Here is a 224569-nt window from a genome sequence, read left to right on the forward strand (position 1 = left end):
CGCTGGGCGGCCTCGGAGACGGAGCGCACCCGTGCCAGTTCGCGTTCGTGCCGCTCGCGCAGCACCCGCAGGGCGACGATCAGCACCGAGACGATCAGCTGTGCGCTCAGCTGGGTCTCGATGTTGGCGCTGGTCAGGCCCTCCCGGACGGCGCCGATGACGGTGAGCGCGGCGAGGGCGAGCAGGGCGACCCCGGCGGTGGCCCGGGGTCCGGCGAAGGAGGCGGTGAGGGCGGGGGCGACGATCAGCAGCGGGCCGAGGTGGATCGCCGGCGGGGAGAGCACGTCGACGACGGTGATCAGGACGATCAGTGCGAGCGGCAGCGCCGTCATCACGCGGGGGTCGGGCCGCCGGGGGCGGGGGCGGGGGCGGGCGCGCGGACGCGGCTCATAGGGGCGCTGCCGGAGGGGCACCTCTCCTCTGTACACCGTAAGGGCGGTGGGGCGCACCCCGAGCGGTCCGGACGGCCCGGAGTCGGAGCCCGGAGACGGGAGCCGGGGCCCGGAGCTGGGGCCGGAGGTGGGGGCCGGAGCCGGGAGCTGGGCCCGGAGCTGGGGCCCGGAGCTTGAGGTCAGCCTTCCTCGCCGTAGCGGGCGAGGTACGCGGCGAAGCGGGCGACGTCCTCGTCGGACCAGTCGGTGAAGCGGGTGGTGAAGGCCAGCCGGCGCTGCTCGTTGGCGTCCCGCAGCAGGGTGAGCCCGGCCTCGGTGGCGCGCAGGATCTGGCCGCGCTGGTCGTCCGGGTCGGCCTCGCGGCGCAGCAGGCCGAGCCGCTCCAGGGCGGTGACCTGGCGGCTGACGGTCGACTTGTCGAGCATGAAGTGCGCGGCCACGTCGGCGGCCCGGCAGCCGCCGCGCTCGGTGATCAGGTCGAGGATGCTGTAGGTGACCAGGGAGAGGTCGGGGTGCAGCTGGGAGGCCTTGTGCCGGGCACGGCGGGCGAAGGCGGTCAGCTCGCGCTGGATCGTGTCGATGGACGACTGGCGGCCGGGCACGGCGGTCCTACCTCCTTGAGACTTGCTGCGGGGAAATTTGTTGCACTATACAACGGATTAGCCCGGAGTAGTGCGCGGCTCCGTCGCCGGCCCGTCGGCCGAGGTGCTCGCCGTCCGTTCCCGTTCGGCCTGCCAGGCGCGGGCCGCCGCGATCCGGCGGGTCGCACTCGGATGAGTGGCGAACAGTAGCTCAAGCACCCGCGGCGGGTCGACATCCGAGACGTTCACCACGGCCAGTCTGCGCTGCATCGCCGTGAACTGCTCGACGTCCCCGGTCAGTTCGAGCGCGTGCCGGTCCGCCCTCGCCTCGATCCGGCGGCTCACCGCGCACTGCACCGGGCCCGACAGGGCGCCGATCAGCGCCGCGAGCGCGGCCAGCAGCGGCAGTGCCCGGGGATCGGCCGCGTCGTCCGCCCCGGCGGCCGACAGCAGCGGGTGCCAGTCAGCCAGCAGGCCCAGCACCACGACCGCCACGGCGGCGCCAACCGCCCCGAGTGCCGTGCCGACCGGCACGTCCCGGTGCTTGACGTGCCCCAGCTCGTGCGCCACCACCAGCTCCACCTCGCGCGGCTCGGCCGCCGACAGCAGCGTGTCGTACGCGACGATCCGGCGGGTCGCGCCCAGCCCGGAGACGTACGCGTTCAGCGCCGTGGTCCGCCGGGAGGCGTCCGCCACCAGGACGTCGCGGACCCGGACGCCGTCCCGCTCGGCCAGCGCCAGCAGGGCCGTGCGCAGCTCGCCCGCGGGCATCGGCGAGAAGCGGTTGAACACCGGCTCGATCAGCAGCGGGTGGAGGAAGGACAGGGCGACCGTCAGCAGCGCCGCCGCGCCAGCCGCCGGGAACCACCAGTGCCGCGGCGACCAGGCGGTGAACGCGAATAGGCCGAGCACCAGCGGGAGGACGAGCAGCAGGGTCAGCGCGAGCGACCGTACGGCGTCCATCGCCCAGCCGGCCCAGCCCTGGGTCACCAGCCCGTACCGGGCCCGGACGGCGCGCACCCCGGCACCGAAGGGCAGCTGCAACGCCTGGCCCAGCAGCACCAGGGCCGAGCCGCCGGCCAGCACCTCGGCCGTCCGGGAGCCGCCGAACCAGCGGCGGGTCGCCGTCACCAGCGCGGCGCCGGCCGGGGTGAGACCGAGCACCAGGGTCAGGGCGAGGCCCGCCAGTCGGCCGCCGAGCGCCCACGGCAGCTGGGCGCGGCGCAGCGCGCGGCCGCGGGCGCGCTCGGCGGGGGTGAAGTCGGGGTTGGGGGCGGCGTCGGGGACGGCGTCAGGGTCGGGGACGGCGTCAGGGTCGGGGACGGGCGTGTTCATCGGCGGGTGGGCTCCGGCGAGGGGAGAAGGGCGAGGGGCGAGTGGGCGTCGCGGTTCAGCATCTCCTACCGCGCACGGCCTGCGCGCACTCCTCGCGTTCACTCCTCGCGCTCGATCCTGCTGCTCACTCCTCCGCCGGGTCGGTGGCGCTGTGGACGCCGGCGCGCAGCATTTGGTGGCCGAGGTCGACCAGGGCGCGGCCGACCGCGAAGTCATCGCCGACCGCCGGGGTCGGGGTGTCGCGGGGGTTGCGGCGGGCCAGCGCGTCGCTGTGCAGGACGGTGCCGTCGGCGTCCAGTACGGCGTGCACCCGGGTGGTGTCCCGGTCCTCGACCAGGTGCAGGCTGAGCTGCCAGTCCTTGGTGCGGACGGCCTGCGGAGCCTGCTCTCCGGTCCCGGCCGCGGTCGCGGTCGTGGTCGACGGGACCGGAGGGGCGGAGGCCGTGCCGTCGGACCGGACGATCACCACCGGGCAGACCCCGTGCACCGCGCAGCGGGTGGACACCGAGCCGAGCAGCGTCCGGGCGAAGGTGCCTCGGCCTCGACTGCCCAGCACCAGCAGGTCCGCGCCCTCGGCCGCCTCCAGCAGCACCTCGGCGGCATGCCCGAGCACCAGGCTCTCCCGGATCTCCACCGGGCGCTCCGGCCCGATGACCTCGTTGACCTCGGCGGTCAGCGTGCGCTGGGCGGCCTGCTCGAAGCCCTCGTCCACCATCGGCGCGAACCAGCCGTACAGCGAGGGGTACTCCCAGGCGGCCACCGCGTGCACGGTGGCCCCGGTGAGGACCGCCTGGCCGACCGCCCAGCGCAGTGCCGCCTTCGACGGCGCCGATCCGTCGATCCCGACCACGATCCGGCGCTCCAGGCCGGGGGCGGGTTGGTTGCTGGCCATCACGTGCCTCCTCCGGCGCCCAGGCGTGACCGCGCAGCCTGCCGCCTCCCCTCCACGCTGCGCGCCGCCCGGCCGGGGCGCCAGGGACACGGTGGCCGGGTGGGGGCGGGGGATTGGGACGGGCGGGCCCGGTGGCACCTGTCGACGGAGCGGCGGCTGCTGCGGCTGTGGAACTGCGCTGTGCGCTGTGGAAGGACCCATGTGCCCTTTTGTGTCCGGAATGTTGCGGGTGCGGGCTCAAGTGGTGGCGATTCGGTGGCGTAGGCTGACCGCTCTTGCATCGACCTCCGGGGGGAACCACTCATGCGCCGTGCCGCGGCCGCCGTCGCCGTGTTCGTCGGGCTGACCGCCGTCGCCGCCTGCGGGCCGGACGACCCGGCGCCCGCCCCGGCGAAGACCGCCCCGCCCGCCGCGGCACCCGCCTCCGCCGCCGCACCCTCCGGCACCGCCGCCCCGGCCCCCACCAAGGGCGGCGCGCCCCGCCCGGACGGCACCATCACCGTCGCCTTCGCCGGGGACGTCCACTTCGAGGGCCGCACCCAGCCCCGGCTGTCCGTCCAGCCGCCCGAGACGGCGCTCGGACCGATCTCCCGCACCCTCGCCGACGCCGACCTGTCCGTGCTCAACCTGGAGACCGCGATCACCGGGCGCGGCGCGCCGGAACCGAAGACGTACACCTTCCGCACCACGCCCAACGCGCTGTCCGTCCTCAAGGACTCCGGCGTCGACGTCGTCTCGATGGCCAACAACCACGCCGTCGACTTCGGCGCCGACGGCCTCGCCGACACCCTGGCTGCCAAGGACTCCTCGCCCATCCCGGTGCTCGGCGTCGGGCACAACGCCAAGGAGGCGTACGCCCCGTACGTGACGACCGTGCGCGGGGTGAAGGTCGCGGTGGTCGCCGCCAGCCAGGTCGAGGACATCACCAACCAGAAGTGGCGGGCCGGCGCCAACAAGCCCGGCATCGCCTCGGCGCTGGACGTCCCCGCGCTGGTCTCGGCGGTGCAGGCGGCCAAGCAGCAGGCCCCGGTGGTGCTCGTCTACCTGCACTGGGGCGAGGAGGGCAAGGCCTGCCCGACCGGTGCGCAGACCACCATCGCCAAGAAGCTCGCCGCCGTCGGCGCCTCCGCGGTGGTCGGCACCCACGCCCACACCATGGTCGGCTCGGGCATGCTCGGCAACACCTACGTGGGGTACGGCTTCGGCAACTTCCTCTGGTACGGCACCTCCAACTACGCCTTCTCCAACGAGACCGGCGTCACCACCCTCACCCTCTCCGCCGACGGCAAGGTCACCGGCGAGGCCTTCGCCCCGGCCACCATCGACGACAAGGGCATCCCCCAGCCGGTCACCGGCGCCGCCGCCGAGGCCGCCCTCAAGCGCCGCGACGGCCTGCGCGGCTGCGCCGGTCTCACCCCGCCCCCGGCGGCACACTGAGGTCGCCCCTACGATCAACGGATGAGCGGACACGAGGAACTGACCACCCGTCGACTCTCCCTGCGCCGCCCGACCCAGGGTGACATCGACGCCATCCTCGCCATCCACCGGGACCCGGCCGCCTGCCGCCACAATCCCTCGGACGCCCTCACCACGAGGGCCGAGGCCGAGGAACGGTACGGCCACTGGGATGCTCTGTGGCAGGCCCGCGGCTTCGGCTACTGGACGGTCCGTTCGCTCGGCGCCCCGCCCGTGCTGGGTTTCTGCGGCGTCAAGCCGATGGAGCTGGCCGGGCGACCGGTCCTCAACCTCTTCTACCGTTTCGCCCCCGCCGCCTGGGGCCGGGGCTTCGCCGGCGAGGCCGCCACCGCCGTCGTCTCCTGGTCCGCCGCGCACGTCCCCGAGTTGCCGCTGATCGCCCGCATCCGCCCTGACAACCTGCCGTCCCAGCGCGTCGCCCTGCGGGCCGGCCTGCACCGGGCCGAGCACCTGGACGGGCCGGGGTGCGACGGCTTCGACTGGATCTACATCTCGGAGGGCCGCGCGAGCTTGACGGCATAAGCCCCGCCAGGCGGACCTGAGGGAGGACCCGAGGCCGCCCGTCCCCGACCCCACCCCCTACCGGCTCGCGCTCTGTCTCACGGGCGCGCTGTCGCCCGTTGGCGCCCTCCTCGCCCCGCGCCTGCCGGCCCGCCCCGCCATGGACTGAGGCTCACCCCGTCCGGCCGGGCGCCACCACCGCCCGGCCGGACCACCACACCGACCCGAACAGCATCCCGCCGGGCGTGATCCCGGCCACCAGCGCGACCACGGCCGCCGAGGCCCCGGCGAACGCCAGCACCAGCCCGAGCAGTCCGCAGGCCGCTATCCCCGCCCCGAGCACGTGCAGCGAAGGCCGCCGCCAGGCGACCGCGATCCCGAAGAAGTGCACGCCGACCACCAAGGCGATCCATCCCACCGTCGCCTCCGGGGTGTGCAGCACCTTGTTGATCACCGCCAACCCGGCGACCATCGCCACCACCTCGGCCACCACCACCAGCCAGTACCGCCCCCCGAAGCTCACACCCCTGGGCTCACCCCCGGACTCGGCCATCTGCGGACGGCGCCGCCCGAGCAGCACCAGCCCGAGGAACGCCGCCACCCCGACCACCCGCAGCGGGACGGCCACCCCCGCCGGCAGCGCGCCCGCGTTGGCCTCGATGAAGACGAGCCCGAAGCCCGAGCCGATGAGTCGGCCAAGTTGATCTCTGTTCATGTCGGCCAGCATCCCAGGCGAATGCGCATTCGGGCGGCGGGGTGGCCTCCTCGTCTCCCGCTACTGTCGTGCGGCGGCAGAAGCACTGGAGGAGATCGCATGGACCCCGAGCGCTACCGGCTTCTCCAGGAGGCCCGGCGCGTCCTCCCGGACGGCTTCAAGGTCGAGCTCTCCGGCGACCTCATCGTGGCGCAGGCGACGCCCTCGCCGATCCACCAGTTGAGCCTTTCGATCGTGCAGCGTCAGTTTGATCTTCATTGCCCGTCCGGCTATTTCACGAGCGGGAACAGCGACCTTTCCTCGCCCGCGGTCGGTGCTGTTCGAAACCTCGATCTCACCTACCTGCCCGAGGATGTGATCGACCTGGCGGGCCACAACATTCCCGCCGAGCTCGCACTGATTGCCGTTGAGGTCGTGTCGCCGTCCAACCCCGACAACGATTGGACGGGAAAGGTCCGCGACTACCCTCGCATGGGCTTCCCGCTCTACCTGATCATCGACCCACGGCAGAAGACGGTCACCCTGTTCTCAGAGCCGAACCGCGACCGCTACCACACCCGGACCGAGCGGGAGTTCGGCGAGACGATCCACATCCCCGAGCCGTTCGGCTTCGACCTGGACCTGTCGCGCCTCGTCCCCTATCGCGATTGACCGCGCCGCAGCCGGGTCGTCTGCGCGAAGGCGATGAAGTCGGCCCAGGCGGCGGGGGTGAAGGTGAGATCGGGACCCGTCTTGTCCTTGGAGTCGCGGACGTGGACGGCGGCTGGAGTGAGGGCGATCTCGACGCACGCGCCGCCTTCGGTGCCGCTGTGGCTGGACTTGAACCAGGTCAGTCCGCTGCTCATAGGTCCTCCGCCAGCTTTCCGATGAACTCCGCCGAGGCCTCGGGATTGAGGGCCCGCTGGAGGATCATCGCATGGCGTTGGCTCAGGAGACCGACCTTTCCCGGGTCCGAGTGGAGCAGACCCATGGCCTGTCCTTCCTCGTATGCGAGTCGCTGATGCTCCTCGCAGTCGAGCAGGATGAATGGGCCGTTCAGTCCCGTGTGTGCGCCCGAGCCAGGTACGACCTGGATGACGATGTGGCGTGCTGAGCCGATAGTCAGGAGGTGAAGCAGCTGGCATCTGTAGTCGTCCTCCGAAGCGAGCGGGTTTCGTAGTGCCGCTTCGCCGATGAGGAAGTTGAAGGACTTGGTCTGTGTCTTCAACACTTCCTGACGTTCGAGACGTGCTGTGACGCGTTCCTCGATGGTCTCGTCATCGAGAGGAGGCCAGTTCGCACTGAGTAGCGTTCTCACCGTTTTTTCGGTCTGGAGAAGCCCCGGAATGAGCAAGGTCTCGTACCAGTGGATGACCACGGCCTCGGCCTCGTAGTGCATGTAATCCTCGGCGAAGTGGGGGTATTTCTCCGGCTTCAGGAACTGCGCCCCCGCCACCAGGATCCCCTTCGCGCCGCACATCTCGTCCGCCACCTGCAACAGGTGCAACGACGGCTTACGCCGCCCCGCCTCCATCGACCTCAGGCTCTCGTAGCTGTACCCGGCCTCTGCCGCCAGGTCCTCGCGGCTGACTCCGGCGCGAGCGCGCCAGAGCTTGATCTGGTCGCCGCAGTACTGCCACGACATCGGTGGAGGCGTGGCGGACGAGGACGTGTTCATCGCTGACCCCCCGAGGTCATCTGGTGCGGGTTCCCGACGTTAGGCGCCCGGCGGCTCGAGGGTGTGCGAATCGGCTGAAACCGTCCATGTGGGTGACCGTCGGCTCGGCGGGCGGAGGGCCCCAGCAGGTGGGCCAGTCCGTCGGCCAGGCCGCCGCGCCAACAGGCGTAGTCGTGGCCGCCGTTGAACTCGCGGTACTCGACGTCGTACCCCCGCCCGTTGAGGCTGCCGGAGGTCCAGACGTACAGCGATCCCGCCGAGTTGAGCGAGCGCCGGGCGAGCGCGAACTGGATGACGGCCGAGGCCAGCGCCGACATCGCGAGCCCGACCACCAAAACTGGGCCGATTCCAGCCTGATCGCTCACTCGTTCGAGTGGTTTCAATTCCCCTGCCCACCGCGAGCCTCCCCCCCGCCCGCCGCGTTGTCAGTACCCCTCGCTACGTTCCTCGCATCGCTGGTCAGCAGGGCGATCAGAACGTCGTTCCCGGTGGGAGGAGTACGGCCGTGGCATGGGTGGAGACGGACGCGGGAGGGTACCGCGTCGCGCTCGACGAGGAGGGCAGGGTGGTGTGCCGCAACGCTGCGGGGCGCGCGCTCAAGTCCCTGCCGTCGAAGCTCGGTGACGACCCGGTGGTCACCCAGCTCAAGCAGCTCTCCGAGTGGCTCGCCGCGCACGAGCGGCGCTGCCAGGAGGACGTCGAGCGGTGGATGGTGCGCTCGCTGCCGGTGCCCGCCGCCGTGCTCGCCGCCGTCTGGCCGGACGAGGCCTGGCAGGCCGTCCTGCGGGACGTCGTGGTCACCGGCCCGGACGGCGCCGTCGCCGGCTTCCTGCGCGACGCGGACGCCGAGCGCGGCCTCGGCCTGGTCGACCTCGACGGCGACACCGTCCGCCTCACCGACGGCGAGGTCCTGATACCCCACCCGGTGCTGCTGCCGGACCTCGACGACCTGCGCGAGTTCGCCGTCGAACTCGGCGTCTCCCAGCGCGTCCAGCAGCTCTACCGTGAGGTCTGGCACCGGCCCGAGGAGCCGTCGGCCGGCACCGAGGTCACCACCTACGCCGGCGGCCGCTACCGCGAACTGCGCGAGCTGGTCGGGCGCTGCACCCGGCTCGGCTGCCGGGTCCGCGGCGGCTCCGCGGTCCAGCCGATCAGCGAGGGCGGCCGCACCGTCGAGGCCCGGGTGTGGGTCGGCGACTACTACGAGTACGACGCCTGTGAGACGGGCGCGCTCAGCTGGGCCGGCCCCGACGGCCGCGCCCTGCCGCTCGCCGAGGTCGGACCGGTCGCCTGGTCCGAGGGCATGAGGATGGCCGCCGCCCTGTACGCGGGCCGCACGATCGAAGGGGAGGAAGCCGCATGACCACCACCGTCCCGAACCAGGGCGCCGCGACGCCCGAGGCGCTGCTCGATGCCGGCGCCGTCCTCCCGCCCGGCACGCTGCCCGGCGCCGGCCGCCCCGACAGCGCCGCCGACGTGCTGACCGCCCGCGGCTACGCCCACCCCGCCCTGGACGGCCGCCGGATCGTCCGGCTGGTCCCCGGTGCGCTCGGCCAAGCGGAGGACCTCGCCCTGGAGTTCCTCGGCCTCACCCCCGAGGGCGAGCCCGCCGAGGTCGGCCAGGTCCGCCAGGAGGCGCTGGGCTTCCCGGCCTGGGCGCTGGTCCACGACCCCGCCAACGGGCACCACGCGCTCGCCCTGGTCAAGGACCTGGAGCGGCTGGCCCGCCAGGCCCGGTCCAAGCCCGGCGCCGCCAAGGACGGTTTCGACGCGCTCGCCACCCGGCTCGGCCGCGCCGTGCCGCACTTCCTGCCGACCTTCTGCGAGGAGGTCGGCCGGATCTTCCTCGCCCACGACAACCGGACGTACGCCGCCGCCTGGTTCGGCAAGGCCCGCGAAGCCGAGCGCACCCACAACCTGGCGGTGGACGAGGAGCGGCTGCGCGCCGTCTTCCTGGAGTTCGCCCTGGCCGGCGCGCTCACCGTCAAGTCCCTGCGTCAGTACGTCAAGGAGCTCGCCCAGCGGCTCGACCCGCTGACCGCCTGGCAGCGCTTCCGCCAGCTGTGCACCGAGCGCTCCGCGGCCGGCATGGCCCCCTACGCCGGGGTCGCCGAGGACGCCCGCGCGCTGATCCGGGCCGCCGGGCTGGACCGCGGCGAGCACGAACGGGCACTGCTCGCCGAGCTGTTGGACTCCCCGGCGGTCAACCGGGCGCCCGCGGCGTTCTGGAAGTCCTGGCGCGGCGCGCTGGTCGACCTGGGCAAGAACGACGCCGCGGTCCGCGCCCGCCTGCTGGAGCTGCTGCCCGACCCGGCCGCCTCCGGCACCGACTCCGCCCCGCACGACACCGCCTGGCTGACCGTCCTCGCCGAGACCGGCGCGGAGGAACTGCTCACCGGCGCCCGCGCCGAGGGCGCCGAGCCCGCCGCCGCGTGGCTCCAGCGCTGGTGCCACCACCTCGGCCGCGGCTGGCGCAGCCGCCCCAGCTGCCCGGCCACCCTCGCCCTGGCCGGGCGGATGGTCGAGCGGCTGCGCACCGACGCCGCCCCGGTCGACCTGTTCACCGGCATCCGCGTCAGCCACACCCGACTCGACCTGCTGAACCTGCTGCTGGCCGCGGGCGTCCCGGTCGCCGACCCGCCGGCCGGCCTGGGCTTCGACCTGCGCGAGTGGGTCGGCCAGAGCAGCCAGGACGCCGCCGCCCTCGCGGCCGTCGCCGCCGACCAGCGCTTCCGGCCGCTGCTGCGCCGCTCCGCCCCGGCCGCCTGGGAGGCGGCCGTCAAGCACCGGGCGGCCGTCCTGCCGCTGCTGAACGAGCTGTTCACGGAATGGGCCGAGGAGCGCGCCGACGAACTCGCAGCCGTCCGCGGCCTGGCCGGCGCCGACGGCCTGGTCCGTTCGCTGACCCAGTTCCGCACCGCCATCCGCACGGTCGCCCCGGCCGCCGCCGAGAGGATCGCCGCGCTCGACGTCACCGGGCTGCTCACCCGCGCCCTCGGCGCCGGCATCCTGGACGAACTCGGCTGGCCCGCCCTGGAGGAGGCGCTCGGCCGGCTCGCCGACCCGCCCGCCCCCGACGCCCTCCCGGACACCGCCCCCGGCCACCGCAACCGGGGCCTGAACGACCTGATCGTCGAGGACGCCTGGCCGTACCTGATCCTCGCCCGCCGCGACCAGGCCCTCGTGGTCGGCCCGGACGGCATCCTGCTGGAGCACACCCTGCGGGTGCCCCCGCTGCCGGGCGTCCGCAACCGGCCCCGACTGCGGTTCGTCGACGGCGAACTCCTCGTCGTCTGGTCCGAGGGCAGCGAGCAGAAGGCCTACTGGTCCGGCCGGCCGGACCAGACCTTCGAGCTGACCGGCCGCACCATCGCCGGCTACTACTACGGCGAACGCCACCCGGAGGACGCCTCCCTCCCGCTGCCCGGCGGCGGCCGGACCACCGGCGCCCGCCCGCTGCACCCCGGCGACACCCGGCTGCCCGAGGCGCACCCCGTCCTCGGCGACGGCACCGGCCACTGGACACTGCGCCCCGCCCCGGACGGCACTCCCGTCCTGCGCGAACTCGACCCGGCCACCGGCGCCCTCGGCCGCACCGCCGAGCCGCCCGTGATCGCCGCCACCGCCGAGGCCGGCCGGCTCGTCCTCGGCAGCACCCGCCTGCTGCCGCTGCAGCCCGGCCTGGAGGGCACCCCGCTCGGCACCGACGGCACCGTGCTCGGCAGCTGGGTCCGCCAAGACCCCGGACGCGCCGTCACCACCTTCACCGCCGACGGACAGCGCATCGTCCTGCCGCTGAACTCCGGCAACGACACCCACATCCTCCCGGTCGGCCGGCTCGCCCTGCCCGGCGCCCAGGGCCCGGTGGTCAGCCGCACCGGCGAGTTCCTCGACCTCGGCCTGCCCGACCTCGCCGACCGTTCGGACCGCACCACCGAGCTGCGCTCCTGCCGGGCGGGCGAGCTCGCCGCCGCCGGTACGGCGCTCGTCCCGCCGTACGACCACTGGCACGCCCTGCGGCCCCGCGACGAGGCCGGCTCCCGGGTGCTGCGCGCCCTGACCACCGACCAGGCCGCCCGACTGATCGACCTCGCCTGGCCCGTCGACACCGAACCCGTCCCGGAGGACGAACAGCGCTGGCTGACCGTCCAGGGCGTCCGTCGTCCGATCGCCCAGCACGGCGAGGCCCGCAACAGCCTGCCGGTCGAGGCGGTCGGCGCCGCGCTGCCCGGGATCACCCACCCGCTGCTGCTGGCCGGCGTCGCCGGGCTCGCCCGCGCCGCCGCCGACCTGCTCGACCGGACGGCCCGGTTCCTGCCGCAGCCCGACGCCGAACGGCCCACCAAGGCCGAGGCCGTCGAGTACCGGCCCGAGCACGGCCACGACCACGAACTGCGTGACGCCGTCGGCGCCGTCCTGCCCGGAATCGGCGGCTTCGGCAGCGGCTGGGGCAGCTCCGACCGCTGCTGGACGCTCAACAACCTGCGCGCGGTCAGCGCCGTCCTCGCCGATCCGCCCGCCGTGAGCGGCGAAGGCTGGAGCACCCCGGCGACCGTCACCGTGCAGGGCGGCGACGCCAACCACGGCTGGCTGCACCTGCTCGGCCGACTGGACGTCCTGGCCCACGCCGTCGCCGCGCCGCTCACCGAACCGGCCCACCGCTCCTCCTTGGTGCTGCTGCTCGGTGAGCTCACCAAGGGCCCGCTCGCCGACCGCGGCGCCACCCTGCGCGAGATCGTCCTCGCCGAACCGGCCGACAGCACCAAGAGCAGCCGCCCGGCCACCCACCGCCAGGGCGAGGTGCTGCGCCGCGGCGACCGCACCGTGGTCATCCTCGGCTACCGCCACCAGTACACCGACGGCACGGTGCACTGGCTCGCCGTCGACCATGACCCGAGCGGTGAGTTCGGCCCCGTCGCCCACTTCACCACCGTCGAGGAGCGCGGCACCGAGGAGCGGGTCAGCGCCGCCTGGATCGCCAAGTTCTGGCGGGTCGCCGCCCTGCGCCGGGCCGTCCCCTGGGACCAGGCCCGGGCCGCCGCCTTCGCCGAACTCACCGGCATCGGCACCGCCCGGGCCACCCTGCTGCTAAGCCCGCCGCCCGGCCTCCTGCAGTGGGGCAACGCCCAGGTGCCCGCCGAGTACGGCCTCAAGCCCGCCGAGGTCAAGGCCGCCCAGCACTGGCTGCGCGGACACGACCACGCCGGCATCGCCGCCGTCTGGGCCGCCCTACTGCCCACCGACGACCCGAAGCGGCTGTGGACCGAGGGCCCCGACCTCGCCGCCGGAGCCGAGACCTGGATCCGCCGCTTCGGACGGCTCGTCACCCTCCCCGAGGAGGCACAGGCCGGCGTCCAGGGCGTGCCCATCACCACCATCGAGGCGGTGCTCAACCCCGGCCACACCCCCTGGCTGACCGGCACCACCACCTTCCGGCTCACCGACGACGGGCACGGCACCCCCCGACTGGCGCCCGAGGACAAGTCCGCCGTCCCCGGCTCCGGCGCGCTGGGCACCACCATCCGCGCCCTGCGCTGGCTCGCCTACCACCTGCCCGCCGACAGCCCGCTGCGACCGCTGATGCCCCGGGCCGCCACCGCGCTGCGCAACCGGCTGGCCGATCCGGAGCTGCTGCTCGACCTCGACCTCATCCGGACCGCCAAGGGCGCCTCGCTGGCCGCCGTGCTGCGCCCCCACTTCGGCCTGCCCGCCGAGGGCGGCGCCGACCCGGACGGCCTGGTCCGCTGCGGCCCGGCGCTCGTCCTCACCCCGTACCACGCCGAGTTCGAGCGGGTCTGGCTGCGCCCGGCCGCCCTCACCGGCCCGGACGACCCCCTGCTCGAACTGCTCGACGGGCTCTCCGGCAGCTACTGGTTCGGCACCGAGCGGACCGCGATCCAGTCCGTCCTGCGCGGCGAACCGGAGCGCCTGGCCGCCTCCGCCGCCGCCGCGACGGCCACCGGCGACGGCCCCGCCTGGCTGCAGAACCCGCAGCTGTCCGCCCCCGAGCTGGTCGCCGAAGTGGCCCGCACCCACGGCCTCGGCGAGGACGCGGCCGCGCTCCACCTCCAACTGCTCGCCCTGCCCGACCCGACCGACCGCAACACCGCCCGCTGGACGGGCTGGAAGCCCGCCAGGCTCAAGCGCGCCCGCGCCGAACTCGCCGCCGCCGGCCTGGTGCTGGAGGCCAAGCGGGCCCGGGCCGGCCGCAGCCTCTTCCTGCCCGGCGGCTGGCAGGAGGCCAAGTCGCCCGCCCTGCCGGTGGAGACCTGGAAGGCCGCCCTGTACGAACTGCCCACCCACCAGCCGGTGCTGCCGCACCTGCCCGTCCCCGAGCTGTTCGCCATCGCGTGGCAGCGCACCGTCGACGGCGACGCCCCCGGCTACGAAGAACTCCAGACCGGCAAGCGTAGGAAGGCCCGACGATGACCGCCACCGAGACCACCGTGACCGCCGAGACCACCGCCAACACCGCCGAGACCACCGTGACCGCCGACAACACCGCGACCACCGCCACCACCGCGACCGCGGAACGGCAGATCGTCCCGCCCGAGGAGAAGCACGCCGCCGAACTGGAGTTCCTGGCCGCCCACGACAGCGGCCCGCGCCCGCCCGGCTGGCGTCTCACCCCGCGCGCCGTCGTCACCTTCGTCATGGGCAGCGGCGGCGAGAAGCTCAAGGCCGGGCGCCGCAGCCTGGTGATCGAGCCCAAGTTCGTCGGCGAGCGCGCCCTGGTCGAACGCTGCGTCGTCACCCTCGCCGGGGAGCGCGGCCTGCTGCTCGTCGGCGAGCCCGGCACCGCCAAGTCGATGCTCTCCGAACTGCTCGCCGCCGCCGTCTGCGGCACCAGCGCGCTCACCGTCCAGGGCACCGCCGGCACCACCGAGGACCAGCTCAAGTACGGCTGGAACTACGCCCTGCTGCTCGCCAAGGGCCCCAGCCGCGAAGCCCTCGTCCCCTCCCCGGTGCTCACCGCGATGACCACCGGGGCCGTCGCCCGGGTCGAGGAGGTGACCCGCTGCCTGCCCGAGGTGCAGGACGCCCTGGTCTCCCTCCTCTCCGAACGGCGCATCGCCGTCCCCGAGTTGGCCGGCACCCCGGACGGGCAGCTGCACGCCGCAGCCGGCTTCACCCTGATCGCCACCGCCAACCTGCGGGACAAGGGCGTCAGCGAGATGTCCGCCGCCCTCAAGCGGCGGTTCAACTTCGAGACGGTCGGCCCGATCGGCAGCCTCGCCGCCGAGGTCGAACTGGTCCGCCGCCAGTCCACCACCGCCGTCGCCCGGGCCGGCGCCGGCTACGCCGTCGACGACGCCGTCCTGGAGGCCCTGGTCACCGCCTTCCGTGACCTGCGCACCGGCCGCTCCATCGAGGGCTGGGAGGTCGAGCGCCCCTCCACCGTGATGAGCACCGCCGAAGCCGTCTCCGTCGCCACCGCGCTCGGCGTCACCGCCGCCTACCTGCCCGACGGCGGCGACCTCCTCGGCCGCCTCCCCGGCCAACTCCTCGGCGTCGTCCGCAAGGACGACCCGGCGGACGCGGCCCGGCTGCTCGGCTACTGGGACGGCCCGGTCCGCCGCCGTGCCGAACAGGGCGCTGCCACCTGGCGCACCCTGTGGGACCTCCGCTCGGCACTGGAGGCCTGACGATGACGAGCAGCGCGGTGAAGCCCACCCCGGACGGCCCCCTCGGGGCCGGCGGACACCCCGCCACCGACCTCGACGTCCGCGCCGCGACCGACCGGCTGGCCGGCTCCGGCACCGACCGTCCCGGGCCCTACCTGATCGGCGTGCGCCACCACGCGCCGTCCCTCAGCGCGGTCCTCCCCGCGCTGCTCGACGCCGCCCGTCCCGAGGCGGTCCTGGTCGAACTGCCCGCCGAGTTCCAGCCCTGGCTGGACCGGCTCGCCGACGAGGCCACCGAGGCCCCGGTCGCCCTCGCCGCCGCCCCGGCCGTGGCGGACGACTCCGGCCGCCTCGCCTTCTACCCGTTCGCCGACTTCTCCCCGGAACTCGTCGCCCTGCGCTGGGCCCGGCGCAACGGCGTCGAGGCCATCGCCTGCGACCTCCCGCTCGCCCACCGCACCGCCCCCGACGGCACCCGTGACCGCCGCCCGGCGGAGGGCCCGGCGGCCCCCGGGGTGGCGGACGCACTGCGCCACCGCCTCACCGGCCGCGACTCCGACGAGGACCTGTGGGACCGCCTGGTCGAGACCGCCGCCCCCGGCTCCACCCCGGACGCCGTCCGGCGCGCCGCCCTGCTGGTCGGCTGGGCCCTGCGCCACGACGCCGAGACCGGCCCCGGCGTCGACCCGTACGACCTGCGCCGCGAGGCCTGGATGCGCGCCCGCATCCGGGCCGCCTCGGCCGACGGGCGCCGGATCGCCGTGGTCGTCGGCTCCTTCCACGCCCCCGCCCTGCTGGACGGGCCCGGCGCTCCCGAGGAACCGCCCGGCTCGGACGACCCCGGGCACGTGCTCTCGCTGATTCCGTACACCTACCCGCTGCTCGACGCCCGCTCCGGCTACCCGGCGGGCATCCGCGACCCGGAGTGGCAGCACACCGTCCTCGACGCCGGCGGCGACCCGGAGCGCCTCACCGAGGCGCTCACCGCCACCGCCGTCCGGATCTGCGCCGCCCTGCGCGCCCAGGACCACCCCTCAGGCCCGGCCGACGCCCGCGAGATCGTCCGCCTCGCCGGCGACCTCGCCCGGCTGCGCGGCCACGCCGCCCCCGGCCGCGGCGAACTCGTCGAAGCCGTCCAGACCGTCCTCGCCCAGGGCGAACCCCTCGGCCGCGGCCGGGCCGTCGCCCGCGCCCTCGAACAGGTCCTGGTCGGCACCCGCACCGGGCGCCCCACCCCCGCCGCCCCGCGCAGCGGACTCGCCCCCGCCGTCGAAACCCTCCTCGCCGAGCTCGGCCTCCCCGACCCCACCGACCCGGGCCCGCGCGAACTGCGCCTCGACCCGCTGCGCAGCCCCCTCGACCGCCGCCGCGAGGTCCTCCTCCACCGCCTCACCGCCTGCGGCGTCCCCTACGCCGAGCCCGTCCCCACCACCGGCGCGGGCGGCACCGAAACCCTCGGCACCCGCTGGCGCCTGCACTGGACCCCCACCGTCGCCGCCCTGCTCACCGTCGCCGGCACCCGCGGCGTCACCCCCGCCCAAGCCGCCGAGGGCACCCTCCGCACCCGCCTCAGCGCCGACCCCACCCCCCGCGAGATCATCGACGGCCTCACCGCCGCCGCCTCCTGCGCCCTCCCCGCCCTCACCGCCACCCGCCTCACCCAACTCACCGCCACCCTCCCCACCGCCGCCACCCTCCCCGACCTCCTCGGCGCCCTCACCCTCCTGGACCGCCTCACCGCCGGCCACTTCCCCGGCCTCGCCCCCCACGCCCCCACACTCACCGGGGCAGTGGTTCCGGTTGGTCCGGGCGGTGCTCGAACACCCGTTTCCGGCAAAGTCGTTGAAGATTCCGCCGCGATCCTCGGCCCCGCCACCGCCGGGTCGTCTCACCCCCTCGCCCCCCTCCACGCTGCCGCAGAACTGCTGACCACCGCTGCCGTGCGGCAGGTGGAGGGGCTGGGCGGGTCGGATGATCCGGCGGATGCGCGGGCGTTGGTGGAGTTGGCACGGCGGGCGGATCGGCTGGGTGGGGTGCGGCTGGGGTACGTGTTGGGCGAACTCGCGGAGCGGGGGAGCCCGTTGGTGCGGGGTGCGGCCGGGGCGGTGCGGGTGCTGCTCGGGCAGGAGCCGGCCGGGGTGTTCGGCGGCCGGGCCGCGTCCTGGGTGGACGGGGCGACCGACGTACGGGCGCGGCAGACGGTCGGGCGGGCGCTGGTCGGGTTGTTGACCGCGGCCGAAGGCCTTTTCGACAGCGCGCCCGAGGCGCTCGAACCCGTGCTGGAGCGGGTGACGTCACTGTCGGACACCGCCTTCCTGGACCGGTTGCCCGCGCTGCGCGGCGGTTTCGACACGCTGAGCCCGGCCGCCCGTGACCGGCTGCTGGCCCTGGTCGAGGAGCGTCTCGGCACCCGCCTGGCTGCCCTGCCCGAGGCGGCCGACCCCGCCGTGGTGGCGAGCTGGGTCCGCGCGGACCTGGTCGCGCGCGCGGCTCTCGCCCGTCGGGGGCTGGCGCCGCAGGCACCCCCGGACCCGGCCCCCGGCCCTGCCCCGCAACCAGCACCCGCACCAGCGGCACCCGCACCCGCCGTCCAGCCCCACGGCACCGGCCCGTACACCCTCGCCCCCGCCGAGCGGTGGCGACTGCTGCTGGGCCGCCCCGGCACCGGCGGCCTGTCCGGCCGGAGCGCCCGACTCGCCACCGCTCTCGACGAGTTGTACGGCAGCGGGCGCGGTGAGGGCTCCGGCCCGGGCCTGGGCGACAGGGGCGGTCGCGAGGCGCCCTTCCCCGGGGTGCGCGAGTGGGCCGAGGAACTGGAGGCGCTGTTCGGCCCGGGCGTGCGGGAGGAGGTGCTGGAGGCCGCCGTCGCCCATGGCCGGACGGACGTCCTGGAGGCGATCGACCCGTCCGCCGTCCGCCCGTCCGTCGACCTGTTGCGGACGGTGCTGGACCACGCGGGCGGCCTGCCCGAGGCCCGGGTGGCGCGGCTGTGCCCGCTGGTGCGGCGGCTGGTGGAGGAGCTGAGCCGTGAGCTGGCGACCAGGCTGCGCCCGGCCCTGACCGGGATCAGTGTGCCGCGCCCGTCCTGGCGGCCGGGCGGCGGGCTGGACCTCCACCGGACCATCCGGGCCAACCTCGCCACCGCCCGCCCCGCGCCGGACGGCGCCGGCACCCTGATCGTGCCCGAGCGTCCGGTGTTCCGGACCAGGGCGCGGCAGGCCAATGACTGGCGGCTGATCCTGGCGGTGGACGTGTCGGGGTCGATGGAGGCCTCCACGGTCTGGGCGGCGCTCACCGCCTCGATCCTGGCCGGGGTGCCCTCACTGAGCACCCACTTCGTCGCCTTCTCCACCGAGGTCCTCGACCTGACGGAGCGGGTGGCGGATCCGCTGAGCCTGCTGCTGGAGGTGCGGGTCGGTGGTGGCACCAGCATCGCGACCGGGCTGCGCTACGCGCGCGAGCTGGTGACGGTGCCGTCGAGGACGCTGATCGCGGTGGTCAGCGACTTCGAGGAGGGCGGCCCGGTCAATGGGCTGCTCGCCCAGACCCGGGCGCTGGTGGACTCCGGCGTGCACCTGCTCGGCTGCGCGGCACTGGACGACACCGGGACGGCCCGGTACTCGAAGGCGGTCGCGGGACAGCTGGTCGCGGCCGGTATGCCCGTGGCGGCACTGAGCCCGCTGGAACTGGCCCGCTGGGTGGGGGAGAAGGTGCGATGAACGCGACGACGCAGGAGAACGGCTGGCCGGGCGTCCGGCCCGAGGTGGTCGCGGAGGTGGTGTCCGGGCTGAGTGCCCGGCTGCAGAAGCGGCTGGACGGCGCGGCGGCGAAGCTGGCGCAGCGGCCGTCGAGCCGGGAGGGCGACGAGTGGCGGGTGCAGGTGGACGAGGAGGCCCTGCTCGTCCTGCACGCCCCGGGCGGGGTGATCGCCGACCCGGCCGACGTCCGGTGCGGCTGCCTGCTGGCCCCGGCCTGTGCCCACCGTGCCGCCGCCGTCACCCTCTGCCCGCTGGTCGAGGAAACCGATACCGTCCTCTGCCCGCTGGCCGAGGAAGCCGATGCCGTAGCCGAATCCCCGGATGTCTCAGAAGCCGAGGCGCCCGGAACACCGGCGGCACCCGCAGCCGTGCCCCTGCCCGAACCCGCCGCCCTCACTCCGCCCGAACTCGCCGCCGCCCGGCACCTCCACCAGGCCGCCTGCGCCCTGCTGGCTGCCGGGGTGGGCGGAGCGGGCGCGGTCACCCAGGCCGAGCTGCTGCGCGCCGCCCACCGGGCGCGCGTGGCGGGGCTGTACTGTCCGGCCGCGGCGGCGGTCGCGGTCGTGACCAGAGTGCGCGCGGCGCGTTCCGGCGCGCCCGACCACCGGCTGGCGGACCTGGTGGCGGGCCTGCGCGAGCTGCTCGGCCTCACCGTGGCCCTGACCGCCGCGGCTGGCGCCCCCGACCCCGTCCCGCTCTCCGCGCTGCGCGGCACCGCCCGCCAGGTCTACGCGGAGGAGGGCGGCCTGCGGCTGTACGGGCTGTTCGCCGAGCCGGTGCTGACCGCGACCCACGCTGGCGCGGTCAGCTGGGCGGTGGACGCCGGCGGTCGGCTCAGCACGGTCGCCGAGGTGACCCCGCACGGTGATGCCGCAACCGCCGCCCCGTCGGCCGTCGGGGCGGGCAACCGCACGGTCAGGCTGGGTGATGCCGCGCTCAGCCACCGCGAGTTCAGCCGCGCCGGGCTGGCCGTCCAGGGCGCGACGAGGTCCGCCACCGGACGGCTGGGCGCCGGGGCCTCCGTCCGGGCGGTCCGCGCGTCCGGGGCGGACTGGACGGCGGAGCCGGTGGCTCGGCTCTGGTCCGAGCCGCCCGCCGCGCAGGTGGAGCGGGTCCTCACGGCGCAGGAGCTGCCGTACGAGAGCCGCCCGGCCGGGAGCGACCTGCTGTTCCTGGACGTCACCGTGCTGGGCGCCGCCCCGACCGGCCCCGGCGGGGCGCCCCAGCTGCTCGCGCGCGCCACCGGGAGCGGCCTGGTGATCGCGCTGCGCCCGGGGCACGAGCACCCCGACCTGGCCTTCCGGGCCAACCTCGCCCTGCTCGCCACCGCCCCCGGCCTGCGGCTCCGGCTGATCGGCCGATTGGAGCGGGCCGACCGCCCGGAGCTGCGCCTGCTCGCGATCGGCACACCCCCGGATGACCCCGACCAGCCCACGCCCGGCCAGCCCGCGCCCGTGCGCCTCGCCCTCGCCGCCGACTGGGCGGGCCGGGCCAACCTCGGCCTGGAGCGCCTCCAGACCGCCGACCTCCAGGTCGATCACCCTGCCCGGGTCGATCACCCTGCCCAGGTCGATGACCCGGCAGGGCGCGCGGCGCAGCCCCCCACCGCACCCCCGGCCGGCCCGCCGGTGCACGTGCTCGGCCGCCGGGTGGAGCAGACGGTGACCACCGGCCGGTCGGCCCTCGCCCCGAGCGCGGCCACGGCGGCGGCCGACCGGAGCCTGCTGCGCGCCGCCGGGCTGGCCACTGCCGCCCAGCTCCTGGACGGTCTGCGGGCGGCCGCGGCGAACCAGCGGCGGGACGTGTTCGGCAGGGTCGTCCCGGATGACCACGACGCCTTCGCCACGGCCTGGCTGGCCGCCGCCGACTACACCGAGGCGCTGGCCGCCGCACTCTGCTCCGCTGCCTGGGGAGCCGGCGGAATCGCTACCGAGGAAACCGCTACCGACGAAAGAGCCACCGAGGGGGCCGGGCAGACAGCGCGGATATAAGCCGAAGTATTTGCAGAGACCGATAATCGGCGCCAACTGGCATACTTGTGGGGGAGGAGACAGCACAGGGCACACAGAGCAACGCGAAGGGAAGGCGAGCCATGTCCATCCGCGACGACGCGGCCGAGATCCGGGCCAGTGGCTGGCGGACGCTCGCCGCACTGCACGGGCTGATCGACGCCGCGCTGGAGAAGGCGCTCCAGGCGGAGCACAAGCTCTCGGTGGTCGAGTACACGGTGCTGGAGGCACTCTCCCGGCAGGACGGCTGGCACATGCGGATGCAGCAGCTGGCCCGCGCGGCGGCGCTGAGCAGCAGTGCGACCACCCGGCTGGTCAGCCGCCTGGAGGACCGCGGCCTGCTGGGCCGCTACCTCTGCGCGGACGACCGGCGCGGTATCTACACCGAGCTGACGCCGGAGGGCCGCGCCCTGCTGGAGGCCGCCCGACCGGTGCACGACGCCACCCTGGAGACGACGCTGACGCAGGCCGCCGAACTCCCGGAGCTGGCCCCGCTGGTGGACGCGCTCGCCGAACTCACCCCCGCGAAGGCGTAGCCCCGGCACTGGATCACCGTCGCCGGACCACCCGGCACCGGATCACCGACGCCGGGAGGCGGCCCTCACCGCCGCCCGGCGGCCAGTGCGTCCCGGTGCACCCGGTCGAGCAGGGCGAGCAGCAGTTCCTTGCTGGACGCCCGCTCCCGGACGTCGCACAGCACCACCGGCACCTCCGGCCCGAGGTCGAGGGCGCGGCGGACGTCCTCCGGGGCGGCCTCGCGCCGGCCGTGGAAGCAGTTGACCCCGATGGCGAACGGGATGCCGCGCTGCTCGAAGAAGTCCACGGCGGCGAAGCTGGATTCGAGCCGCCGGGTGTCCGCGAGGACGATCGCGCCGAGGGCGCCGAGGGCGAGGTCGTCCCACATGAACCAGAACCGGAACTGCCCGGGCGTGCCGAAGAGGTAGAGCACCAGGTCCTCGCGGACGGTGATCCGGCCGAAGTCCATCGCCACCGTGGTGGTGGACTTGTCCTGGACGCCTTCGAGGCTGTCGACCCCGATGCTGGCGCGCGTCATCCGCTCCTCGGTCTGCAGCGGTTCGATCTCGCTGACCGAGCCGACCATGGTGGTCTTCCCGACGCCGAAGCCGCCGGCGACGAGGATCTTGACCGCGCCCGGCACCAGGCTCTGGGTCGTCAATTCGGGTCTCCTGGAAGGGAACTGGGAGTATTCGAGGAGGGGAGGGGGCGGTGGGTCCGGGCCGACCGTCAGAGCCGGCGGACGCCCTCGATCACGGCCTGGATCAGCGAGATGTCCGGCGCCTCGGCGAGCTGGACCGGGGCCCGGGTGAGGATCAGCCGGGCCTCCGCCAGATCGTCCAGCAGCACCTTGACCACGCTCACCGGCAGGTCCATGGTGGCCGCGATCTCGGCGACGGCCAGCGGGCGTTCGCGGCACATGTCGAGGATCGCGGCCGGTTCGGGGGTTAACCGGCTGGTGTCGGTGCGCGGGTCGGCGGTGACCACCAGGGTGATCAGTGCGAAGCCGTCACGGACCGGGCCGGTGCGCCCGTTGGTGATCGCGTAGGGACGGACCAGGTGGCCGGCGTCCTTGTCGTAGAACCAGCCCTCGTCGGCGTTGGCGGTGGTCACGCACCGCCACCCACGCCGACCTGGCCCGCGTCGCTGCGCGGCGCCGCGGTGAGGTACTGGCCGACCTGCTTGACCAGCATGTTGATCTCGTAGGCCATCAGCCCGGCGTCCACCTGCTCGCTGGTGAGCACGGCGAGCCGGGCGCCCTGTCCGGCGGTGGTGACGAACAGGAACAGCTGGTCCATCTCGACGACGGTCTGCCGGACCCGCCCGCCGTTGAAGCGGTGCCCGGCGCCGCGGGCCAGGCTCTGCAGGCCGGAGGCCACGGCGGACAGGTGCTCGGCGTCGGCCCGGTCGAGGCCCTGGGACATGCCGACCAGCAGGCCGTCCTCGGAGAGGACGATGGCGTGGCGGGTCTCGGGTACCCGCGCCACCAGCTGGTCCAGCAGCCAGTTGAGGTCGCGCTGGGTGTCGGTGTGCTGCGTCATCACTGCTGTTCCTTGGCTTCCTGAACGGCGGAGGCTTCCGCGGCTTCCTCGGGGGCGGTAGCTGCGGCCGGGTTGGGGGCAATGGCGGGCGCGTCCGGTTCGGAACCGGCCGCGCGGGCGCTCCGGGTGCCGCGCTGGATGGCGGCCATGGTGGCGCGGGACCGCGTCGGCGAGGGCTCGTCGACCTCGCCGAACCGTGGACCGGTCGGGGCGGCGTGGGCCCCGTACGGCGCCGAGGCGGCGGACGGCGACGGCGGTGCGGCCGACGGCGGGATCAGGCGGCCGGGCGCGTTGGCCTCGCGGAGCTGCTCGGCGAGGCTGGCGTTGCGGACCCGCTGCGGCAGGACCCGCGGGGTGCGCAGTTCGCCGTCCGGGCCGTGCTCCACGTGGTCCTCCTCCGGGCGTTCGTGGGTGGGCGTCGACCGGTCGGCGGGAACCCCGTCGAACCCGGCCGCCGAGTCCGCGAGCGGGCCCGTCACGCCGTCCTCGGCGCCGACCTCACCGGCGGGCCCCGGCACGAGCCCCGGTACGAGTCCCGGCGCGAGCCCCGCGACGAGTTCCGTCGACGGATCGGTCGGCAGGTCGTACGGACGCGGCAGCGCGGGCCGGGGGACCACCACGGCACCGGGCAGTCCGGGGATCTCGGCGCCGACCGGCAGTCCGGCGTCGGGGGCGGCCCCGCCGACCTCACCGTCCTGCCGCCCGAGCAGCTCACCGATGATCACCGCGCCGTCCTCCTCAGGGGAGGCGACGGAACCCGAGACGGCGGAACCCGAGACGGCGGAACCGGCCCCCCCGGCGTCGCCAGCGGTGGCCGCATCAGCGGCGGTCGGAGCCGCCGGCCCGGCCGCTCCACCGCCGAGCAGTCCGCCGAGCACTCCCGCCAGCGCGCCCGACAGCTCCTCGTCGACCTCGCCGAAGTCGCCGTCCGACGGCCGCGGTTCGGGCACCGGCGTCCGGGTGACCCGCGCGCCGGACGGCAGCCCGGGCACCGCGGCCGGCTGCTCGGCCTGCTCCAGCAGCACCGAGGGCACCAGCACCACGGCCCGGGTGCCGCCGTACGGCGAGGGCCGCAGGGTGACCTGGATGTCGTGCCGGGCGGCCAGCCGCGCGACCACGAACAGGCCGAGCCGCAGATCGTCGCCGAGCGCGGAGACGTCCAGCTCGGGCGGGTTGGCCAGGTACTCGTTGAGCCGCTCGTACTCCTCCTCGGTCATGCCGAGGCCGCGGTCCTCCACCTCGACGGCCAGGCCCTTGGGGACCTCCTGTGCGGAGACCTGCACCTGGGTGTACGGCGGGGAGAAGGTGGTGCCGTTCTCGATCAGCTCGGCGACCAGGTGGATCACGTCGGCGACGGCCTGCCCGCTGAGCGAGGCGCGCGGCACGCCCTGGACGACGACCCGGGCGTAGTTCTCGGTCTCGGAGACGGCGCTGCGCAGGACGTTGACCATGGGCACGGCGTTGCGCCAGCGCCGGGCGGGCAGTGCGCCGCCGAGGATGACCAGGTTCTCGGCGTTGCGCCGCATCCGAGTGGCGAGGTGGTCGACCGCGAACAGTTCGCGCAGCAGCTCGGGTTCCTCGTGCTCGCGCTCCAGCGCGTCGAGCATGCTGATCTGCCGGTGGATCAGGATCTGGGTGCGGCGGGCGATGTTGAGGAAGACCTTCTTCGTCCCCTCGCGGCCCTGGGCCTGGTGGACGATGGCGGCGACGGCGGCCTGTCGGACGGCGGCCAGGCCGTCGGAGGTCTGCTGGACCTCGTCGCCGACCCGCCGGGAGGGCGTCCAGGTGGGCGGGGTGGGCACTGGTTCCCCGGCGCGCAGCCGCCCGACGACCTCGGGGATCTCCTGCTGGGCGAGGGCGAGGGTGTCGGTGCGCAGTCCGGCCAGCCGGGAGGACAGGGCCCGGGCGGCCCGGATGCCCCGGATCAGGCTGAACAGCAGCACCACGGCGACGACGGCGGTGCCGGCCACCAGCGCGGTGCGGTTCCCGCCGTCGCGCAGCAGGTAGGCGGCGTAGCCCCAGGCGGCGGCCAGGCCCAGGCTGGGGACCAGCACGAGGGCGAGCAGCGAGCTGCGGAGGGAGCCGGACCGGCCGGCGCGGTGGCCCGTGCGGGGGGCCGATATGCCTGGCATCTGATTCCTTGTTGCAGGGCCGAGTTGCAGGCCGGGTCTCGGGTCCGAACGGCGGATCGGCCCGAGCGGCCCGGACCGGGCTTCAGGGCGCCGAGGCCGGGGTCGCCGGACGGAGTGACGCGGTGTCACCGCCCGGACGGGTTGCAGTACGGCCGCCGACGGCAGGAAACCTATCAGTCCCAGGTGGCCTCATAGCAACATCAACTGACGATATGTGAACGGCTGATGGCAGTACCGACCAGTTCCGATCGGAGTGTTCGCCGACGGAACGCCGCAGCTCAGTGCGGCCGTCATGAAGCGGAAACGGCTCCCCGGGAGGCCGGATGGGCCTCCCCGGGAACCGTCAGGAACAGGTCAAACCGTTCGCCATGCCGAAGGTTTGCCACCGATCCGGGCGCGGTTCCTCCGGCGGATCAGCTCGCCGCGGAGAACGGCACCACCCGGCCGAACTGCTCGTACCGCCCGTCCACGGCAGAGCCCACGGAGCCCACGGAGCCCACAAAGCCCGCAGGGGCCACAGAGGCCGCGGACGCCGCGGAGGCCTCGGACTCCAGCTCGTTGAGCTCGGTCCACGCCCAGCTCGTCAGCTCGGACAGCTCGGCCGACCACTGCTTGCCGTACGTGCCCGCCGCCACCTGTCCGAGCCGCAGCTTCTGCACGTCCGAGGTGCCGGCCGGGGCGTAGATGTGGGTGGCGTCCCGCAGGTAGCGGATGATGTTGTGCTCCTCCTGGGTGCCCCGCGCGGCGAAGATCTCCATCGCCTGGCGCGCCGAGTCCATCGCGTACTCGGTGTTGATGAGCTTGGCGTTCATCAGCTCGGCGTCGCACGCCTGGCCGTGGTCGAGCAGGTGCGAGGCGTGGTAGGCGGCCAACTTGGCCGTCATCAGCCGGGACTGCATCTCGCCGAGCTTCAGCGCGATGCTGTTCAGCTGGCCGATCGGCTTGCCGTAGAGCACCCGCTCCTCGGCGTAGCGCACGGTGTCCTCGACCACTGCGACGTGGATGCCGAGCGCGACGGCGCCGAGGTTGAGCCGGCCGTACAGGGTGGAGGAGGAGTACGCGACGTCGAGGCCCTGGCCCTCCTCGGCGAGCCGGTTGCCGACCGGGATCCGGCAGTCCTCGAAGACGAGCTCGCCGAAGCTGAAGCCGTGGAGGCCGCCCTGGGTGCCGATCGCGCCGGCGCGGAAGCCGGGCCGGTCGCTCTCGACCAGGAAGGCGGACAGGCCCTTGCTGCCCTTGTCGGTGCGGAAGACCACCCCGTGGACATCGCCGATGTGCGAGTTGCCGACGAACACCTTGCGGCCGTTGAGCACGTACTCGTCGCCCTCGCGGCGGGCGGTGCCGGCCATGCCGAGCACATGGCCGCCGGACTCCGGCTCGGTGACCGCGATCGTCGGCAGGGACTCGCCGGACGCGAACTTCGGCAGCCACGCGCGCCTTTGGGCGTCCGAGCCGAAGTGGATGACCTTGGCGACGCCGAGCTGCGAGGCCTGCGCCATCGCGCCCATCGCGCCGCTGACCCTCGCCAGCTCCTCCACGATGACGGTCTTGGCGAGGTGACCCAGGCCCAGGCCGCCGAATTCGCGCGGGATCGTGACGCCGATCCAGCCGCGGCGGGCGATCTCCCGCGAGAGCTCGAACTCGATCTCCCGGTCGGCCTCCATTCTGGCCACCTGAGGACGTACCTCCTTCTCCGCGAACTCACGGACCTCCGCCCGGAGGCTCTCGTGTCGCTCGTCGGTGAAGTAGTCCATCGCCATGCTTGGTCCTCTCGTTCCGGTGGGTGTCGTGCCTCCGTTCACGCCGTAGATGCCGCTCCGGCCGCTCCCCCTGCGAGATGAGGGTGGGGGTGTGGAGGTGTGGCGGTGCCGATCGCGTCGAAGCCATCGGTGCATGCGGACCTTGGACCAGATTTCCCATGGGGCGGGAAACTACCGTCCGTGTCTTCGGCAGGGCTCATTGTCATATGTGCACATGGGCTCCACACATAGTTGATCTTGGAATGGCGGGATTCGACTCGTCTCGCCACCGGTGGGTTTTACCGCCCCATCGGGTGGGGATTGACCTTGCCCCGCTCCGGCGGCCCGCCGCGGGGTCGCTCACATGCTGCTTTGACTGTTCATCAGCAACGGTGGCGATCGGTCCCGGTAGCACCGCGGCGCCCGGATGTCTGATTACATGTGCGCCATGACTGATGTGATGAGCACTCAAGGCCAGTTCCCGGGTGCTGCCGGGGAGTCCGAGCGGACCCGCAGGTTGCGCAGCCTGGGTCTCAACGAACCCTCCGCGGACGAGGCCTTCGACCGCTTCGCCCACCTGGCAGCCAGCATCACCCGCGCTCCCATCGCGATGGTCAACTTCATCAACGACGAGCGCCAGATGTTCCGGGGGCTCTACATTCCGCCAAACTCCTCCGACGTCGCGGCCGAAGAAGGCGCTTCCTGGGCGGATCGGGGCATCGCCTTCGACCTTCCCACCCGGCAGATGCCGATGAGCCACGGCTTCTGCCCGCACGTGGTCGCCCAGCGCTCGCCCCTCGCGCTGGACGACATCCTCGCCTACCCCCGGTTCGCCGGGAACCCCGTCGTGGACGAACTGGGCGTCCGGGCCTACCTCGGAGCCCCGCTCGTCGACGACACCAACACCGTCATCGGCACCGTCTGCGTCCTCGACCGGGAACCCCGGCAGTGGGGGCGCGAGCGTCTGCGCGACATCCAGCACCTCGCCGAGGCGCTGCTCTCCGAGATCCGGCTGCGCGACAACCTGCTCGCCCAGCAGCAGGAGATGTTCGCGGCCTTCGACGGCTCCCCGTTCCCCATCATGCTGACCGACGGCCCCGGCCAGGAGATCCGCTACGCCAACGCCCAGCACGCCGACACCTTCGGCGCCCCGGTGGCGTACGGATCGATCGGCACGGCCTACCCGCAGCTCGGCGCGGCCGGCCTCCAGCAGGCCGTCTCGGAGGCGTACCACACCGGTCGCGCCACGGTCCTCAACGACGTCCGGGTCCAGTCCGGCCGTCCCGAGGCGCAGCGCATCCAGCAGATCTTCAGCTTCACCTGCACCCCGCTGCGGGTGGCGCGCACCGGCCAGGTCAACGGCGTCCTCACCGTCGGCATGGACGTCACCGCCCAGTCCCGCACCGAGGAGGAACTCGGCACGCTGGCCGCGCTGCTGGTCGACCGGCTCCAGCAGAACGGCGCCGCCACCACGACCGGCCGGCCGGGCATCGCCGGCGGGTCCGGACTCGTCCTGCCGAGCTGAGCGGCCGACCGTCGCCCGTGCGCGGCAGCGCGGCCCGCGGCCGCCCTCCGCACCATCCGTACCGTCCACCACCGTGGCGGGGCGCCTCTCACCCCCGAGGAGAGGCTCCCCGCCACGCTGCCGTTCGGGGCCTGCGGCCCACGGCAGTTCACCCGCCGCCGCAGCCACTGTCGTGCCCGCCGCCGCAGCCACAGTCGCACCCGCCGCCCCGGGCCGAGCGGGTGAACCGTCCGCCGCCGCTGCCCCGGCCGGGGCCCGGCGGGGGCCGCCGATGGTAGGCATGGGCCGCATGGACTGGATGGACTGGTTCGCCGCCCCCGACTACTGGCTGAGCCGGCTGCTCGTCCAGCGCCTGCTCGCCGGCCTCTATCTGATCGGATTCATCGCCGCCGCCGCGCAGTTCCGCGCCCTCATCGGCGCCGACGGCATGCTGCCGGTGCCCCGCTTCACCGCCCGGGTCCCCTTCCGCCAGGCGCCCGGGATCTTCCACCTCCACTACAGCGACCGCTTCTTCGCCGCCGTCGCCTGGAGCGGCGCCGCGCTGTCCGCCGCCGTCGCGGCCGGGCTCGGCGACGCCGTCCCGCTCTGGGCCTCGATCCTGCTCTGGGCGGCGCTCTGGCTCCTCTACCTCTCCATCGTCAACGTCGGGCAGACCTGGTACTCCTTCGGCTGGGAGTCGCTGCTGCTCGAAGCGGGCTCCCTGGCCGTCTTCCTGGGCAACGCCGACACCGCGCCGCCCACCCCCGTGCTCTGGCTGATGCGCTGGCTGGTCTTCCGGGTCGAGTTCGGCGCCGGACTGATCAAACTGCGCGGCGACAGCTGCTGGCGCGACCTGACCTGCCTGCGGTACCACCACGAGACCCAGCCCATGCCCGGACCGCTCAGCTGGTTCTTCCACCACCTGCCCGACCCGCTGCACCGGGTCGAGGTGGCGGCCAACCACCTCGTCCAACTCGTCGTCCCGATCGGCCTGCTGCTCCCGCAGCCGGTCGCGAGCTACGCGGCCTGCGCCGTGGTCGCCACCCAGCTGTGGCTGATCGCCTCCGGCAACTTCGCCTGGCTCAACTGGCTGACCGTCGTCCTCGCCCTCGCCGCCGTCGAACCGGCCCGCCTCGGACTGCCCGGCCACGCCCACGACTTCCCCGGCGCCCCCGTCTGGTACCAGGCGCTGGTGACCGCCGTGACCGCGGCCGTCCTGGTGCTCAGCTACTGGCCGGTGCGGAACATGCTCTCGCGGGGCCAGGTGATGAACCGCTCCTTCAACCGGCTGCACCTCGTCAACACCTACGGCGCCTTCGGCAGCGTCAACCGCCTCCGTCAGGAGGTCGTGGTCGAGGGCACCGACGAGGCCGTCCTCACCCCGCACACCGTCTGGCACGAATACGGCTTCAAGGGCAAACCCGGCGACGTGCGCCGCCTCCCGCGCCAGTACGCCCCCTACCACCTGCGGCTGGACTGGCTGATGTGGTTCGCCGGCATCTCCCCGGCCTACGCCCGCCCCTGGTTCCTGCCCTTCGTCGCCCGCCTGCTGACCGGCGACCGGGCGACCCTGCGGCTGCTGCGCCACAACCCCTTCCCCGACGCCCCACCGACCCACGTCCGGGCGACCCTCTATCTCTACCGGTTCACCGGATGGCGCGAACTACGGGAAACCGGCGCGTGGTGGCACCGCACCGCGCTCCACGAGTACCTCGCGCCGGTCGACCTGCCCACCCTCGGCCGGGCCGGATTCCGTCCGCCGCTCGGCCGCCGGGCCCGCGGCGTCCGCGACGTCCCGCTGGACCGGCTGCGGCGCCCGCGCCCGCCCCGGGCGGAGCCCCCCGGCCGCCGCTCCGGTGACCGGCACGGCGAGCAGCCCGGCGAGCAGCCCGGCGACCAGTCCGATCGTCCGTCCGGTCACCCGTACGGACCGAGGCCGGACCACCCGGGCGGACCTCCCGAGTAGCGGCCAGGCGGGCGGTATGGCACACGACACCGGCCCGTCCGGCGGTGGGTGCGTGCAAGGCTCGAACGGGCACCCGTATTCTGGGCCTCCACAACCGGCAGCCCGACCGCGCGCCCCCGTGCCCCGCCCCTGGGGCACCCCGCGCAACCGGTCCGCCGTCCCCTCGCCGCCAGCCCCGCCGTCGTCGCCCAGAACCGGACCTCACATGACAGTGCTTCACTCGCGCAACGCCGACGCAGCCGACCCGGCGGACGTCGCCGACGCCGCAGACGTCAAGGACTTCCAGGACGCCGCCGCGGAGCCCGACCTCCGCGAAGACCTCGGCCGCTACGCCGAACTTGGGGCCTTCACGCTCAGCGCCGACACCCACGCCTGGTACGCGGCCGTCGACACCGTCGCCACCCCCGAGGACGCCCGCGCCGCCTCCACAGCCCTCGCCGAACTGCGCGGCCGCGACCTCCAGCAGACCTGGGAAGCCGTCATCGCCCTGGCCGCCGAGGCCAAGCTGGACGAACCCGACACCGTCGCCAAGGCAGCGCTGCTGGTCGAGCTGCTCCAGCGCGTGCACCGCACCTCCGCCATCCTCAGCACCGCCGCGTACGACGCCGACCTCGTCGCCCTCGCCGCCGCCACCGCGGACAGCACCTGGCGCCGCGAGAACGGCGTCAAGCTCTCCTGGCTGCGCGGCCGCTCGCTGCGCAAGCAGGCCACCGCCCTCGCCCACGACCGCAAGGTCCGCCGCGAGGACCTGCACGAGGCGCTCACCTCCGCCGAGATCGAGCGCCGCGCCTGGGCCGCCCTCGCCCCCGCGGGCACCCTCCCGAGCGTGCCCGCCGACGGCGCCCTCGTCGAGCGCACCGTCCAGGCCTTCGAGCCGATCAACACCGGCCTGCGCGACCTCGCCCGCCTGCTGCCCGACCACGACCTGGACGGGCTCGCCTTCGCGGAACTGACCGACCTGGTCGAGCGGCTCGCCGCCGACGAGGGCACCCTCTACCGCCTCCCCACCATCCGCGGCCTGCGCGCCACCCTTGAGGAAGCCGGCCTCGCCGAGCTGCTCGCCGAACTCACCGCCGCCAAGGCCGACCGCCGCGCCGCCGAGGCCGCGTACGCGGCGCGCCAGGCGCTGGCTGGCGGGCAGCGGGACGGGCTGGCGGAGCCGGTCGTCGAGGACGCCGAGGCCGAGGTTGACGCCGAGTCCCCGGTGGCCGAGACGGCCGATGCCGAGGCGTCCGACGCCGAGCTGACCGACTCCGAGGCCGAGGCCGCCGCGCGTCAGGCGCTGGCGGGCGGGCAGCGGGACGGACTGGCGGAGGAGGCGCCGGTTTCGGTGACGGCTCCGGCCGAGGAGGTCGCTGAGGCCGAGGTCGAGGCTGAGGTCGAGGTCGAGGTCGACGTCGTTGAGGCGGCGTCGGGCTCGGACATCGACGCTGTTGAGGTCGAGTCGGTTGCGGTGGACGAGGTGACGGAGGACGCCCCGGCTGCCGTGGTGTCCCTCCCGGCGCCCTCCCCGGCCGCCGACGACCTGGTGGCCGCCGCGACCGCCGCGCTGGCCGAGGCCGCAGCCGCGGACGAGGCGGTGGAGGAGCCTGCCGACGAGGCCGAGCCTGTCACTGAGGTCGAGGCCGTGGTCGAGGTCGCGGTCGAGGTCGAGCCGGAGGCCATCGAGGTCGAGGCCACTGAGGAGGCCCCTGCCGCTGAGCTGGTGGAGCCGGTGACCGGGGCGGAGGCCGTCGAGGAGGCTCCGGCCGTGGCGGTCGAGGAGTCCGAGGCCGTCGTCGAGGAGCCCGTCGCCGAGGAGCCCGCCGTCGAGGTCGCGGAGCCGGCCGAGGCAGTGACTGCGGAGGCTGAGGCCGACGTTGAGGTCGAGGAGCCCATCGCAGAGGCCGAGGCCACTGTGGAGGCGCCCGCCGTCGAGGCCGAGGAGCCCGCCACGGAGCCCGAGGCCATCGAGGAGACGCCAGCCGTCGAGGCCGAGGAGCCCGCCGCAGAGCCCGAGGTCGTCGCCGAGGCTCCTGTCGCCGAGGCCCCTGCCGCCGAGTCGGAGCCCGAGCCCGTCGTCGAGGCCCCCGTCGCCGAGGCCCCCGCCGGCCGTCCCGCGAAGCCGGACTTCACCCCCGGCCGCCCCGTGACCGCCTACTCCGCCGACGAACTGCTCGCCGTCGTCCGCTGGATCGACGCCGACGGCACCGGGCGGAGCGACGAGGAGCTGCTCCGCGCGGCCATGAAGGAGCTGGGCTTCGCCCGTCTCGGCCCGCGGATCAAGGAGGCGCTGGGCGCCGCCATCGCCGCCGCGCGCGGCTGACGCCCGGCCGACAGCCGTACGCCACAGCGCCCGGGACGCACTCGCGTCCCGGGCGCTGTGCCATGCGGCCGTAGTGGCTGCGACGAGGGAGAGGTCAGCCCGCCTTGTTCCACGGCTGGCTGGCCATCAGCGCCTTCACGTTGGAGACGTACTTCGGGTTGGGGATGTCCAGGCTGCCGACGATCTCGCCCGTGGTCGGGTCGGTGACGGTGTTGTAGTGCACGTTGCCGGCGCCCGCGTTGTACGCCGATATGACCAGGTCGAGCAGCGGCGTCTTGCCGGTGGCCGGGTCGGGGGAGAGGTCGTACTTGCCGCCGAAGGAGGAGTCGCCGTAGTAGGCGACCAGCCAGTCGAGCAGCTGGGTGCCGAGCTGGACGTTCCCGTTGAGCGTCTTGGGGTCGGAGCTGGTGCCGTACTTGCCGTTCATCCAGCTGACGGTGTTCTGCATGACCTGCATGGTGCCGATGCCGCCGTCGCAGGCGAGGATGCCGGACTGCCAGCCGCTCTCCTGCCAGGCGATCGCCTTGACCAGGTTGACCGGCAGCGGCGGGAGCTTGTCGGTGCCGCCCGAGCTGAGGGTGAGCACCCGGGACTGGCCGGCGGCCGCCGTGAGGGCCGCGCCGACGGTCGCCTTGGGCTCGTCGGGCTGGGGCTTGCTGGGCTGGCAGCCGCTCTGCAGCGGGGGCACGTGCGGGACGGGCGGTGCGGGCGGCGGCGGGAGGGCGACGGCGCCGGGCTTGGCGGTGGGGACAGGCGCGGGGATGGCGGGCTTCTCGACCGGCGGCTGGGTGGCGGGTGCGCCGGCCGCGTTGCCGCCGCCGCTCTTGGCGTTGCCGCTCTGGGCGCTGGGCGTGGCCTTCGCCGACTTGCTCGGCCCGGCGCTCGGGCTGTGCGAGGCGCTGGCGGAGGCCGAGTCGGTGGGCGCCGGGGTGGCGCTCGCGGACGGGCTGGCCCCGGCCGTCTCGCTGGGCGTGGCCCCGGCAGCCGTGAGCGTGGTGCTCGATGCCGCGTTCGGGTGCTTGTCGGCGCTCTCGGTGCCGCAGCCCGCCAGGACGGCGGTCGAGACGGCGACGGCGGAGACCAGTACGGTCGTTCGCCGGGCGGTGCTCAACTTCATCGGTGGTCCCCCCACTTGTCCCCGGTGATCCCGTGATCCCGGCGAGTGGCGGTCATCCTACGATGTGCTCTCCCCGCCCTGTACGAATGGGTGGTCGATCGCTCGCCGGAGGACGGTCGGGGCGGCGACCAGGGAGGGGCCGTACCAGGTCAGGTGCCGTCCGCTGACCAGCGCGACCGGGATGCCGGGGAACGCCTCGGGGCCGTCCTCGGCGGTGAACCGGTACGGCTCGTCCGGCAGCACCACCAACTCCGGTCGACTCGCCAGCAGTTCGGGCAGCGGTACGGCCGGGTAGCGCTCGCGGTGCCCGGCATGGACGAGCCGCAGGCCGAGGCGGTGCAGCAGGTCCCCGGCGAAGGTGTCGCGGCCGAGCACCATCCAGGGGCGGCGCCAGATCGGCACGATCGCCCGCGGGCCGTCCGCCTCCGGCCGTACGTCCCCCGGGGCCGCAGTCGGCCGTACGCCCCTCGGGGCCGTCGCCGGCTGTACGTCGCGCCAGGCCGCCTCCGCCTGGTCCAGCCAGGCCGGGCGCGGCAGTCGGCAGGCGACGGTGAGCAGCCGGTCCAGGGAGCGGAAGGCGTCGTCCAGGGTGCGGATGTCGGTGACCCAGACCGGCACCCCGGCGGCCCGCAGCGCGTCCAGGTCGGGGCGCCGGTTCTCCTCGCCGTTGGCGATCACCAGGTCCGGGGCGAGCGCGAGGACGCCCGGCAGGTCCGGGTTCTTGGTGCCGCCGAGCCGGGCCACGGCCAGGTCGGCGGGGTGGCTGCACCAGTTGGTGGCGCCGACCAGCAGGCCGGGTGCGGTGGCGGCGACGGCCTCGGTCAGTGAGGGCACCAGCGAGACCACCCGGCGCGGCGGGTACGGGCCGAGCGGTACCGGCAGGCCCAGGTCGTCGCGCGGGTCGGTGGGGTCGGCCATCCGGCCACCCTATGTGCGCTCCGCCGCACGGGCGGTCGGGACGGACCGGAAATCGCCGGCCGATCCCCGGGAACCCGGCGCGGGCCCGGCCCGACTACCTGGTCCGGGTCCGCAGCGCGGGCCCCCAACACGATCACCGACCAGGAGAGTTCTGATGCGCCCTCGCGTCGTCTGCGGCATCGCGGCCGCCGTCGCCCTGTTCGCCACGGCCTGCGGAAGCGGCGGCGGGGGCAGCGCCTCCGTCACCGCCCAGGCCAGCCCGGCCGGGGGCTACCCCGTCACGGTCGCCGACTGCGCGGGCAAGGACACGACCGTGGCCAAGGCCCCGACCAGGATCGTCACCAGCAACGCGGCGAGTCTGGAGATGCTGCTCCAACTCGGCGCGGGCGACCGGGTGATCGGCACCGGCTTCCCGCCCGGCAAGGGCACCCTGCCGCCGGCGCTGGCCGAGCAGGGCGCCAAGGTGCCGGTGCTCGGCGACAAGGCCATTTCCAAGGAGAAGCTGCTCGGCTCAGGCGCCGACCTCTACGTCGACACCTTCGGTGCGATGCCGATGATGGGCGGCGCCGCCGGGCCCAGCGAGGCGGAGTTCGCGGCGGCCGGCATCCAGCACGTCTACCTCCTCTCCACCGCCTGCGCCGGCACCCCGAAGGCCGCCAAGGCGCCGCGCACCGACCTCGCCGGGATCGAGGACGACATCCGCCGCCTCGGCGCCGTCACCGGCACCGCCGCCCGCGCCGAGGAACTCGTCACCGGGATGGAGAAGCGGATCGGCGAGGTCCGCACCGCGCTCACCGGCGTCCCGGAAGACAAGCGGCCGAGCTACTTCGTCTTCGACTTCGACGCCGGGACCAAGCAGCCGGTCGCGGTCTGCGGTCGGCAGGTGGCCAACGCCGTCATCACCCAGGCCGGGGCCCGCAACGTGTTCGCCGACTGCGACGCCGACTTCAAGCCCGGCTCCTGGGAGGACGTCGTGGCCAAGAACCCGGACTGGATCCAGCTGGCCGTGCGCAACCGGGGCAGCGAGGAGGCCACCCGCAAGGCCTACGACGACGCCGAGGCCTTCCTGCGGAGCTTCCCGGCGACCCAGGGCCTGAAGGCGGTCCAGGAGGGGCACTTCGTGCGGCTCGGCTCCGAGGTGACCACCATCGCGGGGGTGCGCAACGCCGACGCCGTGCGGCAGATCGCCGCCACCGTCCACCCCGACCTCGTCAAGAACGGACAGTAGACCGTGACTTCGGCCCTCCGTGCCGAGGCCGCCCCGGACGACCCAGGAGCGCGGGATGACCGAGATGCCCGAGATGCCCGGGGCGCCCGCCGCCCGGCCCGCACCCTGCGGGCCGGGCCGCTGGCCGCCGTGCTCGCCGTCGCCCTGCTGCTCGCGCTGACCGCCGCCGTCTCGCTCGGCTCGGTGGACCTCCCGCCCGGAGAGGTCTGGTCGGTGGTCGCCCACCACCTCACCGGCCGCGCACCCGAAACCGGCACCCGCGACCTGATCGTCTGGCAACTGCGCGTCCCGCGCGCACTGTTGGCGGCCGTGGTGGGCGCCGGACTCGGCCTGGTCGGCACCACCGTCCAGGCCCTGGTCCGCAACCCGCTCGCCGACCCGTACCTGCTGGGCATCTCCTCCGGCGCCTCCCTCGGGGCGGTCGCCACCATCGTCCTCGGCACCGCCTCCGGACTCGAACTCTCCTTCGGCAGTGCGCTCGGCCTCACCATCTCCCTGGCGGCCTTCGCGGGCGCGCTCGCCGCGTTCTCCCTGGTCTGGCTGATGGCCCGGCGCGGCGGCGGATTCTCGCCGCTGCGCCTGGTGCTGGCCGGCATCGGCATCGCCCAGTTCCTCGGCGGCATCACCAGCTACCTCGTCCTGCAGACCAGCGACGACCAGCAGACCCGGGGCGTGCTGTTCTGGCTGATGGGCAGCCTCGGCGGCGCCGTCTGGGCCCAACTCGCGGTGCCCGCCGTCGCGGTGGCTCTCGGACTGGCCCTGCTCCAGGCCCGCGCCCGCGGGCTCAACGCGATGCTGATGGGCGACGAGACGGCCGCCGGGCTCGGCGTGGACGGCACCCGGCTGCGCCGCGAGGTCTTCGTCGTCACCAGCGTGCTCACCGGGGTGCTGGTCGCCGTCTCCGGGGCGATCGGCTTCGTCGGGCTGATGGTGCCGCACGTCTGCCGGCTGCTGGTCGGCGGCGACCACCGGCGGCTGCTGCCGCTGTCCGCCCTCACCGGGGCGGTGCTCCTGGTCGTGGTCGACACCGTGGCCCGCACCGCCCTGGACGGCCAGGAACTGCCGATCGGTGTGGTCACCGCCGTACTCGGCGCCCCCACCCTGCTCTACCTGCTGGACCGACGACTGGAGCGCAGTTGAGGATCGCCGTCGAGGACCTGAGCGTCGCCCTGGCCGGGCGGACGGTGGTGGCCGGGGTCCACCTGGTCGCCGAGGAGGGGGAGATCGCCGGGCTGGTCGGGCCCAACGGCAGCGGCAAGTCCAGCCTGCTGCGCACCGTCTACCGGCACCTGCGGCCGAGCGCCGGGCGGGTGCTGTTGGCCGGACGGGACCTGGCGGCGCTGCGGCCCGCGCAGTCCGCCCGGCACATCGGCGCGCTGCCCCAGGAGCGGGGCGGGGACTTCGAGTTGAGCGTGCGCGAGGTCGTGGCGATGGGCCGCACCCCGTACAAGCGGGCCTTCGCGGCCGACGACCCCGAGGACCACCGGATCACCGCCGAGGCGCTGGTCCGGGTCGGCATGGCCGACGCCGCCGACCGCCGGTTCGCCCAACTGTCCGGCGGCGAACGGCAACGGGTGCTGCTCGCCCGGGCGCTCGCCCAGCAGCCGGACGTCCTGGTGCTGGACGAACCGACCAACCACCTGGACGTCCGGCATCAGGTCGAACTCCTCGCCCTGCTGCGGGAACAGCGCCGCACCACGCTGGTCGCGCTTCACGACCTCAACGCCGCGGCCTCGGTCTGCGACCGGCTGCACGTGCTGCACCGCGGTGCCCTGGTGGCCTCCGGGACGCCGCGCGAGGTGCTGACCGCCGAGCTGCTGGCCGAGGTCTTCGGGGTCCGGGCCGCGGTGGTCGAACACCCGCTCACCGGCGACCCGTTGATCGCCTTCGACCACCGCTCCCCGGCGGGCGCCCCCGGGCTGCTCCGGCAGTAGTGCTTCGTGAGGTCGGGGCAGCCCGGCCTCAGCGGCTCTCGTAGTGGCTCGGCCGGCCGCCCCGCTCCACCAGCCGGCCGAGCCGTGCGGCCTCCTCGTTGCGGAGCAACTCCCAGCTGCCGTCCGCCCGGTGGAGCACCGCCGAGTGCCAGGGCGTCATCCAGGCGTCGGCCGCCGCGAGCAGTCGGATGCCGAACTTCGGTGCGCCGGCCGGCTGCGGGTGGATGGACAGCCGCACCGACCGAGGGTGCTGCTCGGCGATCAACTCGCCCCAGGCCCGGCTGCGTTGGATCACCCCGTAGGCGCGGCGGCGGCACTCCCGCTGCAGGGCGGACCTGGTGCCGGGGAAGCCCGTGGTGTCCTCGGTGAGGAAGCGGGTGATGCCGCGGTAGAGCCGCAGGGTCTCCTGCTCGGTCAGCACCTGCTCGCGCAGCTCCTCGACGCTCGGCGCGTACCGCTCGTGCACCCGGGCGCGCTTGTCGTCGTACGGCAGGTCGCCGAGCACCGCCCGCAGGTCGAAGGCCGCGAGGTGGCGCAGGCCCTCGCGGTCGATCATCGCGGTCAACTCGTCCGAGTAGTCGTCGATGTGGTCGTCGGGGACGTCGATCAGGTCGCCGAAGATGTGGCCGTCCGAGCAGATCAGGATCCGTGCGCCGGGCGGGTGGATCCGGCCTATCCGGGCGCAGAGCTCGTCGAGGAAGGTCAGGGACAGCCGCTCGCCCTCGTCGGGCAGGTGGCCGAGCACCTTCGCCGGGTTCGGCGACTTGCACGGGAAGCCCGGCAGGGTGAAGACGATCGGCTCACCGGCGTCGATGAAGTCCGCCAACTGCGCCAGCTGGAACGGGAAGTGCTCGGGCCGGGCGTCGAACTCCGGGTCAGCGGCGCGGCGGTGCGGGAGCAGCATCCCGAGGATGCGGGCGGCGAGCCGCTCGGTCGACCGCTGCTCGGGGGTGCTGGTGATGCTGGTGACGAAGGGGTTGACGGGGGTGACAGGAGCGATGGGGGCGGTGCCGACGGGCGGCATGATGGATCTCCTCCACGGATGGACGGGCGTACGGGCGTACGGGCTTCGGGCGGGCAGAGCCGTGGCCGAGCCGTGGCTGCCCGGCTGGCTTGGTGGGCGCGGGGCGGGTACGGTCCGGCGCCGGTGCTCAGTCGCGCCGGTCGTAGGCGACCGGTAGCCGGTTGACGCCCCGGGCCAGGACTGCGGGGATCCAGGCGAGTTCGTCCAGGCCGTCCCCGGGCGCGGCGGCCGGGCGCAGCCCGGGCAGCCGGGTGAGCAGGGTGGCGACGGCGATCTGGAGTTCGGCCCGGGCCAGGGCGGCGCCCGGGCAGTAGTGGATGCCGTGGCCGAAGGCGAGGTGGGCGTTGGGCGTGCGGTCGAGGTCGAGGCGGTCGGCCTCGGGGAACTGCTCGTCGTCGCGGTTGGCGGCGCAGAGCGAGACGATCACCGAGTCGCCGGCCGGGACGGCGGTGCCGAACAGGTCGCTGTCCTCGGCGAAGAAGCGCCAGGTGGTGAGCTCGAACGCGGCGTCGTGGCGCAGCAGTTCCTCCACCGCCCGGGCCAGGCGGCCGGGTTCGTCGAGGCCCGCGCGCAGCTCGGCGAGCTGTTCGGGGTGGCGCAGCAGTGCGATCAGCATGGTGGTGATCTGGTTGGTGACCGGTTCCTGCCCGGCGACCAGCAGCTGGAACACGATCGAGTCGAGCTCCTCGCGGCTCAACTCGCCCGCGTCGTGGGCGGCGACGAGCCGGCCGAGCAGGTCCTCGTGCTCGTCCCAGCCGGGGGCGCGGTGGTCGGCGCGCTTGCGGGCGACCACCTCGGAGATGTACGTCTGCAGGCCGCGCAGCCGCGCCTCGTACGCCGGACGGCCCGGGTCCTGGGGCCCGACCGGCTGGACCACCTTGCCCCAGTCGCGGTCGAAGCGGACGGCCAACTCGGCGGGCAGGCCGATGACTTCGGCCAGCACCCGGAAGGGGTAGTGGGCCGCGAAGCCCGCCACCAGATCGGCGCCGCCGGCCGTGGGCAGCTCGTCCACCAGGGCGTCGGCGAGTTCCTGCAGCCGCGGGCGCAGCGACTCCACCCGGCGCGGCGCGAAGGCGTCCAGCACCAGGCGGCGCATCGCGGTGTGCTTGGGCGGGTCCTGGTGCAGCAGGTGGACCTGGAGCTGGGAGTGCTGTGGCTCCGGCATGATCGAGGCCAGCCGGCGCCAGTTGTCGTTGCCCAGGGCGTGGTTCTTGCCGAGCCGGGGGTCGTTGAGGGTCGCGTGGGCGGCCTGGTAGCCGGTGACCAGCCAGGCGTGGATGCCGCTCGGGAACTCCACCCGGTGCACCGGCCCGGCCTCGCGCATCCGGCGGTAGAGGGGGTACGGGTCGGTCTTGTAGTCCGGGCCGTACAGCGGGACGGGGCTGGGCAGCCGGTTGTGGCCGTACGGGCAGCGCGGGGCTTCGGTCCCGGTAGCGGTAGCGGTAGCGGTCGCGGTCGCGGCGTCGGCTGGGGGCGGGGTGCGGACGGTGTCGGTCATGGGTGTGCTTCCTCCGGAAGGGTGGGGCGGCGGTGTTCTGGGCGGGTGTCAGGCCTGCGGGCGGCGGTACCGGGCGAGCAGCACCACGGCGGTGGCCGCGACCAGGGCGGCCAGGGCGACGCCCGCGTGCGTCCTGCTGCCGGGCCGGTCGCCGGCCAGGGCGGCGGCGGTGGCCAAGGCCGGGCCGAGGGCGAAGCCCAGGCTGCGGGAGAGCTGGACGGCGGAGCCGGCGGTGGCGATTTTCCCGGGCGGGGAGGCGGTCATCACCAGCGCCTGGGTGGGGCCGCCGTTGAGGCCCATCCCGGCACCGGCCAGGGCGAGCCGCGCGGCGATGTCGAGGGTGGACCAGCCGGAGTCCACCGGGACGAGCAGCGCCAGGCCGCAGGTGGTGACGACGGCGCCGCTGAGCGCGGTCGGCCGGGCGCCCCAGCGGTCGGCCAGCCGGCCGCCGATCCGTCCAGCCAGCACCATGCCGAGCGGGAAGGCCAGCATGGTCAGCGCGGTGGCGGTGGCGCTCTCGCCGTGCGGGCCGCGCAGGTACTGGACGAGCAGGTACTGGCAGGCCGCGAAGCCGGCGGCGAGCGCGAGCACCGAGGCGTTCACCCCGGTGGTCCCGGCGGCCCGCAGCACCTCGGCGACCGGCCGACCGCCCGGGCGGCGCAGCCACAGCAGCACCAGCGGCGCGGCGGGCAGTGCGAGCAGCAGCCACTGCGGGGCCTTCGGCGCCAGGGTGAGCCCGAGCAGGACGGCGGCCACCGCCCCACCGATCAGGGCGGCGTCGCCGAGCGAACCCCGGTCGGGCAGGCGCAGCCCGCCGCGTCGCGGGGCGTTCCGGCGCACGATCAGGACGGCGGCCAGGCAGACCGGCAGCTTGACCAGGAAGATCGCCCGCCAGCCGAGGTGGTCCAGCAGCAGGCCGCCGACCACCGGGCCGGTGACGGCGCCGAGCGGTCCCAGGGTCGCGGGCACGCTCATCGCCCGGCCGCGCAGCTCCGGCCGGACGGAGGTCGCGGCCAGCACCGGCATCAGGACGAACAGCACGGCCCCGAAGGCGCCTTGGAGCAGACGTGCCGTGATCAGCCAACTCGCCCACGGGGCAAGGGCGGCCAGCACGCTGCACGTCGCGAAGCAGCTGACCGCGAGCAGCAGCGCGGACCGGGCGCCGACCTGGTCCAGCCATCGCCCCGCGGGCAACAGCAGGGCCACCAGGGGGAGTTGGTAACCGAGGACGGCCCACTGGGCGACCCCGGCGGAGACGTGCAGGCCGGAGGATATGTCGGTGAGCGCCAGGTTGACCACGTTCATGTCGAGCATCGCGACGAACGAGAGCAGCCCGGCGGCCACGACCAGGCTCCACCGGTCCTCCGGCTCTGACTGATGGTGCGCCAGGTCGCTGGTCGGTGTGGGGTTCTGTGCTCGCATGAAGGTCCTCCGTTCCCCCGTCGCCGTACCGGGCGCCGCCTCGGCGGCGGCGTCCGGTACAGCAGTCGGGGGCGCGGGGGCTCTGGTTCCGAACACTTGGCGGAATTTTCCCGGGCGAACAGCTTTCAGCGAACGGATGACGGATAACAGATTTCGAAATCTGTTATCCGTTCGCTGTCATCTGTCATCTGTCATCTGTCGTCCGGTGGCCGTCCGCTGTCGGGCAACTCGGCCGGCCCGCCGCTCAGCAGGCGGCCGCGAGCTCCCCGGCCTCGGCCGCCCGCAGTCGCGCTATCAACTCCTCGCGCGCCCGGGCGACCCGGGAGCGCACGGTGCCGACCGGGCACCCGGCGACCTCGGCCGCCTCGGCGTAGGTCAGCCCTACCACCTGGGTCAGCACGAAGGCCTCCCGCCGCTGCGCGGGCACCCGTTCGAGCAGGTCGCCGAGGGCGATCCCGTCCTCGAACCCGGCCGCCGGGGTGCCGCCCTGCCGTTCCGCCGCCTCCTGCCAGTCCGGTAGCGCCGCGCAGCGCGGCCGGGCGGCGGCCATCCGGTAGCGGTCGATCACCGTGCGCCGGGCGATCGACAGCAGCCAGGTGCGGGCCGAGGAGCGCCCGGCGAAGGCGGGGAGGCCGCGCAGTGCCCGCAGGAAGGTTTCCTGGGCGAGGTCGTCGGCGGACTGGACGTCGGTCAGATGGGCGACGAAGCGCCAGACGTCCCGCTGGGTGGCCCGGACGAAGGCCTCGACGTCGGCGGCCTGGCCCGAGCGGGCGGTCAGCGCGAGCGCGGTGAGCTGGTCGTCATCCACGGCGGCCTCCGACCTTGCCGGTCCCCGCCCGAGAGCCGTGCGGGACGATGGTCGTATGAGATGTGCGCAGTTCCGTACCGCTCTGTCCGCCCGGCTCGACGGCGAACCGAGCGGTCTGTCCGGCGCCCGGCTGGACGGGCATCTGGCGCGCTGCACCGGCTGTCGGGACTGGCTGGAACGGGCCGAGCGACTGCGTGACCAGGTGTCGGCGGCCGCTGCCGACGGGCCGTCGGAGGCGTGGGCGGCCTGGCTGCCGGCCCGGCTGGGTGTGGACGCTCCGGTCGGTCAGGCGCCGGAGGGGCCGCAGGCCGCGGAGCGGTAGGACGGTGGCGCCGGTGCGAACCGGTGCGCCGTCGAAGTGAGGCATGGGAAGGTCCCGAGGGGAAGGCTGGGAGCGGCGCCGCGCACAGCGGCACCGCAGGCGTCCGTGGGCCGGCCACGTGGCACACCGCACCTCCCGCAGGGGACGTCGGCGGACGCGGACGCGGGCCCGAGCCCTGACAGCACGGCGGCGCGAGGCGCGACGGCACTGGACGTGACGGCGCAGGGCGCGGCGGCGCGGCAGGGCGACCTGCCCGACGCGAAGGTCCCGGAAGCGGCCGGAGTCCGGCCGGAGGGGGGAGCGCGGCGGGCGCGTCAGCAGGCGAGCGCGAACGCCGGCGGCCCTCGCCGCACGACGGCATGCGTGAGCAGCACCGACCGGGGCAGCCGGGCCGGCCGGTCGGCGGGCCGGGGCGCGGCGGGCGGGCGGTACCCGAGGGGGCGTGCGAACAGCGTCAGCAGCGGGAGCAGCAGCGCCCCCGCGACCATCGCCCCGAGCGCGGTGAGCAGCTCGAAGACCCGGACCAGCGCGGCGTCACCGCGCCAGAGCAGCAGCGCACAGGCGAGCGCCGCCAGGACGTGGGCGAGGGCCATCCCCGTCGACATGCCGTGGGACATCCCGCCGGACATCCCGCCGGACATCTGACCGGACATCTGACCGGACATTGCGGCGGACATCTGGTGCGGCATCCCCGAGGGCATGCCCGACGTCCCCGGCATCCCCGAGGACATGCCCGACATCCCGGTCATCCCCGGCATGCCCGTAGCCCCCGGCAGGCCCATGTCCAGGGCCGCCCCGTCGAGCGACCCCGCCGCCCCGTGGTGCATCCCCGCCATCGGCCGCAGGCTGCCGGTGGCCGGCGGGACGTCCGGGTCGATGCCCGCCATCCGTGCCAGCTCGACGGGCGAGAGCCCGCCGCCGGCCCGGTCCGGGTTGCAGAGCAGCAGGGCGGCCCAGTCCGTGGTGGCGAGCCGGCCGAGACCGGCGCCCCCGCGGCCGACCGTCCCGGCCTGTTGGAACAGCAGGTGCAGCGCGCTCTGGGCCGCGACCATCCAAAGGCTGATCACACCGATTCCGCGCTGCTTCCCGGCCAGCAGCCAGGTCAGCCCGAGGACTGCTCCGAACGCGCCGAGCAGCACCGGTGGCGAGACCCCGGCCCCGGCCATGGTGACGTGCGCCGTGGAGGCCATCGCCACGCACAGCGCGGCGAAGACCGCGGCGCGCAGCAGGCGGATCCGGTCGGTCATCACGATGGCACTCATCGTCGCACCCGCCGCGCCCCGGCCGTACCGCACCCTCGGGTCATGGCCGGTTCCGGTCCGTGAGACCATGCCCGGCCCGTCGGGTCGACTGATCAACCGCTTTTAGCACCGCTTCACCCGATCGTCGAACCGACTTGACACGCGCACCTGATGCTTACTACATGTGCACACTCCGGCACGGAACGTATGTGCCGGAACGAAGCCATCGGAAGCAGGAGGCGCGGCCATGGACACTCCGACGGAGGTCCCCACCCCGGCGGCGGGCACGCCGGATCTCGCCGACCCCCGCTTCTGGCGGCTACCCGCCCCCGCCCGCGCTGCGGCCTTCGCCGAGCTGCGCCGCCGCCCCGCCCCGGTCTACTTCGGCGACCGCGCCACCGGCCGCGGCTTCCACGCCCTGGTCCGGCACGCCGACGTGGTCGAGGCCAGCCGGACCCCCGTCGTCTTCCGCTCCGGCCCCGGCGTGACCACCCCGGAACCGGCCCGCTGGGTCCGGCTGCTGTTCGGCGACTCGATGGTCAACCTCGACGACCCCCGGCACGCCCAGCTGCGCAGGATCGTCTCCCGGGCCTTCACCCCGCGCCTGCTCGGCCGGGTCGAGGAGGACGTCCGCCGGATCTCCGTTGCCGTGGTGGACGAGGTCGAACGCGGCCGGCCCGAGGACTTCGTCGGCCCGGTCGCCGCCGAGCTCCCGTTCCGGGTGATCTGCTCCATGATGGGCATCCCGGAGGAGCCCCGCCGCACCATCCTCGACCTGGTCAACCGCGCCTCCGAGGGCACCGGCGTGGCCCGGACGCGGCGCAGCCGGCTGCGGATTCCCGGGCGCGGGCTGGCGGCGCTCGCCCGGATGCAGGGCATCGTCGCCGCGATCGGCCGCGAGCGCCGACGCCGGCCCGCCGAGGACCTGATCTCCGCGCTGGTCACCGCCGACGTGGACGGACGCCGACTCACCGGCCGCGAGCTGGGCGCCTTCTTCAGCCTGCTGCTGGTCGCCGGGGTCGAGACCACCCGCAACGCGCTCGCCCACGGTCTCCACCTGCTGACCGTCCACCCCGAGCAGCGCGCGCTGCTGCTCGCCGATCTGGACGGACGGCTCGACGGGGCGGTGGACGAGATCGTCCGCCACGCCACCCCGATCGTCCAGTTCCGCCGGACCGTCGCCGTCGACCACGAACTCGGCGGCCCGGGAGGTCCGCTGCTGCGGGCGGGGGAGAAGGTCGCGCTGTACTACGGCTCGGCGAACCGGGACGAGACGGTCTTCCCCGACCCCGACGCCTTCGACATCACCCGCACCCCCAACCGCCACCTCGGCTACGGCGGCGGCGGACCGCACTACTGCCTCGGCGTGCACCTGGCCCGGCAGGAGATGACGGCACTGTTCCGCGAACTGTTCACCCGGCTGCCCGAGGCGCGGTCGGTCGGCGAGCCGGTGCTCGTCCCGTCCAGCTTCGACCACCGGGTCCGCTCGCTGCGTTTCACCTTCTGAGCCCCGCCTGAGCCCCCGCTCGCTGCGCCTTCTGAGCCCCGGCTGAGCCCTGCCCGGGCCGCCCAGCCTCGGGGGCGATCCGTCAGGCGAGCTCCCAGGCCGCGTGGTCGTGCGCGAAGAGCACTCGGCGCGGCGCGTGTTCCGCGACCCGGTCCAGCCAGGCCCGGTACCCGGGCAGCGGCGTGGCCACCCCCTCGCGCGCGGCCTGCCGGGCCAGCACCGCCTGCCCGTACTCGGTGGCGAAGTCGTACGCCTGCCCGGCCAGCAGCACCGTGCAGTCGCCCAGCCGCTCGACCAGCAGGGACTGGTGGCCGTCGGTGTGCCCGGGCGTGGGCAGCACCCGGACGCCGGGCCAGATCTCGGTCTCGCCGTCGAGCTCGCGGTGGACGGCGCCGGGGAAGTCGACCAGCGCGTCGATGGTGTAGTCGCCGCGCCGGGCGGCGGCCAGCTCGCGCGACTGGACGAGGACCGGCGTTCCGGCGAACAGCGGATTGCCGCCGCAGTGGTCGAAGTGCAGGTGGCAGTTGACCACCAGGTCGATGTCCGAGAGCGAGACGCCGGCCGCGGCGAGCGCCTCCGGCAGCGGGCGGCGGACCGGGCGGTAGTGCGCCTCGGTCTCCGGCGAGCCCGCGCCGATCCCGGTGTCGAACAGCAGCAGCCCCTGCGGGCTGCGGACGAGGTACGCGAGCACCGGCTCCACCCGCGGCTCGGCGCCGCCCACCTCGGAGGCCGGCCGGACGATGTATCCCAGGTCGAGACGGCGGATCGAGTGCATGCGTCCCCCTTGTCACTCAGCCCCCGTGCGTCGGCCGAGGCGGCCGCTGTTCCGCACCCTACCCGTCGGTCGGAAAGCCCCGGTGGGCGTCCGGCTGATTCCTCGTCAGACCGTCTCCGACCTGCGGAAATCCCGGCCGACCGGGGAGCTTCGCAGGTGGTCGGCCGGTGCCGGAGCGCTGCCGATGCGCGGGCGGTGCGCGGGAGCCGCTCGGGCGGTGGCGTGCGTCACGGCGAGCGGATCGGATGCGGAGCACAATGCCCGGCATGACCGATCGTCCGACACCGCCCGAGATTGAGCCCGAGGCCGCGCCTGCGCCCGAGTCGATGCCCGAGTCGATGCCCGAGTCGATGCCCGAGTCGACGCCCGGGCCCACGTCCGAGTCGACGCCCAGGCCCACGTCCGAGCCCGCCGACCGTCCCACCGCCGACGTCTGGGCCGCCCTCGGCGGACCGGCCGAGCTGCTGGACCGGGTGAGCTTCCACGGCCCGCAGGGCGGCCTGCCCTCCGGCCTGCCGGTACGACGGCTGGCGCGGGCCACCGTGGCCGCCTGCTCGCTGGCCGCCGCCGAACTCGCCGCGCACCGCAGCGGCGGGCCGGTGCCCGCCGTCAGGGTGGACGAGGGGGCGGTCGCCACCTCCTTCCTCAGCGAGCGGCACCTGGAGATCGAGGGCCGCAAGCCCGTCGGCTTCGCCCCGCTCTCCGGCTTCTGGCGCACCGCCGACGGTTGGATCCGCACCCACGCCAACTACCCGCACCACCGTGATCGGTTGCTCGCCGTCCTCGGCCTCGCCCCCGACGCCGGGCCCGAGCAGCTCGCCGAGGCGCTCGGCAAGCTGCCGGCCGAGCAGGTCCAGGAGCGCGCGTACGAGGCGGGGGCGCTCGCCGTGGCGGTCGCGCCGGTGAGCAAGGCCGTGCACCCCCTGGTGGAGTGCCGGGAAGTCGGCACCGCGCCCGTCCGTCCGCTCCCCGCGGCCCCGTTGGGCCGGCCCGCCGCCGGGATCCGGGTCCTCGACCTCAGCCGGGTGATCTCCGGACCGGTCGCCACCCGCACCCTCGCCCTGCTCGGCGCCGACGTGCTGCGGATCGACTCGCCCCGGCTGCCCGAGGCCGAGGACGCCCACACCGACACCGGCTTCGGCAAGCGCTCCACCCGCCTGGACCTCGCCGACCCGGCCGACCGGGCCACCTTCGAGGGCCTGCTCGACACCGCCGACGTGGTCGTCACCGCCTACCGGCCCGGTTCGCTCGACGCCCACGGCCTGGCCCCCGAGGCACTGTTCGCCCGCCGCCCCGAACTGATCCTGGCCCAGGTCTGCGCCTGGGGCTGGACCGGACGGTGGGCCGGCCGCCGCGGCTTCGACAGTTTGGTCCAGGCCGGCGTCGGTATCGCCGCCCACGAGGCGTCCCCCGACGGCCGGCCCGGTGCGATGCCCGCCCAGGCCCTCGACCACGGCACCGGCTACCTCCTCGCCGCCGCCGTCCTGCGCGCCCTCACCGAGCAGCGCACTCACCGCCCCGGCGGCCGCCACCTGCGCTTCTCCTTCGCCGGCACGGCCTCCTGGCTGCTGCACGGCATCCCTCCCGAGCCGACGGACGCGCCGCGCCCGGACACCGAGCCGTACGACGCGGCGCGCTGGCTCACCGAGACCGACTCGGAGTACGGGCGGCTGCGGTACGCCGTGCCGCCGATCGGCTACGACGGTGCGCCCGCCGACTGGGCGCGCCCACCCGGGCGTTGGGGGACGGACGCGCCGGTCTGGCTCTGAGCGACGAGGGGTATGGCGGTCGGTGTCAGTGAGGTCTGGCAACATCCTGCGTATGACCGCCGCACACGCCACCGACTACACCTGGTTCGAACAGCGCTACTCCGTCCTGGGCGAGGCCTACTGCCTCACCCAGGTCCAGGGGATCGGCGCCGACGAACTGCTGCGCCGCTTCGACGCCCTGACCGGCCGGGAGGTGACCGGGCTGGACGCGGTGATCGCGGCGTGGGAGACCTTCGACGACGGGGAGGACGAGGAGGCCGAGGCGCTGTTCGACCTGGACGAGGACCGGCTGCTCGTCGCCGTCACCGAGCTCGACGGCTGGGCCCTCGCGGTCGAGCCGTACGGCTACCTCGGCAGCCTGCACGACGTCATACCCCGGCTCGCCGACGGCACCCGGCTGGTCTCGCACTTCCGGAACGCCAACGCGGTGGACCACTTCAACTGGTGGGAGCACGGCTCCTGCCGACTGCAGTTCGAGCCGCTCTTCGCCGACCAGCGGCACGGCTCGGACGCCGAGGCCCCCGGCATCGTCGAACTGCTGACGGCCTGCGGCTTCCCGCTGGACGGCGAGCGCTACGCGCTGCACACCGAGGCGGCGTTCGCGCTCGCCGAGCGGCTGACCGACGTCCGCTTGGGGCCGGAACGGCTGGAGGCCGCCACCTTCCGGCTCGGCTACGCGCCCCGGCCGTAGCAGGGGGCGAGGGCGTGAGCGGTGGCGGCCTCCGCGGCGGTGGCGGCCGGTCAGACCCCGGACGGGATCCGCTTGGCCCGGCCGCGCACCTGGATGGCGGTCGCGATCTCGACCACGCCGAGGATCACCAGCCAGCACCCGGCCAGCACGGTCAGCGCGGTGATCGAGCCGACCGGCCAGACCATCAGCAGCACACCGGCCAGGGTGTTGGCCACGCCCGCGAAGGCCTGCCAGCCGCGGGCGGGCATCAGCGGGTCGGAGATCGCGGCGGCGAGCTGGGTGATGCCGCGGAACAGCCAGCCGATCCCGATCCAGAGGGCGAGCAGCAGCAGCGACTGCACCGCGCTGCGGAAGCAGAGCAGCCCGAGCAGCACGCTGATCGCGCCGCTGATGAAGGCCAGCACCCGCAGCGCGGTGGTGGCGTGGGTGCCGAACGCGGCGACCAGCTGCACGATGCCGATGACCAGCAGGTAGAGGCCGAACAGCACGCCCACCACCAGCAGTGTTTCGCGCGGCCACACGAAGACGACGATCCCGAGGGCGAGCGAGGCCACACCGGCGGCCAGCAGGATCTGCCAGGCGGCCTTGGCGAGCAGGCCGAGCGGGCCCTGGACCGGGGTTCCTTCGGGGGTGATGATCGGAGGGGCCACGGCGGCGTACTCCTCGGGGTCGGGGGCAGAGAACGAACCCCAGCCTCTTCGCGCCATCGTCGGACCGCACGGTGGGTACGTCCGTTCGAGTCATCCCGGCTGCCGGAAGGACATCCTCCGGCCATCTGTCGTCGATATCATCTGTCGGTATGACTTCTGAAGGGTGGGGGACCCCTCCGGTCGAGCCGATCAGCCAGCACTACATCGTCTGCGGGGGCAACGCACTGGCCCACCGGCTGGTCCTGGAACTCGTCGAGCACTACGAAGTCCCGGTCGTCGTCCTGGTCGCCGACCGCACCCGCGACCACGCGCCGCAGATCGAGCAGATCGCGGGCGTCGCGGCCGTGGTCGAGTATCCGAACCTCACCGAGGAGGCGCTGCGGGCGGTGTCCATCGACACCGCCCGCGGCCTCGCCCTGGTCGAGGGCAGCGACCAGGACAACATCCACGCCGCGCTCAGCGCCCAGGGCCACAACCCGAACATCCGGATCGTGTTCCGGATGTTCAACCAACGCCTCGGCGAGAACATCGAACGGCTGCTCAGGAACGGGGCCGCGCTCTCCGGCTCCGCCACCGCCGCCCCGGCCTTCGCCGCCGCCGCGCTCGGCCGGCCCAACTCGGTCGAGATCGACGGCCGCTACCTGCACATCGCGTTCGACGACGCCATCACCCCGGACCGGATCTGCGTGGTCGCCGACCACATCGACCGGCAGGATCTCAGCAAGATCCGCCTACTGCCGGAACAGGAGGGCGACTCGGCCCAGTTCGTCCGGCTCGCGCGCGAGTTCGGCGACGAGGGACCGGTCCGGCCGGGCGCGGTGCGCCGCGAACCGGCGCCGGCGCCGGAGCCCGGGCTCGGACCCGGGCTCGAAACCGGGCTTGAGCCCGAGCCGGAGCCGGAGAAGCCGCCGGGCGGGATCGCCGCGCTGCAGGCGTTGCGGATGGAGCCCCGGGAACCGATCAACTGGGTACGGCGGCTGCGCTGGCGGGTGCTCGACACCATGCGCTTCCTCACCAGCGCCCGGCTGCGGGTGGTGCTGCTCATCGCGCTCGCCGCGGTGCTGATGGCCTTCGCCGTGCTCTGGTACCTCAACCGGGACTTCGGCTGGACCGTCTACATCTCACTGCTCGACCTGGCCGGCGCGGCCCAGCCCGATCAGCAGGCCGACATCGCCGCCGGGACCGGGACGGGCGGGATCTGGCAGCGGGTCGCCCAGGTGGTGATCACCATCTGCGGGATCACCTTCGCGCCGGTCGCCACCGCCATCGCGGTCGAGGTGCTAGGCTCCGGGCGCCGCGGGCTGCCCCGCAACCCGAGCGCGGGCACCCGGGACCACGTGATCGTGGTCGGGCTCGGCAACGCCGGCACCCGGGTCGCCACCCAGCTGCACGAGATGGGGGTGCCGGTGGTCTGCGTGGAGCGCGACCCGCAGGCCCGCGGCATCGCCGCCGTCCGGGCGCTCGGCATCCCGGTCGTGCTGGGCGACGGGCCGTTCGAGGAACAGCTGCGCCGGGCCCGGCTGAAGCACAGCCGGGCGGTGATCGCGCTCAGTGGGGACGACGCCACCAACCTGGAGGCGGCGCTGGAGGCGCGCCACGGCAATCCCGACGTCCGGGTGGTGGTCCGGCTGTTCGACGACGACTTCGCCGGCCACTTCTACAGGACGCTGGACAACGCGGCCTCCCGCTCGGTCTCCTACCTGGCCGCGCCCGCCTTCGCCGCCGCCCTGATGGGCAGCGAGGTGCGCGGGACGCTCTCGGTGTTCCGGCACGTGCTGCTGATCGCCGAGCTGACGGTGGAGGACGGCAGCGGACTGATCGGCCTGAACCGGCACGACCTGGAGGACCCGGGCGGCGTCCGGGTGATCGCCGCCCGCTTCGCCCGCAGCAACCAGCTGCACTGGGGCTTCGCGGACCGCACCCGGCGACTGGCCCCGGGCGACCGGATCGTGGTCGCCGCCACCCGCAGCGGGCTGGCGCGGCTGAACACGGTGCTGGTGGACGAGGGCTGACGGGGGGCGGGGAACAGCCGACGAGTAACAGCTCACAGCTGACAGATAACGGATGACAGCTGACAGATTTCATCATCTGAAATCCGTCAGCTGTCATCCGTCGTCGGTTCGCGCCAGCCGCCAGCCGCCAGCCGCCAGCCGCCAGTCGCCAGCCGCCAGTTCCAGGCCACCCGACCCCAGCCGTCCGCCGTCAGCGGTTCTCGAACTTCGGCGCCCGTTTCTCGGCGAAGGCCGACATGCCCTCCTTCTGGTCCGCCGTGGCGAACACCGAGTGGAACAGCCGGCGCTCGAAGCGGACGCCCTCGGCCAGCGTGGTCTCGAAGGAGCGGTTGACGCTCTCCTTGAGCATGATCGCCGCCGGGGTGGACATCGCGGCGACGGTCTCGGCGGTGGCCAGCGCCTCGGCCAGCAGCTGGTCGGCCGGGACGATCCGGGCGACCAGGCCGGCCCGCTCGGCCTCCTCGGCGCCCATCATCCGGCCGGTCAGGCACAGGTCCATCGCCTTCGCCTTGCCGATCGCGCGGGTCAGCCGCTGCGAGCCGCCGATGCCCGGGAGCACACCGAGCTTGATCTCCGGCTGCCCGAACTTCGCGGTGTCCGCGGCCAGCAGGATGTCGCACATCATCGCCAGCTCGCAGCCGCCGCCGAGCGCGAACCCGGCGACCGCCGCGATGACCGGCTTGCGCAGCGCGCCGAAGCGGTCCCACGGGCCCAGCCAGTCGTCCAGGTAGACGTCCGGGAACCGGTTGCCCTGCATCTCCTTGATGTCGGCGCCGGCCGCGAAGGCCTTCTCCGAACCGGTGACCACCAGACACCCGATCTCCGGGTCCCGGTCGAAGGCGGTGGCGGCCGCCACGACCTCGTTCATCAGCTGGGTGTTCAGCGCATTGAGCGCCTTGGGCCGGTTGAGCGTGATCAGCCCGACCCGGCCCTTGCGCTCGACCAGGATCGTCTCGTAGGTCTCGGTCTCGGTCATCGCCGTTACTTCCAATCCGCTGCTCGGCCATTCCACTGCTCGGCGCCGTGCGGGCGCGCCCTGACCACCCAACGATCTACGACGCGCCCCGCCTCGCGCCAGTCTTGGTATGCGAGACGCCGGTCACCAGCCGGCTGCCGGCCGGTCGCCGGAGCAGCGGAGAGGTCAGAACCGGATGCCGTGGCGCTCCGCCGCCAGCCGTACGGTCTCGGCCTTGACCTCGCCCCGGCGGGCCAGGGCGGCCAGCGCGGCGACCGTCACCGACTCGGCGTCCACGCCGAAGTGCCGCCGGGTCGCCGCCCGGCTGTCCGAGAGACCGAAGCCGTCGGTGCCCAGGGAAGTCCAGTCCTGCTCCACCCAGGGCCGGATCTGGTCCGGCACCGCGCGCATCCAGTCGCTGACCGCCAGCACCGGCCCGGGCGCCCCGGCCAGCGCCCGGGTCACGTACGGGGCCCGGGCCGCCGCGCCCGTACCGGCCGCCGCCTGGGCCAGGTTGGCGGCGTCGCAGCCCAGCGCCTCCCGGCGCAGCTCCGTCCAGGACGGCGCCGACCAGACGTCGGCCGCCACGCCCCACTCCTCGCCGAGCAGCCGCTGCGCGGCCAGCGCCCAGTGCACGGCGGTGCCGGAGGCGAGCAGTTGGATCCGCGGCGCGTCGGCGGCCAGGCCGGCGGTGTCCGCCTCGCGGTAGCGGTAGAGGCCGCGCAGGATGCCGTCCACGACGTCCTTCCCGGCCGGCAGGCCACCGCGCAGCGCGGGCTGCGGCAGCGGCTCGTTGTAGACGGTCAGGTAGTAGAACACGTCCTCGCCGTGCGGGTGTTGTTCGCTGCTGCCGTACATCCGGCGCAGTCCCTCGCGGACGATCACGGCGACCTCGTAGCCGAAGGCCGGGTCGTAGGAGAGCGCTGCCGGGTTGGTCGAGGCGATCAACTGCGAGTGACCGTCGGCGTGTTGCAGGCCTTCACCGGTCATGGTGGTGCGCCCGGCGGTGGCGCCGATCAGGAAGCCACGGCCCAACTGGTCGGCCAGCGCCCACATCTGGTCGGCGGTGCGCTGCCAGCCGAACATCGAGTAGAAGATGCAGAACGGGATGACCGGCTCGCCGTGGGTCGCGTAGGCGTTGGCGGCGGCGGTCAGCGAGGCCATCGAACCGGCCTCGGTGATGCCCTCGTTGAGGATCTGGCCGCTCACCGACTCCTTGTAGTGGAGGAGTTGGTCGCGGTCGACCGGGTCGTAGGTCTGCCCGAGCGGGGAGTAGATCCCGGCGCTCGGGAAGAGCGACTCCATGCCGAAGGTGCGCGCCTCGTCCGGGACGATCGGCACCCAGCGGTGGCCGGTGGTCCTGTCCCGGATCAGGTCCCTGACCAGCCGGACGAAGGCCATTGTGGTGGCGATCTCCTGGGTGCCGGAGCCCTTGAACAGCGTCTCGAAGGGCTTGGCGGGCAGTTCGGGCAGCGGGGTGAAGCGCACCCGGCGGGCCGGGGCCGGACCGCCCAGCGCGGCCCGGCGCTCGCGCAGGTAGCGGACCTCCGGCGAGTCCGGGCCCGGGTGCGCGTACGGGACCAGCTCCGCGTCCAGGGCGCGGTCGGGGATGGGGAGTTCGAGCAGGTCGCGCATCGCGCGGAACTCCGCTCCGGACAGCTTCTTCATCTGGTGGTTGGCGTTGCGGGCCTCGAAACCGGGGCCGAGCGTCCAGCCCTTGACGGTCTGCACCAGCACCACCGTGGGTGCGCTCCGGTGCTCCAGGGCGGCCCGGTACGCGGCGTACACCTTGCGCGGCTCGTGGCCACCCCGGGAGGTCGCGACGATCTCCGACAGGCGCCGCTCGTCCACCGACTCGGCGAGCGTGCGCAGTTCGGGGTCGGTGTGGAACAGGTGCGCGCGGATGTAGCCGGCGTCGGAGGCGGCGTAGGTCTGGAACTGTCCATCCGGCACCTCGCCCAGCCGGCGCACCAGGGCGCCGGTGGTGTCGCGGGCCAGCAGCTCGTCCCAGGCCTCGCCCCACAGCGACTTGACGACGTTCCAGCCGGCCGCGCGGAACCGGTGCTCCAGCTCCTGCACGATCTTGCCGTTGCCGCGTACCGGGCCGTCCAGGCGCTGCAGGTTGCAGTTGACCACGAAGGTGAGCTGCAGAGCACTATTCCGAGATACAAAATAGTGTTTCTCTTCATGGAACTAATCTGGACGGTAAGGAGGGGTGAGGTGGTGAGTCAACGCCTACTGGCGGGTAATTTGAGCGATGATCGATCAGTTCTATGCGAACTGATATGGCGACGGGTGTGACCACGGACCGGGGGCGCCGCCGCTCAGCCGGAGCGGTCTGCGTATTCCAGGACGTGCTCCGCCAACAGCCGCCCGACCTGCGGGTCCTGCCGCCGGAAGGCCTCGATCAGCGGCAGGTGGTCGGCGGCGTTCTCGTGCAGCTCAGGGCGTATGCGGTGCAGCGACAGCACCGTCCACACCTCGGCGCCCAGCCCCTCCCAGGACCGCAGCAGCGTCCCGTTGCCGGAGGCGGCGACGATCTCGCGGTGGAACGCCACCCCGTGCCGGGCCTGCCCGAGGGTGTCACCGGCCGCGGCCGCCGCGGCCATCAACTCGACGTGGCGCTCCAGCGCACCGGTGTCCCCGGCCAGCCGGACCACCGCCGCCTCGGCGGCCAGTTGCTCGAGCGCCGCCCGCACCTGGTAGAGCTCACGCAGCTCCGCCGGGCCGATCTCGCGCACCCGGACGCCCCGGTTGGGCTCGGCGTCGAGCAGCCCGAGGGTCTGCAGCGAGCGCAGCGCCTCGCGCACCGGCGCCTGGCTGACGTTCAACTCGGCCGCAAGGCGCCGCTCGACGATCCGGTCGCCGGGCTGCCAGCGGCTGCCGAGCAGGCCCTCCAGCAGCAGCCCGCGCACCTGTTCGCCGAGCGGGACCCGGGACAGCGGGTCGCCGTCCCCGCCCTGCGCTGGGGACGACATCGGTGGAGGTGTCGGCGCCGGGTGGGTCATGGCGTGCTCCAGGCTTTCCGGGAAGGGGGCGGCGGGATCGGCCCAGGCCAGGTCAGGCCAGGCCCAGTTCGTCGCCCTCGCGCGGGGCGAGGAAGCGCGCGACGTCGGCCTCCGTCACCTCCGCCAGCGTACGCGGCGACCACTGCGGGTTTCGGTCCTTGTCGATCACCTGGGCGCGGATGCCCTCGACCAGGTCGTGGCCGTCCAGCGCGGCGCAGGAGATCCGGTACTCCTGGTCGAGCACGGCCTCCAGCGAGGTCAGCGTACGGGCCCGGCGAAGCGCGGCCAGGGTGACCTTGACGGCGGTGGGGGAGTTCCCGAGCACCAGCTCGGCGGACTCCTTCGCCTCCGGCACACCGGAGTTGAGCAGTCGCTCGACGATCTCCTCGACGGTGTCGGCCGCGTAGCAGGCGTCGATCCACTCGCGCTGTCCGGCGAGTTCGGCGGGCGGCGCGGGCTCGGCGTGGGCGGCGACGGTCGCGGCCGGATCGGCGCTGCGGGCGAGGGCGTCGAGCAGTTCGGGGACGCGCGCGGACGGGACGAAGTGGTCCGCGAAGCCGCACAGCAGGGTGTCGCCGGGGCCCATCGAGGCGGAGGTGAGGCCGAGGTGGGTGCCCAACTCGCCGGGGGAACGGGCGAGCAGGAGGCTGCCGCCGACGTCCGGGACGAGGCCGATCCGGGTCTCGGGCATCGCGATCGTGGAGCGCTCGGTGACGATCCGCACCGCGCTGTGGGCGGACAGGCCGATGCCGCCGCCCATGGTGATGCCGTCCATCAGCGCGACGAAGGGCTTCGGGTAGCGGGCGATCAGGGCGTTCAGCCGGTACTCGTCGCGGAAGAAGGCGCGGGTGCCGGCCCCGCCGGCCTTGACCTCGTCGTGAATGGCACGAAGGTCCGCGCCCGCGCAGAGGCCGCGCTCGCCGGCGCCGGTCAGGACGACGGCGCGCACCCGGTCGTCGGCGATCCATCCGTCCAGCGTCGCGCGGATGGTGGTGATCATGCCGTGGGTGAGCGAGTTGAGCGCCCGCGGGCGGTTCAGCACGATCCGTCCGAGACCGCCGTCGCCGTCCAGGACCGCTTGGACCTCCGTCGCCTCTGCGCTCATCGGAACCGCTCCCGTCCCCTCGGTGATCTCGCCTTTCGCTGTCCACCGTACCGGGGCGGGTGGGTGGTTGTGATCACGAGGCCGGTGTGATCGGGGTCCCGTGATCGGGGTCCCGTGTTCCGGTTGCCGTTATCGCGGTCCTGCGGTCGGGCGGCGTACTCGGGTGGCACGGTTGTCACGTCCAGGCGCGCAGGGCGAGTTCGGCGATGCGGGCCAGGTCCTCGGCGGTGGCGCCATCGCGGGCCTGCTGGGACATGCCCTGGATGACCGTGGCGAGGTACCCGGCCAGCGCCTCCGGGTCGGCCCCGGGCGGCAGTTCGCCCTCCTGCTGGGCGGTGCGCAGCCGGTCCGCGAAGACCTGCCGGTTCCGATTGCGCAGCTCGCGCAGCTGGGCCTGGACCCCGGCGTCCTGCGGGGTGACGTTGGTGGCGGCGGTGATCACCAGGCAGCCGGCCGGGTGGGACGGGTCCGGGTAGATGGCGGCGGCCTCGCGCAGGATCCGGGCGAAGGCCGCGCGGGCACCGGCCTCCTCGGCCAGGGCGACACCGACGAAGGCGCCGACGGGGGAGTGCCCGTAGTGGCTGACCACCTCCTCGAAGAGCGTGCGCTTGTCGCCGAACGCGGCGTAGAGGCTGCCGGGGCGGATGCCCATGGCGGCGGTGAGGTCGGTGACGGAGGTGGCCTCGTAGCCGCGCTCCCAGAACAGTCGGGTCGCCGCCGCCAAGGCCTCGTCCCGGTCGAAGGCCGGCGGGCGCCCGCGCCTGGGGCGGGGCGTGGGGCCGGCGGTCTTGCTCTCGGGTGTCGCCGCGTCGGTCATGGGGTGGATTTTAGAGCAGTCACTCAAGAAGTGTGTGCTACGTTCTTTCTTGATCGATCGCTCAACAATTGTCGAGCTGGCACTCGACGCAACAGGAGGGGGCTCAGTCATGGGCGCGTACGGGCTTCGGGGCAAGGTGGCGCTGGTCACCGGCGGCAGCAGGGGCATCGGCCGGGCGATCGCCCGCCGGCTCGGGCGGGAGGGTGCCACCGTCGCGGTCGGCTACGCCCGGGACGAGGCGGCGGCGCGGGAGGTGGTCGAGGGGATCCGGGCCGACGGTGGGCGGGCCTTCGCGCTGCGCGCCGAGCTCGGACGGCACGGCGACGCGGCCGCGCTGTGGGCGGCCTTCGACGCGGAGGTCGGGGCGCACGCGAGCGGCGGCGGGGTTGACATCATCGTGAACAACGCCGGGATCGGCCGCAGTTCGGACCTCGCGGCGCTGACCGAGGCGGACTTCGACGAGGTGTTCGCGGTGAACGTCCGGGCGCCGTTCTTCGTCGTGCAGCACGGGCTGGAGCGGCTGCGGGACGGCGGGCGGATCATCAACATCTCCAGCGGGGCCGCTCGGCTCGCGATGCCGGAGATCATCGCCTACGGCGCCACCAAGGGCGCGCTGGACACCTTCACGCTCAACCTCGCGAAGCAGCTCGGCCCGCGTGGGATCACGGCCAACTCGGTCGCGCCCGGCGTGGTGGACACCGACGTCAACGCGGGCTGGCTGCGCGGCAACCCGGAGGCGGAGGCGTACGCGGCCTCGATCGCCGCGCTCGGCCGGGTCGGGCAGCCGGAGGACATCGCGGACATCGTCGCGTTCCTCGCCTCGGACGACGCGCGCTGGGTCACCGGGCGGGTCATCGATGCCACGGGCGGCGCGGGGCTGTAGGCGGGCGGCGGAAAAACAGATGACAGCTGACGGATTTCAGATGATGAAATCTGTCAGCTGTCATCTGTCAGTTGTTGTCCGTCGGTTGTCGCTTGTCCTCCGTCAGCCCCGCACCCGCCCCGCGACCTCGCCGAACCCGACCACCACGCCGTCCGGCCCCGGGGCCGTCGCCGTGATGACGACCTCGTCGCCGTCCTCCAGGAAGGTCCGGGTCGTCCCGTCCGGCAGCTTGAGCGGCTCCTCGCCGTTCCAGGTGAGCTCGATCAGCGCGCCGCGGGTGTCCGGCTCCGGCCCGCTGACCGTGCCCGAGGCGAACAGGTCACCCGTGCGCAGCGAGGCGCCGTTGACCGTCATGTGGGTCAGCTGCTGCTGCGCCGTCCAGTACATGCCGGCGAACGGCGGGCGCGAGACGAGGTGGCCGTTCAGCCGGACCTCCATCGCCAGGTCCAGGCCCCACGGCTCGCCGCCGCGGTCGTCCAGGTACGCCAGCGGCTCGACGTCGCGCTCCGGCGGGGTGACCCGGGCGTGCTGCAGGGCGTCCAGCGGCACGATCCACGGCGAGATCGAGGTCGCGAAGGACTTGCCGAGGAAGGGCCCGAGCGGCACGTACTCCCAGGCCTGGATGTCGCGCGCCGACCAGTCGTTGAGCAGGCAGACGCCGAACACGTGCTCGCGGAAGTCGTCCAGCACGACCGGCCGGCCCAGCTCGGACGGCGTGCCGACGACGAAGCCGACCTCGGCCTCGATGTCCAGCCGACGCGAGGGCCCGAAGCTCGGCGCGGCGTCGGCGGGCGCCTTGCGCTGCCCGTGCGGACGTACCACCGGGGTGCCGGACACCACCACCGTGCCCGCCCGACCGTGGTAACCGATCGGCAGGTGCTTCCAGTTGGGGGTGAGCGGATCCGAACCCGGGCGGAAGATCCGGCCCAGGTTGGTGGCGTGGTGCTCGGAGGCGTAGAAGTCGACGTAGTCCGCGACCTCGAACGGCAGGTGCAGCTCGACCTCGCCCGCTGGCAGCAGGGCCGGCGACAGCGCCTCGCGGAAGGACTCGTCCGTCAGCCAGGTGGTGAGGTCGGCCCGGACCTGGGTCCAGACCGAACGCCCCGCCGCCATCAGCGGGTTGAGCGAGTCCGCGTCCAGCAGCACCGACGGCGCGCCGGCCGCGCGGGCGGCCGCCCCGGCGTCCAGTACGAAGTCCCCGACGCGCACACCGATCCGGCGCTGCCCGGGCCGGTCGGCCGCGGTGAAGACACCGTAGGGCAGGTTGTGCACGCCGAACGGCGAGTCCTGGGCGCTGGTGAGCCAGCTGCGGGGGGTGCTCAACGGTCCTCCTGGACAAGTGGACTGGGCGACAGCAGGCCGAGCGCGGCCAGGTCGTCCAGGGGTTCGGCGATGCTGCAGGTGCCGAACGCGGTGAACGAGTTGCGGATCACCGTAACCTGGTGCCCGCTCAGAGCGCGGACGGCCTTGGCCAGCACCTCGCCGTCGCGCTCGGCCAGCACCTCGGCGGCCGCGGCGCGGTCCGTCTCCTGCGCGGCCAGCAGCACGTTGAGGAAGCCGTGGTGCTCGAAGCCGGTCTCCGGATCGGTGTGCCGGACGGCGTTGTGCAGCCCGGCCGTGCACTTGTACGGCAGGCCGCGGCGGGCGCAGCCGGTGAGGAAGGCGGCCAGTTCGTCCTCGCCCGGGAACGCCTCCGCGACGACCCCGCCGGTGCGGAACTTCGCCCGGTAGGCGCTGTCGACCAGGACGTCCAGCGTTTCGTCCAGCCCGTCCCCGCGCAGGAGTTCGCGCGGAAGTTCGACGGCGGCGGGCACGTCCGGGGACAGCAGCCGGTCCAGCTCGGCGACCGCCTCGGCGGCGTCCCGGGTGGCCAGTTCGACCCCGGCGAGCTCGAAGGGCGCGGCGGCGGCGAGCGCCGGGGCGAGCTCGGCGCTGCCCCCCGGCAGCACGAGCCCGACCCTGAGCGGCCCGGTGCCCTCCACCGCCGCGGCCAGTTCGCCCAACCGGCCCGCCCCGCACAGGAACGGGCCGACCGCGTCGGCGTACCAGGCCGTGCGGTGGGCGCGGTGCGCGGGCACCGCCTCGACGACCGGCAGGTTCCCAGGCGGGAACACCGCCGCGTCGTCGAAGAGTCCGAGGAACAGCTCCGGGATGGCGAAGGGGCCCGATGAGGGGAACACGGGGGTACCGGAGCTCATCGCCCGGGCCCCCGACCCGCCCACGTCCAGGCGTAGTTGGAGTCCTCGGTGGCCCGTCCGCCCTCGCCGAGCTCCAGCGGGCGGAAGGTGTCCACCATGACCGCCAACTCGTCGAAGAAGTCCACGCCGATGCTGCGCTCGTATGCGCCCGGCTGCGGCCCGTGGGTGTGCCCGCCCGGGTGCAGCGAGATCGAGCCCTGACCGATGCCCGAGCCCTTGCGGGCCGCGTAGTCGCCGCCGCAGTAGAACATGACCTCGTCGCTGTCCACGTTGGCGTGGTAGTACGGCACCGGGATCGACAGCGGGTGGTAATCCACCTTGCGGGGAACGAAGTTGCAGATCACGAAGCCGTTGCCCTCGAACACCTGGTGGGCCGGCGGCGGCTGGTGGATCCGGCCGGTGATCGGCTCGAAGTCCCGGATGTTGAAGGCGTACGGGTACAGGCAGCCGTCCCAGCCGACCACGTCGAAGGGGTGGTGCGGCACGGTGTAGCGGGTGCCCGAAACCCCGTTCGGGCCACGGTGCTTGACCAGCACGTCGACGTCCCCGGGGGTGTCGACCACGAGCGGCCCGACCGGCCCGCGGAAGTCCCGCTCGCAGTACGGCGCGTGCTCCAGCAGCTGCCCGTACTTGGACAGGTAGCGCTTGACCGGGGTGATGTGGCTGTTCGCCTCGATGCAGTAGGCGCGCAGCGGCTCGTCCCCGGACGGCACCCAGCGGTGGGTGGTGGCGCGCGGGATGATCACGTAGTCGCCCTGGCTGACCTCGATCGAGCCGAAGACCGTCTCGACCGTGCCCGAGCCCGACTCCACGTACACGCACTCGTCGCCGAGCCCGTTGCGGTACAGCTCACTCGGGGCCCCGGCGGCGACGTACGAGATCCGCACGTCGCCGTTGCCGAGGACCAGACGGCGGCTGCCCACGACGTCCGCGGACTTCCACTCCTGGTCCGCGAACAGCTCGTGCAGCTTGAGGTGGCGGGGGAGCAGGGGATGGTTGGGCACCGTGGACTGGTCGGGCAGCTCCCAGGGCGCCGCGTTGACCACCGCCGAGGGGATGCCCCGGTGGTAGAGCAGCGACGAGTCGGAGGAGAACCCCTCCTCGCCCATCAACTCCTCGTAGTACAGCCCGCCTTCGGGTGTGCGGTGCTGGGTGTGACGCTTGGGCGGGATGTTGCCCAGCTGCCGGTAGTACGCCATCTCCGTGCTCCTCCTCGACCGTCCGTGAGCCGACCGTCCGTGAGCCGACCGTCCGTGAGCCGACCGTCCCTGAGTCGACCGTCCGTGAGTCGACCGTCCGTCAGGGTGTCCCGACGCTACAGGTTGCCGCGACGGTCCTGCTCGCGCTCGATGGACTCGAACAGCGCCTTGAAGTTGCCCTTGCCGAAGCCCAGCGAGCCGTGCCGCTCGATGAACTCGTAGAAGACGGTCGGGCGGTCGCCGATCGGCTTGGTGAAGATCTGCAGCAGGTAGCCGTCCTCGTCGCGGTCGACCAGGATGCCGCGCTTCTTCAGCTCCTCGATCGGCACCCGCACCTTGCCGATGCGCTCGCGCAGCTCCGGGTCGTCGTAGTAGGCGTCCGGGGTGTTGAGGAACTCCACGCCGCGGGAGCGCAGCACGTCCACGGTGGTGAGGATGTCGTTGGTGGCGAGCGCCATGTGCTGGCAGCCGGGGCCGGCGTAGAACTCCAGGTACTCGTCGATCTGGGACTTCTTCTTGGCGATGGCCGGCTCGTTGAGCGGGAACTTCACCCGGTGGTTGCCGCTGGCGACGACCTTGGACATCAGGGCGGAGTACTCGGTGGCGATGTCGTCGCCGACGAACTCGGCCATGTTCACGAAGCCCATGACCCGGTTGTAGAACTGGACCCACTCGTCCATCCGGCCCAGCTCGACGTTGCCCACGGCGTGGTCCAGGGCCTGGAACAGGCGCTTGGGGGAGCCCTCCGGGTGGGTGACGGTGCTCTTGGCGACGACGTAGCCCGGCAGGTACGGGCCGTTGTAGCGGGAGCGGTCGATCAGGGTGTGGCGGGTCTCGCCGTAGGTGGCGATGGCCGCGCGGCGAACGGTGCCGTTCTCGTCCGTGACGTCGTTCGGCTCCTCGAGGACGGTGGCGCCGCTGGCGCGGGCGTGCTCGATGCACTTGTCGACGTCCGGGACCTCCAGGGCGAGGTCGACCACGCCGTCGCCGTGGCGGCGGTGGTGGTCCAGCAGCGCGCTGTCCGGCTGGACGCCGCCCTTGATCACGAAGCGGCAGGAGCCGGAGCGCAGCACGTAAGCCTTGCGGTCGCGGCGGCCGGTCTCCGGGCCGGAGTAGGCGACCAGCTCCATGCCGAACACGACCTGGTAGAACTGGGCCGTCTGGGTGGCGTTGCCGACGACGAACACGACCGCGTCCTGCGCGGTGACCGGGAACGGGTCGGAGGCCTGGTCGTGCTCGACGAGGCCGACGAGGCGGCGCAGCTGGTCGGCGTCGAGACCGGCCTCGCGCTCCTCGGGGGTCAGCTCAAGGGCGTGGGACTGCGTGGTCATCGCTCGTTCCTCCACTCAGGGCCTCGGCGTTGAGGCTTCCGGGGGTTTCCGGGGGCTTTGGGGCTTCCGGTCGGATCGCGTGGATCGCTGCCGCACGGCGAACTGGTGGGCGGTGCGGTTGCGCAGAGCTTGCTCCTGTCGTGAGGGTTGGGCAACAGGTCGATTTTTCACTGCTCAATGTGTACAAGCTGATCAGGAATTCCCGGCCCCGGCTGCACAATATGTGCTGCCTCCGGGCGCTGCTCGCGCGAGATCTGCGCAACCGGCGACTACCGGCCCTCGGCACCCGGGCCGTCGGCGGTCGGCAGGTGGCGCAGGAACCAGTCCCCGGCCAGCTCAGCGGCCTGGTCGAGGGTGCCCGGCTCCTCGAACAGGTGGCTCGCGTGCGGCACCACCGCCAGCTCGCTCACGCCCCGCAGCCGGGCCCTCGCCTCCCGGTTGAGGCCGAGCACGGTGGTGTCCAGGGCACCGACCACGAGCAGCGTCGGCGCGTCCACCCGGCCCAGGACGTCTGCCCCGGCGAGGTCCGGGCGCCCGCCCCGGGAGACCACGGCGCGCACCGCCGGGCCCAGCTCGGCGGCGGTGTACAGCGCGGCGGCCGCGCCGGTGCTGGCGCCGAACAGGCCGAGCGGCAGGCCGCGAGCACCGTCGGTGCGCTCCAGCTCCCGTGCGACGGCGGTCAGCCGGGAGCCGAGCAGGCCGACGTCGAACACCTTGCGCCGGTCCGGCTCCTCGGCCTCGGTGAGCAGGTCGAACAGCAGGGTGCCCAGCCCGGCCCGGTTCAGGTACCGGGCGACGTGCCGGTTGCGCGGGCTGTGCCGGCCACTGCCGCTGCCGTGGGCGAACACCACGATCCCGCGCGCCTCGGCCGGCACGGTCAGCCGGCCCGCCAGGCGGACCCCGGCGACGGACAGCAGCAGCTCGCGGTCGACGCCGTCCGGCTCCTCGGGCCGTCCGCCCTCGCCCCGGGCCTCGGCCAGCAGCCGCAGCACCTCCTCGTCGTCGGTCTGCGAGAAGTCGGCGTAGAACTCGCCGATCGCGAAGAACGGGGACGGCGTGTCGACGCAGACCAGCTCGTCGGCGACCTCGGAGAGCCGGTCCGTCCAGTCCCGGGGCGCCACCGGGACGGCGAGCACCACCCGGCCCGCGCCGCGTGCCCGGACGATCCGGCAGGCCGCCCTGGCGGTGGAGCCGGTGGCGATGCCGTCGTCCACCACGACCACCGTGCGCCCGCGCAGGTCGGCGGCCGGACGGTCGCCCCGGTAGCGGCGGGCCCGGCGCGCCAGCTCGGTGCGCTCGCGTCGCTCCACCTGCGCCAGCTGCTCGTCGCCGACCCCGGCGAGCCGCAGGACCTGCTCGTTCAGCACCCGTACGCCGTCCTCGCCGATCGCCCCCATGGCCAGCTCGGGCTGGTACGGCACTCCGAGCTTGCGGATCACGCAGATGTCCAGCGGTGCGCCGAGCGCCGTCGCCACCTCGGCGGCCACCGGCACCCCGCCGCGGGGCAGGGCGACCACCACGGTGTCGGGGCCGGCGAGGTGGGCGAGGCGGGCGGCCAGCCGGTGGCCCGCATCGGTGCGGTCGGTGAAGTGGGTTCCGGTGACGTGCATGACACGGCCTCCGAGTTCCACCGTACGCCGGTCGTGGCGGGTCGGTGCCGGGCGGGCGGCGCGCTGTTCGGCCGGGCGGATCACCGCCCTGCTGGCTGGGGCGAAAATGCGCGAGGCGGGGCAGCTCTTCCCCGACCTCACCGCCCGCGAGGCCGAGGTGCTGGACCTGGTCGCGCGCGGCTACGACAACCGGCGGATCGCCCGGGAGCTGGTGGTCGCGGAGAAGACCGTCCGCAACCACGTCACCCACATCTTCGAGAAGCTGCACGTGGCGACCCGTGCCGAGGCGGTCGCCCGGGCCCGCGACATGGGCCTCGGCGAGGGCTGACCCGCCCCGGGCAACCGCGGGATGTGGTCCGGGGGTGCCGGTCCGCCGACCGGCACCCCCGGGGTCTTGCCGGCCCTCTCGGGCCTACGGCTGCATCTCGTACGAGCCCGAGAGCGCCTCGACCCGGGCCCACACCTTCGCGGCGCGCTCGGCGTCCGTCACCGGGCGGCGCACGTTCGCCAGCGCCCAGGCGGCCTGCTCCTCGGTGGCGGAGGCCTTGCCGTGCAGCTCGGTCGCGTGCGCGGAGAAGTCGCGGACCAGCGCGTCGAAGATCTGGTCCAGGACGTCCGCGTCGAGGCCGGTCAGCTCGGCCTGCTCCAGCACCAGCTGGCCGTAGACGATCAGCGCGAACAGCTGGCCGATCTCCAGCAGGAAGTCCAGGTCCGCCTGCTGCTCCTTGCTCGGCGCGTGCTTGAGCAGCAACTCGCAGAAGCCGTCGGCCTGTTCGCGGAAGCGGGCGACGTTCGCCAGCTGCGCGTGCCGGTCGTAGGCGGCGCGCCAGTCGTGGAAGCGGATCGCACCGAGACCGCGGGCCGGGCCCTGGCGGAACAGGAAGGCGTCGTCGGCGGCGTCCAGCCGGGTCGGCACCGGCGCGTAGTCGGCGGGCGCGAACAGGTAGTTGCCCATGAACTTGAGGATCAGCGCCAGATTGACGTGGACGGTGCCCTCCAGCTTCGGCAGGCCGCGGATGTCCTTGGCGGCCTTGTCGAAGTAGGTGTCCGCCTCGAAGCCCTTGGCCGCGATGACGTCCCACATCAGGTCGATGACCTTCTCGCCCTCGGTGGTGACCTTCATCTTGGTCATCGGGTTGAAGAGCAGGTAGCGGCGGTCCTCGGGGGAGGCGGTGCGGAAGTAGTCCACGGCCCGCGCGCTGAACAGCTTCATCGCCACCAGGCGGGCGTAGGCGTCCGTCAACTCCCGTCGCACGTGCGGGAAGTCGGTGACCTTGCGGCCGTACAGCACCCGGTTGTGGGCGTGCGTGACGGCCTCGTACATCGCGTGCTCGCAGATGCCGACCGAGGCGGTGCAGAGGTTGAACTTGCCGACGTTGACGGTGTTCAGCGCGGCGTCGAAGGCGGCCTGGCCGGTGTGCAGCACGTCCTCGGCCCGGACCGGGTAGTCCTCCAGGCGGAACTCGCTGACGTACATCTGGGCGTTCACCACGTTCTTGACCAGGTGGTACGCCTCGTGGCGGCTGTCGGCGGCGAAGAAGACGTAGCCCTCGGGGCCCTCGACGTCCGAGCGGCGGCCGAAGACCGAGACCAGGCCGGCCACGTTGCCGTTGCCGATGTAGTACTTGGGGCCGGTCGCGGTGAAGCCGCCCTCGCCGTCCGGGGTGAGGATCATGTCGGTGGAGTAGATGTCGGCGCCGTGGGTGCGCTCGGACAGGCCGAAGGCCATCACGTGGCCCTCGGCGAGGAGCTTGGCGGCGCGGGCCCGGACGGCCTCGTTCTCGCTCTGCCAGACCGGGCCGAGGCCCAGGATGGTGACCTGCCAGGTGTACCAGTAGCCGAGGCCGTAGAAGCCGAGGATCTCGTTCAGCTCGGCGATCCGCGCGGTGTCCCAGCGCTTGTTCGGGTCGGCCGCGGAGGGGGTCAGGAATTCCGCGAACAGGCCCTCCTGGGCCGCGAATTCGAGGAAGTCGGCGTACCAGGTGCGGTCGATGTAGGTGTCGATGAGCGCCTTCTTGCCGCGGGACTCGAACCAGTCGACGGTCGCGCGCAGCAGCCGGCGGGTCGGCTCGTCGAACTGCGCGGGGTCGTAGGTGCGCGGGTTGAAGAGCATCAGGGCTCCCTGGGGTCGAGGATGTCGAGGGTGTCGAGCGTGTGAGGGCTCGGCGAAACGGGGTTCGGATGGTGGGGTTCAGATGAGGGGGGTTCAGATGGCGGGGTTCGGATGACGGAGTACAGCGAACAGAAAACAGATTTCAGCTAACAGATTTCAGACTCTGTCATCTGGTTTCCGTTCCCCGTCCCCTGTTCCCCGCCCCGTCCGTCCGCGAGTCGGCGCAGAGTGGCGAGCACGTCGTCCAGCCACGCGAGGTTCATCCGCTCGAACTCGATGCCGCCGCGCAGCACCACGTGCTGCAGCTCCTGCCGGGTGTCCAGGGCGGCGAGGTCGGGGAAGTCCCGCTGCTCGCCGTGCAGGTAACGGGCGAGCAGGGCGGCATGGCTGTCGCGGTGCCGTTCGACCTCGGAGATGAGCGCGGTCAGCGCGGCCGGTTCGTCGAAGGCCGCGGCCCGGATCTTGACCGCGAGCTCGTGCCGCACGGTCTCCGGCTCGACCGGTTCGCGCAGCCAGTCGGCCAGCGCGGCCCGCCCGGGCCCGGCCGCCGAGTACACCTTCTTGTCCGGGCGGCCGTCCTGCGCGACCTCCTCGGCGGCGACCCAGCCGTCCGCCTCCATCCTCCGCAGCACCCGGTAGATCTGCTGGTGGGTGGCGGTCCAGAAGCGTCCGATGGAGCGGTCGAAGCGCCGGGCCAGTTCGTACCCGGAGCCGGGCTGCTCCAGCAGCGAGACGAGGATCGCGTGCTCCAGTGCCATGCCCGCATCCTGCTATGCAACGAGTTGCATAGGCAACGTCCCCCCGGAGTGTTGAGACGCAGGTCACCGGCGTGATCGGATGGTTATCGGCGATTCCGGACAATCAGGTGCAAAACCTTGGAGAAGCGCCAGAATAGGTACGGGGCACGCCCCCTTCCATGGTCCGAACCACAGGAGGTGGTATCGGTGGCAACCCATTTGCCGACGGGCATGGAGCACCACCCGGACATCGTCGAACTCCGGGAACACTACGAGCGGGTCACCTCGACCCCCCGCGCCCAGGGCATTGAAGCCCTGGCCGTACTGGCCGGCCTCTTCCTGGCGGCATCGCCTTGGATCGTCGGCTTCACCGCGTTCAGCACCCTGACCGTGACCTGCCTGATCGTGGGTCTGGCCTACACGGCCCTGATGGCCGGCTACGGATCGCCCTACGAGCGCACCCACGCGCGCGCCTGGGCCGCCGCCGCGCTCGGTGTCTGGACGATCATCTCTCCCTGGGCCGTCTCCGGTTCAGTCGCGCACGGCAAGAACATCGTCACCTGCGTCATCGTCGGTGCGGTGATGTTCCTGCTCGGCCTCGCGGCGATCTCGATGGCCACGATCACGGCGAACGGAGCAGCGATGCGGCTCGGCCGGGCCGGCCGCGCCAAGGGCTGATCTTCCCCGCAGCCCGCGTCCGGGGCACGGAGGGCACGTGTGCCCGCCGCGCCCCGGCGCACGTCCGAGGGGGGCCCGACCGGGCCCGGGCTACGGGCGCGTCATCCGCAGCACGTCCAGCGCCCGGTCCAACTGCTCCTCGGTGAGCTCGCCCCGCTCGACGTACCCGCGCTCCAGCACCACCTGACGGATCGTCTTCCGCTCGGCCAACGCCTGCTTGGCGACCTTCGCCGCCTCCTCGTACCCGATGTACCGGTTCAGTGGCGTCACCACCGACGGCGAGGACTCCGCGTACTCGCGGGCCCGCTCGACGTTCGCGGTGATGCCGTCCACCGTCCGGTCCGCCAGCAGCCGGGCGCTGTTGGCCAGCAGCCGCACCGACTCCAGCACGTTGCGGGCGATCACCGGGAGCATCACGTTCAGCTCGAAGTTGCCGCTCGCGCCGGCCAGGGTCACCGTCGCGTCGTTGCCCACCACCTGGGCGGCCACCATCAGCACCACCTCGGGCAGCACCGGGTTCACCTTGCCCGGCATGATGGACGAACCAGGCTGCAGGTCCGGCAGGTTGATCTCGCCCAGGCCGGTGCGCGGGCCGGAGCCCATCCATCGCAGGTCGTTCGCGATCTTCGTGAACCCGACCGCCACCGTGCGCAGTTGGCCGCTCAGCTCGACCAGCGCGTCCCGCGCGCCCTGCGCCTCGAAGTGGTCGCGGGCCTCGGTCAGCGGCAGTCCGGTGGCGCGGGCCACCTCCTCGATGACGGCCGCCGGGAAGCCGGGCGGGGTGTTGATGCCGGTGCCCACCGCCGTTCCGCCGAGCGGCAGTTCGGCGACCCGGGGGAGCGTGGCCAGCAGCCGTTCCCGCCCGTGCCGCACCTGAGCCGCGTAGCCGCCGAACTCCTGGCCGAGGGTGACGGGCGTGGCGTCCATCAGGTGGGTGCGGCCCGACTTGACCACCTGTGTGAACTCGACGGACTTGCGCTCCAGCGCCTCCGCCAGGTGCTCCAGCGCCGGGATCAGGTCGTGGGTGACGGCGGCGGTGGCGGCGATGTGGATCGAGGACGGGAACACGTCGTTGGACGACTGGCTCGCGTTCACCTGGTCGTTCGGGTGGACCGACCGCCCCAGCCGCTCGCCGGCCAGGGTGGCGATCACCTCGTTGGCGTTCATGTTGGACGAGGTGCCCGAGCCGGTCTGGAAGACGTCCACCGGGAACTGGTCGTCCCAGCGGCCCTCCGCCACCTCCTCGGCCGCCGCCGCGATCGCCCCGGCCGTCTCCTCGTCCAGGACCCCCAGGCGGGCGTTCACCCGCGCCGCGGCCGCCTTGATCCGGGCCAGCGCGGCGATGTGCGCGCGCTCCAGCCGCTGGCCGGACACCGGGAAGTTCTCCACCGCCCGCTGCGTCTGCGCCTGCCACTTCGCAGCGGCCGGCACCCGTACCTCACCCATCGAGTCGTGCTCGATCCGGTACTCCTGCGGCTTCTCCCGCTCGTCACCCATCGTGCGCTGCACCTCCTGTACGGGCCCGCTCGGCCCGGTCACGGGTCTTCCGATCACGACAGCCGCGCACGGGCCCCGGGTATTTCCACCCGGGGCCGGTGATCTCCGATCCGGAGGACGCCGGGTGCGGCGCGGTTACGGCCGGGGGATCCCGGCGCGGACCAGCTCGCCCGGCTCGGTGCCGGCCTGCGCGACCGACGACCCGTCGGGCGCCCAGATCCCGGAACCGCCCGAGCTGTCCGGGAACACACCGGAGGGCCCCGCAGAGGTGGACAGCACGACCCAGACGCCGTGCGTCGTGGCGCGGTCCCGGCAGTGGCCGTCCCGGCGCTCGGCCTGCGCGGCGCCCGGGCCGTACAGGGTGGAGGCGACGTAGGCGTCGATGCCCAGCGGGGCGGTCTCCTTGGCGTGCGTCGGGTCGGCGACGTCGGCGCAGACCGCGAGGCCGAGTCGCAGGCCGTCCAGCTCCAGCACGACGGGCTTCTCGCCCGCGGTGAAACGGTCGGGCTCGCCCTCGCCGTGCAGGCGCATCTTCCGGTAGACGACGGCGGCGCCCTCTCCGGTGACCGCCAGGGTGGCGATGGACTCGCTCCCGTCGGCCTCCGCGACCGGTGCGCCGACCAGCGCCAGGGAGCCGGCGGCGGCGCAGGCGTCGACCAGCGGGGCGAGCCGCGGGTCGGCCGGGTCGACGGTGGGGGCGACCAGGTCGTAGCCGGTCAGCGACAGCTCGGGGAAGACCACCAGGCGGGTCCCGGCCGCCCGGACGGCCTCGGCGTGCCGCTCGACGTTCACGGCCAGGGTGTCCGGGCGGCCGCGGTCGGCGCAGAGGGGCTGGGCGACGGCGACGGTCAGCGGCGCTGACGAGGGCATGGCGGGGCCTCCGGTCGGGTGGGGGGTCGGTGGTCAAGATCAACCTATGCGGCCGCCGAGGAGCCGGGCAAGCGTCGGGAGCCCGGCTGGGCTGCCCTGGCCGACCGCCCTGCCGGTCCTCACCATGGCGGCACGCGGAGGCGCTCGCTCCGGCCGGGGCGCACCTGTCCTGCCTTGCCGGGACCGGGACGCCTACGGAGTGGCCGGGTCTCAGCTGTTCGAGCCGTGATCACTCGAACGAGTGAGATCCCGGCCGGATCGCTTCAAACGGTCGTACGGCACTTCGTACGCTCCTGACCGGGTCGGGTGGACACCGACCGCCCCGGAGCGCCGCGGCCCGGCCCGGGGAACCGACGCAGGGGGCGGACCGGATGACCACAGGACACGACGACAGCCGTACGACCGACGCGATTGGCGCGACCGTCGCGGACGGCGAGAACGACATGGCCGGCGCGCCGGACGGCCGGGCAAGCGGTCGGGACGCCGGACGCGGCCTGACCAGGCGGCAACTGCTCGGCGCCTCCGCGGCGCTCGGCGGCGCGGCCTGGCTGCTGCGCGGCACCATCGGCCCGGACAGCGCGGAGGCCGCCACGTCGGTACCGCCCGGCCTGCCCGCCGGCACCGAGCTCTACCAGCGGGTCTTCGAGAACTGGTCCGGCGAGATCCGCACCGACCAGCTGTGGACCTGCGCGCCGCGCACCCCCGAGGAGGTGCCGGCCCTCGCCGACTGGGCGCACGCCAACGGCTGGCGGCTGCGCGCCTCCGGCTACCGGCACACCTGGGCGCCGCTCACAGTCGCCAACGGGACCCCGGACAGCACCCGCGTCCTGATCGTGGACACCAGCCGCTACCTCACCGCCATCACCGCCGACTCGCCCACCACCGTCCGGGCGCAGACCGGCGCCGGGATGGAGGCGCTGCTCGCCCACCTGGCCGACCGAGGCCTCGGCCTGACGGCCTGCCCGGCGCCCGGTGACCTCACCGTCGGCGGCGTGCTCGCCATCGGCGGCCACGGCACCGCCGCCCCGGCGCACGGCGAACTGCGCCCGGACGGGCACGGCTACGGCTCGGTCAGCAACCAGGTGGTGCGGCTCACCGCCGTCGTCCTCGACCCGGCCACCGGCCGCTACACCCTGCGCACCTTCGACCGGGCCGAGGCCGACAGCGCCGCCTTCCTGGTGCACCTGGGCCGCGCCTTCCTCACCGAGGTCGTGCTGCGCGCCGGGGCCGACCGGCCGCTGCGCTGCGTCAGCCGACTGGACATCCCGGCGAGTGACCTGTTCGCCCGTCCCGGGGCCGCCACGGGCGGCGGCGGGCTGCTCGGGGGACTGCTGGGCGGCGGTGACGGCCCGCGCACCCTCGCCGACTTCGTCGAGCGCGACGGCCGGGTTGAGGCGATCTGGTTCGCCTACACCGACTACCCGTGGCTCAAGACCTGGACCGTCAGCCCGACCAAGCCGCTGGCCTCCCGGGCCGTCGACCAGCCCTACAACTACCCCTTCTCGGACAGCATTCCGGAACCGGTCGCCCGGCTGGCCGGCCAAATCGTCTCCGGCGCCTGGGGATCGGCCCCGCTGTTCGGCCAACTCCAGTACCTCGTCGCCAAGGTGGCGCTCACCGGCGACCTCACCGACGTCCTGCTCTCCGGAGGACTGCTGCGCGACCTGCTCTCCGGCGACCTGATCACCCACCTGCTCGCCGGCGGTCTGCGCTCCGACCTCTGGGGCCCCTCGCGCACCCTGCTGCAGTACGTGCGGCCCACCACGCTGCGGGTCACCGCCAACGGCTACGCGATCCTGACCAAGCGCGCCGACCTGCAGTGGGTGGTCAGCGAATTCGCGGCCTACTACCGGCAGTTGCTCGCCGAGTACCAGGCCCGGGGCGAGTTCCCGGTGAACGGCGCGGTGGAGATCCGGGTCACCGGCCTGGACGACCCGTCCTACTCCGGCGTCCCCGGCGCCCGGCCCCCGCTGCTGTCCGCGCTGCGACCGCGGGCGGACCGGCCGGAGTGGGACACCGCGGTCTGGCTCGACGTCCTGGCCTTCCCCGGCACGCCCGGTCTGGAGCGCTTCGCCCGGGACCTGGAGCAGTGGCTGCTGCGCACCTTCGACGGCACCCGGGCCGGCCTGCGGGTCGAGTGGTCCAAGGGCTGGGCCTACACCGCCGACGCGGCCTGGGCCGACCAGGACCTGATCGGCCGGGTCATCCCCGACAGCCTGCGGGCCGGGGGCTGGCCCGGCTGGGACGAGGCGGTCGCCGTGCTGGACCGCTACGACCCGCACCGGGTGTTTGGGAACGCATTCCTGGACGGGTTGCTGAAGTAGCCCGCTCCGGAGCGGGCCAGGGCGCGGGTGGTGGAACAGATGGCAGCGAACAGATGATGAAATCTGTCATCTGTCATCTGTCATCTGTCATCTGTTCGCCGCTCGCCGTTCGCTGCTCGCCGTTCGCCGCTCGCCGCTCGCCGCTCGCCGCTCGCCGGTCGGCGCCCGGCGGCGGAGCGTCAGATGTGCTCCATCACGATCACGGCCAGGGTGTCCGCCGCCAGGGCGCGGAACACGTGCGGGGCGTCGCCCGGATAGCTGATGTAGTCGCCCGGGCCGAGCTCGACCGGCGCCTCGCTCGGGCCGACCAGGGCCCGGCCCGAGCCGATCATCACGTGCTCGACGGTGCCGGGCATGTGCGGGTCGGAGGCTCGGGTCTCGCCCGGCTGGGCCTCGATCCGGTAGATGTCGCGGCGGGCGTTCGGCGGGCAGGAGGAGAGCACGGTGGCCGCGTAGTTGGCCTGCTCGGAGTGGGTCACCGGGCCCTCCCCGGCCCGCAGCACCTTGACGGTCGGGCGCGGCGGGTCGACCAGCCGGCTGAACGGCACGTTCAGCGCCACCCCGAGCGCCCAGAGCGTCTCCACGCTGGGGTTGCCGGCACCTGACTCCAGCTGCGAGAGCGTCGACTTGGCGATGCCGGCGCGTCGAGCCAGCTCGGTCATCGACAGTCCGCCGCGTTCGCGTTCGCGTCGGATGGACGCGGCGATCTGGCCGATCAGCTCCGCGCCGGAGCCGTTGGCGCCCTCGGGCCGGGTGGTCCGGTCAGTCATGCTCGCCACTCACTCTTTCCCCAGGCTCCTGCGGTCGGCTTCCCGTTGCTGGTGCCGTTCATGCTGCCACGGCGGGGCCCTCGGGGTGCCGGCGCGGATTGCCGTTCGCCCTGCCGGTCACCTTGTTCGCCTTGACGAACCAGCCCGTCGGGTTCACTCTATTGGACATGCGTTCGCTATTTCGAACACTGGAACGTGCCACCCTCCGCGACATCGCCCTGGTCTGCCTCGCCGACGCGCTGGTAGGGGCCTCCTTCGGCGCGATCAGTGTGTCCGGCGGCCTGCCGCTGTGGGTGCCGATGGCCCTCTCCCTCCTGGTGTTCGCGGGCGGCTCGCAGTTCGCGGCCGTCGGCGTGGTGCTGTCCGGCGGGGGCGCGCTCGCGGCCGTCGCCACCGGACTGGTGCTCAACGCCCGGCTGCTGCCCTTCGGGTTCGCCGTCGCCGACGTGCTCCAAGGCCCGTGGTGGCGGCGGCTGCTGGGGGCGCAGCTGCTCACCGACGAGAGCGCGGCCTTCGTACTTCAGCAGCACGAACCGCGGCGGCGCCGGGCGGCGTTCTGGATCTGCGGGGCCTCCCTGTTCGTGGTCTGGAACGTCGCGGTGCTGCTCGGGGGCCTCGCGGGCGGGCTGATCGGGGACACCGACGTGCTCGGCCTGGACGCGGCCTTCCCGGCGGTGCTGCTCGCGCTGGTGCTGCCCTCGCTCAGGGACCGCGGAACGCGTACGGCGGCGCTGACGGGTGCGGCGGTGGCCGTCGCGGTCACGCCGTTCGTCCCGGCCGGTCTGCCCGTGCTGTTCGCCTTGGCCGGGCTGCTGTTCGCCGGACGGCCGGGGTCCGCACCGCCGACAGATGAGGCCGGGACGGAGCCGGATGATCCGGGGGCCGCCGTCGCGGCCGTGAAGGAGGAAGTCCGATGATGCCGCTGTACGCCGTACTGCTGCTGGCCGCCGGGACGTACGCCTACCGCGTGGCCGGACCGCTGCTCGGCCACCGGCTCGCGCTCTCGGAGCGGCTGCGGCACCTGCTGGCCGTCGCGGCGGCGGTGCTGCTGGTCGCGCTGGTGGCCACCGGCGCGCTGACCCAGGGCCACGGCTTCGCCGGGTGGGCCCGTCCGGCGGGCGTGCTGGTGGCTGGGGTGCTGGCGTGGCGCCGGGCGCCCTTCCCGGCGGTGGTCGTCGCCGGTGCGGCGACCACGGCGGTGCTGCGGCTGTGCGGGGTGGGGTGAACAACGGCGGGCGGCAGCCCGCCGTCACCACTCACCCGTCACCCCTCATCCGTCCTGTGTCAGCCGCTCCGCCTGCACCTCGGGCCGCTGGCTGTCCCACAGCATCTCCCACACCTTGAACACGCAGTGGTAGTCGCGCATGCTCCCCTGTGAGATCAGCAGGTAAGTGTCCCCGTCCCGGAGGAGCGTCTGCCGCCGGCTGGTCATCGGGTGGTCCGGCGTGTAGGTCGGGACGATCTTCCGCAGCTCCGCGACGGCCTCCTCACGAGTGCCCTCGACCTCGCCGAGCACCTTGCTGCCCCAGGTCCGGTCCCTGCCGACGCCCACCGTCTCCTCGACGACCAAGGCCCAACGCGCCATGCCCCCGCCTCCCCTTCCGTGTTCCGTTCCGGCGCTCCCGTCGGCGCGACATGTCGCCTTCCTCACTCGTTCCCGTCGGTCCGGGGTCGGGAGGGTTGCGGAATACTCGCCGGTGTCCCGCCGAGACTACAAGGAGCTTCAATGTCGAAGCCGACCCGGATCGACCCGTCCGACCTGCTCGCGGTCGGCGACCTCCTCTCCGACGAGGAGCGGCTGATCCGCGACACCGTCCGCCGGTTCACCGAGGAGCGGATCCGCCCGCACATCGGCGACTGGTTCGAGCACGGCGTCTTCCCAGCCCGCGAACTCGCCCCCGAACTCGGCGCCCTCGGCGTGCTCGGCATGCACCTCGACGGCTACGGTTGCGCGGGCGCCGGCGCCGTGGCCTACGGGGTGGCCTGCATGGAGCTGGAGGCGGCCGACTCCGGGCTGCGCAGCTTCGTCTCCGTCCAGGGCTCGCTAGCAATGCGCTCGATCCACGCCTTCGGCTCGGAGGAGCAGAAGCAGCGCTGGCTGCCCGGTATGGCGGCCGGTGAGCTGATCGGTTGCTTCGGTCTCACCGAGCCCGACTTCGGCTCGGACCCGGCGAACATGCGCACCCGGGCGGTCCGGAAGGGCGGCAAGGGCGGCGACTGGGTGCTGTCCGGCAGCAAGATGTGGATCACCAACGGCAGCATCTCCGACGTCGCCGTGGTCTGGGCGCAGACCGAGGAGGGCGTGCGCGGCTTCCTGGTCGAGCGCGGCACCCGCGGCCTGACCGCGACCGACGTGCACAGCAAGCTCTCCCTGCGCGCCTCCGTCACCAGCGAGCTGGCCTTCGACGAGGTGGTGCTGCCCGCCGACGCCGTACTGCCCGGCGTCACCGGCCTGCGCGGCCCGCTCTCCTCGCTCAACGAGGCCCGCTACGGCATCCTCTGGGGCACCGTCGGCGCCGCCCGCGACTGCTACACCGCCGCCCTCGACTACGCCAGGACCCGGATCCAGTTCGACCGCCCGATCGCCGGCTTCCAGCTGACCCAGCAGAAGCTGGTGGAGATGATGCTGGAGGTCGAGAAGGCCTATCTGGTGGCGCTGCGGATCGGCCGGCTCAAGGAGCAGGGCGAGGCCCGCGCGCCGCACATCAGCTTCGGCAAGCTCAACAACGTCCGCGCCGCGCTGGAGATCGCCCGCAGTGCCCGGACGGTCCTCGGGGCCAACGGCATCACCACCGAGTACCCGGTGCTGCGGCACGCCAACAACCTGGAGTCGGTGCTCACCTACGAGGGCACCAGCGAGATCCACACCCTCGTCCTCGGCGAGGCCATCACCGGCGAGTCGGCCTACCGCTGACGGGCCGTCCGGCCCCACCCCCGCCGGCGAAATCCGGTGGCCGGGCCTGTCGCGGCCCGGCTACCGTCGCTGCCATGACCAGCCAGTCCGTCCAGCCGACGCCCCCGACCACCACCCTCTGGCGCCCCACCGGCCCGCAGGAGCTGGCCCTGGTCGAGGCCGCCGACTGGCGCGCCTGGCCGCCCCGGCTGCCCGAGCAGCCGATCTTCTACCCCGTCCTCAACGAGGACTACGCGATCCGGATCGCCCGCGACTGGAACGTGCCCGCCTCCGGCGTCGGCTACGTCACCCGCTTCGAGGTGGAGACGGAGTTCCTCGCCCGCTACCCCGTGCAGCGGGCGGGTGGCCGGACGATCCTCGAACTCTGGGTGCCCGCCGATGAGTTGGTCGAGTTCAACCGGCACATCGTGGGCCGCATCGAGGTGGTCCACGAGTTCCGGCCGGAGCGGTGAGTGCCGTGCGCGCGCCCGTCCTGCTCACCTCCGCCCAGTCGACCAGCACCACCGCCCTGCTCACGGCGGCCGCCGCCCGCCGAGGCCTGGCCACCGCCGTGCTGACCGGCCCGGACACGGTCGAGGAACTCGCCGGGCGGCCCGTCCACTGGTACGGCGGGCCGCTCGCCGCGGCCCGGATCACCACGCCGCTCGGCCTCGCCCTGCTCGAGCCCGAGGACGACTGGCTCGCCCGCCTCCCCGAGGAGTTCACCCGCCGCCGGATCGAACTCACCACCCTCGCCGAGGCCTGGACGCTGCGCCACCCCGCCTTCGTGAAGCCACCCGCCGACAAGTCGGTCCCGCCCGCGGTCTACCCGGACGGTTCCCGGCTGCCCCGCACCGGTGAGCGGATCGGCCCGGACACCCCCGTCCTGGTCAGCGAGCCGGTGACGTTCGCCGCCGAGTACCGGCTGTTCCTGCTCGACGGCGAGGTGCTCACCGGCAGCCGCTACGCCCGCTTCGGCCGGCTCGACCCGGCGCCGCTGACGGCAGCCGCCGCCGCCTTCGCCCGCCGCCTGCTCGACGCCGTCGGGGACACCCTGCCCAGCGCCGTCGCCCTGGACGTCGGCCCGATCGCCGACCCGTACGACCCGGCCGAGCACTGGGCCGTGGTCGAGGCCAACCTGCCCTGGTTCGCGCACTGCTACGCCGCCGACCCGGACCGGGTCCTGGACGTCGTGCTGCGCGCGGCCGGGCCCGCCGCCCAACTCGCCGGGCCCGACCGTCGCTTCGTCCGGACGATCCGTACGATCGGCTGACGACAGGCGGGCGCCCGCGACCGGTCGGCCTCCCGACACCTCACGGACACTCGCCGTTCGACGGCCGGACGCCGAACGGTACGGCGGGCCGTGAAGCATGGCGCGGTCGGCGGCGCCCTCGGCGGGCGCGGCCGGGTGTGCACGACCGAAAGGAAGCCCCACCATGTCCGCAGCCCAGTGGCCCCGCCCCCGCGTCCTCGTCGTCGGGATCGACGGAGTCCGCCACGACTACCTGGCGCAGGTGCCGATGCCGCGCCTCCAGGAGGTCGCCGAGGCCGGGTTCCTGGTGCCGGTCACCGTCGCGGACACCACGCCCACCATGTCCGGGCCCTGCTGGACCACCATCGTGACCGGCGTCGAGCCCGCCAAGCACGGCGTGTGGGGCAATCACCTGGGCGGCAACCGGCTGGACGTCTTCCCCGACTTCGCCACCCGCCTCAACCGCGGCGACCGCCGCCGCACCTTCGTCGCGGCCGGCTGGGACCCGCTGATGATCAACGAGTCCGGCGGCCCGCTCTTCCGCGCCCCCGGCCGGCTCTCCTACATCGCCCCGGCCGAGGACACTCCCGAGGCCTGGGAGACCGTCGACGAGGAGGTCACCCGGGAGGCCGTCCACGTCCTCGGCACCGCCGACCCCGAGGCCTCCTTCGTCTACCTCGGCGCGGTGGACGAGACCGCCCACTTCCTCGGCTGCGGCGAGGAGTACCGCGCCGCCATGCGCACCGCCGACGAGCGCCTCGGCCGCCTGCTCGACGCCGTCCGCGGCCGGGCGACCCACGCCGAGGAGCAGTGGACCGTCATCGTGGTCACCGACCACGGGCACGTCGACACCGGCGGCCACGGCGGCCGTACGGTCGAGGAGCGGACCGCCTGGGTCGCCTGCGCCGGGCACGACATCCCGGCCGGTCCGCCCACCGGCGAGATCCGCCACCCCGACGTCGCCGCCCAGGTGTACGCCTCGCTGCTGCGCCCGATCGACCCGCACTGGACCCTCGATGGCCGCCCCTTCCCGGTCGCCCGTCCGGTGCCCGCGGCCGTCTGACGCCTGCCCCGCCTCTCTCCCCGCGCCGCCCGTCCCGTACCGCCCGTCCGTACCGCCGATGCTCCGGGTGCAGCAGGCCGGGCTGCGGCGGAGCCCGGGTTGCGTCAGGCTCGATCGGGGCTCGGAGCGGACTCGAGACCGGCGTGTCAGCCCGAGCACCGGAACGGCACCTACCTCGGGGACCGGGTCCGCGGACATACGCCTGAAGGTGGAGACGGTACCCCGTGGGTCGGCTGCAAGATCGCGACCTCGTGGTGACGCTCCGGCAGGGCGGCCAGGGCCACGATGGTTACACCCGGCCGGCGGACCGCTCCGCCCGGACAGGCCGCGGAGGGCCGCGGACGAACCGGCAACGGACGCATCGGCAACGAACACGGAGAGGGCAGTCAGGCATGAAGGGCATCGTGAGCAAGGTCGCGCTGGGAGTCGCGGGCACCGGCATGGCCGTCGCCGTGGTAGCCGTGGCAATCGGCCCGCGGGTGTCCGAGTGGTACGACGGGCGCCACCAGGAACAGGCCTCGTACGACAGCGGCTCGCAGGCCAAGGCCGAACGCCGCTCGATGCCCACCTGGCTGCCCGACAACGCCTCCTCGGTGAAGTACCTGATGTCCACCAAGGGCGACGACCGGCTGCTGCGGGCCACGATCCCCGAGGGGCGGCTGCCCGCCGGCTGCAGCACCGGGCTGCCGGGCCGGGGCCCGCACCCGGTGCCGGTCTCGCTCAAGGCCGGCTGGTTCCCGGAGGGCGTCGCGGCCAAGGCCATCGGCACCTGCGGGCATTACAATGTGACGCTCACCGGCAACCAGCTCTACGCGTGGCAGGACGGCGCGACGCTGCAGGCGGCCCTGCGGGCCGAGCACGTCGCCAAGCACTGAGGGTGCTGATTCGGGCGTTGACCGCGGATCAGCCGTCCTGACCAGGGAACGAACGGCCCGCCGGGCACCGGAAGGTGCGGGCGGGCCGTCGTCGTGCGCGTGCTGTGGATCGGCCGGTGGGCGGATCCGTCCCGGTGCACCCATGTCGGCGCCTGCGCCCACCGGGCTGCGATAGGACGGATCGCGAACGAACACCACGTCACCGCGTCCGTGAGGAGACCCATGCCCGGCCCGACCGTCGGCCCCGCCGGCGACACGCCGACCGCTTCCGCCCAGACCACCGCCCAGAGCAGCGCCACGGCACCCGCCGCCGCCCCGACCGGGCCCGGCCGGGCCACGATCGCCGTCCTCGGCGGCCTCACTGCGCTCGGCCCGCTCACCACCGACCTCTACCTCCCCGGCCTGCCCGCGATCGCCGACGACCTGGTCGCCGAACCGGCGGCCGTCCAGCTCACCCTGACCTTCTCGATGTTCGGGGTCGCGGCCGGGCAACTGCTCTTCGGGCCGCTCAGCGACCGCTTCGGGCGGCGCCCGCCGCTGCTCGTCGGACTGGTCGTCTACACCCTGTCCAGCGTGGTGTGCGTGCTCGCGCCGAACCTCCCGGTGCTGGTCGCCGCCCGGTTCGTCCAGGGCGCGGCAGGGTCGGCGGGACTGGTCATCGGACGCGCCGTCGCCCGGGACCGCTTCCAGGGCGTCGCGATGCTGCGCTTCCTCGCCTCGATCGCGCTGATATCCGGGCTGGCGCCGATCCTCGCCCCGATCATCGGCGCGCAGCTGCTGCGGTTCACCTCCTGGCGCGGCACCTTCGGGGCGCTCACGGCGCTCGGACTGCTGCTCACCCTGGCCGCGTTCGGCGCGCTGCGCGAGACGCTGCCGCCGCAGGCCCGGAACGGCGGCGGGGTGGGCGCGGCGCTGCGCACGATCGGGCGGCTGCTGCGCCACCTGCCGTTCCTGGGGCTGGCGTTGACCAGTTCGCTGGCGTTCGGCGCGCTGTTCGGGTACATCAGCGGGTCGTCGACGGTGCTGCAGCACGTGTACCAGGTCTCGCCGCAGACCTACAGCCTGCTGTTCGGGCTGAACTCGGTGTCCATCGTGGTGATGACCCAGCTGAACGGGCGGGTGCTGGCACCGCGCTTCGCGGCGCGGTCGCTGATGCTGGCCGGGCTCGGGGCGGCGGTCGCGGCCGGGGTGGCGCTGGTGCTGCTGACGACGGTGTGGGACTTCGGGCTGGCCGGGTTCTGTCCGCCGCTGTTCGTGCTGATGGGCAGCCTCGGGGTGGTGCTGCCGAACACGGCGGCTCAGGCGCTGAGCCTGGTCGAGCCGCAGACGGCCGGGACGGCCTCGGCGCTGCTGGGGACGGGCAACTTCCTGTGCGGCGCGGTGGTGGCGCCGCTGAGCAGCCTCGGCGGACGGCCGTCGGCGGTGCTGCTGGCGGTGGTGGTGCTGGGCTGCGGAGTGCTGGCGCTCACGGCGTACGTGGCGCTGTGCCGGCCGGGGCGGCTGCGCGAGGCGGCGGGGTGAGAGGGGGGGTGAGAGGCGGCGGGCGGCTTGCGGCTGACAGCTGAGGCCTGCCTGACACCTGACGACAAACGGATGACAGCTGACAGATGTTGAAATCTGTCAGCTGTCATCCGTCACCTGGTATCTGTTACCTGCTGCCTGTCAGCCCTCGGCCGTCACCGCCCTCAGGCGATCGAGAAGTCGTCCCCGTATACACTGCCCTGCCCGTACCAGCCGTGCAGGTACACCGTGACGGTGCCGGAGGCGCCGGTGGTGAAGGGCGCGGACAGCTTGGTCCAGCCTGAGGAGTTGGTCCAGGTGCTGGCGGTGGCGCCGCCGCTGACACCCAGGTAGGCGTAGTTGCCCTGCACCCAACCGCTCAGCGTGTAGCTGGTGTTGGGCTTCAGGGTCACGGTCTGGGTGCACTCGCCGGTCTGGCTCGCGGAGGCCGCGGCCTGCAGCGCGTACGAGCCGGAGTGGACCGGCGTGGTCACCACGCTGCCGCCGCTCTGGCAGGTCCACGGGGCCAGGCTGCCGGTCTCCAGGCCGCCGTTGACCAGGCCGGTCGGCGGGGCCGTGCCCGTGACGGTCAGCGAGTAGGTCGCGGTGTGGCTGCCGGAGGGCGCGGTGGCGGTCACCGTCAGTGGGTAGGTGCCCGCCGCGGCGGCCGAGGTGGTGGTCACGTTCAGGGTGGCGCTGCCGCCGGCGGTGACGCTGCCGGGGGTGACGGTGGCGGTGACGCCGGCCGGCGCGCCGCCGACCGAGAGGTTGACGCTCTGCGCCGAACCCGCCGTGACCGCCGTCGCGATGGCCGCAGAGGCGGACGAACCGGCTGCCACCGTACCGGAGTTCGGGTTCGCCGCGACCGAGAAGTCGTTGGTCACCGTCGAACCACTGGTGAACGGCGCGAAGACGTGGGTGAATTCCCAGGTGTTCTGGTTGATGCCGGAGCAGGAGTCGTCCCCACCCTTGCCCGCGCAGTTGCCGTTGTCCCGCTGGAGCGCCCAGAAGGACAGCGTGTTGATGCCCTTCGAGACCGCCCAGTTGTACACGCTGTTGGCGTTGGCCACCGTGAAGGTCTCGGCCGCGCCGAAGTCGTCGATGCCGGGCATCTCGGTGATCCCGATCGAACCCCACAGCTGTGTCGGGGTCTTGGACGGGTAGAGCCCGGCCAGCTGGTTGTACAGGCCCTGCGCCGAGGTCTGGGTGTCGGCCGCCATGTCGTGGGTGGCGTTGTCGTAGTAGTCGAAGGTCATCATGTTGACGACGTCGATCCGCGCGTTGTTGCTGACCGCGTTGCGCAGCACCGCGAGGCCGCTGTCGGCCAGTCCGCTGGTGGTGGTCGGCAGGGTGTAGGAGAACTGGACGGTACGCCCGTTGGCGGCGGCCCAGTCCTGCACGGCCTTGATCGCCTTGTTGCGGCGGTCGATGCCGGCCGTGTTGGTCAGTGAGTTGTCCTCGGTGTCGAGGTCGATCCGGCTGATGTCGTAGGTGGTGATCAGGTTCTCGTAGGCGGCCGCGATCTGGTTGACGTCGGTGCAGCTGTCGGCCAGTTCGGTGCCGGTGTTGTCGGCGGTGTAGCCGCCGAAGGAGGGGATCACGTCCCCGCCGTTGGCGCGGATGGTGGCGATGTCGGCGCCGAAGGTCGAGGAGGAGACCGGCTTGGAGGTGTCGCCGTTCCAGTACGGGGTGCAGGAGCCCTTGGTGGCGGCCTGCAGGAAGGCCATCGTCAGGTACTTGGCACCGGACTGCGCGGCCAGGGCGGCGGGGCTCTGGCCGGTCCAGGACTCGAAGTAGGGCGCGAAGACCCGGGTGGGGAGCGGGGTGGCGGCCTGGGCGGAGCCCGTCCCGGCGGCGACCAGACCGGCCGAGGCGGCCAGTGTGGCGCAGGCCGTCAACGCGGCCTGGACGGTTCTGCGAAGACACATGGATTCTCCAACAGACGTGGTGGGGCAGGACGTTGGGGAGGTGCGGGGCGGTCCGGGGCGTCGGCGGCCGTGTGGGGTCGGCCGCGTGGGCCCTGGTCCGGAGCGTTCGTTGCGGACACAGGGGCGTGCGGAACCCACCGACTCGCGTGGAGGCGGGCGACGGTGCGAACGTGCGCGCGCCGTACGGAGCGGGGGTGGAGCGGAGCAGGGCAGGGCGGTGCCTCAGCCGCCGGTGGTCACACCCCCACAGTGCATCCCGGTCGGATCGACATGCTTATGTTTGGACTAGACCACTGGTCTGTCAAGAGAACTAACAGTTCGTCAGCATACGGCCCCGGCTGCCGGAGGGGAGTGATCGGCGGCCAGTGCGTGGCGGTATGCGGTGTGGTGAGGGTTCTGCGGGTGCGGCGGGCCGTCAGACGGGGCGGCGGCCCAGGTCGCCGAGCGTCTCCTCGACCATCCGCAGGGCGGTGGTCTCCTGGTAGCAGCGCAGCGGCGCCAGCTCGCCGACGGCCCAGGTCAACCAGGCGTCGTCACCCAGGAGTTCGGTGTGGTGCGCGCAGGATACGTGCATGAGCATGAAGCGGAGCAGCAGGACGTGGCGGACGGGGTACAGGGCGCGGTGGTGGGTGAACCTCGCGCTCCAGTCCTCCTCCGGGTCGCGCAGCCTGGATCCCAGCTCGGCGCCCGCCCAGGGGTTGCTCGGGCGCAGCGTGAGGAGGGCGAAGGCCTCATCGCGCAGATGCCGATGGCCGCGCACCCGGCGGGCGGGGCGCGGCCACGGCTGCCCGGAGCTCAGGACACCGGGCGGTTCCGGGGGTGGCGGAGGGCGTCAGTGCTGCGGCGGGCAGAGGGTGGCGCGCAGCGCGTCGTTGATCTTCGCGGAGGTGTCCGGGCCGAAGCCCTGCGGGTGGTCGGGCGAGGTGAAGTGCTGGTCGGCCAGCTCGACGAGCTTCGCCTTGTCCTTGGGGAACTGGTACATCGCCTGGCACTGCTTGCGGGCCTGCTCCACCACCTGGTCGGGCTTGCCGCCGACGATCGCCGGGTCGATCGCGTTCAGCGCGGCGACCATCTTGCCGGTCAGGTCGGCGTCCGGCTTGGCGGGCAGTCCGGCGTCGGCGGGCGGCGCGGGCTTGGCCGGGGCCGACCCGTCCGCGCCGGGTGCCGAGGGGTCGGCCGGCGCGGGCGTGGCGGGTGCGGTGGGCGCCGAAGCGGTCGAGCCGGCCGTGGCGGCGCCGGACGGGGTGGCGGCGGCGACGGTGGGGGAGCCGGCCGCGGCGGTGGCCTTGTCCGAGCCCGAGCCCGTGCCCGAGCCCGAGCCCGAACCGGAGCTGGAGCAGGCAGCGAGGCTCACCGCGGCGAGTGCCGTGAGGGAGGCGGCGAGGAGACGAGTGCGCATGGCGTCACACTGTCATGTTCGCGGCGTGGAAGGGAAGGTCCCCTCCGGCCGTCGCGAGCCGCCTCGGACGCGGCGGACGGCGGCCGCGAAGGGACTCCCCCCGCGGCCGCCGTCCGTCGCACCCGGGCCGGCCGTCAGGCGAGCCCGTTGGCCTTCAGCCAGTCCTTGGCCACCGTCGCCGGGTCCTCCTTGTCGACCGAGACGCGCTTCATCAGCCCCGTCAGCCCGGCCGTGTCGAGCTTGGCCGACACCGCGTTGAGCGCCGCCGTCGCGGTGGCGTCCACGCCCGCCTTGTTGACCAGCGGGGTGATGTTCTGCGCGCCGAAGACGCTCTTCGGGTCGGTCAGCGGGACGAGCTTGTACTGGACGATCTTGGGGTCGGTGGTGAACACGTTGCCGACCTGGATGCTGCCGTCCTTGAGCGCGTTCGCGGTGGTGTCGGCGGTGGGCTTCCACTCCTTGAAGGTCAGCCCGTAGGCGTCCTTGAACTGCTGCTCGCGGCGGGACTTGAATTCCGGCGGGCCACCGATGACGAACTCGCCTGCCTTGGCGGCCAGGTCGGAGATGCTCTTGAGGCCGTATTTGTCGGCGGTCTCCTGGGTGACGCTGAGCGAGTCCTTGTCCTCGGCGGGGGAGGAGTCGAGGACCGTCAGCGAGGAGGGCAGCGCCTTGGCCAGCGCCGCGTTCACGTCCTGGGTGGTGACGGCGGTGTTCTTGGCGTCCAGGTAGGCGAGCAGCGCGCCGTTGTACTCGGGCAGGACGGTCAGGTTGCCGCTCTGCAGCTGCCCGTAGAGCACCTCGCGGCTGCCGATGTTGAACTTCTCCTCGACCTTGACGCCCTTGGCCTTGAGCGCCTGCGAGTAGATCGAGCCGAGCAGGACGTTCTCCGGGAAGTTCGCCGAGCCGACGACCACAGTCCCGCCGGAGGCCGACGCGCTCGACCCGCCGCCGAGCGGGTTGCTGCTGTTCGCGGAGGAGCTGCAGGCGGTGGCGCCCAGGGCGAGCGCGGCGAGGGTGCCGAGGAGGACGGCGCGCCTGCTTCTCTTCATTGTCGACATGGTGACAGTTGTCCTTCCGGAGCGGATGGGAGAGGGATGGCCTCAGCGGGCCAGGCGCTGGGCGCGCACCCCGGGCGGGAGCGCGAACCGGGCGAGCAGGGCGAAGAACAGCTGGGCGCCGACCGCGAGCAGCACCACCAGCAGCGCACCGCCCACGGTCACCGCGTACTGCCGGGTGGCCAGCCCGTCGATGACGTAGCGGCCGAGGCCACCCAGCCCGACGTACGCGGCCACCGTGGCGGTCGCGATCACCTGGACGGTCGCGGTGCGGAAGCCCGCCAGCAGGGTCGGTGCGGCGGAGGGCAGGCAGACCTGGAGGAGCACCTGCGGGTGGGTCAGCCCGATCCCGCGCGCGGCGTCCCGGACGTCCGGGTCGGTCCCGCGCACCCCCTCGACGGCCGCCACCAGCAGCGGCGGCGCGGCCAGCGCGACCAGCGGGATCAGCACGGCGGTGTCGCCGACCCCGGCGAGCAGCACCGCGAACGTCACCAGGCCGAGGGTCGGCAGGGCGCGGGCGGCTCCGGCGAGCGCGGTGACCGCGGTGACGCCGCGCCCGGTGTAGCCGATCAGCAGCCCGAGCGGGACGGCGAGCAGCGCGGCGTAGAGCAGGGCCTCGCCGGAGAGCATCAGGTGCTCGGAGACCCGGTGCAGGATCGAGTCCGGGCCGCTGCGGCGGTCCGGGGCGGAGAAGAAGTCGCTCAACCAGTTCAGCCAGTTCACGAGCCCGCCCCCTGCTCCCGGACGGCCCAGGGCGCGAGCAGCCGGCGGGCGGCCACCAGCAGCAGGTCGACGGCCAGGGCCAGGGCGGCGATCAGCGCGATGCCGGCCACGATCGGCGTCGGGAAGGTGCGCTGAAAACCGTCGATGAACAGGTAGCCGAGCCCGCCGCGCCCGACCAGCGCGCCGACGCTGGCCAGCGAGATGCTGGACACCGCGGCGACCCGCAGCCCGGCGATCAGGTACGGCACGGCGGCGGGCAGTTCGACGGCGGTCAGCCGGTGCCACGGCCCGTACCCCATCGCGGTGGCGGCCTGCCGGACGGAGTCCGGGACGGCGCGCAGCCCGTCCACGGTGGTCGGTAGCAGGACGGCGAGGGCGTAGAAGGTGAGCGGGAGCATCACGGTCGCCTGGGTGGCGAGCCCGGTGTACGGGATCAGCACCACGAAGACGGCCAGCGAGGGCAGCGCGTAGACGATGTTGAAGACGGCGGACAGCGGCTGGTACAGCCGGGGGAAGCGGGCGCAGGCGAGGCCGAGCGGGACGGCCAGCAGCAGGCCGATGAGCACCGGGACCAGGGCGATCACGGCGTGGTCGGCGAGCAGGTTGCCGAGGTAGCCGAGGTGGTCGCCGATCCAGTACCAGCGGACGATCGGTTCATCGTCCACCGTCGGCTCCGTCCGCCGAGTCCGTGGCGTCCGCCGAGTCCGTGGTGTCCGCCGAGTCTGTGGCGTCCACTGAGTTCGTGGTGTCCGCCGAGTCCGTGGCGTCTGCCGGTTCCGCCGGGACCGGCTTGTAGATACTCACCGGCTTGTCCACGCCGACGGGCCCGCCGTCGACCGGCGTTAGCGCGGCGAGGACGGCCTCGCGGCTCGCGGTGCCGATCGCCCGGCCGTCGGCGTCCAGCGCGACCGCGACCCCGGCGGGGGAGAGCACGGCGGCGTCCAGGGCGGCGCGCAGGGTGTCGCTGTCCGGGTGGTAGCCGGCGGACGGCTGCAGTTCGGCGGTGCCGGCGCTGCGGTCGATCCAGCCGATCGGGCGGCGCTCGTCGTCCAGGGCCAACTCCCAGCCCCCGTAGTGGAGTCCGTCGTCGACCGGACGCAGCTCGACGGCCTTCGCGGGCCGCAGGCCGAGGCCGCGCAGACCCCGGTCACGGCCGAGGAAGGCGGCCACGCCGTCGTCGGCGGGGGAGGTCAGCAGGGTGTGCGGGTCGGCCAGCTGGGCGATCCGGCCGTGCTCGCGAAGCACCACGACCTGGTCGCCGAGCCGGACGGCCTCCTCGATGTCGTGGGTGACGAACAGCACAGTCTTGTGCAGCTCGGACTGCAGCCGCAGCAGCTCCTCCTGGAGCCCGGCCCGCACCACCGGGTCGACGGCGCTGAAGGGTTCGTCCATCAGCAGCACCGGCGGGTCGGCGGCCAGCGCCCGGGCCACACCGACCCGCTGCTGCTGGCCACCGGACAGCTGGAACGGGTAGCGCTTGGCGGTCTCGGGCGCGAGCCCGACCAGTTCGAGCAGTTCGGCGGCCCGTGCGCGGGCCTTCTTGCGGTCCCAGCCGAGCAGGTACGGAACGGTGGCGATGTTGTCGATCACCTTGCGGTGCGGGAAGAGCCCGGCCTGCTGGATCACGTACCCGATGCCGCGGCGCAGCTTGGCGGGCTCCAGCTTCGCGACGTCGGTGTCGTCCAGCAGCACCCGGCCGGAGGTGGGCTCGACCATCCGGTTGACCATGCGCAGCAGGGTGGTCTTGCCGCAGCCGGACGGCCCTACCAGGACGGTTATCCGACCGGTGGGGACCTCCAGGTCCAGGCCCTCGACCGCGACGGTGCCGTCGGGGTGGCGCTTGCCGGCGCCCTCGAATCTGATCACTGAGTGTTTCCTCGTCAGGGCGCCCCGGCGAGGCGGCGCCTGTGTCTGTCGGTCGTTCGGCTCGTTCGGTTGATGGCGGTTGCACCGCCCGGGCGTTCTTCCGCCCGCGTGGCTGCCCAGCTTCGGACCGGCGGAAACTCTGATCAGAGTATGACCTGCATCATCTCCTGTCCCTGATTTACGGCCCGGCACGTGGCGTGACCGCGACTCAGCGGCCGGAGGGGCACTAACGGGTCGGCAGCCCTGCCGCCGCCCAGCCGACGAATCCGCCGTCCAGGTCGGTCGCCCGGTGCAGGCCGAGTTGGCGCAGGGAGGCCGCGGCCAGGCTGGAGGCGTAGCCCTCGGAGCAGACCACGATCACCTCGATGTCGTAGCCCGAGGCCTCGGGGATGCGGTGACTGCCCGTCGGGTCGAGCCGCCACTCCAGGACGTTGCGTTCGATGATCAGCGAGCCGGGGATCTCACCCTCGGCCGCCCGCTGCGCCGCCGGACGGATGTCCACCAGCAGCGCGCCGTCCAGATGGGCCTGGTACGCCTCCCGGGCGCGCGGTCGGTGGACGCCCTCGCGGGCCCGCTCCACCAGGTCGTCGATCGTGGTCACCACTTCTCCGGCCCTTCCTCCGAGGTGCGGACGAGCCCGCCGGCCCGCAGGTCGTAGTGCGCCATCGAGCTGAGCGGGGGCGAGTAGGCGTGCAGGGTGACGGCCGGGCCGGAGGCGGTGTTGCGCATGTCGTGCACGTACTCCGGACCGAAGGCGCGGGCGGTTCCGGCCGGGACCCGGCGGATCAGCAGGCCCTGTTCCGGGCCGCCGAGGGACAGCTCCTCCAACTCGCCGAGGGCGACGGTGAACGCGCCGCGCGAGCCGCCGTGGTCGTGGAAGCCGGTCGACTGGCCGGGCAGCCAGCTGATCAGCCAGACCTCGTGGTCGTCCTCGGCCACCAGCCGCCGGTACCAGCGCTCATCGGTGGAGAGCCGGACCAGGTGGATCCACTGCTCGGGCTGCTCGGCCAGCTCGCGGACGACCGTCCGCAGGGCCTTCGGGGTGAGTGGGGCCTTCGGGGCGTGTGGCGGGGTCTCGGAGACGAGGTCCAGGCTCATGAGGCGTCCTCGGGTGCGGCGGGAACGTCGGCAGGGGTGCGCCCGAGGCCGGTGGCGTGGTGCGGAGCGACCGGTCAGGCACGCACAGGTGCCGTCGGGCGAGGGGGGTTCAGAACTGCGGGTGCGGGTGCGCGGTGCGGGCCCTGGCAGAGGTCACAGGGCGGAACCGGCGGAGCGGAGCAAGGTCAACAGGCACAGATGGAACTCGCCTGGCGTCGCAGATCGACGTGCAGGCGGCAAACCAGAGTGGTGCCGGAGTCCATGCACCGGATCCTTTCCGAGCCGGTCGGACGAAGTCAAGCCGGGGCGCCCGCCTGTTGCGCCCTGTTAACTCCCCGGCTCGACCATCGGCTCACTCTCCAACTCGACTCCCGCCGCGCAGCCGGGGCTCACCCCGCCGCGGGACGGCGCGGCGTCGGTGGGGCCGCAGCCGACCGGCCGGACGGCGTCGAGGTCGGGTCGCCCGGCGGCTGCGCGGGGACGGGCGCGGCGGAGCCGTCCGCGCCGGCCGTGAGGGCCTGTTCGATCACCGGCCCGGCCTGCTCGCCCAGGTAGCGGCCGAGCGTCTGGTAGGCGTCGAACTGCTGGTGGTTGAACCACTGGTCGCTGGTGCCGTCGTTCGGGAAGGCCCCGTTGGCCACGGCGTAGGAGTGCAGCTCGTACGGCATGCCGACGGTCAGCACCGCCTGGAGGATGACCAGCGTGCCGTGCCGTTCGGAGTCCGGCTCGCCGCCGACGGCCGGGTAGTGGATGTCCCCGGTGATCACGCCCCGGGCCGAGAGCCGGTCGGCGAGCTGGGCCGCCAGCCCTTGCAGGGGCGTGCCGCCCGCGCCCCGGTCGGCGGTGGCGCTGCCCGGGATCAGCAGCTCCGGCTGGTGCAGGGTGATGACGATGCCGAGCTCCTCGCGGGCCAAGGTGATCGCGGCGGCCAGGTTGCCGGCGTAGCCGGAGTCCCCGCTGGCGTCGATGCTCACGGCCGTCCGCACCCGGTGCCGCAGCAGCTCGACCAGGCCGAGGTTCTCGTAGTGCCCGCCGTCGGTGGTGAGCAGGAAGCGGTCGTCCACCGGGAACCGGCCGGTCAGCTCCCGCAGTTGGTACGGGAGCCGGCGGACGGCGGGCTGCCCGGGGCGGCGCCAGTCCGGGGTGCCGGACCAGGCCGGGCCGAGCTGCGCCGGATTGGGCAGCCACGTCCCGAGCCGGGCGTTGGTCACCGCGAACAGCCCCTGGTAGACCCGGGACTGGCGGCCCATCGCGGAGGAGAAGGCGGCGCCGGAGACGGCCATCGCCGACTGCACGGTGAGGTCGCGGGCGATGTGCCGACGGGTGCGCCGCTCCAGCAGGTCGGTGCGCGCGTACCCGACGTCCGGACCGCCCACGTAGTCGTGGGAGAGCGAGAAGGAGACCGCCCGACGGCCGGGCGGCGTACGGGAGTTGCCGGACAGGTTGGCCGCGGCCGAGAAGATCACCTGTGGGAAGTCGGGGTGCCGGGCGGCGTAGTGGCTCAGCCAGGTCTGCTCCCGGTAGAAGTCGTACCGGCGGGCCAGCGTGCGGCCGCCCTCGGTGACCCGGCGAACCGCGAACGCCGAGGCCAGACGCAGCCGGTAGAACGGGTGGAGGCTCATCCAGGTCTGGTCGAGGTTGAGCCCGACCGCGCCGAGCACCAGCGGCAGCAGCACCTGGACGGCGGTCGGCCAGGCGTACCCGGTGGCGACCGCCCAGCCCAGGGCCAGCAGCGCGCCGGCCGTCAGCGTGGTGAGGGCGGCCCACACCACGAGGTACTGGGGGAGGTTGGCGGTCAGCCCGCCGCCGAGGCGGCCCGCGCCGCGCAGCGCCCCGCCGAGGGCGCTCACGCTCCGGCCGATCGCCCGGCGGTCGCGCCAGAGTATGCCGAGCAGCAGGGCGAGGTAGCTGAGCACCACGGTCAGGCTGAGCCCGGCGCCGGTCAGCTGCGGCCCGGCCGCCAGCGCCTGCTGGAGCCGGACCGCGCCCCAGGCCAGGCCCGGCACCGCCAGCACACCTACGGCCAGCAGCCCGGCCAGCGCGAGCGCGGCGTAGTTGAGCCGGCGCAGCGCGCGCGGCAGCAGCGCGTGCCAGCCGAGCGGCGGGAAGGCCAGCAGCCACAGCAGCCAGCACCCGGCAGCAGTCGCCAGCAGCGCGCCGAGGGCGGCCAGCGCGGGCGCCCGGAACGCCAAGGCGCCCGGCACGGCGCCCGGGTGGCGCAGGCCGGCGGCCGCCAGGGTGCCCAGATCGGTGAGCGGGACGGCGTGGTAGAAGCGGCTGAGGCCGAGGCCGAGCACCAGGACGGCGGCCAGCAGCAGGGTGAGTGCGGACAGCACGCCGCGCAGCAGTGTCCCGAGGGCGACCAGCCACTCGCCGGTGCCGTCGGCGATGTATTTGCTGTGGCGGCGGAGGTGGTCCTCCTCCGGGGAGCCGGGCTCCATCACGGTGTCGGCCGTCAGGCCCGAGACGGCGTGCACCGGGCTGCCGGGCGCGGAGTCGCTGAGCGCGAGCTGCAGCGCACCCACGGTGTAGCCGCCGCCCGAGACGGAGACCAGGTAGCGCGCGCGTTTCAGCCACGGGCGCAGGGCCTGGAGCGCGCCGAGCGTGACGCAGGCCGAGCGGATGCCGCCGCCGGAGGCGCAGAAGCCCAGCTCGGCGGGCTCGCGGCCGGGCGGCACCCGACCGGCGTCCCGCCAGTGGGTGTGGGCGCCGGGGGCGTCGGCCGCCGACGGCTCCCGCTGAGGTGCTTCGTATGGCGACCGGCCGTGTCGGGGGGCCACCGGCCACGGTGGGATCAGTGCCGGGCGCTGCGGGTCGGCGTCGTCGGCGGGCTTCGCGGCCGGGGCCCGGAGGCCGCGCACCGCCCGGGCGGCCGTCACCGCCAGCAGACCCGCGGCGGCCACCCCGGCGGGCAGGAGCAGCAGCCAGGCGACGGTGGCCAGCGCCGCGGCCCCCGCGAAGGGGGTGTCGGAGCCGCCGTGGTCGAGCCCGAGACGCAGCAGGACGTTCGCCCCGAGGTCGCAGCCCGCGGCGAGTAGCCCCGCGGCTCCGACCGCGAGCGCCGGGCCGAGTCGGAGCCGCCGCCCCAGCACGTACCCGCCCAGCAACGCGGCGGACACCAGCGTCAGCCCGTAGCCGCCGATCAGCCAGGGTTCGGCGCGCAGGGCGGCCCGGTACGCCGAGGAGCGCTCGCCGACGACCGCCTCGGCGGCAGCCCGGGAACCGGCCAGTTGCAGGGTGGTCAGTCCGGTCCGGGGCGCCGGCGCCCGGCTCAGCAGGAGGCCGAGGGCGAGCGGCAGCAGGGCCGCGAGGGCGAGCAGCAGGCCCGCCCAGGCGGGCAGGGCCGGCGGACGCCCCGCCGGGCCTTCACCCCCGGTCGTTCCGGTCGTTCTAGTCGTTTCGTTCGTTCCGGTCGGCGCCGACGTGCCCGTCGGTGCCGTGGTGTCCGCCGTACGCTCCTCGTGCCCCTCGACTGCTGCCATCCGTACCACCCCCCCGTTCGGCCTCCTGCCGACCGTCGATCCCCGTGTTCGATCCCCGAAGTCGCGCTGCACCGGCTTCAGATGACGATCCGTCGAAGCGCCCACGCGCGTTTTACCCTGCCGTGGCCGATTCCGCACCCCCGGTGACCGCTTTCACTCGAATGAGTAAGGAGGTCACTTCCGGGGTAGATGAGCGTTTCATCCCACTCAGGACCGTCCGCGTGTCCGCTCGACGAGATCGCCCCAGGCACGTTTCCGCCAACGTATTGTCAGGCCACCAAGGCCCGGCCTACCGTCTACAGATCGCTTTCTACGCACGTAGACCCATCATGTAGACCCCTGCGGTCCCCGAGCGGACCCGCAGGGCGAGACCGCCCCGTCAACCCTCAGACCGCGGGCCCGACCGCACGGCCGGGACGCGGAGTTGCGGAGGTACCCATGTCACAGATCGTCCGTGCCGCGCTCGTCCAGACCCGCTGGACCGGCGACCAGGAGAGCATGATCGTGCTCCATGAGCGGTATGCCCGCGAGGCCGCCGCCCAGGGTGCGAAGATCATCGGTTTCCAGGAGGTCTTCAACTCCCCGTACTTCTGTCAGGTCCAGGAGCCCGAGCACTACCGCTGGGCCGAGGCCGTCCCGGACGGCCCGACCGTGCGCCGGATGCGGGACCTCGCCCGGGAACTCGGCCTGGTGATCGTCGTGCCGGTCTACGAGGAGGAGCAGACCGGGGTGTACTACAACACCGCCGCGGTGATCGACGCGGACGGCAGCTACCTCGGCAAGTACCGCAAGCACCACATCCCGCAGGTCAAGGGCTTCTGGGAGAAGTACTACTTCAAGCCCGGCAACCTCGGCTGGCCCGTCTTCGACACCGCCGTCGGCAAGGTCGGCGTCTACATCTGCTACGACCGGCACTTCCCCGAGGGCTGGCGCGCCCTGGGTCTGGCCGGTGCGCAGATCGTCTACAACCCGTCCGCCACCAGCCGCGGCCTGTCCGCCTACCTGTGGCAGCTCGAACAGCCCGCCGCCGCCGTCGCCAACGAGTACTTCGTCGCCGCCATCAACCGGGTCGGCACCGAGGAGTACGGCGACAACGACTTCTACGGCACCTCCTACTTCGTCGACCCGCGCGGCCAGTTCGTCGGAGACGTCGCCTCCGACAAGGAGGAGGAACTCGTCGTCCGCGACCTCGACCTCGGCCTGATCGAACAGGTCCGCCAGCAGTGGGCGTTCTACCGCGACCGCCGGCCCGACGCCTACGGACCGCTCGCCGAGGCCTGAGGAGCACCGCGATGACCATCCGCGACCCGCAGCAGCGCACCGTCGTCCGCGGCGGCCTCGTCATCACCGCCACCGACGAGCTCCACGCCGACGTCCTGATCGAGGGCGAGCGCGTCGCCGCCCTGGCCGCCACCGGCAGTGCCGCCGCCGAGGCCTGGACCGCCGACACCGTCATCGACGCCACCGGCCACTACGTCATCCCGGGCGGCGTCGACGCCCACACCCACATGGAGCTGCCGTTCGGCGGCACCGCGGCCTCCGACACCTTCGAGACCGGCACCCGCGCCGCCGCCTGGGGCGGCACCACCACCATCGTCGACTTCGCCGTCCAGCCCGTCGGCGGCGCGCTGCGCGAAGGCCTGGACACCTGGCACGCCAAGGCCGAGGGCAACTGCGCGATCGACTACGCCTTCCACACCATCGTCTCGGACGTCAACGACGCCGTCCTCAAGGAGATGGACGCGCTGGTCGACTCCGGAGAGTCCACCTCCTTCAAGCTCTTCATGGCCTACCCCGGCGTCTTCTACAGCGACGACGGCCGCATCCTGCGCGCCATGCAACGCGGGGCGGCCAACGGCGGGCTGATCATGATGCACGCCGAGAACGGCATCGCCATCGACGTCCTGGTCGAACAGGCCCTCGCCGCCGGGCACACCGCCCCGCGCTTCCACGGCGAGGTCCGGCGCGAACTGCTGGAGGCCGAGGCCACCCACCGGGCGATCAAGCTCGCCCAGGTGGCCGGCAGTCCGCTCTACGTCGTGCACGTCTCAGCCGCCTCCGCGCTCGACGAACTCGCCCGGGCCCGCGACGCCGGGCTCAACGTCTTCGGCGAGACCTGCCCGCAGTACCTCTTCCTCTCCACCGACAATCTCGCCGAGCAGGGCGCGGACGGCTTCGAGGGCGCCAAGTACGTGTGCAGCACGCCACTTCGGCCGCGTGAGCACCAGGAGGCGCTCTGGCGGGGCCTGCGCACCAACGACCTCCAGGTGGTGTCCACCGACCACTGCCCGTTCTGCTACGTCGGGCAGAAGGAACTCGGCCGCGGCGACTTCTCGAAGATCCCCAACGGCCTCCCGGGCGTGGAGAACCGGATGGACCTGCTGCACCAGGCCGTGGTGGACGGGCACATCAGCCGGCGCCGCTGGGTCGAGATCGCCTGCACCACCCCGGCCCGGATGTTCGGGCTGCACCCGCGCAAGGGCACCATCGCGCCGGGGGCCGACGCCGACCTCGTCGTCTACGACCCCACCGCCGTGCAGACCGTCTCCGCCGCCACCCACCACATGAACGTGGACTACTCGGCCTACGAGGGCCGCCGACTCACCGGCCGGGCACGGACGGTGCTCTCGCGCGGCACCGTGGTGCTGGACGACGGCCGCTGGCTCGGCCGGGCCGGCCACGGCACCTTCCTGCGCCGCGACACCTGCCAGTACCTGACCTGATCCCTCTCCCTGAGCCTGATCCCCGTCCCCGGGCCCGGGGCTGCGGCACGCAGCGTGCGTGCGGGCCCCGGGTCTGCCCTTCCACCCCTCTCCCCGGAGCCACCCATGGACATCGGCCTCGTCCTGCAGACCGACCCGCCCGCCCGCCTGCTCATCGACCGGATGATCCGCGCCGAGCGGGCCGGATTCAGCCACGGCTGGACCTTCGACTCCTGCGTGCTGTGGCAGGAGCCCTTCGTCATCTACAGTCGCATCCTCGCCGAGACCGAGCGCCTGACCGTCGGCCCGATGGTCACCAACCCGTCCACCCGCACCTGGGAGGTCACCGCCTCCCTGTTCGCCACGCTCAACGACATGTACGGCAACCGTACGGTCTGCGGCATCGGCCGCGGCGACTCCGCCATGCGGGTCGCCGGACGCCGGCCCGCCACCCTGGACCGGCTCTCCCAAGCCATGCACGCCATCAAGGAGTTGGCCGAAGGGCGCACCGTCGAGGTGGACGGCGCCGAGATGCACCTGCCGTGGGTCGGCCCCGGCGCCGCGCTGCCGATCTGGATGGGCGCCTACGGCCCGAAGGCGCTTGCCTTGACTGGCCGTCAAGCAGACGGTTTCATCCTCCAGTTGGCCGACCCGTACCTCACCGAGTACATGGTCAGGGCGGTCCGGAAGTCGGCCGTCGAGGCGGGCCGGGACCCGGCCTCGGTCACCATCTGCGTGGCCGCACCCGCATACGTCACCGCGGACGACTCGCCCGCCGCGCTCGCCCACGCCCGCGAGCAGTGCCGCTGGTTCGGCGGGATGGTCGGCAACCACGTCGCCGACCTGGTCAGCCACTACGGCGAGCACTCCGACCTGGTGCCCGACGCCCTCACCGACTACATCAAGAACCGCCAGGGCTACGACTACAGCCACCACGGCCGGGCCGGGAACCCCGACACGGCCTTCGTCCCGGACGAGATCGTCGACCGCTTCTGCCTGATCGGGCCGGTGGAGGCCCAGCGCGCCCGGCTCGCCGCGCTCCGCTCGCTCGGCGTCGACCAGTTCGCCGTCTACGCCATGCACGACGCCGTCGAGGCCACCATCGACGCGTACGGGACGGACGTCATCCCCCATCTCTGATCCCCATTGCGGCAGACGGGAGTTGCTCATGGCCGACACCGCGACCGACGGCGGAAGACAGCGGCAGCACCCCGACGGCCGGGTCGAACTCGACCCGGCCGAGGGGGTGTTGCCGTCCAACGGCTTCACCAGTGACGACCTCCGGCCGGTCCCGGTGCGGCGGCGCACCTGGACCACCTACAACTTCCTCGCGCTGTGGGTCGGCATGGCCCACAACATCCCGTCCTGGACGCTGGCTTCGGGTCTGGTCGCGCTCGGCATGGACTGGAAGCAGGCGGTGCTGACCATCGCGCTCGCCAACCTGATCGTGCTCGCGCCGATGCTCCTCACCGGGCACGTGGGAACCAAGTACGGCATTCCGTTCCCGGTGTTCGCCCGGGCCTCGTTCGGACTGCGCGGTGCCAACCTGCCCGCGCTCATCCGGGCGGCGGTGGCCTGCGCCTGGTTCGGCATCCAGACCTGGATCGGGGGCGAGGGGATCTTCCTGCTGGCGGGCAAGCTGTTCGGCGAATCCTGGCGCACGGCAGGGGAGTTCGGCGGCTACCCGTGGACCCAGTGGGCCTCCTTCCTGCTGTTCTGGCTGGTCGAGATGGTCATCATCGCCCGGGGGATGGAGGCGCTGCGGCGCTTCGAGAACTGGGCGGCCCCGTTCGTCATCGTCGGCGCGCTCGCCCTGCTGGTGTGGGTCGCGCTCAAGGCGGGTGGGCTGGGGCCGCTGCTCGACCAGCCGTCCAAACTGGGCTGGGGCGGCGGGTTCTGGAAGGTCTTCTTCCCGTCGCTGATGGGGATGATCGGGTTCTGGTCGACGCTGTCGCTCAACATCCCCGACTTCACCCGCTTCGGCGGCAGCCAGCGCGCCCAGATCCGCGGCCAGGCGCTCGGCCTGCCGACGACGATGACGCTCTTCGCGCTGCTGTCCGTGCTGGTCACCTCGGGCTCGGAGGCGGTGTACGGCGAGCCGGTGTGGGACCCGATCAAGCTCGCGGCGAAGATGGAGAGCCCGGCGGCCATCCTGTTCGCGCTGCTGACGGTCCTGGTCGCGACGCTGTCGGTGAACATCGCCGCCAACGTCGTCTCACCGGCCTACGACCTGACCAACCTGGTACCTCGGTTCATCAACTTCCGCACCGGCGCGCTGATCACGGGCGTGGTCGGGATCGCGATCTTCCCGTGGAAGCTGACCGCCGACCCGCACGTCTACATCTATGTCTGGCTGGGCGTGGTCGGCGGCCTGCTCGGAACCGTCGCCGGGGTGCTGATCGCCGACTACTGGGTGCTGCGCCGTACCCGTCTCCAACTGGCGGACCTCTACCGTCCGTTCGGCGCCTACTGGTACACGGCCGGCTGGAACTGGCGGGCGGTCACCGCCCTACTGGTCGGCGGCCTGCTGGCGGTCGGCGGCTCGTACTCCGGCGTGGGGGACCACGGCGCGAAGCAGGGGCCCTTCCCGGTGGACGGCGTCATTCCCTTCCTCAAGCCCCTGGCCGACTACGGCTGGGCGGTCGGCTTCGCCTCGGCCTCGGTGGTGTACCTGGCGCTCAGCAGGCTGTCGCCGGCCGGCGGAGTTCGGCTAACAGGTAACACGTAACAGGTAACAGATGACGGATGACAGATGACGAAGTCTGTTATCTGTCATCCGTCATCTGTTCGCCGCCGCCTCCACGGCGGCCAGCACCTTGGCCGCGCCGTCCTCGGTGGCGAGGGCGGCGGCGACGGACTGGGCGCGGGTGCGGTGGTGGGGGCCGTCCAGGGTGTGGCGGATGGCGGAGGCGACGGACTGGGCGCGGGTGCGGTGGTGGGGGCCGTCCAGGGTGTGGCGGATGGCGGAGGCGAGGCGCTCGGGCGTCAGGGTGCGCAGGGGGATCGGGCCGGGGGAGACGCCGAGTGCGGTGAGCCGGGCGGACCAGAAGGGGGCGTCGAGCAGGGCGGGCACCGGGACGGAGGGGGTGCCGGAGCGGAGGGTCGCGGCCGTGGTGCCCGCGCCCGCGTGGTGGACGACGGTGGCCGTGCGCGGGAACAGCCATTCGTGCGGGGTGTCGCCGATGGTGAGGACGGACTCGGAGTCCTCGGCGGTCAGCCCGCTCCAGCCGGACTGCAGCAGGAGGCGGACCCGGGCGGTGCGGGCGGCGGTGAGGACGGCCGCGGTGAGCCGTTCGGGATCGGGCGCGACCATGCTGCCGAACCCGACGAAGACCGGCGGCGGTCCGGGGCGAAAAGCTGGTCGGTCGCCGTCTGGACGGCGTGCCCGGCGAGCAGGTTGCCGGACCGCCCGAGCGAGCGGGTGCCGGTGGCAGCCGACGCGAACTCCCGAGTGGGGGAAAGGGGTTGGAGGTACAGCCCGATGGTGGGGATGCCAGCCGCCTCGGCCGTGACCTGGCCGAGCGCGCTGGTGGTGCTGGTGGTGAGCAGTAGGTCGGTGCCGAGCGCCGTGGCGTCGGCGCTGCCGTCACCGGGGGCGGGCATGAACCTCCGCCCGAGGCGCAGAGTTGCAGCACGGTGCCGGGCCCGCTGTCGGCCCGCAGCAGCCGTCGGCCCTGGAAGGAGGCGAGTTCGGCGCGCGGGTCGACCGGCAGTGGGCGGAACTCCAGTCCGGCGGCCCGTACCGAGTCGGCGAAGGTGGTGTGGGTGGCGACGGCCACCTGATGTCCGACCGCCCGCAGGCGGGTGCCGAGCCCGGTGAAGGGGGCCACGTCGCCCCGGAACCGGCGGTGGCGATCAGGATGCGCACGGCCGCAGTATTTCGGCGGGTACGTCCGGTCGGAAGGACACCACGCGCGGACCGGTCGGCTCCGGGTGGCCGGATCACGCCGCTCGGCCGGGCCGGCCGGAACCGGACCGGCGGGGAACGGCGTCCTTCGGGGCAGGGCGCGCGGGACGGGGCCGTCGCGCCACGGACCGGAGGGATGGGTCGGATGAGCATCATCGCGTGGATCGTGTTGGGCCTGGTGGCCGGGGCCCTGGCCAAGCTGCTGCTGCCGGGGCGGGACCCGGGCGGCCTGATCGTGACGACCCTGATCGGGATCGCCGGCTCCTTCGTCGGCGGCTGGATCGCGTCGCACTTCATGCACCGGTCGATCACGGCTCGCTTCTTCGACGGGCCGACCTGGGTGTCCGCGATCGGCGGTGCGCTGGTGCTGCTGGTCGTCTACCGGCTGCTGTTCGGCAACTCGCGCCGCTGACGGGCACGTTCGGAGCGGTTCGACGGGTCGGCCCCCGGGGAGGGGCCGGCCCGTCGCGTGCTCCGGTTCGGCGCATCGCGTAAGGCACCTCGGGCGTGCCTTGAGCTGCGTGCCACGGAGTCGCGGACCCGGCAGAGATCCGCAAGACGCGCCCTACAGCTCGGCGACCCAGCCGGGCAGCTCCTCGCAGGCGGTGAACCAGGGGGCGGGGACGGCGGCGAGCCCGGTGCGGGCGGCGACCACGCCGGCGGCGATGGCGCAGGTGGTGTCCATGTCGCCCCAGCCCGCCAGGGTGCGCCAGATCGCCTCGGGCAGCGAGTCCAGGTGCCCGGCGGCGGACCAGAGGGCGAACGGGACGGTGTCCGGGGCGGAGATCATCAGCCCCGAGCCGAGCACGGTGGCGGCGTGCCGGACGCTGGTGTGCTCCGGCAGCCGGGCAGCGATCCGCAGGCCGGAACGGACGTCGCTGTCCGGCAGCCGGTCGGCGACTCCGGTGAGCAGCTCGGCCCGGCCGGGCGGACGCCCGCCACGGCTCCGGACGGCTAGCGCTGCGGCGAGCGCGACCGCCACCGCACCGGCCACCGCCTCCGGGTGGAAGTGGGTGGTGAGCGCCTGGAGTTCGGCCTGCCGGGCGACCTCGTCCAGGTCCTCGGCGAACCAGGCGCCCAGCGGGGCGACCCGCATCGCGGCGCCGTTCCCGTACGAGCCCTGGCCCTCGAACTGGCCCGAGGTGATGGCGCGCCAGTCCCCGCCGGCGGCGATCCCGCGCAGCACCCGGTGCATCGAGGGGCCGTACTTGCGCTGGTACTCGCGGGCGTACTCGGCCGCGAACTCCCCGGCCAGCGCGTCCTGCCGGACCTCGCCGTGGACGGTGAGGTGACGGATCAGGACGAGGGCCATCGCGGTGTCGTCCGTCCAGTGCCAGGGCGCCGGGCGGACCAGGCGGGCGGCCAGGTCGGCGGGCGCCTCGTCCACCGGGACGGAGAACCACCGGTCGCCGAAGGCGTCGCCGAGCGCGAGCGCCCGCAGGCTGTCCAGGACCGGGGCGGCCGCACTCATGTCATCCTCCATGTGAGATCAACTGTGTGCGCAGTCTGCCCGAGACGCCGGGGCGCCGGCGACCGGATTACGATCCGGCCGCCGGCGCCTCGACGTGACAGCTGTCGGTCACTTGGCCTTCAGGCCGCCGAGAACGAGCCTCCAGACGGCCTTGAAGCGCTCGTCCGCGTCCGGATCGGACCAGGTGGACGCGTAGGCCGGGTCGTGGAAGGGGGCGGTGGCGTCGAAGACCGCGCGGGCGGTGGTGAGGATGTGGGCGAGCTTGAACTCCTTGCCGTCCACGCCGTCCTGGAAGATCTCGGCGATCTGCCTGACCAGCGTGTCGATGTGCGCCTCGACGGTGCTGCTGTTCTCCTCGACGAGCACCATGTAGGTGGCGAACAGCTCAGGGTCGTCCAGTGCCTTCTTCCGCTTGGCCGCGAACAGCGTGGTCAGCCAGCGTTCGAGGCGCTGGGTGGCGCTGCCGGCCTCGTTCATGACGGCCTTCAGGTCGAAGTGCGCCTGGTCGAGCCAGCGCTGGGTGACCGCCTCGCGCAGGGCCGCCTTGCTGGGGAAGTGGCGGTAGACGCTGCTGTGGCTGACGCCCAGCTCCCGGGCGACGTCCACGACGGTGGCCTTGGCCGGGCCGAACCGCCGGAGGACTTCCTCCGCCGCGATCAGGATCTGCTCGGCGGTGAGTGCGGTGTCCGTGGTCACGGGGGCCGTCCTTAGGGTCGTGCGGTCGGGGTGGCGCGGGGGTTTCCGCTGGTCAGCGTGGGCTCGGTCAGCGCTCGCTGTCCAGGCGCGCCATCTGCGCGGCAGCGTACCGGTCGCCGGCCGCGGCGCCGGCGGGGACGGCGGCCTCGATGGCGGTGAGGTCGGCCGGGGTCAGGGTGACGTCCAGCGAGCCGAGGGCCTCGGCCAGCCGGTCCCGGCGGCGGGCGCCGACCAGCGGGATGACGTCCTCGCCGCGCGAGGAGACCCAGGCGATGGCGACCTGGGCGACGCTGGCTCCCTTCGCGTCGGCGACCGCGCGCAGCGCCTCGACCAGTGCGAGGTTGTGGGCCAGGTTGTCGCCCTGGAAGCGCGGGCTGTCGCCGCGGAAGTCGGTCCCGGCGAGCGAGCGGTCCGGGTTCCAGTGGCCGCTGAGCAGGCCGCGCGAGAGCACGCCGTACGCGGTGATGCCGATGCCGAGTTCGCGGGCGGCGGGCAGGATCGCGGCCTCGATCGAGCGGGTGAGCAGCGAGTACTCGATCTGCAGGTCGCTGATCGGGTGGACGGCGGCGGCGCGGCGCAGGGTGTCGGCGCCGACCTCGGACAGGCCGATGTGGCGGACGTAGCCGGCCTTCACCAGGTCCGCGATGGCGCCGATGGTCTCCTCGATCGGGACCTTCGGGTCGAGGCGGGCAGGGCGGTAGACGTCGACGTGGTCGGTGCGCAGCCGGCGCAGGGTGTAGGCGAGCGCGGTCTTGGTGGCGGCCGGGCTGGCGTCGTAGCCGAGCCACTGGCCGTCCGGACCGCGCTGGGCGCCGAACTTCACGCTGATCTGCACGCTGTCGCGGTCGCGGCCGCGCAGGGCCTCGTGGATCAGCAGCTCGTTGTGGCCCATGCCGTAGAAGTCGCCGGTGTCGAGGAGGGTGACCCCCGAGTCCAGTGCGGCGTGGATGGTGGCGATGCTCTCGGCCTCGTCGGCGGGGCCGTAGAGGTCGGACATGCCCATGCAGCCGAGGCCGAGGGCGGAGGTGACCGGCCCGGAGGTGCCGAGGCGGCGCTGGGCGGGTCGGGTGGTCGAGGTCATGGGAACTCCAGGGGCGGGCGGGTGGGGCGCCGGGTGGCGGAGGGCGGTGTGACCCGGGTCTCACTATGGCATGACAGCGAACAGATTTCAAAATCTGTTCGCTGTCTTTTGTCATTTGTTCGCACCGGAGCTGCGGCGGGCTGGGTTCCACTGCCGGGGGCTTCCACTGCCGGGGGCGGCTGCCGCTAGGCGTACGGCCCCGGCGGGGCTCCGAGGCGAGCGTGCGCGCCGTCGTGGTGCCGAGGTGCCCGAGGGTGCGGCTGTCCGGGAGGAGGGGGCGCCGGGCCGGCACCCGCCCGTAGCATCGAACGAACGGACGTGAACGGATGTGAACTGGCGCCGGCTGACGGTCGGGTGGACGTGGACGGACGGGAGGGGCCCGATGCGCACACGCCGGCTCGGCTGGTGCGGCCCGGACAGCTGGCCCTGGGTCGACAGTCTGCTGCTGCTCGGCGTCCTTGTGCTCACCGCCGAGGAGGGCCTCTTCCAGTGGCTGCATGCCGATGGCCCGCTGCGCCCGTCCGGGACCGTGGTGGCCTCGTTCGCCGCGCTCTCACTCCTGTTCGCCCGTCGCTATCCGGCGGTCTCGGCCGTCCTGTCGGTGCTCACCAGCAGTCTGTTCAACCGGGCCTTTCCCCGCCTGTTCAGCGTCGCCCACCTCGCCTCCCTGGGCCGGACCGGTCCGGCGGTGACCGCAGGTGCGGTCATCGTGCTGGTCAGCGCGGCCCGGGCGCGGGAGTTGCGCGCCGAGCAGGCCAGGTCCGCCGAACGCGCCCGGATCGCCCGGGAGATGGGGCTCGGGGAACGGGTCGGCGCGCTGGGCGGGCACCTGGACGCCGGCCCGGACGGCGCGGGCGGCTTCCGGCTCTCCGCCCGGCTGCCCGCGCCGGACCGTCCGCGGCCCCCGCAGCCGATGACCTCGCACCCGATGACCTCGCAGCCGGAGCCTCCGGGCCCACAGCCCCCGGGCCCGCAGCCCCCGCACCCGCACCCGTCGCCCCCGCAGCCGAAGGACGCCGCATGATCCGCACGATGGTGGTCGACGATGACGCGCTGGTGCGCCTCGGCCTGGTCGACCTCCTCGCTCAGGACCCGGCACTGACCGTGGTCGCCGAGGCCGCCGACGGGCTGCAGGCCGTCGAGCTCGCCCGCGGCCTCCGGATCGACGTCGCGCTGATGGACATCCGGATGCCCCGGCTCGACGGGATCGCCGCCACCCGCCGCCTGCGTCAACTCCCCGACGCCCCGCGGGTCATCGCGCTCACCACCTTCGACCTGGACGAGTACGTGTACCAGGCGCTCGCCGCCGGGGCCGACGGCTTCCTGCTCAAGGACACCCCGCCCGCCGAGATCGCCCGGGCCGTGCACGTGGTTGCCTCCGGGTAGGGGATGCTGCACCCCTCGGTCGCGCGGCGGCTGATCGACCGGTACCACCGGGTCGGCGCGGCCCGGGCGGTGGCCGCCCGGGGTCGGATCGCCGGGCTCACCCCGCGCGAGACCGGGGTGCTGCGCGAGCTCGCCGACGGGCTGTCCAACGCCGAGATCGCGGGCGTGCTGGGGATGCGGGAGAGCACCGTCAAGGCGCACGTCAGCCGGATCCTGACCGCGCTCGGGGTGGCCAACCGGGTCCAGGCCGCGCTGCTCGCGCGCGATGCGGGGCTGGTCGGGGACGGCGTCTGACGGCAGGCGCTCGCGAGGGCAGGACAGGGCGCAGTGTCGGACGGCGTTCACGTGGACGTTCCCCGGAGGTCGGTTCGGGTCGTGCCGCGGGCTTCCCTGAGCCGTCGCGTGCCTCCGGTTGGTACCGCCCGCTGAGCCGTTGTCACCCATCCGGCGTGGAAATGCCGTGCCTTGCCGGTTTGCGCTGCCGAACCCGCGCGGCGGGTCCATGGTGGAGATGGGCGTGATCCGGCGACCGCGCCCGCGCGCCGATCCTGGCCCGCGCGCCGAGCGCCCCCGCCGCTTCCTCCGACGGGTGACCGAGGCCGGGGCCCGTACCGGCACGCTGGGAACAGGGCCACCTCGCAGGAAACCGAACGGTTCTTCTAGGCTCACATCTCGGCTTCCCTGCGGCGGTCCGGCCACTGCGCCCGCCGCGAGGAAGCCGCCGTGCACGGGGCTCCGGGCGGACCGGGGCACCGGATCGAGCGAGGAGGACGCAATGCCAAGCACGCCGCCCAGCCGTTCCACCGCACTTGGGCCAGACGGGCCGTTCCGACGGGCCGTCCGACCTCCGGGCCGACGGGGCTGGTCCGGCCGGGCCTGGTACCCGGGCGGGAGCGGTCGCCCGGTCCGGCCGCTGAATACCGGCTGCGGCCGCGGAGGCGAGCGTTGAGTCCCCAGATCGTCGGGCCGCCGGCCGCGCCGGGTGCCGCCGCGGAACCCGACCGCGTACCCGTGGCGGTTCCGGCTGCCGCCGACGGTGAAGCCCTGGTCGCGGCGACCGGTCCTGCTGCCGGTGTCGGTGTCGGTGCCGGTTCCGCTGCCGGGCCGGCGGCCGGTGCTGCTGGTCCTGCCAACTCCGGTACCACCGCTGCTGGGGGCGCCATCGCCTCCGGTACCACCGCGGCGCTGCCCGGACTGCCGCAGGCGCTCAGTGCCCGGGCCCGTACCCTCGCGGGTGCCGTCCGGCGGCGCTGCGCGGATCTGGCCCGGATCGAGTCGCCGAGTGGCGACGCACCTCGACTCGACGCGCTCGCCGAGGAGTTGGCCGCCGGCTTCCGCGCCACCGGGGCCACCGCCCGCCGCGAACCCGGGCCGGCCGGTGACCACCTGGTGATCGAGTGGCAGGGCCGGGACGAGTCCCTGCCGCACCTGCTGGTGGTCGGCCACCACGACACCGTCTGGCCGGTCGGCACCCTGGCGGACTGGCCGGTGGCCGAGCAGGACGGGCGGCTCAGCGGGCCCGGAGTGGTCGACATGAAGGGCGGACTCGCCGTCCTGGAGGGCGCGTTGGCACTGCTCGCGGACCTGGGGGAGCGGCCGCACCGCACCGTGCGGCTGGTCGTGGTGTCCGACGAGGAGGTCGGCAGCCCGGACGGGCGCCGCCTGGTCGAGCGCCAACTGCGCGGCGCGGCAGCCGTCCTGGGCCTGGAGCCGCCGCATCCGGACGGGCGGCTGAAGACCGCGCGGCGCGGCAGCACCCGGGTGCGCCTCACCGTCACCGGGCGGGAGGCCCACGCGGGCAACGACGCCCACGACGGGGTGTCGGCGGTGGACGAGCTCGTCGACCAGCTGGTGCTCGTGCGCAGCCTCGCCGGCCAGCCCGGCACCGAGCTCAACGCCGGCCGGATCAGCGGGGGTTCGCGGGCCAACGTGGTCGCCGGACGGGCAGAGGCCGAACTCGGCCTGCGGTTCTCCACCGTCGAGGCGCAGCGCCGCACGCTCGACAACCTCGCCCGGCTGACCGCCCTGCGGCCGGGCGCGCGAGTGCGTACGGAGGTGCTGTCCAGTCGGCCGGCCTGGCCGGAGCGGACGGGCAACCCGCTGCTGCGGCACGTGCGTTCGCTCGCCGCGGTGCTCGGGCAGCAGTTGGACGGCGCCCCGGCGGGCGGGGCCGGGGACACCAACCTGCCCGGCTCGCGCGGACTGCCGACACTGGACGGCTTCGGCGCGGTGGGTGCCGGTGCGCACGCCCGCCACGAGCACATCCGGCTGGACCAGCTCGCTCCGCGGATCGCCCTGCTGGCGGCGCTGCTGGCCGTTCCGCTGCCCCGGCTGCGGGACCGCGGGGAGGGGTGACCGGGCCGGCCGGCCGTCGGCCGTCGGCGCCCGACGGAAAGCGGCTGCCAGAAGGCGGCCGGCGGCTGACAGCAGACAGAAAACAGAAGACAACCAACAGCTAACGGATAACAGCTGACAGATTTCAGATTCTGTCAGCTGTTATCCATTTCCCCACTCCCTTGCCATCCCTCCTCCCCGCCGCGCAGAATGGTACCGACCGAACGGTCAGTCGGTTGGCGCCCCGGCGCCAGCGCCGGCAGCTCGAGCAGGGAACACGAGAGGGGACCGTGGTGACAGCAGAGGTGGCCGAGGCGGTCCCGGCGCAGACGCCGGAGGACCGGTTCGACGCGGTGATCGCCGCCGAGCAGCGGATCGAGCCCAGGGACTGGATGCCCGACGCGTACCGGGCCACCCTGATCCGCCAGATCGCCCAGCACGCCCACTCCGAGATCATCGGCATGCAGCCCGAGGGCAACTGGCTCACCCGGGCTCCCTCGCTGCGCCGCAAGGCCATCCTGCTGGCCAAGGCCCAGGACGAGGCGGGCCACGGCCTCTACCTCTACGCGGCCGCCGAGACCCTCGGCGTCGACCGCGCCGAGCTCACCGAGAAGCTGATCAGCGGCCGCCAGAAGTACTCCTCGATCTTCAACTACCCCACCCTCACCTTCGCCGACGTCGGCGTGATCGGCTGGCTGGTGGACGGCGCCGCGATCTGCAACCAGGTCCCGCTCTGCCGCTGCAGCTACGGCCCGTACGCCCGCGCGATGGTGCGGATCTGCAAGGAGGAGTCCTTCCACCAGCGCCAGGGCTACGAGCTCCTGATGACCCTGATGCGGGGCACCGAGTCCCAGCGCCGGATGGTCCAGGACGCCGTCGACCGCTGGTGGTGGCCGTCGCTGATGATGTTCGGCCCCTCGGACGCCGACTCGCCGAACACCGCCCGCTCGATGGCCTGGCGGATCAAGCGCCACACCAACGACGAGCTCCGTCAGCGCTTCGTCGACATGACCGTCCCGCAGGCCGAGCACCTGGGCGTCACCCTCCCCGACCCCGAGCTGCGCTGGAACGAGGAGCGCGGCGGCTGGGACTTCGGTGAGCCGGACTGGACCGAGCTGACCAGGGTCATCCACGGCCAGGGCCCGTGCAACGCCCAGCGGGTCGACCGCCGCCGGGCCGCCCACGAGGACGGTGCCTGGGTGCGCGAGGCGGCCGTCGCCTACGCGGCCAAGCGCGCCGCCGAACAAGCCGCACCCGCCGGGCGGCACACCCCCGAACAGGAGAACTGAACGTGACCGAGTCCAAGGCCGGCTGGCCGCTGTACGAGGTGTTCGTCCGCCCCCGGCGCGGCCTGAACCACGTCCACGTCGGCTCGCTGCACGCCTCCGACGACCGGATGGCCCTGCTCGCCGCCCGCGACCTGTACACCCGCCGCAACGAGGGCGTCAGCCTCTGGGTGGTCCGCTCGGACGCGATCACCGCCTCCACGCCGGACGAGCGCGACCCGTTCTTCGAGCCCAGCGGTGACAAGGTCTACCGCCACCCGACCTTCTACGACATCCCCGAGGATGTCCCGCACATCTGACGGGGGAGCCACCGTGCACGACCACACCACGTCCACCACCGAGGACGACCACGTCTATCTCAGCCTCGCCGGAGCCACCCCCGGCCCCGAGGGCGAGGGCCGCTGGGCATATGGGACGGGCTTCGCCGACCCGCTGCTCGGCGTGGACACCGCCCTGCCCGCCGGCCTGGCCGGCGACGACCTCGCCGCCTACTGCCAGATGCTCGGCGACGACGCCCTGGTGCTCGCCCAGCGGCTGATCGAGTGGTGCACCCGGGCGCCCGAGCTGGAGGAGGAGGTCGCGCTCGCCAACCTCGGCCTCGACCTGCTCGGCCAGGCCCGGCTGCTGCTCACCCGGGCCGGTCAGGCGGACGGCTCCGGCCGCACCGAGGACGACCTGGCGTACTGGCGGGAGGAGCACGAGTTCCGCAACGTCCGCCTGGTGGAGACCCCGAACGGCGACTTCGCGTACTCGATCGCCCGCCTGCTGCTGTTCTCCACCGCCCGCGGCGCGCTGTACGAGGCGCTGGCCGCGCACCCCGACCCGGTGCTGGCCGCGGTCGCCGCCCGGGGCGTCAAGGAGCTGGCGTACCACCGCGAGTACGCCACCGCCTGGACGCTGCGGCTCGGCGACGGCACGCCGTACTCGGCGGAGCGGATGCAGGCCGGGCTGGACGCGGTCTGGCCGCTGCTGGAGGAGCTGTTCACCGCACACCCGGTGGAGCTGCGGGTCGGCGTCGACCCGGCGGAGCTGCGCGAACCGGTGCTGCGCGAGCTGGCCGCCGTGATCGCCGAGGCCGGGCTGACCGTGCCGGAGGTTCCGCCGCTGGCCACCGTGATGGGCCGGGCCGGCCGGGACGGGGTGCACACCGAGGCGCTCGGCCCGCTGCTCGCCGAGCTGCAGGTGGTGGCCCGCGCACACCCGGGGGCGACGTGGTGACCGGCACCGCGGGGACCGTCGGCACCGTCCGCGACCTGGCCTGGTCGGTCGCCGCGGCCGTTCCGGACCCCGAGCTGCCCATGCTCACCCTGGCCGACCTGGGGGTACTGGCCGAGGTCGACGTGGACGGCGGCAGCGGCAGGGTGACCGCCTGGCTGACCCCGACCTACTCGGGCTGTCCGGCCGTCGCCGAGATGGCCGCCGACGTCGACCGCCGACTGCGCGCCGCCGGCTACCCGGACGTCCGGGTGCGGCTGCGGCTGGACCCGCCGTGGTCCACCGACCTGATCACCGCCGAGGGCCGCCGCAAGCTCGCCGAGGCGGGCATCGCCCCGCCGCGCCCGACCGCGGCCGTCGCGTCCGCGCCCGGGCCGGTCCCGCTCACCCTCGGCCGCACCCGCACGGGGGCCGCGGCTCCCGTGCCCTGCCCGCACTGCGGCGGCACCGACACCGAGGAGCTGTCCCGCTTCGGCTCCACCGCCTGCAAGGCGCTCTGGCGCTGCCGCGCCTGCCGCGAGCCGTTCGAACGCGTCAAGGAGATCTGAGAATGCCCGCCGCCTCGCCCGCCGCTTCCACGGCTTCCACGGCTTCCACCGATTCCGCGGCTTCCACGGAGGCCGTCCGCCCGGCTCGCCGCCCGACCTTCCACTCGCTGCGGATCGACCGGGTGGAACGGCTGTGCGAGGACGCCGTGGCGGTGACCTTCGCGGTGCCGGACGGCCTGGCGGCCGCGTACGCGTTCCGGCCCGGGCAGACCCTGACCCTGCGCAAGGTGGTGGACGGCACCGACGAGCGCCGCTCGTACTCGATCTGCGCCCCCGTCGGCGGGCCGCTGCGGATCGCCGTCCGCGAGGTGCCCGGCGGGCTGTTCTCGCGCTGGCTGGTGCGCGAGGCCCGGCCCGGCGAGGAGGTCGAGGTGCTGACCCCGTCCGGCCTGTTCACCCCCGAACTCGGCGTTCCCGCCGACCACGTGCTGCTCGCGGCCGGCTCCGGCATCACCCCGATGCTGTCGATCGCCGCCTCGGTGCTGGCCGCCGACCGCCGCTCCACCGTCACCCTGCTCTACGGCAACCGGCGCAGCGACACGGTGATGTTCGCGGACGAGCTGGCCGACCTGAAGGACCGCTACCTCGGCCGGTTCCAGCTGGTGCACGTGCTCTCCCGGGAGACCAGGGACGCCGAACTGCTCAGCGGACGGCTGGACCCGGAGCGGGTCCGGGCGCTGCTGACGGCCCTGGTGGACGTCGGCGGCGTCGGGCACTGGTGGCTGTGCGGCCCGTTCGGCATGGTCGCCGGGGCGAAGGACCTGCTCACCGAACTGGAGGTGCCGGGCGAGCGGGTGCATCAGGAACTGTTCCACGCCGAGGACGAGCCCCTCGCCGAGCGCGACGAGGACTGGGACCGCGCGGACGGCGGCGCCGAGGGCGCGCCCGGCGAGCGCAGCGAGGTCACCGTCGTCCTCGACGGGCGCGGCAGCACCCTCACCCTCCCGCGCGACCGCTCGATCCTGGACGGCGCCCAGCGCTCCCGGCCCGACCTGCCGTTCGCCTGCAAGGGCGGGGTCTGCGGCACCTGCCGGGCCCTGGTAACCGAGGGCGAGGTGGAGATGCGCCGCAACTTCGCGCTGGAGGAGAAGGAACTGGCGGCCGGCTACGTCCTCACCTGCCAGGCCCGTCCGCTCACCGACCGGGTCACGGTCGACTACGACCGCTGACCGTCCGCGGTTCAGACGGCGACGGGGACCTGGGGACGTTCGTCCGCGGTCTCTGGCGCCGCAGGTCCGGCCGTCGCGGTCTCCTTCGCCGGGTCCCCGAGCAGCTTGACCAGGTCGTTGACGGCGGCGCGGCCGGCCCGGTTGGCGCCGATGGTGCTGGCTGACGGGCCGTAACCGACCAGGTGGACGCGCGGGTCGGCGGTGGCACGGGTGCCGGTGAGCGCGATGCCGCCGCCGGGGGAGCGCAGGCCGAGCGGGGCGAGGTGGCCGACCTCGGGCCGGAAGCCGGTCGCCCAGACGATCGCGTCCACCGCCGACTCCTCGTCGCCCCAGGCCACTCCGCGCTCGGTGAGCCGGTCGAACATCGGCCGGCGGTGCAGCGCGCCCAGCTCCTGCGCCCGGCGGTAGGCGACGGAGGGGCCGAGGCCGGTCACGCTGACCACGCTGCGCACCGGCAGCCCCTGACGGACCCGCTCCTCGACCTTGGCGACCACCGCGCGACCGTACTCGGGGGTGAACGGGCCCTCGTGGTAGACGGGTTCGGAGCGGGTGACCCAGACCGTCTCGCCGACCGCCGCCACCTCGGACAGCACCTGGATCGCCGAGGCGCCGCCGCCCACCACCAGGACGCGCTTCCCGGCGAACTCCTCGGGGCCGCGGTACTCGGCGTAGTGCAGCTGACGGCCCGCGAAGTGGCCCGGGTAGTGCGGGAGGAAGGGGCGGGTCCAGGTACCGGTGGCGTTGATCAGCGCGCGGGTGGACCAGGTGCCGCGGTCGGTCTCGACCAGCAGCCGGGAGTCGGGGAGTCCGGACTCGGCGCGTACGGCGCGAACCGCGACCGGGCGTACGACCGGGAGCGCGTGCCGGGCCTCGTACGCCGTGAAGTACCCCGGCACCACCTCGCGCGCGCGGGCCTCGGGGTCGGGCTCCGGGAGCTCGGCGTCCGGGAGGTCGTGGAAGCCGTGCACGGTGGCCATCCGCAGTGACGGCGAGCGGTGCGCCCAGGCGCCCCCGGGGGTGGCGTTGGCGTCGAGGACGACGAAGCCGCCGTCGACTCCCTCCCGGTGGGGGGCGAAGCCGCGGCGGCGGAGGTGGTAGGCGGCGGAGAGCCCCGCTTGCCCGGCGCCCACCACCAGGACGTCCACGCGCTGCTGTCCAGCCTCGTTGGTTGCACCGTAAACAGTCACGCCCGTGAAACATCGGGGGGTGAGTGGCTGTTCCCGTGACCGGCTCCGCCGCGGGGGAGGCGGGAGGCGGGCGGGAGGCCTCAGCCGATCGGGGAGATCACCGCGGCGGTGCCGTACGCGCACACCTCGGTGCCGACGTCCGCCGCCTCGGTCACGTCGAAGCGCATCATCAGGACGGCGTTGCCGCCGCGCGCCTTGGTCTGCTCGATCAGCCGCTGCATCGCCTCGTTGCGGCTCTCGACCAGGGTCTTCGTCAGACCGCGCAGCTCGCCGCCGATCAGGGACTTCAGCCCGGCGCCGATCTGGCTGCCGATGTGCCGGCTGCGGACGGTCAGTCCGAAGACCTCGCCGATCACGTGGTCGACCCGGAAGCCGGGGATGTCGTTGGTGGTCACGACCAGGACGTCGGCGTTCGGGCCCTGCCCGCCGCCGTACTCGTTGATGTCAGCCATGGGGCCCATCCTGGCGGGGTGGTGCGTCCGAGTGACAGAGGCGCGGCGGGGAGCTGGCCGAGAAGGTCTCCGGAAGCTGGTGCAGACCGGTGATCGGGCGGCGGAAAAGCCGTACCGTAGCCCCATGGGCGAGCGAAGCGATCATCCGCAGGGGCCGGGCGCGGCGGAGTACTCCGGCGCGCCGGAGATCGAGGCGACCGTGGTGCTGGGCCTGCGGATCACCGACTGGCCGGCGCTGCGCGCGGCCGCGATCAGGGCCGTCGAGGAACTGGACTTCGAGGGCATAGACCCGGCCGGCCAGCGCCGCGAACTGCTGCGCGAGGTCGCCGAGGACGCCAACGCGGCGCTCGGCGCGCTGCTGCACCCCGACCGGCTGGTCGCCGCGATCCCCGGGGTCGAGGCGATCGGCGGCACGCTGGAGATCAGCGTCACCGAGGACTTCACGCCGGACTTCGCCGAACTGTTCCCGCTGGACGGCGAGGACGAGGACGGCGGCGCGGGCGCGGACTGGACCCTCACCCCGCGCACCGCCTGCCTGTTGCACGCCCAGCTGCTCGGCCTGGCCGACGCCGCCTACGACGACCTCGACGAGCACGGGGACGACCCGGTGGTCGACGGCGAGGACGTGGACTGGACGGTCTTCGCCAGGCTGCCCCAGCGCACTTGGCGGCTCAACCGGGGCTGGCGGCGCGCGATGGCCCGCGCCTTCGACGACCTGGCCGACGACCTCGCCCTCGGCGAGTGGCCGCTGCCGCGCTGTCTGGCCGACGAGATCGCGCTTCGGATGGCGTTGGTCGACGCCCGGACGCTGCTCGGCTCCCAGCCCGAGTCGGTGGCCGACATGATGGGGGACCTGCCGGCCGACCTGTACGACTACGACTGGGACGGCTGCCACGACGAACTGTTCGGCGTGTACGGGCCGGACGACGGGGACCCGGAGCTCGGCGCGGAGCAGCGCACCGAACTGCTGCTGGCGGCCACGCATCCCGAGGGGTGGTTCCTGACGTACGAGGACGCGGAGGAGCGGGACCCGCAGCGCGGGTACCGGCGCTGAGCGGACGTCGGGCCCGGCCGGTCGCGCGGTCCGTCGTGCGGTCCGTCGTGCGGTCCGTCGTGCGGTCCGGGGTGCGGCCCGTCCTGCGGCTCGCCGTCCGGGCGGGGCGGAGGGAGGGCGGCTAGGCTGCGGGCATGTCCGATGTGTCTGGTGTGAGAGGTATGCCCTCGGGGGAGTCGGCGGCGCCGGGGGAGCCGGGGTCGGAGGAGCCGGCGCTGGGCCGGATCGCGCTCGGGCTGGACGGCGTGCGGGCGGCGCAGCGCGGGCGGACCGCCGAGGCACGGGCCAGCTTCGAGGCCCTGTGGGAGGAACTGGGGGAACGGGACGTCTTCCACCGCTGCGTCCTGGCGCACTATCTGGCCGACCTGCAGGACGACCCCCGGGTCGAGCTGGAGTGGGACCGGCGGGCCCTCGCGGCGGCCGACTCGCTGACCGCCGAGCGGGCCGCGACGTACGCGTCCGCCCACCAGGTGCGGGCGTTCTACCCCTCGCTGCACCTCAACCTGGCCTCCGACCACCTCAAGCTCGGCGAGCCCGACCTCGCGCGCGAGCAGCTCGAGCGGGCGGTGCGGAGTCTGGATGCGCTGCCGGAGGACGCGTACAGCGCGGGGATCCGGGCGGCGGTGGACGAGCTGCGGCAGCGGCTGCGCTGATTCCGGCCGTCGGGGCGGTGTGGAGGCCGGAGTGGGCCGGGGGCGGGCCGGGTCGGTCGGGGCGCGGCTGGCATGCTGGACGGGTGACTTCTCCGTTCGACGCCCCAACCATCGTTTCCGCCCCTGATGACGCTCCCGCTCCCGACGGCGCTCCCGAACCCGCGGACCGCGACTCGCTGCCCCAGTACGTGCTGCCGCTGGTTGTCCGGCTGGAGCGGGCCACGCCGCCGGGACGGACGGACGCGCTGGAGACCTCGGCGCGGGCGGTGCTGACGCTGCTCGCCGATCCCCGGGTGACCGAGGTGGACGGCGAGTGGGCGGAGCGGGTCGCGGCCTGGGAGGACGCCCGGATCCGCAAGGTGCTCCGACGGGCCCGGGGCGGGGAGTGGCGCCGGGCCGGGGAGCTGCCGGGCATCACGGTGCGCGGGCGGGAGGCGGAGGTGCGGGTGTTCCCGCCGGTCCCGCTGGACGGCTGGCCGAAGGATCTCGCCAAGCTGCAGGTCTCCGGGACCGACCTGGAGGAGACCGCCGAGATCGGCGCGCCCGAGCCGGGGCTGCCGGTGCTGTGGCTCAACCCGGAGCTGGAGATGAGCGCGGGCAAGACGATGGCCCAGACCGGGCACGCGGCGCAGCTCGCCTGGTGGCGGCTGGACGGGGCGCAGCGCAAGGAGTGGGCGGAGTCGGGCTTCGCGCTCGCGGTCCGCACGGCTGCGCCGGAGGCCTGGGAGGAGCTGGTCCGCAGCGGGCTGCCGGTGGTCCAGGACGCGGGCTTCACGGAGATCGCGCCGGGCAGCTGCACGGTGATCGCGGAGCACCCGGCGTTGCGGTGACGGCCGGCTGCTGACGGCGAACAGCGGACAGATAACAGATTTCGAAATCTGTTATCTGTCCGCTGTTTCTTGTCCGCCCGCCCCGCCCCGCGCCCGCCCGCTACTCGCCCGCGGCCTGGTAGCGCCGCATCGCCCGGAGACCGCCCAACACTGCCGCGGTCGTCCAGAGCGCCATGATCAGCAGGCCCGTCCAGTGGCCGTAGTGGATGCCGGACTCGGTCCGGGTGCGCATCGCGTAGAGGCCGGCCCGGTCGGGCAGGAACTGGCCGACCTCGCGGACACCGGGGATCGCGGCCAGCCAGGTGGTGCCGAGGAACACCATCGGGGTGAGCAGGCCGAGCGCCGCGCTGAAGTTGCCCAGCATCGCGGTCAGTCCGAGGCAGATCAGCACCATCATCGGGTGGTAGAGCACGCCGGCCAGGAAGCTGCGAGCCAGTCCGGGGGCGGAGTAGTCCAGCCCGGCGGTGGCGTCGACGGTGAGGAAGCAGCCCGCTGTGGAGGCCAGTCCCACCAGCAGGCCCAGTCCGGCGCCGAGCGCGAGCTTGGCGCCGTACAGTCGGCCGCGCCGGGGGACGGCGGTGAGCGAGGTGCCGATCATCCGGGTGTTGAACTCCTGCCCGATCAGCAGGATTCCGAGGCAGGCCACGGCGACGTGGCCGAACAGCAGCCCGTAGTAGATCATGTCGGCCGGGTCCTTGCCCGAGCCCGGTGTCGGTGCGCCCTCGGCGGCGCTGACGGCCGCGGTGACGCCGACGGTCAGCGCCACGGCGGTCAGCGGGGCCGCCCACTGCGAGGGCAGCGTGGTGAACTTGATCCGTTCGGCGCGCAGGGCGTTGCCGAGGGCCATCCTCATCTCTCCTTCGCTCAGGGTCACTTGGTGCGCCGCCGCATCGCCCGCAGTCCGCCGTACGCCGCCAGTGCCGTCCACAGCGCCATGATCGCCAGCCCGGTCCAGTGCCCGTACACGAGCTGCGGGTCGTCGGCGTAGCGCAGCGCGTACTGGCCGGCCCGGTCGGGGAGGAACTGGAACACCTCGCGCAGACCGGGCACGCCGGAGAGCAGCGGCGAGAGCAGGAAGACGGCCGGGGTCAGCAGGCCCATGGCGGCGGTGAGGTTGCCGAACAGCGCCGTCACCCCGAGGCAGAACACCACCAGGAACGCCGGGTAGAGCACCCCGGCCGTGGCCGCGCGGGCGAACGCCGGGCCGTGCCAGTCGGCGGGGACGGTGGCCGCGTACCCGGCGTAGGCGCCCGCCGTACCGGCCGCGCCCGCGCCGAGGCCGATCAGAGCGCCCAACGCCAGCTTGGCGCCGTACAGTCGGCCGGGCCGGGGGACGGCGGCGAGCGAGACGTCGATCATCCGGGTGTTGAACTCCTGGCCGATCAGCAGGACTCCGAAGGCGACCAGCGCGGCCTGGCCGAAGTTGAGCCCGTAGAAGACGCCGACACCCGGGTCGTCCGTGATGTTGTGGTCGACGTCGCCGAGGGCCGCGCCGACGGCCGTGGTGGCACCGGCGGTGAGCAGCACGGCGAGCAGCGGCGGGAGCCAGAGCGAGCGGAGGGTGGTGAGCTTGATCCGCTCGGCGCGGAAGGCCTGCGACAGGGCGCTCATGCGGTGGCCTCCGCGCGGTACTCGACGCTGTCCGCGGTCATCCGCATGAACGCCTCCTCCAGCGAGTCCTGTTGGACCGCGATCTCGTACAGCACCACGCCGTGCGCGGCGGCCAGTGCGGCGATCCGCTCGGGTTCGGCGCCGGTCACCTCCCAGGCGCCGCCGTCGACTTCGACGGCGGCGAGGCCGTGGTCGGGCCCGCCGAGCAGCGCGGCCAACTTGGCGGCGTCCACCGCCCGGACCCGGATCCTGGTGCGGCCGTGGCGGTCGATGAACTCGGAGGTGGCCGCGTCCGCGAGCAGTCGGCCGCGACCGATGACCACCAAGTGGTCGGCGGTGAGGGCCATTTCGGTCATCAGATGGGAGGAGACGAGCACCGCCCGTCCCTCGGCTGCCAGTTCGCGCAGCAGGGTGCGGATCCATCGGATGCCCTCCGGGTCCAGGCCGTTGACTGGTTCGTCCAACAGCAGCACCGGCGGGTCGCCGAGCAGTGCGGCGGCCACCCCGAGGCGCTGGCGCATCCCCAGGGAGAAGCCCCGGACCCGTCGCCCGGCGGCCTCCGCCAGCCCGACCTGGGCGAGTACCTCGCCGACCCGCCGCTCTGGCAGCCCGTTGCTCGCGGCGAGCCAGCGCAGATGGCCCTGAGCTGTCCGTCCGCCGTGCAGGGCCTGGGCGTCCAGTAGTGCGCCCACCCGCCGCAGTGGATCGGTGAGTTCGGCGTACGGGCGGCCGCCGACCAGGGCGTGCCCGGCGGTGGGGCGGTCCAGGCCGAGGACCAGCCGCATGGTGGTGCTCTTCCCGGCGCCGTTCGGGCCCAGGAAACCGGTGACCACGCCGGGCCGGACCTCGAACGACAGGTCGTCGACGACCCGCCGGCCGTCGTACTCCTTGGTCAGGCCCTGGATCTCGATCACGGCCGCCCTCGCCTCCTCGTAGGTGGTCACCGTCCGTTCTCCGGGCGGTGGTTCCATTCGACCGGAGCGGGCCGGGTGGGCGGATCCCGCCGCAGCGGGGATTCGCCTCCCTCCCGGGAGGGAGGCGGCGGCAACCCGGCGGGGGAGCCGGGGGCGCCCGCTGAGCTGGCAGGATGGGGCGGTGCCAAGAATGACCGCGTTCCGGATCCGGAGCGGAGTGACCACGATCCTCGCGCCGCTGGTGGCCGGTGCCAGCTACGCCCGGCTGCTGCACCTGCTGGTCGGGTGGATCTTCGCGGGCGTCATCCTGATGATCTACCCGGGCACGTACCGGAAGAGCCTCGGTGAGATCCTGGCGGGGGCCGTCTGGCTGGACGTCGTCGTGCTCGCGCTGGTCGCCCTCGTCCCGGCGGCGCGCCGCGCCGAGGGTGTGCAGGCGCGGCTGCTGCTGGTGCCGGACCGCGAGGAGGACATCGGCGTCGAGCCCTCCGACACGTGGGCCGACCGGCGGCGTACGGCGGTCTGGTTGATCGGGCGGGTGGTGCTCGGTTCGGCGGTCGGCTTCGCGACGGTCTTCGGCCTCACCCCGGTCTTCAACCTGCTGACCGGTCCGCGCGCCCTCTGGTACCTCCCGCTGGCCCCGGTGCTGGCACTCGCCTACGGCTGGCTGGTGGTCTGGGCGGGCCGCCTCCAACTCGCCATGGCTGTACGGCTGCTGGGGCCCTCCCCGGCGGAGCGGCTGGCGGAGGCGGAACTGCGGGCCGAACGGCTGTTGGAGCGCAACCGGTTGGCCCGCGAGCTGCACGACTCCATCGGCCACGCACTGACGGTGACTGTCCTTCAGGCGGGAGCGGCGCGCGAGGTCGGGGACCCGGCCTTCGCCGCCAAGGCGCTCGAAGTGATCGAGGAGACCGGACGGCAGGCGATGGAGGACCTCGAACGCACCCTGGTCCTGCTGCGCGAGACCCCGGCGGGCGGCGGGGCGCGGAACGGGGCGGCCACCGAGCAGCCCGGCATCGACCAGCTGCCCGCGCTGTTCGACACCGCCCGCGCGGCCGGCAGCCCGGTCGAGGCGCGGGTCGAGGTGCCGGCCGGAGTGCTGCCCGGGGTGCTCTCGCGCGAGTCCTACCGGATCGTCCAGGAGGGCGTCACCAACGCGCTCAAGTACGCGCCCGGCCAGCCGGTCGACGTCCAGGTCGCCGTCCGGGACGGGCAGTTGGAGCTGCGCTGCGCCAACCGCCTGGTGGCGGCGCCGGGCCGGGGCGGCGGCTCGCGCAAGGGCGGCAAGGGGCTGCGCGGCATCCGCGAGCGCGCCGTGCTGCTCGGCGGCGCGGCCTCGGCCGGGCCGGTCGACCCCGCCGGGCCGACCGCCGGGTCGCTCGCGGACGGGGCCGGGGAGTGGGTGCTCGCCGTCCGGCTGCCCCTACGCTTGGGCGCGTGACGAATGATCTTGCAGACGGCGGCTGGACGGCAGGCGGCACGGGCGTGACGGACATCCTGCTCGCCGACGACGAGGAACTGGTCCGGGCCGGGATGCGGGCCGTACTGGAAGCCCAGGGCGATCTGCGGGTGATCGGCGAGGCGGCCGACGGCGCGGAGGCGGTGGCCCTCGCCCGCGCGCTGCGCCCGCACGTGGTCCTGATGGACGTCCGGATGCCCGTCCTGGACGGCCTGGCCGCCACCCGCGAACTGCTGCGCCCCGGCGCGCCGGGGGAGCGGCCGCCGCGGATCCTGGTCGTCACCACCTTCGAGAACGACGACTACGTCTACCAGGCGCTGCGCGCGGGCGCCGACGGCTTCCTGCTCAAGCGTTCCCGCCCGGCCGAGATCGCCCACGCCGTACGGCTGGCGGCGGCCGGCGAGTCGCTGTTGTTCCCGGCCGCGATCCGCCGCCTGGCCGCCGGGCACGGCAACCCCGCCGCCCGCGCGGCCCTGGACCGGGCGGCCCTGACCGGCCGGGAGGCCGAGGTGCTGCGGCTGATGGCGCGCGGGCTCAGCAACGGGGAGATCGCCGAGCAGCTGGTCCTCGGCGTGCAGACGGTGAAGACGCACGTCAGCAGCGTGCTGGCGAAGCTCGGCGCGCGGGACCGCACCCAGGCGGTGATCGCCGCGTACGAGTCGGGGTTCGTCGAGCCGTCGGAGTAGGCGCGGTCGGGCGGTCGGGCGCCCGCGCAGTCGGGTGGGCGGGCAGTCGGGTGGGCGGGCGGTTCGGGGCGGTCGGCGGGTCAGGCCGGGTAGGCGTGAGTCTGGGTGGCCTTGACCGAGGCCCAGACCGCCGTGCCCGGTGCCAGCCCCAGTTCGGCGACCGCGGCCGGGGTGAGGTCGGCGGCCATCGGCAGGGCGCCGGAGAGTTCGGCGCGCACCCGGTCGCCGTGCAGGTCCAGGCCGGTGACCTCGGCCTGCCACAGGTTGCGGGCGCTGGACCGCGGCCGCTCCCGGTACAGGGTGACGGCGGAGGGCGGGAAGGCCACGAACGCCGGTCCGGACAGTTCCTCGGCGCTGGTCAGGACGGTCCCGTCCGGGAGGGTGACCCGGGTGCCCTCGGCCCGGCCCCGGTACAGGTTGAGGCCGACCAGGCGGGCGATGTAGTCGGTGCGCGGCCGGCGGGCGACCTCCGCCGGGCTGCCGGACTGCACCTCGTGGCCGTCCTCGATCACCACCAGCCGGTCGGCAAGCACCATCGCGTCCAGCGGGTCGTGCGTCACCAGCACCGCCACGGCCTCGAACTCAGCCAGGTGGCGCCGTAGTTGGGCCCGTACGTCGAGCCGGGTGCGGGCATCCAGGGCGGCCAGCGGCTCGTCCAGTAGGAGCAGCCGGGGGCGGACGGCCAGGGCCCGGGCGAGCGCCACCCGCTGGGCCTGGCCACCGGAGAGCCGGCCGGGGCGCACCGAGCTGTGCTCGGCCAGGCCCATCCGCTCCAGCCACGCCGCCGCCTCGGCCCTGGCCTCGCGCCTTGGGCGGCCCTGGCAGCGCGGGCCGAAGGCGACGTTGTCGAGCGCGCTGAGGTGCGGGAAGAGCAGGTAGTCCTGGAACACCACGCCGACCGGCCGCTGTTCGGCGGGGGTGTGCAGGCGCCGGGCCGGGTCCTCCAGGACTTGGCCGTCCAGTCGCAGGTGGCCGCCGGTGAGCGGGAGCAGCCCGGCCAGGGCGCGCAGGGCGGTGGACTTGCCGGCACCGTTCGGGCCGAGCAGCGCGATCACCTCGCCGGGGGCGGCGGTGAGCGCCAGGTCGAGGGCGAAGGCGGCGCGGTCGACCCGGAGGCGGGCGTCGAGGGCGGCGCCGGTGGTGCCCTCGGCAGGCGTGGTGCCGCCCTCGGTGGGCGTCGTGCCCGGGGTCGTCGTGCCCGGGGTCGAGGGGCTGCTCGTACGGTGCGGGGGGTTCATCGGCTCGGCATCCTGGGTCACGGGGTCGACATCCATCGGTCGCGCAGGCCGACGAGGACGGCGACGGAGACCACCAGCAGGACCAGCGACAGCGCGATCGCGGCCTCCGGATCGGACTCCATGGCCAGATAGACGGCCAGCGGCATGGTCTGGGTGCGGCCCGGGAAGTTGCCCGCGAAGGTGATCGTCGCGCCGAACTCGCCGAGCGCCCGGGCCCAGGCCAGGACGGCTCCGGCGGCGATCCCCGGGGCGATCATCGGTAGGGTGACCCGGCGGAACGCGGTCAGCCGGGAGGCTCCCAGGGTCGCCGCGGCCTCCTCGTAGCGGGGGTCGGCCGCCCGCAGCGCGCCCTCGACGCTGATCACCAGGAACGGCATCGCCACGAAGGCCTCGGCGATCACCACCCCGGTGGTGGTGAAGGGCAGCGTGATGCCGAAGACCGAGTCCAGCCAGGAGCCGACGATCCCGCGTCGCCCGAGCACCAGCAGCAGCGCCACACCGCCCACCACCGGCGGCAGCACCAGCGGCAGGGTGACCAGCGCCCGGATCAGCCGGCGGCCGGGCAGCTCGGTACGGGCCAGCAGCCAGGCCAGCGGGACGCCGAGGACCAGCGAGACCGCCGTGGCGGCGGTCGCGCAGATCAGGGACAGCCGCAGGGCGTCCCAGACGGCGCTGCTGGTGAGCTGCTCGGACAGGCCGCTCCACGGCGCCCGGACCAGGAGCCCGACCAGCGGGAGGATCAGGAACGCCAGGCCGAGCAGTGCCGGGAGCAGCAGCGTGACCGGGACGCGCTGCGAGCCCGGGTGGCGGCGCGTGCCCCGGCGGCGCGGCAGGGCCTTCGCGGGTCCGGTCGGCGCCTCGGCGGCGCCGCCCCGGCCGGGGCCGGTGGTGCGGCTCCGGTCGAGTTCGTCGCCGCGGGCCCGGCCGCGCGCGGTGGTGCGGTCCTTCATGGCGCCTGGAAACCCGCCGCGGTCAGCACCTGCTTGGCCTCGGGCGACTGGACGTAGGCGACGAAGGCCGCCGCGCCGTCCTTGTTCGGTGCCTTGGCGAGGGCGGCGATCGGGTAGTCGTTCACGGCCTTGTCGGCCTCGGGGAAGTCCACGCCGTCGATCTTCGCAGCATCGGCCTGCACATCGGTCTTGTACACCAGCGAGGCGTCGACCTCGCCGAGTTCGACCTTGGTGAGCGCGCCCTTGACGTCCTGCTCCAGGGTGACCGGGGTGAGGTTGAGGCCCGCGGCCTTCAGCGCGGTGAGGGCGGCGGCGCCGCAGGGCACCTCCTTCGCGCACAGCGCGACCTTCACGCCGGAGCCGGTGAGGTCCTTCAGGCCCGCGATGTACTTGGGGTTGCCCTTGGGCACGGCGATGGTGAGGGTGTTCTTGACGAAGGTCTTCGGTGCGCCGTTCGCACCGCCCGCGTCGGTGACGGTCTTCATAGTGGCCGGGCTGGCGGCGGCGAACACGTCCGCCGGGGCACCGGAGTTGATGCTGGTGGCGAGGGCGGAGCTGCCGCCGAAGTTGAACGTGACCTTGGTGCCGGGGTTGGCGGCCTCGAACTTCTTGCCGAGCTCGGTGAAGGTCTCCTTGAGCGAGGCGGCGGCGAACACGGTGATGGCGCCCTTGGCCTTCGGGGCGTTGTCGGTGCCGCCGTCGCTGCTCGCGGTGGTGGCGGCGGCGGTCGTCGCGGAGGAGGCGGAACCGGAGGACCTGCCGCCGTCGCTGCCGCAGGCGGTGGCCCCGAGGTTGAGGGCGAGGGCCGCAGCGGCGGCGATGGCGAGTCTGCGGGTGGCGATGGTGCGGGTGCTCATCGGTGCTTCCCCTCCAGGGTTCGCGCCGAACGGGGGCGCGGAGGCGTGACCGCAGGTGCGGCCATTACGGCGATCATAGTGCCGCAGATGCGAGCGATAAATCCTCTGTCGCTTCGCACAGGCGCGGTGGGGCAGGGGTCTCGGGGCCGCTGTGCGAAGGCTCAAACGTGCACGGACGGTTCCGGTGCGGACGGTGGGAGCGGTGTCGGGGAGGGCGGGTCCGGTGGAAAATCCGTCGCACCCGGGCCGGAGGAGAGGTCAGAGTGGTCGCAGCCCGCAGGCGCGGCCGAACGTCGGCCGCCCGGGCCCAACGGTCGATCCACACGGATCCACGGGGAGGAGTCCGTCCATGTCCACACTGCGAGTCACCGCCGAGAGACTGGTCATCCTGGAGCATCCGAACGCCGATGCCCTGGAGCTGGCACAGGTCGGCCTCTATCGGGCGGTGGTCGCGAAGGGTGTGTACCGGACCGGTGACCACGCCGTCTACATCCCCGAACAGGCCGTCCTGCCGGACGAGTTGATCGATGAGCTCGGCCTGACCGGCAAGCTGGCGGGCGGCGCGGCGAACCGGGTCAAGGCGGTACGGCTGCGCGGGGAGCTGTCGCAGGGCATCGTCTGCCGGCCCGCCGCGCTGTCCGGCGCCGACCTGGCCGGGGCCGCCGAGCGGGGCGAGGACTTCGCCGAGCTGCTCGGGATCGTCAAGTGGCAGCCGCCGGTGCCGACTTCGATGAGCGGTGACGTGGTCAGCGCGCCGGATCTGCTGCCCTGGGTGGACATCGAGAACCTCAAGCGCCACCCCGACGTCTTCGAGCCCGGCGAGCCCGTGGTGCTGACCGAGAAGCTGCACGGCAGCTGCTGCCTGGTCACCTACACCGCCGCCACCGGCGAGGTGCAGGTCTCTTCCAAGGGGATCGGTGCGCAGGGCCTGGCGCTGGTCGAGGACGAGCGCAACCTGTACTGGCGGGCGGTGCGCGCGTACGACCTCCCGGCGGTGGCGGCCCGGCTGGCCGAACGGCTGGGCGCCGAGCGGGTCGGCATCTTCGGCGAGGTGTTCGGCGAGGGCGTGCAGGACCTGACGTACGGGGTCTCCGCGCGCACCGAACGCCCCGGGTACGCCGCGTTCGATGTGTCGGCCGTGGTGGACGGACAGCTGAACTGGCTGCCGGCCGCCGAACTGCTCGACGGCGAACTGCCGTTGGTGCCCGAACTGTGGCGCGGGCCGTTCGACACCGACACGGTGCTGGCGTACGCGCAGGGCAGGGAGACCCACTCCGGGCGCGAACTCCACGTGCGCGAGGGCGTGGTGGTCCGGCCGGTGGTCGAGCGCTGGAGTCTGCTGCTGGGCGGGCGGGCGATCGCCAAGGTGGTCAGCGACGCGTACCTGACCCGCAAGGGTGGCACCGAGTACGAGTGAGATCCCTCCGGCGACTTTCACCGACGGCTTGCGGGACGGCTTCCGTCTGCGGCTTCCTCGACTGAATACCCGTCAGTAAGGTTGAAGGGTTACCAAGCGCAGCCAGCGCCGAGGAAGCCCAGAAGGAGTGCCGATGGCCACCGCAGCCGCCACACCCGGACCGGCCGGGAATCCCCTGGTCGGTTCGCTCTTCGACCTCACCCGCCGTCCGTTGCGCACCTACCTCGCGGCCCGGCGCGACCACGGGGACGTGGTGCGCTTCGTGGCCGGGCCGCCCGGGCTGCGCGTCGAGTTCTACGGGGTGTTCTCGCCGGAGGGCGTCCACCAGGTGCTGGGCAGCGAGGCGGCGAACTTCCGCAAGGAGAACAACTTCTACGACGAGCTGCGGACCAGTGTCGGGAACGGGCTGCTGACCAGCCAGGACGAGGTCTACCAGCGCCAGCGCCGGCTCATCCAGCCGCTGTTCACCCGGCGCCGGGTGGACGGCTACGCGGACGCGCTCGCGCAGGAGGCGCAGGCCCTCGCCGAGCGCTGGCGGGCGGTGCCGGACGGGGTGGTGGACGCGGCGGAGGAGATGTCGCGCTTCGCGCTGCGCGCGGTCGCGCGGATCCTCTTCGGCGCCGACGTGGAGGAGGCGGTGGAGGTGGTGAACCGCAGCTTCCCGGCGCTCGGCGAGTACGTCAAGGAGCGCGGCTTCGCACCGGTCCGCCTCCCGCGCTCCTGGCCGACGCCGGGCAACCGGCGCGGCCTGGAGGCGCAGCGGGCGCTGTACGAGGTGTGCGACCGGATCATCGCCGAGCGGGCCGCGCGCGGGGGCGGCGACGAGGACGCGGACGACCTGCTGACCCTGCTCGGGCGGGCGCGCGGCGAGGACGGCGAGCGGCTGGATCCGGCCGAACTCCGGGACCAGGTCCTGGTGTTCCTGCTCGCCGGCCACGAGACCACGGCGACCTCGCTGGCCTTCGCGCTGCACCTGCTGGCCAAACACCCGGAGCAGCGCAAGCTCGCCCAGGAGGAGGCGCGGACCGTCCTGGCCGGGCGGGCGCCGACGGCGGCCGATCTGGAACGGCTGCCCTACCTCACCCGGGTGCTCAAGGAGGCGATGCGGCTCTTCCCGGCGGCGGCGCTGGTCGGGCGGCGGGCGGTCGAGGAGACGGTCATCGACGGGCACGTCATCCCGGCGGGGGCACAGGTCGTGGTCGCGCCGCTGGTTACCCAGCGGCACCCGGACCACTGGGCGGAGCCGCAGCGCTTCGACCCGGACCGGTTCCTGCCGGAGGAGGAGAAGGCGCGCCACCGGTACGCCTGGTTCCCGTTCGGCGGCGGGCCGCGGGCGTGCATCGGGCAGCACTTCTCGATGCTGGAATCGGTGCTGACTCTCGGGGTGCTGCTGCGGGACTTCGAGCTGGAGGCGGTGGACCGGCGGGTGGCGCTCACGCAGGGGATCACGCTCCGGGCGGCGAGCGCGATGCGGGTACGGGTGACGGCGGTGGACTGACGATCGGCTCGCTGGGCACACGACCGGGTCATTCGAACACATCGCCCCAGTCGCGTGTGCAGCTTTTCAGATCTTCGCCAGGCCGATTCCGGCCGCTCGATAGCGTCCCACGCACCCCAGGTCGGAAGCGCACATGCGGCTGGCATATGCACGTCGTGTGCAGTCCGCCCGACCGGGGTGCCCGGGCGCACTGCTGACCGCCCCGGGCCCGACCGGTCGACCGGAGATCCCATGGGCACCCTCAACCACTTCAGCTTCGGCTGGCTGACTCCCGTCCTCTCGTACGCGATGGCCTGCGCCGGCGCCGCCCTTGGCCTGCGCTGCACCCTGCGCGGCCTGGCCGCCACCGGTGCCACCCGTCGGAACTGGCTGCTCACCGCCGCCGCCGCGATCGGCTCCGGCATCTGGACCATGCACTTCGTCGCCATGTTCGGCTTCGCCGTCGACGGCACCGAGCTGCGCTACAACGTGCCGCTGACCGTGCTGAGCCTGCTGGTCGCGGTGCTGGTCACCGGCCTCGGTCTGACCGTGGTCTGCTACGGCCGGCACCGCGGTCTCGCCCTGCTGGGCGGCGGCGTCACCACCGGCGTCGGCGTCGCCGCGATGCACTACCTGGGCATGGCCGCCGTCCGGATGCACGGCGGGCTGCGCTACGAGGCCGGGACGGTCGCACTGTCCGTGCTGGTCGCGGTCGGCGCCGCCACCGCCGCGCTCTGGGCCGCCGTCACCATCCGCAACGTGTACGCGGCCGCGGCCGCCTCGCTGGGCATGGGGCTCGCCGTCAGCTGCATGCACTACATCGGCATGGCCGCCGTCCACGTCCAGCTGGATCCGGCCCGTACCGACCTCGGCGGGGTCAGCCCGATGGAGTTCGTCTTCCCGCTCGCCGTCGGCCTCGGCTCGTTCCTGTTCCTCGCCTCCGCCTTCGTCGCGCTCTCGCCGACCGCCCAGGAACGGGCCGGCGAGCCGGCGGAGGGGGAGCCGGCCGTCGAGGAGGTTCCCGCCCCGGCCGGCCGGGCGGACGTCGCGCTCGACGAGCCTTACGGCGTCGACCCGTACAGACACGACCCGTACGGTCACGACCGCGCGGCCTGAGCCCCGCCGTGCCTGAGCGCCGTTGCGTCTGAGCGCCGTCGCGTCTGAGCCCCGCTGTGCCTGAGCCCCGCTGTGCCTGAGCCCCGCTGTGCCTGAGCCTCGCGCCGCCTGAGCCCGTCTCTCCACGCCCCCGCCCGAAAGGCCCCACACCCATGCGAGAAGACCGCGGTACCGCCCCCGGCGCCCGCCGGGGTGCCCATGCCGGGCCGCCCGCCCGTCCGCCGCGCCCCGGCCCCTGGCTGCGCGGGCTGCGCCCCCGGACCGTCCGCGCCCGGATCATCGCCCTGCTGATGGTGCCGGTCGTCTCCGTCATCGCCCTCTGGGGTTTCGCCACCGTCACCACCGCCCAGGGCGTCTGGGATCTGCTGCGCCTGCGCGACGCCCAGCGCACCCTGCTCACCCCCGTCGCGGACACGGTCACCGGCCTGCAGGCCGAGCGTGCGGCCGCCGGTCAGCTCCTGGCCGGACCGGGACTCGTCCCGGGGACCGTGCCCGCCGCCGGCCGGGAGAGCGCCCTGCGCGAGGCCGCCGCCGCCACCGACCGGGCGCTCGCCCCGTTGTTCCCCGACCCGCGCCACCCCGGCGGGGGCTACAACCGTGCCGACGCCCAGGGCCTGGGCGCCGACGCCGCCGCCCGGCTGGACTCCCTCGGCGACTCCCTCGCCGCCCTGCCCGAACTGCGCGGCAAGGTGCTGGCCCGGAGCGTCGGTTGGCCCGAGGCGTACGCCGCGTACGGCGAGGCGGTGGACCGGGCGCTGGCCGTCTCCGGTGCCGTCGCGCCGTCGCAGGCCGGTCGGGCCGGCGCCGACACCCGGGTGCTGCTGGACCTGGCACGCTCCCGTGAACTCCTCGCCCGGGAGGACGCGTTGGTGCGCTCCGCCCAGCTCTCCGGCGGGCTCGGCGACGACCAGCTGCGCGAGTTCTCCGGAGTGGCCTTCGCCCGGCGCGCGTTCGAGCAGGGCGCGGCCGCCGATCTGGGCTCGGCCGACCGGGACGCGCTGCTCGCCCTGACCGCCGGGCCGGACCACCGCGAGCTGGTCGGCTACGAGGAGAAGGTCCGTACCGCCGCCGACGGCCGGTCCGCCGTCGCCGCGGTGCCGGCGGACCGGTGGGCGATGGTGGCGGGCAACGTCGCCGACGGGCTGCGCGGCGTCGAGGACCGGGCCGGACGGCTCGCAGCCGAGCGCCAGAACCCCTACGCGCTGGGCCTGTTCACCCCGGCCGGGATGGCCGTGGTGCTCGGTCTGCTCGGGGTGGTCGCCTCGCTGGTGATCTCGGTGCAGATCGGCCGCGGCCTGGTCACCGAGCTGACCGGCCTGCGGAACTCGGCACTTGATCTGGCCGGTCGCAAACTCCCCGCCACGATCCGGAAGTTGCGTGCCGGGGAGGAGGTGGACATCGAGACCGAGGCGCCTCGCCCGGTGGGCCGCGACGACGAGATCGGCCAGGTCCACCGGGCGCTCGGAACGGTGCAGCGGGCGGCCGTCACGGCGGCGGTGGAACGGGCCGAGGTGCTGTCCGGAGTGTCCGGGGTGTTCGTCAACCTCGCGCGCCGCAGCCAGGTCCTGGTGCACCGCCAACTCACTCTGCTGGACACGATGGAGCGGCGCACCGAGGATCCGTCCGAGCTGGCCGACCTGTTCCGGCTGGACCACCTCACCACCCGCATGCGCCGCCACGCCGAGGGCCTGATCATCCTCTCCGGTGCCGCCCCCGGCCGGGCCTGGCGCCGGCCTGTCCCGCTGGTGGACGTGGTGCGGGCGGCCGTCTCGGAGGTCGAGGAGTACGCCCGGGTCGAGGTGCACCCGCTGCCGCGCGCCGCCGTCGTCGGCCACGCCGTCGCCGACCTGACCCACCTGGTGGCCGAACTGGTCGAGAACGCCACCGGGTTCTCCCCGCCGCACACCCGGGTCCACGTCCGCGGTGAACAGGTCGGCAACGGCTACGCGTTGGAGATCGAGGACCGCGGCCTCGGGATGGGCCCGGCCGCGCTGGCCGCCGCCAACCGGCGGATCGCCGCCGTCGAGCAGACCGACCTGTTCGACAGCGACCGGCTCGGCCTGTTCGTGGTCAGCCGGCTCGCCCGGCGGCACGACGTACGGGTCTCGCTGGTGACCTCCGCGTACGGCGGCACCACCGCCGTGGTCCTGCTGCCGACCGAACTGCTGGCCGACGGGCGCGAGGAGCAGGCTCAAGGCTTCGAAGTGGTAGCGGAGTTGGACGTCGCGACCGTGCCGGGCGGGTCGGCCGGGGCCCCGACTTCGGCTCCGGCTCCGGCTCCGGGCCCGGCCCCGGCACCGGCGCAGGTTCCGGGTCCTGCGGCGTGGCCGCAGTGCGTGCCGGGATCCGTGCCCGGGCCCGTACCGGGCGTCGCGTCGTGGCCGCAGTCCCGGCCGGCGTCGGCCTTCCCGGGCGGCGGGGTGACGGAGATCGAGCTTCCGGCGGCGGGTGGGCCGTCGCCGGAGGGTGGGGCGCTGCTGCCCTTCGGTGTCCGGGGCGGCGACCCCGGGCCGGTGCGCCGCACCCCCGTCCGGGCCTCCGGCACCCGGACGGCCGGACCGGCTGCGGACGGGGGCCCGGGTGCCGCCTCCCGTCCGCAGCCCGGTTCGCCGCCGCCGTACCGGACGGCGACCGCGCCGCCGCCGGGTGAACGGCAACCGGCGGACGCTCCCGAGGAGTTGCCGCGCCGGGTGCGCCAGGCGAGCCTCGTGCCGCAGCTGCGGGAGGCCCCGGTCGGCGCCGGCCCGCGCGGCCGCCGTACAGCCTCCAACGGGGCCAGCGCGGGGCCCGCGACCCGCAGCCCGGAGGCGGCGCGGGCGGCGATGTCCGCCTTCCAGAGCGGCTGGGCGCGCGGCCTGCGGCCCGACCGGCGATTCGACGAGCGACCCGACGACCGGCTCCCAGAGCGACCCGACAACCGAATCGACCACCGACCCGAAGGAGACCGGCCGTGATCGGCACCACCCACCGCACGGGGGAACTGAACTGGCTCCTAGACGAGTTGGTCCAGCGCGCCCCCGAGGTCCGCTTCGCCGTGATGCTCTCCGCCGACGGCCTGGCCATGGGCACCTCGGCCGGTCTGGAACGTGAGGACGGCGAGCACCTGGCCGCCGTCGCCTCCGGCTTCCACAGCCTCGCCAAGGGCGCCGGCCGGCACTTCGACGCGGGTGAAGTCCGGCAGACCCTGGTCGAGTTGGAGGGCGGCTACCTGCTGGTCGCGGCGGCCGGGGAGGGCACCTGCCTGGCCGTGTTCGCCACCGCCCGGGCCGATCTCGGGCTGATCGCCTACGAGATGGCCAGACTGGTCCGCCGGGTCGGCGAGCACCTGAGCGCCCCGCCCCGCGCGCTGCACGGCGGGTGAGGACGGTGTCCCACCCGGACCGCCCGTACCGGTCGGAGCCCGCGTTCCGCCCGTACCACCAGCGACATCCGGAGCATCCGCGGGCCGACCCCGGCCGGCCGCCCCGGAACCCGCTCGCCGCCGCCCACCGGGCTCGCTGGTACGACGACGAGGCCGGGCCGCTGGTCCGCCCGTACGCCGTGACCGGGGGCCGGACCGGCGCCGGTGAGCAGCAGTTCGACCTGATCGCCGTGGTCGTCTCCGACCTGCCCGACCCGGCGTTCGCCCCGGACGCGCCCGAGCCGCCGGTCGGCCCGGAGCAGGCGCGCATCCTCGGCCTGTGCCGGGGCACGCCGCTGTCCGTGGCCGAGCTGGCCGCCGACCTCGACCTGCCGGTGGGGGTCGTGCGGGTGCTGCTCGGCGACCTGCTGGCGGCCGGGTTCATCCGAGTCAGCCGCCCCGTCCCGCCCGCCCTGCTCCCCGACGAGCGCATCCTCCAGGAGGTCGTCCATGGGCTCCGCGCACTCTGACCACCCGTCCGACCGTTGGCCGTCCGATCCGGTGGATCCGGCCGACTCCGTGCTCACGCTCAAGATCCTGGTGGCGGGCGGCTTCGGGGTCGGCAAGACGACGCTGGTCGGAGCCGTCAGCGAGATCCGCCCGCTGCGCACCGAGGAACGGCTGACCGAGGCCGGGCGGGAGGTGGACGACCTGGACGGGGTGGAGCGCAAGACCACCACCACGGTGGCGATGGACTTCGGCCGGATCACCATCCGGGAGGGGTTGGCCCTCTACCTGTTCGGCACCCCGGGGCAGGACCGGTTCTGGTTCCTCTGGGACGAGCTGGCGCAGGGCGCGCTGGGTGCGGTGGTGCTCGCGGACACCCGGCGGCTGACCGACTGCTTCCCAGCCGTCGACTTCTTCGAGCACCGCGGCATCCCGTTCGTCGTCGCGGTGAACCGTTTCTCCGGGACCCGTGAGTACGGTCCGGAGGAGGTCGCCCGAGCGCTGGACCTGGACTCCGGTACGCCCGTGGTGCTCTGCGATGCCCGGCGGCGCGCCTCCGGCAAGGAGGTGCTGATCAACCTGGTCGAGCACGCCGGGCGGGTGCACGCGGCCCGGCTGCTGGCGGAGGTCTCGCCGGCCCGGTGACAGACAGACGGCAGGAGGCAGACGACAGGAACAGATGACCGGTGACGGATGACGGGTGACGGATAACAGATGACAGCCGACAGATAACGGATTTCGAAATCTGTCAGCTGTCATCTGTTCGTCGTCGTTCCCCGCAGCCGCTACCCGCTCAGCTGTGCCACTGGAACACGATCTTCGTCCAGGTCGATCCCGGACAGTTGCCCCAGACCGCCCACGCCTCCGGCCGGGCACCGATCCACAGGCCGACGGAGTAGCTGCCGTTGGCGCAGTAGGTGATGGTGCGCAGCTGGCCGGAGTAGATGTTGCAGTACCCCTCCCAGCGCCACCCGTAGTTGGCCGTGATGACGCAGTGGTAGGGGGCGGCGGCGACGTGGGGCGAGGCCGCGGCCGCGCCCGGGGTGATGGTCTGGTCGTCGGCCGGCGCCGCGGCGGCCGGCAGGGTGGCGGTCCCGAGCATGCCGAGGGCGGCCGCGGTGGCCATCCCGAACGTGGCGATCTTCCTGGCGATGCAGCCTCGCATGGTGGTTCTCCTCGCTCAACGGTTCCCATCGGGCGGAATGCCCCGGCCGGGCGGTGGTCGGCGGAGGGTGAATTCCCGCCTCCCGTCCGGCCGATGACGAATTGCACACGAATGACTGCGCACCGTGAGAGGACGACCTATGATGTGACCTGTGTCACAACCTGTCCGGTTGGGCTGGGGCCAGCCCCGACTGGGCGTTCGGAATGCCGATTTCCGGGGAGAACGGCATGGCGGAATGCAGCGGACGGTACGCGGGCGGACGGCGGAAGGACTTCGGTCCGGAGCCGACGGAACGCCAATCCACCGATTTCAACCGCGTGTTCACGGCACTGCTGCCCAGACTCCAACAGGCGGCCGCGATGCTCACCGGCAGCCCGCTCGCGGCCGGCGACATCGTCCACGACGCGTACCTGCGGATCGCCCGCCGCCCCGAGCGCTTCCTCAGCCATCCGCAGCCGTACGCCTACGTGTTCACCACGATGACGAACATCCTGCGCGACCAGTGGCGCCGGGAGCGCCGCCGGGTGGCGCTGCCCGAGGTGCCCGAGTTCGCCGAGGCGGCGGAGCGCGGCCGCGCCGCGTTCGAAGCGCCGTACGGCGGGATGGCCGAGCTGCAGGCCCGCTGGGAGGTGGTCCGGCTGCTCGGCTTCCTGACCGTCAAGCAGGCCCGCGCCGTGGTGCTGGTGGACCTCGACGGCTACTCCGTCGACGAGGCCGCCGAACTGCTCGGCCTCCACCGCAGCACCCTGGCCGTCACCCGACGCCGCGCCCACGGCCGGCTGCGCGCGGTCCTGGAGCGCGAGCGCCGGCACGACCCCTGACGACCGGCGACGGCCCCTGACGTCCGGCGACGACCCCTGACGACCGTCGAGTGCCCGGTCGACCGCCGACGGCCCGGGCCGTCCGCACCCCGACGCACCGAGCCGACGGTAAGTCGGCTGATGCGCGACCCCGGCCCGTACGCTGAAAATCGTGATCACGTACGAGGACCACAGCCTCCGCGCCCTGGCCGAGGACGGCCGCTGGCCCGAGCTGCTCGCCGCCTACCGGCAGGGCCGGGCGGCCGCCGTCGTGCAGGGCGGGGAGCAGGCCGCGGTGGCCCTGACCGCGCCGCTCGGCCATCTGATCGCCTACGCGGCACCGCCCGAACTGGCCGTCCGGCTGTTCGACGCGGATGGCGGTGAGGGGACGGTCGCCGGGGTGGCCGACCACGACGCCGGTCCGCTCTGGGAGGTGCTGGCGACCCGCCACTCCTGGCTGCGGCTGGCCCCGCTGCTCGGTCCGGCCCCGGTGCGCCGTCTGGTCGCGCACACCCGGGTGCTGCTCGGCGAGGACCTCTCGTACGGGGCCGAGCCCGATCCGGAAGGTGTGCCGCTGCGCCTGGAACCCTGGGAGAAGGCGGGCTGGGACGAGGCCGCGCGGGTGCGCGAGTACCTGCCGGGCGGGGGAGCGCGCAGCGCGGTGCTGACCCTGCCGGCCAGCCGCGAGGGCCTGGTCCAGGTCGAACTGCCGAAGGCGGCGGCCCGGCCGGGCGGGCAGCGGGTCACCCGGGGCCTGGCCGAGCTGGCCGCGCTGGTGCCCTGGGCGGAGGTGGTCTGTGTCCGCGGTCCGGCCCCGCAGGCGACTGCCGTGCTGGCCCGGGGCCGACGGGTGCTCGGCGGGTTCCTGCCGTTCGCGCTCGTCTACCCGGCGCTGGTGCAGGCCGCCGCGGTCGGCCGGACGCACGGTTGCGCGCACGGGCGGCTGCGGCTCTGGCGCGCGCTGGGCGCGATGGCCGGCGCGAGCGGCCCGGACCGCTCCGAGGTGGACGCCCTGGTGGCCCGGATGCGCTGCTTCACCTGGCAGGAGCCGACCGCCGGGCTGCGCCATCTGCACGTTGCGCTGGAGGATCCGGCCAGCGGGGTGACCTGGGCGGTCAGCGGCTCGCAGGAGCTGTGAAGGAGCTGTGAACCGGGCCCGGGCGGGAGCCCCGGACGGAACGGGGGACCCCCGGCCCGGCGCCGTTTCCGGGGGAAGGTGACAGGCGCCGGACCGGGGGAGTGCGGGGTGTTGGCTCAGCTGGTGGCCGTCGCAGCGGCGGGGACGGCCTCCGGAGCGGGGTCGGCCTCCGGCGCGGGACGGGCGGGCCCGTGGGTGTCGACCAGCGTGAGTTCGTCGAACGGCAGCTCGCCGTCGAGCACCCGACGGGCGCGCTCGCCGTCCAGTTCGCCGGTCCAGTGGCCGATCAGAACGGTCGCGACGGCGTTGCCCGCGAAGTTGGTGAGCGCCCGGGCCTCCGACATGAACCGGTCGATGCCGACGATCAGGCCGACCCCGTCCACCAGCGCCGGCTTGTGCGACTGCAGCCCGCCCGCGAGGGTGGCCAGCCCGGCACCGGTGACTCCGGCCGCGCCCTTGCTCGCGATCACCATGAACACCAGCAGCGAGAGCTGCTCGCCGATCGACATCGGCTTGTCCATCGCCTCGGAGATGAAGATCGAGGACATGGTGAGGTAGATCGCGGTGCCGTCCAGGTTGAAGCTGTAGCCGGTCGGCACGGTGATGCCGACGACCGGGCGGCTGACGCCGAGGTGCTCCATCTTGGCGATCAGCCGGGGCAGCGCGCTCTCGGAGGAGGAGGTCGAGAGGATCAGCAGGAACTCGCGTCCGAGGTACTTGAGCAGCGCGAACACGTTGACCCCGGCGACCAGGCGCAGCAGCGCGCCGAGCACCACGACGACGAAGAGCACGCAGGTCACGTAGAAGCCGATCATGATCACGGCGAGGCTCTTCAGCGCGTCGACGCCGGTCGCCCCGACCACCGCCGCCATCGCCCCGAAGGCGCCGACCGGCGCGACCCACATGATCATCGACATGATCCGGAAGACCAGCCGCTGGAGGTGCTCGATCCCGCGCAGCACCGGGGCGCCGACCGGGCCCATCGCCTGCAGCGCGAAGCCGGCCAGCAGCGCGACCAGCAGGGTCTGCAGCACCTTGCCCTGGGTGAGGGCCGAGAACAGGGTGTCGGGGATCATCCCGAGCAGGAAGTCGGTGGTCGACTGGGCGCCGCCGGCGGCGGCCTGGGCGTGGCCGGACTTGGCGAGCGCGGCGGTCAGGTGCAGGCCGTCGCCGGGCTCCAGCAGGTTGCCGACGACCATGCCGATGGCCAGCGCGACGGTCGACATGGCGAGGAAGTAGCCGATGGCGAGGCCGCCGACCTTGCCGACCTTGGCGGCCTTGGTGACCGAGCCGATGCCCAGCACGATGGTGCAGAAGATCACCGGGCTGATCATCATCTTGATCAGATTGACGAACCCGGTGCCGACCGGCTTCAGCCCCACGGCGAAACCGGGGGCGGCCAGTCCGACCACTACGCCCGCGACCACCGCGGCGATCACGGCCAGGTAGAGGTAGTGGGTCCGGTCCTTGCGTCTGGGTCCCCCCGCCGTGGTGTTCTCGGTGATCGACATCTGCGGCTCCTTCGCCCTGCAGTCCTGGCGGCCCCGGGTGGTGGGCCGCTCCGACTATGGGGTCCGGGCGTGACGGAGGTCACGTTTGCGTTCATAGAGTTCATGGCGCGACGGGAGCGGTCCGGCCCCTGGGGGCGGCCCGGGCCGTGGTGCACACTGGCAGGCATGTCCGTGAGCACCGCCCCCACCCGCTCGCGTCACCGGGTGTTCCCCCTGCCGCGCCGGCTGGTCCGCAGCCTGGCCGGGCAGCTGTTCGTCGTCCAGGTGGTCATCGTCGCCGCCGTGGTCGCGGGCGGCGCGGTGCTCGCGTACCTGTTCACCGCCGAGCGAACCGAGGACGCGGCCCGCCGCGAGGTCACCTCGGTCGCCCACGCCGTCGCCGACTCGCCGACCGTGCGCTCCGCCGTCGGCGGGCCCGACCCGACCGCAGTGCTCCAGCCGTACGTCGAGCAGGTGCGCCAGGACACCGGGGTCTCCTTCATCACCGTCATGGACACCGACGGGGTGCGCTGGACCCACCCGTTGCCCGAGCAGATCGGCAAGCGCTACCTCGGGCACATCGACTGGGCGCTGGCCGGCCAGACCCGCAGCGAGACGTACACCGGCACGCTCGGCCCGTCCGTGCGGGTGGTCACCCCGGTGTGGGACGACCGGCACCGGGTGGTCGCCCTGGTCAGCGTGGGGCTGACGCTGGAGTCGATCTCCGGCCAGCTGAGCGGACCGCTGCTGGCCCTGGTCGGGGTCGCGGTGGCCGCCCTGGCGCTCGGCGGGGCGGGCACCTACCTCGCCAACTCCCGGCTGCGGCGGCACACCCACGGCATGGGGCCGGACGAGCTCAGCCACCTCTACGAGTACCACCAGGCGACCCTGCGCTCGGTGCGCGAGGGGCTGATCCTGCTCGACCGCGCGCACCGGGTGGTGCTGTGCAACGACGCCGCCCGCGAACTGCTCGGACTGGCAGGCGAGTTGGACGGGCGCCCGGTGGCCGGACTGGGACTGCCGGAGGCACTGGTGGCGGCCGTGCTCGGCGAGGCGCCGGTGCGGGACGAGGTGCACCTGACCGCCGAGCGGGTCGTGGTGCTCAACACCTCCACCATCGGCACCGGCCTCGGCCGGGTGGTCACCCTCCGCGACCACACCGAACTGCAGTCGCTCAGCGGAGAGTTGGACTCGGTGCGCGGCTTCACCGAGGCGCTCGGCGCACAGGCGCACGAGGCCGCCAACCGGCTGCACGCCGTCGTCTCGCTGATCGAACTCGGCCGCCACGAACAGGCGGTGGAGTTCGCCACCGCCGAACTCGCCCTCGCCCAGCAGCTCACCGACCGGGTGGTCGCGGCGGTCAGCGAGCCGGTGCTGGCCGCGCTGCTGCTCGGCAAGGCGGCCCAAGCGGCCGAACGGGGCGTGGAGTTGACCCTCACTGAGGACAGCCGGATCGACGACGGGGTGCTGCCGCCCGGGCTCTCCCCCCGGGACCTGATCACCGTCCTCGGCAACCTCATCGACAACGCGGTGGACGCCGCGATCGCCGGGGCCGCGCACAGCCCGGTCGCACCGGAGGTCACCGTCACGGCGCGGATCGAGGACTCGGGGCAGGGGGACGGCGGGGGCGGCGGTGGAACCGGCCATGCGGACACCCGGGGCGGCTGCCTGCTGCTGCGGGTCGCCGACACCGGCGCGGGCATCGACCCGGCCGCCGTGGAGGACGTGTTCCGGCGCGGCTGGAGCACCAAGCAGGACGGCCGCGGGCACGGCCTCGGGCTGGCCCTGGTCGCCCAGGCCGCCCGGCGCAACGGCGGCACCGTCGAGGTCGGGCGCGACCGCGGCGCGGTGCTCACCGTATGGCTGCCGCTGGCCGGCCGGGTGCGGGAGCGCGAAGGGGCCCCGGCGTGACCGGCGCCGCCGCCGAGGCCCGCAACGGGATCTCCGTCCTGGTCGTGGAGGACGACCCGGTGGCCGCCGCCGCGCACACCCTGTACGTCGAACGCGAGCCAGGCTTCCACGCCGTCGGCACCGTCCACAGCTGCGCCGACGCGCTGCGCTTCCTGGAGCGGGCGCGCGCCGCCGGGGCGCCCGTCGACCTCACCCTGCTCGACCTCTACCTGCCGGACGGCCACGGCCTCCAGCTGTGCCGCACGCTGCGCGCGGCCGGGCACGGCACCGACGTCATCGCGGTGACCTCGGCGCGCGACCTCGCCATGGTCCGGCAAGCGGTGTCGGCGGGGGTCGTGCAGTACCTGCTGAAACCGTTCAGCGCGGCGGCCCTGCACGACCGGCTGGAGCGCTACGCCCGCTACCGGGACAGCCTCGGGCGCACCGGCGAGGCGACCGGCCAGGACGAGGTCGACCAGGCGCTGGCCCTGCTCCGCACGCCCGAGCGCACCTCGCTGCCCAAGGGGCTGAGCGCGCCCACCCTGGACACCGTCGCCTCGGTGCTGCGGGAGGCCTCGACCGGGCTGTCGGCGGCGGCCGCCGGCGCCGCCGCCGGGGTGTCCCGGATCACCGCGCGGCGCTACCTCGAACACCTGGTGGACACCGGCCGGGCGGTGCGCGAGCCGCAGTACGGGAGCGTCGGGCGGCCGGAGCTCTGCTACCGGTGGAAGGGGCGGTGACGCTACCGGCCGGTCGGGTTCGGTCCTGTTCGGGCGGGTCCGGTCAGGAGCGGTCGGCGGCGTGACCTCCCGGCGGGTCGGTCGTTGGGCTGGCCGGGGGCGGCGCAGGCGGTACCGGGGGAGGTTCACTCGCTCGGGTGGTTCTGGGTGCCCCGAAGCATTCCGCCAGGTCAAGGGCGATAAAGTTAGGCTTACCTAACTTCTTCTGGGGGTTCGCCTTGTCGCTCGCCGCCGTACCCGCCCAGGCCGCCACCGCCACCGCGGCCCCGCCCTCCGGCGAGGCCATCCTGCGCCGACAGCGCGTCCGCGAGTCCGCGGCCCGGACGTACGCCCGCTCCTTCCCGATCGTCCCGGTCCGGGCCCACGGCATGACCGTCGAGGGCGCCGACGGGCGCCGCTACCTGGACTGCCTCTCCGGCGCCGGGACGCTCGCCCTGGGCCACAACCACCCCGTCGTGCTGGAGGCGATCCGCCGCACCCTCGACAGCGGCGCCCCGCTGCACCTGCTCGACCTCGCCACCGCCGAGAAGGACGACTTCACCAGCGCGCTTTTCGAGAGCCTGCCCGCCGAGTTCGCCGCCCGCGCCCGGGTGCACTTCTGCGGACCGGCCGGCACGGACGCCGTCGAGGCCGCGCTCAAACTGATGCAGACCGCCACCGGCCGCCCCAGCGCGCTCGCCTTCACCGGCGCCTACCACGGCATGACCGCCGGCGCCCTCGCGCTCACCGGCAACGTCGCCGTCAAGGAGCCGTTGCCCGGCGGCGGCGAGGTGGTCCGGCTGCCCTACCCGTACGGCTACCGCTGCCCGTTCGGGGTCGGCGGCGAGACGGGCGCGGAACTCGGCGCGACCTACGTGGAACGGCTGCTGGACGACCCCTCGGGCGGGGTGGTGCCGCCCGCCGCGATGATCCTGGAGGCCGTCCAGGGCGAGGGCGGGGTCGTCCCCGCGCCCGACGGCTGGCTGCGCGAAATGCGCCGGATCACCGCCGAACGCGGCATCCCGCTGATCGTGGACGAAGTGCAGACCGGCGTCGGACGCACCGGCGCGATGTGGGCCGTCGAGCACAGCGGCATCGTCCCGGACGCCATGGTGCTCTCCAAGGCCATCGGCGGCAGCCTGCCGCTCGCCGTCGTCGTCTACCACGAGGACTACGACGGCTGGCGGCCCGGCGCCCACACCGGCACCTTCCGCGGCAACACCCTCGCCATGGCCGCCGGCGCCGCCACCCTGCGGTACGTCGCCGCGCACGGGCTGGCCGAGCGGGCGGCCGTGGCGGGCGCCCGGATGACCGCCCGGCTGCGGGAGCTCGCCGCGGAACTGCCGGTGATCGGCGACGTCCGCGGGCGGGGGCTGATGATCGGCGTCGAACTGGTCGACCCGGCCGCCGAGCCCGACGCCTGCGGCGCCCGGCCGGCCGATCCGGCGCTCGCCGTACGGGTCCGGGAGGCCTGCTTGGCGCGCGGGCTGATCGTCGAACTCGGCGGGCGGCACGACGCGGTGCTGCGGCTGCTGCCGCCGCTCACCATCACCGACGAGCAGGTCGCCGCGGTGCTGGAGCGGCTGGCGGACGCGATCGCGTCAGCATCGGCATCGGCTTCGGCTTCCGCTCCAGCCGGCGGGGGTGGCGCATGACCGCCGACTCGTCCGGGGCGGTGCCCGAACCGCCCGGCGAGGACGTCCCCCTGGACGCGCTCGCGGGCGGCGCCGGCGGGCCCGGGGCGCTCGGCCCGTTGCTGGCCACCGTCCTCGACGCGCTCGACACCGGCACCGCACGGCGCTCCGGACCGCTGCCCGCCGGCAGCCCGGCCGAGATCGCCGCCCTGGTCGCGGACGGGCTGTCCGGAGCCCGCGGGCGCGGTGCACTGGCCCGGCTCACCGAACTGCTCGCCTACGGCGCCGCCGACCCCGCCGACCCGGCCTGCGCCGCCCACCTGCACTGCCCGCCGCTCGCCGTCGCGACCGCGGCCGACCTCGCGGTCAGCGCGCTCAACCCCTCGCAGGACTCCTGGGACCAGGCCCCCGCCGCGACGGCCCTGGAGACCGCGCTGATCGCCGAACTGGCCGCGCTGGTCGGCTACGACCCGGCGCGGGCGGCCGGGGTGCTCACCTCCGGCGGCACCGAGTCCAACCTGATGGGGCTGATGCTGGCACGGGACCAGAAGCTCGACGGCATCGTGGAGCTGGACGGGATCCCGGCGGGCATACGGCCGTGCATCCTCGCCTCCGAGGCCGCGCACTTCTCCGTCCAACGCTCGGCCGCCCTGCTGGGACTCGGCGAGCGGGCCGTCATCGCCGTCCCCGTCGACCGCCGACTCCGGATGGCGCCCGAGGAGTTGGAACGAGTACTGGCCGAGGCCAGCTGGGCCGGTCGGACCCCGATCGCCGTCGTCGCCACCGCCGGCACCACCGACACCGGCGCGATCGACCCGCTCGGCGCCGCCGCCGACCTGGCCGGACGCTACGGCGCCTGGCTGCACGTCGACGCCGCGTACGGCGGCGGCGCGCTGCTCTCCGACCGGCTCGCCCCGCTGCTCGACGGCATCGGCCGCGCCGACTCGGTCTCCCTCGACTGGCACAAGCTCGGATGGCAGCCCGCGGCCGCCGGGGTCTTCCTGGTCCGCCGGGCGGAGACGTACGTCTCGCTCGCCCGTCGCGCCGAGTACCTCAACCCGGTGGACGACGAGCAGGCCGGCTACCCCAGCCTGCTCGGCCGCTCGCTGCGCACCACCCGGCGGGCCGACGCCTTCAAGCTCGCCGTCACGCTGCGCACCCTCGGCCGCGAGGGGCTCGGCCGGCTGGTCGACACCTGCCACGACCTGGCGCTGGCGGCGGCCGCCGCCGTCCGGGCCGAACCCTCGCTCGAACTGCACTCCGAGCCGGTCCTCACCGCGCTGCTGTTCCGCTACCGGCCGCCGGGGCTGACGGACGAGGCCGCCGTGGACGAGCTGAACGGGCGGCTGCGCCGACTGCTGCTGCGCACCGGGCGTGCGGTGGTCGGGCGCACCGAGCTGCCGGGGGCCGGACCGGGGCGGGTGCGGCTGAAGCTCACGCTGCTCAACCCGCACACGACGGTGGGGGAGGTGGGCGCGTTGCTGCGGGAGGTGGTCGGCGCGGGGCGCAAGGTCGCCGGGGAACGGGCGGGGTAGGGGCGTTGGCCGGGGTGGACCCGTGCCCACCGTTGGGGCGGGGCACGGGGTCGAGGTCCGGGGTGGGGTCAGGCGTTCAGCAGGATGCCGCGCGTGAGTTCCCAGGTGTCGGGGTCGGCGGCGACCAGCAGGCCGTCCACGCAGCCCGGGGCTTCGGGCTGGTAGGGGGCGCCGTCCAGCCGGGCCGCGAGGCCACCGGCCTCGGTGAGCAGGAGCGAGCCCGGGGCGTGGTCCCAGGGGAGGGTGCGCCAGTAGAAGATGAAGTCGGTCCGGCCCTCGACGACGTCCGGGTATTCGATCCCGGCGGCGCTGCGGCCGGGGGAGATCTCGCCGAAGGCCGAGCAGCCGGTCTCCAGGCGGCGGCGGTGCTCCGGGGAGAGGAAGCGGCTCTTCAGGATGCCGGTGAGCTTCCCGGCGTCGGCGGGTGCCGGTGGGCGGGTGAGGCGCGCGCCGTCGCGCCAGGCGCCGGAGCCCAGTTCGGCGCGGTAGCCGGTCGCGGTGGCGGGCTGCCAGATCCACGAGGCGACCGTCCGGCCGGTGCGGACCAGGGAGCACATCACGGCGTAGTCGGGGCGTCCGGCGACGAAGTTGGAGGTGCCGTCCACCGGGTCGACCAGCCAGACGGCGGGCTCGTCGTGGATGGCCTGGGCGAGCGACGGCTCGGCGGCCACCGCCTCCTCGCCGACCACCGGGACGGGGAGGAGCTCGTGCAGGCGGCGGGCGATGATCGCCTCGGCCTCGCGGTCGGCGATCGTCACGATCTCGCCGGGTGCCTTCTCCATCACCTCACCGGCGGCCAGAGCCCGGAAGCGCGGCTCCACCGCCTCGGCCGAAGCCTCGGCGAGTATGTCCGCCACCTTGTCCATCAGCACGTTCGCGCTCCCTTCGCCGTTACCCACTTTCGCACGAGTGGGCGAATGGGGTGTCGGCGGACAGCTGACGACAAACAGATTTCAGATGACAGATGACAGATGACAGATTTCGAAATCTGTCAGCTGTCAGCTGTCATTTGTTCGCCCTCGGGCACCCGAGTGTTCGCCGCCAGCCGTCAGCCGCCCAGGTAGTGGAATCCCGGGCGGGGGTGCATCAGGAACTCGTGGTGCGAGATGTTCCACGCGTACGCGCCCGCCATCGCGAACAGCACCCGGTCCGCCGCCCGCAGGCCCGCTGCGCCGCTCGCCGCCCGGGCGAGCACGTCCTTCGGGGTGCACAGCTGCCCGGCCAGGGTCGCCCGGCCGGTGCCGACGGCGGGGCGCGGCCAGAGGTGCGGCCAGGCGTCCACCGGGAGCACCGTGAAGGGCTGGGAGTGCCCGCGGGTGGCGGGGGTGCGCAGGTGGTGGGTGCCGCCGCGGACCACCGCGAAGTCCTCACCGTGGCTGCGCTTCACGTCCAGCACCTCGGTCGCGTACCAGCCGCAGTACGCGGTCAGCGCCCGGCCGGGCTCGATCCGCAGGGTCAGCCCGGGGTGGGTGTCGAGGAGCTTGGCCAGGCCCTCGCCGAAGGCCGTCCAGTCGAAGCGCTGCGCCGGGTCGTCGTAGTCCACCGCCATCCCGCCGCCGATGTTGACCTCGGTGAGCGGGAAGCCGTTGCGCTCGGCCAGTTCGGCCGACCAGGTGACGATCTGCTCGGCGACCGCCAGCTGCTCCGCCGCCGCCAGTCCGCTGGCCAGGTGGGCGTGCACCCCGCGCAGGCGCAGCTGCCGGCCGAGCGGGCCGCCGTCGGCGAGCAGCCGGACGCACTTCTCGGCCCGGTCCGGGTCGAGCCCGAACGGGGTCGGCCGTCCGCCCATCGCCAGCGGCACCGCGTCCAGGGCGTCGGTGACCACCGGCAGGTTGACCCGCAGCAGGACGTCCACCGCCGCCCCCGGCCGCTCCGCCAGTACGGCGGCGAGTCGGTGCAGCTCCTGCTCGCTCTCGACGTGCCAGCGGTGCACCCCGGCGTCCACGGCGGCGGCGATCTCGGCCGGGGTCTTGCCCGGCCCACCGAAAGCCAGCGGCGCGTCCGGAACGGCGGCTCGCACGTGCGCCAACTCCCCGCCGCTGGAAACCTCGTAGCCGTCGACGGCGTCGCGCAGCGCGGTCAGCAGCGGCGCCTCCGGGTTGGCCTTGGCGGCGTAGTACAGCTCGACCCGCTCGGGCAGCGCGGCCCGGACGGCGGCGGCGTGCTCGCGCAGCGCGGCCAAGTCGTATACGTAGGCGGGCAGTTCGTCGGGTGCGAGCGAGGCGACATGGTGGTGGACGGTGCTGTTCGCGGTATTGCTCATGGTGTTGCTCATCGGGCGGCGCTCCCGGCGGGAAGGTGGGCGGTCATGCGGGCGGCCTCGGCGAGCACCGAGCCGGCCAGCGGGGAGGGCAGTCGGACGTACCCGGCCTCGCGGTCGGCCTTGCGCTCCCAGCGGGTCAGCAGGTTGGCCTTGGCGGGCAGCGGGACGCCGGCCAGCAGCGCCCGCAGCCGGGGCGGGCGGCCGTGCGGGGCCGCGTACTCCTCCAGGACGTCCCGGACGGCCTGCCAGAGCGCGCCCTCCAGCTCGGGATGGCGGTCGGCGAGCGCGGCGAGCAGTTCGGCAACGTGGTTGACCAGCAGGCAGTAGACCACCCGGTCCCAGCCGCGCTCGGCGTCGTATGTCATCGGGCCGGCCACCTCGGGCGGCAGGGCGGCCAGGATGTCGGCGTTCTGCTCGGGGACCAGCTTGGTGCCTTCGAGGTCGCGGAAGAGCACCTGCGCCGGGCGGCCCTCGGCGTCGACGCCGATCAGCACGTTCTGCAGGTGCGGCTCCAGTACCACGCCGTGGTCGAAGTAGGCGGCCAGCACCGGCGGGAGGAGCAGTCGCAGGTAGTCGCGCCACCAGTCGAGTGCCGCCGTGCTGTCCGAACTCCCGCCCAGCAGGCGGGAGATGTGTGCCGAACTGGTCGGGTGCTCGTCGGCGACGGCGGCGGCGAGCAGCGGGGTGACACCGGGGCGCAGCAGGCCGCCGAACCCCTCGCGCAGGATCAGGCCGAAGCCCTCGTACAGCGCCCGGTCCGGGCGGCCGTCGGCGCCGGGCAGGGCGAGGGTGCGGAACGCGGGCTCGCGCAGCATCGCCGCCCCGGGGAAGCGCCGGGCGAGGTCGGTGAGCGCGGGGTCGAGCAGCCGGGTGAGCGCGACGGCGCCGGTGAGCTCGTAGGCGGCGTTCTTGCGGAGGCAGTTGGTGATGCGCACGTTGAGGCTGAACTTGAGGAAGGCGTCCGCGCCGTACAGGGTGCGCACCGAGGCGGTGGCGGCGAAGCGCTCGCCGCGCGGGCCGAGGTCGAGGACGTCGCCGCGCGCCAGGGCGGCGCGCAACAGCGGCTGGTCGCCGATGAGTTGGTACTGCCAGGGGTGGGCGGGCAGCAGTCGGTAGCCGTCCGGCACCTCGCCGAGGCCGTCCAGCACGGCGCTCGCGCCCTCGTCCAGGGACTCCTCGGCCAGCAGCTCGGCGCGGACGGCGAGGTGGCGCAGCGGGAAGGCCGCGCGGGACTCGGGCGCGTAGTGGCGCCAGTCGCCGCGGGCGGCGGAGCGGGACTTGGGAGCCGGGTGGAAGCGGTGGCCGAATAGCAGGGCCTGCTCGGACTCCAGGTAGCGGTCCGCCCCGGCGGCCGGACGCTCGGCCAGGCCCGCGCCCACGCCGCGGTGGCTGGACGCCACCTGGTCGAGGAACTCCTCGTTCACCGTGCCGGTGCGCAGCTCCAGTTCGTCCTGGGCGTACCCGGCCAGCTCGCGCCAGCCCAACTCGCGCCACCCGTCCGGGGTTTCCTCGTGCACGGGGCCGGTGAAGCGGTGCGCGCCGAGCAACGAGGTGCGGCGCAGGGCGACCCGCAGCAGGGTGCCGCGGCGCGGCAGGCGCAGCAGCAGCCGGCCGTCGTCGACGGCGGTCTGGTGCTCGGGCGCGGATACCTCGCGCAGCAGGCAGTTGAGCAGGGTGTGGGCCACCGCCTCGTCGGTGCCGGGCAGTTCGGCGGCGGCTTCGAGGGGAAGGGCGGCTTCGAGGGGAAGTGCGGCGGGGAGGGTGGCGGGCCGGGCGGTCATCGGGGGCTCCTACGGGTCAGGAGGGCGAGCAGGGCGGCGGCCAGTGCGGCGACGGTGCCGGTGACGATCGGGGCGGCCGGTCCGCCGCTGCCGTTGGCGAGCGCGGCGGCGAGTCCGGCGGCGACGGCACCGCACTTGGAGACGGTTTCGCGGGTGCCGAACATCCGGCCTGGCGCGCGGCCACGAGCGGCTTCGGCGGCGAGGACGGCGAGGCAGACCAGGCCGAAGGTCATGCCGAGCCCGAGCACCGCCCGGGTGAGGGCGAAGGTGAGCAGGGAGTGGGCCGGGGCGTGACCGGCCAGCCCGAGGGCGACCAGGACGAAACCCAGGGCCAGTCCGGTCCGGGGGCGCGCCTCGACGGCGGCGTGCACCCGCCCGGCACCGACCAGGTAGACCAGGTGCGGCAGCGCGAACAGGAGGCCCGCGACGGTGCCGTTGACGCCCGGCAGCCGCTGCTGGACCAGGGTGATCAGGTACGGGAAGGAGATGACGGTGGCGAAGACGAAGGCGAACTCGAAGGTGTAGAGCAGCCTGAGCGAGCCCGGCGGGTCGACCTCGACGGCGTCGCGGCCGGTTCGGGCGGCGGCCGGATGGACCGGCTCCGGCAGGAAGTTGAGCAAGGCCGCGGCGGTCAGCGGCAGCACCGCCAGCACCAGGTACTGCCGGTGCGGGTCGATCCACGGCGACAGCGCGCCGACCAGGATCGGTGCTGTGACCAGGGCGGCCCGGGCGCTGCCCTGCATCAGGGTCAGCGCCTTGGACAGCTGGGAGCCGTCCAGGGCGGCCGCGAGGTAGCCGTTGGTGGCGGAGAAGGTGCCGCCGAGGAAACCCTGGAGGACCAGCGCGATGGTGAAGGCGGGCAGGCTGTCGGCGGCTCCCGCGAGCAGGAAGGACACGGCGAGGCCGAGTTGGGCGCGCAGCAGCAGCCGCTTCTGGCCGAAGCGGTCGGCCAGTCGGCCCCACAGCGGTGCGCCGAGGGCGGTGAAGACGGTCGGCACGATGTAGAGCAGGCCGGCCCAGTGCCCGTCGTGGTCGCCGAGGCCCGGGAGGATCTCGGTCAGGTAGGGCGGCAGGCCGAGGGCGGCGAAGGAGGCGACGAAGTAGCAGGCCGCCACCGCGTGCACCTGGCGTCGGTCCAGTCCGACCGTTCCGGCCGACCGCGGCAGTGGCTCGACGGTGGTCATGAACGGTCCTTCGGCAGCAGGTAGTTGGGTCCGTCGGTGTAGTGCTTGTTGATGTCGGCGGCGCCGCTTCGCTCCTTGCTCAGCAGGGTGCCGGCGCTCACCATGGCCTTGACCGGCAGCCGTTCGGCGTCCAGCAGGGCGGTGCGCAGCGGCTGCCCGGCCGGGCCGAGGCGGTCGACGGCCTCGGTGAGGGTGGTGCGCAGCAGCTCCAGGCTCCGTTCCAGCGGCACCCGGCCGTGCGCGGCGAGGCCGAAGGCGAGCGAGGCGGTGCACAGGTGGCCGGTGATCGTGGTGAACAGGTCGGTGAGCGCGCGGTCCTGCTCGCCGAGGATTCTTGGGTCGCGGAACTCGGCGGCCAGCGGGGCCAGTTCGCCGATCCGGAAAGTGTTGATCCGGGGGCCGTCGGTGTCCTTGTAGAGCAGCCGCAGACCGGAGCCGTCGAGGACGAGGGAGGTGTTCTGCTGGTGCGACTCCAGGGCGATGCCATGGCCGAACAGGGCGGTCTGCCAGTCGACCAGCAGCCGCAGCAGCTCCTCGTACAGGGCGAGGACGGAGCCCTGGTGGAAGCGGTCGGCCAGGTGGTCGATCACCAGTCGCCCGTCGGGGGCTTCGGCGAGCAGGGCGGCCAGCGACACGGTGACGGCGCCGTCCAGGCCGTCCGGGTAGCGGCGCAGCAGGACGGCGAGCAGCTCGTCGTCGGCGTGCGCGTAGCGCTGTTCGTCGACGTGCAGCACCCGTCCGGTGAAGCGCGGCTCGCGGGCTACCACGGCCTCCACCAGGCGCTGCCCGACCGCCCCGTTGACCAGGGTGACCGGCTTGATGGTGCGCCGGTTGCGCATCCCCAGGGTCGCGGTGGCCAGCGGCAGTTTGAGGTGGCAGGCCGGGTCCGCGACGACGGCGACGGTGCGCATGGACAGCGTCGGCAGCACATCGAGGTACGGCTCGGGAGCGAGCACCGAGCCAGGGGCGATCCGACTGAAGTCCTCTCCCGCGGTGAGCGGGTGGACCGGGACGGTCAGGAACTCGCCCGGCACGCCAAGCTGTTCGGCGCTCGGCCACCAAGCGGGCAGCGGGCCGTCACCGCGTACGGTCAGGCGACCGGCCGGGACGGCGAGCCAGCGCAGCCGGAACGTGGGATGGAACTCCGGTGCGTAAGCGCGCAGTTGCGGCTTGGTCAGGCCGGAGCGGCCGCGTGCGGTCGGATACACCGGGTGGTCCAGGAAGGCGGCCAGGGCCTCGAAGCCGAGCGAGGCGCGGGGGCCGGTCCAGTCGGCCACGTCCTTGCCGTAGCGCTCGGCGAGTTCGGTGTGCACCTCGGGCAGCACCCGGTCGTGCAGTTCCATGGTGGCGAGGGTCTGCCGGCACTCCTCGGCGAAGGCCAGGTGGCCCGGGCGGTCCAGCGGATCGGCGCGGTCCGCGAGGTGGGCGAGGACGGCGGGCAGGTCGGTGAGGCGGGTTCCGTTCACCTCCAATGCCGGCAACCGGGCCGCGTGGTCGCCCTGGAACCCCTCGGGGGTGACGGGGAGGGCGAGCGTGCCGTCGGTCAGCCAGGGGCCGTCGGGCCGCTGCTCCAGGACTCCGTCGGTGCGCAGGCCGAGCACGTCCTCGCGAAGCAGGGCGGACAGGACCCGCAGGGTCAGCCGCTCGGCGGCGGTTCCGTCGACGGGTGCGCTGCCGTGGGCAGTCGCCTCGGCCGTGGTCATGAGGCGATCTCCCAGCGGTTGGCGGCGATGAACTCCGCGACGGCGGCGTCCACCGCGCCCTGGTCCGGGCCGACCGCCCAGACGATGCCCAGGTAGTCGCGGTTGGTGCGGTAGAGCTCGTGGTGTGCGCCGAGTTCGCGCACCGGGCGGTAGGAGAGCACGACGCCGTCGGCGCGCCGCTCGAACCGCGGCTCGGGGGCGGCGGTCAGGGTGCCGGCCTGTTCGGCGCAGACGCGCTCATGGCGGGCCCGCTGGTCGGTGCGGGCGCCGAGGTCGGCGGGCAGGGCCTCGCCGAGGTGGGTGCGCAGCACCAGCTCGAAGTAGGGGATCCGGAGGATCTCGGCGAGCATCAGGTCGCACTGGTCGCCGATGGCGCGGTAGTTGACCTCGATGATGCGGGCGCGGCCGTCCGGCTGGAGGACGAACTCGGTGTGGCAGGCGCCGAGTCCGACGCCGAGGGCGTCGAGCTGGTCGAGCACCTGGTCGACCACCGGCCGGGGGTGCGCCGGGACGAAGGTCAGCACCTCCTCGATGAAGTCCGGCGGCGGGGAGAGCCGGGTGCGGAAGCCGCCGAGGACGTGCCGGTCACGGCCGTCACCGAGGGTCTCCAGGGTGCACAGCTCACCGGCCAGGAACTCCTCCACCACCAGCGTGGCGCCGGGGCGGCGGTGCTGGATCTCCTTGACCCGCAGAGCGAGTTCGGTGTCGTCGGCGACCAGCGTGACGTCCTCGCTCGCGACGCCCTCGCGGGGCTTGACGATGCACGGGAACGGCGGGGTGAGGCCGGCCGGGTCCTGCCCGGGGGCCAGTTCGGCGGACCAGACCCGGTCCAGTCCGCACTCGGCGAGGTGGCGGCGCAGCTCGCCCTTGTTCTTCGCCCGCAGGGCGGCCTTCCAGTCCTTGCCGGCCAGGCCGAAGTACTCGGCGACCAGTGCGGTCTGGGTCTGCAGGTGGTCGCTGTTGCTGAACACCGCGGCGGGCGCTTGGTGTTGGGATATCAGCCCGATCACCTCGCGGAAGTCCTGGACGTCGCACTCCACCACCTCGCACGCGAACTCCTCGTCGGAGTAGGCGCGTTGGTGGGCCTCGACGTGGTCGGTGAGGACGGTGACGTCGAGCCCGAGCCGGGCGGCGGCGGGCAGGAAACCGCGGGTGACCGAGTCGGTGGGGTTGAGGGCGAGCAGGTAGAGCCGCATGGGGGTGTCCTTGGGGGGGGCGAAGAACGGCGAACAGATGACAGATGACAGATTTCGAAATCTGTTGTCTGTTCGCCGTCGGTTGTTCGTTGTTCGCTGTTCCTCGCGGCCCGGCCCGGCCACAGGCGGGCAGGCGGGCAGGCGGACAGACGAACGGGAGAACGGGAGAACGGGAGAACGGGAGAACGGGAGAACGGGAGAACAGGCGAACAGCAGGCAACGGCTACTTGGGCGCGTCCACGCCCGCCGCCTTCGCGATGTCGACGAGCATCGCGTCCGCGGCCTGGACGCCGATGCCGGACATCCAGGTCTCGTCCGGCACGGTGAAGACCTTGTTGTTCTTGACGGCGTTCAGGCCCTGCCAGACCGGGGTCTGCTGGACCTCGCTCTCCTTGGTCTTGGTCGGGTCGTCGGCGGTGGTGACGAACACCAGGTCGGCGTCGGCCTGGTTGATCTGCTCGGCGCTGACCTCGATGATGTTCTTGTCCACGTCCTGCGAGGCCGGGCGGGTCAGGCCCACGTCCTTGAGCACCACACCGCTGTAGGAGGCCTTGGCGTACAGCCGGGTCGGACCGGCCACGAAGCGGACCACCGAGGCAGTCGGCATCGTCCCGTTGTACTTCGCCTTGATCGCCTCGCCCAGCTTGTGCGCCCGCTCCTCGTAGTCGGCCAGCGCCTTCTTCGCCTCGTCCTCCTTGCCGAGCGCCTGGGCGTACAGCGCGAGGTTCTCCTTCCACGGGAAGCCGGTGGTCTCGGCCAGCACGGTCGGCGCGATCGCGTTCAGCTGGTCGTACACCTTGGCGTGCCGGACCTTGGAGGAGAGGATCAGGTCGGGCTTGAGGGAGGCGATCAGCTCCAGGTTCGGCTCGTTCATCGGGCCGACGTCCTTGGTGTCCTTGATCTTGTCCTTGAGGTAGTTCGGGAACCCGCCCTCGGTCTTCATGTGCGGGGACACCGCGCCGACCGGCGTGATGCCGAGCAGCGTGACGTCGTCCAGCTCGCCGCTGTCCAGCACCACGACGCGCTTGGGCTGCGACTTGATCTGGGCCGTCCCGGCGGCGTGCTTGACGCTGCGCGGGAACCCGGCGGCGGTGCCCGCCGAGGCGACGGAGGACGCGGAGTCGCCCCCCGATCCGGCGGTGTCCCCGTTGCTGCCGCAGGCGGCGAGGAGCGTGGCGGACAGCGTGACGGCGAGGACGGCGACGGGGAGGCGGCGGTTCATCGGGGTTCCTTGGATCGGTCGAACGGGGGGACGGAAAAGGGAAGTTCAGGCGGGGACGGAAGCGGAGGCGGAAGGGGAGGCGGAAGGGGCGGCCGCGGCCCGGACGCGCGCCCGCGGCACGACCAGCGGCGTCCCGGTCTCCGGGTCCGGCACCACCCGGCACGGCACGCCGAACACGGACTCCACCAGCTCGGCCGTCAGCACCTCGGCGGGCGGACCGGCCGCGGCGAGCCGCCCGTCCTTGAGCACCACCAGGTGGTCGGCGTACCGCGCGGCCTGCCCGAGGTCATGCAGCACCATGACGACGGTGCGCCCGGCCTCGGCGTGCAGGTCGGCGACCAGGTCGAGCACATCGAGCTGGTGGCGCAGGTCGAGGAAGGTGGTCGGTTCGTCGAGCAGCAGCAGGTCGGTCTCCTGGGCGAGCGCGAGCGCGATCCAGACCCGCTGGCGCTGCCCGCCGGAGAGCCGGTCGACCTGCCGGTCGCGCAGTTCGGCGGTGCCGGTGCGGGTCAGTGCCTCCTCGACGGCCGCCTGGTCGGCCTTGGACCACGGGCTGAGCATCCGCTGGTGGGGGTAGCGTCCGAGCCGTACCAACGCCTCGACGGTGACCGCCTCGGGCGTGACCGGCTGCTGCGGCAGCAGGCCCATCCGCTTGGCGAGCGTCCGGGCGGGCATCCGGTGGATGTCGGCGCCGTCCAGGGTGACGGTGCCGGCGGCCGGGTCGAGCAGCCGGACGAGGCCGCGCAGCAGGGTCGACTTGCCGCACGCGTTCGGTCCGACGATCGCGGTGACGGCGCCGCCGGGCAGTTCGAGGTCGAGCCCGTCGACGATGGTCCGCTCGCCGTAGCGCAGCCCGAGGCCGTGGGCGGCGAGCCGGTTCCCGGTCGGAACGGTCGAGGGGGAGGTCATCAGCTGCTCCTCTGGGGAAGCCGGCCCTGGCGGATCATCAGCACCAGGAGCCAGGGCGCGCCGAGGGTGGCGGTGACGGCACCGACCGGCAGGCCGTGGACGGGGATCACGTGGAGCACGAGGAGGTCGGCCGAGAGCAGCAGCACGGCGCCGGTTAGCGCGGTGAGGCCGAGCGTGCCGAGGGTGGGCGGGCCGGCGAGCAGCCGGACCAGGTGCGGGACGGCGAGCGCGACGAAGGCGACCGGCCCGGTGAGGGCGGCGGCCAGCGAGGCGAGCGTGATGGTGAGCAGCAGCAGCCAGAGCCGGTCCCGGGCGGGGTTCAGGCCGAGGCCGCCGGCCGAGTCGTCGCCGAGGTCGAGGACGGCGACCCGCCGCTGGCAGAGCAGCAGGGCGGCGGTGGTCAGCGCGATCGCGGAGCCGCCGATCCACACCTCGGTCCAGTTGCGTCCGTACAGCGAGCCGGTGGTCCACTGCATTGCGGAGGAGGCCAGCTCGGCCGGGAACCGTACGATCATCAGGTTCACGGCGGCGGCCAGGCCCTGCTGGACCGCCAGGCCGACCAGCACCAGCCGGGTGACGGCCATCTTCGAGCGCCAGGCGAAGCCGCCGAGCAGCAGCGCGGCGAGCATTCCGCCGCCGACCGCGGCCAGCGGGATCAGCTGCTGCGAGGCGCCGGTGGCGAGCATCAGTACCGCGCCGAACGAGGCACCGCCGGTGATGCCGATGGTGTCGGGGGCGGCCAGCGGGTTGCGGAACAGCCGCTGCAGCACCGAACCGGCCATCGCCAGCCCGGCGCCGGCGATCAGCGCGGACACCACGCGCGGCGCCCGGAACTGCTGCACCACCAGGACGTTGCCGGGCTCGCCCTGACCGAACAGGGCGCGCAGCGCGTCCCAGGCGGAGATGCTCACCTGGCCGGTGCCGAGGGCGACGTCGGTCAGCAGCACCAGCAGTGCGACGGCGACCAGCGACCAGGCGGCGGTCCGGGCCCGGCGGCGGGTGATCGCGCCCATCGGCGCGGTCAGTGTGGTCGGCGCGGTCACTTGGCCACCTTCCGGGCCAGCACCGCGAGCAGCGGCGCGCCGAGGAAGGCGGTCACGATGCCGACCTCGATCTCGGAGGGCTGCACCACGAGCCGGCCGAGCACATCGGCGGCGAGCAACAGCAGGGGCCCGGTGATCAGGCAGCCGGGCAGCAGCCAGCGGTGGTCGTTGCCGAGCAGCGGGCGGACCAGGTGGGGCGCCGCCAGTCCGATGAACGCCACCGGTCCGGAGACGGCGACCGCGCTGCCCGCGAGCAGGACCACGGCCAGTCCGCCGACCACCCGGATCCGGGCCACCGGCACGCCCAGCGACTGGGCGGTCTCGTCGCCCAGGGCCAGCGCGTTGAGCGCGGGGGAGATCGCGAAGGCGCCCAGCAGACCGAGCACCAGGAACGGCAGCACCGGAGTGAGGGTGTCCAGGTGCCGCCCGGCGATCGAGCCGGCCAGCCAGAACCGGGCCTCGTCCAGGGTGCGGTGACTGGCCAGCATCAGCGCGGAGGTCCAGGAGGTGAGCACCACGGTGAGCACGGTGCCGCCGAGTGCGAGCCGGACCGGGTCGAGGTCCCCGCCGCGCCGGGACATCGCGTACGCGGCGACGGCGGCGACCGCAGCCCCGGCGAAGGCGAACCAGACGTACTTGGCCGGGCGGGAGAGGTCCAGCGTGTAGATCGCGGCGACCACGGCGAGGCTCGCACCGGCGTTGATGCCGAGGGTGATCGGCGAGGCCAGCGGGTTGCGGGTGACGCCCTGGGCGACCGCCCCGGCGACGCCGAGCGCGGCCCCGACGGCCAGGCCGATGAGCGTGCGCGGGACCCGAAGGCCCGTCACCACGTCGGCGTCACCGCCGTGGGCGGTGCCGGCGAGGGCGTCGACGACGGTGGACAGCGGGATGGATCGGGAGCCCAGCGCAAGACTCAGGGCGGCACACAGCACGAGCGCACCCACACCGGCGACCAGCAGCAGGGGCCGCTGGACCGCCGAGGAACGGGGCGTGGCCGGGACTGTGGCGGCCGGCGGATCAGTTCTCAGCACGAGTCGATATCTTAGGTTAGGTTTGCCTAAGTTAGTCAAGCTCGGTCCGGCGGTCGGTCGGGATCGCCCGGTCGCACGGAAGGGTGGTTGGTGCACCACCTGAGGCATTGTAAGGTGAGCCTCACCTTAATCGATCATTCGGAATCGATCTCGGGAGCGCCGATGGTCCCCGGAACACCCCTGCCCGTCCTCTCCCGAGGGCGGTCCGTCGCCCTGGCCGGCGACTACGAGCGGCTGCGCGGGCTCTGCCCGGTGCTCCGACTGCACCTGCTCGACCCCGCCGAGCCCGACCCGTCGGCCGCCGACGGCTGGTACTCCGGAGCCCGACTCGCCACCGACGAACGGGCGCTGGCCGCCGTCCTGGCCGGCGAGGAGGCCCGGATCGCCGCCGAGCACGGCCGCGCGCCGCGCCCGCACGTCACCGCCTCCCGGCTGCTCCACCACTACGTCTGGTCCGTCTGCCTGCTCATCGCCGGCCCCTGGCACCTCACCCGACGGGTCCCCGCCGTCGACCCCGCCGACCTCTGGCTGCACGCCCCCACCGGTGAGTTCGCGCTGCGCCCGCGCGGGTACGTCACCCGCCCCGGCGACGACGAACTGCGCGCCGAACTGCGCGCCGCCGTGGTCGCCCACCTCGAACCGGTGCTCGCCGCCTTCGCCGGACCGACCCGGCGCCGCGACCGGGCGCTCTGGGGCATGGTGACCGACGACCTCGCCTCCGCCGTCTGGTACCTCGGCCGGATGCTCGACGCGCAGGCAGCCGCCGCCGAGGCCCCCGCGGGGAAGGCCGTCGAGGAGGGCGCCGCCGTCGCCGCCGCCGGGGCCCTGCTGCCCGGCGGCACCCTGCCGCTGCCCGGAGCCGCCGACTTCCGCCGGCTGCGCACCCCGGACGGCCGCGACCACCACACCCGCACCCGGCTCGGCTGCTGCCTCTACTACGCCGTCAAGCCCGAGGCCCTCGCCTGCCTGACCTGCCCGCGCACCAGCGATGAGGAGCGACTGCAGCGGCTCTGACGGACAGTCGGCAGATCCGTCCTACCGCCCGGCTTCGCCGCCACCCTTCCTGCCGTCGCCGCCCCCATCGTCCTTGGCGAGCCGCAGCACCGCCACGCCCCGGTCCAGGTCCACCCCGAAGTGCGGCGGCGCCCCGGCCTCGGCGTCGTCCCGCCGGGCCAGCTGCTCCCGCCGCTGCTCGACCTGGATCCGCTTGCCCGGGCTGAACATCGCGTGCAGCTCGTCCAGTAGTCCGCCAGGGCCACCCACTCCGACCCCCGGCCCGCCCTGCCGGCGGCGCGGCGAGGACTCGCCCCGGACCTGCAAGCCGGCCAGCACCATCAGCCCGACCGCCACCGCGACCACGCACACCCCGCCCACGACAAAGCCCATGCCCAGCCCAACGCCCGACCGCCGCACCGGCGTTCCTGGTATCGGACATCCATTCGCTAGGCTGCCAGCGGATCCTAAGGAGAACTCTCACCCATGACCGTGCGCGGAACCATCGTGGACATTACGACGGCGGACGGCACCGCCGACGCCTACCTCGCCCACCCCGACGACGGCCGCCCCCACCCCGGCGTGCTGCTGTACCAGGACGCCTTCGGCCTCCGGCCCCACCTGAAGGCCATGGCCGACCGGATCGCCGAGGCCGGATACACCGTCCTCGTCCCCAACGCCTACTACCGCAAGGGCCGCGCGCCGCTGGTCGAACTGCCCGAGCTGATCGACGTCGACCAGTGCGACGAGATCTACGCCCAGCTCGGCCCGCTGCTCATCCCCGCCACCTCGCCGGAGGTGGCCGCCCGCGACGCGGACGCCTACCTGGCCTGGTTCGACGGCTCCCAGCTGGTCCAGGACGGCCCGATCGGCGCCACCGGCTACTGCCTCGGCGCCTTCCTCGTCCTGCGCACCGCCATCAGCCACCCGGACCGGGTCGCCGCCGCGGCCTGTTTCCACGGCGGCCACCTCGCCACCGACCGTCCGGACAGCCCGCACCTGGACGCCCAACGGATCGCCGCCGAGCTGTACTTCGGCCACGCCGACCAGGACGACGCGATGCCGCCCGAGCAGGTCGCCCGGCTTAGCGAGGCCCTCACCGCCGCCGGGGTGCGTCACAAGGCCGAGGTGTACGAAGGCGCCGGGCACGGCTTCACCCAGGCCGACACCACCCGCTACGACGCGGTCGGCGACGCTCGGCACTGGGCGGCACTGTTCGACCTGCTGCGCCGCACCCTGCCCGCGTAACCCCCGCCGGAATCCGGTCTGTTGGCCCCCGACCCACCAGCCGTAGAGTGGCCGCCGGGCCCGCGGGCGCGGCCGGGGGCCGACGCCGGCCGCCCGGTCGCACCGGACCGGCGGGCCCGTCGACGCAGCCACGGGGGCCTGACCATGTCGAACAAACGGAACAAGGAGAACAAGGCGAACAATCGAACCGCCCGTCCACTCGGCGAAATCCGGGAGCTCATCGCCGAGGCGCTGGCCGAGCACACTCCCGGAGGCGTACGGCCGGGCGAACTCGACCGTGGCGGACGGGCGTTGCGGTGGGTGGAGGCGGGGTCGGGCGAGGACGTGCCGATCGTCCTGATCGCCGGCTGTGGCGACTCGTCGCTCACCTGGGCTCCGCTGTTGCCCGAACTCACCGGGCTGGGACGGGTCGTGGCGTACGACCGGGCCGGACTCGGCGCCAGCGAACCCGACCGTGCTCCAACTCTCTCGCTGGACGCGCCGGTCGAGGATCTGGCTGCCCTGGTACGGCACCTGGACGCCGGACCGGCCGTACTGGTCGGGCACAGCTGGGGTGGCCAACTGGCCCAACTCATGGCCCGGCAACGGCCGGAGCTGGTGGCGGGCCTGGTCCTGGTGGACCCGGCGCACGAGGAGTTCCGGCCGCGCGCCATCGCCGTCGTCGAGGCTGCGCTGCTCCGGTTCGCGCTGCTCCGGGCGGCGCTGGCACCCGCCGCACCCGATCGCGACGACGCCCTCGCCCGGGCCGAGGCGGCGACCGTCGCCCACCCGCACCAGCGGCGGGCCGTGCTCGCCGAGCACCGGCTGACCGGTCTCGCCGTCCCGGTGCTGCGCCGCCGGCGCGCCGACGCTGCGCTGCCCGAGGTGCCGGTCGCCGTGCTGAGCGCGACCGAGGGGCTGCCCCGCGCCCTTCGCACCCGCTTCACCGCCGCGCAGGCGCGGATCGCGGCTGGCGCCGCCCGGAGTGTCCACACCGAGGTGTCCGGCGCCGGCCACTACATCCACGCCGACCGGCCGCACGTGGTCGCCGCAGCCGTCCGGGAGGTGTCCGACCCCGCCCGAATCGCCCGGAACGCCGGGCATTGAGGCTCAATCTCCCTCCGTACAGCGCCTGCTGGACTCGCGGCACGCTCTGGCACACTGTGTGCCGACAACCCGGCGGGGCGGGTCATGACACCTGGGGGCAGGGCGGATGAGTAACGCGGGCACCGTGCTCGGCGGGCGGTACACGCTGGTCGAGAAGGTCGGCGGCGGGGGGATGGGCGCGGTCTGGCGGGCCGAGGACGAGGTGCTGGCACGGCCGGTCGCCGTCAAGATCCTGCGCGCGGACCTGTTCGAGGACGACACCGCCGTCCAGCGCTTCCGCCGCGAGGCCCAGCTGGTCGCCGCGATCGACCACCCCGGCATCGTGGACGTGCACGACTACGGCGAGAGCGGCGGCGGGGACGGCGGGGACGGCGACGAGCGCTGCGCGTACATCGTGATGGACCTGATCGAGGGCCGTCCGCTGAACCAGGTGCTCAAGGAGGACGGCCCGATGAGCGCCGAGCGCGCCCTCGGTCTGCTCGCCGAGGCCCTGGATGCGCTGCACGCCGCCCACCGGCGCGGGATCGTGCACCGGGACCTCAAGCCCTCCAACCTGATGGTGCGCGAGGACGGCGGGGTGGTCATCACCGACTTCGGCATCGCCCGGGCCGTCGCCAGCACCAAGCTCACCGCGCCGTACGCGATCATCGGCACCGCGGCCTACATGTCCCCCGAGCAGGCCTCGGGGGAGACCACCGGCCCGGCATCCGACCTCTACTCGATCGGCGTGGTCTGCTACGAGCTGCTGGCCGGGCAGGTGCCGTACCTGGGGGAGGGGCCGCTGCAGGTCGCGCTCAAGCACGTCAACCAGCCGGTGCCGGAACTGCCGGAGACCTTCCCGGCGGCCGTACGGGCGCTGGTCGCCACCGCGCTGGCCAAGCGGCCCGAGGACCGTTTCGAGAGCGCCGCCGGGATGGCGGCGGCGGCCCGCGTGGCGATCGGCCTGCCGGGGGCGGCGCGGAAGGCGGCGGACAGCGGGACGATCGACCTGCGGCCGGGCACGGGGGCGGGGGCGGCACCCGTGCCCGTGGGGGCTCCGGGCGCGCCGGACCAGGTGGTGAAGGTGGACCCGCACGCGGACACCGAGCCGGGCAAGCGCCGCTCGCGCCGCACCCTGCTGCTGCCGATCGTCGTCCCGGTCGTCATCTCGATGGGCACCGCGACCGCGCTGCTGATCGACCGCAGCCCCGGCGACTCCACCGCAGCGGTGCCGCCCGCCGCCCAGCCGACCGTGGTGGTGACCGTCCCGGCGGCCCCGGGCACCACCACCCCGGCCGCCACCACCCCCGCGTCCGCGACGCCGCAGCCGACCGACACCTCGTCGGCCACTTCGGCCGCCGACCAGCCGCCCGTACCGGTTCCGGTCCAGGGCGGGAACGGCGGGGCCCAGGGACACGGCGGCGGGGGCTCGAACGGCGGCGGCTCGAACGGCGGGGGCTCGAACGGCGGCGGCGCGGCGCCCGGTGGCGCCTCCGGCGGCTCCTCGGGCGGCCAGGCCAACCAGCCCGCGGGCGGGGGCGGCGCGGCGAACCAGCCGCCCGCCAAGCCCGGCAACTCCACCTCCCAGGGCGGCACTTCCAGCAGTTCGTCGTCCGCTGGCAACCAGCCCGCCCCACCGGCCTCCGGCCGGCCCGCCTCCTGCGGCGGCGACAGCTGGAGCACCATTGTCAGCGTGAAGGACGGCCGTCCGATCGGGATGCGCAACGACAACCTGAACGGTGACAACCCGATCGTCCTCGGCGGCGCCGCGCAGTACGGCTGGGTGCGCTCCACCGACCCCGGCAGCTGGATCCTGTTCAACGCCTGCAACAACGGCGGCCCGCAGCTCGTCCAGACCATGGACGGCAAGGTCGTGCTGAGCAACGGGTTCAGCTTCCTCACCAGATGGACGGTCCGCAACGGGAGCACCGCCGGCTCGTACACGTTGGCCGACTACCAGAACCAGTCCTGCATGACGGACAACGGGCCCGGTAACGACCTCACCATGGTCGCGTGCACGCCCGGAAACACGGCCCAGGAATGGCGGCTGCAATGACGCGGGACGACGACGTGGTGTCTAGTGGCGCCCACTGTGCAGCTACTGCATGAAGCTGCGCTTCGGCCTGCTCTTCACCCGGCTCCGCTACAGCCGGCGCTTCACCCGGGTGAACATCTGGAAGGACCCGGACGCCGCCGCCTTCGTCCGCTCGGTCGCGGACGGGAATGAGACCGTCCCGACGGTCACCGTGGCCGGCCGTCCGATGGTGAACCCCTCGCTGCGCCAAGTGCTGGACGCCGCAAGGGAATACGGCGAGTAAGCGGTCGCTCACCTGGGCGGTCGGCGATATCAGATCGTCGCCCGCCGGGCAAGGGTGGCCGGTGGCGGGACCTCGCCACCTGGGTGTCAAGGGTATGTATGGAAAGTTCTACAGAGTTGTAAAAGTCGATCGTCCGCTGATCGATATCGATCACCGGATCGGCGCCCGGTGGCCGATCAGCCGTCGGCGCAGGCGGTCGGCCGCGGTTCGGGTCGGAACCCACTGCAAGGTGGGGTGGGTTGCCCCGATTTGACCGTCACTTGACTCCCTTTACCAACTGGCGAGACCTGGCCAATAACTGAGGCAGACCTGTCATTTCACCTGATGGATTGTCATGCTTCTGGTCATCCCCCAGCGGTAGCCCCCACCCCCACCCCTCGGTGGCGAGCCGCTCGACCGCACGGGGTTTCAGCACGTCAGCGCCCGTCCCGCCCCACAGGTGCCGACCCCGGCCCCCGGGACGCGGTGCGACCGCGCCCACACGCGGTTTCCCGGAAGGACTCGTACGTGAAGCGAAAGCTCGCTGCTGTCGCCGTACTCTCGGCCACGGCCATGTTGACCGGTGTGATCCAGGTTGCCACCACCGCCCAGGCCACCCCCGCGGCCCCCTCGCTGCAGGCGCAGGCCGCCCAGCAGCACGAGGCCGTGCTCGCGGTGGCCAACGGCCAGTCCGCCCCGCTGGCCCAGGCGCTCGGCCTCGGCGGCCAGGAGAAGCTGGTGGCCAAGGACGCCGTCATCGACAAGGACGGCACCCGGCACCTGCGCTTCGAGCGCACCTACGCCGGCCTGCCGGTCATCGGCGGCGACCTGGTCGTCCACCAGAAGGCGGACGGCGCGGTGAAGTCGGTCGACAAGGCGGTCTCCGCCAAGATCGCGCTGCCGAGCCTGACCCCGAAGATCCCGGCGGACAAGGCCGCCGACCAGGCCTCCGGCGCGGTCAAGGCCACCGTCGGTCAGACCATCGACTCCGACGAGTCCCCGCTGATCGACGTCCACCAGACCGGCCAGGCCCAGCTGGTCGTCTGGGCCACCGACGGCAACCCGCGGCTGGCCTACCGGACCACCGTCGAGGGCACCCGCGCCGACGGCACCCCGAGCGCGCAGATCCTCGTCACCGACGCGGCCAGCGGCCAGGTCCTCTCCACCCACGAGAAGATCGAGACCGCCGCCGGCACCGGCAAGGGCATCTTCGTCGGCCAGGTCCCGCTCAACACCAACGCGAACGGCTCGCAGTTCGAGCTCAAGGACACCAGCCGCGGCGGCCAGTCCACCACCGACATGAGCAACAGCGAGTCGGGCAGCGGGTCGCTGTTCGCCAACACCAGCAACAGCTTCGGTGACGGCACCAACAACAGCCGCGAATCCGCCGCGGTGGACGCCCAGTTCGGTGCCGCCACCACCTGGGACTTCTACAAGAACACCTTCAACCGCAACGGCATCCGCAACGACGGTGTCGGCGCCCTCAGCCGGGTGCACTACGGCTCCAACTACGTGAACGCGTTCTGGAGCGACGACTGCTTCTGCATGTCGTACGGCGACGGCAACAACAACAGCGCGCCGCTCACCGAGATCGACGTGGCCGGCCACGAGATGAGCCACGGCGTCACCGCGGCCACGGCCGCGCTCAACTACTCGGGCGAGTCCGGCGGCCTCAACGAGGCGACCTCGGACATCATGGGCACGATGGTCGAGTGGTACGCCAACCTGCCCTCCAACCCGCCGAACTACTGGATCGGCGAGCTGATCAACCTGCGCGGCGACGGCAGCCCGCTGCGCTACATGGACCAGCCGAGCAAGGACGGCTCCTCGGCGGACTACTGGGACGCGAACGTCGGCAACCTGGACGTGCACTACTCGTCCGGAGTGGCGAACCACTTCTTCTACCTGCTGTCCGAGGGCAGCGGTGCGAAGACGATCAACGGGTTCAACTACAACAGCCCGACGGCCGACGGCTCTTCGCTCGCGGGCATCGGCCGGGACAAGGCCGCGCAGATCTGGTACCGCGCGCTGACCACGTACTTCACCTCGACGACCGACTACGCGGGCGCCCGTGCGGCCACCCTCAGTGCGGCGTCGGACCTGTACGGCGCGAACAGCGCCGAGTACAACGCGGTCGCGGCCACCTGGACCGCGGTCAACGTCAACTGACTCGGGCCTGAACCGGGCCGGGCCTGAGTTGGGCAGGCCCGCCCGGGGCGCGTCCGGGCAGGGACCGGCCGGACTGTGGGTGCCGAACGGCCGGGTCTGACGGCGGGGGCAACGGTGTGCGGACCACCGTTGCCCCCGCCGTCATGTGTGTGCGTCGTAGTGTCGGGGCGCACTGGTCGGACGGGATCCGGCCGGTCAGGTCCGGGACCCGGACCGTGAGTAGCGCCCGCACCCCCGTGGCGGGCGCTGCCACCGGGGCGGGCTCGACCAGCTCGGGCGCCTGGTCCGCCGCCAGCAGGTTCCGCAGCCGGACCCTCCGGTTGTCATGGGTGCACGACCAGAGTGGCAGGCGACTCTGACAGAGCATCAATTCGGTTTGCCATCATGCCGGTCCTGCGCCGCCAGGACCGCATCGCCGTGGACGGCGGCCCAGGCGCCGAGGGCGCGGATCGGGCCGATCAGGGCGGTGCCCGCCTCGGTCAGGGTGTAGTCGACGCGCGGCGGGGCCTCGGCGTAGCGGCGGCGCTCCACCAGGCCGTTGTACTCCAGCCGGCGCAGCGTCTCGTTGAGCACCTTCGGGCTGAGGCCGCCGATCCGGTCCAGCAGGGCCCGGGGGCGCATCGGCCCCCGCTCGCCGAGGACGTACACCACCACGCTGTCCCAGCGATTGGCGATCACCTCGAAGGCCAGCCGGGCGCGACAGTCCGCGGCGAACAGCCCGCCGCCCAGGTCGTCGTCCGTTCGGTTCTCGATGACGTCCTCGGTCCGCATGCGTCCATCCTGCCCGATCCGTTGCGTACCGGGCGGTGTGCATCGGTCCGTCTAGCGTCCGGAGCACACGACATCGGACGTGATGAGGAGTGGATGGACCATGCGGATCGGCATTCTCGGTACGGGCTCCATGGCGGCCGCGCTCGGCGGGGCGTGGGTGCGGGCCGGGCACGAGGTACGGGTGGGCGGGCGTGACGTGGCGGCGGCTCGCAAGCTCGCCGCGGAGATCGGGGCCGCGGGTGGCGGAGAGCCTGCGGAGGCCGCGCGGTTCGGGGAGGCGGTGCTGGTCGCGCTGCCGGCCGGGGCGGCGGTGCCGGTGGTCGGGGCACTGGCCGGTGAACTGGCCGGGCGGGTGCTGCTGGACTGCACCGTGCCGATGGCGCCAGGCGCGGACGGACCGGCGCTGACCACGGCGGGAGCCGCGGACTCCATCGCCCGGCAGCTCGCCTCGGCGGCTCCGGCGGCGCGGGTGGCCAAGGTGTTCGGCATCTGCCACGAGAGCATCTGGTCGCTGCCGCGGCCGAGCTTCGAGGGCGCGCCGCTCGGGGTTCCGTACTGCGCGGACGACCGGGTTGCCGCGGACCTGACCGCTGATCTGGTGGGCTCGATGGGCTGCGTGCCGGTGCACTGCGGCGGCCTCGACCGCGCTGGGCTGCTGGAGGCGGCGGCGGTGTTCGCGATCGGGGTGTGGTGGTCGGGCGGCGAGGCTCGGCACGTCTTCCCGTCGCCGGCGTTGGCGCCGGGGGCGGTGGACGACGCGGAGTAGGGGGGCGGGGGCGGGGAACGGCTGACAGACAACAGCTGACGGATGACAGATGATGAAATCTGTTCTCTGTCATCTGTTACCCGTCAGCCGTTATCCGTCATCCTCACCCATCCGCCGTCACGCCAGGTCCTTGCGGATCTGGTCCAGGATCGGCCCCGCCCCGGTGTAGCCGATGCCGAGCATCCACAGGTTGTCGTCCACCTGGTACACCCGGCCGTTGCGGACGGCGTCGAGGTTCTTCCACAGCGCGCCCTCGCTGACCGTGGTGGCGCCGACCGGGCTCAGCCCGAGGGTGACCATCGAGTCCAGGGCGTCCGTGTCCAGCGCCACCATCCGGCTCGCCCGGGCCGGCACCGTGCTCTCGCCGCGCGCGTGCTTGACCGTCCGGGTGCCGCCCGAGGCGGATGCACCGCCGCCCGGCGCGGGGGAGCCGGACCCGCAGGCGGCGAGGGCCAGGCCCAGGGCGAGCCCGGCGGCGAGGCCGAGCGCGGCACGGCGGCTGAGGCTTCGGGGCATCGGCAACTCCTCCAATGGACGGACACCTCCAACGGACGGACACCTCCCCGGGCGGTCACCTCCCCGGGCGGTCATCTGCCGCGAGTGGAGCAGGCGCCGCCGACGGCCGGACGGGGCGCGGGAACTCTGCCCGCCCGGCAGCCCCGCTACGCCTCGGAGCCGTACTCCCGTCGCTGGCGCAGCAGTTCGGCGTACTCGGCCCGCACCCGGCGGTCCATCGCGAGGGTGAACTGGGCGTCGGCGACGGTACGGGCGAGCGGCCGGACCCGCAGGATGCGCTCGGTGAGCCGGGCCGCCTCGCCGGGCGGTAGCGGGGTGTCGCCGGAGAGTGCGCTGAGCAGGTGCTCGCTGACCACCTCGATGAAGATCTCGGCGATGGCGTCGACGTGCTCCCGGGTGCGCCGGCTGGCGTCCAGTACGGCCGCGAGCGGCACGCCCTCGGCGACCAGTTCGGTGGTGGCGTCCATTAGCCGCCGGCTGACGTGGGTGATCCCGTCGTCCTCGATCGAGATGTAGCCCTGGGCGATCGCCTCGGCGGTGTTCTCCTCGGTGAGCTGGTCCCCGAACGCGGTCCTCAGCTCCTCCCATTCCAGCCGCACCGGGGTCTCGTCCGACCAGGGGGCGACGATCGCGGCCTCCAGCCCGATCAGTCCGGCGACGTCCCGGCCGCTCTCGCCGGCGCCGATCAGTTCGGCGATCCCGCCCAGGGTGTGGCCGCGTTCGAGCAGTTCGCCGATCATCCGCAGCCGGGCCAGGTGCTCCTCGCCGTACCAGGCGATCCGGCCCTCCTTGCGGGGCGGTTGGAGCAGTTTGCGCTCGCGGTAGAAGCGCAGGGTGCGGGTGGTGATCCCGGCCGCTTCGGCCAGTTCCTCCACCCGGTACTCGCGTTTTCTGTCGCCCGCAGCAGCTCTGACCTTGTCCACGGCGATCAGCATAGGTCCGTCACCTCGGCGGGGGAGCCTCCGGGAAGTCCGGGAACTTCCGGTGAATCAGGGCTGTCGCGCTTCTTCCATCCGGTGTCAGCAAGGGCTACCCTGCCAATCATGCCAGTGATTACTGGCGCGATTGGCAGGGTTCCGAGGACGGTCCCGGGAGGTTCCGGGCCGCGGCCCCCGGAAGAGCGTGACGACCACCGCCCCACCCTTCAGGAGGAGGCCGCATGGCATCCAGCAGCAAGCGCCCCCGCTCCGGCACGTCCGCAGCTACCGACACCAGTGCTGCGGTGGAGGCCGTACCGCACGTGCGGGTGGCGGTGATCGGCTCCGGCTTCGGCGGCCTCGGAGCGGCCGTCCGCCTGCGCCGCGCCGGGATCACCGACTTCGTCGTCCTGGAACGCGCGGACTCCGTCGGCGGCACCTGGCGCGACAACAGCTATCCCGGCTGCGCCTGCGACGTGCCCTCGCACCTCTACTCCTTCTCCTTCGCGCCCAACCCCGACTGGCCGCGCAGCTTCTCCGGCCAGCCGGACATCCGCGCCTACCTGGAGAAGGTCGCCACCGTCTTCGGCCTCCGCCCGCACCTGCGCTTCAACACCGAAGTGCTGGAGGCGCGTTGGGAGAGTGAGCAGACCCGCTGGCGGATCACCACCTCGGCCGGCCAGTGGACCGCCGACGCCGTCGTCTCCGCCGCCGGACCGCTCGCCGACCCGCAGATCCCCGACCTGCCCGGCCTGAGCACCTTCCCCGGCAAGGTGTTCCACTCCTCCCGCTGGGACCACTACTACGACCTGACCGGCAAGCGCGTCGCCATGGTCGGCACCGGCGCCTCCGCAGCCCAGATCATCCCGTCGATCCAGCCGAAGGCCGGCAAGCTGACGGTCTTCCAGCGCACCCCGGCCTGGGTCCTGCCGCGCCGCGACCGGGAGATCACCCAGCTGGAGAAGTGGCTGCACGGCCGGTTGCCGGTCACCGCCAAGCTCCGCCGGGGTACCCTGTTCGCGCTCCGCGAGCTCCAGGTGGACGCCTTCGTGCGCCGCCCCGGACTGCTGCGCCTCGTCCAGCGGCTCGCCGAACGCCACATCGCCCAGGGCGTCGCCGACCCGGCACTGCGCGCCAAGCTCACCCCGGACTACCGGATCGGCTGCAAGCGCATCCTGCTCAGCAACACCTACTACCCCGCGCTCGCCGCCGCCAATACCGAGGTCGTCTCCTCCGGCCTGCGCGAACTGCGCGGCTCCACCCTGGTCGCCGCCGACGGCAGCGAGCACGAGGTGGACGCCATCGTCTTCGGCACCGGCTTCCACGTCACCGACATGCCCATCGGCGCCCGGGTGTTCGGGGCGAACGGGACGAGCCTGGCGGAGGAGTGGAAGGACGGCATGGAAGCGCTGCGCGGCTCGACCGTGCACGGCTTCCCCAACCTCTTCTTCGTGATCGGCCCCAACACCGGCCTCGGCAACAGCTCGATGATCCTCATGATCGAGTCCCAACTGAACTACATGGTCGACGCGTTGACCACGCTCGACACGGTCGGCGCCGCCGCCATGCAGCCCACCGTCCGCGCCCAGCGGCAGTGGAACCTGGAACTGCAGCACCGGATGGACCGCACCGTCTGGACCACCGGCGGCTGCCGCAGCTGGTACCTGGACCCGAGCGGCAAGAACACCGTGCTCTGGCCCGGCTCCACGACCTCCTTCCGGCGCGCCACCCGCAAGGTCGACCTCGGTGAGTACGAGCTGATCATGCGCACCGCCCCGACCACCGCCCGTACCGTCCAGGAGGCCAGCGCATGAGTTCCGTCCAGCTCCCCGCCGAGTACGTACCGCTCACGCCCGTCGAGGAGTTGAGCATCCGCTCGGCGGACGGCATCCGGCTGCACGTCGAGGTGCACGGCCAGCCCGGTGCGCCCACCGTGGTGCTCTCCCACGGCTGGACCTGCTCGACCGCGTTCTGGGCCCCGGTGATCCGCCAACTCGGCGACCGCTACCGGGTGGTGGCCTACGATCAGCGCGGCCACGGGCACAGCGAGATCCCGCCCAGCCGGGCCCGCTACTCCACCCGGGCGCTCGCCGAGGATCTGGCCGCCGTGCTTGCCCGGACCGTTCCGGCGGGGGAGCGGGCGGTGCTGGCCGGGCACAGCATGGGCGGGATGACCATCATGGCCGCCGGCGGCCGACCCGAGGTCGCCGAGCGCACCGCCGCCAACGTCCTGATCTCCACCGGCCCGAGCGAGTTGGTCGCCGAACTCACCGTCCTGCCGGACGCCGTCCGCGCCCCCGGCCTGCGGCGCTTCCTGCACCGGCAGCTGCTGCGCTCCCGGATGCCGCTCGGCCCGGTCTCGGCGGTCAGTCGCGCCGCGCTCAAGTACGCGACCATGGGGCCGAGTTCACCCGCCGGTCAGGTCGAGGCGACGGCCCGGATCGTGCACGCCTGCCCTGCCGCGGTCCGCTTCCACTGGGCCGGGGTGCTCGACCGGCTGGACGTACGGGCCGGGCTCGGCCGGATCACCGCCCCCACCGCCGTGGTGGTGGGTACCGCGGACCGGCTGACGCCACCGGTGCACGCCCACCGGATGGTCGCCGAACTCGCCGACCCGCAGGGGCTGTTGCTGCTGCCGGGGGTCGGGCACATGGCGCCGCTGGAGCGGCCGGCGGAGGTCGCCGCCGAGATCCACCGGATGGCCGTCGCACACCTGGCCGGCGCCGCCTCCGTTGCTGTTTCCGCCACCGCTCCCGACGTCGCTCCCGCCACTGCTCCCGTCCCCGCTCCCGTTGCCGAGAGGACCACCGTCGCATGAACGCCATCCCGCCGTTGTCCGCGCAGGTCGTCGTCGTCACGGGGGCCGCCCGCGGGGTCGGTGCCTCGCTGGCCCGCAAGCTGGCCCGGCGCGGAGCCAAGGTCGCGCTGCTGGGCCTGGAGCCGGAGGAGCTGAAGGCCGTCGCGGCGCAGTGCGGCGCGGCTGCCACCGCGTGGGAGGTGGACGTCACCGACCTGGAGGCGCTCACTGATGCCGCCGACCGGATCAAGGAGCACTACGGGCGGATCGACACCGTGGTCGTCAACGCCGGGATCGCGATCGGCGGACCGCTGGCGGACAGCGACCACCGGGCGTTCAGCCGGGTGATCGAGGTCAACCTGCTCGGCAGCGTCGCCACCGCGCGGGCCTTCCTGCCGGCACTCACCGAGAGCCGCGGCTACCTGCTGCAGATCGCCTCGCTCGCCGCGCTGACGCCCGCACCGCTGATGAGCGCGTACTGCGCCAGCAAGTCGGGGGTGGAGGCCTTCGCCCACTCGATCCGCGCCGAGGTCGCCTACCAGGGGGTCAAGGTCGGTGTGGGGTACCTGAGTTGGACCGACACCGACATGGTGCGCGGCGCCGACGAGGACACCGTGCTGAAGCAGATGCGCGGCCGGCTGCCGTGGCCGGCCAACAAGACCTATCCGCTGGAGCCCGCGGTGGACCGGATCGTCGCAGGCATCACCCGGCGGTCCGCCCACGTGTACGCCCAGACCTGGCTACGCGGCATGCAGCCGGTGCGCTGGCTGCTGCCGAGTCTGATCGCGGTGGTCGGCTCCCGTGACGTGGCGAAGCTCGCCCCGCAGCTTGCGGCCACCGCCGCCTCCCGCCTGCGCGCCGTCGGGGCGGGCGGCGCCGCGGACACGGCGGCGCGGGGGAGCCGGTCGGGGGCGGACAGCTGACGGCGGACAGCTGACGGCGAACAGATGACAGCGAACAGATGACAGCTGACAGATTTCGAAGTCTGAAATCTGTCAGCTGTCATCTGTCAGCTATTCGCAATCCCCGCCAGCACCCGCAAAGCCCACGCCAGTACCGGCAGTGGCGGCGAGGCCAGCCCCACCCGCACCGCGGACGGCGTGCTCCTCGGGTCCACCGCGAAGGCCGCCGCAGGCGTCACCGAGATCCCCGCCCGCGCCGCTGCGGCCACGAAGGTCTCCGCCCGCCAGGTGCCCGGCAGTTCCCACCACAGGTAGTACGAGCACGGGTCCGCCCGCAGCCGCTGCCCCGCGAGCACTTCCCGGGCCAGCGCCTGCCGCGCCGCCGCGTCCATCCGTTTCGCCGCCGTCACCGCCGCCAGCGTCCCGTCCCCGATCCAGCGCACCGCCGCCTCCAGGGCGAAGCCGCTCGGCGTCCACCCGCCGGTCCGCAGTGCGCCCGCGACCCGCTCGCGCAGCCCGTCCGGCACGACCGCGAACCCGGTGGTCAGCCCCGGCGCGAGCCGCTTGGAGAGGCTGTCGACCAGCACCGTCCGCTCCGGTGCGAGCGCGGCGAGCGGCGCCAGCTCGGGGCGGAGGAAGGACCAGATGGCGTCCTCGACCACCGGCAGGTCCAGTCGGCGCAGCTCCTCCGCCAGCGCGAGCGCCCGCTCGGGCGGCAGGCTGGCGCCGAGCGGGTTCTGCAGCCGGGGCTGGACGTACACCGCGCTCAGCGGCGCCGCCCGGTGGGCCGCCGCCACGGCTTCGGGCCGCAGCCCGTGTTCGTCCACCGCGAGCGGCACCAGCCGGATGCCCAGCCGCCCCGCCACTGCCTTGACCACCGGGTAGGTCAGCGCCTCGACCCCGAGCCGCTGTCCGGGCGGCACCAGCGCGGCGAGCGCCCCCGCGACGGCCTGCCGTCCGTTGCCGGCGAACAACAGCCCCCGCGCGTCGACCTCCCAGCCGCCCGCGCCCGTCGCCAGCAGCCCGGCGAAGGCCTGCCGCGCCGCGTGCGTCCCGGCCGCGCCGACCGGTCGCAGCGCCTCGCCCAGCGCATCCGCCCGCAGCAGCGGCGCCAGCCCGCTGGCCAGCAGTTCGGCCTGCCCAGGCGCGCTCGGGTAGTTGAGCTCCAGGTCGATCGGCGCGGTGGCCGGTTCGGCGAGCGCGATCCGCCCGTCCTCCCCGGACCGCCCGGCCCGGACGAAGGTGCCCCGCCCGACCTCGCCGACGGTCAGCCCGCGCCGGACCAGTTCGCGGTAGACCCGGCCTGCCGTCGAGGCGGCGATGCCCCGGCGGCGGGCGAAGGCGCGTTGGGTGGGCAGCTGCTGGCCGGGCCGCAGCCGTCCGCTGGTGATGTCGGCGGCGATCTCGTCCGCGATCAGCCGGTAGTCGTCCACCGCGGAACCAACCCCTCACCCACCAGTACCGAACAGCATTGCACCGAGTGCAAAGTCATCATTGCATCGAGATCATCCCGCACCCTAGCCTCGACGCATGGACGAGCTGATGAATGCCGCGGGCGCGCTGCACGCCGTGGACGACCACGCCGTGCTCGGCATCGCCGCCGTGGCACTGGGCATGGTGCTGTCGCCGGGGCCGAACATGATCTACCTGGTCTCGCGCTCGATATCCCAGGGCCGCCGTGCCGGACTGGTGTCGCTGACGGGCGTCGCCGCCGCGTTCCTGGTCTACCTGGTCGCGGTGACGGCCGGCGTGGCCGCGGTCTTCTCGGTGGTACCCGTGCTCTACACGGCGATCAAGCTGGCCGGCGCCGGCTACCTGCTCTGGCTGGCCTGGAAGGCGGTCAAGCCCGGTGGCACCGCGGTCTTCGCCCCGCAGCAGCTGCCCCCGGACCCGCCGCGCCGCCTGTTCGCGATGGGCTTCCTGACTTGCCTGCTCAACCCCAAGATCGCCATCATGTACATCTCGCTGCTGCCCCAGTTCGTGGTGCCCGAGCGCGGTCACATCGCGGTGCAGAGCCTGGTGCTCGGCCTGACCCAGATCGTGATCGCGGTCGGCCTGAACGGCCTGATCGCGATGAGCGCGGGCAGCATCGCTGGCTTCCTCAACCGCCGCCCGGCCTGGCTGCGCGTCCAGCGCTACGTGATGGGCACCGTCCTCGCCGGGCTCGCGGTGCGCATCGCCGCCGACCGCGCCAAGGCGGTGGCAGCCTAGGTGGTGGCGGCTTAAGGTGGTGGCGGCCCAATCGCCCCGGGCAGCCGCCCGCAGCACCTCGTACCCCGCCTGGACGAGGCGCCCGTCCAACGCCGGCGCGGTGTTGGCCAGAACGGCATTCGCGGAGTCCTCCTGGTGCCGAGCCGAGCCGAGCCGGGCCGAGCCGGGCCGAGCCGGGCCGAGCCGGGCCGAGCCGGGCCGATCGGCATCGGCGGACCGGCCCGGCGATCAGGCCGCCCGACTACCGGGTCGGCTTCTCCTGCGGCGGCTTCGGCGACAGCAGCAGCCCCAGCGTCAGAAGCCCTGATCCGTTGGCCTCGGGCGAGTGCGTGGGCGCGTCGGACATGACGGCCTCGTCCTCCACCATCAGGCTCGCGAGTGTCCCGGCCTCGGCGAGCGTCGCGCTGCGTGACGTCGAAGCGATTTCGGTCCGGAACTGAGTAAGCATCAGAAATGCCCCCTCGTGCGGATGTCCTCACCCGGTCGGGCGATGCCCCGGGGTCGACACTATGTATGCGACCGACTGCTCGCCATCCACGCCCCTGAGCAGGGGCGTTGCCCTGGGTGTGGGCGTGGCCGCGGTGAGTCGGTACGGTCGGGGGCATGACCACAGCCTTGATCACCGGCGCGACCGCCGGCATCGGAGCCGCGTTCGCCCGCCGGCTCGCCCGTAGCGGCTACCGGCTCGTCCTGGTGGCCCGGGATACCGAGCGCCTGGAGCGCGCCAGTGCCGACCTGCACGCCGAGTACGGCACCGAGGCGGAGGTGCTGACCGCCGACCTCGCCACCGACGAGGGCATCGCCGCCGTCGAGGCCCGGCTCGCCGACGCCGAGCGCCCGGTGGACCTCCTGATCAACAACGCCGGCTTCGGCAACAAGGGCGCCTTCGGGACCGTCCCGCTCCAGGACGAGCTGGACATGCTGAAGGTGCACATCGAGGCCGTCCTGCGGCTGACCACGGCGGCTCTCCCGGGGATGCGCGAGCGCGGCCGGGGCGCGGTCGTGAACGTCGCCTCGGTGGCGGCCTTCCTGCCGCGCGGCACGTACGGGGCGAGCAAGGCGTGGGTGGTGAGCTTCACCCAGGGCGTGCTGCGTGACCTCGGCGGGACGGGCGTGCGGATGATGGCACTGTGTCCCGGCTTCACCCGGACCGAGTTCCACCAGCGGGCGGGCATGGGCACCGGCAACATCCCGTCCTGGTCCTGGCTGTCGGCCGAGCGGGTGGTGAACGAGGCGATGCGTGACCTCGCCCGCGGCCGTTCGGTGTCCGTGCCGGGCAAGCGCTACAAGCTGGCCGTGGCGATCGCCCGGGTGCTGCCGTCCGGCAAGCTCGGCGGCCTCTCCTCGAAGGCGGCGCGCACCTACCGGACGAACTGAGGCGTCCGGAGGCCTGGGCGGTCGGGGGCCTGGGCGGTCGGCCGGGGATCGCATGGCGCGTGGGAATAGAGTCTCTCTCACTATTAGCTTGCCTAACTATGAGCTACTCTCGCTATGCTGAAACCCGACCGACCGCCATGCCCGCCGCCGCGGCCACGCCCCCGCGCGCCCGATCCAGGGAGGCCCGTTCTTGAGGCCCGCCGCCATCGACTGGACCCCGCCCGAGCGCGCCGAGGGCGATCCCCGCCCGCCGGCCCAGTGGCGGCGCATCCTCGCGCTGTTCCGCCCGTACCGGGGCCGCCTCACCATCGTCGGGCTGCTGGTCGCCGCCTCCGCCGTGGTGTCCGTCGTCTCGCCGTTCCTGCTCAGGGCAGTGCTGGACACCGCCATCCCGCAGGGCCGCACCGGGCTGCTCAGCCTGCTCGCCCTCGGGATGATCCTCACCGCCGTGGTGAACAGCATCTTCAACGTGCTGCAGACGCTGATCTCCACCACCGTCGGCCAGCGGGTCATGCACGACCTGCGCACCTCCGTCTACGGCCACCTCCAGCGGCAGTCGCTGGCCTTCTTCACCCGCACCCGCACCGGCGAGGTGCAGTCCCGGATCGCCAACGACATCGGCGGCATGCAGTCCACGGTGACGTCCACCGCGACCAGCCTGGTCTCCAACCTCACCGCGGTGATCGCCTCGATCATCGCCATGGTCGCCCTCGACTGGCGGCTGACCGTCGTCTCGCTGTTCCTGCTCCCGCTGTTCGTCTGGATCAGCCGGCGGGTCGGTCAGGAGCGCAAGAAGATCACGACCGAGCGGCAGAGGCAGCTGGCCGCGATGAGTTCGGCGGTCCAGGAGTCGCTGTCGGTCAGCGGCATCCTGCTCGGCCGCACCATGGGCCGCTCCGACTCGCTCGCCCGGGAGTTCACCGGGCAGTCCGACCGGCTCGCCGACCTGGAGGTGCGGGCCAGCATGGCCGGGCGCTGGCGGATGAACACCATCCAGATCGTGATGGCCGCGATGCCCGCGCTGATCTACTGGGCGGCCGGGCTGACCTCCGCCGCTGGCGCGCCGATCGTCTCGGTCGGCACCCTGGTCGCCTTCGTCACCCTTCAGCAGGGCCTGTTCCGCCCGACCGTCAGCCTGCTCTCCACCGGCGTGGACGTGCAGACCTCGCTCGCGCTCTTCCAGCGCATCTTCGAGTACCTCGACCTGCCGGTGGAGATCGCCGAACCGCCGCGACCGGTCAGCCTGGCCGACATCCGCGGCGAGGTCCGCTTCGAGGCCGTCGACTTCCGCTACGACCCCGAGCAGGAGCGCCCGACCCTGGCCGGCGTCGAACTCAAGGTCCCGGCCGGGACCTCACTGGCCGTGGTCGGCGAGACCGGCTCGGGCAAGACGACCCTCAGCTACCTGGTGCCGCGGCTGTACGACGTCACCGGCGGCCGGGTCACCCTGGACGGCGTGGACGTGCGCGACCTGTCCTTCGACACCCTGGCCCGCGCGGTCGGCGTGGTCTCCCAGGAGACCTACCTCTTCCACGCCTCGGTCGCCGAGAACCTGCGCTTCGCCAAACCCGGCGCCGGCGACGCCGAACTGGTCGAGGCCGCCCGGGCCGCGCAGATCCACGAGACCATCGCCGCCCTCCCGGACGGCTACGACACCCTGGTCGGCGAACGCGGCTACCGCTTCTCCGGCGGCGAGAAGCAACGCCTCGCGCTCGCCCGTACGATCCTGCGCAACCCGCCGGTGCTCATCCTGGACGAGGCCACCAGCGCGCTCGACAACCGCACCGAACGCGCCGTCCAGCAGGCCGTCGACACCCTGGCCGCCGGACGCACCACCATCACCATCGCGCACCGGCTGTCCACCGTCCGCTGCGCCGACCAGATCGCCGTGCTCGACCACGGCGAGGTGGTCGAACTCGGCACCCACGAGGAGCTGGTGGAACTGGACGGCCGGTACGCGGCGCTGCTGCGCCGGGAGGCGCCGGAGGCGGCGGCCCTGTCGGACGCCGCCCTCGGTCACGCGTGACCGGGCGGAAGGGCCGTCAGGCCGCCTTCGGGACCTCGTTGTAGCTCTCCACGACCTCCTGGCCGGAGAGTCGCTGGATCGCCGCCATCACCTCGTCGGTCACCTGCCGACGAGCCTTCAGCGCACGGGCCTGCCCGTGCAGCTCGTCGAAGTGCAGCGGCTCGCCGAAGCGGACGGTCACCTTCTTGATCCGCGGGATGCGCTTGCCCACCGGCAGGATCTGCTCCGGGCCCTCCAGCGCCACCGGCACCACCGGAACGCCCGCGGTCAGCGCGAGCCAGGCGACGCCGGTCTTGCCGCGGTAGAGCCGGCCGTCCAGCGACCGGGTGCCCTCGGGGTAGATGCCGAAGGCCTTGCCGTCCTCCAGGATCTCCAGCGCCGACTCCAGCGAGGCCTGAGCGGAACGGTAGGTGCCGCGCTCGACCGGCACCGCGCCGATCGCCTCGAAGAAGCCCTTGGAGACCCGGCCCTTGAGACCGGTGCCGGTGAAGTACTCGGCCTTGGCGAGGAAGTGCACCCGGCGCGGGGCGGTGAGCGGGATCACCACACTGTCGATGAACGACAGGTGGTTGCTGGCCAGGATCACCCCGCCCTTGCGCGGCACGTTCTCGATGCCCTCGATGACCGGGCGCCAGATCCCCCGCGAAACGGGTTTCAGCACCAGCCTGGTGGCGAGGTCGAGCACGGTTCCCTCCCTGGACGAACGACCGCCCGGGAGGCGCCCGGGTCAGCAATCAGACCCGCAGACTACGACACCCACCCCGGCGCCCGTCCACTCCCGGAGACCGTGGCGCACACCACGGCCGGGTAGGGTACGGCCGTCCGAACCGAGCAAGACCCCGCAGTACCCAGGAGGAAACGATGGAGAGCGTCGAGGCCATCAAGGAGATGTTCGACCGTTTCGACAAGAACGGCGACGGCAAGATCACCGCTGCCGAGTACGCGCTGGCCTCCAACGAGATGGGCGACCACAGCGTCACCCTCTCGATGGCCGAGGCCCTGATCCACGCGATGGACACCCGTCACCAGGGCTACCTGGACTTCGAGGAGTTCCTGGCCGCCCGCCAGCGCTGAGCCCGCGCGGACGGGGCCGGCCGCCGTACCGGCGGCCCCGGCCCCGTCCGAAGGCCCGCCCGGTTCGACGGTGCTCCCGACCCGAAGGCCCGCCCGTTACTGTGCCGGACCCGTGGGGAACACCCGGCGCACCACCCGCTCCGCCGCCCCGCCGTCGTCCCAGACGCAGAACTTCGCCCGGAACCGCGCCCGCGTCCCCGGCTCCGGATCGCCCGCGCGCAGCGCCCGCGCCAGCCCGTCCACGTCCACCGTGACGGCGCCCGGCGGCTCCGCGAACAGGTCGAAGTACACGCCGCGTTCGCGCTGGTACTCCTCCCAGTCCGGCGCGAAGATGACCACCGGCCGGTCCAGCACCGCGTAGTCGAACATCATCGACGAGTAGTCCGTCACCAGCGCGTCCGCCGCCAGGTAGAGGTCCTCCACGACCGGGTGCGCCGACACGTCCACGATCTCCGCCGCGTCCTCACCGGCCGTCAGGTCGCCCGGGCCGTCGGTGTGGAAGTAGTGGGTGCGCACCAGCAGCGTGAACCGCGGGCCCAGCCGCCGGGCCAGCTCCGCCACGTCCAGCAGCGGCACGTAGCCGCCCTTGCCGCCGCGGTGTGTCGGCGCGTACAGCACCGCCGTGGTGCCGGGGCGCAGCCCGAACCGCTCGCGCATCGCCCGGACTTCCTCCGGGGTGGTGTTGGCCAGCCGGTCGTTGCGCGGGTAGCCGGTGTCCAGCATCTCGTACCGGCCGGGGAAGGCCCGGGCGAAGTGCTCGGTGGTGTGCGGGTTGGGGGAGACCAGGAAGTCCCAGCGGTCGATGGCCTCCTGGAGCCGGTCGAAGTCCATCCCCTCGGCCGCCTCGGGGCGGTTGCGCAGGTCCATGCCCATCGCCTTGAGCGGGGTGCCGTGCTGAGTCTGGACGTGCACCGTGCCCTGGCGCTTCGCCATCGTGCGAGGGAAGTTGACGTTGTTGACGAAGTACTTGGCGGTCGCCATCACCTTGAGGTAGGCGGGGGTGTTGACGATCACGTACGGGACACCGGGCGGCATGGCGTCGGCCTGCCGGCGGTTCTCCACCACCCACACGCCCCGGATCTGCGGGGCGAGTTCCTTCGCCTTCTCGTAGATCGCCGCCGGGCTGCACGCGTAACCCCGGTGCCAGTACGCGGCGTAGACCGCCAGGTGCTCGTCCAGCGGGAGCCGGCGGAACGCGTTGTACGCGGTGAACCGGGCGCCGCTGCGCACGCCCTTCTTCACCGCGGGTGCCACCGCCCGTGCCCCGCGCTTGAGTTCGCGCGGCAGCCGACCGGTGCGGCGCAGCTCGGCGTAGGCGATCCGGGCACCGCGGGCGGCCAGCCGGTACTGCACGCCGCGCACCCCGCCGGGGAAGCGGTAGTCCGCGGGGCGGTGGCGCTCGAAGTGCAGGGCGACCCGGTGGAAGTAGTCCTTGCGCCGCGCGACGGGGACCAGCCCGGGGGTGTCGTAGACGTTCAGCGCCTGGCGGACGGTCCGGTCGAAGACCAGGGTGCGCAGCGACTCCGGCACGGGCCGGCCGGGGCCGTCCGGGCGGTCGCAGCGGTCGATGAAGGCGAAGATGGCGTCGTACTGGGCGAACACGTCGGCGTGCTTGGGGGAGGCGGTGGAGGTGATCGCGCCGTCCCGGCCGCGCCGGTAGAAGTAGCAGGGGCGGTCGAGGTAGCGCAGCCGCTCGGCGGCCAGCAGCGCGGGGTAGGTGACCGAGATGTCCTCGTAGTAGCCGCGGCCGAAGGCGACGTCGAGGCCCTCCAGGAAGGCGCGGCGGAACACCTTGTTCCACACCGACATCACGGTCTGGAACAGTGCCGGGTGCTCGGCCAGGGTGCAGCCCTCGACCAACGGCGAGCCCACCAGCACGTGCCGCCAGGGGTTGGGCTCGCTCCCCCCGTCCGGGTAGACGTGGGTGAAGTCGGTGAGCAGCACGTCGGCGGGCACCTCGCGGCGGCGCTCCTGCGCCAGCTCGTCCAGGATCACGCCGACCGTCCGCTCGGGCAGCCAGTCGTCGCTGTCCACGAACCAGACGTACTCGCCGCGCACCTGCGGCAGGGCGGCGGCCCGGGCGCCGCCGAGGCCCTGGTTCTCGGTGAGGTGCATCACGCGCAGCCGGGGGTCGCGGGCGGCGTAGGCGTCCAGGATCGCGCCGGAGCCGTCGGGGGAGAGGTCGTCGACCGCGATCACCTCGAAGCGGGTCTCCGCGGCGGGGGTCTCGCCGAGGATCGAGTCGAGGCAGCGCGGCAGGTACCGCTCCACGCCGTGGACCGGAAGCACGATGCTGAGGAGGAGGGACACGCTGGCCGAGTCTACCGATCCACACGGTGCGACCTGCGGGGACGTCCGGCTGTGGAGGACGGGCGGCGCAGGGGCGGGGGCGGAGTGCCACGGGACGGGCGGAGAAGCGGGCGAGGAGGGGCGGAGGGACTGGCGACGCTATCGCTGACGCGATCGGCGACGCTAGCGGTGTCGCGATCGGCCCGGAACCGCCGGTGCCGGGCCCCGAGCGGGGCGGCACCGGCAGTCTGGTGGCGGCCCGGCCGACCCTCTACGGCCGGCCGCCGGTCCGGGCACCGCGCGGGCCTGGCCACCGCAGCGTCGAGGTGGCCGGGCAGTGGCCCGCAGGAGCCGGAGTTTCCTTCTCGAGTCATTCATCACTCGAACACACGCGTGGGTGCGATGCGGGCACCTGCGGGTGTGCATCAGATATTGCTTGGAGGATTGGCGCGAGTCAATCCCTCGACTGCGTTCACTTCATGAAGTCAGACGGTGACGCGGTGATCGCTTTGTCGACGTGACGGCTGTCCCCTATATGGGGCGCCCTGCGGGAGCCGCGCAGGAGCGGTGCGGGGCTGTGCGGGGGCTGCGGGAGGGGCTGCGGGAAGGGCCACTGTCCGCGGTGTCCGGGGAGCCTTCCGGGGGCGATTCGTCGACACGGCGGTCGCACCGTCCGCCCGCTCCCGTGCGCCCGGCGCATGCCGCGGATGCGGGCGCCGGGCCCGTGCCTCCTGGCCCTGATGACGGACGGCTGGTCGTGCACCATCATTGATGCCTAGTCGTGATCGCCCGGGCGGCCCCTGGTGCATCGTCAGTTGACGTCGCACGGTACGGTGGCACAACACCAAGGACGGTTGCGCGAAGGCCGTCCCTCACGGATAGTCTTCGCCTCACGGCCCTGGCGCCTCGTAGGGGTGGGAAAACTGATGGAACACATGCAAGTGCGGACTCGGCCCCGTGTGCCGGCGATCCAGTGCGGTGTCGGCGCGACCGGCCGCCGGATCGACCGACACCTGGCCGTGCTCGGCGCGCCCGCGCTCTCGGCGGTCGACACCGCCGAGGCGCTCGGGCTGATAAGGGAGCTGACGCCGCGCGGCGCTGGCGCCCCGGCGGCGGCTCGCCGTCGCCACACCCGCGTCTCGCTGCTGGCGCCGCTGCGTCGGCTGCGGCGGAGCCTCTTCGGCGGGCGCGGCTAACGGCCGGTCCCGGGGCGCGGCCCCGGGCCCAGCGGCCGGTCCCTGAACGACCCGTCGGACCACCCGGTCCGTCGGGTCGTCGGCATGTCCGGAGGCCGGGCCATCGCTTTGGTCTGAACCTCTCACCCTATGCGAGCCCGACGCCCCGGCGCGGGCAGTCGGCGAGGCAGTACGCACGACCCGCTGACCTGGGTCAGGATGGCGCCATGGCGGACAACAACCACTCCACGTCGGCCGGGTCAACCGGCGCCTTCCAGAGCACCACCCTGGAGATCACCACCGGCAACCGCGAGGTCGCGCTAGACATCACCGACCGCTGCGTCGCGTTCCTCAACGAGCGGGCCCCCGGGCGGGACGGACTGCTCAACGTCTTCGTCCCGCACGCCACCGCCGGGATCGCCGTCCTGGAGACCGGCTCGGGCAGCGACGACGACTTCCTCGCCGTCCTGCGCGACCTGCTCCCGGCCGACGACCGCTGGCGCCACCGGCACGGCAGCCCCGGCCACGGACGGGACCACGTGGTGCCCGGCCTGGTCGCCCCGCACGCCACCCTGCCGGTGCTCGGCGGTCAACTGGCGCTCGGCGTCTGGCAGTCGGTGGTGCTGATCGATACCAATGGGGACAACCCGCGCCGCACCGTCCGGTTGTCCTTCCTCGGCTGAGCCGCGCCCCTGGCGGGCCCGGGGCGGACGCTCCGCGCTAGTGATCCCCGGCGACGTGGCCGGCCACGGCGGCGAGGTAGCGCTCGATCGCCAGGTGCTGGCAGAGCAGCGCGACCGGCCGGCCCAGCCGGGCGTACCAGGCGGACAGTCGGGAGAACGCGGCGACCTCGAACCACACCTCGCCTTCGGCGTCCATCGACACCAGGAACGACTCCTCGCCGCACTCCGGATGCCCGGGCAGCGTCCCGTAAGCGAAGCCGATCCGGTCCGGCTCCGCCACCGTCCACACCACCCGGCAGGGGATCACCAGCCGGGGCCACCGGCTGCCGGGCAGGCTCAGCCGCAGCATTACGGTGGCCCCGTCCCGGGCGGGGCCGCCCGGGTACACCGCGAACCCGGTCCCCAGCTGACTGCCCCACCCGAGCACGTACCGCCCGGCCCGCTCCAGCACCTCCGGCCCCCGCCCGAGGTGCACTCGCCGCCGCAGGTGCGCGTACCCGTCCGGCAGCCGGCCGCGGCGGGTGGCCCCGACCTCGGGGTAGGTGGGCTCGGCGGCCCGGGCGGCTCGGAGCCGGTGTTGAAGATCGCCAACCATGGTGGCCACGGTAGTCGGGGGTGGGGGGGAGCGCTTCGGGTGGGGGCGGCCGTGCGCCGACCGCGAGGGGCTCGCCGCGCTCTCCATGCGCAGTGTCGCGGCCAGGCTCGGCGTCGCCGCGATGTCGCCCTACCGGTACGTGCCCAGCAAGGACGACCTGGTGCTGCTGATGGCGGACGCGGCGTTCGGGGAGGAGGCCTACCCGGCCGAGCCCGCGGGGGACTGGCGGGCACGGCTGGAACTCGGCGCGCACACGCTCTGGCGGATCCACCGCCGCCATCCGTGGCTCGCCCAGGTCGGCGCGCTCACCCGGCCGCTGATGCTGCCGGCGCTGATGGACCACGCCGAGTGGGCGCTCGCCGCTTTGGACGGTCTCGGCCTCGACGCGGCCACCATGCTCGACCTGCACGTCCTGTTCTACTGCTACGTCCAGGGGGTCGCCGTTCACCTGGAGCGGGAGGCCCAGGCCGAGGCCGGCACCGGCCTGACCGAGGAGCAGTGGATGGACCACCAGGGCCCGGCGCTGGCGGCGCTGGTCGCGGGGGAGCGGCACCCGGTGTTCGCGCGGACGACACGGCGCCTCGGGGACGGCTACGACCTCGACCTGGACTCGCTGTTCGCCTTCGGGCTGAAGCCGTTGCTCGACGGCGTCGACGCCATGGTCGAGGCGGCCGGCCCGGTGCAGTGAGCGGGCCCGTGCGGTCAGCCCGGTTGGGGGCTTCTTGCGGCCGGGCGGGGCCGGGGAGTAGGAAGGCGGCATGAGCGATACCGCGACGAACGACGTCTTTGTGAGCGAGGACGCTGCGGTCTGCGACCTGGCGCCCGCCGCCTCGGCCGAGGCGGCGCTGCGCGAGGACCCGGCGGCGACCGGGCCGCGCGCCGACTGCGTGCTGTGCGGCGAGCCGACCGTGCTGCCCGCCGATCAGCCGGGCAGCACGCTGTGCCCGACCTGCGCCTGGCAGCAGGCCCAGCGGATCGCCTGTTCGGGCTGAGAGGCCTGAGGGGCCTGAGGGGCCTGAGAGGCCTAAGAGACCCGACAGGCGGAGAACCGGCGGCGGCCGCCGCCGCTACGCGTCCTCCCGTCCCGCCAGGGCGAGGGTGGAGCCGCGCCGCCCCTTGCGGACCAGCAGCTGCGCGGGGATGCGGCTGCGCAGATCGGCGACGTGGCTGACGATGCCGACCGCGCGGTCCCGCTCACGCAGGCCGTCGAGGACGTCCATCACCTCCTCCAGGGACTGCTCGTCCAGGGTGCCGAAGCCCTCGTCGATGAACAGGGTGTCCAGCGGCATCCCGCCCGCCTCGTCGGTGACCACGTCGGCCAGGCCGAGGGCGAGGGACAGCGAGGCGAAGAAGCTCTCGCCGCCGGAGAGGGTCGCGGTGTCCCGCTCGGTGCCCGTCCAGGCGTCGACCACCCGCAGAGCCAGGCCGGAGCGCTTGTTGCCGCTGCCCCGGTCGTCGCTGTGCACCAAGGTGTAGCGGCCGCCGGACATCCGGACCAGCCGGTCACTGGCCGCGGCCGCGACCTGTTCCAGGCGGGCCGCCAGGACGTACGACTCCAGGCGCATCCGCAGCCGGTTCTCGGTGGAGGTCCCGGCGGCCAGCGCGGCGAGCCGGTTGATCCGCCCGTACCGCTCCAGCGCGGGGGCCAGCTCGGCGGCGAGGTCGCCCAGCTGCCGCCCGATCGAGGCCAGCGCCGCGCAGCGTTCCCGGGACGCCGACCAAGCCGCGTGCGCCCGGCCGAGCCGGTCGGTGGCGGCCGAGAGCGCGGCCGCGGCGGCGGGCAGGTCGACCGGCGGACGGGCCGCGGCCTCGGCCAGTTCGGGCAGCGCCAGCTCGTGCCGGACGGCGGCCGACTCCGCGTGGTGCCGCTCCAGCCGGGCCTCCAGCCGTTCCCGCTCCTCGCGCGGCAGCAGCACCGCGAGCGCGGCCCCGGCGTCCGGGAAGCCCGCCGCGGCAGCGGCCTTGCCGAGTTCCTCCTCCGCTCCGTCCAACCGGGCCCGCGCCTCCGTGGCCGTCCGGGCGGCCTCGGCAGCCGCGGCGACGGCCTCGGCGAGCTCGGTCAGCGACGCGGCCCGGTCGGCCACCGAGGCGGCCTCGCCCCGGGCGGCCGCCACCCTGGCGGTCAGCTCCCGCTGCTCGTCGTCCAGCTTCGCCAGCCAGTCGGTGAGCACGGCGGCGCGCTCCCTGGCCTCGTTGAGCTCCTCCAGCCGGCGGGCACGGTCCTGGGACAGCCGGGCGATCTCCTGCCCGACCCGGCCGAGCGCCTCGGCCTCGTGCAGCGCGGTGCGGTGCTCGCGTTCCAACTCGGCGAGCGATCGCGCGAGCACGTCCGTGCTCTCCGGTCCGGCCGCGCCGGCGGCGGTGGCCTCGCGCACCCGCAGGGCGGTCAGCGCCTGGTCGGCCTCGCCCCAGAGCCGCTCGGCGGCGGCCTGGGCCCGGCTGGCCCGCTCCTCGTCCTCGGCGCTCACCCGGCCGCCCTCGGCGGCTTCGGCGGGCGCCGGGTGCTCCGGCGAGCCGCAGACCCGGCAGGCCTCGTGCGGGCGCAGCTGCTCGGCCAACTCGGCGGCCATGCCCGCGAGGCGGCGGTCCCGCAGGTCCAGGCTGAACTCGCGGGCGTCCAGTGCGGCCGTGCGCAGCCCGGCGACCTTGGGCTCGGCAGCCGCGATCTCCGCCAGCAGGCCGTCCCGCTCCCGGGCGGCGCCCAGGCGCGTGGTCAACTCGGTCCGCTGGCCGTCCAGTTGCTCGACCCTGGCGCTCGCCGCCTGGGCCCGCGTCTGCTGCTCCTCCAACCGGCCCAGCTCGCCGTCGAATTCGGCCAGCCAGTCCTCGGCCTCCTCGGCCAGTTCCTCTGCGCCGCGCCGGTCCCGCGTCAAGGTGTGCTGCTCGCGGGCGAGTTCGGTACAGCGCCGTTCCTCCGCCCGGGCCGCCTCCAGCCGGACCACCTCGGCGCGCAGCCGCAGCTCGGCCTCGGCCAGCTGGAAAGCGTCGGCCCCGGCCGGCAGGTGCCCTCCGTCGTCCGCCCGGGCGAGCGCCTCCCGGTGCCGCTGCTCCGCCTCGCGCGCCCGGCCGAGCGCCTCGGCCGCGCTCTCCCGCAGCCGCAGCGCGGACTCCACGCCGACCGCCTCCTGGGCGGCCGCGAGCCGCTGGCGGTCCCGGGCGGCGGCCTGCTCGAACCCGGCCAGCCGCTTGGCCTCGGCCAGCGCCTCCCGCTGCCGGCGCTGCCGCCCGGCCAGCTCCTCGGCGGCCTCGCGCTCGTGCTGGGCCGTCCGCTGCGCCGCCTCGGCGCCCGCGAGCGCCGCCTCGGCGACGGCGAGCTGCTCGGCCGCGCCGCTGCGCAGGATCGCCGCCCAGCCGAGCACCCCGGCGGGCAGGTCCGCGTCGCCGTCCTCGGCCGGCACCCACTCCCCGGCGGGCTCGGCCGCGGGCCCGGCCGCCTGCTCGGCCTTGCTGGCGAGGTCGCGCAACCGGCGCCGGCCGGACTGGACGGCGCTCTCCTGGGCGCGGCGCTGCTCGGCGAGCCAGGCCTCGACCAGTCCGTAGCGCTCGGTGTCGAACAGGCGGCGCAGCAGCTTGCCGCGCTCCTCCGAGTCGCCCTTGAGGAAGCGGGCGAAGTCGCCCTGGGGCAGCAGCACCACCTGGCAGAACTGCTCCCGGCTCATGCCGATCAGCCGGTGGATCTCCTCCCCGGCCTCCTGGTGCGATTTGCTGACCGGCCGCCAGCCGGGCGTGCCGTCGCCCGCGTCGGCGGCCCACTCACGCAGCAGGGTCTGCGGGCGCTCGACGGTGGTGCCGGTGCCGACCTTCTTCGGCCGGCGCTGCTCCGGCAGCCGGGTGATCTGCAGCCGCCGCCCGCCCAGCGTCAGCTCCAGCTCCACCTGGGTCAGCCGCCCGGGGTCGGCGTGGTCGCTGCGCAGCCGGTTGGCCCGGCGGGCGTTCGGCGTCTCGCCGTACAGGGCGAAGCAGACGGCGTCCAGCACGCTGCTCTTGCCCGCGCCGGTCGCGCCGCGCAGCAGGAACAGTCCGCCGGCGGCGAGCGCGTCGAAGTCCACCGTCTCGCTGCCCGCGAACGGGCCGAAGGCGGTGACGGTGAGCTTGTGCAGCCTCATCGGGGCAGGTCCGCCTTCCGGTCGGCACCCTCGCGGACGCGTTCGAAGCCCTCGCGCAGCCAGCCGAGCTCGTCCGGCTCCGGCTCGGCACCGGGGCGGACGTGTCGCAGGAAGCCCTCGGCGATCTCCAGGTCGTCCCGGCCGCTGACCCGGGATGCGTACGACGGGGACGGCTCGGCCCCGCCGTCCTCGGGGTCGAACAGCAGCTGGAGGGTGTGCGGGAAGCGGCGGCGCAGCTTCTCCATCGGCTCGCTCGGGCGGGCCGCGTCGGTGAGCGTGACCTGCACCCAGGACTGCTCGTGCTCGGCGTACTCCTCCTCGGTGAGCAGCGCCTCCAGCGTGCCGCGCAGGGTGGCGAGCGGACGCGGCTGCGGGCAGTCGATGCGCTCGGCCGTCACCGAGCCGTCGGCCGCGAGGTCGACCAGCCACATGGTCTTGCGCTGGCGCACCTCGGAGAAGGAGTAGGCGAGCGGGGAGCCGCTGTAGCGCAGGTGCGGGGCTAGGGTCTGGCAGCCGTGCAGGTGGCCGAGGGCGGCGTAGTGCACCCCGTCGAACACCGAGGCGGGCACGGCGGCGACCCCGCCGACCGCGATGTCCCGCTCGCTGTCGCTCGGCGCGCCCCCGGTGACGAAGGCGTGCGCCAGCACCACCGCCCTCGTCCCCCCGGGGCGCGTCGCCAGGTCGGCCCGGACCTGGTCCATCGCCGCGCCGAGCACCGCCGCGTGCCCGCCCTTGGCCAGGCCGAACCGCTCGCGCACCAGCGTCGGTTCCAGGTACGGCAGCCCGTACACCGCCACCGGTCCGTGCTCGTCCGCCAGCAGCACGGGCTCGGCGCACTCGCCCGGGTCCGTCCGCAGGTGGATCCCGGCCCGCCCGATCAGTCCGGCGCCGACCCCGAGGCGGCGGGCCGAGTCGTGGTTGCCGCTGATGAAGACCGTCGGCACGCCGAGGTCGGCCAGCCGGTGCAGCACGTCGTCGAAGAGTGTGACCGCGTCCAGGCCCGGCAGTGCCCGGTCGTACACGTCCCCGGCGACCAGCACGGCGTCCACGCCCTCGGACCGGACCACCGCCACCAGGTGGTCCAGGAAGGCGCGCTGGGCGTCGTGCAGGCTCTCCCGGTGGAACGAACGCCCGAGATGCCAGTCGGAGGTATGCAGCAGTCGCATGGTCCCCGACCCTAACGCCCGCTACCGACAATCCCGGCGGGCTCAGTGGTCACGGGGCTTCCGGGGGCGGGGCCTCGGGGCGCCGGGTGGTCGGGCTCGTCCTCGAGTTCCGCGGACGGGCCGTCGGCCAGGGGGGCACATTGTGTTCCGCTGGCGGCGGGCGCAGGCGCGGTTTGGGCAGATGGGGGCCAATTTTGGATCTCCGGAGCGGTTCCGCCTGCCGGTGTTCGATTACTTGGAGTGGATTGTCAGTGGCTCTGTGTATGGTCCGTGGCGTCGGCGGCTCCGGGAGTCGGGGCGGTCGGTGCTGGTCCGTGCCGGTCGAGTGAACGGGAGGAAACCCATGGCTGTGCGGGAGTCGGTGTACGAGGTGCTGGGCGTCGTGGTGGTGCGGCGCCGGTCGCTGCGGGAGGTGCGGGAGGTGCGGGAGGTGCGGGAGTTCCGGGCGCCGAGGGCGCCCCGGGGTCCGCGGGCCTTGCTGTTCGGCGGGCGGAGGCCCGGGGGCGGAGCCGGTGGGTTGCCGATCGGCGGGCCCGGTGGGGCGGCGCCGCCCGGAGACGGCCGGCCGTCGGGCGGACGGGCGATCGGGGCCGTCGGATCAGGTGGAGCCGGTGCGCGTCGGCGGCGCGGCGGCCGGGCCCGGGGCGCGCCGCCGCAGCCGGTGGCGGTGGCGCTGGCCGTGGAGGCGGCCGACTTCGCCGGGCTGGCGAAGTACGGGCTGTTCGGCGCGCTCGGGCACCAGGAGTACCTGCTGCGGGCGGAGGAGCAGTTGACGGGCCTGTACGAGCAGGGGCTGGAGGTGCACCTGCGCGTACTGGAGGCGGGTGACTTCGAGGACTACTGCTCGGCGCTCGGGCTCGACCCCCGGGCCCCGGCCGCCCGGGTCGCGTACGCGGGGGATCCGGAGCTGGCCGGGGAGCCCTTCGTCTACGCGGGCGAGCCGCTGGCGGACCTCCTCCCGGTGCTACTGGACGACCACCGGGCGCGGGTGCGGATGTCCGTCGCCTGCGTGGCGCTGCTGGGCGCGGTGGGCGACGACCAGGTGGGGCAGCGGCGGATGGCGGCGGTGATGCGGTACGTGACCTCGGTCTACCTGGCGCTGGCCGAGGGCGCGGGGGAGGGCTGCCACCTGCTGACGCTGCGCTGCCACGGCCCGGAGGACGGCGAGGAGCTCACCTCGGCCGTGGACGTCTGCGTGGAGGAGGGGCGTCTGAGCCCCGCCGGGCGGGACGCGGAGGCGTTCTGCGTCACGCTCGCGGCCGGGGTGGCCTCCGGCGGCGAGGGGGCGCTGCTGCTGCACGGCGATCCGTCCACGCCTCCCGCGGACGGGGCGCCTGGCGGGCCGCCGGGCGGGGCGAGGCCCGGGCCGCGGGTGCGGGGCTGGGCGCTGGCCGGTGGGCGGCTGCGGCCGATGACCGCCCACGAGGTGTTCGACGAGCTGGCCGACGACGCGGCGCGCGGGCTGCCCTTCCCGCCCGGTGTGGTCCCGCAGCCGGGGTTCCCGCTGCCGGGCTTCCCGGAAGCCGGGAGCGGGGGTGGGCCGCTGGGGTGAGCAGGGCGTTCGTGGCCTCCGCATCCACCATGCGGCGCTGGGGACTGTTCATCGACCGCCTGTTCGGGGAAGATCGGAGAAGATCAACAGCAGGAGCGCGCGGTACCCCACGCCGCCGCTCCGGCCGCTCCGCTGTGAACCGTGCTCCGCAGGTCCGGCGAGCCCGACAGCGAGAGGGGGGACGCGCGGCATGGGCCGGATCGAGTTCACGGCGGAGATCGCCGAGCTGCTCGGGAAGGTGCGCCGGCGTCCCACGGCGGGCTGGCCGTGGCGGCCGGGCGAGCAGGTGCCGGACGGGCTGCCGATGAAGCAGTCCTGGGGGTGGCTGTTCGCCCCGGACGGGCGGGTACTGACCTTGGTGAACCCCAGGGACGGGATCTGCTCGCTGCCCGGCGGTTCGCTGGAGCCGGAGGACGACGGGGACCCAGCGGCCGCGCTGGCGAGGGAGGCGGGCGAGGAGGCCCAGGCCGTGATCGGCCGGCCCTACTACCTCGGCTACCTCTACGACCGGGTCGGTTCGGCGAACGGCGGGCACGAGTGCGCGCGGGTCCGGATGGCGGCGGCGCTGCGGGCGGTCGGGCCGAGCGAGGCGGACCCGGCCTCGGGCCGGCACTACCGGCGGCTGCTGGTCGCCCCGGGGCTCGCGGTCGAGCTGCTGGGCTGGGGTGCGCCCGGGCTGCGCCAGGCCCGGGCGGCGGTCGCCACGGCCGTCCACTGGCTCGGCGTGCCCGCCGCCGCGAACGAGACGATCGAGGAGCTGCCGCTCGAGGGCTGCGCGGTCTTCCCCGGCCCCGTGTACCCGGGCGGCGGACGCTCCCCGAAGCGCTGAGCCGCGCCCTCGGCACACCGTTTCGGCTCCCGGCGCAGCTGCCGCTTCGCACCGCGGAGCTGACGCACCGGCGGCCACACGCTGACCGGCGGCTGACCGCGAGCTGACTTCTCGAAAGTTTTTCGTCTACACGCGATGACCGACGCGCGTCGACATACACCCACACCCACCTGCGTGAACTCACGCTCCGTCTGGGCAAGTTCACTTTTCCGCTATCAGACTGACCGTCAATGTCCTTGGCATGAGCGCTTCCGCGTTCGGCTACCGCCTGGTATCCCTTCTGTGACCCGCGTCATACCAGGAGGTGCAATGCTCCGCCCTGCTCGTGCCCTGTCCGTCGCCGCGATAGCGGCCGGTCTCACCATGACGACGCTCTTCACGGCGTCAGCCGCCCATGCGGCCGGCGTCAACTACGTCGCCCTCGGGGACTCTTATTCGGCCGGCGTCGGCGCCGGCGGCTACCTGGGCGACAGCGGTAGCTGCAAGCGCAGCACCAACGCCTACGCATATCTGTGGAAGAACGCGCACAAGCCGTCCTCCTTCGCCTTCGTGGCCTGTTCGGGTGCGAGAACCGGCGACGTGCTCAACAGTCAGATCTCCGCGCTGAACAGTTCCACCACGCTGGTCAGCCTGTCGGTCGGCGGCAACGACGCGGGCTTCGCCGACACCATGAAGACCTGCGTGCTGGGCTCCGACAGCGACTGCCTCAACGCCGTCAACACGGCGAATAGCTACGCGGTCAACACCCTGCCGGGCCAGCTGGACCGGGTGTACTCGGCGATCAAGTCCAAGGCGCCGAAGGCCCACGTCGTGGTGATGGGCTACCCGCACCTGTACAAGGTTGGCGGCGACTGCCTCTTCGGCATCGGAGACACCAAGCGCGCCGCCATCAACGGCGCCGCCGACGCGCTGGACGGCGTGATCGCCAAGCGGGTCGCCAACGCGGGCTTCGCTTTCGGCGACGTGCGCAGCGCCTTCGCCGACCACGAGATCTGCGGCTCGCTGAGCACCTGGCTGCACAGCACCACCCTTCCGATCGACGAGAGCTACCACCCGAACTCCGCCGGCCAGGCCAGCGGCTACCTCCCGGTCTTCAGTCGCTCCTGAGCGCGTCGGTCATGACGTCCGCCCGGTCGCCCGCGCGGCGGCGCTGACCGGTGCCGGTGCTGCCCTCCTCTTCCGGGCTGCGGGAGGGGGTGGCGGCGTCGTCGTGCCGGGGGAGTTCACCTCCTCGCCAGCTGACGGTTCGTCAATCTCCTTGGCAAGAACGCTTCCTTGTTCGATTACCGCTTGGTATCCCTTTCTGTGACCCGCGTCATACCTGGAGGTGCGATGTTCCGCCCCGCTCGTGCTCTCTCCGTCGCCGCGATAGCGGCCGTCCTCACCATGACGACGCTCTTCACGGCGTCGTCCGCCAGCGCGGCCGGCGCCAACTACGTGGCGCTCGGGGACTCCTACTCGGCCGGCGTCGGCGCCGGCAGCTACCTGAGCGACAGCGGTAGCTGCAAGCGCAGCACCAACGCCTACGCCTACCTGTGGTCGAACGCGAACTCCCCGTCCTCCTTCTCCTTCGTCGCCTGTTCGGGCGCCAGAACCGGTGACATCCTCAACAGCCAGATCTCCGCGCTGAGCTCCAACACCACGCTCGTCAGCCTCACGGTCGGCGGCAACGACGCCGGGTTCTCCAGCACCATGCAGACCTGCGTGCTCGGTTCCGACAGCGACTGCCTCACCGCCGTCAACACGGCCGAGAACTACGCGGTCAACACCCTGCCGGGGCAGCTGGACCAGGTGTACTCCGCGATCAAGTCGAAGTCGCCGAACGCCCACGTCGTGGTGATGGGCTACCCGCACCTCTACCAGATCGGCGGCTACTGCCTCTTCGGCATCGGCGACACCAAGCGCGCCGCCATCAACGAGGCCGCCGACACGCTGGACAACGTCATCTCCAAGGAGGTCGCCAACGCCGGCTTCACCTTCGCTGACGTTCGCGACATCTTCGCCGGCCACGAGATCTGCGGCGGACTGGACACCTGGCTGCACAGCACCACCCTGCCGATCGACGAGAGCTACCACCCGAACTCGTCCGGCCAGGCCAACGGTTACCTCCCGGTCTTCAGCCAGTCCTGAGGCCCTCGATTCCACCGTCCCGTCGGACCCCTGACGTGACACCGGTGCCGCCGGCCCCTCCCTCGCCGTGGGAGGGGCCGGCGGCACCGCCGGGTCAGGGCCCGGCCGGCCCCGGCCGCACCGGCGGAAAGGGGATCCCGGCGAGCGCAGGCAGCAGCTCCGCCTCCTCGTGGTCGAGATGCGCCTCCAACTCGGCTGAAATCCGGTCCAGTTCGGTACGGAGCCGCTCCGGCTCGGTGATCTCGACCCCGGCGAGCAGTGCCACCAGCTCCTCCCTGATCCGGCTGATCGCCCGGTGCTGCTCGCCGAGCCGCTCCAAGGTGCCTGCGAGCTCGGGGTGGCTACGCGCGAGGGCCGGGAAGATCGCGGAGTCCTCGCCGGTGTGGTGGTGCGTCAATCCCTCGCAGAACGCGAGGCAGTGCTGGCGCAGTTGGAGCCCGAGCCCGGTCGGGCGGCCGGGAACGTGGGCCTGCGCCTCGGCCCGGACGTGGCGCAGCTGGGCCCGCAGCCAGGTGTGGGCCTCCAGCAGCTTGTCGGCCAGGCTGCGCACCTCGCGCGGTTGCCCTGGTGGTGCCTCGGGCCGCTCCAAGGCGATCACCGGCAACTCCCGTTCGGTGTGCGCCTGGTAGTCGCCGTACCCGGGCGCCTTGCGGAGGACGGCGTCGAACAGCCGCTTCCGGCGAGCGCCTTCGGCGGGTACGGCGATCGCGTCGAAGGTGTCGGTGCCGAGCTCGACCCGGACCACCGGATGGGCCAGCAGGTTGCGGTACCACTGCGGGTGTTCCGGCGCCCCGGCCGCCGAGGCGACGACCAGCAGCAGCCCCTCGGCCCGGACGAACCCCAGCGGCACGGTGTGCGGCCGACCGGAGCGCACCCCGGTGGTGGTCAGCAACAGCAGGTCGCCGCCTTCGAACGGACCGCCGACCCGGCCGCCGTTCGCGCGGAACTCCTCGATGACATTCAGATTGAAGGACATGGGCATACGTGTGTGGTGAAGTCTCCTGAGAATTCGGGGGATTCGCGGCCACACGCGGTACACGCGACAATGGGCGGACACCGCGGTGACCGCCTTCGTCAGATCAGGGCAGCGGAGAAAGTACTCATCGCGCATCGTCCCCTTGCACATCAGGTGCTGGCTCGGCTGCCGGCCGGCCCACTGCTCTGTGGCCGACGCCGCGCTGCACGCCCCCATTAGAGCCACGCCGCGGACGCCCTGTCAACGAGCAAGATCACCGGAGAGGGGGACGGACACCACCGTGGAGCGTGTCGTCGACCTGGACCAGGCGGCCGAGAGGCTACGACCGGCGGCGGCTGACAGATCGGCGCGAACAGCTGACAGAGGACAGCCGGCAGAGGACAGCTGACAGATTTCATCATCTGAAATCTGTCAGCTGTCGCCGGGCAGGCCGTCAGTGCAGGTAGTCCACCAACCCGGCCGGCTTGAGCCCTGCGGCCTCCGCGGCGGCGAGGGCGCGGGGCAGGTCGGTGGCGAGGGTGTCGGTCCAGTGCATCAGGATCACGTCACCGGGCTGGAGCGGGCCCGGGTGCCAGATGTTGGAGGCGCCCCAGCTGAAGTCCGCGTCGGCGGTCAGCACCGTGCGGATGCCGCAGTTGGCGGCGGCCTGCAGAGTGTCGGCGTTCCAGGTGAAGAACGGCGGGCGGAACACCACGGGTGCGGTGCCGAACAGGCGGGTCATCGCGTCGCGCGCGTCGCAGATCTCGACCTGCTGCTGCTCCGGCGGGAGCTTGCTGAGGTCGGAGTGCGAGACGCTGTGGTCCTGGATGGAGGAGCCGGGCACGGCGGTGACCCGCTTGAAGAAGTCCGGGTCGGTGCCGGCCGGCATGGGCAGCGGGAAGGCGGTGATCGGCAGGTGGTGGTCGGCGATGAAACGCTCCGCCTCGGGGGTGCGCTGCCAGCCGTCGTCCACGGTGAAGAAGACGACCTTGTCGGTGGTCGGGATGGAGCCGGCCGCGACCGCCGGGGCGGGCGCCGGGCCGTCCACCCGTACGTCGTCCACCGAGAAGGGGCCCTGCTGGTACCAGCCGTGCACGTACAGCCGGATGCTGCGGGCGTCCGGGCCGGTGGTGAAGCGGGTGGTCAGCTGCTGCCAGCCGCCGGACGTGGTCTCGGTCCAGGCGGGGGCGACGTCGTGGCCGGTGCCGGTGGCACCCAGGTGGACGAAGTTGCCGCGCACCCAGGCCGAGGCGGTGTACGTGGTGTCGGGCTGGACGGCGACGGTCTGCGCGCACTCCCCGGCGGAGTCGCCGTTCGCCGGGGTGACGGTGAGCGCCGAGGCGCCGGAGTGTGCGGCGGTGGTGGTGACGGCCGCCTCGGCCGGGCCGCCGGTGCAGCTCCAGCCGGGGATGCTGCCCCAGTCGGCGAGGTTGGGGGAGGGCAGCTCGAAGCCGGGGTTGGTGGCCAGGTTGACGGTCGGGGCGCCGGAACCGCCCGTACTGCCCGTACTGCCCGGACCGCCCGGACCGCCCGGGTCGGCGGAGGCCGCCGGGACGGCGAGGGCGGTGAGCAGCGCGACGGAGGCGGCCAGCGCGGACAGGCGCGTGGGCATCGACACGTGAGGACTCCAGCAGGTGGGGGCACGCCCGTTGGGGAGGGCGTGAACGGGAATCTGGACCGTGGAACCAGGGCGCTCCCGGAGGGGCGGGAGCGGGTGGTGCTGGTGCGCCGCACTCGGACCGAAGAGCAACAATGGACTGGACCAATCCACCCGTCAAGGGAACGGCAGGTGAACCGATCGCCTAACGATCCACTCGTAAAAGGGACAAGACGGTATGTCAGAACTACGACAGCGCAGTCGCGTTCAAGGAGGCTCAGGAGAGGTAGAGCTCCTCGATGTCCGTCGAGTAGTACTCCGCGATCGCCGTCCGCCGCAGCTTGAGCGAGGGCGTCAGCAGTCCCTCCTCCAGGCTGAACTCCCTTGGCAGCAGCCGGAAGGCGCGGATCGACTCGGCCCGCGACACCGCCGTGTTCGCCGCCGCCACCGCGCGCTGGATCTCGACGTGCAACTGTTCGTCCGTGAGCACCGCCCAGGCGTCCAGCTGCTCCCGCCCGTGCGTCTTCAGCCAGTGCGCCAGCGCGGCCGGGTCGAGCGTGATCAGCGCCGCCACGTACGGGCGGTCGTCGCCCACCACCAGGCACTGGGAGACCAGCGGATGCGCCTCGACCCGCTCCTCGAGTGCCGCCGGGGCGAGGTTCTTTCCGCTGCTGGTGACGATCAGGTCCTTCTTGCGGCCGGTGATGGTGAGGTAGCCGTCCTCGTCCAGCCGGCCCAGGTCGCCCGTCCCGAACCAGCCCTCGACGAGTGATTCCGCCGTGCACTGCGGGTGGTTGAGGTAGCCGCCGAAGACCGAGCCGCCGCGCACCCACACCTCGCCGTCGTCGGCGATCGCCACCGACGCGCCCGGCACCGGCTGCCCGACGGTGCCGAGCTTCTGCCGTCCGGCCGGGTTGGCCGTGATCGCGGCGGTGGTCTCGGTGAGGCCGTAGCCCTCGTACAGCTGGAGTCCGGCACCGGTGAAGAACAGGCCCAACTCCCGCCGCAGCGTGGAGCCCCCGCACATCACCGTGCGCACCCGGCCGCCGAGCACGGCGCGCAGCCTGGGGTAGACGGTCCGCTCGTAGGCGAGGTGGCGCAGCCGCAGCGCCGCACCGGGTCCGGGGCCGCGGCCGAAGGACTTCTGTTCCCGCGCGGCCGCCCATTCGACGGCCACCTGCCGGGCCTGCTCGAAGAGTTCGCCGCGCCCGGCCTCCTCGGCGGCGCGTCTGGCCCGCTGGAAGATCTTCTCGAAGACGTACGGGACGGCGTGCAGGAAGCTCGGCCGGAAGCTCTCCAGGGCGGGCAGCAGCGCGTCGGTGGAGACCTCCGGGATGTGGCCGATCCGGAAGCCGCCGCGGACGGCCGCGATCTGCACGGCCCGCCCGTAGACGTGCGCCAGCGGCAGGAACAGCAGGGTGGCGGGCTGGCCGCCGCCGGTGTCGCGGAGCACCTCGCCCCAGCCGGCGAGCAGCGAGTCGCCCTCGGCGGCCAGGTTGGCGTGGGTGATCAGGCAGCCCTTGGGGCGTCCGGTGGTGCCCGAGGTGTAGACCACGGTGGCTATGTTGGCGGCCGTGACGCCGAGCCGCTGGCGGTGCACCAGTGCGTCGGGGACGTCCCGGCCGTCCTCGGTGATCGCGGCGACGCAGTCACGGTCCAGTTGCCAGATCCCGGTCAGGTCGGGCAGGGCGTCGCAGACCGCGCCGACGGTCATCGCGGCATCCTCGTCCTCGACCAGGCAGGCCACCGCCTGGGTCTCGGCGAGGATCCAGCGCACCTGCTCGGGCGCGGCGGTGGGATAGACCGGGACGGTGATCGCGCCGATCGACCAGAGCGCGTAGTCGAACAGGGTCCATTCGTAGCGGGTGCGGGACATCAGCGCGACCCGGTCGCCGTAGCGCACGCCGTGGGTCAGCAGGCCCTTGGCGAGCGCGAGGACCTCGTCCCGGAACTCCCGCGCTGTGACGTCCTGCCAGCGCCCGTCGCCGGTCCGCCGGGACAGCTGGACCAGGTCGGGGGTGCGTTCGGCGGCGTCGTACAGGGAGTCGGCGAGTCCTCCGGTGGCCTCGGGCCCGGCCGGGGCAGGGGTGGTGAACTCGCGCACAGTCCTCCCCAGTTCGCGTCTCGCGGCGCTGTCATCCGGTCCCGGCGCACGGGCACCGGGGTGGCGGCGCCCGGTCGTGCGGGTGGAGCGAAACTATCGGATCGGTCTGTCACTGCCCAGGGTTGTGGTGGTGGCGCGACGAGATCGGCACCGGTCCGTGGGAATGGTGTCGCAGCTGCGGAGGAATCGGGGAGGGGCTCCGGGAGCGCCGCGACGGGGTGGTCGACGGTGCGCCGGTGTACGGGCCGGAGTGCGATCGGCTTCTGACGTGTTCGGGGCAAGGTGAAGAAGTGGAATGGTTCGACCCTCGAACGTGTGGTCAGGGCGTAGTAGAGTCTCGCAGACCTGTGGCCGGGAGCCTCCCGCAGCTTCCTCCCCAGGCCTCCCCAAGTCCCGCCGAACCCGCCGTCCCCAGCAGTCCGGAAACCCTCCGTACCGCTCCCCGTCCGCGCCTGGCACTTCCCGACCGAGGACTCCATGCGTTTGCGCAGCAGCTCGATCCGCGCGAAGATCATCGCGCTGCTCCTGGTGCCCATCGTCGCGCTCATCGCCCTGTGGGTGTACGCGACGCTCGCCGCCACCGGGGACGCCTGGAACCAGCTGGCGATCAGCCGTACGTACAAGGACTACGGAACGGCGGTGGACCAGTACGCGGGCGACCTGCAGAACGAGCGCCGCGCCGCCGTCCAGCACCTGGCCGACCCGAACTCACCGGTCGCCCGGGACGCCTTCGAGCACGCCACCGCCGCCACCGACCGCAGCCTCGCGGTGCTGCGGCAGAAGAAGGACGCCGCCGGCGATCGACTCTCCACCGCCCAGCGGGCCCGCCTGGTGCAGATCATCGCCGCCGCCGACCAGATCGGCCCGCTCCGGGCCCAGGTCGGCCGCCTGGCGCTGAACTGGGAGTTCGCGCTCGGGCAGTACAGCGACCTGGTCCGGCCGGTGTTCGGCTTCCGGTCCGCCTACGTCGCCCGGCAGAGCGGCCAACTCCCGCGGCAGGGGACCATCCTGATCGAGCTGGTGCGCGCCCGCGAGTACCTCTCGCAGGAGGACGCGGCGATGGAGGGCCTGCGCACCGGCGCCACCAAGCCCACCCCCGAGCAGTACCAGACCGCGCTGGACGCCCTGCACAACCAGCAGGCGCTGTTCACTGTCTACATCGCCGAACTCGAACCCGCCGACCAGGCCGACTACATCGCCCTGCGCGGCGGCGAGGCCTGGGCTGCGCTGGCCCGCGCCGAGGCGGACTTCGTGGGCGCCGGCGGCCCCGAACGGGTGGTCCAGGCGCTCAACGTCGACAACTGGCGGGAGACCGCCGACCGCTCGCTCGGCGACCTCACCTCCATCAACTCCCGGATCGCCACCGGACTGGACGATCGCGGCCGCTCCGCCGCGATCGCGGCCCTGTGGCGCGGCGGCATCGCCGGTGCCATCGGCCTGGTCGCCGTCGTGCTGTCGGTGCTGATCTCGTTCCGGATCGGCCGCGGCCTGGCCCGCGAGCTGATCAACCTGCGCAACGCGGCCAACGAACTCGCCACCACCCGGCTGCCCGCCGTCATGGTGCGGCTGCGCCGCGGCGAAGCGGTGGACGTGGCCGCCGAGGCGCCCGAGCTGCACTTCGGACAGGCCGAGATCGGACAGGTCGGGCAGGCCATCAACGCCGTCCAGCGGGCCGCCGTCGAGGCCGCCGTCGAACAGGCCGAACTGCGCCGCGGCGTCGCGGCCGTCTTCGTCAACCTGGCCCGGCGCAGCCAGGTGCTGCTGCACCGCCAGCTCACCCTGCTCGACACCATGGAGCGCCGCACCGAGGACCCGGCGGAGCTGGAGGACCTCTTCAAGGTCGACCACCTCACCACCCGCATGCGCCGCCACGCCGAGGGCCTGATCATCCTGGCCGGCGGCTCGCCCGGACGCGCCTGGCGCAAGCCCGTCCGGATGGTGGACGTGGTCCGGGCGGCGGTCGGCGAGGTCGAGGACTACGCCCGGGTGACCGTCCGGCCGTTCCCCGGCACCGGCCTGCTCGGCAGCGCCGTCGCCGACGTGACCCACCTGATCGCCGAACTCGTCGAGAACGCCGCGGTGTTCTCCCCGCCGAACACCCAAGTCACCGTCCAGGGCGAGGTGGTGGCGCACGGCTTCGCGCTGGAGATCGACGACCGGGGGCTCGGACTGGGCGAGCAACTGCTCGCCGAGATCAACGAACGCCTGGCCGTGGAGCAGGAGTTCGACCTCGCCGACACCGACCGGCTGGGACTGTTCGTGGTCAGTCGGCTCGCCCGGCGGCACGGCATCCGGGTCCACGTGCGGCCCTCCCCGTACGGCGGGACGACGGCCGTGGTGCTGATCCCGCGCGAGCTGCTGGCGGAAGCGCCGGACGGGCTGCCGGAGCCGCCCGCCGCCGGGGCGGGTGCGCGCCGCCCGGCGGGACGGCCGGGCGGGCGCACGGCCGGGCGGCGCGACCTGGTCGCGGTGCCGGACCCGGCCTCGGGCACTCCTACGGGCACTCCTACGGGCGCGTCTTCGGCCTCGTCCTCCGGCTCGGCGGCCGCGGCGGGTACGAGCGGGCGGCACCGGGTGACCGGCGGGCCGCGGCCGTCCGTGCCCGAGCCGGGGCGTACGGCCAACGGGCTGCCGCGCCGGGCGGCGCGGACCAAGGGCGGGCCGGTCCTGGTGCCCGCGCCGGGACCGGAGGCCGAGGGCGCGTCGGGAACGGGGCGGCACCGGCGGGAGGCGGCGGAGGCCGCAGCGCTCCAGGGGCAGGCGGATGCCGTGCCGGTGGACCGCGCTCCCGTGGACGCCGTTCCCGTGGACGCGGTTCCTGCGGACAACGTCCCGGTGGAAGCGGCGCCCCGGACACCGGGCGGTCTGCCCCGACGCGTCCGGCAGGCGAACCTCGCACCCCAGCTCAAGGAACAGGCGAAGGAACGACTCCGCGGTGACGCCGGGTCCGAAGACCGCACAGGTGGGTCGACGGCGGAGGCCGCCGAGGCACGGGACGCCCGGGAACGCTCGCCGGAGGAGGCCCGGGCCACCTTCGCGTCGTTCCAGCGCGGCTTCACCCGCGGACGCGGGACCACCGCCACCGCCACCGCCCAGGACCGTACCGCTCCGGACCGTGCCACCCGGGACAGCTCGGCCGCGGCGGACCGTCCGGCCGCGCAGGGCTCCCGCCCCGCGGCCGTCCCGGCCTGGCAGCCGCCGGACCCGCCCCGGCGGGCGATCAGCCCGGCACCCGCCCCGGCGGCGCTGCCCGGGCCCGCCCCCGAGGACGCCGCCCGGGCGCCGCTCGCCCGCCGGATGTCGCCGGGCCAGCCGATGCGGCGGAACCCTGCGGGCGCCTCGCCCGTACCTCAAGTGACACCCTCAGCACCCGTAGCACCCGCAGAACCCGCAGTGCCCGCACCACCCGCTCCAGCGGAAGGAACTGATTCATGACCACTTCGACGCAGCCGTCCGGGGACCTCAACTGGCTCCTGGACGACCTGGTGGGCCGCGTCGCGGCCCTGCGGCACGCGGTGATCCTCTCCAGCGACGGGCTGGCCACCGGCGCCTCGCGCGACCTCGACCGGGAGGACGCCGAGCACCTCGCCGCCGTCGCGGCCGGGTTCCACAGCCTGGCCAAGGGTGCCGGCGGGCACTTCAAGGTCGGCGGCGTCCGGCAGACCATGGTGGAGCTGGACGAGGCGTTCCTGTTCATCACGGCCGCCGGCGACGGCAGCTGCCTGGCCGTGCTGAGCGAGGCCGAGGCGGACATCGGCCAGATCGCCTACGAGATGGCCCTGCTGGTCAAGCGGGTCGGCGAGCACATGGCCGCCGAGCCGCGCACCGAAACCGCCGCGCCGAGGGGCTGAGCGGTCCGATGGCGGATCCGAAGGCGGACGGGCCGGGCGGCCCGGCGACACCGGAGGGCTCGGCGACACCGGGGGCCTCGGCGGCACCGGGGGGTCCGGCGGTGCCCGACGGCCCCCAGGTGCCGGCGGGCCCGGCCGGGACCGCCGGCGCGGAGCAGGTGCCGGGGCAGGAGACCCCGGACGGACCCGAGGTCGACCTGTTCAGGCCGCGCACCCCGGCCGACGACCGGTGGTTCGACGACGAGGCCGGCCCGGTGGTGCGGCTCTACTCGATGACCCGGGGCCGCACCCGGCCGGTCGAGGAGGGTCTGTTCGACCTGATCTCGCTGGTCACCGCCAAGGACCCGGGGCCGGACGCGGGGGCCGTGCCCGCGCACGTCCTCGACCCGGAGCACCAGACCCTGCTGGCCTGGTGCCGTCACGAGCCGCTGTCCGTCGCCGAACTCGGCTCCTACACCGACCTGCCGGTCAGCGTGGTGCGCGTCCTGCTCGGCGACCTCTACGACGCCGACCTGATCAGCGTCACCCGACCCGTTCCGCTCGCCGAGCTGCCGGACGAGCGCCTGCTGCGAGACGTGATCAATGGACTCCGTGCGCTCTGACCACACCCCGCCGAGCACGCCCGTGAGCACGCCCGTGAGCACGCCCGAGAACGCTCCTGGGACCGCTCCGGGGAGTGCTGCGCCAAAGCCGGTCGAGAGCGCCAACGACCCGCGCTGGCGCGGCGGTCCGGCCGTCGCGGTGAAGATCCTGGTGGCGGGCGGGTTCGGCGCGGGCAAGACCACCCTGGTCGGCTCGGTCAGCGAGATCCGGCCGCTGCGCACCGAGGAGGAGCTCAGCGAGCTGGGCCGTCCGGTGGACGACACCTCGGGCGTGGAGGCCAAACGCACCACCACGGTGGCGATGGACTTCGGCCGGATCGACCTGCGGCCCGGCCTCGCGCTCTACCTGTTCGGGACGCCCGGGCAGGACCGGTTCTGGTTCGTCTGGGACGAGTTGGCGCGCGGCGCGCTCGGCGCCGTGGTGCTCGCCGACACCCGGCGACTGGCCGACTGCTTCCCCTCGGTGGACTTCTTCGAGCAGCGCGGCATCCCGTTCCTGGTCGCGGTCAACTGCTTCGAGGGCACCGAGCGGTTCGCCCCGGAGGAGGTCCGGGACGCGCTGGACCTCGACCCCGGGATCCCGGTGGTGCTGTGCGACGCACGGCTGCGGGAGGACGGGAAGGAGCTGCTGGTGACGCTGGTCGAGCACGCCGCCGCGCTCCGCCGACGAGCCTGAGGGCACCTGAGGCCGGGCCTGAGGCCGGGCCTGAGGTGCCGTGGGATCGCCGCTGGTCAGGGGCCCTTCGTATACCCGGCGTCTCATCGAGCGGTCCACATGTCGGACGCTCGGCCTCCGGAAGGTTGCCTAGACGGGCTCGGGCGTGGAAGGCTCTGTGGACGAAAGCCGTCCCGGCCGTGCCGTCGAGAGGGCCGTCAGAACGATGCAGGACGAAGGGGGGGGCAGCAGGGATGACCGTCGACCGGCGACGCATCACCGCCGTGCCCGGCCCCGTCATGCCGGTGCTCACCGTCCGCCGCCACATCGACCACGCGCTGATCTGCAGCGCCTGTTGTCGCTGACCGGCTTCGCCCCGACCCGGTACGTCCCCGGCGCCTCCGGCCCACACCCGGCCGCCGTCCGACGCACCACCGAACCCGTCGACCAGGCCGCAGCGGATCGCCCGTCAGGTGCACCCGCGGCCGGCCCAACCGGCCCCGCCCCGCGGAGAAACCACCAGTGAACATCGTCTGCCCCAGCAGTCCTACCGGTCCCACCGGTCCCGGCGCGGACCGCCGACGGGGTCGCCACGACCTCGAGCCGTTCTGGCCGTCCCGGCAGCCGCACCTGTTCGATCAGACGTGTCCGGTCTCGCCCAGCGCGTCCCGGCCCTCCGCCCGCTGAACCCGGCCCCACCCCGGTCCAGCCCCGGCAGTGCGCCCGGTCGACGCGCAGACGACTCCACCCCGTCCGTCACGCGCGAAATGAGCGGCACACCATGTCTTCCTCCTCCACGGCCACCCTGCCCCTGCCCACCGCGACCCCGCACCTGCGCGCGGTCCGGTCCGTTCCCTCCGTCTCCGCCGTTCCCTCCACCATCCCGTCCGTCTCCATCCCATCCGTCCCCATCCCGTCCGGCTCCCCGGTCGTCGGGCCGAACCGTCCGGGAGCGGTACCGGCCGTCGGGCCGCAGCCCGGTGCGGTCGTACCGCCGGCGCCCGCCTCGCTGCTCGCCGCACTGCCGGAGGGGGCGGCCGTCGTCGCCGCCCTGCCGCAGGGCGTGCTGCCGCAGGGACTGCTCGCGCAGTACGGTGCGCAGGCGGGCGGGGCCGCGGGCCCCCCGATGGTCGGCTACCTGGTGCTGGTGCCGGCCGAGAACCCGACGCCGGCGCCGGTCGGCCTGCCCGGGGCCGGTGCACCGGGCGCCGTCCGGCCGGTCCGGCCGGCCGGACGCGGCATCACCGTCGACGCCGAGCGGCGCAACGCCTACGTCGACGGTCGGCTCCTCGACCTCACGTACCTGGAGTTCGAGCTGCTGGCCCACCTCACCGAGCATCCGCAGCGGGTGCACACCCGAGACCACCTGGTCTCGGCGGTCTGGGGCTACGGTCACGTCGGGGACGGCCGCACGGTCGACGTGCACGTCGCCCGGCTGCGCCGCAAGCTCGGACCGGCGTACCGGGACTCGATCGTGACGGTGCGCCGGGTCGGGTACAAGTACACGCCAGTCCACTGATCGACGCCAAAGCATGTGTTGGTGCAGCGGGTTGTCCGTTCATTCCGTGAACGGGCGGCCCGCTGTGGCGCGTTGGGTGGTCCGGCAGGTTTGGCGGGTCCAGCGGCTCGATGGGCTCCGTTGATCAGGCCCGCTGGTCCGGCGGCAGCAGGAGGACGGCGCGGGCGTCCGCGCAGGTCCGGGCGTGGCCGAGGAACCAGTCCAACCGGTCGTCGGTGAGGTGCGTCGGAGTCGAGCGGGCCGCGAGCGCGAACCGGGCCTGGCCCGCCGCATCCAGGACGGGGACCGCGACCGTCCGTACCCCGGCGGTCGACTCGCCGTCGTTGAGCGCGTGACCGGCGGCCCGGACCTTCACCAACCCCTCCTCCAGGAGCGCCGGTTCGGTGATCGTACGGGCGGTGAAGGACGGCGATCGACATCGACTTCTGACGATCGAGCAGTTGCAGGAGTTCGAGGCGCTGGGCGTCGACACCCTCATCCTCTCCGGCAACCCGTTGCTGGAGGAGGCGCACCGAGTTGCAGAAACGGTTCTGCCCGCGTTGGGCATCCGCCGCCAAGGGCGAGCCGCAGGCGAGTGGACGGCGAACAGATGACAGCAGACGGATGACGACGAACAGATGACGGCGAACAGATAACGGATGACAGCTGACAGATTTCGAAATCTGTCAGCTGTCATCCGTCATGCGCCGGCGCGCACCCTCAGGCGCTCAGCCGGTCGATCTCCGCCAGCTCCTCCTCCGTCAGCGGCCCGCCGGCCAGCGCATCGAGGTTCTGGTCCAGCTGGGCCACGCTGCTCGCCCCGATGATCACCGAGACGACCCGGGGGTCTCGCAGCACCCAGCACAGCGCGAGCTGGCCCAGGCTCTGCCCGCGCCCCTCGGCGACCCTGTTCAGTGCCCGCAGCTGCTCCAGCTTCGGCCCGGTCAGCACCTCCTCGGTGAGGAACTTCCCGACCGACATCCGCGACCCGGCCGGCACCTGCCCGGACAGGTAGCGATCCGTCAACAGGCCCTGGGCGAGCGGCGAGTAGGCGATCAGGCTGGTCTGGGTGTCGCCCACCGCGTCCAGCACGCCGGCCTCCTCCACGTGCCGGTTGAGGATCGAGTACGCCGACTGGTTCATCAGCGCCGGCGTCCCCAGCTCGCGCAGGATCGCCATCGCCTCCCGGTGCTGCTCCGCCGGGTAGTTGGAGATCGCCGCGTACAGCGCCCTGCCGGAGCGCACCGCGCTGTCCAGCGCCCCCATCGTCTCCTCGATCGGGGTGTCCGGGTCGTAGCGGTGCGAGTAGAAGACGTCGACGTAGTCCAGCCCCATCCGGCCCAGCGACTGGTCCAGGCTGGCCAGCAGGTACTTGCGGCTGCTGCCGTTGCCGTACGGGCCGGGCCACATGTCCCAGCCGGCCTTGGTCGCGATGAACAGCTCGTCGCGGTACGGCCGGAAGTCCTGCGCGAACAGGTAGCCGAAGTTGCGCTCCGCGCTGCCGTACGGCGGGCCGTAGTTGTTCGCCAGGTCGAAGTGGGTGACGCCCCGGTCGAAGGCCCGGCGCAGCACCGCCCGCTGCACGTCGAGCGGTTGGGCGTCACCGAAGTTGTGCCAGAGTCCCAGCGAGACGGCGGGCAACTGCACGCCACTGCGGCCGGCCTTCCGGTAGGTCATCGAGGCATAGCGGTCATCCGCGGCGAGGTAGCTCATGGCGGACATCTTGCCAGCCGGTCCGGCTCGATCAAGCCCGTGCCGTGGACGCGGCTCACGGAGGCCAGTCTCACCGCGCCTGCAGTCGGTCGTGCTGCCCCGGAGCCCGATCCGGTCCGACAACTGGAGTCGCTCACAAGCGATGCCGCCCGGCGATCCGGCGCGAACTTCCCCGAACGCCCGCCCGCGCAACGCGCCGCGCACCCCCTACCAGGCGTGACGCCCGCCACCGTACGTGACGTGACGCGCGCCACCGGCCACGGCGGAATGTCCAAGGGTGGCAAGGGGGATGACGAACCGTCGAGGGGCCGTGGCCGCCGGGGGGCGGCGCACGGCCCTCAGCCTCTCCGGTGCGGTCCACCCCTGGTTCGGGAAACCTGCTTCCCATCTGTACCTACTGGTATGTACAGTGGTTCGCATGACCACCCAGGACCGCCTCATCGAGAGCACCCAGGCCCTCCTCTGGGAGCGCGGCTACGTCGGCACCAGCCCCAAGGCCATCCAGCAGCGCTCCGGCGTCGGCCAGGGCAGCATGTACCACCACTTCACGGGCAAGCCCGACCTCGCGGCCGCCGCCCTGCGCCGCAGCGCGGAGCAGATGCGGGGCACCGCCGAGGCCGACCTCGCCGCCCCCGGCACCGTGTACGACCGGATCGCCGCCTACCTGAACCGCGACCGCGAGGTGCTGCGCGGCTGCCGGATCGGCCGGATGGCCCAGGACCCGGACGTCGTCGCCGACCCGCAGCTGCGCGCCCCGGTCGAGGAGACCTTCGACTGGCTGCGCGGCCGGATCGCCGAACTGATCGCCGAGGGACAGGCGCACGGCGAGTTCGCCCCCGGTCTCGACCCGGCGGACACCGCCGCCGCCGTGGTCGCCGTCGTTCAGGGCGGCTACGTCCTGGCCCGCGCCGCGGACAGCGCCGCGCCCTTCGAACAGGCCGTCCGTGGCGCCCTCGGCCTGCTCGCCGCCCACCGTCACCAGGCCTGACGGCGACCACCGCGCACGACCGCCGCAGCCATCCCGCGCCATCAGCCGCCCGAGCCCAGGAGCCCTGCCGTGCACGCCATGCAGTACGAGATCACCCTCCCCGCCGACTACGACATGGGCATCGTCCGCAAGCGCGTGGCCGACAAGGGCCACCTGCTCGACGCCCACCCCGGGCTCGGCCTCAAGGCGTACCTGGTTCGCGAGCGCGGCCAGGACGGTTCGCCGGTCAACCAGTACGCGCCGTTCTACCTCTGGCGCACCGCCGAGGGCATGAACGCCTTCCTCTGGGGCCCGGGCTTCCGCGGTCTGAGCGCCGACTTCGGCCGCCCCGCCGTCCACCACTGGCTCGGCGCAGGCCTGATCGAGGGCACCCGGACCGACTCGCCGACGACCGCCACCCGCGCGACCGTACGGCTCCCGGAGACCGCGGACCCGGCCGAGGCCGTCGAACAGGCACTCGCCGAACTCGCCGAACTCGCCGAACTCGCCGAACTTCCCGCACGCGCCGAACCCGCCGAGCTTCCCGCACGCCCCGCGCAGTCCGCCCTGCACACCGCCGCCGTCGCCGTGGACCCGAGCCGCTGGGAGCTGCTCAGCCTCGCCCTCTGGCACGGCCCGGCCCCCGAGGGCGCGCCCGGCACCCGCTACCAGGTGCTGCACCTGTCCCGCCCAGAACTCGACCGGCTGCCGGCCGGCCGCCACTGGTGAAAGGTCCCGCCACCATGACCCCCGCCGACCTCACCCCCGCCCCGCTCGACCGCGAAGCCGGCTACGCCCTGCTCGCCGAACTCGCCGGCCCGGCCGCCGCCGACACCCTCGGCGGCCTGGACGGCCTCGCCCCCGGCTTCGCCGACTGGATCGTCACCAGCCTGTTCGGCGGCACCTACCAGCGCCCCGGCCTCGCCCTGCGCGACCGCCAGATCGCCAACCTGGCCGCACTCACCGCCCTCGGCGGCGTCGAGCCGCAGCTCGCCGACCACGTCCGCAACAGCCTGCGGATCGGTATGACGCGGGAGGAGATCACCGAGGTGATCGTCCATCTCGCCCCGTACGTGGGCGTTCCCAAGGCTCTGGCCGGCCTCCGGGTCGCCACCGCCACCTTCACGGCGGCCGACGCCCCGGCATCCGGCACCCCGGCGGAGGCCCGCGCATGACCGCCGCCCCCGCCGCCCGGACCGCCCCCACCACCCGGACCGCCCGGACCGCCCGGACCGTACGGACCGTCCTCGGCGACCTCGACCCCGCCGAGCTGGGCGTCACCGACTCCCACGACCACCTGTTCATCCGCAGCCCCCGGTTCCCCGGTCAGGAGCTGGACGACCCGGCCGCCGCCGAGGACGTGCTGCGCGCCTACGCCGCCACCGGCGGCCGCACCCTCGTCCAGTGGACCCCGTGGGGCATGGGCCGGGGCGCGGACGCCCTCGCCGAGCTGTCCCGCGCGACCGGTGTCCACGTCGTCGCCGCCACCGGCGCGCACCAGACCGCCCACTACGCCCCGGGCCGCTTCCCCACCCCGAACGACCACAGCCACGGCCGCCGCCATACCCCGTACGCCGACCTCGCCGAGCGCTTCGTCACCGAGCTCACCACCGGGCTCCCCGGCGCCACCGAGGGCGTGCGACCCGGCCTGATCAAGATCGCCGACGACGCCGGCCCGCTCACCGGGCACACCCGCCGGACGATGGCCGCCGCGGCCGAGGCCCACCACGCCACCGGCGCCCCGATCGCCGTCCACCTCGAACCCGACGGTGACCCGCACGGAGTCCTGCGCCGGCTCCACGGACGGCACGGAGTCCGCCCCGACCGGATCGTCCTCGGCCACCTCACCCGCTTCACCGACCGGGCGCTGCACCGCAGCCTCGCCGCCGAGGGCGTGTTCCTCGCCCTGGACAGTCCCTCCCGGATCGGCCACCCCGCCGACCTCCAGGCCTTCGACGTGATCGCCGACCTGGTCGAGGCGGGCCTCGCCGACCGGCTGCTGCTCGGCGCCGACACCACCACCCGTACGGCCCGCGAGCTGGGCGGCCCCGCCCGGCTGCTCACCGACCTCGCCCCGCGGCTCGCCCGCACCTTCGGGCCCGAGCTGCCCGACCGACTGCTGGTCGCCAACCCGGCGGCGGCCTTCGCGGTGGACTGGCGCACCCCCTGAAGCGGAGCCGGCCGCCTCCTGTGGCCGAGTCCGCCCGCTGGGGTTTGAATCCGAGTAGCCCCTGCCCGGACCACGCCCCAGAGAGGCGGTCCCGACGATGCACTCGTGGCTCGCCCCCGCCCGGCTCGCCGTCGCGGCCTTCCTCGCCGTCGCCCTCTGCTTCTCCGGCTACCACGCGGCGACCGATGTCACCGGGGTGGTGAACTTCTTCAGCTACTTCACCGACCTCAGCAACCTCGCCGGGACGGCCGTCCTGGCGTACGGCGGCTGGGCCGGACTGACCGGCCGCCGACCGGTGCCGGACGCGGTGCGCGGGGCCGTGGTGCTCTACCTGGCGATCACCGGGCTGGTCTACGGCACGCTGCTGGCGAAGTACCCGGCGCTGCTGGTGATCCCGTGGGTGGGCGACGTGGTCCACCGCGCGATGCCGCTCGTCCTGCTCGCCGACTGGCTGATCGACCCGCCCGCCGGGCGCGTCCGCCCCGTCGTGGTGCTCGGCTGGCTGGCGTTCCCGCTGGTCTACCTGGTGTACACGCTGACCCGCGGCCACGCCGTCGACTGGTACCCGTACCCGTTCCTCGACCCCGCCCGGCACGGCGGCTACCGCCGGATCGCGGGGGCGTGCTTCCTGCTGATGGTGGCCCTGCTGTTGGTCGGGGCCGCGATCGCCGCGGTGGGCAACGCCCTCGCCGCCCACCGCGACGCCCGGCAGGGAGGGGCACCGCGCGGCCGTCACACCCGGGCCCGGAGCGGCTGACCCACACACCGCATACGCTGACGGAGTGTCACAAATCATCACGTACGGTCCGCCCCGGCGCCGCCCAGTGCCACCCACCGCCGCCAGGGCGAGGCCGGGGCACGCGGATGGGGCGTGTGCCATACGGGGGATGGCACACGCCCCACGCTCAAACCCGGACCGACGGGTCACATGTGGGTGCCGCCGTCGATGCGGAGCTCGGTGCCGGTGACGAAGGCGCCGTCGTCGGAGGCCAGCATGGCGATCACGCCGGCGACCGTCTCCGGGCCCGCGAAGCCCTGGCCGAGGGCGGGGGAGAGCTTGGCGAGCAGGCTGAAGTCGGCGTCGGCGGGCAGGCCCGGGTTGTTGGTCATGCCGCTGTCGATGCTGCCCGGCGCGACGCAGACCGCGCGCAGGCCCTGCTTCGAGTACTCCGAGGCGATCGCGTGGGTGAAGGACTGGATGCCGCCCTTGGTCGCGGCGTACGCGGCCATGTAGGGGTGGGCGAAGGTCGCGGAGGTGGAGCTGAAGTTGACCACCACGCCCCGGCCGGTCGCGAGCAGCGCGGGGAGCGCCTCGCGGGTCATCAGGAAGGTGCCGGTCAGGTTCACCGCGAGGAGCTTGTTCCAGAACTCCAGGGTGGTCTCGTGGGTGTGCGAGGAGCGGAGGATGCCGGCCGCGTTGACCAGGACGTCCAGACCGCCCAGCGCGGCGATCGCCTCGGCCACGCCCGTGACGACGGCGGCCTCGTCCGCGATGTCCAGCACCTGGCTGGTCAGGCGGTCGGCGGTGCCGTCGGCGGTCGCGCGGTCCAGGGTCTTCTTCAGGCCGTCCTCGTTGACGTCGACGGCGACGACGTTCCCGCCCTCGGCGAGGATCCGGTGCACGGTGGCCTGGCCGATGCCAGAGCCGCCGCCGGTGATCAGGACGTTCCGTCCGCTGAAGCGCTCCATGGTGGTACTCCTTCGTTCGTGGTCTCTCGACCTCAAGAGACACGGTACGCCTAGATGGCACGGTGTGCCAAAAAGTCTTGACGCGACACTTCGGCGCGATGTGCCAGGACGGCATGCGGATGCGTACGCTGACCCTTGTGACCGGACGCCCGACCCTGACCCAGCGCCGCCGTGACGCCACCCGGCTGGAGATCGCCCGCACCGCTGCCGCGCTCTTCGCCGAGCGGGGCGCCGAGGCGACCACCGCCGAGGAGATCGCCGCCGCTGCGGGCATCTCGCTGCGCACCTTCTACCGCTACTTCTCGGTCAAGGAGGACGCCGTCGCCCCGCTGCTGGCGGCGGGCGGGCAGCGCTGGGTGGACCTGCTGGCCGGGAGTCCGACGGACCTCCCGCTGCGCGAGGCGCTGGCGCGCTCGGCGGTCGAGTCGCTGACCCCGGCCGACGACGAGGCCGTCGAGGCCATGCACTGGACCCGCAGCCTGCTGCGCGACCCGCGGCTGGACGGCACCTGGCAGCGCGTCCACGCCGGATCGGAGGAGCGGCTGCGCTCCGTGCTGGCGGCCCGCTGCCCGGACGGCGTCGATCCGCTGGAGATCCGGCTCGCCGCCGCCGCGGCCACGGCGGCGATCCGGGTGGCCCTGGAACAGTGGGCCGGCTCCGACGCCCCGGTCGCCGGCCCGGGTTCCCCGCAGGACCTCGGCGCCCGCTGCATGCGCGAGCTCACGGCGGGGCTGCGGCTTCTCACGGCACCCCCAGTCGCCGATCAGCTTCCTCACAGCTCCCGCTAGGGTTGGTCCTCGCGCCCCGGTGGGGGAACCGGGGTGACCTCCTCGGATGTCTCTGAGCGGAGGGGTGCGGAGTTCGAGGCGTGGGAGCAACTGGGACATGGGTCTGACGAGCCACAAAGTGCTGGCGCTGGCCGTACTGATTGCGGTCGTGATGATGGTCGGCACGGTCTGGCTGTGGCCCAGACTCGCCCGGAAGAGCTGGCAGGCGGTGCTCGGCCGAATAGGCACGCTGCTCGCCACCCAGGTCGCCGTGCTCGCCGCACTCGGCCTGGTGGCCAACAACTACTTCGCGTTCTACAGCAGTTGGGACGACCTGCTCGGCACCGGCAGCACCGGCCCGGTGGTGATCCACAACAAGGCGGACGCCTCCGGACGCCTGATGGTGGAGACCATCGGCCAGGCCTCGGTCAAGGGCGGCGGGGCGATGGGCCGCGAGCCCAGCCAGTCCGGCGAGATCCGCAAGGTGCGGATCGACGGCAAGGAGAGCCGGCTGTCGACCGAGGGGTACGTCTACCTGCCGCCGCAGTACTTCCAGCCGGAGTACGCGCGGAAGCAGTTCCCGGCCGTGATCGTCAGCACCGGGTTTCCAGGAATCGCCGAGAACCTGATCACCCGCTTCAACTACCCGGGTGCCGCGCTCAAGCTGCTGCAGGAAGGCCGGATGCAGCCGACCGTCATGGTCCTGATGCGTCCCTCGCCCGCCCTGCCGCAGGACACCGAGTGCGAGGACATCCCGGGCGGCGCCCAGTCCGACACGTACTTCACCAAGGACGTCCCCTCGGCGATCGAGGCGAGCTACCGGGTCTCGACCGACCCGCACGCCTGGGCCTACATGGGCAACTCGACCGGCGGCTACTGCGCCGTCAAGCTGGCCATGCGCCACCCGGACGTCTTCCCGACCGCCGTCGCCCTGTCCGGGTACTACGAGGCCGCCGACGACCCGACCACCGGTGACCTCTTCGGCGGCAGCAAGCAGCGCCGCGACGAGGCCAACCTGATGTGGCGGCTGAAGAACCTGCCGCAGCCGAACATCTCCCTCCTGCTGGCCGGCACCAAGAAGGGCGACGGCAACTACAAGCAGGACACCGAGGCGTTCATCGACGGGGTGCACAGCCCGATGAAGGTCTCGTACAGCATGCTCGAGAACGGCGGCCACAACTTCGAGACCTGGAGCGCGCTGCTGCCCTCCTCGCTGGAGTGGCTGTCCCAGCACCTCAAGGTGCCGAACCAGCCGAACCAGCCGGCCGAGCCGGGCCGGCAGGGCCAGACCGACCAGCCGGGCCAGACCGTCTGACGGACGACTCCGTCGGACGAGAGCGAACCGAACCCCCGGGGCCGCCCCCGGGGGTTCGGTTCGTCGTCACGCGGCTCAGGCCACCCGCTCCAGCGTCCCGGTGTGCAGCTGGCCGACCCGGCCGCCCTCGCCCTCGAAGGTCCAGAAGGCGCGCACGGTCAGCGCGTTGAGGTCCATCACGTGGCTGACGGTGATCCCGCTCTGCTCCGTCCAGCTGACGAAGTAGATCCCCGGCGCGACCTCGGCGACGTGCAGCCGCACGTCCTCCCACTGGCCCGCCGACTCGCCGAGGCCCTCCCAGCGCAGCCGCATGCCGTCGGCCGAGTAGGTGTTTCGGAAGGCCGCGCCGTTGTCGGCCCGGAAGACGTAGGTACGGCCGGCGAAGGCGGGCAGGGACGCGGTCATGGTGGGGCGGGACCTCTTCTCGGGAGCGTGGGACGGACCGTACGGGCGGGCACATCGGACTCGGTGCACTTGTGCACCGCGGAAAATGCCAGGCTTCCAATTTATCCGACCGGGCGGATTCGGGCGGCCCCGCGCCACGGTGCGGTACGCCACCGGATGGGACGCCGGTGGCACCGGCACCCCGGTCGTCCCCGCACCTGTACATGACCCGCTACGGCACGTACACCCCGAGGCCCTGCCTGGAGGTGCCCCGGCCGTGGCGCCGGGATTGATCAACTCGGCTGCCACGCAGCGTCGTTGATCGACACCACTGTGAGCTGCGCGACAACCGGACCGATCGAGTTGTCCGTTCACGCACAGCCTGCCTAGCCTGCAACGGGTCGTCCGCCCTCGCGGACCCCGTCGCCGGGACGCCGAGTCCTGTCCACCCGTCGGCGGGCAGCCGAGCACCACAGCGGACGGGAGCGGGGGAACCAAGGTCAGTGCCCGGCCCGTGCGCACCAGCGTGCGGGTCGCGGCTAGGGGTGAAGCCGCTCCACAGGCGGCCGGGCAACTGCAGCCCGAATCCGACAGCTCACCTCGCAGGCGTCGCAGAGGACTCCCATGCACCCTCCTGCCGGGCGCCGTCGCGCACCCCGCCATGCCCGTCCGTCCCACCGCGGCCGCAACGCCGCCCTCGCCGCCACCGGCGCGCTCGCCATCAGCGGCGCCGGCCTGCTCGGGCTGCCGTCCGTCGCCGGTGCCCAGGCCGCCACCGGCCCGACCGTCACCCAGGACCGCCTCGCCCCCGCCACCATGGTCGCGGGCAAGGCCGCCACCGCCTCGCTGAGCCTGCACTCCTCGTCCTGCTTCGTCGCCAGGACCGTCGGCGTCGGCGTCCGCGACGCGCGCGGCACCAACCTGGACTTCCCGGGCAACGCCGGCAACGTGCAGATCTGCCCCACCGGGCTCGACTTCACCAGCGGCGCGCGCACCCTGCCCGCCGGGACGTACACCCAGTTCGGCTTCTGGCAGGACCTCGGCGGCACCTGGCACAACCTGCCCTCGCAGCAGCTGGTGGTCTCCCGTACCGGCACGTCGACGCCCACCCCGGCCCCGACCGCCACCTCCACGAGCGCGCCGGCCCCGACTGCCGCGCCCACCAGCGTGCCGGCGCCGACCGCCGCGCCCACCACCAAGCCGACCGCGACCACTGCGCCCACCGCCAAGCCGACCCCAACCGCCGCGCCCACTACCGCGCCCACCGCGAGCCCGAGCGCCACCGCGAGCCCGAGCACCCCGGCGCCGGCGTCCCCGATCGCCGGCAAGTCGCTGACCTGGTCCGACGAGTTCAACGGCCCGATCAACTGGGGCCAGCGCTGGGTCGGCGACAAGAGCACCGCGTACAGGTACGGCAACCACAACCCGGACGACAACAAGCTCGACTGGCTGAACAAGAACAACGTCAGCGTCGCCAACGGCGTCGCCACCTTCACCGCCACCCCCGGCGGCCCCACCCTGGAGAACGGCCAGCAGTCCTGGAACACCGGCTTGCTGACCACCGAGGGCTCCGCCGAGGGCTTCCAGGTCAAGACCGGTGACTACGCCGAGACCCGGGTCAAGATGCCCTCCGTCACCGGTGCCTGGCCCGCCCTGTGGACCTGGAAGAACGGCAACGGGGAGATCGACTCCTTCGAGTACCACCCCGACAACCCGAACCTGCTGGAGCTGACCAACCACGTCAACCCCGGCAACCCGGACTACTACACCGACGCCAAGGCCGTCGCCAAGGACCAGTGGATCACCATCGGCACCTACTACGGCGCCAACTCGGTCGACTGGTACGTCAACGGCGTCAAGGTGTACTCGGACGGCAAGGGCGTGGGTGCAGACTTCTCCGCGTACCTGATCCTCAACCTCTCGGTCGGTGCCGGCAAGTACCACCCGGCGCCGCAGGGGAACACCCCGATCACCTTCGCCGCCGACTACGTGCGCGTCTACCGCTGAGCGCGGACGCCGAGCGCACGTAGCCCGCAGACCAGCCGCTCTCAGGAACCGGCAGCCGTCTCGACCACGTTCAGGTCGAACGGCTGCCGGTTGTTGCGTTCGTCCCGGTCGTCCGGGCTGTGCACCTCGACCGACCCGCCGGTCAGCACGCCCGTCGGCACGTCGCGGGAGACCCGCACCGGGACGAGCGCGGTGGCGCTGCGCCCCTGCTTCAGTCCGGCCTCGAAGACGCAACGCACCGTGCGCCCGCCCCGCAGCACCGCGCAGTCGGCGGGGAAGTACGGGCCCTGCGGTGTCACGCCGTCCGGCAGGGTGACGATCACGGTGAACGGCGAGGCCGTGGTGTCCGGGCCGCGGTTCGCGACGAAGGCGTGGACGGTGGTCCTGCCACCGGGCGGGGCGGGGTCCGGGTCCATCCGGGTCACCTCCAGGTCGGAGTGGGACCGTGCGGCGGCCGGGCTCGCCGCCGCGACCCGCGGTTCGGGCCGGGGCGCGGGACGCAGGGCCCAGGACGGCCCGGCGGCCAGCAGTGCGACCGTGCAACCCGCCGCCGTCACCGCCGTCACCGCCGTCGGCGTCTGCCCCGCCGTGGCCCCGGCGGCCCGGTCGGCCGTGCCGCCGGATCCGACCTGAAGCCCCCTGCGCCTGCCCCGCGTACGCTCGGACACCGCTCACCGTTCCCTCGTGCTCCGGCCGCCCGCTCCGTCGCGGGCCGCGTCCGCACCAGGGTGGTGGCACCGGGGGTCCGGACCCGGCGCAACCCGCCCACCGGTCCGTCGAAAGGAGGACAACGCGAGCGGGATGCGGCAGCGGCCCCACCGCGCGACCCGGGCAAGGCGATTGACGAAACGTCAGGGCGCGAGGACCTGCCCGAGTCGGGACGCGATCTGGTGCATCACCGGCACCAGCGAGGACGACCCCGCCTGCTCCTCCAGCGCCCGGATCCGGGCCTCCGGACCGGACACCGACAGGGCTGTGGGCGTTGGAGCGCCCGGTACCGCGAGCGCGATGCAGCGGACGCCGATCTCCTGCTCCTGGTCGTCGACCACGTACCCGCGCTCGCGCGCCTCGGCGAGCTGGTCCATCAGCTCCTGCGGGTCGGTCACGGTGTACTCGGTGTGCGCGGGCAGCGGGTTGGGGCCCAGGATCGCGCGCGCCTCGTCCTCGGGGAGCTGGGCGAGCAGCGCCTTGCCGACGCCGGTGCAGTGCGGCTGCACCCGCCGCCCGACCTCGGTGAACATCCGCATCGAGCGCCGCGACTGCACCTGCCCGACGTACACCACCTCGCCGCCCTCCAGCACGGCCAGGTTGGCGGTCTCGCCGGTGGCCTCCATGAGCTCGGCCAGGTAGGGGCGGGCCCAGCTGCCGAGCAGGCGGCCGGCCGTCTCGCCGAGGCGGATCAGCCGGGGGCCGAGGGTGTAGCGGCGCGCGGTGTCCTGGCGGACATAGCCCTGCTGGACGAGGGTACGAACCAGTCGGTGGATGGTCGGCATCGGGAGGCCGGAACTGCTGGAGAGCTCGCTGAGGGTGGCCACCCCGCCGGAGTCGGCCAGCGCCTCCAGGAGTTGGAAGGCGCGTTCGACGGACTGCACGCCGCCGCTCGCGCGGTCGGCGCCTGTCGTCGATGCTGTGTCGGGGGTCGCAACCACCGGCGTTCCCTTCGCTGTCGGGGAGGAGTAGAGTCCCGGCGACCTCTTCAACAAACCGTTGAAATTCTGTATCGCGGAAACTAGTCTCCACCTTACAGAATCGAACTCGCCGACAGGCGGGTAACGATCGAGGAAGTTCCCGAGGAAGTTCCCACCGGAACTCCCTTCGCCAGGCTCAACCGTCTTAGGAGTGTCCTGCTCATGGCTGCAGATCAGGGGCCCGTCGGCGCCTCCCCCGCCGCTCCGGTCGTCACTGTCGCCGGTCCGCGCGTCCATCGGGCGGAGGAGGTGCTCACTCCGGAGGCGGTCGCCTTCGTCGTCGGCCTCCATCGCGCCTTCGAGGGCCGTCGGCAGGAGCTCCTGGCCAGGCGGAAGACCCGACGCGCCGAGATCGCGCGCACCGGCACGCTGGACTTCCTCCCCGAGACCGCCGGCGTCCGGGCCGGGGACTGGAAGGTCGCCGAGGCGCCGCGCGCGCTCCAGGACCGCCGGGTCGAGATCACCGGCCCCACCGACCGCAAGATGGTCATCAACGCGCTCAACTCCGGGGCCCGGATCTGGCTCGCCGACTTCGAGGACGCCACCTCCCCGACCTGGGAGAACGTGGTCAGCGGCCAGGTCAACCTGATCGACGCCTTCGAGGGCCGGATCGACTTCACCAGCTCGGCCGGCAAGGCCTACACCCTCAAGCCCGCCGCCGAACTCGCCACCGTCGTGGTCCGCCCGCGCGGCTGGCACCTGGACGAGAACCACCTGCTGGTCGACGGCGTCCCGGTGGCGGGCGCGTTCGTCGACTTCGGCCTGTACTTCTTCCACAACGCCGCCCGGCTGCTCGCCAAGGGCGCCGAGGATCCCAACTCCGGCCCCTACTTCTACCTGCCGAAGACCGAGAGCCACCTTGAGGCCCGGCTCTGGAACGACGTCTTCACCCACGCCCAGGCCGAACTCGGCATCCCGCACGGCACCGTCCGGGCCACCGTGCTGATCGAGACCATCACCGCGGCCTTCGAGATGGACGAGATCCTCTACGAGCTGCGCGACCACGCGGCCGGTCTCAACGCCGGGCGCTGGGACTACCTGTTCTCGATCGTCAAGAACTTCCGCGACGCCGGCGAGCACTACATCCTGCCGGACCGCAACAGCGTCACCATGGCCTCGCCCTTCATGGCCGCCTACACCCGGCTGCTGGTGCAGACCTGCCACAAGCGCGGCGCCCACGCGATCGGCGGCATGGCGGCGTTCATCCCCAGCCGCAAGGACCCGGAGGTCAACGCCGCCGCGCTGGAGAAGGTCAAGGCGGACAAGGACCGCGAGGCCGGCAACGGCTTCGACGGCTCCTGGGTCGCCCACCCGGACCTCGTCCCGGTCGCCCGGGCCTCCTTCGACGCGGTGCTCGGCGAGCGGCCCAACCAGAAGGACAACCCCGGCCCGGCCGAGCCGGTCACCGCCGCCGAACTGCTCGACATCGCGGGCGCCGGGGGCACCTGCACCCACGCCGGGCTGCACAACGCCGTCCAGGTCGGCATCCGCTACATCGAGGCGTGGCTGCGCGGGCTCGGGGCGGTCGGCATCTTCAACATGATGGAGGACGCCGCCACCGCCGAGATCTCGCGCTCGCAGATCTGGCAGTGGATCCACAACGGGGTCGTGCTGTCCGACACCGGGGAGAAGGCCACCGCCGAGCTGGTCCGCACCCTGGTCGCCACCGAACTGGCCGAGCTCCGTGCCGAGTCGGGCGCCGAGGCCTACGAGGCCGGCCGCTGGCGCGAGGCCGCCCAGCTCTTCGAACAGGTCGCCCTGGCCGAGGAGTTCGCGGACTTCCTGACCCTCCCCGCGCTTCCCCTGCTGGGCTGAGCACCAATCTATCCACCGGCGCCACCGCTGCCGCCTGCCGGGCCGTAGCAGTTCCGCCGCCCTTTGCTCCGTTCCGTACGGCGACGAATCCACCTGTCCTCTCGTCGCCGTACGGAACGGTCTTTTCTGTGTGAGGAGTTCACTGATGGCGCGCATCTTCTTCAACGGCCAGGCGATGGCCGGCGGACCGTTCCACGGCAAGGTCGCCGACGCCCTGATCGGCCCGGTCCGCACCGCACCCGGTTACCGCTTCTTCTCCATCGACCACAGCGGCGGGACGGACGTCTGCCCGGGGCTGCTGGCCGACCCGGCCGTCGACAGCGCGATCGAGGGCGAGCTGTACGACATCAGCCTGGAGCGCCTGCGGGACGTCATCCTGCCCGGCGAGCCCCGGGAGCTGGAGCTCGGCGTGATCAAGCTGGAGGACGGCTCCCCGTGCCTGTCCATGCTGCTCGCCCGGGGCGAGGTCGAGCGCGGCGTGCACCGCGAGATCACCCACCACGGTGGCTGGCGCGCCTACCTGGCGACGCTGGGGCGCACGGCCTGACGGTCGGGGGACCGGCGAACGGCGAACGGATACCTGAGAACAGACTTCAGCGAACAGATGATGAAAGTTGTCATCCGTTCGCTGAAGTCTGTTCGTTGAACTCTGTCCGTTGACTTCCGTTCGCTGAATTCCGTTCGCCGCCGGAGTCTGACCGCCGAGCCCGTCCGCACGCACGCCGCGGCCCCGAACCCTCGCCGTGGGTTCGGGGCCGCGGTCCGTACACCCTGCCGGGCGTACGGAGTCCGGGTCACGCACCGTCCCTGGGCGCCCCGGAGCTCCTTGGTGTCGGACGGACTCACACCGGCCGGGAGGCGAGCTCCTTGGCGGCGCGGGCGCAGGCCCGGGCGATCCGGTCCTCGTTGACGGTGGTCAGCTCGCCCTTCTCCACCACCGCGTTGCCGTTGACGAACAGCACCGCCAGCGGCGGCAGTGCGCCGAAGGTGAGGGCCGCGACCGGGTCGGCGATCGACGAGTGCATGACGCCGTCGATCTTCCACAGCGCCAGGTCGGCCAGCTTGCCGGCCTCGATCGAGCCGATCTCGTTCTGCCGCCCCAGCACCCGGGCCCCGCCCATGGTGCCCAGCCGCAGCGCCTGGCGCCCGGTCAGTGCGGTCGGGGAGCCGTGCAGGCGGTTGATCAGCAGCGCGTTGCGCAGTTCGGTGCCCAGCTCGCCGGACTCGTTGGAGGCGGTGCCGTCGACGCCGAGCCCGACCGGTACCCCGGCCTTGAGCATGTCGGGCACCCGGGCGATCCCGGCGGCCAGGCGGGCGTTGGAGGACGGGCAGTGCGCCACGCCCGTACCCGTCTCGGCGAACTTGGCGATGTCGGAGTCGTTCATGTGGACGCAGTGCGCCATCCAGACGTCCTCGCCGAGCCAGCCCACCGACTCGAAGTAGTCCGTCGGCCCCATGCCGAACAGCTCCTTGCAGAACTGCTCCTCCTCGGCCGTCTCCGAGCCGTGGGTGTGCAGCCGGACGCCCTTGCGGCGGGCGAGTTCGGCGGACTGGCGGAGCAGGTCGGTGGAGACCGAGAACGGCGAACAGGGCGCGATCGCCACGTGCAGCATCGAGCCGAACGAGGAGTCGTGGTAGCGGTCCACGGCGGCCTCGGAGGCGGCCAGGATGTCGTCGAGCTCCTCGACGGCGTGGTCCGGCGGCAGCCCGCCGTCCTTCTTGCTGCGGTCCATCGAGCCGCGCAGCGCGGTGAAGCGCAGGCCGAGCTCCTGGACGGCCTCGATCGAGGCGCCGAGGACGTCGCCGCCGTCCTTGGGGAAGACGTAGTGGTGGTCCGAGGCGGTGGTGCAGCCGGACTTGAGCAGGGCGGCGGCCGATCCCTGGCTGGCGGCGTGGACGAGCTTCTCGTCGATCCGGGCCCAGGTCGGGTAGAGCGCGACCAGCCAGTCGAACAGGATGTTGTCCTGGGCGAGGCCGCGGGTGATCCACTGGTAGAAGTGGTGGTGGGTGTTGACCAGGCCCGGGGTGATCAGGTGGCCCTCGCCGTTGATCCGGCGCACCACGTTGTCCAGCCAGTTCGGGGCGGGGCCGTCCCCGACCGACTCGATCCGGTTGCCGAGGATGACCACGTGGCCGCAGGCGTACTCGGTGTCGGCGGCGTCGACGGTGGCGATCGCGACGTTCTCGATCACGATCCGCTGGTCGGCGGGTGGGGGCTGGACTGCCATGGTGTCACTCCTATGGGGGAGGGCCAGGAGGGGCGCGCACCTCATGGTGCACGCCCCTGCCCGGACCGGTCAGGACGGTGTCGCCGTCGGCACCGTCGCGCCGGAGGCCTGGCCGGATCTGGATTCCGATCCTGACCGGCGGGCGGCCCCGACGTGGTGGAAGAGCAGGTTGAGCAGGACGGCCATCACGCAACCGGCCGAGATCCCCGAGTGCATCAGGGTCCGGACGGCCTCCGGGAAGGGGTCGTAGAAGTTCGGCACGGCGATCGGGACGATGCCGACACCGAGCGAGACCGACACCAGGATGGTGTTGGCGCTGGACTCCATGCCGGCCTCCGCGAGGGTGCGGATCCCGCTCGCCGCGACCGTGCCGAAGAGCACGATCCCGGCGCCGCCGAGGACGGGCTGCGGCACGAGGGAGACGACCGAACCGAGCACCGGGAAGAGCCCGAGCAGGATCAGGATGCCTCCGCCGGCCGCGACCACGAACCGGCTGCGGATCTTCGTCAGCGCCACCAGTCCGATGTTCTGGGCGAAGGCGCTGGCGGCGAAGCCGTTGAAGACGGGGCTGAGCGCGGTGGCCAGTCCGTCGGCCCGCAGGCCGGCGGCGAGCGTGGGTTCGTCGGCCTCGCGCTCGACGATCTTGCCGAGGGCGAGCATGTCGGCGGTGGACTCGGTCATCGAGACCACCATGACGATGCACATCGAGACGATCGCGGCGGCGTCGAACGCGGGCGCGCCGAAGTGGAACAGGGAGGGGAGCGCGAAGACTTTCGCGTCCTGGACCGCGCCGAAGTCGGCCAGCCCCAGCGGGAAGGCGATCAGGGTGCCGAACGCCAAGCCGATGAGCAGGGACAGCTGCTGCCAGAAGCCGCGCAGCAGCCGGTTGCAGAGCACCACCGCGGCGAGGGTGATCGCGGCGAGGCCGATGGCCCGCATGGAGCCGTACCCGGGGGCGCCCGGCGAGCCGCCGCGCGCCCAGTTCACCGCCACCGGGAGCAGGGACACCCCGATGAGGGTGATCACGGTGCCCTGGACGACCGGGGGGAAGAACCGGATGAGCTTGCAGAAGTACGGTGCCGCGAGGAAGCACAGGGCCCCCGCGACGATCACCGCTCCGAAGATCACCGGGAGGGCGTCCTTCGGTCCCCCTGTTCTTTCGATAGAGCCTTTGGCGATGGCGATCATGGGCGCGACGCCCGCGAACGACACGCCGTTCACGAACGGCAGTCGCGCGCCGATCTTCCAGATGCCGAGGGTCTGGAGCAGGGTGGCCAGTCCGGCGGTGAACAGGCTGGCCGAGATGAGCAGGGCGAGGTCGGCGGCGGAGAGTCCGACGCCGGCGCCGACGATGAGCGGGGGTGCGACGACCCCCGCGTACATCGCGGCGACGTGTTGGAGTCCGGTGGAGAACAGCTTCACCGGGGGCAGCACCTCGTCCACGGGGTGGATACCGGGGTGGGTACCGGATCGGCTTCCGGACCCGGACGGCTTGCCGGGGAGGCGGGTTGAGGCGCCGTCCGGGCCTGGGATTCTTGCTGGGGTGGAACCGCCGTCGTTACTGCTGGTGTTGCTGGGTGCCATGTCGAGCCCCTCTTGTGCCAGTGGCTCCCGGCGCGCCCGTGGCGCTGGAGACCCCCCGAGGGCGGGACGGCGGAGCAAGGATCCCTCGGGGCGCTTCTCCAGTGCCCCGGGCCGGCCGCCGCGAGGCAGACACGAACTCCGGTTGGTGGGGTGGAGAAACAGGTGGTACGGGTGGTGCGGGTGGTGCGGTCCGCCCGGACTCGACCGGCCCGTGCGGGCCGGAGGTGCGGCGACTCCGGACGGAGTCCGTGGGCTGAGCGGTTGGAGCGGGTTGGAGCGGGGTGGCGCCGTGGGGGAGGTCAGACGACCGGGATGACCGGCACGACGCCCTCGCGGTGCACGGTGCCCTCGATCAGGCCGTACATGCGGTCCGCGGCGTAGTAGACCTCGTTCTCGTTCTTGAGCCCGAAGGGCTCCAGGTCGACCAGGAAGTGGTGCTTGTTGGGCAGTTCGAGGCGTACCTCGTCGACCTCGGCGCGGTTGTTGAGGACCCGGGTGCCCATCGAGTGCAGGGTCTGCTGCAGCGAGTAGGAGTAGGTCTCGGCGAACGCCTCGAGCATGTGCCGCTTCACGTGGGTGTAGGAGCGGTTCCAGTTGGGCTGGGCCTCGCCGTCGCGGCCGCTGTAGCCGTACTTCCAGCGGGCGGTGACCTGGGTGGCGAGGATGCGGTCGTACGCCTCCTGCAGGGTGGTGTACTTGTCCTTGATGTAGCCCCAGAACTCCGAGTTGGTGGAGTTCATCACGACGAGGTCCTTCAGGCCGGAGATGACCTGGACCTTCTCGCCGTCGTAGACGACCTCGGTGGTGCGGGTCTCCTGGCCGTTGCGGACGAAGGAGTGGCCGACCTCCTCCGAGCCGATGAAGCGGGCCGAGCTGTCCGGCGTCTTGATCCGGTCCCAGGCGTACTCCTCGATCCGGATCCGGGCGCTGTGCACGACGCCGCGCTCGGTGTCGTCGACGAAGTGCCGGGCCAGCAGGATGCCGAAGGCCTCGGCCGAGTCGATGCCGTACTCCTTGGCGAAGGCGTAGACGGTGTTCTTGGTGGTGTCGGTGGGGAGGCAGTTGGCGTTGGACCCGGTGAGGTGGACGTCCTCGAACTCGCCCTGGAGGGAGACCGAGACGTTCAGGTCCTTGATCTCGTGCCGGGTGGAGTCGCGGTAGACCCGGACGATGCGGTTCTCCGCCTTGCCGTACTGGTTCTGACCGAGCACGTGGGCCATGACAGGCTCCTAAGCTTCAAGGTCGGTCTACTAGCTTCCGCGGTAGACCGAGTATCCGAACGGGTTCAGCAGCAGCGGCACGTGGTAGTGGTGCTGCGCGGGCGCGACCGTGAAGACGATCGAGACCTCGGGGAAGAACGGCGGCTCCTCGGACTTGCGCGCGTAGTACGCGGCGGTGTCGAAGAACAGCCGGACGACCGAGCCCGCCTCCACGGCCGGCAGGTCCTTGACCCGGCCGTCGGAGTCCGTGGCGGAGGTGCCGAGCACCTGCCAGCCACCCTCGGTGTGCAGTGCGAGCTCGACCGGGACACCCTCGGCCGGGCGGCCGAGGCTGGTGTCGAGCACGTGGGTGGAGATGCCAGTCATGGGTGAAGTGACCTTACTGATGGCAGAGGTGATGTCACGTCAATTCACAAGCGGGTGACGCACAGGCGGCGCACGGCCGCCCAAGAAGCATTCTTGACGGTACGTCAGGAAGCGTCGAGGAGGCGGTTGAGCCGGATGTCGTTGATCTTGCGCAGCTCGCCCCGGACGATCTCCGCCTCGGTGGCGGGGTCGTTGGGGTGGCGCTCGCGCAGGGCGGCGAGCATGGTGGCCGCGGTGCGGCCGGTCGCGCAGATCAGGAACACGTGGCCGAACTTGGCCTCGTAGGCGGCGTTGGCCTCGTGCAGTTCGTCGAGGACCGCTTGGTCCACGCCCTGGATGCCGGCCTGTTCGCGCTCGGAGGTGGAGTCGCCCGCCTTGGGCTGTCCGATCCGGGCGTGTCCGGCCATCGCGTCGCGCAGGTCGGCGACGGTCAGTCCGGCCATCGCCGCCGCGTTGGCGGCGAGCAGGGCCTCCCGGCTGGACCAGGGCTTGGCCTCCGCGACGGCGGCGGCCCAACGGGGGCTGGAGCATACCTCCAGCAGGATCTCTTCCAGCTCCGCGGCATCGGTCGCGGCCAGGGCGTCAAGGGCGTGGGGGTGGTTGGTCACGGGTGGACCTCCTGAAGAGTGGTGCCACCCGGAAAAGCTAGATCGGCCCCACCCAGCCGTCAACAGTTTGTTGAACGGTTGGTGGTTACGTTTTGAACCGGCCCCCGGTGCGGGGCCCTTTCGTGTGCGATTCGCCAAGTGTGCCCCGCCGGGGGCCGATCCAGACTTCTCGGCACCGGCGGGGTCACTCGCTCGGCGGACCGCCCACGGCTGTCCCCGGGGCTGTCCCCGGGGCCGGCTCAGGAGGACTTCGAGCCGTCCTGGCGGTTCAGGTAGTTGTACACGGTGAAGCGGCTGACGCCCAGGGCCGAGGCGACCGTCTCGACCCCGTGGCGGACGGTGAAGGCGCCGCGCTCCTCCAGGAGGGCGACGACCCGCTGCTTCTCCCAGCGGTCCAGCTCGGCCAGCGGGCGGCCGTCGAACTGTCGGGTCATCTCGGCCAGCAGCCGGTCCAGCGCACTGCTCAGGTGCGGCAGCCGGACGGCCAGGGCCGGGGTGCCCTCCCACTCCAGGACGACGTCCTCGGCCTTCGCCTCGTCCAGCGGGACGGGCGTCGCGCCGACCGCGGCCAGCAGCGGCTTGACCGCCGCGGCCAGCGGGTGTTCCACGTGCTGCTCGGTCACGGCGTACCGCCCTCCTCGCTCAGCAGGCTGACCTGGACCGAGATCCGGGTCGCCCCGGCGTCCAGGGTCTCCCGGAGCAGTCGGGTCACCGCGGCGAGGACCTCCTCGGCCTCGCCCTCGGCGCCGGTCCCGAAGGGGCCGACCGACACGTCCAGGCCGGCCTCGTCGACGACCTTGCGGGCCGCCGCGGCGTGCTCCGGGAACGTGTCCAGTTCGAACGGTTCTGTCGTGAACTCCACCATCAATCGCACGTGCTCACTGTATCGAGCGGGGGGTGGGCGGGGGCAGGGGCTGGGTGATCGAACAGTCGCGTGCGCTGGTGGCGGGCACCTCCGGGCTACTTCAACAAAATGTTGCGGCAGCCTTGACACTCGCTCGCCGAGCCGGAGATGCTTCCACCACACAGAATCCCTCTTCCGGATCGTGGAAGTTGCGGATGAAGGAAGAGAGAGTGAGAGGTGATGGACGTGACGGCGGCTGCCAAGCACGGCTTCACGGTCAACCTGTCGATCCTGTTCGGCGAACTCCCGCTGCTGGAGCGCCCCGCGGCCGCGGCCGCGGCCGGCTTCACGGCTGCCGAACTCTGGTGGCCCTTCGGTGCCGAGCACAACCCGAGCCAGGCCGAACTGGAGGCGCTCCGCAAGGCCTTCGGCGACGCGGGCGTCCGGCTCACCGGCCTCAACTTCCTGGACGACCTGAGCCAGGGCGCCAGGGGCACCGTCTCGGTCCCGTCCGAGCGGGACCGGTTCCGTGCCAACCTCCCGGTCGCCGCGGATCTCGCCGCCTCGCTCGGCGCCACCGCGCTCAACGCGCTGTACGGCAACCGGGTCGAGGGCGTCGATCCGGCCGAGCAGGACGCGCTCGCGCTGGAGCACCTGGTGCTCGCGGCCGAGGCGGCGCACGGGATCGGCGCGATCCTGCTGATCGAGGCCCTCAACAAGGCCGAGTCGCCGGAGTACCCGCTGGTCTCCGCGGCCGCCGCGGTCGACGTGGTCGACAAGGTCAACGCCGCCACCGGGCTGGGGAACGCCAAGTTCCTCTGCGACCTGTACCACCTGGCCAGGAACGGCGAGGACCTGGCGGCGGTGATCGACACCTACGCCGACCGGATCGGCCACGTGCAGATCGCCGACAACCCGGGCCGCAACGAGCCCGGCACCGGCGAGCTGGACTTCGAGGACCTGTTCGCCCGGCTCAGCGCCGCGGGCTACACGGGCTCGATCGGCCTGGAGTACCGCCCCTCCACCGGCGTCAGCGCCGACAGCTTCGGTTGGCTGCCGCGCGAGCTGCGCGCGGCCCGGTAGCCCCGGCGACGCGGCGTCCGGACCATCCGCCGGAAAGCCACCCCTCCCACCCGCACACGTAAGGAACCCGACGCGATGAGCGCCTCCCGCAAGATTGCCTTCGTCGGCCTCGGCATCATGGGCAAGCCCATGGCCGTCAACCTGGTCAAGGCCGGCCACCACGTGACCGGCTTCGACCTCTCCCAGGCCTCGATCGACACCGTGATCGCGGCCGGCGGCCACGGCGCCGCCAGCATCGCCGACGCGGTGAAGGACGCCGAGGTCGTCATCACCATGGTCCCGGCCGACCCGCACGTCGAGGCGGTCATCCTCGGCGAGGGCGGCGTCCTGGAGAACGTCGGCGCGGGCACCCTGGTGATCGACATGTCCTCGATCACCCCGCAGACCTCCATCAAGGTCGGCAAGGCCGCCCGCGAGAAGGGCGTGCGCACCCTGGACGCCCCGGTCTCCGGCGGCGAGGCCGGCGCGATCGAGGCGGTGCTGTCGATCATGGTCGGCGGTGAGGCGGCGGACTTTGCCGAGGCCAAGCCGCTGTTCGACGCGCTGGGCACCACGGTCGTCCACGTCGGCCCGGACGGCGCCGGCCAGACCGTCAAGGCCGCCAACCAGCTGATCGTCGCGGTCAACATCCAGGTGCTCGCCGAGGCCGTGGTGTTCCTGGAGAACGCCGGCGTCGACCTCGCCGCCGCGCTGGACGTGCTCGGCGGCGGCCTGGCCGGCTCCACCGTGCTCAACCGCAAGAAGGCGAACATGCTGAACCGCGAGTTCGCCCCCGGCTTCCGGATCGATCTGCACCACAAGGACATGGGCATCGTCACCGACGCCGCCCGCGCCGTGGGCGCCGCGCTGCCGGTCGGCGCCGTGGTGGCCCAGCTGGTCGCCTCCGCCCGGGCCAACGGCGACGGCTCGCTCGACCACTCGGCGCTCCTGCGTGGCGTCGAGCGGCTCTCCGGCCGCGAGGTCAAGTGACCGAAGGGGCCCCGCGCCCCGACAGACTCCTCCTGGTGGCGTGTACCTGATCCGGTCGTGCCCGCGCCGCCAGGAGGCCAGACCCGACCGGCGCGCGGGCAGGGGCTCATCCGCCCGCCCGCCGGTCGACCCAAGCCGGTGACGCGCACACCAGTCCCTGGGGGCACTTCGGTCGTGCCCGCTGCGTGTCGCCTGGCCCCCTCCCCGCCGAGGGGAGCCCCTCGTACGTCGGAAGCGGGACGAGGGGAACGGCGGGGAGGGGGTCGCACCACCTCCCACGGTCCGGGCCGGACCACCCGGGCGGGGTCGCGTTCCCCGGGCCACCGGACACATGCTTGTCGAACAACCGCCAGACCCCGTACGGAAGTGAGGACCACCGATGCCCCCCACCCCCCACCAGGGTCATGTGGTCGTAGCGCCGGACAAGTTCAAGGGCACCCTCGAAGGCGCCGAGGTCGCCGCCCGGATCGCCGCCGGCATCCGGCGCGCCGCGCCCGGCACCGAGGTGCGCGAACTGCCCGTCGCCGACGGCGGCGAGGGCACCCTGGCCGCGGCGCTCGCGGCCGGCTTCGACCGCGTCCCGGCCAAGGTGGCCGGCCCGACCGGCCTGCCGGTGGACGCCGCGCTCGCCGTCCGCGGCGACACCGCCGTGGTCGAGCTGGCCCAGGCCTCCGGGCTCGCCCGGCTGCCCGGCGGCCGGACCGCCCCGCTCGCGGCCGGCTCCTACGGCGTCGGCCAGCTGATCGGCCGGGCGGTGTCCATGGGCGCCAAGCGGATCGTGCTGGGCCTCGGCGGCAGTGCCTGCACGGACGGCGGCGCAGGCATGGTGCAGGCGCTCGGGGTCCGGCTGCGGGACGCCGACGACGTCGAACTGCCACCCGGCGGCGCCGCGTTGCGCCGGCTGGAACGGATCGAGCTCGGCCCGCTGGCCGAGCTGCTGACCGGCGTCGAGGTCGTGGTCGCCTGCGACGTGGACAACCCGCTGCTCGGTCCGCGCGGCGCCACCGCCGTGTACGGCCCGCAGAAGGGCGCCGACGGGGACGACCTGGTGGTCCTGGAGGAGGGGCTGACCCGCCTCGCCGACCAGGTCGCCGCAGTGACCGGACGCGACGTGCGGCAGGCCCCCGGCGCCGGGGCCGCGGGCGGGGTGGGCTTCGCCGCCCTCGCCCTGCTCGGCGCCACCATGCGACCCGGTATCGAG

At 73.5% G+C, this 224569-nt stretch carries 201 protein-coding genes, 4 pseudogenes and 1 riboswitch (2 of these 206 cut by a window edge); of the genes and pseudogenes, 104 read left to right on the forward strand and 101 right to left on the reverse strand.

Annotated features, from left to right (window positions below):
* The 4 genes from ACIG5E_RS00775 to ACIG5E_RS00790 all read right to left on the reverse strand — a co-directional run.
* Window positions 1–332 carry the 5' portion of a SpoIIE family protein phosphatase gene (locus tag ACIG5E_RS00775; protein ID WP_396530610.1) on the reverse strand. Its footprint begins 853 nt before the window's first position, so 332 of the gene's 1185 nt are visible here — the first part of the coding sequence; its start codon is at window positions 330–332; its stop codon lies beyond the left edge, outside the window.
* Between the two features lie 239 nt (window positions 333–571).
* Window positions 572–994: a MarR family winged helix-turn-helix transcriptional regulator gene (locus ACIG5E_RS00780; RefSeq protein WP_270142454.1), complete on the reverse strand. Its 423-nt coding sequence runs from the start codon at window positions 992–994 to the stop codon at window positions 572–574.
* Between the two features lie 57 nt (window positions 995–1051).
* Window positions 1052–2308, reverse strand: coding sequence for a M48 family metalloprotease (locus tag ACIG5E_RS00785; protein ID WP_396530612.1), 1257 nt, complete (start codon window positions 2306–2308; stop codon window positions 1052–1054).
* A 124-nt stretch (window positions 2309–2432) separates the two neighbouring features.
* Window positions 2433–3200 (reverse strand): universal stress protein, encoded by a 768-nt coding sequence (locus ACIG5E_RS00790; RefSeq protein WP_396530613.1) that lies wholly within the window; start codon window positions 3198–3200, stop codon window positions 2433–2435.
* Window positions 3201–3503: 303 nt separating this feature from the next.
* Here ACIG5E_RS00790 and ACIG5E_RS00795 point away from each other — a divergent pair, with 303 nt between their 5' ends.
* Entirely contained in the window at window positions 3504–4637 is a 1134-nt protein-coding gene (locus tag ACIG5E_RS00795) for a CapA family protein (protein WP_396530614.1), read from the forward strand.
* 21 nt (window positions 4638–4658) lie between these two features.
* On the forward strand, window positions 4659–5198 hold the full coding sequence (locus ACIG5E_RS00800; RefSeq protein WP_396530616.1) for a GNAT family N-acetyltransferase: 540 nt from the start codon (window positions 4659–4661) through the stop codon (window positions 5196–5198).
* A gap of 151 nt (window positions 5199–5349) precedes the next feature.
* On the opposite strand, the gene ACIG5E_RS00805 is transcribed toward ACIG5E_RS00800, so the two are convergent.
* Window positions 5350–5892 carry a hypothetical protein gene (locus ACIG5E_RS00805; protein WP_396530617.1) on the reverse strand — a complete coding sequence of 181 codons (543 nt, stop codon included), beginning with the start codon at window positions 5890–5892 and terminating at the stop codon, window positions 5350–5352.
* A gap of 99 nt (window positions 5893–5991) precedes the next feature.
* On the opposite strand from ACIG5E_RS00805, the gene ACIG5E_RS00810 reads away from it, so the two are divergent.
* Window positions 5992–6543, forward strand: coding sequence for a Uma2 family endonuclease (locus ACIG5E_RS00810; RefSeq protein WP_396530618.1), 552 nt, complete (start codon window positions 5992–5994; stop codon window positions 6541–6543).
* On the opposite strand, the gene ACIG5E_RS00815 is transcribed toward ACIG5E_RS00810, so the two are convergent.
* The 3 genes and pseudogenes from ACIG5E_RS00815 to ACIG5E_RS00825 all read right to left on the reverse strand — a co-directional run.
* Window positions 6531–6737 (reverse strand): DUF397 domain-containing protein, encoded by a 207-nt coding sequence (locus ACIG5E_RS00815; protein WP_396530619.1) that lies wholly within the window; start codon window positions 6735–6737, stop codon window positions 6531–6533. The genes ACIG5E_RS00810 and ACIG5E_RS00815 overlap by 13 nt on opposite strands.
* Entirely contained in the window at window positions 6734–7516 is a 783-nt protein-coding gene (locus tag ACIG5E_RS00820; protein WP_396530620.1) for a Scr1 family TA system antitoxin-like transcriptional regulator, read from the reverse strand. The genes ACIG5E_RS00815 and ACIG5E_RS00820 overlap by 4 nt, the downstream gene beginning before the upstream one ends.
* Window positions 7517–7749: 233 nt before the next feature.
* A pseudogene (locus ACIG5E_RS00825) lies at window positions 7750–7953 on the reverse strand (hypothetical protein); the annotation flags it as partial.
* Between the two features lie 101 nt (window positions 7954–8054).
* Here ACIG5E_RS00825 and ACIG5E_RS00830 point away from each other — a divergent pair.
* From ACIG5E_RS00830 to ACIG5E_RS00855, 6 genes are all read left to right on the forward strand, one after another.
* Window positions 8055–8912 (forward strand): DUF4132 domain-containing protein, encoded by an 858-nt coding sequence (locus ACIG5E_RS00830; protein WP_396530621.1) that lies wholly within the window; start codon window positions 8055–8057, stop codon window positions 8910–8912.
* Window positions 8909–13978 (forward strand): hypothetical protein, encoded by a 5070-nt coding sequence (locus ACIG5E_RS00835; protein WP_396530622.1) that lies wholly within the window; start codon window positions 8909–8911, stop codon window positions 13976–13978. Before ACIG5E_RS00830 ends, ACIG5E_RS00835 begins: the two co-directional genes overlap by 4 nt.
* The gene (locus ACIG5E_RS00840) at window positions 13975–15195 is read left to right on the forward strand and encodes an AAA family ATPase (RefSeq protein WP_396530623.1); all 1221 of its coding nucleotides are present in this window, start codon (window positions 13975–13977) and stop codon (window positions 15193–15195) included. Before ACIG5E_RS00835 ends, ACIG5E_RS00840 begins: the two co-directional genes overlap by 4 nt.
* Window positions 15196–15197: 2 nt before the next feature.
* The gene (locus ACIG5E_RS00845; RefSeq protein ID WP_396530624.1) at window positions 15198–18893 is read left to right on the forward strand and encodes a DUF5682 family protein; all 3696 of its coding nucleotides are present in this window, start codon (window positions 15198–15200) and stop codon (window positions 18891–18893) included.
* On the forward strand, window positions 18890–20923 hold the full coding sequence (locus ACIG5E_RS00850; protein ID WP_396530625.1) for a hypothetical protein: 2034 nt from the start codon (window positions 18890–18892) through the stop codon (window positions 20921–20923). The genes ACIG5E_RS00845 and ACIG5E_RS00850 overlap by 4 nt, the downstream gene beginning before the upstream one ends.
* Before the next feature lie 101 nt (window positions 20924–21024).
* Complete coding sequence (locus ACIG5E_RS00855) at window positions 21025–21477, forward strand: MarR family winged helix-turn-helix transcriptional regulator (protein ID WP_396530626.1); 453 nt, start codon at window positions 21025–21027, stop codon at window positions 21475–21477.
* A gap of 65 nt (window positions 21478–21542) precedes the next feature.
* Here ACIG5E_RS00855 and ACIG5E_RS00860 read toward each other — a convergent pair whose 3' ends face one another.
* From ACIG5E_RS00860 to ACIG5E_RS00880, 5 genes are all read right to left on the reverse strand, one after another.
* On the reverse strand, window positions 21543–22118 hold the full coding sequence (locus tag ACIG5E_RS00860) for a GTP-binding protein (protein WP_396530627.1): 576 nt from the start codon (window positions 22116–22118) through the stop codon (window positions 21543–21545).
* A 68-nt stretch (window positions 22119–22186) separates the two neighbouring features.
* Complete coding sequence (locus tag ACIG5E_RS00865) at window positions 22187–22570, reverse strand: DUF742 domain-containing protein (RefSeq protein ID WP_396530628.1); 384 nt, start codon at window positions 22568–22570, stop codon at window positions 22187–22189.
* On the reverse strand, window positions 22567–22998 hold the full coding sequence (locus tag ACIG5E_RS00870; RefSeq protein ID WP_396237157.1) for a roadblock/LC7 domain-containing protein: 432 nt from the start codon (window positions 22996–22998) through the stop codon (window positions 22567–22569). The genes ACIG5E_RS00865 and ACIG5E_RS00870 overlap by 4 nt, the downstream gene beginning before the upstream one ends.
* Complete coding sequence (locus tag ACIG5E_RS00875; RefSeq protein WP_396530630.1) at window positions 22998–25130, reverse strand: sensor histidine kinase; 2133 nt, start codon at window positions 25128–25130, stop codon at window positions 22998–23000. Before ACIG5E_RS00875 ends, ACIG5E_RS00870 begins: the two co-directional genes overlap by 1 nt.
* A 413-nt stretch (window positions 25131–25543) precedes the next feature.
* A complete protein-coding gene (locus ACIG5E_RS00880; RefSeq protein ID WP_396530631.1) occupies window positions 25544–26890 on the reverse strand; it encodes an acyl-CoA dehydrogenase family protein in 1347 nt (448 codons plus the stop codon).
* A gap of 427 nt (window positions 26891–27317) precedes the next feature.
* On the opposite strand from ACIG5E_RS00880, the gene ACIG5E_RS00885 reads away from it, so the two are divergent.
* From ACIG5E_RS00885 to ACIG5E_RS00895, 3 genes are all read left to right on the forward strand, one after another.
* Window positions 27318–28394, forward strand: coding sequence for a GAF domain-containing protein (locus ACIG5E_RS00885; RefSeq protein WP_396530632.1), 1077 nt, complete (start codon window positions 27318–27320; stop codon window positions 28392–28394).
* 298 nt (window positions 28395–28692) lie between these two features.
* A complete protein-coding gene (locus tag ACIG5E_RS00890; RefSeq protein WP_396530996.1) occupies window positions 28693–30339 on the forward strand; it encodes a lipase maturation factor family protein in 1647 nt (548 codons plus the stop codon).
* A 205-nt stretch (window positions 30340–30544) separates the two neighbouring features.
* A complete protein-coding gene (locus tag ACIG5E_RS00895; protein ID WP_396530633.1) occupies window positions 30545–32644 on the forward strand; it encodes a hypothetical protein in 2100 nt (699 codons plus the stop codon).
* A gap of 94 nt (window positions 32645–32738) precedes the next feature.
* Here the strand turns inward: ACIG5E_RS00895 and ACIG5E_RS00900 are convergent, their stop codons facing one another.
* Entirely contained in the window at window positions 32739–33761 is a 1023-nt protein-coding gene (locus tag ACIG5E_RS00900) for a transglycosylase SLT domain-containing protein (protein ID WP_396530635.1), read from the reverse strand.
* Window positions 33762–33818: 57 nt separating this feature from the next.
* Entirely contained in the window at window positions 33819–34679 is an 861-nt protein-coding gene (locus ACIG5E_RS00905) for a helical backbone metal receptor (protein WP_396530636.1), read from the reverse strand.
* A 154-nt stretch (window positions 34680–34833) separates the two neighbouring features.
* Between ACIG5E_RS00905 and ACIG5E_RS00910 the strand changes: the two genes are divergently transcribed.
* From ACIG5E_RS00910 to ACIG5E_RS00920, 3 genes are all read left to right on the forward strand, one after another.
* Window positions 34834–35907 (forward strand): ABC transporter substrate-binding protein, encoded by a 1074-nt coding sequence (locus ACIG5E_RS00910; RefSeq protein ID WP_396530637.1) that lies wholly within the window; start codon window positions 34834–34836, stop codon window positions 35905–35907.
* A gap of 105 nt (window positions 35908–36012) precedes the next feature.
* Complete coding sequence (locus ACIG5E_RS00915; protein WP_396530997.1) at window positions 36013–37047, forward strand: FecCD family ABC transporter permease; 1035 nt, start codon at window positions 36013–36015, stop codon at window positions 37045–37047.
* A complete protein-coding gene (locus ACIG5E_RS00920) occupies window positions 37044–37841 on the forward strand; it encodes an ABC transporter ATP-binding protein (protein WP_396530638.1) in 798 nt (265 codons plus the stop codon). Before ACIG5E_RS00915 ends, ACIG5E_RS00920 begins: the two co-directional genes overlap by 4 nt.
* A gap of 28 nt (window positions 37842–37869) precedes the next feature.
* Here the strand turns inward: ACIG5E_RS00920 and ACIG5E_RS00925 are convergent, their stop codons facing one another.
* The 4 genes from ACIG5E_RS00925 to ACIG5E_RS00940 form a co-directional block, all read right to left on the reverse strand.
* Window positions 37870–38745, reverse strand: coding sequence for an L-tyrosine/L-tryptophan isonitrile synthase family protein (locus ACIG5E_RS00925; protein ID WP_396530998.1), 876 nt, complete (start codon window positions 38743–38745; stop codon window positions 37870–37872).
* Window positions 38746–38992: 247 nt separating this feature from the next.
* Window positions 38993–40363, reverse strand: coding sequence for a cytochrome P450 (locus ACIG5E_RS00930; protein ID WP_396530639.1), 1371 nt, complete (start codon window positions 40361–40363; stop codon window positions 38993–38995).
* A gap of 48 nt (window positions 40364–40411) precedes the next feature.
* Window positions 40412–41785: an MFS transporter gene (locus ACIG5E_RS00935; protein ID WP_396530641.1), complete on the reverse strand. Its 1374-nt coding sequence runs from the start codon at window positions 41783–41785 to the stop codon at window positions 40412–40414.
* Between the two features lie 244 nt (window positions 41786–42029).
* The gene (locus ACIG5E_RS00940; RefSeq protein WP_396530642.1) at window positions 42030–42593 is read right to left on the reverse strand and encodes a sigma-70 family RNA polymerase sigma factor; all 564 of its coding nucleotides are present in this window, start codon (window positions 42591–42593) and stop codon (window positions 42030–42032) included.
* Between the two features lie 55 nt (window positions 42594–42648).
* Between ACIG5E_RS00940 and ACIG5E_RS00945 the strand changes: the two genes are divergently transcribed.
* Window positions 42649–42915 carry a zf-HC2 domain-containing protein gene (locus ACIG5E_RS00945; RefSeq protein WP_396530643.1) on the forward strand — a complete coding sequence of 89 codons (267 nt, stop codon included), beginning with the start codon at window positions 42649–42651 and terminating at the stop codon, window positions 42913–42915.
* A gap of 314 nt (window positions 42916–43229) precedes the next feature.
* Here the strand turns inward: ACIG5E_RS00945 and ACIG5E_RS00950 are convergent, their stop codons facing one another.
* Window positions 43230–44177 carry a hypothetical protein gene (locus ACIG5E_RS00950; protein ID WP_396530645.1) on the reverse strand — a complete coding sequence of 316 codons (948 nt, stop codon included), beginning with the start codon at window positions 44175–44177 and terminating at the stop codon, window positions 43230–43232.
* 226 nt (window positions 44178–44403) lie between these two features.
* Between ACIG5E_RS00950 and ACIG5E_RS00955 the strand changes: the two genes are divergently transcribed.
* Window positions 44404–45663: a cytochrome P450 gene (locus ACIG5E_RS00955; protein ID WP_396530646.1), complete on the forward strand. Its 1260-nt coding sequence runs from the start codon at window positions 44404–44406 to the stop codon at window positions 45661–45663.
* Window positions 45664–45745: 82 nt separating this feature from the next.
* Here ACIG5E_RS00955 and ACIG5E_RS00960 read toward each other — a convergent pair whose 3' ends face one another.
* Window positions 45746–46438, reverse strand: coding sequence for an N-acyl homoserine lactonase family protein (locus ACIG5E_RS00960; protein ID WP_396530647.1), 693 nt, complete (start codon window positions 46436–46438; stop codon window positions 45746–45748).
* A 350-nt stretch (window positions 46439–46788) separates the two neighbouring features.
* Between ACIG5E_RS00960 and ACIG5E_RS00965 the strand changes: the two genes are divergently transcribed.
* Both ACIG5E_RS00965 and ACIG5E_RS00970 read left to right on the forward strand, forming a co-directional pair.
* On the forward strand, window positions 46789–48207 hold the full coding sequence (locus tag ACIG5E_RS00965) for a CoA transferase (RefSeq protein WP_396530999.1): 1419 nt from the start codon (window positions 46789–46791) through the stop codon (window positions 48205–48207).
* 52 nt (window positions 48208–48259) lie between these two features.
* Entirely contained in the window at window positions 48260–48898 is a 639-nt protein-coding gene (locus tag ACIG5E_RS00970; RefSeq protein ID WP_396530648.1) for a DUF6461 domain-containing protein, read from the forward strand.
* A 50-nt stretch (window positions 48899–48948) separates the two neighbouring features.
* Here ACIG5E_RS00970 and ACIG5E_RS00975 read toward each other — a convergent pair whose 3' ends face one another.
* Window positions 48949–49548 (reverse strand): HdeD family acid-resistance protein, encoded by a 600-nt coding sequence (locus ACIG5E_RS00975; protein ID WP_396530649.1) that lies wholly within the window; start codon window positions 49546–49548, stop codon window positions 48949–48951.
* Window positions 49549–49697: 149 nt separating this feature from the next.
* Between ACIG5E_RS00975 and ACIG5E_RS00980 the strand changes: the two genes are divergently transcribed.
* Window positions 49698–51560 carry an NAD-binding protein gene (locus ACIG5E_RS00980; protein ID WP_396530650.1) on the forward strand — a complete coding sequence of 621 codons (1863 nt, stop codon included), beginning with the start codon at window positions 49698–49700 and terminating at the stop codon, window positions 51558–51560.
* A gap of 190 nt (window positions 51561–51750) precedes the next feature.
* On the opposite strand, the gene ACIG5E_RS00985 is transcribed toward ACIG5E_RS00980, so the two are convergent.
* The 5 genes and pseudogenes from ACIG5E_RS00985 to ACIG5E_RS01005 all read right to left on the reverse strand — a co-directional run bounded on the left by ACIG5E_RS00985 (window position 51751) and on the right by ACIG5E_RS01005 (window position 57445).
* On the reverse strand, window positions 51751–52536 hold the full coding sequence (locus tag ACIG5E_RS00985; RefSeq protein WP_396530651.1) for an enoyl-CoA hydratase: 786 nt from the start codon (window positions 52534–52536) through the stop codon (window positions 51751–51753).
* A gap of 165 nt (window positions 52537–52701) precedes the next feature.
* Window positions 52702–54660: pseudogene (locus ACIG5E_RS00990) on the reverse strand (transketolase-like TK C-terminal-containing protein); the annotation flags it as partial.
* Between the two features lie 179 nt (window positions 54661–54839).
* A complete protein-coding gene (locus ACIG5E_RS00995; protein WP_396530652.1) occupies window positions 54840–55493 on the reverse strand; it encodes a GntR family transcriptional regulator in 654 nt (217 codons plus the stop codon).
* Between the two features lie 82 nt (window positions 55494–55575).
* Entirely contained in the window at window positions 55576–56628 is a 1053-nt protein-coding gene (locus ACIG5E_RS01000) for an enoyl-CoA hydratase/isomerase family protein (protein WP_396530653.1), read from the reverse strand.
* Window positions 56629–56803: 175 nt separating this feature from the next.
* Entirely contained in the window at window positions 56804–57445 is a 642-nt protein-coding gene (locus tag ACIG5E_RS01005) for a TetR/AcrR family transcriptional regulator (RefSeq protein WP_396530654.1), read from the reverse strand.
* A gap of 109 nt (window positions 57446–57554) precedes the next feature.
* On the opposite strand from ACIG5E_RS01005, the gene ACIG5E_RS01010 reads away from it, so the two are divergent.
* Window positions 57555–58328, forward strand: coding sequence for an SDR family oxidoreductase (locus ACIG5E_RS01010; protein WP_396530655.1), 774 nt, complete (start codon window positions 57555–57557; stop codon window positions 58326–58328).
* Between the two features lie 102 nt (window positions 58329–58430).
* Here ACIG5E_RS01010 and fahA read toward each other — a convergent pair whose 3' ends face one another.
* The 5 genes from fahA to ACIG5E_RS01035 all read right to left on the reverse strand — a co-directional run bounded on the left by fahA (window position 58431) and on the right by ACIG5E_RS01035 (window position 64666).
* Window positions 58431–59651 (reverse strand): fumarylacetoacetase, encoded by a 1221-nt coding sequence (gene fahA / locus ACIG5E_RS01015; protein ID WP_396530656.1) that lies wholly within the window; start codon window positions 59649–59651, stop codon window positions 58431–58433.
* A complete protein-coding gene (locus tag ACIG5E_RS01020) occupies window positions 59648–60508 on the reverse strand; it encodes a hypothetical protein (protein WP_396530657.1) in 861 nt (286 codons plus the stop codon). Before ACIG5E_RS01020 ends, fahA begins: the two co-directional genes overlap by 4 nt.
* Before the next feature lie 14 nt (window positions 60509–60522).
* Window positions 60523–61725 carry a homogentisate 1,2-dioxygenase gene (locus tag ACIG5E_RS01025; protein WP_396530659.1) on the reverse strand — a complete coding sequence of 401 codons (1203 nt, stop codon included), beginning with the start codon at window positions 61723–61725 and terminating at the stop codon, window positions 60523–60525.
* Window positions 61726–61841: 116 nt separating this feature from the next.
* A complete protein-coding gene (gene hppD, locus ACIG5E_RS01030) occupies window positions 61842–63056 on the reverse strand; it encodes a 4-hydroxyphenylpyruvate dioxygenase (protein ID WP_396530660.1) in 1215 nt (404 codons plus the stop codon).
* 269 nt (window positions 63057–63325) lie between these two features.
* Entirely contained in the window at window positions 63326–64666 is a 1341-nt protein-coding gene (locus ACIG5E_RS01035) for a phosphoribosyltransferase family protein (RefSeq protein WP_396530661.1), read from the reverse strand.
* On the opposite strand from ACIG5E_RS01035, the gene ACIG5E_RS01040 reads away from it, so the two are divergent.
* On the forward strand, window positions 64665–64994 hold the full coding sequence (locus ACIG5E_RS01040) for a response regulator transcription factor (protein ID WP_396530662.1): 330 nt from the start codon (window positions 64665–64667) through the stop codon (window positions 64992–64994). The genes ACIG5E_RS01035 and ACIG5E_RS01040 overlap by 2 nt on opposite strands.
* A gap of 84 nt (window positions 64995–65078) precedes the next feature.
* Here the strand turns inward: ACIG5E_RS01040 and ACIG5E_RS01045 are convergent, their stop codons facing one another.
* Together ACIG5E_RS01045 and ACIG5E_RS01050 are read right to left on the reverse strand one after the other, a co-directional pair.
* A complete protein-coding gene (locus tag ACIG5E_RS01045; RefSeq protein ID WP_396530663.1) occupies window positions 65079–66779 on the reverse strand; it encodes an acyl-CoA dehydrogenase family protein in 1701 nt (566 codons plus the stop codon).
* Window positions 66780–66925: 146 nt separating this feature from the next.
* On the reverse strand, window positions 66926–67537 hold the full coding sequence (locus ACIG5E_RS01050; protein ID WP_396530664.1) for a PadR family transcriptional regulator: 612 nt from the start codon (window positions 67535–67537) through the stop codon (window positions 66926–66928).
* A 186-nt stretch (window positions 67538–67723) separates the two neighbouring features.
* On the opposite strand from ACIG5E_RS01050, the gene ACIG5E_RS01055 reads away from it, so the two are divergent.
* On the forward strand, window positions 67724–68194 hold the full coding sequence (locus ACIG5E_RS01055) for an SPW repeat protein (RefSeq protein ID WP_396530665.1): 471 nt from the start codon (window positions 67724–67726) through the stop codon (window positions 68192–68194).
* A gap of 90 nt (window positions 68195–68284) precedes the next feature.
* On the opposite strand, the gene ACIG5E_RS01060 is transcribed toward ACIG5E_RS01055, so the two are convergent.
* Both ACIG5E_RS01060 and ACIG5E_RS01065 read right to left on the reverse strand, forming a co-directional pair.
* A complete protein-coding gene (locus tag ACIG5E_RS01060; RefSeq protein WP_396530666.1) occupies window positions 68285–69691 on the reverse strand; it encodes a class II fumarate hydratase in 1407 nt (468 codons plus the stop codon).
* Window positions 69692–69826: 135 nt separating this feature from the next.
* Entirely contained in the window at window positions 69827–70561 is a 735-nt protein-coding gene (locus tag ACIG5E_RS01065; RefSeq protein WP_396530667.1) for a carbon-nitrogen hydrolase family protein, read from the reverse strand.
* A 443-nt stretch (window positions 70562–71004) separates the two neighbouring features.
* Between ACIG5E_RS01065 and ACIG5E_RS01070 the strand changes: the two genes are divergently transcribed.
* Window positions 71005–72885 (forward strand): cholesterol oxidase substrate-binding domain-containing protein, encoded by a 1881-nt coding sequence (locus tag ACIG5E_RS01070; protein WP_396531000.1) that lies wholly within the window; start codon window positions 71005–71007, stop codon window positions 72883–72885.
* Window positions 72886–73064: 179 nt separating this feature from the next.
* Here the strand turns inward: ACIG5E_RS01070 and ACIG5E_RS01075 are convergent, their stop codons facing one another.
* Window positions 73065–73655 (reverse strand): helix-turn-helix domain-containing protein, encoded by a 591-nt coding sequence (locus ACIG5E_RS01075; RefSeq protein ID WP_396530669.1) that lies wholly within the window; start codon window positions 73653–73655, stop codon window positions 73065–73067.
* 167 nt (window positions 73656–73822) lie between these two features.
* Between ACIG5E_RS01075 and ACIG5E_RS01080 the strand changes: the two genes are divergently transcribed.
* Complete coding sequence (locus ACIG5E_RS01080) at window positions 73823–74572, forward strand: AzlC family ABC transporter permease (protein ID WP_396530670.1); 750 nt, start codon at window positions 73823–73825, stop codon at window positions 74570–74572.
* Window positions 74572–74880 (forward strand): AzlD domain-containing protein, encoded by a 309-nt coding sequence (locus tag ACIG5E_RS01085; protein WP_396531001.1) that lies wholly within the window; start codon window positions 74572–74574, stop codon window positions 74878–74880. Before ACIG5E_RS01080 ends, ACIG5E_RS01085 begins: the two co-directional genes overlap by 1 nt.
* Before the next feature lie 45 nt (window positions 74881–74925).
* On the opposite strand, the gene ACIG5E_RS01090 is transcribed toward ACIG5E_RS01085, so the two are convergent.
* On the reverse strand, window positions 74926–75240 hold the full coding sequence (locus ACIG5E_RS01090) for a hypothetical protein (protein ID WP_396530671.1): 315 nt from the start codon (window positions 75238–75240) through the stop codon (window positions 74926–74928).
* Window positions 75241–75381: 141 nt separating this feature from the next.
* Here ACIG5E_RS01090 and ACIG5E_RS01095 point away from each other — a divergent pair, with 141 nt between their 5' ends.
* The 6 genes from ACIG5E_RS01095 (at window position 75382) to ACIG5E_RS01120 (ending at window position 81259) form a co-directional block, all read left to right on the forward strand.
* Window positions 75382–76569 carry an acyl-CoA dehydrogenase family protein gene (locus ACIG5E_RS01095; protein ID WP_396530672.1) on the forward strand — a complete coding sequence of 396 codons (1188 nt, stop codon included), beginning with the start codon at window positions 75382–75384 and terminating at the stop codon, window positions 76567–76569.
* Between the two features lie 74 nt (window positions 76570–76643).
* Window positions 76644–77021, forward strand: coding sequence for a hypothetical protein (locus tag ACIG5E_RS01100; RefSeq protein WP_396530673.1), 378 nt, complete (start codon window positions 76644–76646; stop codon window positions 77019–77021).
* A gap of 5 nt (window positions 77022–77026) precedes the next feature.
* A complete protein-coding gene (locus tag ACIG5E_RS01105) occupies window positions 77027–77821 on the forward strand; it encodes an ATP-grasp domain-containing protein (protein WP_396530674.1) in 795 nt (264 codons plus the stop codon).
* Between the two features lie 163 nt (window positions 77822–77984).
* Window positions 77985–78863: an alkaline phosphatase family protein gene (locus ACIG5E_RS01110; protein WP_396530675.1), complete on the forward strand. Its 879-nt coding sequence runs from the start codon at window positions 77985–77987 to the stop codon at window positions 78861–78863.
* 392 nt (window positions 78864–79255) lie between these two features.
* Complete coding sequence (locus ACIG5E_RS01115; RefSeq protein WP_396530676.1) at window positions 79256–79738, forward strand: hypothetical protein; 483 nt, start codon at window positions 79256–79258, stop codon at window positions 79736–79738.
* Window positions 79739–79960: 222 nt separating this feature from the next.
* Window positions 79961–81259, forward strand: coding sequence for a multidrug effflux MFS transporter (locus ACIG5E_RS01120; protein WP_396530677.1), 1299 nt, complete (start codon window positions 79961–79963; stop codon window positions 81257–81259).
* Window positions 81260–81423: 164 nt separating this feature from the next.
* Here the strand turns inward: ACIG5E_RS01120 and ACIG5E_RS01125 are convergent, their stop codons facing one another.
* The 11 genes from ACIG5E_RS01125 to ACIG5E_RS01175 form a co-directional block, all read right to left on the reverse strand.
* Window positions 81424–83166, reverse strand: coding sequence for a glycosyl hydrolase family 18 protein (locus ACIG5E_RS01125; RefSeq protein WP_396530679.1), 1743 nt, complete (start codon window positions 83164–83166; stop codon window positions 81424–81426).
* Window positions 83167–83581: 415 nt separating this feature from the next.
* Complete coding sequence (locus ACIG5E_RS01130) at window positions 83582–83926, reverse strand: hypothetical protein (RefSeq protein WP_396530681.1); 345 nt, start codon at window positions 83924–83926, stop codon at window positions 83582–83584.
* A 72-nt stretch (window positions 83927–83998) separates the two neighbouring features.
* A complete protein-coding gene (locus ACIG5E_RS01135) occupies window positions 83999–84565 on the reverse strand; it encodes a hypothetical protein (protein ID WP_396530682.1) in 567 nt (188 codons plus the stop codon).
* A 134-nt stretch (window positions 84566–84699) separates the two neighbouring features.
* A complete protein-coding gene (locus ACIG5E_RS01140) occupies window positions 84700–85614 on the reverse strand; it encodes an ABC transporter substrate-binding protein (protein WP_396530683.1) in 915 nt (304 codons plus the stop codon).
* A gap of 51 nt (window positions 85615–85665) precedes the next feature.
* Window positions 85666–86343 (reverse strand): ABC transporter permease, encoded by a 678-nt coding sequence (locus ACIG5E_RS01145; RefSeq protein ID WP_396530684.1) that lies wholly within the window; start codon window positions 86341–86343, stop codon window positions 85666–85668.
* Window positions 86340–87008, reverse strand: a complete 669-nt coding sequence (locus ACIG5E_RS01150) for an ABC transporter permease (RefSeq protein WP_396530685.1) — start codon at window positions 87006–87008, stop codon at window positions 86340–86342. Before ACIG5E_RS01150 ends, ACIG5E_RS01145 begins: the two co-directional genes overlap by 4 nt.
* Window positions 86998–88209 (reverse strand): ABC transporter ATP-binding protein, encoded by a 1212-nt coding sequence (locus ACIG5E_RS01155; protein WP_396530686.1) that lies wholly within the window; start codon window positions 88207–88209, stop codon window positions 86998–87000. The genes ACIG5E_RS01150 and ACIG5E_RS01155 overlap by 11 nt, the downstream gene beginning before the upstream one ends.
* 226 nt (window positions 88210–88435) lie before the next feature.
* The gene (locus ACIG5E_RS01160) at window positions 88436–88813 is read right to left on the reverse strand and encodes a rhodanese-like domain-containing protein (protein ID WP_396530687.1); all 378 of its coding nucleotides are present in this window, start codon (window positions 88811–88813) and stop codon (window positions 88436–88438) included.
* Entirely contained in the window at window positions 88807–89307 is a 501-nt protein-coding gene (locus ACIG5E_RS01165; RefSeq protein WP_396530688.1) for a cysteine dioxygenase, read from the reverse strand. Before ACIG5E_RS01165 ends, ACIG5E_RS01160 begins: the two co-directional genes overlap by 7 nt.
* Before the next feature lie 185 nt (window positions 89308–89492).
* The gene (locus ACIG5E_RS01170) at window positions 89493–89570 is read right to left on the reverse strand and encodes a putative leader peptide (RefSeq protein WP_101948289.1); all 78 of its coding nucleotides are present in this window, start codon (window positions 89568–89570) and stop codon (window positions 89493–89495) included.
* Between the two features lie 126 nt (window positions 89571–89696).
* A complete protein-coding gene (locus ACIG5E_RS01175) occupies window positions 89697–92789 on the reverse strand; it encodes a hypothetical protein (RefSeq protein WP_396530690.1) in 3093 nt (1030 codons plus the stop codon).
* 438 nt (window positions 92790–93227) lie between these two features.
* On the opposite strand from ACIG5E_RS01175, the gene ACIG5E_RS01180 reads away from it, so the two are divergent.
* From ACIG5E_RS01180 to ACIG5E_RS01195, 4 genes are all read left to right on the forward strand, one after another.
* Window positions 93228–94070 carry a nitrilase-related carbon-nitrogen hydrolase gene (locus ACIG5E_RS01180; protein WP_396530691.1) on the forward strand — a complete coding sequence of 281 codons (843 nt, stop codon included), beginning with the start codon at window positions 93228–93230 and terminating at the stop codon, window positions 94068–94070.
* Window positions 94071–94081: 11 nt separating this feature from the next.
* Window positions 94082–95512 (forward strand): dihydropyrimidinase, encoded by a 1431-nt coding sequence (gene hydA / locus ACIG5E_RS01185; protein ID WP_396530692.1) that lies wholly within the window; start codon window positions 94082–94084, stop codon window positions 95510–95512.
* A gap of 105 nt (window positions 95513–95617) precedes the next feature.
* Window positions 95618–96631 (forward strand): TIGR03842 family LLM class F420-dependent oxidoreductase, encoded by a 1014-nt coding sequence (locus tag ACIG5E_RS01190; RefSeq protein ID WP_396530694.1) that lies wholly within the window; start codon window positions 95618–95620, stop codon window positions 96629–96631.
* 28 nt (window positions 96632–96659) lie between these two features.
* Window positions 96660–98219: an NCS1 family nucleobase:cation symporter-1 gene (locus tag ACIG5E_RS01195; RefSeq protein WP_396530695.1), complete on the forward strand. Its 1560-nt coding sequence runs from the start codon at window positions 96660–96662 to the stop codon at window positions 98217–98219.
* Between the two features lie 51 nt (window positions 98220–98270).
* On the opposite strand, the gene ACIG5E_RS01200 is transcribed toward ACIG5E_RS01195, so the two are convergent.
* Window positions 98271–98804: a glycosyltransferase gene (locus ACIG5E_RS01200; protein WP_396530696.1), complete on the reverse strand. Its 534-nt coding sequence runs from the start codon at window positions 98802–98804 to the stop codon at window positions 98271–98273.
* Window positions 98805–99243: 439 nt separating this feature from the next.
* Window positions 99244–99321 (reverse strand): annotated as a pseudogene (locus tag ACIG5E_RS01205) (hypothetical protein); the annotation flags it as partial.
* Window positions 99322–99543: 222 nt separating this feature from the next.
* Here ACIG5E_RS01205 and ACIG5E_RS01210 point away from each other — a divergent pair.
* Complete coding sequence (locus ACIG5E_RS01210) at window positions 99544–99810, forward strand: GlsB/YeaQ/YmgE family stress response membrane protein (RefSeq protein WP_396530697.1); 267 nt, start codon at window positions 99544–99546, stop codon at window positions 99808–99810.
* A gap of 153 nt (window positions 99811–99963) precedes the next feature.
* Here the strand turns inward: ACIG5E_RS01210 and ACIG5E_RS01215 are convergent, their stop codons facing one another.
* The 3 genes from ACIG5E_RS01215 to ACIG5E_RS01225 all read right to left on the reverse strand — a co-directional run bounded on the left by ACIG5E_RS01215 (window position 99964) and on the right by ACIG5E_RS01225 (window position 102646).
* Window positions 99964–100869 carry an ADP-ribosylglycohydrolase family protein gene (locus ACIG5E_RS01215; protein WP_396530698.1) on the reverse strand — a complete coding sequence of 302 codons (906 nt, stop codon included), beginning with the start codon at window positions 100867–100869 and terminating at the stop codon, window positions 99964–99966.
* A gap of 108 nt (window positions 100870–100977) precedes the next feature.
* A complete protein-coding gene (locus ACIG5E_RS01220) occupies window positions 100978–101565 on the reverse strand; it encodes a TetR family transcriptional regulator (RefSeq protein WP_396530699.1) in 588 nt (195 codons plus the stop codon).
* Between the two features lie 67 nt (window positions 101566–101632).
* Window positions 101633–102646 (reverse strand): aldo/keto reductase, encoded by a 1014-nt coding sequence (locus ACIG5E_RS01225; RefSeq protein ID WP_396530700.1) that lies wholly within the window; start codon window positions 102644–102646, stop codon window positions 101633–101635.
* A 382-nt stretch (window positions 102647–103028) separates the two neighbouring features.
* On the opposite strand from ACIG5E_RS01225, the gene ACIG5E_RS01230 reads away from it, so the two are divergent.
* The 8 genes and pseudogenes from ACIG5E_RS01230 to paaE all read left to right on the forward strand — a co-directional run bounded on the left by ACIG5E_RS01230 (window position 103029) and on the right by paaE (window position 110584).
* The gene (locus ACIG5E_RS01230; protein ID WP_396530701.1) at window positions 103029–103670 is read left to right on the forward strand and encodes a hypothetical protein; all 642 of its coding nucleotides are present in this window, start codon (window positions 103029–103031) and stop codon (window positions 103668–103670) included.
* Window positions 103667–104326 (forward strand): annotated as a pseudogene (locus tag ACIG5E_RS01235) (response regulator). The gene ACIG5E_RS01230 and the pseudogene ACIG5E_RS01235 overlap by 4 nt, the downstream one beginning before the upstream one ends.
* A gap of 717 nt (window positions 104327–105043) precedes the next feature.
* Complete coding sequence (locus tag ACIG5E_RS01240; protein WP_396530702.1) at window positions 105044–106387, forward strand: M20 family metallopeptidase; 1344 nt, start codon at window positions 105044–105046, stop codon at window positions 106385–106387.
* Window positions 106388–106656: 269 nt separating this feature from the next.
* Window positions 106657–107655, forward strand: coding sequence for a 1,2-phenylacetyl-CoA epoxidase subunit PaaA (paaA, locus tag ACIG5E_RS01245; protein ID WP_396530703.1), 999 nt, complete (start codon window positions 106657–106659; stop codon window positions 107653–107655).
* Window positions 107656–107657: 2 nt separating this feature from the next.
* The gene (paaB, locus tag ACIG5E_RS01250; protein WP_030234269.1) at window positions 107658–107951 is read left to right on the forward strand and encodes a 1,2-phenylacetyl-CoA epoxidase subunit PaaB; all 294 of its coding nucleotides are present in this window, start codon (window positions 107658–107660) and stop codon (window positions 107949–107951) included.
* The gene (gene paaC / locus ACIG5E_RS01255) at window positions 107935–108870 is read left to right on the forward strand and encodes a 1,2-phenylacetyl-CoA epoxidase subunit PaaC (protein WP_396530705.1); all 936 of its coding nucleotides are present in this window, start codon (window positions 107935–107937) and stop codon (window positions 108868–108870) included. The genes paaB and paaC overlap by 17 nt, the downstream gene beginning before the upstream one ends.
* On the forward strand, window positions 108864–109415 hold the full coding sequence (gene paaD, locus ACIG5E_RS01260; protein ID WP_396530706.1) for a 1,2-phenylacetyl-CoA epoxidase subunit PaaD: 552 nt from the start codon (window positions 108864–108866) through the stop codon (window positions 109413–109415). Before paaC ends, paaD begins: the two co-directional genes overlap by 7 nt.
* Before the next feature lie 2 nt (window positions 109416–109417).
* The gene (paaE, locus tag ACIG5E_RS01265; RefSeq protein WP_396530707.1) at window positions 109418–110584 is read left to right on the forward strand and encodes a 1,2-phenylacetyl-CoA epoxidase subunit PaaE; all 1167 of its coding nucleotides are present in this window, start codon (window positions 109418–109420) and stop codon (window positions 110582–110584) included.
* 11 nt (window positions 110585–110595) lie between these two features.
* Here the strand turns inward: paaE and ACIG5E_RS01270 are convergent, their stop codons facing one another.
* A complete protein-coding gene (locus tag ACIG5E_RS01270) occupies window positions 110596–111771 on the reverse strand; it encodes an NAD(P)-binding domain-containing protein (RefSeq protein WP_396530708.1) in 1176 nt (391 codons plus the stop codon).
* A gap of 80 nt (window positions 111772–111851) precedes the next feature.
* Window positions 111852–112223, reverse strand: coding sequence for a YbjQ family protein (locus ACIG5E_RS01275; protein WP_396530709.1), 372 nt, complete (start codon window positions 112221–112223; stop codon window positions 111852–111854).
* A 124-nt stretch (window positions 112224–112347) separates the two neighbouring features.
* Between ACIG5E_RS01275 and ACIG5E_RS01280 the strand changes: the two genes are divergently transcribed.
* From ACIG5E_RS01280 to ACIG5E_RS01290, 3 genes are all read left to right on the forward strand, one after another.
* Window positions 112348–113277 carry a hypothetical protein gene (locus ACIG5E_RS01280; RefSeq protein WP_396530711.1) on the forward strand — a complete coding sequence of 310 codons (930 nt, stop codon included), beginning with the start codon at window positions 112348–112350 and terminating at the stop codon, window positions 113275–113277.
* Between the two features lie 134 nt (window positions 113278–113411).
* Window positions 113412–113930: a hypothetical protein gene (locus ACIG5E_RS01285; protein ID WP_396530712.1), complete on the forward strand. Its 519-nt coding sequence runs from the start codon at window positions 113412–113414 to the stop codon at window positions 113928–113930.
* Window positions 113931–114040: 110 nt separating this feature from the next.
* Window positions 114041–114760, forward strand: coding sequence for an aminoacyl-tRNA hydrolase (locus ACIG5E_RS01290; RefSeq protein WP_396531002.1), 720 nt, complete (start codon window positions 114041–114043; stop codon window positions 114758–114760).
* A 100-nt stretch (window positions 114761–114860) separates the two neighbouring features.
* Here the strand turns inward: ACIG5E_RS01290 and ACIG5E_RS01295 are convergent, their stop codons facing one another.
* From ACIG5E_RS01295 to ACIG5E_RS01305, 3 genes are read right to left on the reverse strand one after another with little or no spacing between them, the layout of a single operon-like run.
* Window positions 114861–115607, reverse strand: coding sequence for a hypothetical protein (locus ACIG5E_RS01295; RefSeq protein WP_396530713.1), 747 nt, complete (start codon window positions 115605–115607; stop codon window positions 114861–114863).
* A gap of 23 nt (window positions 115608–115630) precedes the next feature.
* Window positions 115631–116371, reverse strand: a complete 741-nt coding sequence (locus ACIG5E_RS01300; RefSeq protein WP_396530714.1) for a hypothetical protein — start codon at window positions 116369–116371, stop codon at window positions 115631–115633.
* Window positions 116368–117285, reverse strand: a complete 918-nt coding sequence (locus ACIG5E_RS01305; RefSeq protein ID WP_396531003.1) for an ATP-binding cassette domain-containing protein — start codon at window positions 117283–117285, stop codon at window positions 116368–116370. The genes ACIG5E_RS01300 and ACIG5E_RS01305 overlap by 4 nt, the downstream gene beginning before the upstream one ends.
* Window positions 117286–117502: 217 nt before the next feature.
* Here ACIG5E_RS01305 and ACIG5E_RS01310 point away from each other — a divergent pair, with 217 nt between their 5' ends.
* Together ACIG5E_RS01310 and ACIG5E_RS01315 are read left to right on the forward strand one after the other, a co-directional pair.
* Window positions 117503–118726 carry a sensor histidine kinase gene (locus ACIG5E_RS01310; RefSeq protein ID WP_396530715.1) on the forward strand — a complete coding sequence of 408 codons (1224 nt, stop codon included), beginning with the start codon at window positions 117503–117505 and terminating at the stop codon, window positions 118724–118726.
* 92 nt (window positions 118727–118818) lie between these two features.
* A complete protein-coding gene (locus tag ACIG5E_RS01315; protein WP_396531004.1) occupies window positions 118819–119430 on the forward strand; it encodes a response regulator in 612 nt (203 codons plus the stop codon).
* 80 nt (window positions 119431–119510) lie between these two features.
* On the opposite strand, the gene ACIG5E_RS01320 is transcribed toward ACIG5E_RS01315, so the two are convergent.
* Genes ACIG5E_RS01320 through modA form a run of 3 tightly spaced genes read right to left on the reverse strand, consistent with a single transcriptional unit; the run spans window position 119511 to window position 122475 of the window.
* Window positions 119511–120689: an ABC transporter ATP-binding protein gene (locus ACIG5E_RS01320; protein ID WP_396530717.1), complete on the reverse strand. Its 1179-nt coding sequence runs from the start codon at window positions 120687–120689 to the stop codon at window positions 119511–119513.
* A complete protein-coding gene (locus ACIG5E_RS01325) occupies window positions 120686–121618 on the reverse strand; it encodes an ABC transporter permease (protein WP_396530718.1) in 933 nt (310 codons plus the stop codon). Before ACIG5E_RS01325 ends, ACIG5E_RS01320 begins: the two co-directional genes overlap by 4 nt.
* Window positions 121615–122475 (reverse strand): molybdate ABC transporter substrate-binding protein, encoded by an 861-nt coding sequence (gene modA, locus ACIG5E_RS01330; protein ID WP_396530719.1) that lies wholly within the window; start codon window positions 122473–122475, stop codon window positions 121615–121617. Before modA ends, ACIG5E_RS01325 begins: the two co-directional genes overlap by 4 nt.
* 349 nt (window positions 122476–122824) lie before the next feature.
* Here modA and ACIG5E_RS01335 point away from each other — a divergent pair, with 349 nt between their 5' ends.
* From ACIG5E_RS01335 to ACIG5E_RS01365, 7 genes are all read left to right on the forward strand, one after another.
* Complete coding sequence (locus ACIG5E_RS01335) at window positions 122825–123892, forward strand: RNA ligase (ATP) (protein WP_396530720.1); 1068 nt, start codon at window positions 122825–122827, stop codon at window positions 123890–123892.
* A gap of 133 nt (window positions 123893–124025) precedes the next feature.
* On the forward strand, window positions 124026–125390 hold the full coding sequence (locus ACIG5E_RS01340; RefSeq protein WP_396530721.1) for a cytochrome P450: 1365 nt from the start codon (window positions 124026–124028) through the stop codon (window positions 125388–125390).
* 231 nt (window positions 125391–125621) lie between these two features.
* Complete coding sequence (locus tag ACIG5E_RS01345; protein ID WP_396530722.1) at window positions 125622–126485, forward strand: MHYT domain-containing protein; 864 nt, start codon at window positions 125622–125624, stop codon at window positions 126483–126485.
* 152 nt (window positions 126486–126637) lie between these two features.
* Complete coding sequence (locus tag ACIG5E_RS01350; RefSeq protein ID WP_396530723.1) at window positions 126638–129439, forward strand: nitrate- and nitrite sensing domain-containing protein; 2802 nt, start codon at window positions 126638–126640, stop codon at window positions 129437–129439.
* Window positions 129436–129846, forward strand: coding sequence for a roadblock/LC7 domain-containing protein (locus tag ACIG5E_RS01355; protein WP_396530724.1), 411 nt, complete (start codon window positions 129436–129438; stop codon window positions 129844–129846). Before ACIG5E_RS01350 ends, ACIG5E_RS01355 begins: the two co-directional genes overlap by 4 nt.
* A 161-nt stretch (window positions 129847–130007) precedes the next feature.
* Window positions 130008–130355, forward strand: a complete 348-nt coding sequence (locus ACIG5E_RS01360) for a DUF742 domain-containing protein (RefSeq protein ID WP_396531005.1) — start codon at window positions 130008–130010, stop codon at window positions 130353–130355.
* A complete protein-coding gene (locus tag ACIG5E_RS01365; protein WP_396530725.1) occupies window positions 130336–130977 on the forward strand; it encodes a GTP-binding protein in 642 nt (213 codons plus the stop codon). Before ACIG5E_RS01360 ends, ACIG5E_RS01365 begins: the two co-directional genes overlap by 20 nt.
* A gap of 148 nt (window positions 130978–131125) precedes the next feature.
* Here the strand turns inward: ACIG5E_RS01365 and ACIG5E_RS01370 are convergent, their stop codons facing one another.
* Window positions 131126–131497, reverse strand: a complete 372-nt coding sequence (locus ACIG5E_RS01370) for a hypothetical protein (protein WP_396530726.1) — start codon at window positions 131495–131497, stop codon at window positions 131126–131128.
* A gap of 317 nt (window positions 131498–131814) precedes the next feature.
* On the opposite strand from ACIG5E_RS01370, the gene ACIG5E_RS01375 reads away from it, so the two are divergent.
* Together ACIG5E_RS01375 and ACIG5E_RS01380 are read left to right on the forward strand one after the other, a co-directional pair.
* Window positions 131815–132318, forward strand: coding sequence for an RNA polymerase sigma factor (locus ACIG5E_RS01375; RefSeq protein WP_396530727.1), 504 nt, complete (start codon window positions 131815–131817; stop codon window positions 132316–132318).
* Window positions 132319–132469: 151 nt separating this feature from the next.
* A complete protein-coding gene (locus tag ACIG5E_RS01380; protein ID WP_396530729.1) occupies window positions 132470–133435 on the forward strand; it encodes a hypothetical protein in 966 nt (321 codons plus the stop codon).
* A gap of 116 nt (window positions 133436–133551) precedes the next feature.
* On the opposite strand, the gene ACIG5E_RS01385 is transcribed toward ACIG5E_RS01380, so the two are convergent.
* Window positions 133552–134946, reverse strand: coding sequence for a cation:dicarboxylate symporter family transporter (locus ACIG5E_RS01385; RefSeq protein WP_396530730.1), 1395 nt, complete (start codon window positions 134944–134946; stop codon window positions 133552–133554).
* Between the two features lie 165 nt (window positions 134947–135111).
* On the opposite strand from ACIG5E_RS01385, the gene ACIG5E_RS01390 reads away from it, so the two are divergent.
* From ACIG5E_RS01390 to ACIG5E_RS01405, 4 genes are all read left to right on the forward strand, one after another.
* A complete protein-coding gene (locus ACIG5E_RS01390; RefSeq protein ID WP_396530731.1) occupies window positions 135112–136836 on the forward strand; it encodes an ATP-binding protein in 1725 nt (574 codons plus the stop codon).
* Complete coding sequence (locus ACIG5E_RS01395) at window positions 136833–137555, forward strand: response regulator (protein WP_396530732.1); 723 nt, start codon at window positions 136833–136835, stop codon at window positions 137553–137555. The genes ACIG5E_RS01390 and ACIG5E_RS01395 overlap by 4 nt, the downstream gene beginning before the upstream one ends.
* Before the next feature lie 218 nt (window positions 137556–137773).
* Window positions 137774–139189 carry a diaminobutyrate--2-oxoglutarate transaminase gene (locus ACIG5E_RS01400; protein WP_396530734.1) on the forward strand — a complete coding sequence of 472 codons (1416 nt, stop codon included), beginning with the start codon at window positions 137774–137776 and terminating at the stop codon, window positions 139187–139189.
* Window positions 139186–140703, forward strand: coding sequence for a pyridoxal phosphate-dependent decarboxylase family protein (locus ACIG5E_RS01405; RefSeq protein WP_396530736.1), 1518 nt, complete (start codon window positions 139186–139188; stop codon window positions 140701–140703). Before ACIG5E_RS01400 ends, ACIG5E_RS01405 begins: the two co-directional genes overlap by 4 nt.
* Before the next feature lie 68 nt (window positions 140704–140771).
* Here ACIG5E_RS01405 and ACIG5E_RS01410 read toward each other — a convergent pair whose 3' ends face one another.
* The 10 genes from ACIG5E_RS01410 to ACIG5E_RS01455 form a co-directional block, all read right to left on the reverse strand.
* Entirely contained in the window at window positions 140772–141569 is a 798-nt protein-coding gene (locus ACIG5E_RS01410; RefSeq protein ID WP_396531006.1) for an inositol monophosphatase family protein, read from the reverse strand.
* A 182-nt stretch (window positions 141570–141751) separates the two neighbouring features.
* On the reverse strand, window positions 141752–142966 hold the full coding sequence (locus ACIG5E_RS01415; RefSeq protein ID WP_396530737.1) for a type III PLP-dependent enzyme: 1215 nt from the start codon (window positions 142964–142966) through the stop codon (window positions 141752–141754).
* A gap of 8 nt (window positions 142967–142974) precedes the next feature.
* A complete protein-coding gene (locus tag ACIG5E_RS01420; protein WP_396530739.1) occupies window positions 142975–144747 on the reverse strand; it encodes an IucA/IucC family protein in 1773 nt (590 codons plus the stop codon).
* Complete coding sequence (locus ACIG5E_RS01425; protein WP_396530740.1) at window positions 144744–145931, reverse strand: MFS transporter; 1188 nt, start codon at window positions 145929–145931, stop codon at window positions 144744–144746. The genes ACIG5E_RS01420 and ACIG5E_RS01425 overlap by 4 nt, the downstream gene beginning before the upstream one ends.
* On the reverse strand, window positions 145928–147634 hold the full coding sequence (locus ACIG5E_RS01430; RefSeq protein ID WP_396530741.1) for an IucA/IucC family protein: 1707 nt from the start codon (window positions 147632–147634) through the stop codon (window positions 145928–145930). Before ACIG5E_RS01430 ends, ACIG5E_RS01425 begins: the two co-directional genes overlap by 4 nt.
* The gene (locus ACIG5E_RS01435; protein WP_396530742.1) at window positions 147631–148830 is read right to left on the reverse strand and encodes an acetyl-CoA carboxylase biotin carboxylase subunit family protein; all 1200 of its coding nucleotides are present in this window, start codon (window positions 148828–148830) and stop codon (window positions 147631–147633) included. Before ACIG5E_RS01435 ends, ACIG5E_RS01430 begins: the two co-directional genes overlap by 4 nt.
* Window positions 148831–149053: 223 nt before the next feature.
* Window positions 149054–150052 (reverse strand): ABC transporter substrate-binding protein, encoded by a 999-nt coding sequence (locus ACIG5E_RS01440; protein ID WP_396530743.1) that lies wholly within the window; start codon window positions 150050–150052, stop codon window positions 149054–149056.
* Between the two features lie 45 nt (window positions 150053–150097).
* Window positions 150098–150961, reverse strand: a complete 864-nt coding sequence (locus ACIG5E_RS01445) for an ABC transporter ATP-binding protein (protein WP_396530745.1) — start codon at window positions 150959–150961, stop codon at window positions 150098–150100.
* Complete coding sequence (locus ACIG5E_RS01450; protein WP_396531007.1) at window positions 150961–151974, reverse strand: FecCD family ABC transporter permease; 1014 nt, start codon at window positions 151972–151974, stop codon at window positions 150961–150963. Before ACIG5E_RS01450 ends, ACIG5E_RS01445 begins: the two co-directional genes overlap by 1 nt.
* 26 nt (window positions 151975–152000) lie before the next feature.
* The gene (locus ACIG5E_RS01455) at window positions 152001–152966 is read right to left on the reverse strand and encodes a FecCD family ABC transporter permease (RefSeq protein ID WP_396531008.1); all 966 of its coding nucleotides are present in this window, start codon (window positions 152964–152966) and stop codon (window positions 152001–152003) included.
* Window positions 152967–153197: 231 nt separating this feature from the next.
* On the opposite strand from ACIG5E_RS01455, the gene ACIG5E_RS01460 reads away from it, so the two are divergent.
* Window positions 153198–154049, forward strand: a complete 852-nt coding sequence (locus ACIG5E_RS01460) for an iron-sulfur protein (protein ID WP_396530746.1) — start codon at window positions 153198–153200, stop codon at window positions 154047–154049.
* A 21-nt stretch (window positions 154050–154070) separates the two neighbouring features.
* Here ACIG5E_RS01460 and ACIG5E_RS01465 read toward each other — a convergent pair whose 3' ends face one another.
* Entirely contained in the window at window positions 154071–154421 is a 351-nt protein-coding gene (locus ACIG5E_RS01465; protein ID WP_396530747.1) for a DUF6191 domain-containing protein, read from the reverse strand.
* Between the two features lie 93 nt (window positions 154422–154514).
* Between ACIG5E_RS01465 and ACIG5E_RS01470 the strand changes: the two genes are divergently transcribed.
* The 5 genes from ACIG5E_RS01470 (at window position 154515) to ACIG5E_RS01490 (ending at window position 160807) form a co-directional block, all read left to right on the forward strand.
* On the forward strand, window positions 154515–155276 hold the full coding sequence (locus ACIG5E_RS01470; protein WP_396530748.1) for a dienelactone hydrolase family protein: 762 nt from the start codon (window positions 154515–154517) through the stop codon (window positions 155274–155276).
* Window positions 155277–155420: 144 nt separating this feature from the next.
* On the forward strand, window positions 155421–156362 hold the full coding sequence (locus ACIG5E_RS01475; RefSeq protein WP_396530750.1) for an alpha/beta fold hydrolase: 942 nt from the start codon (window positions 155421–155423) through the stop codon (window positions 156360–156362).
* A gap of 106 nt (window positions 156363–156468) precedes the next feature.
* The gene (locus ACIG5E_RS01480) at window positions 156469–158397 is read left to right on the forward strand and encodes a serine/threonine-protein kinase (RefSeq protein WP_396530751.1); all 1929 of its coding nucleotides are present in this window, start codon (window positions 156469–156471) and stop codon (window positions 158395–158397) included.
* Between the two features lie 34 nt (window positions 158398–158431).
* Complete coding sequence (locus ACIG5E_RS01485) at window positions 158432–158659, forward strand: NrdH-redoxin (protein WP_396531009.1); 228 nt, start codon at window positions 158432–158434, stop codon at window positions 158657–158659.
* A gap of 552 nt (window positions 158660–159211) precedes the next feature.
* Window positions 159212–160807: a M4 family metallopeptidase gene (locus ACIG5E_RS01490; RefSeq protein WP_396531010.1), complete on the forward strand. Its 1596-nt coding sequence runs from the start codon at window positions 159212–159214 to the stop codon at window positions 160805–160807.
* A gap of 366 nt (window positions 160808–161173) precedes the next feature.
* Here the strand turns inward: ACIG5E_RS01490 and ACIG5E_RS01495 are convergent, their stop codons facing one another.
* Window positions 161174–161578 carry a winged helix-turn-helix transcriptional regulator gene (locus tag ACIG5E_RS01495; RefSeq protein WP_396530752.1) on the reverse strand — a complete coding sequence of 135 codons (405 nt, stop codon included), beginning with the start codon at window positions 161576–161578 and terminating at the stop codon, window positions 161174–161176.
* Window positions 161579–161678: 100 nt separating this feature from the next.
* On the opposite strand from ACIG5E_RS01495, the gene ACIG5E_RS01500 reads away from it, so the two are divergent.
* Window positions 161679–162344, forward strand: coding sequence for an NADPH-dependent F420 reductase (locus tag ACIG5E_RS01500; RefSeq protein ID WP_396530753.1), 666 nt, complete (start codon window positions 161679–161681; stop codon window positions 162342–162344).
* Window positions 162345–162461: 117 nt separating this feature from the next.
* Here ACIG5E_RS01500 and ACIG5E_RS01505 read toward each other — a convergent pair whose 3' ends face one another.
* Complete coding sequence (locus ACIG5E_RS01505) at window positions 162462–162860, reverse strand: hypothetical protein (RefSeq protein WP_396530754.1); 399 nt, start codon at window positions 162858–162860, stop codon at window positions 162462–162464.
* Window positions 162861–163006: 146 nt separating this feature from the next.
* Window positions 163007–163795 (reverse strand): MerR family transcriptional regulator, encoded by a 789-nt coding sequence (locus ACIG5E_RS01510; protein WP_396530755.1) that lies wholly within the window; start codon window positions 163793–163795, stop codon window positions 163007–163009.
* A gap of 224 nt (window positions 163796–164019) precedes the next feature.
* Between ACIG5E_RS01510 and ACIG5E_RS01515 the strand changes: the two genes are divergently transcribed.
* The 3 genes from ACIG5E_RS01515 to ACIG5E_RS01525 are packed head-to-tail and all read left to right on the forward strand — an operon-like array spanning window position 164020 to window position 167497.
* Entirely contained in the window at window positions 164020–165591 is a 1572-nt protein-coding gene (locus tag ACIG5E_RS01515) for a flavin-containing monooxygenase (RefSeq protein WP_396530756.1), read from the forward strand.
* Window positions 165588–166595: an alpha/beta fold hydrolase gene (locus tag ACIG5E_RS01520; protein ID WP_396530757.1), complete on the forward strand. Its 1008-nt coding sequence runs from the start codon at window positions 165588–165590 to the stop codon at window positions 166593–166595. The genes ACIG5E_RS01515 and ACIG5E_RS01520 overlap by 4 nt, the downstream gene beginning before the upstream one ends.
* Window positions 166592–167497 (forward strand): SDR family oxidoreductase, encoded by a 906-nt coding sequence (locus ACIG5E_RS01525; RefSeq protein WP_396530758.1) that lies wholly within the window; start codon window positions 166592–166594, stop codon window positions 167495–167497. The genes ACIG5E_RS01520 and ACIG5E_RS01525 overlap by 4 nt, the downstream gene beginning before the upstream one ends.
* 86 nt (window positions 167498–167583) lie before the next feature.
* Here ACIG5E_RS01525 and ACIG5E_RS01530 read toward each other — a convergent pair whose 3' ends face one another.
* On the reverse strand, window positions 167584–168909 hold the full coding sequence (locus ACIG5E_RS01530; RefSeq protein ID WP_396530760.1) for a PLP-dependent aminotransferase family protein: 1326 nt from the start codon (window positions 168907–168909) through the stop codon (window positions 167584–167586).
* A gap of 97 nt (window positions 168910–169006) precedes the next feature.
* Between ACIG5E_RS01530 and ACIG5E_RS01535 the strand changes: the two genes are divergently transcribed.
* Complete coding sequence (locus tag ACIG5E_RS01535) at window positions 169007–169687, forward strand: LysE family translocator (protein WP_396530761.1); 681 nt, start codon at window positions 169007–169009, stop codon at window positions 169685–169687.
* A gap of 241 nt (window positions 169688–169928) precedes the next feature.
* On the opposite strand, the gene ACIG5E_RS01540 is transcribed toward ACIG5E_RS01535, so the two are convergent.
* Window positions 169929–170135, reverse strand: coding sequence for a hypothetical protein (locus tag ACIG5E_RS01540; protein WP_396530762.1), 207 nt, complete (start codon window positions 170133–170135; stop codon window positions 169929–169931).
* A gap of 155 nt (window positions 170136–170290) precedes the next feature.
* On the opposite strand from ACIG5E_RS01540, the gene ACIG5E_RS01545 reads away from it, so the two are divergent.
* Both ACIG5E_RS01545 and ACIG5E_RS01550 read left to right on the forward strand, forming a co-directional pair.
* Window positions 170291–171064, forward strand: a complete 774-nt coding sequence (locus ACIG5E_RS01545; protein WP_396530763.1) for an SDR family NAD(P)-dependent oxidoreductase — start codon at window positions 170291–170293, stop codon at window positions 171062–171064.
* Window positions 171065–171254: 190 nt separating this feature from the next.
* Window positions 171255–173090, forward strand: coding sequence for an ABC transporter ATP-binding protein (locus ACIG5E_RS01550; RefSeq protein WP_396530764.1), 1836 nt, complete (start codon window positions 171255–171257; stop codon window positions 173088–173090).
* Window positions 173091–173106: 16 nt separating this feature from the next.
* Here the strand turns inward: ACIG5E_RS01550 and ACIG5E_RS01555 are convergent, their stop codons facing one another.
* Window positions 173107–173775, reverse strand: a complete 669-nt coding sequence (locus tag ACIG5E_RS01555; protein WP_396530765.1) for a lysophospholipid acyltransferase family protein — start codon at window positions 173773–173775, stop codon at window positions 173107–173109.
* A 176-nt stretch (window positions 173776–173951) separates the two neighbouring features.
* Here ACIG5E_RS01555 and ACIG5E_RS01560 point away from each other — a divergent pair, with 176 nt between their 5' ends.
* Entirely contained in the window at window positions 173952–174164 is a 213-nt protein-coding gene (locus tag ACIG5E_RS01560; RefSeq protein ID WP_396530766.1) for an EF-hand domain-containing protein, read from the forward strand.
* 96 nt (window positions 174165–174260) lie between these two features.
* Here the strand turns inward: ACIG5E_RS01560 and ACIG5E_RS01565 are convergent, their stop codons facing one another.
* Window positions 174261–176474, reverse strand: coding sequence for a CDP-glycerol glycerophosphotransferase family protein (locus tag ACIG5E_RS01565; protein WP_396530767.1), 2214 nt, complete (start codon window positions 176472–176474; stop codon window positions 174261–174263).
* A gap of 905 nt (window positions 176475–177379) precedes the next feature.
* On the opposite strand from ACIG5E_RS01565, the gene ACIG5E_RS01570 reads away from it, so the two are divergent.
* Both ACIG5E_RS01570 and ACIG5E_RS01575 read left to right on the forward strand, forming a co-directional pair.
* Window positions 177380–177649: a hypothetical protein gene (locus ACIG5E_RS01570; protein ID WP_396530768.1), complete on the forward strand. Its 270-nt coding sequence runs from the start codon at window positions 177380–177382 to the stop codon at window positions 177647–177649.
* Between the two features lie 206 nt (window positions 177650–177855).
* Window positions 177856–178311, forward strand: a complete 456-nt coding sequence (locus ACIG5E_RS01575) for a YjbQ family protein (protein ID WP_396530769.1) — start codon at window positions 177856–177858, stop codon at window positions 178309–178311.
* Between the two features lie 37 nt (window positions 178312–178348).
* Here the strand turns inward: ACIG5E_RS01575 and ACIG5E_RS01580 are convergent, their stop codons facing one another.
* Window positions 178349–178906: a DUF1990 family protein gene (locus ACIG5E_RS01580; RefSeq protein WP_396530770.1), complete on the reverse strand. Its 558-nt coding sequence runs from the start codon at window positions 178904–178906 to the stop codon at window positions 178349–178351.
* On the opposite strand from ACIG5E_RS01580, the gene ACIG5E_RS01585 reads away from it, so the two are divergent.
* A complete protein-coding gene (locus tag ACIG5E_RS01585; protein ID WP_396530771.1) occupies window positions 178905–179594 on the forward strand; it encodes a TetR/AcrR family transcriptional regulator C-terminal domain-containing protein in 690 nt (229 codons plus the stop codon). The two genes, ACIG5E_RS01580 and ACIG5E_RS01585, sit on opposite strands and share 2 nt — an antisense overlap.
* Before the next feature lie 70 nt (window positions 179595–179664).
* Window positions 179665–179898 carry a hypothetical protein gene (locus ACIG5E_RS01590; protein WP_396530772.1) on the forward strand — a complete coding sequence of 78 codons (234 nt, stop codon included), beginning with the start codon at window positions 179665–179667 and terminating at the stop codon, window positions 179896–179898.
* 75 nt (window positions 179899–179973) lie between these two features.
* Here the strand turns inward: ACIG5E_RS01590 and ACIG5E_RS01595 are convergent, their stop codons facing one another.
* Both ACIG5E_RS01595 and ACIG5E_RS01600 read right to left on the reverse strand, forming a co-directional pair.
* Window positions 179974–183012 carry an AAA family ATPase gene (locus ACIG5E_RS01595; RefSeq protein ID WP_396530773.1) on the reverse strand — a complete coding sequence of 1013 codons (3039 nt, stop codon included), beginning with the start codon at window positions 183010–183012 and terminating at the stop codon, window positions 179974–179976.
* The gene (locus ACIG5E_RS01600; RefSeq protein WP_396530774.1) at window positions 183009–184178 is read right to left on the reverse strand and encodes an exonuclease SbcCD subunit D; all 1170 of its coding nucleotides are present in this window, start codon (window positions 184176–184178) and stop codon (window positions 183009–183011) included. Before ACIG5E_RS01600 ends, ACIG5E_RS01595 begins: the two co-directional genes overlap by 4 nt.
* Window positions 184179–184521: 343 nt before the next feature.
* Here ACIG5E_RS01600 and ACIG5E_RS01605 point away from each other — a divergent pair, with 343 nt between their 5' ends.
* The 4 genes from ACIG5E_RS01605 (at window position 184522) to ACIG5E_RS01620 (ending at window position 188689) form a co-directional block, all read left to right on the forward strand.
* Window positions 184522–185730, forward strand: coding sequence for a hypothetical protein (locus ACIG5E_RS01605; protein ID WP_396530776.1), 1209 nt, complete (start codon window positions 184522–184524; stop codon window positions 185728–185730).
* Window positions 185731–185920: 190 nt separating this feature from the next.
* Window positions 185921–186559: a hypothetical protein gene (locus ACIG5E_RS01610; protein WP_396530777.1), complete on the forward strand. Its 639-nt coding sequence runs from the start codon at window positions 185921–185923 to the stop codon at window positions 186557–186559.
* Between the two features lie 309 nt (window positions 186560–186868).
* Entirely contained in the window at window positions 186869–187666 is a 798-nt protein-coding gene (locus tag ACIG5E_RS01615) for an SGNH/GDSL hydrolase family protein (RefSeq protein WP_396530778.1), read from the forward strand.
* Window positions 187667–187891: 225 nt separating this feature from the next.
* Window positions 187892–188689, forward strand: coding sequence for an SGNH/GDSL hydrolase family protein (locus tag ACIG5E_RS01620; RefSeq protein WP_396530780.1), 798 nt, complete (start codon window positions 187892–187894; stop codon window positions 188687–188689).
* A 94-nt stretch (window positions 188690–188783) separates the two neighbouring features.
* Here ACIG5E_RS01620 and ACIG5E_RS01625 read toward each other — a convergent pair whose 3' ends face one another.
* The 3 genes from ACIG5E_RS01625 to ACIG5E_RS01635 all read right to left on the reverse strand — a co-directional run bounded on the left by ACIG5E_RS01625 (window position 188784) and on the right by ACIG5E_RS01635 (window position 193345).
* On the reverse strand, window positions 188784–189671 hold the full coding sequence (locus ACIG5E_RS01625) for a nitroreductase/quinone reductase family protein (RefSeq protein WP_396530781.1): 888 nt from the start codon (window positions 189669–189671) through the stop codon (window positions 188784–188786).
* 427 nt (window positions 189672–190098) lie between these two features.
* Window positions 190099–191256 carry a polysaccharide deacetylase family protein gene (locus ACIG5E_RS01630; protein ID WP_396531011.1) on the reverse strand — a complete coding sequence of 386 codons (1158 nt, stop codon included), beginning with the start codon at window positions 191254–191256 and terminating at the stop codon, window positions 190099–190101.
* A 262-nt stretch (window positions 191257–191518) separates the two neighbouring features.
* Window positions 191519–193345, reverse strand: coding sequence for an AMP-dependent synthetase/ligase (locus ACIG5E_RS01635; RefSeq protein ID WP_396530782.1), 1827 nt, complete (start codon window positions 193343–193345; stop codon window positions 191519–191521).
* A gap of 477 nt (window positions 193346–193822) precedes the next feature.
* On the opposite strand from ACIG5E_RS01635, the gene ACIG5E_RS01640 reads away from it, so the two are divergent.
* The 5 genes from ACIG5E_RS01640 to ACIG5E_RS01660 all read left to right on the forward strand — a co-directional run bounded on the left by ACIG5E_RS01640 (window position 193823) and on the right by ACIG5E_RS01660 (window position 199972).
* Complete coding sequence (locus tag ACIG5E_RS01640) at window positions 193823–196780, forward strand: nitrate- and nitrite sensing domain-containing protein (protein ID WP_396530784.1); 2958 nt, start codon at window positions 193823–193825, stop codon at window positions 196778–196780.
* A complete protein-coding gene (locus tag ACIG5E_RS01645; RefSeq protein ID WP_030283024.1) occupies window positions 196777–197196 on the forward strand; it encodes a roadblock/LC7 domain-containing protein in 420 nt (139 codons plus the stop codon). Before ACIG5E_RS01640 ends, ACIG5E_RS01645 begins: the two co-directional genes overlap by 4 nt.
* A gap of 101 nt (window positions 197197–197297) precedes the next feature.
* Window positions 197298–197798 (forward strand): DUF742 domain-containing protein, encoded by a 501-nt coding sequence (locus tag ACIG5E_RS01650; protein ID WP_396530785.1) that lies wholly within the window; start codon window positions 197298–197300, stop codon window positions 197796–197798.
* A gap of 139 nt (window positions 197799–197937) precedes the next feature.
* Window positions 197938–198474, forward strand: a complete 537-nt coding sequence (locus ACIG5E_RS01655; protein WP_396531012.1) for a GTP-binding protein — start codon at window positions 197938–197940, stop codon at window positions 198472–198474.
* A 760-nt stretch (window positions 198475–199234) separates the two neighbouring features.
* Window positions 199235–199972 (forward strand): winged helix-turn-helix domain-containing protein, encoded by a 738-nt coding sequence (locus tag ACIG5E_RS01660; RefSeq protein WP_396530786.1) that lies wholly within the window; start codon window positions 199235–199237, stop codon window positions 199970–199972.
* Between the two features lie 124 nt (window positions 199973–200096).
* Here ACIG5E_RS01660 and ACIG5E_RS01665 read toward each other — a convergent pair whose 3' ends face one another.
* Window positions 200097–200327 carry an IclR family transcriptional regulator C-terminal domain-containing protein gene (locus tag ACIG5E_RS01665; protein ID WP_396530788.1) on the reverse strand — a complete coding sequence of 77 codons (231 nt, stop codon included), beginning with the start codon at window positions 200325–200327 and terminating at the stop codon, window positions 200097–200099.
* Between the two features lie 28 nt (window positions 200328–200355).
* On the opposite strand from ACIG5E_RS01665, the gene ACIG5E_RS01670 reads away from it, so the two are divergent.
* A complete protein-coding gene (locus tag ACIG5E_RS01670; RefSeq protein WP_396531028.1) occupies window positions 200356–200565 on the forward strand; it encodes a hypothetical protein in 210 nt (69 codons plus the stop codon).
* A 106-nt stretch (window positions 200566–200671) separates the two neighbouring features.
* On the opposite strand, the gene ACIG5E_RS01675 is transcribed toward ACIG5E_RS01670, so the two are convergent.
* Window positions 200672–201664 (reverse strand): aldo/keto reductase, encoded by a 993-nt coding sequence (locus ACIG5E_RS01675; RefSeq protein WP_396530789.1) that lies wholly within the window; start codon window positions 201662–201664, stop codon window positions 200672–200674.
* A 418-nt stretch (window positions 201665–202082) separates the two neighbouring features.
* On the opposite strand from ACIG5E_RS01675, the gene ACIG5E_RS01680 reads away from it, so the two are divergent.
* The 5 genes from ACIG5E_RS01680 (at window position 202083) to ACIG5E_RS01700 (ending at window position 205558) form a co-directional block, all read left to right on the forward strand.
* Window positions 202083–202652: a TetR/AcrR family transcriptional regulator gene (locus tag ACIG5E_RS01680; protein ID WP_396530790.1), complete on the forward strand. Its 570-nt coding sequence runs from the start codon at window positions 202083–202085 to the stop codon at window positions 202650–202652.
* A 69-nt stretch (window positions 202653–202721) separates the two neighbouring features.
* Window positions 202722–203360: a DUF4865 family protein gene (locus ACIG5E_RS01685; RefSeq protein ID WP_396530791.1), complete on the forward strand. Its 639-nt coding sequence runs from the start codon at window positions 202722–202724 to the stop codon at window positions 203358–203360.
* Between the two features lie 14 nt (window positions 203361–203374).
* Complete coding sequence (locus tag ACIG5E_RS01690) at window positions 203375–203806, forward strand: carboxymuconolactone decarboxylase family protein (protein ID WP_396530792.1); 432 nt, start codon at window positions 203375–203377, stop codon at window positions 203804–203806.
* Window positions 203803–204801 (forward strand): phosphotriesterase, encoded by a 999-nt coding sequence (locus tag ACIG5E_RS01695; protein ID WP_396530793.1) that lies wholly within the window; start codon window positions 203803–203805, stop codon window positions 204799–204801. The genes ACIG5E_RS01690 and ACIG5E_RS01695 overlap by 4 nt, the downstream gene beginning before the upstream one ends.
* 97 nt (window positions 204802–204898) lie before the next feature.
* Entirely contained in the window at window positions 204899–205558 is a 660-nt protein-coding gene (locus ACIG5E_RS01700; protein ID WP_396530794.1) for a Pr6Pr family membrane protein, read from the forward strand.
* A gap of 167 nt (window positions 205559–205725) precedes the next feature.
* On the opposite strand, the gene ACIG5E_RS01705 is transcribed toward ACIG5E_RS01700, so the two are convergent.
* Window positions 205726–206490, reverse strand: a complete 765-nt coding sequence (locus ACIG5E_RS01705; RefSeq protein ID WP_396530795.1) for an SDR family NAD(P)-dependent oxidoreductase — start codon at window positions 206488–206490, stop codon at window positions 205726–205728.
* A gap of 137 nt (window positions 206491–206627) precedes the next feature.
* On the opposite strand from ACIG5E_RS01705, the gene ACIG5E_RS01710 reads away from it, so the two are divergent.
* Both ACIG5E_RS01710 and ACIG5E_RS01715 read left to right on the forward strand, forming a co-directional pair.
* Window positions 206628–207278, forward strand: a complete 651-nt coding sequence (locus tag ACIG5E_RS01710; protein WP_396530797.1) for a TetR/AcrR family transcriptional regulator — start codon at window positions 206628–206630, stop codon at window positions 207276–207278.
* Window positions 207279–207375: 97 nt separating this feature from the next.
* On the forward strand, window positions 207376–208572 hold the full coding sequence (locus tag ACIG5E_RS01715; RefSeq protein ID WP_396530798.1) for an alpha/beta hydrolase-fold protein: 1197 nt from the start codon (window positions 207376–207378) through the stop codon (window positions 208570–208572).
* Between the two features lie 75 nt (window positions 208573–208647).
* Here the strand turns inward: ACIG5E_RS01715 and ACIG5E_RS01720 are convergent, their stop codons facing one another.
* Complete coding sequence (locus tag ACIG5E_RS01720) at window positions 208648–208977, reverse strand: MoaF-related domain-containing protein (RefSeq protein WP_396530800.1); 330 nt, start codon at window positions 208975–208977, stop codon at window positions 208648–208650.
* 437 nt (window positions 208978–209414) lie between these two features.
* A riboswitch (cyclic di-AMP (ydaO/yuaA leader) is annotated at window positions 209415–209578 on the forward strand.
* A gap of 2 nt (window positions 209579–209580) precedes the next feature.
* Here ACIG5E_RS01720 and ACIG5E_RS01725 point away from each other — a divergent pair.
* On the forward strand, window positions 209581–210963 hold the full coding sequence (locus tag ACIG5E_RS01725; RefSeq protein ID WP_396530801.1) for a hypothetical protein: 1383 nt from the start codon (window positions 209581–209583) through the stop codon (window positions 210961–210963).
* A gap of 41 nt (window positions 210964–211004) precedes the next feature.
* Here ACIG5E_RS01725 and ACIG5E_RS01730 read toward each other — a convergent pair whose 3' ends face one another.
* A complete protein-coding gene (locus tag ACIG5E_RS01730; protein ID WP_396530802.1) occupies window positions 211005–211631 on the reverse strand; it encodes a hypothetical protein in 627 nt (208 codons plus the stop codon).
* Between the two features lie 183 nt (window positions 211632–211814).
* Window positions 211815–212612, reverse strand: a complete 798-nt coding sequence (locus tag ACIG5E_RS01735) for an IclR family transcriptional regulator (RefSeq protein ID WP_396530803.1) — start codon at window positions 212610–212612, stop codon at window positions 211815–211817.
* Between the two features lie 201 nt (window positions 212613–212813).
* On the opposite strand from ACIG5E_RS01735, the gene aceB reads away from it, so the two are divergent.
* Both aceB and ACIG5E_RS01745 read left to right on the forward strand, forming a co-directional pair.
* Window positions 212814–214466, forward strand: coding sequence for a malate synthase A (aceB, locus tag ACIG5E_RS01740; protein ID WP_396530804.1), 1653 nt, complete (start codon window positions 212814–212816; stop codon window positions 214464–214466).
* A 145-nt stretch (window positions 214467–214611) separates the two neighbouring features.
* Window positions 214612–215013, forward strand: coding sequence for a gamma-glutamylcyclotransferase (locus ACIG5E_RS01745; protein ID WP_396530805.1), 402 nt, complete (start codon window positions 214612–214614; stop codon window positions 215011–215013).
* A 295-nt stretch (window positions 215014–215308) separates the two neighbouring features.
* Here the strand turns inward: ACIG5E_RS01745 and ACIG5E_RS01750 are convergent, their stop codons facing one another.
* The 7 genes from ACIG5E_RS01750 to ACIG5E_RS01780 form a co-directional block, all read right to left on the reverse strand.
* Entirely contained in the window at window positions 215309–216694 is a 1386-nt protein-coding gene (locus ACIG5E_RS01750) for an 8-oxoguanine deaminase (RefSeq protein WP_396530806.1), read from the reverse strand.
* Window positions 216695–216763: 69 nt separating this feature from the next.
* Window positions 216764–218278, reverse strand: a complete 1515-nt coding sequence (locus ACIG5E_RS01755; protein WP_396530807.1) for a nucleobase:cation symporter-2 family protein — start codon at window positions 218276–218278, stop codon at window positions 216764–216766.
* A 299-nt stretch (window positions 218279–218577) separates the two neighbouring features.
* Entirely contained in the window at window positions 218578–219498 is a 921-nt protein-coding gene (gene pucL, locus ACIG5E_RS01760; RefSeq protein WP_396530808.1) for a factor-independent urate hydroxylase, read from the reverse strand.
* Window positions 219499–219528: 30 nt separating this feature from the next.
* Entirely contained in the window at window positions 219529–219864 is a 336-nt protein-coding gene (gene uraH, locus ACIG5E_RS01765) for a hydroxyisourate hydrolase (RefSeq protein WP_396530809.1), read from the reverse strand.
* Between the two features lie 104 nt (window positions 219865–219968).
* Window positions 219969–220472 (reverse strand): 2-oxo-4-hydroxy-4-carboxy-5-ureidoimidazoline decarboxylase, encoded by a 504-nt coding sequence (gene uraD / locus ACIG5E_RS01770; protein WP_396530810.1) that lies wholly within the window; start codon window positions 220470–220472, stop codon window positions 219969–219971.
* A gap of 239 nt (window positions 220473–220711) precedes the next feature.
* Window positions 220712–221095: a helix-turn-helix domain-containing protein gene (locus ACIG5E_RS01775; protein WP_396530811.1), complete on the reverse strand. Its 384-nt coding sequence runs from the start codon at window positions 221093–221095 to the stop codon at window positions 220712–220714.
* Window positions 221092–221337: a thiamine-binding protein gene (locus tag ACIG5E_RS01780; RefSeq protein WP_396531013.1), complete on the reverse strand. Its 246-nt coding sequence runs from the start codon at window positions 221335–221337 to the stop codon at window positions 221092–221094. Before ACIG5E_RS01780 ends, ACIG5E_RS01775 begins: the two co-directional genes overlap by 4 nt.
* A gap of 219 nt (window positions 221338–221556) precedes the next feature.
* Between ACIG5E_RS01780 and ACIG5E_RS01785 the strand changes: the two genes are divergently transcribed.
* From ACIG5E_RS01785 to ACIG5E_RS01795, 3 genes are all read left to right on the forward strand, one after another.
* The gene (locus tag ACIG5E_RS01785; RefSeq protein ID WP_396531015.1) at window positions 221557–222399 is read left to right on the forward strand and encodes a TIM barrel protein; all 843 of its coding nucleotides are present in this window, start codon (window positions 221557–221559) and stop codon (window positions 222397–222399) included.
* Between the two features lie 75 nt (window positions 222400–222474).
* Window positions 222475–223368 carry a 2-hydroxy-3-oxopropionate reductase gene (locus ACIG5E_RS01790; protein ID WP_396530813.1) on the forward strand — a complete coding sequence of 298 codons (894 nt, stop codon included), beginning with the start codon at window positions 222475–222477 and terminating at the stop codon, window positions 223366–223368.
* A gap of 379 nt (window positions 223369–223747) precedes the next feature.
* Window positions 223748–224569: the 5' portion of a glycerate kinase gene (locus tag ACIG5E_RS01795; RefSeq protein WP_396530814.1), read on the forward strand. Its footprint extends 321 nt past the window's final position; only the first 822 of its 1143 coding nucleotides appear in the window; the start codon lies at window positions 223748–223750; the stop codon falls past the right edge of the window.

The sequence above is a fragment of the Kitasatospora sp. NPDC053057 genome (assembly GCF_044546945.1).
In the GTDB taxonomy this organism is placed as follows: Bacteria; Actinomycetota; Actinomycetes; order Streptomycetales; family Streptomycetaceae; genus Kitasatospora.

Excerpts from the sequence above, each read along its gene's own strand:
- ACIG5E_RS00910 (WP_396530637.1), top strand. The coding sequence starts at position 34,834 with ATGCGCCCTCGCGTCGTCTGCGGCATCGCGGCCGCCGTCGCCCTGTTC.
- ACIG5E_RS00875 (WP_396530630.1), bottom strand. The coding sequence starts at position 25,130 with ATGCCAGGCATATCGGCCCCCCGCACGGGCCACCGCGCCGGCCGGTCC.
- ACIG5E_RS00955 (WP_396530646.1), top strand. The coding sequence starts at position 44,404 with ATGGACACTCCGACGGAGGTCCCCACCCCGGCGGCGGGCACGCCGGAT.
- ACIG5E_RS01675 (WP_396530789.1), bottom strand. The coding sequence starts at position 201,664 with ATGAGCTACCTCGCCGCGGATGACCGCTATGCCTCGATGACCTACCGG.
- ACIG5E_RS01385 (WP_396530730.1), bottom strand. The coding sequence starts at position 134,946 with ATGTCGATCACCGAGAACACCACGGCGGGGGGACCCAGACGCAAGGAC.
- ACIG5E_RS01490 (WP_396531010.1), top strand. The coding sequence starts at position 159,212 with ATGTTGACCGGTGTGATCCAGGTTGCCACCACCGCCCAGGCCACCCCC.
- ACIG5E_RS01060 (WP_396530666.1), bottom strand. The coding sequence starts at position 69,691 with ATGGGTGACGAGCGGGAGAAGCCGCAGGAGTACCGGATCGAGCACGAC.
- ACIG5E_RS01545 (WP_396530763.1), top strand. The coding sequence starts at position 170,291 with ATGACCACAGCCTTGATCACCGGCGCGACCGCCGGCATCGGAGCCGCG.
- ACIG5E_RS01640 (WP_396530784.1), top strand. The coding sequence starts at position 193,823 with ATGCGTTTGCGCAGCAGCTCGATCCGCGCGAAGATCATCGCGCTGCTC.
- hydA (WP_396530692.1), top strand. The coding sequence starts at position 94,082 with ATGACCATCCGCGACCCGCAGCAGCGCACCGTCGTCCGCGGCGGCCTC.
- ACIG5E_RS00935 (WP_396530641.1), bottom strand. The coding sequence starts at position 41,785 with ATGCGAGCACAGAACCCCACACCGACCAGCGACCTGGCGCACCATCAG.
- ACIG5E_RS01705 (WP_396530795.1), bottom strand. The coding sequence starts at position 206,490 with ATGGAGCGCTTCAGCGGACGGAACGTCCTGATCACCGGCGGCGGCTCT.
- ACIG5E_RS01780 (WP_396531013.1), bottom strand. The coding sequence starts at position 221,337 with ATGGTGGAGTTCACGACAGAACCGTTCGAACTGGACACGTTCCCGGAG.
- ACIG5E_RS01700 (WP_396530794.1), top strand. The coding sequence starts at position 204,899 with ATGCACTCGTGGCTCGCCCCCGCCCGGCTCGCCGTCGCGGCCTTCCTC.
- ACIG5E_RS01170 (WP_101948289.1), bottom strand. The coding sequence starts at position 89,570 with ATGGACTCCGGCACCACTCTGGTTTGCCGCCTGCACGTCGATCTGCGA.
- ACIG5E_RS01430 (WP_396530741.1), bottom strand. The coding sequence starts at position 147,634 with ATGACCACGGCCGAGGCGACTGCCCACGGCAGCGCACCCGTCGACGGA.
- ACIG5E_RS01325 (WP_396530718.1), bottom strand. The coding sequence starts at position 121,618 with ATGAAGGACCGCACCACCGCGCGCGGCCGGGCCCGCGGCGACGAACTC.
- ACIG5E_RS01000 (WP_396530653.1), bottom strand. The coding sequence starts at position 56,628 with ATGAGCGCAGAGGCGACGGAGGTCCAAGCGGTCCTGGACGGCGACGGC.
- ACIG5E_RS01570 (WP_396530768.1), top strand. The coding sequence starts at position 177,380 with ATGGAACACATGCAAGTGCGGACTCGGCCCCGTGTGCCGGCGATCCAG.
- ACIG5E_RS01085 (WP_396531001.1), top strand. The coding sequence starts at position 74,572 with ATGCCGCTGTACGCCGTACTGCTGCTGGCCGCCGGGACGTACGCCTAC.
- ACIG5E_RS01080 (WP_396530670.1), top strand. The coding sequence starts at position 73,823 with ATGCGTTCGCTATTTCGAACACTGGAACGTGCCACCCTCCGCGACATC.
- ACIG5E_RS01175 (WP_396530690.1), bottom strand. The coding sequence starts at position 92,789 with ATGGCAGCAGTCGAGGGGCACGAGGAGCGTACGGCGGACACCACGGCA.
- ACIG5E_RS01215 (WP_396530698.1), bottom strand. The coding sequence starts at position 100,869 with ATGAGTGCGGCCGCCCCGGTCCTGGACAGCCTGCGGGCGCTCGCGCTC.
- ACIG5E_RS01605 (WP_396530776.1), top strand. The coding sequence starts at position 184,522 with ATGGCTGTGCGGGAGTCGGTGTACGAGGTGCTGGGCGTCGTGGTGGTG.
- ACIG5E_RS00925 (WP_396530998.1), bottom strand. The coding sequence starts at position 38,745 with ATGCTGCTCCCGCACCGCCGCGCCGCTGACCCGGAGTTCGACGCCCGG.
- ACIG5E_RS00795 (WP_396530614.1), top strand. The coding sequence starts at position 3,504 with ATGCGCCGTGCCGCGGCCGCCGTCGCCGTGTTCGTCGGGCTGACCGCC.
- ACIG5E_RS01040 (WP_396530662.1), top strand. The coding sequence starts at position 64,665 with ATGACACGGCCTCCGAGTTCCACCGTACGCCGGTCGTGGCGGGTCGGT.
- ACIG5E_RS01435 (WP_396530742.1), bottom strand. The coding sequence starts at position 148,830 with ATGCGGCTCTACCTGCTCGCCCTCAACCCCACCGACTCGGTCACCCGC.
- ACIG5E_RS01610 (WP_396530777.1), top strand. The coding sequence starts at position 185,921 with ATGGGCCGGATCGAGTTCACGGCGGAGATCGCCGAGCTGCTCGGGAAG.
- ACIG5E_RS00880 (WP_396530631.1), bottom strand. The coding sequence starts at position 26,890 with ATGGCGATGGACTACTTCACCGACGAGCGACACGAGAGCCTCCGGGCG.
- ACIG5E_RS01140 (WP_396530683.1), bottom strand. The coding sequence starts at position 85,614 with ATGAAGAGAAGCAGGCGCGCCGTCCTCCTCGGCACCCTCGCCGCGCTC.
- ACIG5E_RS01720 (WP_396530800.1), bottom strand. The coding sequence starts at position 208,977 with ATGACCGCGTCCCTGCCCGCCTTCGCCGGCCGTACCTACGTCTTCCGG.
- ACIG5E_RS01010 (WP_396530655.1), top strand. The coding sequence starts at position 57,555 with ATGGGCGCGTACGGGCTTCGGGGCAAGGTGGCGCTGGTCACCGGCGGC.
- ACIG5E_RS01110 (WP_396530675.1), top strand. The coding sequence starts at position 77,985 with ATGTCCGCAGCCCAGTGGCCCCGCCCCCGCGTCCTCGTCGTCGGGATC.
- uraH (WP_396530809.1), bottom strand. The coding sequence starts at position 219,864 with ATGACTGGCATCTCCACCCACGTGCTCGACACCAGCCTCGGCCGCCCG.
- ACIG5E_RS00870 (WP_396237157.1), bottom strand. The coding sequence starts at position 22,998 with ATGACGCAGCACACCGACACCCAGCGCGACCTCAACTGGCTGCTGGAC.
- ACIG5E_RS01510 (WP_396530755.1), bottom strand. The coding sequence starts at position 163,795 with ATGCTGATCGCCGTGGACAAGGTCAGAGCTGCTGCGGGCGACAGAAAA.
- ACIG5E_RS01465 (WP_396530747.1), bottom strand. The coding sequence starts at position 154,421 with ATGGGCTTTGTCGTGGGCGGGGTGTGCGTGGTCGCGGTGGCGGTCGGG.
- ACIG5E_RS01285 (WP_396530712.1), top strand. The coding sequence starts at position 113,412 with ATGTCCGATGTGTCTGGTGTGAGAGGTATGCCCTCGGGGGAGTCGGCG.
- ACIG5E_RS01560 (WP_396530766.1), top strand. The coding sequence starts at position 173,952 with ATGGAGAGCGTCGAGGCCATCAAGGAGATGTTCGACCGTTTCGACAAG.
- ACIG5E_RS01580 (WP_396530770.1), bottom strand. The coding sequence starts at position 178,906 with ATGGTTGGCGATCTTCAACACCGGCTCCGAGCCGCCCGGGCCGCCGAG.
- ACIG5E_RS01470 (WP_396530748.1), top strand. The coding sequence starts at position 154,515 with ATGACCGTGCGCGGAACCATCGTGGACATTACGACGGCGGACGGCACC.
- ACIG5E_RS01295 (WP_396530713.1), bottom strand. The coding sequence starts at position 115,607 with ATGGCCCTCGGCAACGCCCTGCGCGCCGAACGGATCAAGTTCACCACG.
- aceB (WP_396530804.1), top strand. The coding sequence starts at position 212,814 with ATGGCTGCAGATCAGGGGCCCGTCGGCGCCTCCCCCGCCGCTCCGGTC.
- ACIG5E_RS01535 (WP_396530761.1), top strand. The coding sequence starts at position 169,007 with ATGGACGAGCTGATGAATGCCGCGGGCGCGCTGCACGCCGTGGACGAC.
- ACIG5E_RS01540 (WP_396530762.1), bottom strand. The coding sequence starts at position 170,135 with ATGCTTACTCAGTTCCGGACCGAAATCGCTTCGACGTCACGCAGCGCG.
- ACIG5E_RS00890 (WP_396530996.1), top strand. The coding sequence starts at position 28,693 with ATGGACTGGTTCGCCGCCCCCGACTACTGGCTGAGCCGGCTGCTCGTC.
- ACIG5E_RS01585 (WP_396530771.1), top strand. The coding sequence starts at position 178,905 with ATGGTGGCCACGGTAGTCGGGGGTGGGGGGGAGCGCTTCGGGTGGGGG.
- ACIG5E_RS01750 (WP_396530806.1), bottom strand. The coding sequence starts at position 216,694 with ATGGCAGTCCAGCCCCCACCCGCCGACCAGCGGATCGTGATCGAGAAC.
- ACIG5E_RS01505 (WP_396530754.1), bottom strand. The coding sequence starts at position 162,860 with ATGCCCCGAAGCCTCAGCCGCCGTGCCGCGCTCGGCCTCGCCGCCGGG.
- ACIG5E_RS00805 (WP_396530617.1), bottom strand. The coding sequence starts at position 5,892 with ATGAACAGAGATCAACTTGGCCGACTCATCGGCTCGGGCTTCGGGCTC.
- ACIG5E_RS00930 (WP_396530639.1), bottom strand. The coding sequence starts at position 40,363 with ATGACCGACACCGTCCGCACCCCGCCCCCAGCCGACGCCGCGACCGCG.
- ACIG5E_RS00855 (WP_396530626.1), top strand. The coding sequence starts at position 21,025 with ATGTCCATCCGCGACGACGCGGCCGAGATCCGGGCCAGTGGCTGGCGG.
- ACIG5E_RS00900 (WP_396530635.1), bottom strand. The coding sequence starts at position 33,761 with ATGAAGTTGAGCACCGCCCGGCGAACGACCGTACTGGTCTCCGCCGTC.
- ACIG5E_RS01135 (WP_396530682.1), bottom strand. The coding sequence starts at position 84,565 with ATGCGCACTCGTCTCCTCGCCGCCTCCCTCACGGCACTCGCCGCGGTG.
- ACIG5E_RS00895 (WP_396530633.1), top strand. The coding sequence starts at position 30,545 with ATGACAGTGCTTCACTCGCGCAACGCCGACGCAGCCGACCCGGCGGAC.
- ACIG5E_RS01230 (WP_396530701.1), top strand. The coding sequence starts at position 103,029 with ATGCGCACACGCCGGCTCGGCTGGTGCGGCCCGGACAGCTGGCCCTGG.
- ACIG5E_RS01590 (WP_396530772.1), top strand. The coding sequence starts at position 179,665 with ATGAGCGATACCGCGACGAACGACGTCTTTGTGAGCGAGGACGCTGCG.
- ACIG5E_RS01065 (WP_396530667.1), bottom strand. The coding sequence starts at position 70,561 with ATGCCCTCGTCAGCGCCGCTGACCGTCGCCGTCGCCCAGCCCCTCTGC.
- ACIG5E_RS01125 (WP_396530679.1), bottom strand. The coding sequence starts at position 83,166 with ATGTGTCTTCGCAGAACCGTCCAGGCCGCGTTGACGGCCTGCGCCACA.
- ACIG5E_RS01350 (WP_396530723.1), top strand. The coding sequence starts at position 126,638 with ATGCGAGAAGACCGCGGTACCGCCCCCGGCGCCCGCCGGGGTGCCCAT.
- ACIG5E_RS01475 (WP_396530750.1), top strand. The coding sequence starts at position 155,421 with ATGTCGAACAAACGGAACAAGGAGAACAAGGCGAACAATCGAACCGCC.
- ACIG5E_RS01120 (WP_396530677.1), top strand. The coding sequence starts at position 79,961 with ATGCCCGGCCCGACCGTCGGCCCCGCCGGCGACACGCCGACCGCTTCC.
- ACIG5E_RS01425 (WP_396530740.1), bottom strand. The coding sequence starts at position 145,931 with ATGACCACCGTCGAGCCACTGCCGCGGTCGGCCGGAACGGTCGGACTG.
- ACIG5E_RS00980 (WP_396530650.1), top strand. The coding sequence starts at position 49,698 with ATGACTTCTGAAGGGTGGGGGACCCCTCCGGTCGAGCCGATCAGCCAG.
- ACIG5E_RS00790 (WP_396530613.1), bottom strand. The coding sequence starts at position 3,200 with ATGGCCAGCAACCAACCCGCCCCCGGCCTGGAGCGCCGGATCGTGGTC.
- ACIG5E_RS01035 (WP_396530661.1), bottom strand. The coding sequence starts at position 64,666 with ATGCACGTCACCGGAACCCACTTCACCGACCGCACCGATGCGGGCCAC.
- ACIG5E_RS01390 (WP_396530731.1), top strand. The coding sequence starts at position 135,112 with ATGTCCGTGAGCACCGCCCCCACCCGCTCGCGTCACCGGGTGTTCCCC.
- ACIG5E_RS01190 (WP_396530694.1), top strand. The coding sequence starts at position 95,618 with ATGGACATCGGCCTCGTCCTGCAGACCGACCCGCCCGCCCGCCTGCTC.
- ACIG5E_RS01225 (WP_396530700.1), bottom strand. The coding sequence starts at position 102,646 with ATGACCTCGACCACCCGACCCGCCCAGCGCCGCCTCGGCACCTCCGGG.
- ACIG5E_RS01450 (WP_396531007.1), bottom strand. The coding sequence starts at position 151,974 with ATGGGCGCGATCACCCGCCGCCGGGCCCGGACCGCCGCCTGGTCGCTG.
- ACIG5E_RS00820 (WP_396530620.1), bottom strand. The coding sequence starts at position 7,516 with ATGTCGTGGCAGTACTGCGGCGACCAGATCAAGCTCTGGCGCGCTCGC.
- ACIG5E_RS00960 (WP_396530647.1), bottom strand. The coding sequence starts at position 46,438 with ATGCACTCGATCCGCCGTCTCGACCTGGGATACATCGTCCGGCCGGCC.
- ACIG5E_RS01180 (WP_396530691.1), top strand. The coding sequence starts at position 93,228 with ATGTCACAGATCGTCCGTGCCGCGCTCGTCCAGACCCGCTGGACCGGC.
- ACIG5E_RS01410 (WP_396531006.1), bottom strand. The coding sequence starts at position 141,569 with ATGGACAAGGTGGCGGACATACTCGCCGAGGCTTCGGCCGAGGCGGTG.
- ACIG5E_RS01115 (WP_396530676.1), top strand. The coding sequence starts at position 79,256 with ATGAAGGGCATCGTGAGCAAGGTCGCGCTGGGAGTCGCGGGCACCGGC.
- ACIG5E_RS01690 (WP_396530792.1), top strand. The coding sequence starts at position 203,375 with ATGACCCCCGCCGACCTCACCCCCGCCCCGCTCGACCGCGAAGCCGGC.
- ACIG5E_RS01050 (WP_396530664.1), bottom strand. The coding sequence starts at position 67,537 with ATGGCACTGGAGCACGCGATCCTCGTCTCGCTGCTGGAGCAGCCCGGC.
- ACIG5E_RS00965 (WP_396530999.1), top strand. The coding sequence starts at position 46,789 with ATGCCCGAGTCGACGCCCGGGCCCACGTCCGAGTCGACGCCCAGGCCC.
- pucL (WP_396530808.1), bottom strand. The coding sequence starts at position 219,498 with ATGGCCCACGTGCTCGGTCAGAACCAGTACGGCAAGGCGGAGAACCGC.
- ACIG5E_RS01275 (WP_396530709.1), bottom strand. The coding sequence starts at position 112,223 with ATGGCTGACATCAACGAGTACGGCGGCGGGCAGGGCCCGAACGCCGAC.
- ACIG5E_RS01500 (WP_396530753.1), top strand. The coding sequence starts at position 161,679 with ATGCGGATCGGCATTCTCGGTACGGGCTCCATGGCGGCCGCGCTCGGC.
- ACIG5E_RS01755 (WP_396530807.1), bottom strand. The coding sequence starts at position 218,278 with ATGGCACCCAGCAACACCAGCAGTAACGACGGCGGTTCCACCCCAGCA.
- ACIG5E_RS00995 (WP_396530652.1), bottom strand. The coding sequence starts at position 55,493 with ATGTCGTCCCCAGCGCAGGGCGGGGACGGCGACCCGCTGTCCCGGGTC.
- ACIG5E_RS00850 (WP_396530625.1), top strand. The coding sequence starts at position 18,890 with ATGAACGCGACGACGCAGGAGAACGGCTGGCCGGGCGTCCGGCCCGAG.
- ACIG5E_RS01480 (WP_396530751.1), top strand. The coding sequence starts at position 156,469 with ATGAGTAACGCGGGCACCGTGCTCGGCGGGCGGTACACGCTGGTCGAG.
- ACIG5E_RS00945 (WP_396530643.1), top strand. The coding sequence starts at position 42,649 with ATGAGATGTGCGCAGTTCCGTACCGCTCTGTCCGCCCGGCTCGACGGC.
- ACIG5E_RS01195 (WP_396530695.1), top strand. The coding sequence starts at position 96,660 with ATGGCCGACACCGCGACCGACGGCGGAAGACAGCGGCAGCACCCCGAC.
- ACIG5E_RS01790 (WP_396530813.1), top strand. The coding sequence starts at position 222,475 with ATGAGCGCCTCCCGCAAGATTGCCTTCGTCGGCCTCGGCATCATGGGC.
- ACIG5E_RS01210 (WP_396530697.1), top strand. The coding sequence starts at position 99,544 with ATGAGCATCATCGCGTGGATCGTGTTGGGCCTGGTGGCCGGGGCCCTG.
- ACIG5E_RS01025 (WP_396530659.1), bottom strand. The coding sequence starts at position 61,725 with ATGGCGTACTACCGGCAGCTGGGCAACATCCCGCCCAAGCGTCACACC.
- ACIG5E_RS01660 (WP_396530786.1), top strand. The coding sequence starts at position 199,235 with ATGTCTTCCTCCTCCACGGCCACCCTGCCCCTGCCCACCGCGACCCCG.
- ACIG5E_RS01340 (WP_396530721.1), top strand. The coding sequence starts at position 124,026 with ATGGCCACCGCAGCCGCCACACCCGGACCGGCCGGGAATCCCCTGGTC.
- modA (WP_396530719.1), bottom strand. The coding sequence starts at position 122,475 with ATGAGCACCCGCACCATCGCCACCCGCAGACTCGCCATCGCCGCCGCT.
- ACIG5E_RS01600 (WP_396530774.1), bottom strand. The coding sequence starts at position 184,178 with ATGCGACTGCTGCATACCTCCGACTGGCATCTCGGGCGTTCGTTCCAC.
- ACIG5E_RS00845 (WP_396530624.1), top strand. The coding sequence starts at position 15,198 with ATGACGAGCAGCGCGGTGAAGCCCACCCCGGACGGCCCCCTCGGGGCC.
- ACIG5E_RS01370 (WP_396530726.1), bottom strand. The coding sequence starts at position 131,497 with ATGCGAGGCTGCATCGCCAGGAAGATCGCCACGTTCGGGATGGCCACC.
- ACIG5E_RS01715 (WP_396530798.1), top strand. The coding sequence starts at position 207,376 with ATGGGTCTGACGAGCCACAAAGTGCTGGCGCTGGCCGTACTGATTGCG.
- ACIG5E_RS01345 (WP_396530722.1), top strand. The coding sequence starts at position 125,622 with ATGGGCACCCTCAACCACTTCAGCTTCGGCTGGCTGACTCCCGTCCTC.
- ACIG5E_RS01365 (WP_396530725.1), top strand. The coding sequence starts at position 130,336 with ATGGGCTCCGCGCACTCTGACCACCCGTCCGACCGTTGGCCGTCCGAT.
- ACIG5E_RS01645 (WP_030283024.1), top strand. The coding sequence starts at position 196,777 with ATGACCACTTCGACGCAGCCGTCCGGGGACCTCAACTGGCTCCTGGAC.
- ACIG5E_RS01315 (WP_396531004.1), top strand. The coding sequence starts at position 118,819 with ATGCGGGCCGTACTGGAAGCCCAGGGCGATCTGCGGGTGATCGGCGAG.
- ACIG5E_RS00970 (WP_396530648.1), top strand. The coding sequence starts at position 48,260 with ATGACCGCCGCACACGCCACCGACTACACCTGGTTCGAACAGCGCTAC.
- ACIG5E_RS01440 (WP_396530743.1), bottom strand. The coding sequence starts at position 150,052 with ATGAACCGCCGCCTCCCCGTCGCCGTCCTCGCCGTCACGCTGTCCGCC.
- ACIG5E_RS01005 (WP_396530654.1), bottom strand. The coding sequence starts at position 57,445 with ATGACCGACGCGGCGACACCCGAGAGCAAGACCGCCGGCCCCACGCCC.
- hppD (WP_396530660.1), bottom strand. The coding sequence starts at position 63,056 with ATGACCACGCAGTCCCACGCCCTTGAGCTGACCCCCGAGGAGCGCGAG.
- ACIG5E_RS01575 (WP_396530769.1), top strand. The coding sequence starts at position 177,856 with ATGGCGGACAACAACCACTCCACGTCGGCCGGGTCAACCGGCGCCTTC.
- ACIG5E_RS01515 (WP_396530756.1), top strand. The coding sequence starts at position 164,020 with ATGGCATCCAGCAGCAAGCGCCCCCGCTCCGGCACGTCCGCAGCTACC.
- ACIG5E_RS00950 (WP_396530645.1), bottom strand. The coding sequence starts at position 44,177 with ATGAGTGCCATCGTGATGACCGACCGGATCCGCCTGCTGCGCGCCGCG.
- ACIG5E_RS01625 (WP_396530781.1), bottom strand. The coding sequence starts at position 189,671 with ATGCCCATGTCCTTCAATCTGAATGTCATCGAGGAGTTCCGCGCGAAC.
- ACIG5E_RS01100 (WP_396530673.1), top strand. The coding sequence starts at position 76,644 with ATGACCAGCCAGTCCGTCCAGCCGACGCCCCCGACCACCACCCTCTGG.
- ACIG5E_RS00800 (WP_396530616.1), top strand. The coding sequence starts at position 4,659 with ATGAGCGGACACGAGGAACTGACCACCCGTCGACTCTCCCTGCGCCGC.
- ACIG5E_RS01525 (WP_396530758.1), top strand. The coding sequence starts at position 166,592 with ATGAACGCCATCCCGCCGTTGTCCGCGCAGGTCGTCGTCGTCACGGGG.
- ACIG5E_RS00785 (WP_396530612.1), bottom strand. The coding sequence starts at position 2,308 with ATGAACACGCCCGTCCCCGACCCTGACGCCGTCCCCGACCCTGACGCC.
- ACIG5E_RS00905 (WP_396530636.1), bottom strand. The coding sequence starts at position 34,679 with ATGGCCGACCCCACCGACCCGCGCGACGACCTGGGCCTGCCGGTACCG.
- ACIG5E_RS01335 (WP_396530720.1), top strand. The coding sequence starts at position 122,825 with ATGTCCACACTGCGAGTCACCGCCGAGAGACTGGTCATCCTGGAGCAT.
- ACIG5E_RS01680 (WP_396530790.1), top strand. The coding sequence starts at position 202,083 with ATGACCACCCAGGACCGCCTCATCGAGAGCACCCAGGCCCTCCTCTGG.
- ACIG5E_RS01725 (WP_396530801.1), top strand. The coding sequence starts at position 209,581 with ATGCACCCTCCTGCCGGGCGCCGTCGCGCACCCCGCCATGCCCGTCCG.
- paaC (WP_396530705.1), top strand. The coding sequence starts at position 107,935 with ATGTCCCGCACATCTGACGGGGGAGCCACCGTGCACGACCACACCACG.
- ACIG5E_RS00840 (WP_396530623.1), top strand. The coding sequence starts at position 13,975 with ATGACCGCCACCGAGACCACCGTGACCGCCGAGACCACCGCCAACACC.
- ACIG5E_RS01695 (WP_396530793.1), top strand. The coding sequence starts at position 203,803 with ATGACCGCCGCCCCCGCCGCCCGGACCGCCCCCACCACCCGGACCGCC.
- ACIG5E_RS01785 (WP_396531015.1), top strand. The coding sequence starts at position 221,557 with ATGGACGTGACGGCGGCTGCCAAGCACGGCTTCACGGTCAACCTGTCG.
- ACIG5E_RS01445 (WP_396530745.1), bottom strand. The coding sequence starts at position 150,961 with ATGACCTCCCCCTCGACCGTTCCGACCGGGAACCGGCTCGCCGCCCAC.
- ACIG5E_RS00810 (WP_396530618.1), top strand. The coding sequence starts at position 5,992 with ATGGACCCCGAGCGCTACCGGCTTCTCCAGGAGGCCCGGCGCGTCCTC.
- paaE (WP_396530707.1), top strand. The coding sequence starts at position 109,418 with ATGCCCGCCGCCTCGCCCGCCGCTTCCACGGCTTCCACGGCTTCCACC.
- ACIG5E_RS01200 (WP_396530696.1), bottom strand. The coding sequence starts at position 98,804 with ATGGTCGCGCCCGATCCCGAACGGCTCACCGCGGCCGTCCTCACCGCC.
- ACIG5E_RS01460 (WP_396530746.1), top strand. The coding sequence starts at position 153,198 with ATGGTCCCCGGAACACCCCTGCCCGTCCTCTCCCGAGGGCGGTCCGTC.
- ACIG5E_RS00985 (WP_396530651.1), bottom strand. The coding sequence starts at position 52,536 with ATGACCGAGACCGAGACCTACGAGACGATCCTGGTCGAGCGCAAGGGC.
- ACIG5E_RS00815 (WP_396530619.1), bottom strand. The coding sequence starts at position 6,737 with ATGAGCAGCGGACTGACCTGGTTCAAGTCCAGCCACAGCGGCACCGAA.
- ACIG5E_RS01300 (WP_396530714.1), bottom strand. The coding sequence starts at position 116,371 with ATGAGCGCCCTGTCGCAGGCCTTCCGCGCCGAGCGGATCAAGCTCACC.
- ACIG5E_RS00835 (WP_396530622.1), top strand. The coding sequence starts at position 8,909 with ATGACCACCACCGTCCCGAACCAGGGCGCCGCGACGCCCGAGGCGCTG.
- ACIG5E_RS01405 (WP_396530736.1), top strand. The coding sequence starts at position 139,186 with ATGACCGCCGACTCGTCCGGGGCGGTGCCCGAACCGCCCGGCGAGGAC.
- ACIG5E_RS01090 (WP_396530671.1), bottom strand. The coding sequence starts at position 75,240 with ATGGCGCGTTGGGCCTTGGTCGTCGAGGAGACGGTGGGCGTCGGCAGG.
- ACIG5E_RS00885 (WP_396530632.1), top strand. The coding sequence starts at position 27,318 with ATGACTGATGTGATGAGCACTCAAGGCCAGTTCCCGGGTGCTGCCGGG.
- ACIG5E_RS01075 (WP_396530669.1), bottom strand. The coding sequence starts at position 73,655 with ATGACTGACCGGACCACCCGGCCCGAGGGCGCCAACGGCTCCGGCGCG.
- ACIG5E_RS01415 (WP_396530737.1), bottom strand. The coding sequence starts at position 142,966 with ATGAGCAATACCGCGAACAGCACCGTCCACCACCATGTCGCCTCGCTC.
- ACIG5E_RS01165 (WP_396530688.1), bottom strand. The coding sequence starts at position 89,307 with ATGAGCCTGGACCTCGTCTCCGAGACCCCGCCACACGCCCCGAAGGCC.
- ACIG5E_RS01615 (WP_396530778.1), top strand. The coding sequence starts at position 186,869 with ATGCTCCGCCCTGCTCGTGCCCTGTCCGTCGCCGCGATAGCGGCCGGT.
- ACIG5E_RS01070 (WP_396531000.1), top strand. The coding sequence starts at position 71,005 with ATGGCCGGCGCGCCGGACGGCCGGGCAAGCGGTCGGGACGCCGGACGC.
- ACIG5E_RS01595 (WP_396530773.1), bottom strand. The coding sequence starts at position 183,012 with ATGAGGCTGCACAAGCTCACCGTCACCGCCTTCGGCCCGTTCGCGGGC.
- ACIG5E_RS01630 (WP_396531011.1), bottom strand. The coding sequence starts at position 191,256 with ATGCCCACGCGCCTGTCCGCGCTGGCCGCCTCCGTCGCGCTGCTCACC.
- ACIG5E_RS01520 (WP_396530757.1), top strand. The coding sequence starts at position 165,588 with ATGAGTTCCGTCCAGCTCCCCGCCGAGTACGTACCGCTCACGCCCGTC.
- ACIG5E_RS01045 (WP_396530663.1), bottom strand. The coding sequence starts at position 66,779 with ATGCTCTTCAACCCGCGCACCTACGACCCCGCGCAGTTCGACGAGCCG.
- ACIG5E_RS01620 (WP_396530780.1), top strand. The coding sequence starts at position 187,892 with ATGTTCCGCCCCGCTCGTGCTCTCTCCGTCGCCGCGATAGCGGCCGTC.
- ACIG5E_RS01420 (WP_396530739.1), bottom strand. The coding sequence starts at position 144,747 with ATGACCGCCCGGCCCGCCACCCTCCCCGCCGCACTTCCCCTCGAAGCC.
- ACIG5E_RS01280 (WP_396530711.1), top strand. The coding sequence starts at position 112,348 with ATGGGCGAGCGAAGCGATCATCCGCAGGGGCCGGGCGCGGCGGAGTAC.
- ACIG5E_RS01745 (WP_396530805.1), top strand. The coding sequence starts at position 214,612 with ATGGCGCGCATCTTCTTCAACGGCCAGGCGATGGCCGGCGGACCGTTC.
- ACIG5E_RS01495 (WP_396530752.1), bottom strand. The coding sequence starts at position 161,578 with ATGCGGACCGAGGACGTCATCGAGAACCGAACGGACGACGACCTGGGC.
- ACIG5E_RS01095 (WP_396530672.1), top strand. The coding sequence starts at position 75,382 with ATGTCGAAGCCGACCCGGATCGACCCGTCCGACCTGCTCGCGGTCGGC.